This window comes from Bizionia argentinensis JUB59, assembly GCF_000224335.1.
Lineage (GTDB): Bacteria > Bacteroidota > Bacteroidia > Flavobacteriales > Flavobacteriaceae > Algorimicrobium > Algorimicrobium argentinense.
Genome location: NZ_AFXZ01000009.1, coordinates 1 through 212,842, shown reverse-complemented (window position 1 = coordinate 212,842; position 212,842 = coordinate 1). Strand labels below are relative to the sequence as shown.

Sequence of the window (212,842 nt, the reverse complement as noted above, 5' to 3'; positions counted from 1 at the left end):
CTATATGCAGTTAGAAACTTTGGTTTCACAATTTCAGGATAAAAATGAAAAAGCATTTGAAACCCTATACAACATGTATAGTAAAAGTATGCATGGCGTTATTTACAATATTCTTCGTGACAATGATTTGGCAGAAGAAGTCATGCAGGACGTATTTATAAAAGCCTGGAATAATTCAGCAACTTATACGGCAAAAAAAGGCCGTTTCTTTACCTGGATACTTAATATAGCGCGTAATGCGGCTATTGATAAAACACGGTCTAAAGCTTTTAAGAATTCTAAAAAAAACCTTCAAGCTGATTTTTTCGTAGATATTCTAGAAGATAGTGATGACTTAAACGAACAAACTAATGCTATTGGTATTAAGAGGTTTGTAGACAAGTTAGCTGAAAAGTGCATTGAAGTTATCGAGCTGCTTTATTTTAAAGGGTTTACCCAAAAAGAAGCTTCTGAAACACTCGATATGCCTATTGGCACCATTAAAACAAGAAATAGAAACTGTATAAAAGAGCTCCGAACCATGCTCGACATAGATTAATGACAAATAACGAATACATAGAATCTGGAATTTTAGAGCTTTATATAGCTGGAAGTCTTTCTGATGCCGAAAATGAAGCTGTTTATCATAAATTAAAGGATAACCCTGACTTATTAGACGAAGTCTTAAAAATAGAAGGCGCCATTATGCAATTAACGGCAGCAGCTTCTCCTAAAGACTCCAAACATTCTTTTAAAGCCGTAAAAGATAAACTAGATCTGAATTCTAACAGCGAAACGAAGGTTATTCCTCTGCAAGAATCTAAAACCAATTGGTTTGCATATTCTGGTTGGGCGGCTTCCGTGTTACTCGCAGGTGGCCTATTTTGGTTACTAAATCAAAATAGTGCTTTGGAATCGGACATTCAAGTTGTTGAAACCGAACTACAGAAACAAACGATAGATAACACTTTACTAGAGGAGCGCATAACCAAAACAGCAGCTAACTTAACTGAAACACAAAAACTTTTATCTGTTATTCGCGATAAGGATATTGTAGCAATACCGCTTGCGGGACAAGTAGTTTCGCCAGAATCCTATGCTCAAGTATATTGGGATAAAAAAGAAAACACTGTTTATTTAGATGTTCAAGGGTTACCGGAACCACCTGAAGGTAAGGTTTACCAAGTTTGGTCTTTAACTTTAAATCCGTTATCTCCAACTAGTTTGGGTACCATAGATGGCTTTACTGAAAACAGCACTAAAATATTCACCATAGAAAATGCGAATGCTTCAGAAGCATTTGGAATTACATTAGAGCCAGCTGGCGGAAGTACATCACCAACAATGGAGCAATTATATACGCTTGGTGCGGTTACATCTGCTTCTTAAAAGCTATATATATTGAATCAGTTTTTATCTAACATAACTAATGGTTGTGAAGGTTAAAAACTGATTTTTTGTTTAGGATTATAATTAATTGTATAAATTAGACTGCAAATTTTAGATTTAGCAGTAGCATACTGCAATCTTAAGTAAATGATTAGTACAAAAGTAAATTATCATCGTCTTTATAAAAATGACCATAAAATTCTATGAAAAAAACAGCTTATATTATAATAGTACTAGGCTTTATCAATATTTCATTTTCACAACCGCATATAACTGGTACCGTAACTTTAGATATAGAAAAAGGTTTTATACATTGTGATTTCACTTTATCTAACTTGCCTAAATTAAGTAAATATAAAATCTTACTTAATCACGGAATGAACATTAAGTATTTTAAAAATAATGAAGACCAAGTCATTTCTTACAATGGATATTATGACGGAAAGACCAATGGAGAAGGGCTAGAATATTATTTTGTGAATGAGCAAAATGAGCAAATTGAATTGAATAATAAATTTAAAATTGAATACTCTGGTGCTTATCCTGTTTATAAAGACAGCTTAAACGGCTTTGATTTTAAGGGGTATATCGCAATAAATGATAAAACCTTAAGAGCAACGGAACAATCAAAATGGTATCCAATTATCTATGATGTACAGAATGACAGATTGCTAACTAATTACACCTATAAAATTACCGTCAATACCATTAATAAACCACAAAGTGTATTTTTGAATGGCACGCAACCAAAAAAGGGCATAAAAACTTTATTTTCATCGACAAAGTCTGTTCCCCTATTTCTATTTGCAGGTGATTTTGACTTCTCCAGTACTAGTGGAAATTATTTGATTAACGCAGATGTAAGCGAAAATACTGCTGAAAAAATATTTGATAATATTGAATCTATAAAAGAATATTACGAAAATCTATTGGAGATTAATTTTAACGATCAAATTTATATAATAAATCACAATGCGGTTAAAGCGTTAAAAAATAATGACTGGGGATTTAATTCCTATCCTGCCTTTGGGTTTTCAAATCTTGATTTTAACGAATTACTAGCTGAAAATAATAAATTTAAAGAAAATCATTATAAATTCTTTGCTCACGAGCTAGCTCACAATTATTTTGGAAACAACGTTAATTCTGGAGTTTTATCTTGGTTTTGGTTAGAAGCAACTGCGGAGTATCTTTCATTAGTTGTACTTGAGGACTATACAAATAAAGAAAATGTTGCCGAATATTACGAATACTATATTAATACAATTGAGAATAAAAACTTTATCCCACTAGCTAATATTACGGATAATAAACAAATAGATTCTGAATATAGATATATACTTGGTCCGTTAATATTTAAAGCTTTTGAAATATCCTTTGGTAAAGAAAAAACTATTGAAACCCTAAAATCATTATTAGTACTATCTGAAAATCAAAAATTAACTATAAATAGCTGGGAGAAATCTGCCACTCAAAGTGGAATTTCAAAAGAAGCCTTTATCCATTTTAAAGATACCTTTCTATTGCATAAAAGGTTCAAGATAAATATAACTAATTTAATTACAGATAGTTATAAAAATAAAAACTAGTTGTTTTAATATTAAAACGAAAATATTTTATAAAAATGGTTTGAATACTATTAGCTTAATACTATAAATAATTCACTTCTAGCTTACTCATGAAAAGCATCATTTATAATTTAATGGTCCAAAAATTATCTATACCAGTTTTAATGTCTAAATTGGAGGATAAACATGTTTTTATTTAGCGCACAAGCTTAAATTACAGATCTTTAAAACAAACATCATGAAGTATTCTATTCTAATTATTTTAGTCATATTAACTACAACTTTCAGTTTTTCTCAAGAGCAAATCAACTGGAAAGACACCATAAAAGAAGGGATTTCACTTGCCGAAAAACAAAATAAAGACGTTTTAATATACTTTGGAATGGACAAATGTGTGCCGTGTAGAATGCTTAATAAATATGCGTTTACAAAAGAAGAATTTATTGAATACTCCAAAAAATACATCATGGTTAAAGTATATGATGATTTAGATAAAGAGAATGTAGAAAACCAAGAATATGTTAAAAGTACCCGAGCAGAATATCAAATAGAAGCCGTTCCAACAATTGTTATACTTAATAAAGATGGTTCACAACATAGTTTTTTCGCTTATGTAAAAAGTCCGCAGGAACTAATTGATCAGATTGAAGCGCTTTAGTCATCTTAATAATTCAGACTTCTATAGAGTTCTTTAAAATTATCATTAATTAAATTGCTGACTTATACCTATAAAAAAGCGCCCGCATAAAACGGGCGCTTACAAACAAACAAAAATTCAAAACAAACTTCCTCTAAACAATGAGTTGTTTATAAATCGTTTTCATTTTCAACAAACACTTAAAACTTATAACTAACCATACCTTTTATAAAAAATGTCGTTCCTGGTGTAAAATGAATTTCATCTACGGGATTAATTTCACTTTGCAAACGTGTTTCGGTTGCAAATTGTGTTTCGTTCCATTCGGTATCAAAAAGGTTTTCAATAGCCATTCCGAAACTGATATTTTTATTCAATGCATAGTTTATATTTAAATCGGTAACCAAATAACCTTTGGCAACGATAGAATTATCTTCATTTGCTGGTCTGTCATCAATAAAGCGGTAACGAATTCCTGCAGAAAAACCATTTAAATCATTGATAGCCAAACCACCTGTTAGCGTTAAATCTGGTGCTAACGGTATATAATTCGCACCACTTGGTTCCTCTACACTTCTAGCATGTGTAAAAGTAGCATCCGTATTAAAATACAACCAATCTGTAAACTGGTAACGCAATCCAACATCCAATCCGTAGCGTTCCGATTTCCCGCTTGGTTCAACCACACCGCCATCGCCAACATAAACAAACTCCTGCTCTAAAAACAAGTACCATAAAGCAGAATTAACTACCATTTTCGGAAAAGGCTTCCAAATAGCTCCTAAATCTGCACCATAAGCTTTTGGCAGAATGTCTTCGCCACTTTTAGCCACAACAACACGCGTATCGTTTGAATGAAAACCAATACCAGATTTTAAAAACCATTGTAAGTTTTTATTCTGATTGAAATAAAAATTCAATTTCGGACTTACAGTTGTTTTGGTTTCAGACAAGGTTTCATAAGCTGTAACTAAATTATCATTATACATGAATTTGAAATAATCTAAACGTAATGCAGGTGAAATAACAAATTTATTTAACTGAAATTCAGCCTTCATAAAACCAAACATATTCGTTTCATTTACATCTCCAAATGCTAGGTAGCCCAATGTTTCGTTACGGTCTTTTGTATGAGAAAGTTCTACATCGTTAACCATATCATAGCGCAACCCAAACCCAGATGTTATTTTTGTTTCTACATTACCAACTTGGGTATCTTTAATAAATGCGGTGTTAAAACCAAATATATTACGACTTTCAAATTGCCTAATCTGATCGCCATTAATTGGGTCTTCTAGGAAAAAAGTAAAATTAGAATACAGTTCGAAATCATATTTACTGTAAAAAACATTCGATTTAAACTGTAAATCATCTTTCAATTGCGCGTCATAACTCACATTTATATTACTTCTAGAAGTATTTCCGCCTTCCGTATCATCAATAGAACCAAAACGTGAAATCAGACCACTATCAATAGCGCGTTGTGGAATTTGACCCGAAGCATCCCAGCGACTAGTAAAATGAGAAACGGTTAAAGATAATTTATCATTACCTTTTAAATACGTGCTAAATTTTCCAAATAGATTGACACGATTGAAGTTTTGAGGCGAATCATATGGGCCATCAAATTCTATATATTCTAAAGCTACATAAGCGTTAGAACGTTTATTATTTTTTAATAAATCGAACATTCCTAAAGTTCGTAGAGAACCAAATTGTCCGTAACTCAAACTTACTTCACTTCCATTAATATTATCTTTAGTATTAAACCCCACGTAACCAGCTGTGGCAAAATCACCTTTATCCGCATCATATGGTCCTTTTCCAAAATTGATACTATTAATGGTTTCAGGAATTATAAAATGCAAATCGCTATAACCCTGACCATGTGCATGAGATACCATGTTAACGGGCATTCCATCTACAGAAAGGTTAATATCCGTTCCGTGATCTATATCAAAACCACGTAAAAATATTTGTTCAGCTTTTCCACCCCCAGCATGTTGACCAATGATTAATCCTGGAATTTTTCTTAAAATCTCTTGAGAAGAGTTTACTGGGCTCGTTTCCAAATCGACTTTAGAAATACTATTCATAGCATTTACCTGCTCGTTAATGATTAATTCACTTAATAAAATGGCTTTACTTATTAAAACAATTTCTAATCTGTTTTGAAAATAATCTTTGGCAACAATCACGGTTGCTTTTTCGTAACCTAATAAACCGATGGTTATAGAATCGCCTAGGTTATTTTTCTCCAAAACGAAGGAACCATTGGACAATGAATGCGTGTGGCTTGATGCATTTAAATTATACACATAAGCGTTTTCAATGGGTTGACCTTCTTCATCGGTAACAATTCCTTTTATATTTTGAGCCTGTGCAACAGTGCCTAAAATAAATAGAAAAAAGATGTAGTTTAGTGAATTTGTAATGGACATATTATTGGTTTTGGTTAATTTAAATATTGTTTATTTCTTGCGTTAAAACAGGGCCTAATTCATAAATACTAGATTTTAATTCAGGCTTTAAAGCGTTAGCTTTATCGTTTAAGCCATTTGCCTTGTAAACAATTGCTAAATGATACGTAGCAAGTGGTTCAAAAGTATTACCTACAACAAATTCCTCCATTATACTTAGCGCTTTTTTAACATTTCCTTTTTTATAATAACTCCATGCTAACAAATCATAAGATTGGGCTGTTGGGCGGTTTTGTATTTCCCTATTTGCTAAAGCCAAAGCCTTATTCATCTGACTTGTAGAATCTAAAAACAACTCAATATTATAAGCGTTATACATATCACCATAATTTGTATCTGAAACAAGCGCTAAATACGTGTCAATATTATTAATGTTCAATTGCTTGTTTTGCATAAAATCAGCAATTTCGGCTTTTAATAAATACAAATCTGGTACGTGATAACCTTGGGTAAGTGAATTTAAAATTCGCATAGCTTCTTCTGGGTTTCTTTCATAAGAATAGACAATCCACGCAATTCCTTTTTTAGCATACGCGTCATTTGGGTTCAATGCCAAAGCTTTCAAATAATAATTATAAGATTGTTCAATTTTTCCTGCGTGACCATAAAAATCGGCTAAATTAGTATAAGCCCATTCTTTATAGGTATTAATATTGGAACTCTCCGCAATGGCTGTTGCTTTTTCCATATACTTTATGGCTGCATCTAAATTGCCTTGATGATCACTCCATTTAGAAAGTCGGATTAAATAATCGAAACTGCTTAAATCCTTAATATTTTCTAAATACGTTTTAGCTGCCGTGACATCGCCAAGCTCTAATTCCACATCAAAAAGCATTTTATAAGTCGCTTCTATATTCTCCCCATTCTCCTTCGCTTTTAATAATAAATCTTTAGCTTCACGAAAACGGTGTTGAGAAATATAGTTTCTTGCCAAACTGCGTAAGTATCCCGTATTATTATAATGTGTTCTTTCATTTAACGCTTTCAAATTTGTTTCGGCAACTATTAAATTGGAAATATTTCCAGATATTGTGAATAATTGAGAATTCGACGCCGCAATTTTGGCTAAATAAGGATATTGCGATGGTTCTTTTTCTAGCTTATTTTCCCAAAATAAAAGATCCTCTTCAGCTTTTTGCAGCGCTTCATTCTCAACAATCTCTAGATAGGTGTTATATTCCGACTGTTTAGTTATTTTTTCTGTTTGATTTTCACAACTGGAAAGCGTAATCACGCAAACCATGAGTGTTATGTAATAGTTAAGTGTTTTCATTTGTTGGTGCGTTTAAAGTTGATATGTTTGTTTGCAATAAAAAATAATCAGAGCATGCCCTTCCATGCCCTGATTAAGGATTTCTACCAAGCGCTAGCCAAGTATGGAAATCCAGTTAAAAAAGCTTTATCGTTGCCGTCCACATTATCATTAGATAAACCTGGAAACTCTGGATTTGTTAAACCTGCTTCACCTCCAAAAATTAAAATTAATTCTACGGTAATGACATCGTCTGTTAAGTTTCTACCTGTCAATACATTCGTTCCATCAAAAAACGTAGTAGTTCCATCCAAAGACACGTTAAGTACATCGGTTGCTAATAAGCCTGTGAATTCTGCAGATGTTAATCCCAATGCATTTGTATCGCCTGGGTTTGCATATGCAGGACTTAAGCCTTCTAAATTTGCTTGAAACATAGCCTGAAAAGCACTACTTTGTTGAGAAGGTATGGTTTTATTAAACATGTTTTTGCTGGCTCCAGAAACAAAAACCGTATTTACGGCTGGTCTACCCATTTGATCTTGTTGTGTATAAACTCCAGAGAAATCAGGGCCTGTAGCACCAGGTGTCGGTGTAAAATCATCATCGTTTGAACAACTTAAAGTTATAGCTGATAAAACAACCAAGCTCATTATATATTTTATATTTTTCATAATATGTGTGTTTTAAATGTTAGTTATTATTGTTTTCTTTTGGTTGTTATCCAAGTATTAATAGTTCCTGAACTACCCACCATACTTTTTGGCACTTCAACTACAACCGACATAACATTGGTTCCTGCAAACGTGTCTGAACCTGGATTAGCGAATTCGGTTTCATTACCGGCTATAATATCACCATAACGTGCGAAGTCCATAAAAAATGGATCGTCTCGTGGTCCTGCAAAAAACGTCATACCATTTTCTTCTTCAATTTCTGGCGACTGCCCATATTGAGAAATAGTTACAACGCCACTGTTATCTTCAGAAAGAATAGAACTATTTAGTCCCGTTGTAGTTGGTGCTGCAGGTCCGAAGAAATACATTTTACCATCTCTTGGAATGGCTTGAATAACCAAGTCTTCCACGTTATCCTGATTGGTATCGATATTAAATTGTATCAATACATTCTCATCAAACGCAGCATCTGCCGTGCTCCCCGGACTTAACAAGCCTTGAAGATTTGCCACAAATACAAGATTGTCTGTGTTTTCACCTTGAAAGGCGTAAAAATCGGTAATATCACTTGTTCCTCCTGCTACGGCGGGCGCATCGATATGATCGGCTGCTACCAAAAAGAAACCGGCCACTACCGCGACACCAATTCCCAAATAAATTTTCATGTTTTTCATAATTTCTAGTTTTAGTTTATTAATTATTTAATCTCAAACATACCTACGCAATTTCTTTCATGTCGGTTTTATTAAAATTATGGTAACATCGATTTTTGCGTATGATTTAGATTAATATTTTATCTTTACATCTTTAAATGCATAACCATGAACCCATCGGCAAACGGCTGGATTAATAAACTATTAGTAGTAGAAAATTTAAGCACGGATCTTAATAAACTTCCAACGGATGAATTTTATAAAGAACTCCGATATAATGGATTCATTTACGGCAGTAACGTAAGTGTTTTCAAGAATTATGTATCTAATTCAGACTTTACTAGTGATGAGATTTGTAAAATTAATTTAATTACCGCTTTCAATTATATTCATGGTATTACTGAATCAAAAACGAACTTTATTGATAGTGTTATTGATTTTTACACGCACATCAACGCCTATAAAGCATCTTTTTTCTCCGAATTACTAGGCGGTACTAAAAACGTATCAACGCTGGAAAAGATTATTAATAAAAGGGTTCAGATTGATAATAATATTTTTGAAAGAAGCTTTAATTATTTTATTACCAATGCGCTATTATTCACCGACGTTCTAGCTTATAAAACGTTTTTAACTACGAAAAGTATTTCTGAAATATATCTTCAAAATTTTGAAGCATCTGTTGAAACTATCGTGGTGCAGACCTTGAATTCTAAAATCCAAAAGAGTGATTACGACACGAGTTTAATTGATTTATTTGAGCAGTCTAGGCGCTATCACGATACGGAGAAGATGGATTATAAAGAAGCGCTTTCGCATATTTCTATGTCTTTAGAAAAGAATTATATTATGGATATTGCCTGCATGGCAGCTTGGGGAGATACTGTAATTGATAAACGCGAATATGATTTTTTAAACCAATTAAGTGCAGATTTGGAGTTGGAAAAATCCAATACCGATGAAGCTACTAAAGCTATAAATATTTTTTACGAAACACATAAAGGTAAAATAGCGCTATTAAGCTCCAAGAATCTTGTGAAAACTTTTTACAATAATTCTAGCGACATGGTTTATAAGCTTATTTCCAGAAATAGTAAGCGTTTGTTAAAAGAGTTGCAAGAAAGTAAAGACCTAATGATACTTCTATCGCAATCTACCGTTAGAGAGCTTAATGATGAAGAACAAAAACGTGTAAATAAACAATTAATAGACATTTTTAAATCCATACCTAGTTTGGCTATTTTTTTATTACCTGGAGGTGCGCTTCTGCTGCCGTTGGTTATAAAGTTTATTCCAAAATTACTGCCGTCTGCTTTTGATGATAATAGATTGGATGATTAGTTCCTGTTCTTAAATTTTTCTCAACCGCGTATTATTCCAGCCAATTCTTAAAGTCTCTTACACGCTCACGTGCAACTATCACCTCTTGTTCATCAAAGTTTTCTACCTTAATTTGAATTCTTGAATTAGTATAACTAACCATTTCTTTTATGGCGTTGATATTAATAAAGTATTTTCTACTCACACGAAAAAATAGTTTCGGATTGAGTTCTTCTTCCAATTGTTCCAAACTAGTATCTAACAAATAACTTCTGCCTTGCTTGGTTTGTAAGTAGGTGCCTTTATTTTCACTGTAAAAACAGGCAATTTCCTCAATAGTAAACAGTTTTAAATGCTGACCAACTTTAATGGAAAATCGTTTCTTATATTCAGGCTCTGTTGAGCTTATAAGAAGGTTTTTAATGGCATTAAAATCTAAAGTTACTTGTTGCTCCTTAAACTGATGGGCTTTAAATTTTAATACAGCTTTAGCCAACTCGTCACCATCAATAGGTTTTAATAAATAATCGATACTATTTAATTTAAAGGCTTGAAGCGCATATTCATCATAAGCGGTAGTGAAAATTATGGCCGATTTAACTTCAACAGCTTCAAAAATTTCGAACGATAATCCATCACTCAGTTGAATATCAAGAAAAATAAGATCTGGATGTGGGTTGCTTTTAAACCAAGTTATAGACTCCTCAACCGAATGTAACATGGTTTCCGCCAGCAATCCTAACTTATCTAGCATGCGTTGTAAACGACGCGCAGATGGTTTTTCATCCTCTATAATGATTACTTTCATAGTAATTTAGTTGGTTTTTGTTAATGTTATTGCTTTCTGTAGCGATTCATTAATTCTTTTATTTTGCGCTCTTCCCAGTCTTTTCCTAAAATCCAATTTGGTAAAAAAACGGATAATCCATGAATTAATAATCCAAACCCCCAAAAACCCAATGTAAAAAAGTTTTTAAATTGAAAATAACTTTCTCCCGAATCTAATGCTTGAACATTAATAACAACAATCATTAAATTTATAACAACAAACACCAATAAATGTGAGTAAAAGCCTTTTAATTTTTTGACTTCACTTTTCGCTTGTTCAATACGTGATCTTTTTTCAAAATTATAATTACTTTCCATTAGTTCCATTTTTTAATATTGTCATCTTGATTTAAGATTTCCTGTACTTTTCGATCTTCCCATGATTTCCCGTAACCAAATACATTAAAAGCATGGAATATTATACCCATTCCCCAACCAAACATAGGAAACCAAAACCATTGAAAATTCCAAGAGGTTCTGTAATTAATAAAAAATAGAAACGGTATTACAAGACAATAGGAAATGAGGTTTCCGTAAAAACCTTTAATTTCCTCTACTTGTTTTTTTGCACGATAATAAGCTTCTTCTTTGTTGTTACTGTTTTGTGGATCCATAATTGTCATTTGTTTTGTAAGCATTGGAATTGACACAGCAAAAACCGTTGCTTCTTGATTAATAAATACTTTTTTTGCTGTTAATAAGGCATAGCGTTCGGTTATGTTACTTAAACCGACTCCACTACCCTTTTTTAAAACTTGTTTGGTTTGCAAATTATTCTCTACAACTAAATTACCCTTATGTTCATAAATTTTAATATGTAAAGGTTTACTAGAAGTTACCATGTTATGTTTTACTGCATTCTCTAATAAAAGCTGAAGTGATAAGGGCACCACCTTGCTATCCGGATTTAAAGACTGCTCTGGAATATCAAAAATAAGACTGTCCTCAAAACGCATTTTTAATAAAAGCATATAGGTTCTGGCGAATTCCAATTCATCATCAACAGAAACCAAATCTTTATTTTTTTGCTCTAAAACATATCGGTAAATTTTAGAAAGCGATGTAGTAAACTTTTGAGCATTTTCAGGATTCTCTTCAATTAAACTCGATAATACATTTAAGCTATTAAATAAAAAATGCGGATCTAATTGATTTTTTAAAGCGTCGAACTTGGCTGTTTGGGTTTGAGCAACAATTTGAGATTCTTTAACCTTTTTTTCTTGAGCCTGTTTAAAGAAAAACACCGCATGAAAGACTATGACAATTGTTATACTCATCCATAACCCAAAAATGTAATCGCGATAAGACTCATTCTCTACAAAGGTGCTAAAGCTCTCGTTTTCATAAACCATAGATTCAAACATGTGCAGAAAAAATAATCCAATTAAGGTAATCACAACCGAACCAACAATACCGAATAGAATGCGGTTAAAAACTTGATCATTCCACAAATTATATTTTCCTATATAATAGAAAAATTGCATATTAGAGTATCCCAAAACAAACGCATACAACTGATAGAACATGAAATTTGTAAACAGAGCATCGGCAGATTTTGATTCAAAACCACCAGATAAAGCGTTTCCAATTACGAAAACGACAATTCCGATTCCGAAGACAAGGGCTATATTTTTAATAAATCTATTCATGGTTTATTTCTGATCATTATTTTTCAATTATAAAGTTAGAAAAATAGTTTACAGTTTCTATCTAAATCCGGAATCAAATATCTCGAAAATTTATATATACAAAAACACTTTAAGACTCAATTGTGGTTTTCAATAGCTGAATTGTAATATGAATGAAGTATTATTAATAAAGCAGAATATCTTCAATCCACAACTATCTTATCTCATCCGACAAAAAATAGCAGTTGAAAAAATCAATTACAGATAAACGAAAATTAATGTATGCCATAGCATTCCTCAATATTAAACGAAGAACACCATTTTGTATACAAATCACAGAATTGTATATAGATATATAATAAAGTAGTACCTGTTGATTATTTTGTGGGTTGTGAGCGTCTTTGAAATATCGGTTTTGAAATATTCAAATGGCGTTACTCAATTTGAAAGTTTATTGGAATCATATAAGGTACTTTTACAGGTTTCCCACGCTGTTTACCCGGTTCCATTACTGGTAATAATCCAATAATACGTTCAGCTTCTCGCTCTAATAACACATTCGGACCACGTGATTTAACACCGCTAACATGGCCTTGAGTATCAATAATAAACATAACATGAACTTTACCATGAATATTTAAATCCAAAGCAGATTCTGGATATTTAAAATGCTTGCGTATATGTTCATTTATTTTGGCATTGAAACACTTTCGTAATTCATCATTACTTTTACCTAAACATCCAGGAAATACAGGAACATTCTCAACAACTGAAAAGGGCACAGAAACCTCTTCTTCAATTTCTTCCACAGCAACCTCCTCTATGGCTATTTCACGTTCTTCAATACGATCTTGCTGGTTAGACTCTGAACTTTCTATTACGGTTTCTTCAATCTCTTTAGTATCTTCTACGATTGTAATAACTTCTGGAGCTGTAGAAACAGCTAAAGGCGGAGGCGGTGTCATTTCTAGATTAGTTATAGGAATATCTTCTTCAACTTCATCCGAGAAAAACAACAGTTCTCGATTGAATTCTTTTTCATCATAAGTTCGGTACTCCAATCCACGCCAAGTAAAAAACAGCATGATATTGAGGCCAATAGCAAAATAGATGGCACCATTGCGACCAATCACTAAATTAGGTTTTTTTTTAAGCTCCATGATTCCTAGTATTTAACCGATATTAAGTTACTCAAAATTCCTCTAAAAAACAACAATTAAAGCCGCAATAAACACTGAATATCAGATCTTTATACAAACAAAACACTTATAAGCATCACATGTTTTTTTATCATGCTAAAAAGGCACCTATAAAAAATAAGTTGTATTCAACATTTAAAGTACTAGTTGCAAACTCCCTTTTATCTTCAGGCTTATAATGAAAACCGATAACATTAAAGGAACTACCCTACACTGCACAGAGACATAAAGATTGAAACAGCATAAGAATTATTATTAATGCAAAACATCAAATTTTTATTTTTACAATTTATAAAAAGTAGGAAGTTTCAGTAACAACACAAAGCAATATTAGTTTTTTAGAACGGTAGCATTTCTTTTTATCGCCAACAATTTAGTAATCTATGTTTTCAAAAAACCATAATATGGGAATTGATAAATGAATGACATACTAAATTTAAATATGTTATTTTAGTCATCTAATATGAACAAAATATGAAATGATTTACATAAAGTATTTCTCAAAAAACGTTCTGTTTTTCTAATAATAATCACTCGAAAAAGTGATGATTTTTAAATAACTAATTGAATAATATACTTATTCTTAATAAAATAATTTTCATTTATTTCACAGCTCAAACTTATGAAACTAACCAAAACTGAAAAGTCATTTACATTAGTATTTTGCGTTTTATTAATTGCGGAATTTATCGCTTCCACCAATTATCCCTTGCTGCGATATTTCACAAAACCGGCAATTCTAATAGCATTAATAATTTTCTATTTAAAACAAAAAACAACTGTTTCACATAATGTAAAACTATTAATTCTAGGAGCTTTAACCTTCTCATTACTGGGTGATATTCTACTGTTATTTGTCGATAAATCTGCACATTTTTTCACCTTCGGATTAGTCGCATTTTTAACCGCTCATATACTCTATATTTTAGTCTTTTTAAAACAACGAAACAAAGCAAAAAAACCTTATATTTTTAGTCTATTTCTGTTTGCTTTTGGAGGGCTACTTTTTTACTTTTTGAAAGATAATTTAGACGCCATGTTTGTGCCAGTTATTTTATACATGACTGTTATTTTATCGATGGCAATAACAGCTTACTTACGTCAAGGAATAGTTTCGAAAAAAAGTTATATATTCGTATTTATTGGTGCAACATTATTTATGATTTCCGATAGTTTATTGGCAATTGATAAGTTTCATAACCCCTTGATGTATTCAAACATTAGCATTATGTTTACATACGCTTTTGCACAATTATTCATTGTTTTTGGGCTTCTAAAACAGCGATAGTATTTCTTTATAGTCGAAACTTAAAAGACTACAATCCAATTATATAACAAGAAAACATAAACTATTCATTTAACTTGTTAAAAGGACGGATAATTAAGCGTGCGGCTTTATCAAAATTGATATAATTGTAGGCCCAATTAAAGAAAACAACCACGCGATTCCTAAACCCCACCAATGCCATCAGGTGAATAAACATCCAAACAAACCAAGCAAAAAAACCAGAGAATTTGAAGGATCCTAAATCTACAACTGCCTTATTTCTTCCAACAGTTGCCATGGATCCTTTGTCCTTATATTTGAATTTTTTCATCGGTTTATTTGCCAGTAATTTAAAGATATTTTTAGCAAATAATTGCCCCTGCTGAATGGCCGGTTGCGCCACTTGCGGATGCCCTTTTGGATAGGCTTCAGTTTCCATATAAGCAATGTCTCCAAGGGCAAAAATATTAGGGTAATTTTCTAACTGATTATACAGGTTTACACGATACCGATTCGTGCGTTCCATAAACACATTAGAAGGCAATCCTTCTACAGGATTTCCTGTCACGCCAGCAGCCCAAATTAAGGTCTCGGATTCCAGTTCTAAATCTGTATTTGTTTCTACTTTTAACCCGTTATAATTTTTTACAAACGTGTTACAATGGATTATTACACCCAGTGTTTTTAAAAACTCCTCTGCCTTTTTTGAGGCATGTTTACTCATTGGCGGCAGCAATCTTTCACCTCCTTCTAGCAAATGAATTTGCATATCGTTAGCATTCAAATCATGATAATCTTTAGGGACAACATTGTTTTTTAATTCAGCAATCGCACCTGCCAATTCAACACCAGTTGGTCCTCCTCCAACGATAACAAAATTTAAAAAAGCATGACGCTCTTTAACTGTTTTTGCTATGGTTGCTTTCTCTAAATTCTGAAGAATTAAGCTTCTTATATTTAGAGCTTGCGGAACGGTTTTCATGGGCATGCTGAATTTCTCTACATCCCCATTTCCAAAATAATTAGTTTTTGTGCCTGTTGCTAAAACCAAATAATCATAGGTTAAATTACCAATAGACGTTTCAATAGTTTTACTTTCCGCTTCTATAGAAAGCACTTTAGCCAATCGGAAATAAATGTTATTTGATGATTTTATAATCTTTCGTAATGGATAAGCAATAGAATCTGGCTCCAATCCAGAACTAGAAACTTGATATAATAATGGTTGAAACGTGTGATAATTACGCTTATCGATTAAAACAACCTGTACAGGTTTATTTTTGAATGATCTTATCAGGTTTACACCAGCAAAACCACCGCCAACTACTATTATTCTAGGATATTTAGAATGGGGAATATTCATATAAAAAAATATTTTTTAGTTAAACAAATATAAATCATAGTAACCTAAATGGCTATTTTTGAATTATAATTGTTTATCCTGTAACTTTTTCAAAAATATGCTACTTATAAGCTATTAAACCTCCAATTTGAGCAAAACATTAGAACATAATTTTGTTGAACAGCTAGAAGCTAATCAGAATATCGTGCATAAGGTGTGTAGACTCTACACTAACAACCAAGATGCGCATAATGATTTGTTTCAAGAGGTTGTTATTCAACTCTGGAAGGCTTACCCAAAATTCCGAGGAGACTCAAAATTTAGCACCTGGATGTACCGTGTAGCACTGAATACAGCGATTACTCTTTACAGAAAGAAAAAACGACGAATAAATACACAGGAATTTGAAAGTGTTGAGTTTAAAATTAAAGCGGAAGAATATGACGATACAGAAGAGCAACAGCTAAAGTTGCTTTATAGTGCTGTTAAAGAATTGAATGATATTGAAAAAGCTTTGGTGTTTTTATATTTGGAAGATAAAAATTATAAAGAAATAAGTGAAACAATGGGAATTAGCGAAGTTAATGCGCGCGTGAAGATGAGTAGGATTAAAACCAAGCTAAAAACCATTTTAAATCCGTAATGCTATGGATGAATTAGAATTATTAAAAAAAGACTGGCAGAAGGATAGCAATGCCTATCCAAAACTGTCGTATAACGATATTTACAAGATGATTTTAAAGAAATCATCTTCTATTGTTAAATGGATATTTATTATTAGTCTACTGGAGTTTATTTTTTGGATAGTCCTGTCAATAGCTTTTAAAGGCAATAAGGAAATGAACCAATTTGATAATCTTAATAGCAATTATATTGTAATATCATTAACTGTTATAGGTTATATTATTTTGGCTTATTTTTTCTTTATGTTCTTTAAAAACTATCGAACCATATCGGTTACCGATAATGCCAAAAAACTGATGGAGAATATTTTAAAAACACGGCAAACCGTAAGACGCTATGTGGCTTTTAACTTATTGTACCTAATTATAGCATGTGTATTATTACTATTTATTGCATTTGATCAAGATAAACAATTAATAAACCTGGCCAACATTGCCGCTGCAAATGGGGAATCTTTTAAGTTCTATGCGATTTTCATATTAACTGTTTCAGGCCTTTTAGCGATAGTAATCCTAATATTACTTATTTTTTACTGGCTCGTTTATGGCATCTTGTTAAGACGATTAAATAGAAATTATAAAGAACTTAAAAAGTTGGATTTATAGTATCTAGTTACTATCTGGTCGCCATCGACGTTGTTGATTTAAAGTTTCTTGAGCATCTAGAACGTCCTGTGGAATAACTTTTAAAAATGATGGGTGTTGCTCAATGGCATACTCTATCTTCTCTACAATTTCAGCTATGGATTCGTTTTCGTAATCAATATCCAAAGGTTCTTTAATCTCCATAGATTGAAGAATATTTTTCTTCTTAACGCGGAGTCCTTTTTTATCAAACGAACGTCTAAAACCATCGATAACAACTGGCACAACAATTGGTTTATAATGCTTAATTATGTGAGCCGTTCCTTTTCTAATCGGTTTAAACGGTGTTGTTGTTCCCTGCGGAAAAGTTATCACCCAGCCATCATTTAATGCGGTTCGGATAGCAGAAATATCACTCATTTTTACCTGACGATTTACATCTGTACCTTTATCACGCCACGTTCGCTCAATACTAATTGAACCTGCATAAGCCATTATTTTTGGCAATATTCCAGATTTCATCGTTTCTTTAGCAGCTACATAATAAATATTCATTTTAGGCTGCCATAAGTAACCAACATTCTTTATATTATCATCGCGCTGACTTAAACTTGCGTTAAAAACATGAAACATAGCTACCACATCCGCAAAATAGGTTTGGTGATTGGATATGAACAACACATTATTATCTGGTAAATTTCTTATAACTTCAGAACCTTCAATTTTGAGTTCATTAAAACCTCGGAAGCGTCTATGAGTAAGACCTCCAAGAATTCTTATTATCCATTTCTTCAGAAAAAGATAATGCCCAAAAGGATTTTGTTTAAACAATCCCATACATTAATTTTACATTAATTTAATTTACAAATGTAATAAAACTGGTCATCTACAACAGTTCTTTTAACAAGTCTTTTATTTCACTCAACATCATAGCTGTGGCTCCCCAAACGATATGATCGTTTAATTGAAAAGCTGGAACGGCCACTTCCATACTATATGAAGTTGATACTGTTTTGGTTACCACACTAGAATCGCAAATAAAATCCTGTAAAGAAACTTCAATAATAGCATCCACTTCCGAATCTTGTTTAATAAATTTTGGGGTTAAACGCGAAATACCAATAAAAGGGTACACAAAAAAGTTGCTAGGCGGCACATATACTTGCGTCATAGCACGTAAAATTTCTATTTGGCGCTCCGGCACACCCACTTCTTCCCAACATTCCCGAATGGCAGCATGCATAATAGAAGAATCCGTTGTTTCCACCCTGCCACCAGGAAAGCCAACTTGTGCTGAATGTACGCCTTTATAGGTTTTACGTAGAATTAAAACTAACTTTGTTTCTGTAGCATCATCTGGGTAAAACAATGCAACTACGCCAGCTTTTTTCGCGGTTTTAAGTTGATTCTTTTGCTGCTCCTGAAGCTCATCTCTAAAAGGTGGTGACATTTTAAATTGCGAAGATTCGGCTGGCAACGGTATATTTTCTATTTTTGATACCACTTTTAAAAATTCTTCAAACTTCATATATGATTCGTATTCTCCTGTTAAGTGCTCTAATTTTATTTTTTGGCTGTGAAGATAAACAATCAAAACCGAAAGAGTCGCCTTCTAAAATTACAAAAACGAAAGAAAAAAAACCAGAAAAAGTAGATAAATCTGAAATAGAAACACCAGAATTTCCATTTTTAACCGATGAAAATGCCATGGAATTCTTTTTGCAATATGAAAAGGAAAACACCGAAAATAAAGTGCGTATCACCACAAAATTTGGAACCATTGATATTTTATTATATGACCAGATTAAATTCCACCGCGCCAATTTTATTTATTTAACCAAACGGGGCTATTTTGAAGGCACACAGTTTTACCGCGTGGTTGACAATTTTGTTATCCAAGCTGGAAATACCGACGATCCTAAAATAAAACGTAAACGCGCTGATATTGGTCACTACCTTTTACCACCCGACACCAAACGCGGATTAAAACACCATAGAGGTGTCATTAGCGTGCCAAGTAGCGAAATTGCGGATGCCTATAAATTAGCATCGCCTTTTGAGTTTTTTATTGTTCAGAAAAAAGATGGCGCCTATCATTTAGATGGCGATTATACTGTTTTTGGAGAGGTTATAGCAGGAATGGATGTTGTTGATGAGATTGCTTCCCAAGAAACCGATAGCGGTGAATGGCCATTACGCAATGTTTATATTAAAAAAGTTGAAATTATTGATTAATCAATAGAAGTGAATCGCTTATAGGTTACTTATAAAGGCTCGGTAAACTCACTTTAAATCTTACAGCAATTAACCGAACAGCAATTACTACTAGTCCCGCAATAACAAACACCACGTTATCATCAATAGGCAATTTTCTAATTAAAAAATAGGATAAACCACCAACAATACACGCTGTAGCATAAATTTCTTTTCTAAAAATAACAGGTATTTCGTTACATAAAATATCGCGGATAACACCTCCAAAACAGGCTGACATAGTTCCTAACGCAATACATATTATAGGGTCAAGCCCTACAGAAAGTCCTTTTTCCACACCTACAACCGTATATAAACCAATTCCAATGGTATCAAACAGGAAAAGAGATTTTCGTAAATAATCTATTTTCGACTTAAAAATAATCGTCAAAATAGTGGTTGCAAGAATTACATAAATATAATTTAAATTTAGCATCCAACTAACCGGTGTTTCCCCAATAAGAACATCACGTAATGTTCCGCCTCCAACAGCGGTAACCGAAGCGATAATAAGAATCCCAAATAAATCCATACGTTTACTCAACGCGACTAATACACCTGAAATGGCAAATGCAATAGTTCCTAAAATATCAATGGCGTAAAACATGACTTCTTCATTAATTTAAAAATGCGTGCAAAGGTATAGAATGAAAAGGGTCTAATGAAATCGAATATCAAATTATTCTGGAATTATTTTATGTATGACTTATATAGATGAAATTTGTTCTAAACAAAGTTTCAAAAGCATTAAAAAAATACTGCTAAAAAGCGGTATAAGCGATTCACACAATTTCAATCCGTAAAATTGGTTCTAAATAAAATAGTACATAAAATTATAGATACCGCTAAAAAGCGGCATAAGCGATTCACACAATTTCACTCCGTAAAATTGGTTCTAAATAAAATAGTACATAAACTATAGAGATACCGCAAAAAAGCGGCATAAGCGATTCACACAATTTCAATCCGTAAAATTGGTTCTAAATAAAATAGTACATAAACTATAGAGATACCGCTAAAAAGCGGCATAAGCGATTCACACAATTTCACTCCGTAAAATTGGTTCTCTGCTTACATTCTTTGCGTGTAATAATTATAATCTTTTAAAATAGTATCTATAAACTCTTTATCGAACATCTCGGATTCTATTTGTAAAATTGCACAAATCTTATTCCGTATTACGGTCAAGGTTTTGAAATCGTTAGCGCGTCTAGAAATTGTAAAAGCTTCTTTAATAATCCGAACGTCTTTATCGCTCAAGATGGTAACATTACTAAAAACCGGTTGATAATCGTCTGTTATATCCTCTAGAATAGCACTGCTTATTTTATGTTTTTGCTTCGCGCTGATAACTACTGTTCCTGCTGCAGCATCACCAACACGTTGTTTTTTATCCGATAATAAAATACTCATTACGCCTATTGAAGCAAAAAACAACCAGATATCAATTAAACGAAGCATCCATCTTACCAATAAATTATACCATTGTGTTGGTGCGCCATCAAAGCGAACCACTTTAATTTTCATAATCATTTTACCAATGGTTTGTCCACTAAAAAGCACATGGCAAAGCAGAGAGTAAAACAGAGCAGGTAGCGTTATTAATCCCAAAATACCGCGCTGCGTCCAACTATCGGTTTCAAAGATATTAGATACTGTCATCAAGTTTTCCATGATGGACATATATGCGATTAAAATCAACCCATCTATTAAAAAAGCGACCACCCGTTCGCCTATTCCGATAAGTTTATAATCTAAAATTACATTTTGCGCTGTGTTAATTGCTATTTTGCTCATGTAAATGTATATTCGTTTAAATTTTTAATAATCTATGCGCGAAGCATCATTCGTGAAGCAAAATAAGGAAAAATGGTTGGTATTTGAAAAAGCATTAGACAATAATGTTAAAATAAATCCAGACGACCTCGCTTCATACTATATTCAGCTTACTAACGACCTCTCTTATGCACAGACTTACTACCCTGAAAGTAAGACGCTTTTGTATTTAAATTCGTTAGCATCACAGGCGCATCAGAGAATATATATTACCAAAAGAGAATCTAAAAATAAGATTGTTTCTTTTTGGAAATACGAATTCCCACTGTTTTTCAGAACTTATCATAAAACATTATTATACGCATTCTTAATTTTCATGTCTGCGGTATTTATCGGCGTGGTTTCCACTTTAAACGACGATAGTTTTGTGCGCTTAATTTTAGGTGATGCTTATGTGAATATGACGATTGAAAACATAGAAAATGGCGAACCTATGGCTGTCTATAAAAGCGGGAGTCAAGTTGGTACATTTCTAGGGATTACTATAAATAATATCCGCGTCGCTATAATGGCATTTGCTTTTGGTGTTATTTTTAGCGCTGGAACTATTTTTATTTTATTTAGTAATGGTATAATGTTAGGAGCATTTATCACTTTTTTCTATAATTATGGTATTCTAGAAAAAACATCCACGATTTGGCTGCATGGAACCATTGAAATTTCGGTGATTGTAATTGCGGGCTGCGCTGGTCTAGTTATGGGAAACAGCTTTTTATTCCCTAAAACCCACTCCAGGCGTGTTTCTTTTATGAAAGGCGCAAAAGATGGCTTAAAAATAGTAGTGAGTACCATTCCATTTTTTATTGTGGCAGGATTTATTGAAGGATTTATAACTCGTTTTGGTGAAAAAATGCATCCCATTTTAGCTTATGGTATTATTTTTTCTTCGCTAGCCTTAATTATATTTTATTATATTATTTACCCTATTCAATTGAATAAAAGAAACAGCTCAAAATCTATCAAATCGATTGTATGAAAAAAAACTATTTAGAACTTCGTACACGCAATACGTTTGGCGATATTATTAATAATTACTTCCTGTTTTTAAAGCTTAATTTTAAGCATTTCACCAATTTATACTTGCGCTACAATGCCATTAGTATTATTTTAACACTAATTGCTTCGTACTTATTAGTGACTGGTTTTATGGGATTGGCGAGTCGCGATTTCAGATTTGGAGTAGGTTCCAACGTGGACAATGAAATTTATTTAATAGCTGGTGGTTTAGTTCTAGTGGTTATTCTTGTGGTTACCGCTATTCTTAATTACAGTTTTTCTAGCGCATACGTTAATGAATATGTTACAAAAGAAGGCAACGTCCAATCAGCGAACATTTGGTCTGCTATCAAAAATAATTTTGGCACCATTGTGCTTTTTGTCCTTATAGGAATTGCTATGTATATTGGCTACATTGTCCTTTCAGTAGTGTTAGCATTTATTCCTTTATTAGGTATGCTGGCGCAATACGCTATAAGCTTTACGGTTAATGCACTTTTCGGTTTATCTTTTATGGCTATTTTTAGTGGTAATAAATCGGTTGGCGATGCACTTTCCGAAGCTTGGTCCTTTACTTTTTCTAATTTTATACGTGTGGTTTTTTACGGATTGGTTATCGGAATACTGAATTTAATGATCACTTTTTTAATCCTGTCTATTCCGGGTTTCATTATCGCTTTTTATACTTATTTTTCAGTTGAAAGTGAAGTCGATTTTTTAACAAGCACCTTTGCTACACTTGTTTTTACTTTAGGTTTTACCATGTTTATTTTGGCCTTTATCTTTTCGCAAGCACTATCACAAGTATCTTATGGTGTATTATTCTTCAATTTACACGAAGAACGCTATAACACATATTTACAAGAACGCATTGAAGAAATTGGTGTTAATGAATAAATACAAACAGCATATCAGCTATTTTCTCTCAGGCTTATTTTTTATAAAGCATGCGGCATCTCTAGGTCAAAATACCATCCAAAAAGATTCTACCAATATTACCGTTAGATATTTTAAAGACGGCATAAATGAGCGCTATTCGGGACGTGATTTTAACTACGACCTTAATGATAGTGGTGGAATTAATTTAATTCAAGAAGTGCTTCAAAAATTTTTTAGATGGTTAGGAGATATCTTCGGATTTGATGTAGACTTTATCGATTATCAAACCTTGGAATACATTGTTTACGGGCTTTTAGCTACTGGCGCCTTATATTTATTTATTAAGTTTTTATTACAATCACCTATGAATTCAGTTTTCAAGACTGAAGAAAAAACCATTGATACCTTCAGCTATATTGAAGAAGATATTCAGCAAGTCGATTTTGAAAATTTAATAAAATCAGCTTTAAATGAAAAGAATTATCGATTAGCAACACGATATTTATATTTGAAAGCACTTAAAAATTTGACCAATAAAAATATTATTGATTGGCATTATGACAAAACGAATTCTGATTATTTCAATGAAATTTCAGACGAAGGCACTAAACAATTATTCAAACGCATTTCCTATATATACGATTATGTCTGGTATGGCGAATTTACCATAGACGAGCAAGCTTTCAATAAAAACCAAGACGATTTTTCAACTTTAAACAAACGTATAAATGGATAAACGCTCTAAAATGGCGCTGTATGGCATTGCCGCCATTATCGTTTTGTTAATGATTGCGGAAGTTGCAAAACCAAAAGCCATAAATTGGCGAAACTCCTACTCTGCTGCCGATAAAATTCCGCTTGGATGTTATGTGATTTTTAATGAATTGAAAACTTTTTCATCTAATCCCCTAGAAACGTCCGATAAAAGTATTTATGAAGTTTTAAATAATAGTTCAGACTTTTCGAACACGACTTTAATACTTATAAACGATTATATCGGTCTTGAAAAAGAAAGTTCTGAAGCCTTATTAAAATTTGTTGAAAATGGCAATACCGTTTTTATAAGTACGGCTATGGCTTTCGGAAAGTTTGCAGACACTTTAAACATTAAAATGAAAAGCGATAATGACGGTTTTTTAAAGCAACCTTCAAAATCAATTTTTGCTAGTAAAAGTTTAGGATCCAACGGACAGGTTTTTGACGATGTTATTGAAAACAGTTACATCACTTCAATAGATACAACTAACGCCCTCGTTTTAGGTTATTTAGAGAATGAAGAAAAAACGCTAGAAGAAATTAATTTTATAAAAACACCTTTTGGAGAAAATGGAGGTGCGTTTTACATTCATGCTAATCCATTTGCATTTTCCAATTACCATATGTTGAATGATAAAGCAGATTATGCAGCAACCGTATTGTCTTTTTTACCAAAAAATAACAGTTTACTTTGGGATAACTATTACAAAAGTGGTCGAAAAGTTATAAAAAGTCCACTGCGATTTATTTTAGCCAACTCTGCTTTAAAATGGACTTTTTACATCAGTTTATTAGGCTTAATAATATTTGTTATTTTTAAAGGCAAACGGACACAACGCATTATTCCGGTTGTGGAACCGTTGAAAAATGCCACAGTAGAATTCACACAAACCATTGGCGATTTATATTACCAACATGGCGATTATTCAAATATAATAAATAAGAAAATCACATACTTTTTAGAATTCGTTAGATCAACCTATTATTTGGAGACAAATGAATTTAGCGAGCGTTTTATTCAGAAATTAGCTGTTAAATCAGCAAATAACGTTCAAGACACGAAATCGCTTATCGATTTAATTACGTTTTTAAAATCGAAAAACAATCATACAGAAAATGAGCTCATTGCTCTAAACAAACAAATAGAACATTTTACAAAAAACAACCTATAATGGAAGATATAAACCAACACGAAGGCGAAGATTTAAACTTCACTAACAGAATTAACCTTAAGCCACTGCAAGCACATGTAGAAGCTATCAAACAGGAAATTGGTAAAATTATAGTGGGGCAAAATGAAATGATTGAGTTGCTTATTATTTCCATTTTATCAAACGGTCATACATTAATTGAAGGTGTTCCGGGTGTTGCAAAAACGGTTACGGCCAAAATATTAGCGCGAACTTTAGATGTTGATTTTAGTCGTATTCAATTTACGCCCGATTTAATGCCGAGTGATATTTTAGGAACCTCTATTTTCAACGTTAAGACTAACGATTTTGAATATAAAAAAGGACCTATTTTCTCGAATATTGTTCTAATTGATGAAATAAATCGCGCACCTGCAAAAACACAAGCCGCTTTATTTGAAGTCATGGCAGAACGTCAAATAACTATTGATAATAATCAATTTATCATGGAACCACCTTTCTTGGTTTTTGCTACTCAAAACCCAATTGAACAGGAAGGAACTTACCGTTTACCGGAAGCACAATTAGACCGTTTCTTGTTTAAAATTAATGTAGATTATCCGTCTTTAGAAGATGAAGTTCAGATTTTAGTTGATAATCACAAACGTGAAGATCAATTAGATCTTAATGCCATTAACCCTGTTTTAAACGCTACCGATATTATAAAATATCAAGGGTTAATTAAGCAAATTTTAGTGGAAGATCATTTACTACATTACATTGCTTCTATTGTAAACAGCACGCGTAATAATGCCAATTTATATTTGGGCGCTTCACCACGTGCGTCCATTGCTATATTAAATGCTGCAAAAGCCAATGCCGCCATACATGGTCGTGATTTTGTTACGCCAGACGATATTAAGCGGTGCACCAAAGCGGTTTTAAAGCATAGACTAGTATTAACACCAGAACGCGAAATGGAGGCGTTTACAGTTGATAAAGTGGTCGATCAGATTTTGGAAACGATTGAAATACCTAGATAATTGAAACGCATTTTTAAAAATATTTATTTAGAGTCTCGGCTTTTTGTCTGCTTAATTGGTTTTGCCTTTTTATTTTTAATGGCGTATCAATTCCCTGGGCTTTTAGCCATTAGTATCATGCTATTTGGCGTTTTTGCAGCGCTGATTTTAGTAGATAGTATTTTATTGTTTAAGCAGAAAGGCATTGAAGCCAAACGCCAACTTCCAGAAAAATTAAGTAATGGCGATGATAATCCTATAGAAATCACCTTAAAAAACATATACAACTTTAATGTCCACTTAAAACTGATTGATGAAATGCCTTTTCAATATCAGAAGCGGGATTTTGAAATTAACACACAACTCGATAAGTTTACCGATAAAAAAATTATTTATACCATACGACCGTTGGAGCGTGGCGAATATCATTTTGGAAATCTTAATGTCTATGTTACCTCGCCAATTGGATTATTAACACGTCGTTTTCAATTTGGAAAAGATGCGATGGTGCCAAACTACCCATCGTTTCTTCAATTGAAAAAATATATGCTTATAGCTTTTTCGAATAAAATTTTTGAATTTGGATTAAAGAAAATCCGTAGAATAGGGCATACTATGGAATTCGAGCAAATTAAAGAATATGTTCGTGGTGATGATATTCGGAATATTAACTGGAAAGCTACTGCTAAACGGAGTCAGTTGATGGTAAATCAGTTTCAGGATGAACGTTCTCAACCTATTTATAGCGTTATTGATAAAGGTCGTGCCATGAAAATGCCTTTTAATGGTTTAAGTCTTCTGGATTATGCTATTAATGCCACTTTAGTAATTAGTAATGTGGCTTTAAAAAAACAAGATAAAGCGGGAATGTTTGCATTTTCAAGGAAAGTTGCCAATAAAGTGGCAGCCGAGCGTAGACCGTCACAGATGAATCAGATTATGGAAACGCTCTATAATTTAGATACAGACTATTCTGAATCTGATTTTTCAAGATTATATATTGACATAAAACGCAGTTTAAACCAACGAAGTCTATTATTGCTTTATACCAACTTTGAAACGCTGGATGCCTTGCATAGACAATTACCATATCTTCAAGCCATTGCTAAAAACCATGTATTAGTAGTTATCTTTTTTGAAAACACCGAATTAGATAAACTCACGCAAAAGGAATCGCGAAACACCTTTGAGATTTTCGAAAAAACCATTGCTGAAAAATTTGTATATGAAAAGAAACTCATTATTAACGAATTACAAAAACACGGAATTCAAAGTATTTTAACCCCACCAGAGGATTTAACTTTGAATACTATTAATAAGTATTTGGAGATTAAGGCTCGTGGTTTAATTTAAAGTAACTTAAAATTACAAGTCATCATAGAAAACCTACAGTTCGGTTTTATTGGTTTTAAGTATAAGTTTGTTTTATAGATATTTACTCAGTAATAATCTAAAAACCAACACTCATGAAAACTATTGCTATTTTAGTAATCTCCACATTAATCTCATTTTTAACCCACGCACAGGATAGTATACAGACCTATACCGTTTCGGTTAAAGTTGACAATCCATTAAATAATCGCGGTCATATATTAATTGGATTACATTCTGCTGAAACTTTTATGAAGACTGAAGCACTTCAGAATATAAAAACAAAAGTGCAAGACGGCAAAGTATTAGCTACTTTTAAGGATGTAAAACTAGGAACGTATGCCATTATGGTTTTACATGATGAAAATGATAATTCCAGAATGGATTTGGAAATAAATGGAATGCCTTTAGAATATTATGGCGTGTCTAACAACCCGATGCTATTTGGTCCACCAACTTTTAATGCTGCCAAATTTGACCTAAAGTCTAAAATGGAAATTAACATCCGATTTTAAGAATAAAGCATAAAAAAAGCGACCTACACAAATTGTGCAGGTCACTTTTTCTATTTATCAATAAACCAATTATTATACGGTTTCGCTTAACCAAGCTTTCATCATCCAAACCGTTTTTTCTTGCTCTGTAATAAAGTCACTCATCATGGAGTTGGTACCTTCATCACCAGCTTCGTCTGTTTTATTTAAAATTTGACGTTCTAGTTTCAGTAATTCTGAAAGAGAGTCTACAATTAAACGTACTGCTTTTTCATCTTGTGAAATATTTTTTCCTACAGGAACTTTAGCTGCTTTAATGTAATCGTCAAAAGTATGCAGTGGCGTTTCACCGAGCGTTAAAATACGTTCAGCAATTTCATCTACTTTTAAATTAGCATCGGTGTATAATTCTTCAAATTTTACATGTAAATCGAAAAAACGTTTTCCTTTTATATTCCAATGAATACCTCTCAAGTTTTGGTAGTACACTTGAAAGTTAGCTAATAAACCGTTTAAGTCGTTAGCTATGTCTTTTGTTTTCTTCTGATCTAATCCTATTGTATTTAATGTCATAATGCTATCGTTTTTAAGTTCAATACAAATTTAAGACATAATTAGTAGTTTTTAGTATAAGTTTTATTGATAGATTTTATATTTTTATAGTCAAAATTGATACCTATGACAATTACGCAACTTTATTACGTATTAGCTGTTGCCGAGCAACAGAATTTCACCAAAGCAGCCGAAAAGTGTTTTGTTACGCAACCTACATTGAGTATGCAAATACAGAAACTAGAAGGTGAGCTGGATATTCAAATTTTTGATAGAAGTAAGAAACCAATAGAATTAACAGAAGTTGGTAAAAAAATTGTGACGCAAGCCAAGAATATTGTTAATGAGTCGTACCGAATTCAAGATATTGTAGATCAGCAAAAAGGATTTATTGGTGGCGAATTTAAAATAGGTATTATTCCTACTATTATGCCCACACTACTACCGATGTTTTTAAAAGCTTTTATTAAAAAGTACCCAAAAATAAAGTTAAAAATAGAAGAGCTTACCACTGAAGATATAATATCGCGTATTAATGAAGGACATTTAGATGCTGCTATTGCTGCCACACCTTTAGAAAGTCCCAACATAAAAGAGCGTGTTTTGTATTTTGAACCATTTGTAGGTTATATTCCAAAACACCACCGATTATCCAGCAAAGAAAAAATAAACACTGATGATTTAGAAATAGACGATATGCTACTTCTTGAGGATGGCCATTGTTTTCGAGATGGTGTTATTAATTTATGTAAAAACTTTAAAAGCCAAAACGAGGATCAATTTCAATTGGAAAGTGGTAGTATTGAAACTTTAATTAAACTGTCGGATGAAGGCATGGGCATGACACTTCTTCCCTATTTACATACTTTAGATTTAAGTGAGAAAGGCAAAAACAACTTACATTATTTTAACGAACCGTCGCCGGCACGAGAAGTGAGTTTACTATATCATAAAAGCGAACTAAAAATGCAGATTATTGATGCTATGCACGAGGTAATATCTGGTATTATCAGAGGCGCAATTGCATTTCAAAATGTAAACATTATAAGTCCGTTACCTAAATAAAAAAGAAGGCGACCAATTGGTCGCCTTCTTTTTTATTCTTCTAGATAAATTAAACATTGGTTTAAATCGGGATTTTGCTGTACTAAAGATTCAATATAAACCTTAAGCTCTTCAATTTCATAAGGTAATAATCTTTGAAGGGCTTTTTGTACTTCTTTGCAAAACAAGGTAGCATCAAAACTTACTTTTTTAAGCACAGTTTTGGTGTACTCGAACATTGCTCTGGACATTTCTTTAAAATTTTTAGGTTAAAAAAGTAGAATTCTTAATAGGCACTAATATCTTTTGGTTTTCATAAATATAGTGAAAAAAGCCATCACTTTTTAGCTTGAAGCCAAACTTTAACAAGCAAAAAAATCGTTAAAAAACTAAAAAATCAGGTAAGCCTTTAGAACATTAGACTCATGGATATTTTACGATAATTAATGACTAGCCAAATAAACTAAAATCGGTTATCGCCATCTAACAAATCGCCTAATCCTCCCAAAATACTTCCTTCGCCTTTGTCCTTTCCGCCACCTTGTGGTGCTGATGCTAACACTCTTCTTGCCAAACGACTAAATGGCAAAGACTGAATATAAACTGTTCCTGGCCCTTGTAATTTGGCAAAAAATAAACCTTCACCTCCAAAAATGGTGTTTTTAATACCACCTACAAATTCCACATCATAATCAATACCTTGGGTGAAACCAACAATACAGCCTGTATCTACACGGAGGGTTTCGCCTGCTTGTAATATGCGCTTTGCCAGCGTACCGCCAGCGTGAACAAATGCCATACCATCACCTTCTAATTTTTGCATGATAAAACCTTCGCCACCAAAAAGCCCGCGACCTAAACGTTTACTGAATTCAATACCAATAGTAACGCCTTTTGCGGCACATAAAAAAGCATCTTTTTGACAAATAAATTTCCCATCGCATTCGGTTAAGTCTATAGCTAAAATTTTTCCAGGATAGGGCGATGCAAAACTAATGCGCCGTTTTCCTACCAAGTTATTATAGAATACAGTCATAAATAAACTCTCGCCTGTAAGAATACGTTTCCCGGCACCAAATAGAGAGCCCATAAAACCTTTATTTTGAGATGACCCATCGCCAAAAATAGTTTCCATTTTAATACCATCGTCCATCATCATAAAGCTTCCTGCCTCAGCGACAACACCTTCTTGAGGGTCAAGTTCTATTTCAACATATTGCATTTCTTCGCCGTAAATGGCGTAATCTATTTCGTGTGCATTCATAATTATTTTGGTGTTTAGAAAACTGCTTTGTTAATTATAAACGGTTATTGTTTTAATTTTAGTGTCCATTCGAAGTTAAATTCAGATACAATTATATTTTCTGAATTCGTACCAACGGCATGCATCCAAATGGTTTGCCCCTCACCTGTTTCAATAGTACGCTTTATGGCTTCGTCTATTTTACTTCTATCTTTACATACAAATGTGATACGTCCAGTTGCTTTCTTGGTGAAACTTGCATTATTTGCTAACACTAACATAGAAATTTTTTCACCACTTGCATTAATTTTCTGCATAACTAAAGCGCCTGTAGTTAGCTCGGCAGCCATACCTTGAACTGCCCAAAACATAGATTTGAAAGGATTTTGATTTACCCATCGGTGTTTGACTGTTACCACACATTGTTCCGAATCTAATGATTTTACTCGCACACCTGTTAAGTAAGCAGCTGGTAATTTGAACATTAGAAACATATTGAGTTTACTAGGAGAAACAGTCATTTACTTTATATTTTTTATAATCGAAAAATCGAGATGCCCACCTTTTTAATACCAAATGCACACTCATTCGTCAAATATTAGTTAGTTAAGACTGCTTAAAACTACTCGGTTTAAAGAGGTTTTAAACAGTCTTTAAATACAAATTTACTTAAATAACATGATATCCGTATAACTTGCTGTATGATTAATAGTTCCGGCAGTAGTTGTCATTGTAGAACCTTGAAAAGGATTTCCAGTCATGGTTCGTGTTTCTATCCATTCACAAAGCTCAACGATCTGACTCTTATTGCTTGTGAAATAAAAGTATTTCGAGCCGTCCAGCACGCTTAAAACATCTAAATAGTCACGGAGCTTCCAGTAATTATCTTTATTATAACTACTGGTGTCTGTGCTCAAGTATGGCGGGTCTACTAAAAAAACCGTTGTGTCCGACTTATAAGAATCAAACAACGCTTTATAATCATTCTGTACGCGTTCTACACCGCTTAAATAGCCTGTAGCATTATAATCTGATAGTTTTATTCGGTTGTAAAAGCTTTCATTTGCAAACTCCTTATAGTTTGTGGCGTATTTAGCACTAAATAATAACGAGCCCGATAACGTAACATAGTCTACATAACCATACTTTGTTTCATGCGCTTTAACCACTCTTAAAACGCGCTCTCTATCAATAGCTTCCATACGTTGCTTCCGTGGCAAATCAATTAGAAAACTACGTAATTCGGTCAGTAACAGGTTTGTTTCCGATATAGATTCCAGACGATTTTGAAAATTATCATAATCATTCCAGATTACTTTGGCGTTTGGATATTTCTGCTTAACAGTATGCGCAAGCAGTCCAGAACCGCCAAATAGATCCACATAGGTAGCACTATCTGAAAAGACGTTTAAAGCTTCTTTAAATTGTTTTACAAAACGCCGTTTTTGTCCCTGAAACGGCAAAGGTGAAGTGTTGAATTGTTTGTTCATTTTTCGATTGATTGATTGATTGATTGATTGATTGATTGATTGATTGATTGATTTATACATTAAGAGAAAACCTCACGGATTCTCCTTTTAATAATTTTTTAGTGTCCTGAAAATTGTTTTCATACACATGCACATTGCCAAGGAATAATGTGATGCTTTTTAACGGTAAATTTATCTGTCTAGTAATTAGGTACAAGTGATAAATATCCGCTGGCAAACCAAGATTAGCGTCGCTACTTCTTTGGTAAGCTGTTAGTAAAAGTTTGCCGTTTTCTATTTGAAACTGTATCAAACTTAAACACGGTTGTTGGTTAGTATCCGTGTTATTAGATCCCAGAAACAAAACATAATTTTTACTATTGCGTTGTTCCTTGTTTATTTTAGCTATTAAAGGTGGTAATTGCTCTAAATAAGTAGGATAGCTATTAACTAAAATAGGTCCACAGTAATCCCACCAACTGACACCTATTTCCCTATAAGCTTCTGTATTGCGTTCTCCTTTCATAAAAAGGTTTAATTCATTTTTTAGCTTATTTCTTGCAACTGGATGCGCCTCTAATATTTCTAATAAATCAGCTGGTTTTAACTCCAGCTTTTCATTTAACAAATAGGTGTTACTGCCTTTTTTGTTAGTTTGTTGTTTACCTTTTTCAAGAATACGTTTTAATTGTTTGTGATACTTATTCATTTTTTGATTGATTGATGTAATTGATTTATATATTTGTATTTCTCACGGTAAAACACAAAAAAGCCCAACGACTCTGAAAAGACAACAAATGTCCTCCAGTAGCCGTTGGGCTCGTGTTTAAAATACCGTGAGAAGTTTTTAAAGCTGGAGGATTATTTTAATTCTTCCCTCCAAAGAAATTAGTAGTATTTGGCTCTTTAAATTATTTTCAAAGTACCCCCATCGCTCCAAATGTCTCCACTTGATAATCCAGAAGCACTTGTTGGAATATTGGTGCATTTTAGAGATTTTCCTGTTATTTTACCACCGACTAACATATCACCATTATAATCAAGTACGAATGGTTTTAATACCAATTGATTTGCTGTATTGACCCTCCCATTTGGTCTAATATAAATATTACCTCCTCCTACTTTATTTTGACTTAATACTGTTAACCCTGTCTTGGTGTCCAACAGAGTAGTGTCCATCAATGTTATTTCTTCTATTCCACTGTGCCATAATTCTACCCACGCAGAAAATGAATCTCCGTTATCCGTACTAACTCTGTGCTTAATTATGGATGAGTTAGTTTGTCCTTTGAATGCCATTTGTGAAATTATACCAAAACCAGAATTAACTAACAAGTGGGAAGAATATGAGCCTGTCCATGGTGCACCAATGTCATCCGCCTGATTATTAATTGAATATAATCCCGAGTCTTTTAAATTATTCCAATTAGTTGCTCCATTTAGTGAGTACCTCCTAGCGGAATTATTAAAAACTTGCTCAAGATCTCTTTTTACAACCTCGGTATTCTCGCCCTTATCTTCGTACTTTAATAAAGCTGGAAATCTTGATGTAGATTCAAAATATTCCGCCAGTTCTAGACTTCTCGCAGCCAACATAGATGGTATCATAGCTATTGCAGCTGTTGTATCTATCTGGCCAAATCCTCGGTAAACATTATAGTTATTAGCATTAGAAGCTGTTAATCTACAAGCTTGACGAATAATATCCCAAGGCGCAGAAGTAGCATCTTTAATCATTTTTAATTTGGCTGCGACAATAGCAACTGCTGGAGACTGTTGATGCGAGTCAACATCAGGCGTTAAACCTATTGCAGTCAGATCTGCTTGACGCGTTGGCTCATTGAACTCCACGCCAAACCCGTAAGATGTGCCTAATGGGTCTGTACCATCATTATCCGTTTCTGCTCTAGACGTAACAACAATGCATGAATTTACAAATTTGTCGATCGAAACAGTTACGTCACGTCGCACCAATGTATTGTTGCCTAATGGCCCTACATTAATTAAGTGTTCGTTTGATGTTTGATACAAGTCTGTAATTCTGTTTGAAGTAGATCTAGCGGCTGAAAAAACGATGCCTATATTATTTACAAGCACCTCCCGATTAAACACAGCTTTGCTCTCTGACAATTTTTGCATTGGAACTGATGAGGCATCGTAAACAACTCCAGGAAACCCCAAATATAATTGCTTAAACCAGTTACTCATTTTAGTAGAGTGCGCTGTATTAATACTTTCATAATTCAGAGCATTGACACCTGTGTTTATTGAAAGAGGAGTTAATTTATTTAGGCCTATTACGTCTTTTATATAAACTATTTTCACCTTTACCTCTCCAGTTATTAGTATATTTGACAATACCCCACTATTGTCGGTAACGATTAAACTTTTATCAGATTCATCAGATAACTGTCCAATACTATAATTGCTTAATTTTCGCTCTCCTACAAAAATTTCAGAATGAAGTATCTCTATATCTTTAAAAAACTTTGACGGAAAAATAAGCGTGTTTTCACCATTAAATGTTATTAAATCAGAAGTACTATATCTCAAATAACTTGTACTCACAATATCGGGAGCATCCCCTTGAAAGGCATACTTATTCTCTGATTTATTATAGCAGTTTTTAGCCTCTAACCCTTTACCTACGTTATAAAACACATAATCGATGTATGCTTCAGAAAAATAAAATATTTTTTTAGACTCATATTTATCATCTATAACATAACCTAGATGTTTACCATCTTTTATGTAAATATCATCTTTAAACACTATTTTTTCTGGAGATATAGTTCTGTAAAACTTGCTTCTTATCACTGTAATGTAATCTACCGGATAAAACCAATCACCAACTACCTCAATAAACTTCAGCCTAGTTTCTACAGTGACGTCATCATGTGCAAAAAAATTAGTGTCAAGATTTGCGAAATTTGCGTCAATATTGTGCCAAAAATTATAAGTACCTTCTTTTAAAGGAATATTTGCATAAGTATTTACGTTTTTAGCGTTGCTGAAATTATCCACATAAGTCTTTACACTACTTTGAGTTGGCACAGCTGTAGCGCTATTGCTAACTAAATCATTTTCATCAAGAACCTCTATGTCCATTAACTGTATAAAGGAAGTTCCTGACCATCTATAAGACTTACCTGTATCTATAGCTATATAGATTTTTCCAGAATCTCCTGTCACAGGAAAACTTATTAGGTCATCAAACTCCAAAACGTCATCTACATAGCTTGGTAGTTCAGAGGAAGGAACCTTACCTGAAGCATCCAGAGAAGCGTATCCATTGACCTGACCTTTATCCGCATTATCCTGCTTGTTTAAAATGTCCGACTTATTGCTTTGTATTTGTAGAGCCTCTAATGCCGTAAAGTTCTCTTCACTCAACCCAAACCCGGATATCTTATCAACCTTACCGTCCAAATCATCTTCAAGTCCGTCAATAGAAGCCAATGGAATAGCATCATCCTTATGCCGAAAAGAATCCCAAGTCGCCCAAAATTGCGCTTGTGTTGGTTTTAAACCAGTTTTAAACCAGTTTTTAATTGTGCTTAAATTTGCCATATTATCCTATATATATAATGTATGCTAATGTGTAATAAGGTGCTCTATTGTCTTGCTGATTCCCTGTAAAAGTATGACTATGCGGTGTTGAAGTTAAAGTTCTATCAATACCAGACGCGCGTAAACTCTCAAGGTATTCACTATTTTCCTGCTGTCCTGATCCAACGACTATTCTACCAGATTTTACAGCTCCTAATCCTGATCCAAATGTTGACCAACCATCTCTAGGCACTGTTACGTTAATAGAACGACTATCTAAATTTCCACTAGGCGTAACCTTTTTAGTTCCGCCTACTTTACCAATTGCATTATAATCACTATCGTTTGGATCATAGCCAACAATAAAGCTACCTTTTAGATTTTCCGTTCCGTTTGTGCCATCGCAAAGCTGCCAACCTGAAGGAATGTTATTAACGCTTCCGGAGTATAATTGCGGATTTGTACCAGCTGGCAATAAACGCCTTGACAATTCTCTTAATGTGGTTAATTTTGCAAATTCAGCCCAAGAAATAGATCCTGTGCCAGATGCAAAAGTTACGTAGCGCTCAAAATGAACCGCGTTTGTACTACCATCTTCAAATTCCTTTGAAGTGGAAGTTTCAAGTATTTTAACGCGAGATTGCGTTTGACCACCAACAAACTTAAAGACTTCGCCATTTATATAAACAACACCATCGGTGGTGGTGCTTCCTGAAACTACACAGCCTTTTATAATGGCTTTGTTTCCTGCCAATTCGCCCAAGGCATTAAATACGCTATACGCTTCTTGCATGGCATTTAGCGTGTCGGTTTCTAAAGGAAAACCGCCTGTTTGTAAAAAGTTTTGTTTATTCATGGTCTATATTTCAATAATTAAATAGCGTTTTCCGCCTAATTTGTAAAGCTCTATTTGTGCGTGAACTTCGTAAAATTGTGTTGCCATTATTTCGGCTGGCACGTATACTGTAAAGTCGGCTCCTGTATCGGCAAACTCCAAACTGTTATGTATGTATATTTTGCCTAAATATTTTGTTTGGTTTTCAGGTGGTGTATATATGTAAGTCTTGCTAGACTCGCCACCAGTTCCATCTATGTATATACGTCTTAAATCAGGATCAAACTTATCATTCAAAGCACCACGCATGTAGCAAATTTGCCAGTTATGACCTAGTATGTGTAAATGCTCTTGGCGTTTATTATACCAGTCGTAATACATAGCGCTCAACGGATCGGTAACAACCTTTACAAATGCCGATAAAACAGGCTTCCGCAAAAATGTTGGCAGCAAATTATAGGCAAATCGTATAACACTTATTTTATCCCACATACGTAATGTTATCAAAATTAACCACCTTATAATAACCGCTTTCTGGTATGCGTTTCACATCTATACTTACAGGCGAGCCATAGCCTTCTAATATGGGATCTATCCAAGCCGATTCAATATTAACGGCCACCGGTGTAACCACACCTTGAGCGTTATCTTTTATGTAATTCAAAAAGTCGAAAATCACAAAGGCACCATCAAACGGCAGTAGCTTCATATAAGCAGCAATAGCATCGTTTACGGGGTAATTACCATTTAATATGCTCATACCATTAGCATCAAGCACTAACGGATCACGATATATTGCTAAATTCAAATACAATAAGTCTGGCTCATAGTTTATAATGGTAACCTTAACACCGCCTGGTCTAAATTCTTTTACATAAGCATCAAAGGCAGCACGTTCTGGTACTGGTATTGGCGCCAATTCGTCGGCCACTTCGCCTGCTATTTTTAATATCACGCGACTTTCGTCATCGCTTTCGTTTACGGCAGCATACTTAATTATTTTTGAAGCTTCAATCTGATCGGCCGTAGCAGAACCGTTATCGTAATAGTCTTTATCAGCCACTAAATCAAAACCATATTGAAACTGTAAAGCCATGGTTCTATACCAAGGCAGTCTCGCATTCTTTTGATTCAGCAGTTTAGTATCGACTTCTTTTACATGCTCCACGAAAAGCAATTCTAAAAAGAATATAATATTCACCATCAAATCAAATAGAATATTTTCAAAACTGACAATAGAAAATTGCTCTTCAAAGGTCTTGTTTTCGTCCAAACCATAGGCGGCCACAATATGTGAATTTGCCACAAATGGCGCGGTAATTTGTTTTTTTATGTCTGCTTTTGTTCTCATTATCCTACTATAAATGTGTCCTGAATTACCATAGCGCCAATGCCTAGGCTATCAATTTCTTTTCTTTTATCAGCGGCTAAAGCTGTGGCTGGCTCATTAAAGGGGTTAAAATAACCTACAACGCGTCTGTTGGTAATTTCAGTGACTTGCACCGCGTAACCAATAGGCAAATCGTCTGTTATACTCACGCCATTTAAAATGGATTCCTTCAGTACATTTTCAATCGAACCTGTTAACTGCGTAACCTTATCAAAAAAGCTTTGGCCTTGCTTTACTATATTACTCATACTGCGCCTCTATTTTAATGCCGGTTAAATCATATAAATCCAACTGCGTAACCTTTAGTCCATCCATCGCAAAATGCTCACGTATTTTGTGGCGATACTCCAAAAGATCTTCGCCTAACAAATTATCCTCAAAGCCAACGCCTAGTGTTGGGTGGTCTTTAAAATCGTTGGGCTGTGCAATAAGAATAAAAGCTTTGTTCTGCTCCAGCGTATTGCCAACTACCAAACCGCTAACAATTTTGTTATTAGCATCGCGAAGTGTGTCAATTTTTAAATCGAGAACCTCGCCCTGATCTGTGTTGTCTATTACTTGTATGCCTATATCCTTACTCATTATTCTAAATCACCTTCAAACGTTCCTGTAACTGGTCGTGCTTCCGCATCAATTAATCCAGCTGTATAAATAATATCAGCGCCTTTTACATAGGTATCAATAGCGTTGCTTAAACGTGTGGCAAACTCGTCTACCGAGTTCGTTTCACGGGTTAACATATCGGTCATAATGCTAACTATTTCACTTTTTAAAGCGGATTTGTTAAGTGCCATTTAATTCTATTTTAAAAGCTGTTTAAACTTGGTTTCAAATTGTGTTATTGCCGTTATGCTATCCGGTAATGGTGTGCCACTCGGACCAGCTGGTGTAAACACTTTTAATTGCTTTAGCAAATCGGCTAAATCCTGCATAACATCCACTAATGATGCTGCATTGTTTTTTACGGACACTTTATAATCCGTTCCATCTGCTAATATTTCTAATTGTTCAGCCACTTTTACCAATACTTTTGGTGTGGTGCTATCTACTTGAACTAAAATGCCGTCTTGCTGATATTCTAATTTCTCAACGTCATCTACTTTTATAACCGTTAAGTTTTCCAAGCCACCAGACAAGCTTAAAAGCAATACTTGGCTATTAGCCTTTGGCGTTATTAAAACAAAATTAGCATCGCCATTACTAGTTGCCTTCAGCTTAACATCGGTTAGTTCTAACCCGCTATTAAGTTTCACTTTGCACGTATCTCCAGATACACTTATTACAGTGGCCGGAATAGGTAAGTTTGGATTAGCGCCAACTACCTCGCGCAATAACTTTTTTATGTCGCCTAAATCTGCCATATTTTTAACTCAACTTTATTCCTGGTGTAATAGTCCGTACACCTCCCGATTCGCTTAATGTTGTGGTTACGCTTTTCACGTAATAGTAGGCTGTTTTATCTGGATAATCTTCGTCTTTAATTCGTGCCGAATAGGTTGGCGCGCAAAACGGAATTAACCAGGTATCAAAACTACCTTCATAACCTGGAGCAGTCGCCCTCCTTGCTTCATTATCTGCTATTTTTTGCATGCTCGCTTCATCCATTGTCCGAACTTTTAGCGTTATTTTATCGCCTCCCGTAGTACCTGAAACAACTTTTTTAACATTGCCGTTTATATCCGTAGTTTCAATGGTGACTTCAACTTTAGTGTCTAACTTGTTTTTAAACTCTAAACTTGATTCTTCAATGTTTTTTTGCATGGAATAAAAAACTTCACCGCCTTTTTCTATATAAGGTGGATGAATGTGTAAAACCTTGTTTTTGGTGTCGAAATAGATATTCGCTTTCGTTTCCTCTTGGATTTTCTTCAGCACATCATAACCAGTTGCCTGATGAATGGTAAACTTTTCATAACTCACCGTATAATCACAATTAACCGTAAAACTGCTATCAATATTATCAATAACATGTTGCGCTATTTGGCTTAATGATGTTGGCTTCAGTTCTACATCTGGAACGCCAACGCGAAATAGAAACAAAGCATCCTCGCACAGTATTTTCAAAGAACTATCGTTATTCGTGATGTCTTGGATATAGCCCGAAAATTCATCTTCTAAATTTTCATCATACCCTAACCGAATAGTTACTTCGGTGCCACGACCTATTTTGTTTTCAAAATTTAACGGCTCATTCATAACCGCTTCTGGCAATACAATAGTGGCGGTGTCTGCTAAATTGTCTACACTCGAGATAATTTCGCACTCACCCAAAAGAGCCAACTGAAAGCGTTTGCCTTCTTGGTTCTTAAATTCTATGTACCAGTCTATGTTTAGCATGAATAAGTTTAAAAAAGCACCTGCACAATACAGGTGCTTTTTATATATAAATTTTGTTTACTAACTATTTAACGTCCTTAATGCATCGCGAGCATTTCTGCAAAAATGGCATTTTGGTTCATTCATTGCTTCAGGATTTGGATACTTGATATAGCTTAAATTCCTATTATGATAAAAGTGTATTTCAGGAGGTTTAATGGCCAAGCTCAGATCAGAACTTTTTAAATTTTCAATGCCGTTTAAATTGGTTTTAAAACCTGTTGAAATAACCGTAAAGCCATAATGATAAACCAAAGGGTTTTCATTTGTAATAGCAGCTACTTCATTCATTTGAAAATCTACACAAGACGCAACCGTTTGAGTCTCGAAAAACTCGCAGTCCACGCTATTTGAATTTTGGCCTAGGTCGGTTGTGTGTCCGAATCCCACTAAACTAATCATCCCGATTAGTAAAGCAAAGAGCCCTGCTTTCGCTTTCATAAAATCTAAAATTCTGTTATATCTTTAATCATCGATATCTAATAATAATTTATAGTCAAAATCACTGTAACATTTAATCTCGTATGCTTGCACATTTTCGCCTTTGGTAAAAGGGAAACTAAAATCTTCAATTACTATTTGGTTAATTCCTAATAACTGAAGCGGTTCACAATACACCTTTAAACTTTTAGGCGTGGTCATAAAATCCCGAAGCTTCTCAAAGTCTTCACGTGGAAAGCAGTCTTCTACATTACCGGTAAGCAATGAGCCAATTAAAACACCGGTAATGGTAATATCATAATCGCCTTGGTTCCAACGCTCCTTAATTGAGCCGCCAACTTCACGGCCGCCTTTGGTTTTTGCTTTGGCAACGTTTCTTCGGATAAGCGTGTTTTTGCCGTTTATATTTATCATCGGTTCATAAGGCAGTAAGTATTTTACACCATCACTTCCAACAAAGTAAAACGGGAAGAACTGATCATCCGCGCTTAACGGTGGGCTTGACTCCCAAACGGATTGCTCGATTTCATTTTCAATTGGCACAATGCCCGTTTTGCCTTTAAAGCCTATAAATGGAATTGGTGGCAGTACGTGTTTGGATAGTTCATTTTGAACTAGGCCAAAGCGTCTGGTTCTGCCAACGCCCACTAAACTTGAAAATAATATACCTGCTTTATCAAACCTCATTATCCGCCTGCTGTTGTGGCTAAAGCCAATGTTCGTACTAATGCATCCACACTTTGGTCTTGCATTTGTTTCGCGCTGTCTTTAAAGTCGCCGCCTTTTATTGTGAGTGCGCCAATAAGCGACTCCAAACTAATTGTTATATAATTATGCTTTGTTCCGCCTGTGGCAATGGCCTTATTTGTTTTTGAACCTGATCCAGAGCCACCTCCACTTCCGTTGGCATTCGCATTTCCTGAAACTACTCCTGGTGCCGATGGATCACTAATTCCTGAATCGGTAACATCGCCCGTTTCCACATCGGTTTTCCATTTTATAGAGTTTGCAGCTTGGCTAAACTCCATGGCCGCGTCCAAGGCTGTTTGTCTTACTTCTTTAGCTTGGTCTATAACAGCTTGCTTTCTACTTTCAGTATCGGCTTTTATTTGACTAATCATTTTCTGATTTTCAGAACTATCTCCTAAACCAACAGCATCCTTAAACTCGTACCAGCCTTTTTTAATGGAGTTTAGCCCAATCATTAAGCCGTTTACTACGGTTAAAAATTCTAGCTTAACCACATCACCAAATAACTTAAACAATAATTTACCGCCGTTTACGGTATGCTCCCAAGCTTGACCCCAGCCTTCTGTTTTTGTTGACACCCAAGCAATTCCCGCTGCTAATGCAGCAACAGCAATTACTATTAATCCAATTGGATTGGCGTTCATGGCGGCGTTTAATCCCCATTGAATACCCGTCCAAACTGCAGTAGCGCCACTTGTAATGCTTGTCCATAACGCTTGCATTTTAGTGGCATTCGTTACAAAGGCAATGCCCTGACCAAAACCGCTAATAATGGGTATTAGGTTAGAAATATCAAAAGCCATACTACCTAATTCAGCGGCATACGCTAATGTGCCTCCAGTAAGGTTAAACATGCTAATTTTTAAATCGTCAATTCGCGCGCGAAATCTCGCAGCCTTTTCTGCTGGAGCTTCCATTACAATGGCGGCTTGCTCGTAGGCGGTATTGGTTTCTGTAATTTGCCCCTTTAAATCTTCTTGAGCTGATATACCGTTAATTAAGGCTAATGCGGAGTTACTATTTTCTCGTCCAAATAGCTTCGTTACTAATGCCGTATCGTCTATAATACTTTTAAGCGGCTTTAACCTTTCTGTAAAGTCTAAAGATTTATCGCCCAAAACATCAATATCCACGCCTGCAGCTTGCAGCTCCTCCTGTATATCTTTAGGCAAAAATCGACCGGTTGATAATATGGCTAACGTGTTACGTAATGCCACACCACCTTCGCTTCCTTTTTTTCCTGCTTTATCTAATACCTGAATAGCGGCTGCGTGTTCTTCAAAACGAAGTTTAGCACTTTTAGCAGCCATACCAGATTGCTCCAATGCCGCCTTTTGTTGTGGCAGTTCTGCCGAACCTGCTTTAGCAGCTGCCGCCATAATGTTCATCATTTTTGCCATTTCGTCCGTGGCCTTCATGGGGTCGTCTAAAGACACTTGATACTGGTTTAAAGCTGTAGTTAATACTTCAGAGGCTGCGCTTACATCGCCGCCCATAGTTTTACTTAAGGTTTGAATATGTGTACCCATACCCTGTAGAGCTTTAGGTGCTTTGGCTAACTCTGGCGTTAATTGTGATAATATAAGTTTGTAAGCTTCTACACCATCGGCAGCTTCACCGCCAAAGGTTTTGGCAGATGTCCGGGCATAGCCTTCTATTTCTTTCAGTTTATCTCCTGTTACATCGGTAATGGCCGAAAGGTCGGCTAATGATGATGTTAGTTTTAGTCCTGGTGCCGATAAGGAGTCTAATCCTTGCGAAGCGGACTGCACATTTTGCACAAAGGCATTCATGCGCATACCGGATAGCTTGGAGTTAATTTTATCCATAGCAGCCCCAAACTTATTGCCCATGGTTCCAACATGTTTATTAACATCGTTTACACCCTTATCCAAACGCTCAACGGACGCAGCGACTTTGTCGGCGTCCGATTGAAATTTTAGTATGTAGTTTAATGTATTATCCATGTTGGTTTGTTGATCCTAGGACTCTGGGTTTTCTAATTTCCTGATATACTCTAATTCTCTAATTCTGCGTGCCCATATAGGTAATGGGAGGCTGGATGGGTCTTGGAGGCCAAAGTAGTAACGAAGCTGCGCATCACCGATGCGCATCATATCGTTAGGGTCTACTTGGGCAGCCTCTAAAGCTTTTCCACCTCGACCACATCAAATGTCAGTAACGACATGATCTGCTCGCCGATGCCCATAAAGATGTCATCGTTGGTTTCAATCTCTTTGTCGCCGTCCAAATAACAAGTCTTTAATAGCGCCGCATTAAACTTGATGCCGCTGGACTTATTACTGCTCAAGAACTCCATTTCCTTTCGGTTGGGTTTTCTGAAATAAGCTGACTTATCATATTTAGCAGATTTTAAGCGAATAATTTCGCCATGAGCTGCTTTCCAATCTTCAATTTGTTCGGTTGTTGCTTTAAACATTTTATGAGTTGTTTATGAGTTGTTTTTAAGTTTTAAGAAAACAAACGGCAGTTTTATTTCCTGAAATTTATCGCCTTGCTTGATATCTTTGGCGCCTTCAAGGAAACGAATTCCCATAAGTCGGTCAAAGGTTGGCGCATCGCCTGAAGTTGGGTCACCATAAGCCACCAAACCATCTAGGCTTAAGCTTAAAATACTGCCTTTTCCAGCTAACACTAAAGCGTCGTACTGATTTTGAAGCATGGCAATTTCGCCTTTAAAAGCAATGTTACCTGTTTGAATGGAATGCGGATAGCGCCCTTTAGCATACAACGGCTCGCGTTCTGCACTTTCAGAGTACTTAATAGCGCGTACTTCCGTAATATCTTGGCCTCCTAAAACAAGCGTAACATCCGCCCATTCGTATTGTCTTGAGTTAAACATAATTTTTTTCTAGTTGTTAAGTTCTACATCATAGCCTAATAGTATCTCTATCCAGCGCGCATATCCTTTTGGTCTTACTTTTACCACCATTTCAATTCTATTGGTAACGGCTACATTAGCATCTAAATTAAAAGCTGCCTGTACGCCTAAATCGTCTGGGTTGGTTTTGTCTCTGGACAATTCGCCACGACTTGTCATTTGCGTAAAAATTTCACGCTCTAAATTGCCTTCAATATCTTTGGCGTAAATAGGGTCTATCTTACCTTCGTTTGTTAAATCGAAATCGTTTAAAATTTCGTTGCTTACAATATTGTGAGCCAAACGGAATGCTTTATCAATACCTCTACGACGTTCTATATAATGGTAATCGTCATTTTCTGCAGTCGCTAAACGGCTATCTGTAAAGTAGTATCCTGCTTTACGTACATGCGTTCTAAAGGTTATATAGCCTTTATCGTGCAAGGTTTCCACGTCTACAACTTCAACAGCATCATCCACAATAAAAGCTTGTAATGGCTTTAATGCACCGCGTTTTACTTTGCCCGGGTTCTCCATAACTTGCAAACTAGCCAAGCGGCCAGCTAACACACTCGTGGATGCGCCCATAAAAGGAACGGTTCCTGTTTGTTTTTCCGTGGCACCAATTAAAACACCTACACGGTTATTACTTTCTTCAAGTAAATTTGGCAGATCCGTACCCACTCCCGTATAGCCATATCCTTCTAAAATGGTAAAAAATGGCGCGTATTGGTTATTGGTGTAGTTTTCGGCTAATGTTTGCGCTAATGTTTTAGCTGCGGCCACATCGGCATCCATACCGTTTGCAACGGTTAACACATAGGCACCGTCTGGTGAAAAGCACGTAAAGCAGCCACTTAAACGACCATTAGAGGCGTCAAGTAAAGCTTCCGAAGGCGTTTTTCCTGTGGCAACGTCTGGCGTAAACCAGTCGCTTACTTTGTCGGTTTTTGGGAATCCCATTAACCATAACTCCTGACCTTCGCCAGCTTCAGCGTAAAATTCTGAAAGCCATTTGTAAAGTCGGTAATTGTCTACATCTGGCTTAATGCCTAGCTTGGCCACATCGGTCATGCCTTTTACAATGTAGGGTGTCTCAAGGTCGAATGTATCTACAACAGCGACTGCCGACGTTAACAAACCGAAAACACCGTCGGCAGTGGAAACTACAGTTCCAATATTGCCGTTGCTAAATTTTATATCTATTCCTGGTAACATATATTGTTATTTAATGGTTTACTCTTCCTCTTCGGTTTTAGCTGGCTCTGTAGCTGCTTCCGATTCTAATATTTTTGCATCAAGCTCTAAAGCTTCAATTCGCGCCTCACCAGCTGCAATAACAGTTTTGGCAGTTTCATCTTTCAACGCTTCCGTTACGGCTTCAACAGTTTCTAAAACTTCAATAGCTTCAATGCGAAGCTTCGCCTTTTGCATTGGCGTTAAATCGTCTAATTTTGGCGCTGTTTTATTAGCTTTTGTAACCGTTTGTTTTGTTGATACGTTTGCCGCTCCGGGGTTTTCGTTTACAATTTCCGTTACGCGTTTACCCTTAAGAGATTTAGCGTGTACATGAGCGTCTGAATCTTTGAAAAAATTCGTTTCATCGCTTGTTTGGTAGTAGCTTTCTAAATTTGGATGCTGCTTAAATACTTGGTCATTTTGCATAATATCTAATTTTAAAGGTTTGTTAATTTTTGTTCTTTTTACCGCCAAATAGCCGTTTAAAGAATCCCCGTTTTTTTTCAGGCTTTGGGGTACTGTCCTGTGAATTTGTTTGATAGCGGTTAGACTGATCGGTGTTGGTTTCCTGTCGTAACTGATTATCGTTGTTTGGTTCTATAATGATGTTAATGGGTTCGCCCTTTCGGTTTTTAACTTTGTTAATTTCAGTTGTAACAGTGTTATGTATGGCGGTGGTTTCTTTTTTAATAGCTTCGGTAATGATCTCTTTTTGGTTTTCTAGCATTTTTTCGGCTGTTTTAACCGACACATGATAACCAATGGCCACACCGGCAATGACGCCTACGAGTACCAGGATTAAATTTTCAGCTGTGTTTTTCCAATTAATCATGATTTAAAAGCGTTTTAAATATGCATTTCAAAATGCGGAACGTCTATAAAGCCGTCCTTAATGTTGTTTTTGTTCCAGTCGCCTCCCCATCGGTTGGATGGATGTAAGGTTTCCCAGTAATCGCCTAAAATTTTAACCGTAGCCCAGTCGTAGGTTAGCTTGTTATTAGTAAACACATTAAAGTCTACCGCTAGTCTACGTAGGTGGTCTGAGTTCATGGTTTTGCTCTTACCAGCTTTTACATAAATCTCCTGTTGTTCTGCGGTTCTATACGCTTCGCCAAAGGTTAGCTCTAGTCCATGCTGATAAGCATAAACAATTAGCTTGGCAATGTTGCGCGTAAATACACGTTGGTGCATGCTTAAACTCATTTTACTTTACCGTTTAGCTGTTTGAATTTTCGTAACTCTTCAATTAGATCGTCGTTAGATTGCTGGTACTTTTTCATGTTATCAATTAAATCGGCATTGATTTTTAAAAGTTCCCTATAGCGTTCTTCTAACCCCATCAGCTCCTTGACTGCCTGCGTTAATCTAGCGGACATATCATCCAATAGCCCTTGGTAATATTCGGCGCTTTTAATTTCTATTTCTAAATCTTTAGACTTTAAATGACGCTCGGTCATGGCCTTGGAGCCATACCATGCAATTACTGCAGTAAGTATGGGCGCGATTATGTAGGTTAGTATTTGTTCTAGCATAGTTGAAAAAATAAAGGCTACTGCCACTTAAAACAGTAGCCTTTTTTTGAAAAAGAGTTTACTTTAATTAACGGATTGCTCCGATTTTACGGTTTTGGTAAGGCGTTACAATAAAGTAATGTCTGTACGCTAAATCGTTAGTTTGGTTGGCTGGGTTGTTTTCCGCTTTTACGAAATACTGCTTGGTTAAACCAGTCTTTTTAGCAATACCATTAACACAGAATGCTATAGAAGCACTTGTATCTGTTGGGGCTGCAATTGTGCCAAATGGCTGCTTAACGCCAGCCGCCGTATATATTGGCGCCGTTGTGTATTTCTGTAATTCAAATCCGGCAATCATTGGCGCAGGCTTTCCAGCTGCGTAGTCCACTAATTGGTTTCCAAAGTTTTTACGGTCTAATAACAAATCGTTCCAGTGCTCGTTGCACAAAACAAGACGTCGGTCTTCTTCGGTAAATCCTGCAGTATCACATAACCCTTTAAAGGCTACTAAATCCTCATAAACTAAACGAAGTCTACCATCTGGATCTGCTAAAGCAGCTGTGCCACCAGTTGCGGCCATTACTGGCGTAGTTGCAGTATTTGTTTGCGGCGCAATAGAATGCAATGCTTTTTTAAATTTAGAAACTAAAATGCTTCTAATTAAGGACTTTGTAACCACGTCAATCTTATCATAAGATGCACCAATAATCTGGTCGTCCGATAAGGTTACCACTTTGGTTTGGTATTTATCCAACGTGATTTCAATCGTGCCATCTGCGTATGTTTGTACAGCAAGTGGGTAGGTTGTGTTGTTAATTAAAACATCAACTTCAAACTCTGTGCTTGGCACATAGATTTTGTTTTTTTCTGATAATTGTCCTTGGTTAATCTGAACAACATCGGCTGCGATTTCTGCAATACCGTTTAAAAACGGTGCAATATCACTTGTGTCTAGGTTTTGGATAATACGTCCTAACCATATTTCTGGGAAATTTGCTGGCATCTTTCTTTTAGTTTTTTGTGAATAATTTTTTATAGCTATCTGGCTGGTCGGCCTTAAATGCTAATTGTGCGTCGTGGCCTAACTTCATAAAATCCTCAACGGTTTTTACTTCGCCTGCTCCAGCTTCGCCTCCTATAACTTGAGCCGCTAAACTTTTTCTTACAGGAATAGCTGCCATAGTACTATCTAGCAATGCCTCGTTTGCAATGCCTAGATTTACAAAATCCTCTACCTTATCGGCTGGAATTTTACCAGCTTTATGTGCTAATTGCACTTTAGCTTTAATGGCTTCCAAAGCCTGTGCTTCGTTAGCTGTTTGTAATGCCGATAGTTTTAATTCGGCTGCTTGTTTTTCAGCCTGAAGTTTAACAACGGCTGCGTTTATGGCTTCCGCTTCGTGCTCCAATTGTGTGGCCGCAAAACCTAATGCTATAGCGGCAACTGATGTTAATGTAATTTTCATATCTGTATTTTCTGGGTTTGGTATTTCAGGGTTAACCACTTCTGGCTTAACCGGCAATGCACTTAAGCATAAATTTTGTATTTCGCTATCCTCTAAAGGCTCGGTACTATCATCTACATAAAGACGTATAGCATTGGCGTTACTTGGCACGGCTACTATAGAAACTTCATACAACTCGCATTTCTCCAAAACCAAGACATCGTTTACAAACTTCATATCATCTCTTTGGAACCTAACGCCCATAGAGCAACTTTTTATAAAGCCACGATCAACTTTACCGGCAATTAAAGCAGCCGTTTCATCTTCCGTATCAAAAACAGGTAAGCCAGACAGAATGCTCTTATCAGCCTTTGTGTCTTCCCACATTCCTATAACAGCTCTAGTGCTATTCATATGAGAGTCCAGCATGATCGGATTCTTCTTAAACCTTTTTAGGTCAATTCCTTTTGTTGGAATGATGAAGCCGTAACTATTCTTTTCGGTTTCGTCGTTAAACGTAAATCTTGGTTTTGGCATAAATGCTAATTAATTATGACTAATTCTGGTGACAAATATTGCTGTTTTCCTTTTCACTCACAAAAACCTGTAAACCGCATTAACAGGGTTGTTCGTAAGGGTTACAACTGTGTTAACAGGCTTTACAGGTTTTTTATAAGGCCAAGCAAAACCCACACTTTTGTAGTAAAGATTATAGTATGGGAATGAAAAAAACAGAAGCCAAGGAGTATGCTAAAATGCTATTTTTGGATACCACGCAGAAACTAACCAATAAGGAAATTGCAGATCGTGTTGGTGTGCGTGCTGGAACGGTTGGTAAATGGATTAAAGATGAAGAGTGGGAAAAGCTGCGTAAATCATTGCTGGTAACACGCCAGAAAATGATTGGCGACCTATACGATCAATTAGAATGGTTAAACGATCGCATTCGCGAGCGGGAGGTTAAAGTGGCAGACAGTAAAGAGTCCAACACCATAGCCGTAATTACCAGCGCCATAAAGAAACTAGAAACCGAAACATCCATTGCTGAAATATTTGAAGTTGGCACCGCGTTTCTGGACTTTTTAAAGCCCATTGATTTTGATATTTACAAAAAATTGATTCCTGTTTTTGATGCCTTCATTAATTCTAAACTGAAATAATGGGATTAGCTGAAGACAGAAAATACTTAAAACTCTGGCAGCAGTATCGCGAAAATACATCGCGTGCCACGCCTGTTGACTTACAGGAAACGCCTGCAGAAAAAAACAAACGTATTGCAACTTTAGAATCCAATGACGAGGCATGGTTTAAATACTACTTCCCTAACCATTACTTGTCTGAAGTTGCGCCATTTCATAAAGCGGCTACTAAACGCGTTATGAATAACCCTGAATGGTTCGAGGTTCGTTCTTGGTCGCGTGAATGCTCCAAGACCACTCGAACCAGAATGGAGGTTATTAAATTGGTTTTAATGGGCAAAAAAAGAAACGTCCTTTTAGTTTCTAATACCCTAGATAATGCCGAACGCTTACTATTGCCTTACAAAGTGCAATTTGAAAGCAACCACCGTATTATTAACGATTACGGTGAGCAACAAAGTCTAGGCAGCTGGGAAGCTGGCGAGTTTATAACCAAAAAAGGAGCGTCATTTAGAGCGCTTGGTGCTGGACAGTCGCCTCGTGGAACCAACAACGATGCCGTAAGACCAGACGTTATTTTAATTGATGATATTGATACCGACGAAGAGTGCCGAAACCCTGAACGAATAAAGGTTAAGGTTAAATGGCTTTTTGAGGCCTTATATGCAACGCGTTCTATTTCCAACCCATTACTATGGATAGCCAGCGGTAACATTATTGCCAAGTACTGCAGCATTACCGAAATGGCAAAGAAAGCCGATAAGCACGATATTATAAACATTCGGGATAAGGACGGAAAAAGCACATGGCCACAAAAAAACACCGAGGCATTCATAGATCGGGTTTTAATAAAGATGCCATGGAGTTCCCAACAAAAGGAATACTTTAATAATCCGGTGAGTGAAGGCGATGTTTTTAAAAATATTAAATACGATACATGCCCGCGATTATCCAGCTGCGACCAAATAATTGTTTATGCCGATCCATCGACCTCTAACAAAGACAAAGGCAAAAATAAACAGGCTTCGCACAAGTCCGTTGTTATTGTAGGCTCCAAAGGTCGTAGGCGCTATGTTTACAAAGCATTTGTAGAGCAAACGAGTAATAATAAGTTTGTGGACTGGCTTTATGAATCTTATTTATACCTGAAGGATCATAAGGTTGATACCGCACGAATTTACATTGAAAACAACTCGCTACAAGACCCACACTACCAACAGGTTTTATTGCCTTTAATTTATTTACGAGCCGATTATTATGGTTTCACCGTTCCAGTAACTGAAGACAAACGAAAAAAACCAGACAAGTTTTTCAGAATAGAAGGAACGCTAGAGCCACTTAACCGATTAGGGAATTTAATTTTCAATATAAAGGAAAAGGAAGACCCACACATGGTAAAAATGCACGACCAAATGATTGGCGTAAGTCCGCAGTCTTCTGTTATGGATGCACCCGATGCTTTGGAAGGTGCCTGTTGGTTAATTCAAAACAGACAAGCAAAAAAACTAACCTCCTACGCTTTCGGGCAACGGGAATCAAGACGCTATTAATATATGTTTTTAACGGAATCAGATTTAAAGAGTAGCATTTACGGCTACCAAGTAACACAAATAACCGAAGGCGACGACACTATTGTTAGCATTGCATTAGCCGCGGCTGAAGAGGAACTGCGCAGCTATTTATCGGGCAACAACAAACTTGAAAACTATGATGGTCGCCTTCGCTATGATGTGGATGCTATTTTAAGCGCTACCGGCGCAGACCGCAATGCGCTAATTGTAAAGCATGCGGTGGTAATTGCTAAATATTGGGTTATAGACTTATGTAATGCCGATATTATTTACGAGCAGGCCAAAGAACGTTACGACCGAACCATTGAGTGGCTAAAAGACCTACGCGATGGCGTGGTAAACTTAAGCACCTTACCAACTTTAAGCCCTGAAGCTATAGCAGCAGACGAACGCCAACCGTTTAGCATGGGTTCCCGTAAAAAATTTAATCACGAATAAGGATGACAAAACAACGAAATAAAATAGGTTTCCAAACCGAAAGCGTAAAACTAGCAAACGTTAAAACCAACGCTAAAAAACCAACGATTTCAACTACCATTGTACCAAAAGCGGTAGCGCGTATTCGTCAGGATATTAAAAGCTGGAATACAGCCTTGCAACTAACCAAGGTTGAGGACAACCCAAAGTGGTATTTATACCAGCAATTATTGGACGAAATTGGGCTAGACGCCTTATTAACGTCGCAGTACAAAAACCGCTTACTCAAAGCGCTAAAGGAAAGTATTATTTTAAAGAAGCCTAGCGGCGAAGTGGATCAGGAACAAACGGACTTTTTAAATAATTCTGTTTTTGTGAATGATATAAACACGCACATTTTAGACAGTATTTACCGCGCACATTCCCTTATTGAGTTGTCCTTGAATGAAAACAACGTGCTTCAGGTAGAACTTATTCCACGCGCCAATGTAGATCCTAAAAACGGTGCTGTTTATCCAGACTATACCGAGGACAAGAAAATAGAGTATCGCGATAGCTTGGAATACGGAACTACTTTGTTGGAGTTTGGCAAAAAGAAAGACTACGGCTTATTTAATGCCGCGGTTCCGCATATTTTATTCAAACGCTTTGCGCAAAGTTGCTGGTCCGAATTATGCGAGATTTACGGCATACCACCACGCTACATGAAAACCAACACGCAAGACCCCGCCATGGTAAAGCGTGCTGAAAACATGATGACAGACATGGGTGCTGCAGCGTGGTTTATTATTGACGAAAGCGAAAGCTTTGAGTTTGCAAAAGGTATTTCTACCTCTGGAGACGTGTACAAGAACTTGATAAACTTATGTAATAACGAAATCTCGTTATTAATGAGTGGTGCCGTAATTGGCCAAGACACACAAAACGGAAGTCGTAGTAAGGACGAAAGCGGCCAAGACATGCTACAAACTTTAATAGATGCCGACTTGCAGTTATTAGAGCAGTACTGGAACACCACCGTTATTCCTGCGCTTGTTAATTTAGGCGTTTTAAAAGGCGAACTTGTTTATGAGTATGAAAAGACCGAAGATTTAGAAACCCTTTGGAAAATGACCCACGAAGCATCTATCAATTACGACATGGATACCGAGTGGATGAATGAAAAGTTTGGTTTAAAAATAATTGGCAAAAAAGAGTTTACACCAGGAACAAACTTAAAACTGGATGGCGATTTTTTCGCTTAAGCCCTGACACATATTTCAGGGCGCTAAACTCTCGATTAAATTATTTATACGACACACAATGTAGCGACTGTAAGCACGAAAGCGAGCCGCTAAACTTGGCTATAAATCCACAATTTAAAAAGCTTTTAAAGAGTGCTGCAAACGCTTTTAAAAAGTTGCATAAAATGGGAGCTTACAACCCAAAGGATTTAGTAGAAGTTAAGGAATATGAAGAATTTATTTTTGAAACCAATCGTATTTTAAGCCGCTCATTTAAAGACAACGATTTATCTGAAGGGATGCTCGAGAGTTTGCAGAATGATGTTTTCTATTTTTCGCAATTAAAAACACATGCGCAACTATTTGAAGCTTCCAGACTATTGCAAAACGAAGACAAGACCATAAAGTCCTTCAGTAAATTTAGCAAAGATGTAGCGGCTATTAAAAGCACCTACAACGAAACGTATTTGGAAAGTGAATATGAGTTTGCCGTTGGATCGGTTCAAATGGCAGAACGTTACGAGCAGTTTAGCGAAAGCGATAGGTATTTATTACAATATAGAACCGCTGCCGACGATAAAGTTCGTGATAGCCATGCCGCCTTACACGACATTACGCTACCAAAAACCGATGCGTTTTGGGATAAGTATTTCCCGCCAAACGGTTGGCGCTGCAGGTGTACAACAGTCGAAGTTTTAGCCGCTACCAATGATGCTAGTAATAGCAAAGCCGCCAATAAACAAGGCGATGCTGCCACAACGCAAATAGGTAAAAACGGCAAGAACAAACTGGACATATTCCGCTTTAATGCCGGAAGGGAAAAAGTGGTGTTTCCGCCTGGGCATCCTTACCATAAAGTTGCTGGAGCTAAAGCCATTAAAAAGCCTAAAACTAAAAAGTAATATGTTTAAAGACTTTATAAAGAACCTAACCAACGACGTTAAGGTGCAATTATCCCAAGAGTTTGACCGCAACTTTGAGCGCAAAGCATTCTTTGATAAAAAGTGGCCAGAAACAAAACTTAAAAACAGTCGTGGTTCCATGATGGTGCGAACGGGAAAAGGCAGGCGAAGCATAAAAAGCAATAGTAAAAATGGCGAAATAAAGTGGAGTAGTAATTTACCGTACATGGGCATCCAGAATGAAGGTGGCGATATTGTGGTTACGCAGAAAATGAAAGGCTTTTTTTGGGCTATGTATTACAAGGCATCTGGGGGTGTTACAAAGGGCAAAACCCAACGCAATGAAAAGCTACAAGGCGAAGCCGCACAATGGAAAGCTTTAGCCCTGCAAAAAGTTGGTGCCGTTATGACTATTGAGCAACGCCAATTTATAGGCTGGCATCCGCAGGTAGATTTACACATACGTAAAGTAATTGGCATAAACCTCAAAGAATTAAATACAAACATTACCAAACGACTAAAACCATGATAGACCCAATTATTAAAAGCATACAGGATAGAATTGACACGCTACCGGGCGTTAAATATGTAGATGAAGATTGGGGTCAGTTGGACTATTACAGCCCTAACTTCCCAGTACAATGGCCGTGTGTGTTAATTGATATTAGCGGTGGGCAATTTGATAATATAGGAAGAGACAGAGCCGCCAACCCCGTAAATAGGCAAACGGCCGATGCTACGGTTAGCTTAACATTTGCAAACCTGAAGCTAACCAATTCTAGCGGGCGTGCGCCACAAGCACAAAAAGACCTAGCCTTTAGTATTTGGAAACTGCAGGAAGACGTACATGCTTTAGTGCATGGCTGGAAGCCAGCCGAAAACACAGGCGCACTTATTCGCCGTGGCTTTACACGCGTAAAGCGCGACGATGGCGTGCAGGAATATACGGTTAGGTATAATATGAGTATGGCTAATGTGTAATGTGTAATGTGAATCTACTATTTAAAGCTGAATCGATTATTTATAAATAATTTTGAAAACAATTAAAAATGAGTACTTTTATGGTAATGAAGAAAAAGAATCAATTACGATATAATGCTTGGAATGAGCATTTAAATAATACAAGGGAAAGAACAAATTATTCCATAAGAAGAATGGATTTGTTAATAATATCTATAAGCGGTGCAGGTATTTATATAATTTTTGAAACCTTAAGAGAGTTTAAAACTGGCCATATAAAAATAGAATATTCCAGCCTTTTGTTATTTAGTGGACTTTGCTTTTTAACGGCAATACTCGCTAACTTTATTTCTCAAAAAACGGGCTTTTATTCCAATGATAATGAAGAAAAGTATATACGTTTAGAACTAGATAAAATTACTGGAAAAGAGATAAACGGCGGTAAGCAGAAAAAATATGATGAAAACGTAAAAACATTCAATAAGTCAACAGACTATCTAAATGCAGCATCAATATTTTTAATGTTAATAGGGCTTGTGCTATTAGCCCTGTTTAATTTTAATCTTTTTTAGTTCCGCCTGGTCTATTTCCAGAGCCTGATCCTTTAGTACTTTCGGCACCTGATCTATTTATCCTAGAATCAAGACCAGTCCTTACTGACTTTGAATTGTTTTCGCTTTTGTTATTTGAATTTTCGCTATTAGAATTATTTTTCTTTGCCATTTTTTTTATTTTTTATAAAAATAGAAAATAAAGCTGAATAATTATTTTTTTAGGTTAAAAGTCATTAACAATTAGTTAACAATAAAATATTAATGCGAAATTCCCTAAAACATTGAAAGCTGACTTTCCTCAAAGGCTTTAATTTCTTTCAGCTCTTTAACTACTGGCGTGCCTAGTATTTTGTAGAAAGTAGTACGCGATATAAAAAACCGAGGATATATGTATTTAGAATGCAGCACCGTTAACGGAATATCAGGGTTAAAGATTTCATGGTAGTAATCTAAAACACTTTGATACCGTAGTAGTTTATTTTTTTTGGTGCCGAGCTGTTGGGACTGACGCTTTGTCATATGTACAAACATAACTATTTTATTAAAAGCGTGCAATAAAAAAACCCAACTGATTTAGTTGGGTTTTTTCTATTTAGTAAAATTAAATTGACCAGTTATATATTTGCCATACACTGCCTTCATCTGATAGCCGAACATCTACACCGGTGCTTCTGTTTTTTACTTCGCGATACTTAAAGCTTTCATTTATTAAGTCTGCAGTGGCAGTTGGTAAAAATTCATTTTGCCATGCTCGCAGTAAATCATTTAGCGATCCGGTTATGCTTAGAAATACATAACGCGTGTCATATACCATAAAATTTACAGTCATACACTTACTGCAGCCCAATTCTTTCTGCTCTTGAACTTCGCCTTCAGATAGTCCAGACTCAATATAGTAATAGGTTGCCGTCTCCTTACGTTTCTTAACGCTTAAAAACTCATACTGTGTTTCCGTGGTCCTAATTATACTATTAGCAAATTGCCGCGCTGTAAGACTGTCTAATTGCGTAACCTTTGTAAATATGGCTTTATAACTGCTATATGGCAAGTTGTAGCCGTCTTGGGCCATAAGATAGAGGCAACTTAAAAGTGCGAGAGTAGTGAGTAGTTTTTTCAAGGTTTAAATATTAAGCAGCATTCTAATTTCATATTCTAAATCGGTCGAGAAGCCATAAATCATTATAACGCCATTTGAAAAGGCCTGAATTTCGCCTTTCGGCTCACTCTCAATTCGTTCCTTGATATACACTAATTTTTTCTTAATGTCAGACATAAACTCTATTTCGTCCTCATCTGTTAAATCATTGAAATTAATATTTTCAAAAACAAGCGCATTGTTGAGGTTTGAATTATTTTTCATTTTATCTTTTAATTATGCTAAAGTAATTATATTATTTTAAGAATTAATTAAAAAACAAACGCTATTAGTTGGATTACTAATACAATAATAAGGGATGCAATAATAATCTTACCAAATAGCGTTGGTTTTTCAGAGTATTTCATATGCCTAATTTAAGGAAGATTTTCGATTATGCCATCATTCAATGTTTTAATCCACAATTGGAGCAGTATAAGTTTTCTTTGTCTTCGTTTACTGGCGTATCTATTTCGCAATGGAAGCAATGTATATAAAATAATTTGCCGTCTGGATAGTGCGCAAAGCTTAAGCGCTTAACGCCTGTTGTTTTCTTATTAAAAAACCTACGTATAGCATAACCACGCAAAATACTGATTATGGTAAAGTATATTACAATTATAAGGTTGGTTCCAGCATTGGTAGCAATGCCAAGCAACGGGAATATTAAAAAAGTACTAGCATAACTAACGCCAAAACCAACGGCGGTGTTAGATAAAGACTCTGTTAAAGATTGTTTTTTTGTTTGCATTATTAAATCGGGTTTAAATGGTTTTTAATAATCAGGGTTATTACTATTATCTATTTCACTACATTCTTGACACAGTTGGTATCTACCATCTTTTGATGGTTTTCCATCGTTTAAGTCAAACCAACCTCTGCATTCTTTACAAAGTGTTGGCATTTCCATTTCTGAACACATAATTTTATTTTAAAATTGATACAAATGATTTTACTAAACATCTTTTTTTGTTAGATGGTGCGTTAATGTCTTTAATTAACAAGTACCAATCGCCTCTGTCTACTACTTGAAAGGTGCGCCCAATCATGTCAAAACACCAAGTTCCTGGCGGCGGGTTTTTGGTTAATAAAACTGTAAAAGTTTGTTCGTGTGTCATAATTAAATTGGGTTTAAAGGGTTTTTAAATAGTCGCGGTTTACGTGATAAATATGGAAGTTGCTAAAATATACACCGGACAATTGCCAGTCTTTTTTATCGTGGCTAAACCAAGAGGCGGCTATAGGTTTACAAAGTGGATGCTCATTATTAAGCCATACTATGTGCGCAATTATATCGCGCTTTAATAAGCTTAAAACTTCGTTGTCTGGTATAAGCACACGGTCTATTCCTTTAAGGAAATCTTGAACCGCTTCCTGCAGTTTGTTTTTTGTGGCGTTTTGATGGCCGTTGTATGTTAGGTGTTCATGAGGCTCTTATTTTTTGAGTAGCTCTATTTTTATGAGCTTTTCTTCTTTTTTTGTTAATTCTCGGCTGACCGTTATTTTTTTAGAGTTGACGTCTACTAAAAATTCCAATCCTTCAGTTATATTAATTATTAGGCCATGCAGAGCATAAATTGGTAAAACGATAATTCCATAAATCAATATTGTTACAGGCCTTCCCCCAAGCTATATTTGTTACCTTCTTTTTTTAGTTTCCAAAATAAGCCGCGAAAGGCTATTGTGATTTTTTTCATGTTTTTTCTTTATTTGAGTTTAAAGACAATTTATAAGAGTCGATATAAGCCATAAAAAACGGCTCATATCTTGGTATTATAAATCATTCAATATCCTTTTGTACCAGCTCAATGGATTTAAGTTCGTGGATTGAGTAGATTATTTTGTACTTATATTCTATCTCGGCAAAATTTTTCCCTAAATATAATTTTGTTTTACCGCTGGTATTCGTTGTTCTATATATATTCATAATTTATAAATCAAGGCTTATAAAACTTTCTAGTTTCCGTTCGTGTTCTAACAATAGCCTTGTTTTGGTTATCCAAGTGGCGCGCGCTTTGCCTAATTCGTTTATCATAATCATTATCAAAGTTTCCGTTTTTGTTGGTTTCGCTGGCGTTTATGCTTTGGTCTATTACGGCACGTTCCCTGCGTTGGAAATAGTCTTTGATGTGTTTTAGAATTCGTGCTGGTGTCAGGTTAATAATATCTGCTTCTTTAATTTCGTAGCAAATGGCCAGCACGTCTTCAAGCTTTAATTGGCGGTAGTTGTAGTTTGCCAATAATTCTTCAGCTACTACATTGGCTTGCCTATCTGGAAGCACTTTAGCAAAGTACATACTGGTACCAATAAGCATATTGGTTACGCATTTTTTAACCAGTTCCTCACCGCCTTCAGCTTTAGTAAGTAAAGCCATGGATTTAGCACTGGAGTTTATGGCTAGGCGTAAATTCATGCCAGCGTAATGTTTTACTACGGCCGTGTTGCTATAGTTCGACACTGCCGTTAGTTCCTTGAGTGAAGGTGTTACCTTGTTGCTTAATTTCATGGAGAATGATGTTTAATTTTGAATTGATATATTTTAAATCGGTGTTTTGCTGGTGAAACTCTTTAACGGTATGCCATTTACTTAAAATGATTTTCCAGAGGGCTAGCGCTTCGGTTTCGCTGCCTGCCGATAGCTTGGTTAGATATGTAATTATACTTTTAAGGCTATTACCATCGGCTCCTGTAAACTTGGGCGGTAATCCGCTAAACTGCTCAAAGAACGCAGTCCACTCGTCCAGAAATTGGGTGTAGAGGCTTTTTTTTGTTTCAATTTTAGTGTAAGATACTTTGGATTGATAGTGATTTATATAGGATTGCATGCTGGATTCTGATCGGGGAATAATGCGGCCTAATTGTTTTAGCATGGCATCGTCCAGCTTACCGCGCAAGTGCTCGAGCTTCCTAAACTTATCATCGCGATAGGTAACCTTTAGGTGTGTTTGCGTTTCGAGAACTTCAATATTGTAATGGTTAGTCATTCTTGTTTTTATTAGGATTTTGTTGGGCATCGTACCAAAACATATCGGCATCGGTATCGTTAAAAATCATAGCAGATAAGCCGGCAATGAGTAGCAAAAAAATCACCACAATAGCAATTAATAAGTACATAGTGGCTTCCATTAGGCTTCGTGTTTTTTAGCCACCATATTTTCCAACGCTACAATTATGCGGCTGGTTTCGGTTGGTGTCATTTCCATTAATGGCTTTAACACGGGCGATTGCCCTATTTTGCTTTTACCTTTTAGCCACTTATCTAGCGCGCCAAGATCGGCCACTTGCTTTCCAGTAATAGGGTGTATTTTGCTCCAACCAAATTGCATGGCCAAGCTTAATACATAGCGGTGCTGTGGGTTGGTAAAGTCGAAATGCGACCAGAGGAATGATTTTTTTATTTGTGGATGTATCATGATGCTGTTTAAATTTAAAATAACGCTACGTGCTAATTGGTAGTTGGGGCGCATGCTATTAATCAGGCACGCAGCGCTGTTATGTTTATTGACCTTGAATGTGGCTGTTAAATGCCTTGTGCTCTGAATTCGTTAGCTTTACATTGCTAATCCAGTTTCCCTCCTGGTCTTGAATTATTAATTTTTTGTTTACCAGAATTTCGTTGTCTTTATATTGCTCTACTACTATTGCAATGTTTTCTTCTTTTTTTAAACTGTATGTTTTGTTATCTGTTTTTTGATATTTTGCGCCTGCCTTCATTTTATCTGCTTCAATTTTTTTGGCAATTTCCAACGCTTTTAAAGCTTTTTGGCGGCGGTGGCTCTTGCTGCTTTCTTCGGAGAATGTTTTGTTGTTAGATTCCATATTTACAAGCTTGAAAAGTTAAGTGAAATGTCCTGCCATTTGTTTTTTTCGTCGCGGGCATAAATGCGACAGTATAGACTGCTACCTATTACGGTTTGACATTCGTCCAGCTTATCAAAACGGTTAATAAGCTCATCGTCTCCCAGCTCTCTTACTTCGGTTCTGGCCTTGGCTAAAAGCTTCGGGTCAAACTCACCTTTTCCGTTACGCATCATTGTTTTTTCCCAAACGCGGTAAAAACCTTTGTTTCTGTCCTGAAACTTGTTTTTAAAAATATCCTGAATGGCATCAATATGTACTTCAGCTTCATCTGTAAATGCGAAACGTTCTTGCATATCCACTGTTACCTTCATATTGCCTTCTTTATTAATACGGCTAAAGGTTTTAACTTCTTTTGGCTCTTTGCCTTCTATATGATACATGCGTATGTATAACTCGTTGGCTTGCTTGATAGTTATCTTTTTAAATTCGTCCAGATCGCTGCGTAATTGCTTGGCCTTGGATACGGCGTTCATAATGAAGTCCTCATTATCGGATTCATACACCTTTTTTTCTTTTAGTGCCTTTTGATTTTCGGATAATTGGCGGCGCTTTAATTCTGACTGCAGTTGGTCTGCAGTTAATGTTGATAGGTCAACGGTTTGGTTTTGTGTGTTCATTTTAATTATTGTTTTCTTCGTTTAATTCTTTATTATGTTCTTCGGATACTTCTATAGCTGCCTTCATAAACCTTAACATTTCAGGACTACCTATAAGCATTGTTGCCAGCCCTTCGACTATATCAAATGCAGTTCCCTTTACTGTAGCATCGCATTCTCCATTTTTTATTTTAATTTTAATTGTTGCCATTTTTTATAATTATATTATTGGGTTAATTGTTCTACTAATTCATTTCGCTCGTTATACTTGGTTGAGTAGTGTTCGTGGCTTTGGTTATTGTCCAACCAAAAGTTGAGCTCGTCTAGTTTGTTTTCTAATTGTTTAGGCGTCATGTGCTTTTTTTATTAAAGGTTTAGAGAATAGGTTGTGTATAGGGCTAATGGTTTCCTTATAGAAGTCCACGGCCAGCTCTGGAGACAGCTTCCCGATGTACGCTTTGCCTTGGTAGACAAATGTGCGCTCCTGAAACTCCAAGCATTTGTACCACCAGTTGAATAGTGATTTAGAGATTAAAAGCTTTTGGAGTGATGTTTGGTTCTTGCTTTTAGAAGCGCACCATTGTGTATAGATGTCCATAACTAGCATTTGGTAAGCGTCGGCATCCATTTGTAAAATTTGTAGTACTTGATTTTTCATTGTTTCGGTTTGTTAATTATTGATATTATGATTCGCCACGAAGCATATCGTAGCCCTTTTGGTAAACGATGAATCGGCCGCCGTTTTCGCCTATGGTTCTGCCTTGGCATTGTGCCAGGTACCCTTCAATGAAAACTTTCATTTTGGCGTCGTAACGAATAGACTTTTCAAATTCGCTTCGCGGGTTTTTGCCTTCCGCATGCCCAACAATTATGAGCATGATGTTTTTTCTATTACATAGCGCTTTAAGTGCCATGTACTGATCCCAGTCTTTTGTTAAGTACGTTATAGAGTCCACCACGACAACCTTTGGCGGATTGCGCATGTTTAAGTATGCGATTAGCTCATTATAGTTGTAGCTTTGGGTGTGAAAGTTTTTCTCTACTTCGTTCATTTGTAACAATTCAGTTCTATCTATATAATCCGTGTCGTCGGTTTCCTCTTCCAGTAAGTTGTAAAACACTTTAAAGTTTAATAGCGCCAAGGCTTTTGCTAACATCATTATAAATGTACTTTTACCACTTCCGGAGCCGCCCCATACAAACCAAACTCCTCTGTCTTGAGGTTTACCAAAAGCGTCTAGCCATTTGCCGAGCCACTGTAATTTGGTAACTGTTTGGTTTTGAATATTTGCTACCGTTAAAACCTTTTTTAGTTTAGCAGGTCTTTTGGTTTTGGGTTTTGTTAGCAATTAGTAGGCTTTAAAAATTTCGACTTCATTTACATTTAATATCTTTTTTACTAGCGCTAAAGACAGCGGAATATCCAGTCTGTCAGCTTCGCGCATACATGGAACCAGGACATCGTGCAGCTCGCCGTAATTATCGCATTGGGCGCGTAGGAATCGTTTTAGTTCCTTGTCTTCAATTTCATTTAAAAAGAGTTTAAATGTTTTATCAATACTTGGTAAATGGCGTATTCCGAATTTAATACGGCGATATAATTGCGGAATACCTTTAGCATCCTTTTTGCGCAGCTTGTCTATTTGGCCGGTTAACTGATCGGTACCAATTAGCACGATGCTGCAGTACTTATCCAGATAATCGTAAAACTCCTTTATAGAGCATAAGGCAGACACCTTTAGATACTCGCTTTCATCAAAAATTAACTGGGGTTTTTTACCGTAGTTATAAAGCATTTTTAAAGCCATGGATATGTCGCGAATTTTGGCGGACTTGTGTTTACTTGGTGGTACTTTTAAAGCGGCACATACTTTTTCCAACAGGCCGTTAAGTGTATCCTCACTTCCAACTTTAACATGAAACACATCGGCAGGGTGCTTTTTGGCATACAACGTAATGGCGTGAGACTTACCAGAACCAGTTGAACCAACTACTAAACGTGTGTAAGCATGCTCGCGGGCTTCCTCTAAAATGGCAATCATTTGTGTAAGTTGTGGCGTGGCGCGGTTTAACCAGTAGCGTTTTTCGGTAGTATAATCTACAAGTTCGGCAAGCTTCATGAAGTGCTTGTCTGGAATGTTACCGGTGTTACCTTTTCCAGCGTCGTAGGTAAAGACGCCTTTTAAAATAGCGGTAATATATTCCTGTCTAACACCTGCGCGGTGAGATACTATGGATTGACTAATAGCATGAACATTTATATATTCCTGCAGCTTATGGGCAATGTTATTTTTATGGGTATCGGTCATTATGCTATATTTTCTAATTCTTTAATTGCTTCTTTAATACTTTCAGTGGCATCGGCTAACTTACCGGTAACGGCTTCGTGTTGTTTTCCTTTTGAGCTTTGATACCAGTCGTCCGATCTTATTAAGGCTACCTTATCTCGTTTTTCGACTTTCTGAATAATTTTGTCACGTACTTTAATGAGTTTGTTAATTTCTGATTTCATAAAAATTTTTAATCGTTTAGGTAATCGTTGATATCTACTTTATCGGAGTAATACTCCAGCTGTTCGTCCATGAATGATTTCTCGTGGTTCTTGGCCTGTTTTTTATTGGTGCTTTCAATAAGCTTGGCCGCTTTGTTTTGTGCCATTAGCCTTTCTTTAGATTTGTTGTTTTTGTGTTGTCCAAGACTATCCGATATTAAGTGCTTGGCCAGCGTATCGTTTAATTGTGGTTGTGCCATAAGTGGTTCTAGTAGTCTGGAGTTGGTGGCGCGCTCGTCCACTATCATGTTAGTAACAGACTTATTGAAGTTTCTAATCTTGTCTAGCTGTTCCTGGTCTCCTTCTCTACGATCTGCCAACGCCATTGGTTGTATGTATTTTTGCTCAAGCATAAAGCGTTCTTTGCCATCTGCAGACACGGCTAGGACTTGAGACAAGTCGTTAACATCATATTGAATGCTCCAGTCCTTATCAGCATGGTGGCGGAAATTGATATCGAAACTATCATAAGCATACTTCTCACCGTGAATGGTTAAGATTAAGCCTTCGCCTCTTAATTTGTTGGTGTAACCGGTATTGTCTCCGAACGTCAATAAGTAGCTTTCGTTTGTCATTATTGTTTTGTGCACCTCTTTGGTGTTCAACCAGTTTTTAGCATACTCTTTTCCGTTTTTAGAGCGTTCAGCGTATATGATAGACTCGATTTGCTTAATGCATCCCAATTGGTCCGGAAACTGCTTTTTAATTTTGTTCATGTACTCGTCGTTCGGTTGATTTTTAGACCCCGAATCCACGTTATGACCAGACCAGTTATTTAATAGCTTGCAATACTTTTTGTTTATGTGGTTGAAATACGGCTCAATTACTTTAGCCTTGGCATTACCAACAGAAGCTGGCGTAATGTTTCTAGTCACCTCCTTATAGGTTGACTTTAAGGTTTTGAATGCGTAGTTATCCATTTGCATTTCATAAGGCATATAAAGCTGACCAAACAGTTCTTTTGAATGTTGGATGGCATTCTGTAAGGCTTGCTTAATTAAAGCAGGCGTTTCATGGGTTCCAATTGCGAAGCCAATAGGGTAATTATTGAAGGTGTCCAATATTACGACAACCGTTAAGCGGTTATGGTATGATGTAACACTATGCCCTTTGTCGTTTGTTCCGGTGCTTTGGTATAGTAGTTCCGCATCCCAACCATCGAGCGTCCAATACGTCATTGGTGTAGTAGGACGGAAACGTTTAGCTTGCATTAGCACGTTATTTTTAAGCGACTTGCTACCATTACGTCCAGCGTGTGATACCACCTTCTTTTTATTTTTACGGTTGGAAACTGTCATGGCGGTAATGGTTTTCCAATCCATGCGTTCGGCAACTGTATTATATATGGTGCTTATTAGTTCGTTGTCTAGGTTGGTGTGCTTGGATATTAATTCGTCTAGCAATGCCATTTGTTCCTTTTCGGTTACTTTTTTGGCGTTACTGTTTTGAAGCTTACCAGATATTAATGTTTTGTAGCCTGCTGTTTTTGAAAGCTCCATTGCTTTAGCGTAAGCCGTAGCTTTACGACGTAGGCCATCTTTAGATGGTGGCAAGGTGTGAGCGACTTCGCGAAATGCATTCACATCATTACTCAAGGACTGCCAAATGTCTAGCTTTGTATATCCTAATGCTCTGGCGTATTCCTTGCGGTTATTTTTCATTTGAACAACCGTATTAAGTACTGACGCGTTATATATGTACTCTTCTACTTTTGCCATATCGAGCTTGTGCTCGTTATTATCGCCATAACGGTGTGATATGTAGAAATTGGCAGCTTCGCGATCTGATACATAGTGATCAGCGAACCAACTCTTTTTAATTTCCTCTTTTGGATTGCCAAACTCGGTGGTTAGCGCATCCTTGTAATCTCTACTTAATGAACTGTATAAAACCAATGCACCGCCTCCCCATGATCCGTTACGCATTTGCTTTTCGGTATTCTCTGGATTGTCCATGCGTTTTTTAAGCGCGCGATACGAAATAAGCTGCAGGCTATTGGCGTGTGGCTTTCTGTCTGAAGTTAGAAAGCGCACCTTAACGCATAGCTTGGCTTGGTAATGGATAAATGGGGATTCGTCTTGCATTATATATTGGATTGGTAAGTCTCAATCATTTCAAAGCGATTGTTAATTAAGAACTTCATGGCTTCAACAGCTTCAGGGTTGTCTCGTTTAAATCTCATTCGAGCTGTATTCTGCGGTATGCCTAGCATTTTGCCGAGAGTTATATAGTCTCCAAGCTCGATTTTTGGCGTTATTTCATTTTTGATAGCTTGTATTTTAAAAAGTTCCATATATTTACTTGTGCGTTTGTTAATACAAATGTAGCAAATTAATTGACTAACAAGCAAGTCTATGGACAATAAATTTACCTATATAAAGGAAAGAATATTGCATCTCGTTGAAATTAAAGGCTTTGGAAAGGAGGATTTCTTTGATAAGCTCGGCATGTCGTATGGTAGCTTTAAGGGAAGTGCCAAAGAAAGACCGATAAACTCGAATGCAATAGAAAATATATTGACTATAATACCTGACGCTAATTTAAATTGGATTATTACTGGAAAAGGCGAACCGATAATAGTTGATAGCATTAAAAATTACCAGAATAATAAGCAATCGCCATACTCACTTAACGAACCCAACCTACCAAAGCTAATAACTGTAGATAGTCAGGGAAATGAGAATACCGTTCTAGTTCCGGTACACGCCCAAGCTGGTTATATTTCAGGCTTTGGTGACCCTGATTACATAAGCACATTGCCCACATATAGGTTACCTCGTCTTAACAATGGAACCTTTAGAATGTTTGAAGTAAAAGGGCATAGCATGGTTCCAACACTACATAGCGGCTGCATAGTAGTAGGTGAATATTGTGAAAACTGGTACGACTTGAAGGATGGGCAGATATATATTATCATAACAGAGGACGGAATTGTAGTCAAGCGCGTTATTAATAGGCTTGAGAAATACGGCAACTTGTTTTTGAAGAGTGACAACAGATCAGAGTTTCCAAGCTACATTTTAAAACCTGAAGAAATAAAGGAAGTCTGGAAGGTTAGTTTAGCCATGCTTTTCAACTTATTAGACCCTTCCACGCTGTTTGATCGGATCAATGATTTGGAGGCAGATGTAACTATGTTAAAGCAAAAAAAGCCTAAAAAGTAGAAGGGAATAGCATAACTAGCTGATTTTCAATATATTTATTAAAAATTCAATGCATTACGGGGTAACTTTACCCCTTTTTTTATGCTTTTTTGTGTTTTTTTTTGTCGTTTCGGGTACTCCTACAGAACAAAACACGCGTTAAATAGTTCACCCTTTGGTACACCCTTTAGTACACGCTATGCCTATTTTGTCTAAAAAATGAAAGTGCCAAGTTTAGACGTAAACAGTCCGCTTTTTCGGCCCATAACGAGTCAACAAAAACCCTTAAAACTATGATGTGGCGTGATTTCGGCTGCATTCAGGCGCATAAAGTCGCAATGCGGTTTAAAATGTCTTTAAATGAAGTTTAAAATGTCGGTAAAATGTCGGTAAATGACTGCTTGTGGGCTTTTGGTAGAATTGACTAAACTATACTTTAACCAAACAAAACCCTTTATATACAAGGCTTTAGGCTTGTTTTAATAATTTTCCTTTTTTGGGCAAATCATTTTGGGGGGTGTATTTTTATAAATATATTAAAAAATACTGAATCTCCATTTGTTAATTTTATGTTAATTTTTAGTACTTTGCATTGCACAATACCTTTCTAAAGACATATATTTGCATAAGCAACTATTATATACTTTTACAAATGGAAGGAAATCATCATAAAAATATCGCAACATTCATTCACTTATCTACCTTTACTAGGTTTGTTATTCCTTTTGGGAATTTTATTGGCCCAATCGTATTATGGGTTATGAATAAAGATAAATCGGAGTTTGTAGATGCACATGGTAAACAAGCCATAAATTTTCAAATCAGCATTTTATTATACGCTTTAGTGATTGGTATGATTACGATTCCATTTTTTATTTTTAATCTGATTAGCGGTTTCGATTTTCTAAACATCAATACGTTTGATAATATTCAGATTAATATTAACAAACCTTCACCTCTACTTTATATAACTGGTGGATTGGGGTTTTTAGCGGTAATAGGATTTATATTAGAACTTGTTTTTATAGTAAAAGCAGCTTTAGCGGCAAGGGATGGACAACTATATAATTATCCATTAACTATTAAATTTTTAAAATAATCAGTAGAATTTCATCAAAATCAATCAATCAATCAATCAATCAATCAATCAATCAATCAATCAATCAAAAGATGAACAATTTAAAAAACAGATTAGGACAAGCAGGCTTTAAGCGGTTTTCCTTTATTAAAATTCACAGAGACATATGAAAATAGAAAACACAAAGGCACAAATGCGAAAAGGTGTTTTGGAGTATTGCATTCTTTCAGTTTTAAAAGACAACGATGCTTATGTAGCTGAAATATTGGCTACTTTAAAAGACGCTAAATTACTAGTTGTAGAAGGCACGATTTACCCACTACTTACCAGACTTAAAAACGCAGGACTACTCAATTACCGCTGGGAAGAATCCAACTCGGGACCTCCAAGAAAATACTATGGTTTAACCGAAACCGGGAAGTTATTTTTAACCGAATTAACTACAACTTGGAGTGAATTACAGAACGCAGTGAATATAGTAACCAGTCAAAAAACCACGAAATAATGAATAAAACAGTCAACATAAATTTAGCCGGTATCTTTTTCCATATTGATGAAGACGCATACCTAAAGCTACAACGCTATCTTGAGGCTATCAAGCGCTCATTTACTGACTCTCAAGGACGTTCTGAAATTATATCAGACATTGAAGCACGCATTGCCGAATTATTCAGTGAACGTATTAAGCACGATAAACACGTTATAGGGAATAAAGAGGTGGACGAGGTTATAACCATAATGGGCCAACCAGAAGATTACTTGGTGGACGACGACATATTTGAAGACGAACCAAAAAGTCAACACCAACGTAAAGAAGGTGCTAGTAAAAAACTATTTAGAGATACTGAAAATTCATATATCGGAGGTGTTTCTGCTGGTTTTGCACACTATTTTGGTATAGATGCACTTTGGATTCGTCTGTTATGGATTCTCCTCATATTTGGTGCTGGAACGGGTATCTTCCTTTACATACTATTATGGATTTTAATTCCGGAAGCTAAAACTACGGCTGACAAACTTACCATGAAAGGTGAACCTGTTAACATTAGTAACATTGAAAAAAAAATTAAAGACGGTTTTGATAATGTTTCCGGCGTTGCAAAAAATGTAGGCGATTCGTTATCCGGAACGGCAAAATCGGTTTCCGATTCGGTTTCAGGAGCGGCTAAAAATGTCAATTTTCAAAAGCATGGAAATAGTATTAAATCAAGTTCACAAAACTTTTTTGATGCTATTGGCGAAATTTTTATATTCTTCTTTAAAATTATCGCCAAATTTATAGGCGTTATCCTCATAATTACTGGTGCATCGGCAATAATTGGTTTACTAGTAGGTTTTTTAACTGTAGGTTTAACAGATGTTATTAGCATTCCTGGTTTTGAGCTCATAAATGCCGCAAATACATCTAATACGCCAATTTGGTTAGTTTCTATGTTGGCATTTTTTGCTATTGGAATACCATTCTTTTTTATCTTCTATTTAGGATTGAAAATTCTAATTAATAATTTAAAATCTATTGGAAACATTGCAAAATTTACGCTTTTAGGTATTTGGTTACTGTCTATAATTAGTTTAACTATTATAGGAATTAAACAAGCGACGCAGCATGCTTTCGATGCTCGCGTTTCGCAGAAAGAAACTTTGAATATTACGGCCAATGATACTTTAATAGTGAAAATGGTAGAAAGCTTGGATCATAACAGAGATTTTAGACGCAGTAGTAATTCTAGTCGTATAGCTTATAATGATACTAATGAAAAATATATTTATTCGCGAGATATACGGCTGATTGTTAAATCGACAAAAGATTCCGTAGGCTATATTATTATAGAAAAGAAAGCGGATGGTAGTAGTTTTGTATTAGCAAAAAAACGTGCAAATTCTATTGACTATGATTATCAGATTAACGGTAATACCTTATTATTAGATCCGTTTTTAACAACCGATATTAAAAATAAGTTTAGCGATCAGGAAGTAGAAATAACACTGTATTTACCAGAAGGCAGCACGCTTTATGCTAATGATAATACAACTAGTTTTCATAGAAATACGAGCCGTTACAATGATATTTTAGATTATGGTATGGAAGAACATTTTTTGAAAATAATAAATGATGGCGTTATTTGTGCCGATTGCCCAGAAGATGATTTTAAAGTGAATGTTGATATAAACAATAATGACGCCCAAGTAAAATTAGACAGTCAAGGCATTCAAATAAAATCGAACGATTCTAGTTTGGAATTAAATGAGAATGGCATTAAAGCAAACAGTGAAGAGGTAAAAGTTAATATTGACAAAAATGGTATAGAAATTATTACGAATAAAAAGTAAAATAATCATCAATTCTGCCTACCAACAGGCAATCAAAAATCTAACAATCAAAAAATCATGACCACATTATCTAAAATTATTATAACACTTATCATTACAACCTATATTTTTCTATTCTAGTAGAAATATATAATCAACAAAAAAACCGAAGCATGACTTCGGTTTTTTTATATAAAATAAATTTTATTCTTCTAGTTATAAGTAGATGTGCTCACTTCAAATTCAGAATCTTTAGCTGCTAAATAACGTTCAGCATCCAAGGCAGCCATACAGCCAGTTCCAGCTGCTGTAACAGCTTGTCTGTAAACACTATCGGCAGCGTCACCTGATACAAAAACACCTTCTAAATTTGTTTTAGATGTTCCAGCCTCGTTAATAATATAACCAGTTTCATCTAAATCTAAAAAGCCTTTGAAAATATCCGTATTCGGTTTATGTCCAATAGCTACAAAAAATCCTGTTACAGGAATTTCATGTTTCTCATTCGTTTTGTTGTTAACAACGCGAACACCTGTTACTACCTGACCATCTCCTAAAACCTCATCAGTTTCCGTGTTGTAAAGAATTTCTATATTTTCCGTTTTCTGAACACGAGCAGCCATAATTTTAGATGCTCTAAACTCATCACGTCTTACTAACATGGTTACTTTTTTACAAAGTTTTGATAAGTAATGTGCTTCTTCACAAGCGCTATCGCCTGCTCCAACGATTACTACTTCATGATTTCTGTAGAAAAACCCATCACAAACAGCACACGCCGAAACACCGCCACCTAGTTTCAAGTATTTCTGTTCAGATTCTAATCCTAGATAAATAGCTGAAGCACCTGTAGAGATGATTATCGTATCACAGTGAATTTCCTTCATATCATTTACCCAAACCTTATGAGTTCCTCCAGATTTGGAAAAATCTACTTTAGTTACCCAACCATCACGTACATCTGTTTCAAAACGTTCAGCCTGCGCTTGTAACTCCATCATCATAGCTGGACCAGTAATGCCTTGTGGATAGCCTGGGAAATTTTCAACTTCGTTTGTTGTTGTTAATTGTCCGCCAGGTTGAGCTCCTTGATATAAAACAGGTTTCATATTTGCTCTGGCTGCATAAATTGCCGCTGTGTATCCAGCAGGACCAGAACCTATTATTAAGCATTTAATTTTCTCGATAGTTTCAGACATAATATAATTGTAAATTTATTACTGCAAAAGTAGAAGTTTTGTATCAAACCACTCAATATTCTCACCAAAAGTTGCAATGAACCTATTGATTTTACCAATACCATTTAAAAATCAACTATAAAATACGATTTTCATTTTTATTGCGCGTTTACATTCCCGTTTTCATGTTAAAAATTATTTTTTTTCCGTTATCTTTAATCCCAATTTATATGTAAGTTTGTACCTAACAGAAATATTTTTATGGGAACCATTGCTACAGACAACGAGAAAGTTATTCTTTATTATAATTCAGAAAACACAATAGGAAAACAAGCTTATGCTTACGTTAGTACTTCTAACCGTGATGTTTTAGCTATTGATACTTCTAAAACTAAAGTTACCGGTATGCAGTGGTTAGAAATTGCATCTCGTTTAAAGACGTCTTTATCCGGATTAGTAAACCAAGAACATCCAGATTTTCAAAATAATTATAAAACGGAAAATGCGTCATTATCTGAGGAAGATTGGATTAAAGTACTTCAAAATCATCCAAACAGTTTGCGCTGCCCTATTTTAGTAGATGGCAAAAACTTTCATTTTATTGAAACACCTTCAGAAATATCCAAATATTTTGATAAAGAAAATGAGTGTAACGATACACGTTCTAAAAAATAAAGTTTAAATAGCGTCGTTAGATTCATCATTTCCTGATGGAATTTTCTTAAAGAATTCGTCTAAATCCGTATCACTTTCTATACCGTAGTTAGCGGTAACCAAACCTTTTATGCCATCTTTCGTTTCTATAACGTATAAAATTGACATGTCTGAAGGGTTGCTTAAGCCTTCAAAACGCTGGGTTCTTTTAATTATAATTTCATTTGGGCTATATAATTTGTTGCTTTTTAATTCCAAAAGCTTGTTATCTTCACATTTGAAATTACAGATATAACCACGTGCCTGATATTTCTCAATACAATCTAATTCGTTTCTTTGATTTTCCATAATAAAAAATTTAAATTAAAAATAAAGCAGGCTTCTACATTAAAGTAAATACCTGCTTTAATTACTACCCAAAATACGACTTCTGGAAGTTTAATAATCTCTAAGATAGCTATTTAATCTACAGCATCCTCTATATCGTCAGCAACATCTTTTACTGCATCTCCTACATCGTCAGCAACATCCTCGATGCTGTCATTTTTTTGATCTCTACAACTTGGTAATACTAATGACATACTGAATGCCACCAAAAATACATAAAGAAATTTTTTCATAATAAATGGTTTTAATTATTAAATGGTTTTTTATTGTAATTATACTTTTCTTCCACGAATAAGTGAAATAATAAAAAGCACTATAAATATAAAGAATAAAACTTTAGCAATCCCTGCAGCACCTGCCGCAATTCCGCCAAATCCAAAAATTCCTGCAATAATCGCTAATACGATAAATATAATTGTCCAACGTAACATAGTTTAAATGGTTTTAGGTTAATAAATTAGAAATATGACTATCAAATTTCTACACTGTAAAGATATCCATATCATTCAGTTTGAATTTGCTCTATCAGAATATCCTTTAACTCAAATGAGGTTTTTAAGATAGAATTCCCCGTTAAACGTGAATTTTAAACCAATAAAAATTAGATATGCAAAAAGGGAGCTTAATTAAAAGCGTCCCTTTTTAGTAGTGCATTTAAAGATTATTGTAAATCTTCTAATCTCTTAATCGTATTCAACTCTTGAGAAATTGTGTTCTTCTGCTTCATCACTAAATCTCTGGTTGAAGCCGGCAAACTTGTTTCGTTAAGAACTTCGTTATACTCTTCAACTGAAGCTTTTTCTCCGCGAATTGCTTCTTCAAGCATAGACTCGGCGTTATCTGAAGAAAAAACAGCTTTTACATCCATCCAAGCTCTATGCGCAGTACCTGTTACACTACCACCTTTGTCCGGCTCTTGTCCGAAATTTTTAATTTCAGATTTTAACTGATGTCCAAAATCATAGCGCTCTGCAGCCTTACGATTAAAATGATTTTTTAAAGATGTATTTTCAGTATGTTCCGCTGCTTTTTTATAACCTTTTTCCGCATCATAATTTTTTTCTAATAATGCGTTAAGCTTGTTTCCTACTTCTTTTGTATATGGATTCATAATATAATGTATTTTAATTTTTAGCAATTTGTTTTGAGATGCTTGCTACTTTACATCCAATTATATTATAAAGATACCTTAAGAAAAGACTCTTGGTTAACCCTAATAGATTTAAAATTAACGCAAAAAAAACAGATTAATTAATCTGTTATCATCAGTAACCAAAATATTAAAAATATAATTTCATGTAATCCTGATAAGATTCTATTAAAGCTGTTTTTCAGTTTAAGGAAAACTCATAGCAGCTAATTACAAAAAATGAAGACACGTTATCCTACAGTTAATTAGTTTGTTTTAAGCTTTTCGCCACTTTTAATCAAGGTGCAGAATCAGTTAATTAGTTTAAACTTTGCAATTGGTTAACTGGGTTGTATATCATGATTGCTCATGATAATTTGAAATAATTGTAATTTATTAGAGTTTAGCTACACGGGGCACTTATAATTAGTGTTTAGTAAACATTTTGCGAACCAGCATAAAAACACCATATTTACTTGCCTTCTTTATAATAGGTTCTATCCAATTATAAGGCGTTAAGTCGTCTTTAAATTCGGTTTTCAGTAGTTTTATTTCTTCCCAAGCTATTCTACGCTCTAAATTCAACCGTTTTAAATCGGTTTCAAGGTCGTTAAAATTTGTATAAGATGGTTTCATATAGTAGTGTTTAAATCAAAAATATACTCTAAAAAAGTATTTTTAAATTATCGATTATTACTCGTCTTCCGCGAAAAATTTTGAGCCAATTTTTCTAATAATATATTTATTTATGGAGTTTCGAGTCGCATAAATTAATAAACCAATTACAAAGAATATTCCTGCAACCGCTAAATAACCAAGTGCTAAATCTTCTAATAATTCACCTAAACTAATAGCCCCAGCAACAGATCCAAAAATTACTCCTAACACAACAAATGTACCAACAGCCCATAATTTAGCTATCATACTAACCGTAAAGGTTAATTGCTGAAATAATTTAAGTTTAAAATATTGGTGAGAACTTTTAATATACTTCTCACCAATATCTCCAGCTCTATCTGTTTTTTCTCCTATGGATTCAAAAACATTCATAAGCATTTATGATTTTTGCAATTTCTTATTCTTATCTTTTAAATCTTTAAGTTTTGCTTCTAAAGTAGTAATTACATCATCCGCTTTATAACTTACATCAGATACAATAGATTCAACTCTATCTTCCAATGTATGCTTCTCTGCACTTACTGTTGCTACAACACGATCACGTAATTCCGAAGCAGAAGATGCCATTTTTGCTTTTTGCGATTCAGCTTCGTCTGAAATACGTTGTCTTGTTACACTTCCTTTATCTGGTGCAAATAATATTCCTAAAACTGCTCCAATTGTTGCTCCGGCTAAAACGCCTAATGCTGTACTTCCGCTATTATTCATAATATATATTGTTTTTAATTAAACTATTTGTTTCTATACAACAAAGATGATGACAATGAAGCGTCTGTATTGACGCTAATCAATTAAATATTGACTTAAAACAATTTCATCTATTGCGTTAATTCTTTTATGAAATAGATTAAGCTTCATGCTCTTAAAAAACTATCTTCATATCTTAATTAATATGATAACTATGTCCAAAATAATTAAAACCATAAATCCTTACACCGGAGCCTCTTTAGAAAGTTACAAGCAGTTTTCTGATGCTACGTTAGAGGACTATATAAACCGTGCAGAAGAAACATTTCATGAATGGAAAACAACAGAGATTTCTGAACGCACCGACCTTTTTAAACAACTAGCAGATAACCTTATAAAGAATAAGCAACACTATAGTGAGCTAATGTCTAAAGAAATGGGGAAACCTATTTCTCAAAGTATAGCAGAAATTGAAAAATGTGCTTTACTAACTGATTTTTACGTTAAAAATGCTGAAGATTTTCTAGCTGACGAAATTATTACTACAGATGCTTCTGAAAGCTTTATAAGCTATGATCCATTAGGTTGTATTTTAGGTATTATGCCTTGGAATTATCCTTTTTGGCAAGTAATACGCTTTGCAGTTCCTACAATAGCAGCTGGTAATACCGTTTTATTAAAGCATGCTGCAAATGTAACAGGTTGCGCCTTAATAATAGAAGAGTTGTTTAAAGAAAGTGGATTTCCTAAAGGTTGCTTTCAAACCTTGGTTGTAGATCATGCCCAAATAGAAAATTTAATTGCAGACAATCGCATACAAGCCGTTTCCTTAACAGGAAGTGAAAAAGCGGGCAGACATATTGCCGCATTAGCTGGAAAAAACCTTAAGAAAACGGTATTAGAATTAGGTGGAAATAACGCCTGTATCGTTTTAGCAGATGCCGATTTAGATTCCTATATGGACATCATGGTAAATGCTAGAATGCAAAACACTGGACAAAGTTGTATTGCTGCCAAACGTTTTATTGTAGAAGAATCTATTTACGATACATTTTTAGAAAAATTTAAAAACAAAGTTTCAGCCATTAAAATAGGCGACCCTTTAAAACTAGACACCGAATTAACAGTTTTAGCACGTGAAGACCTGGCCGAAACACTAAAAAAACAAGTTGACGACTCCGTGAAAAAAGGAGCAAAAGTCTTAATGGGCAACAAAATGGATAAAACATATTTTGAGCCTACAATAATTACGGGTGTTAAACCAGGAATGCCAGTTTTTGATGATGAAACATTTGGACCTGTAGCCGCAATAATTAAAGTGAAAAATGCTGATGAAGCTTATGAAATGGCTACGAATTCTAAATTTGGTTTAGGTAGCATGATTTTTACTCAAGATACCGAAGCTGCCAAACTACAAATTGGTCGTATTCCAGATGGTGCATTTTTTATAAATGATATAGTAAAATCCGATCCAAGACTACCTTTTGGCGGCACTAAAGCTTCTGGTTTTGGACGAGAACTTTCCGAAGAAGGAATACATGAATTTGTAAATAAGAAAACAGTATATATTAACCTTTAAAACTAAAAATTATGCCAGTAATAAAAGATGAAAATTCCGATAGAGAAGATTATCTATTTCAAGATGATAAAAAAACAACATTTACGACCACATTTGTTATATCTGCACTTGTAATATTAATTGCGGCTGTTGCAATTTCAGGGATTTATTTTGAATGGTTTTAATCTTCCTAAAAACAAAAAGAACTTATTTCTTTTGTAAATTAATTAAAATAAAAAAGCTCAACTAAATGTTGAGCTTTTTACTTCTAATTTATATCTAAAAATTTGCTATTAATGGTTTTGCATATTTATGTTACCTTTTTCTCCTAAATCGGGCGTATTATCCGTAATAGATCCGTCCACAATTTTGAAAAATGAAACTAACTTATTCTGACTCGTGTCCCAATAGTAGGCATTTTCCATATTAATATTTAGTAAGGCTAAATTGGCATCCTCTTTTCCTTCAAACCAAGTGTTTAATGCAGGATTCCACAATTCATCTATTTTTTTCTGATCTACAATATGAGTAGCATGTCCATAAATAGATAAATACTTATTTTTTACTTCATCTGTATAAATAATTTGAACGCGATTATCTTCTTGTATGTCACTAAAATGACCACTTGTTCTCGATGAAAAAAACCATAAGTCTCCTTGAGCATCCATTTGCTGTAATGTCATAGGACAAACTGAAAATGGGGTTTTATTAAGTTGAGTTGCCAACATAACTATTTTTGGCTCATCAATAAGTGCTCTTATTTTTTCTAATCCGTCGGTATCTTTGTTATAGTTTCTAGTGCTCATAATGTAAGAGTTAATCGTTAAAAATAAAGTGAATGTTAAGCCGCAAGTTTGCGGCAAGCTTCTGCACAAACTAAACATGATGCTGCACAAATTTGACAATGCTCATGATTGTGTTGCTGACACTCCTTTGCACACCATTCGCAAACTTCAGCACACAAAAGGCAATATTCTTTTACAAAAGGACTGTCCGAAATCATGAACTTTACAGCAATTAAACAGGCATCTATACATTGCGCGCAACAATTTGGACAACTGTTATGACTTTCCATTGGCGACATCTGCGTTAAACAATGTTGACAGTCAATGAAGCACTGCTGACAAGCTTTAATACAACTTTCATAATTGCGTATCATAATTTAGAAGTTTTTAAATTAAAATGTATTCAAATAACTTAATCTAAAGAATCAGACCACGCGCACGTAAACACTAAAATGACTTAATGCTTCTAACAGATTAAGCTGAAATTGCCATATCTCTTTGTGCAAATTTGTAATCTTTTGGACTACAGTTATACTTTTCCTTAAAGATTTTAGAAAAATAACTTCGACTTGTTAAACCGATGGTATAAACAACTTCCGAAATATTCATATCAGTTCTTTTTAAAAGAACTTCCGCTTTTTTAATTCGAACCTCTCTTATATACTCTGTAACCGTATGACCATGCATTAGTTTAAATCCTTCCTGCAATTTTGAAGGCGATAAACCAAATTGATTATATAATTGTGTTATAGTTATTTGCGACTCAGAATTATCATTAACAAAACGAGAAACTTCTTTTAAGGTTTCCATTTCTGTAACTGTAAGGGAACCCGTATTTTCTTTTCTATTATTTAAATCATCTGAATGTTGCTGAATTTCCAATGCTAGTATAACATGTACTAATCCTTGAACTAATAAACTTCTAACTAAACCTTCTTGAGTAATTGCGTTTAATTGTTCAATTTTCTCTGAAATTTTTAAATTATGAGATCCGATGTATACAAAGTTATCTGCCGTGCTGTTTGCAAAAAATGTTTCCCGTAGTTCAGCTTTTAATCCGTTAGAATCCGACTGACTTGTTCCTGAAGTTTGAACTGAAATTAGTGTTGTATTTAACGGCACATTCTTTTTAAAATATAATATGTTCGCTTCTGCCTTGCGACTAGTTAATATACCAGTTTGGAAACTTTCCAGAATTCGTTTCTCTCCAGTTTGTCCAAAACTATGGCCTAATTGCCCTTTAGAGCAATACGTAAAATAGATAGGGTTTTTATCAGGCGTATTGATAGACAATACTAAATCATGACTAAAAACCATGTTAAACTCTAAATATGAAATACCGTCTTGTAAAGGAACACCTTTAATTACGCCTTTTCCAAAATCGCTATCTACTTTTAATATAAACTCTTTATAGTTAACCGTCAAATCGCCTCCAAATGTTAATTTAAGCTGTTGGAAAGTGGCTTTCATCGTCTTAGCTTCTAAATATGCAGTTTTCATAAGGGTCGTATTTTGAGTTAGTAAATTAATCTTTAGTTTTTCTCATTTCAACAACACAATAATAAATGTGTTGCTAATGATGATGTAAAGATATTTACACTCAGGACCTTTTCTGTTATACAATTTTGGTATTGTGTTATACAACTTTCTTATTTCACTGCATAACAGTTGATTTTCAGTATATTAAAAAAATACAACAAGACCTTAATAAAATTAAGTATTTTAAATAATTGTGGTAAAATAAATTTAAGAGACAATTTTACGCTGGTAGATAAATTATAAACTGTGCTCCTTTACCTAGCTCACCAGTGGCAAAAATAAAGCCATTATGGTTTTCTACTATCTTTTTACAAATAGCCAAACCAATTCCGGTGCCGGAGTACTCTGTTTTTTGATGGAGTCGTTGAAAGACTTCAAATATTTTGTTGGCGTGTTTAGAATCGAAACCAATTCCATTATCTATAAATGTAATTTTATGATATTGCTTACTTGTACTTAATAAGTGATCCGGTAAATCGGTGCCAGCTACCTTTTGAACTTGTATTTGAATTTGTGGACTAGTGGCAGCATTCTTATATTTTAAAGCATTAGCAATTAGATTAGCAAATAACTGCTCCATTTGGAAGAAAACGCCATTAATATTTGGAAGTTTATCTGAAGTTATTTCTGCTCCCGTATCATTAATGGATGCAACCAAATCATCCTTAACCTTATCTAATACGTGATTTAAATCAATAAGTTCTAAATCTGTTTTACTATTATCAATTCTAGAGTACGATAGCAAGTTTTGTATAAGCCCCTGCATACGTTCAGCACCATTTTTAACTTTTTCAAAATAATTTTGGCTTTTAACACTAAAGGTTCCGCCATCTACGTCTTCGATTCTAGAAATAAATAATTGAATTTTACGCAATGGTTCTTGTAAATCATGACTCGCCACGCGATTAAATGATTCCAGCTCGGCATTACTCTGTTTTAAATCTAAATTACTTTTCCTTATCTCTTCTGCCGCATGAATACTTTGTGTTACATCTTGAACAACTCCAATCATAACTTGTTTACCGTTTCTATTTAAAAACTGTCCATTGGTTTTAACATATTTAACAGCACCTGTTTTGGTCATAATACGATAGGTGTATTCTTCGGAAGTTTCCCCCTTAAAGTATGCCTCCGCTTTTAAATCATAAAGTGCTAAATCATCTTGATGAATAAAGTCTCTGAATTTTTTTAGTGAAGATTTAAATTCATTGGGTTCATAACCAAGCAAACGGTAAAAATTTTCAGATATTTCAGTCGTATCTGAATCCATATACCATAAAAAGCTACCAATTTTGGCTATACTTTCAGCATCCGTTAATATGGAGTTTCTAATGACCAATTGGTCATTTAGTTTTCTTAATTCATCCGACTTTTCTTTTTCTCCAGTTGTTTCTCTAATTGTAACAGTTACTCCATCTCCCAGCTTTATAGCTGTTGCATTGAACCAATGTGTCTTGCTGTTTTTTTCGAAAGGCACTTCATACTCTGTATGCTTATTAACTTCTATGGTATTTACCAGATGCTCAAAAACACCGTTTTCAAAAATATCTGGATAAATCTCTGAAACATTTTTATTTTTAATTTCTTCTGGTATTTGTCCTGTAATAGGATTAATACGATCGTTTACAAATAAAATTTGGAAATCGACAATTGCACCTTCAGTATTTCTTATACTTTTAAAATGCATAACAACGTGAGAAATACTTTTAAAAATGTTAGCTAATAAGGCTCGGCTATCTAATAGTTTTAAGTTCTGATTTTCTAATCGCTTTTTTAAATTTAACTGAATATTCTTAGCCTCTTCTTCTACGGATGAGTTTCTTGCCGTAATTAAAACACCTTCTGATAACGGTGTTACAAAAGAATGAAACCACATTACAGAATCATTCATGGTTATTTTACTATCGAATTTTACTTTTTCGCTATTCAAATAACTTGTTTTTAGTTTCTCAAAATCAACGCTTCCCTTTAGGTGCGGAAACAATTTTATAACACTTCTTCCAAGCATCTTATCCGGCTCTAAACCAAAATAATCTCGATTACATTCATTAGCAAAAACCACTTTAAAATCTATTATTTCATTTTTCTCATTAAAAATTGGCTCATAATAATTAACCACGTTATCCGTAGTGGCTAAGACACTTTTTAAGAAATTTTCAGATTCGCGAATGCGTGCTTTATTTCTATAAATCCTTATAAAAGAAAGGACAAATACCATTAAAGCAATAAAAGCTAAAAACAATAAAATTTTGGGTGCTAATGTTTTATTAGATGCATAGGCTTTTTTACGTTGCTCCATGAGGCGTTGCTCCTCAACAATCATCTTTTCTTTAATGCTTCGTAGTTGATATAATGTAATACTAATTACAGTTTTCTGGGCACCTCTATATTGTAAGATTGTATTATCAGCTTCATAATCAACATCATTTAAATCCTGAAGCTGCTCATATAAATCATCTAATAATACTTTAATCCTGTCCAATCGTTCAATTTGCGATGGATTATCACTAATTAAAAGTTGCAAACTATCTATACTTACACGGCCTTCTTCTCTATAAGTTTCGAAAGCCAAATTACTATCGCCTGGCTTTAAAAGCTCATCTCGTAATTCTTCAGAGTCTGCTTGTGTAAAATGCGCTGTTAAAAGACTTATACCATTGTACACATGCAGTGAATGCGAAACCATTTCCGCTGAACTCTGCATACGAAGAACCTGCTTATAGGCTATCGTAATTGTAAAAGCCAAAATAGCAAAAGCAACTATAGTTAATATATAATAAGTTTTAGAAGATGTATATACGCGCTTAAAGTCCATAAAAATTAAATACGGAAAAGAAAGGTTTCTTTATTTAAATTGGAGGTATGATATTGCCAATTAAGCTGTAAAACTTTCTCTACCACTTCCCGCAATTTACCAAAGTTATTGGGCTTATTCACATAAATATTTGCCCCATTTAAAAAAGTATCTTCAATATCTTTCTCTGAAGATGATGTGGAATATATAGCAACACATAGATCCTTTAATCTAGGATTACTACGAATTTCAATTAAACATTGCTGACCATTTTTTATAGGCATGTTTAAATCCAAAAAAATAAGACTTGGCAACACTACATTTGGTAAATTCAAATAATCCATAAGCTCCTGCCCATGATTAAAAAGCGATAATTTGGTACGAATTTGAATTTCGTCGATGGCTTCACTGAATAACATTCTATCATCCTCATCATCATCTGCCAAAACAATATTTAAAAGCATTTCGCTCATCTAATTATAATTTTTATAGAATTATATATTTTTATTTTTCATGATTTTTTGGAAACTGCTTGGCGTTAAACCTGTCGTTTTTTTAAACTGTCCAGATAAATGAGCCACACTACTATAATCCAATTGATAAGCTATTTCCGTTAACGTTAAATCACTATTACATATACGTTCTTTTACGAGATCTACTTTTTTCAGAATCATATAATTTTCTATAGATGTATATGTACTTTCTGAAAAAACTGTCGATAAATGCGCATACGAATATAGCAAGGTATCCGATAAATAACTAGAAACTTTTACGGTTCGTAAATCTTTATTATTTAGTAAATCATTAATCGTATTTTTAATGCGCTCCACTAATGTTTCTTTAGGATTTGATAAAATTTGAATGCCATAACGCCCTAGAGCTGCCACTAATTGTTCCCGAGTTGTTTCATTTATAGTATCATGAATTTTAACTTCACCTTGAGTTGTGTGTGTATGTGAAATATTTAAAGCATCGAGCTGCTCTTTCAAAACCGTTTTACATACCAAATCATAATCGTATTTAACAAAAAGTTTCATTGATAATCAATCAGTTTAGTTATAAGTATAAAAAGCTTAAAGATATCTTTTTTAAAGTAATAAATAACATGATTAAGTTGATATTTTATAACAGGCTTGGGTTGTACAGCTATTTATTTAGCTAATATATTAAAAACAGTTAACATGTTTTTCGAGTCAAAGCACCTCGAATTTCAAGCAAAAAAAAAGAGATAAATAAATTATCTCTCATGCTGTAATTTCAATTTATTTATACGGAACGCGTAGCATTTACAATATACTGTAAATCTTCTCGATTTAAGGACTTACCATAAATAGCCTGATCAGGGTCCATTATATCTGTATCACTCAAACTCCCTATATATAGTGGAGCAAATCCGATATCATGTATTAATTGTCTACCTACCAATTTACTTTCTTCATCCTGCGCTGCAAAAGGTATGGCTAATTTATCGGTTTCTTTAAAAGCTTGATTTCTTAAATCTTCTGCCTTAATAGTGTTAAAGGCTTTTATTGTACTTGCTGAATTAAATTTCATAGCGGTGTATTCCGTTGCATTGTAATTAGCATCGCGAACATCTTTAGCTATTTCGCCATCGCGCTCTGGACACGGATTTGTGGCATCAATAATTATCTTATCAGCATAATGACTAGCATATATATCAGCTAAATCATTAATAGCTTCAAATGGCATTGCTAATAAATATACATCAGCATTTGCTTCAAATGCTTTTATAATACTAACCGCTTTAGCGTCTCCTCCCGCTTCTCTTACTAATGTATTTAAATTTTCAGGGTTCCTGGAACTAAATAGTACCTCATGACCGGCTTTTGCCCAATGTTTCCCTAAACTCCCTCCTATATTTCCGCTTCCTATTATTCCTATCTTCATAATCTATTTCATTTTTAATTCGGTTTTTAGTGTAGCCAATCACCTTTAAATGCAAAATCTTCTTGCGGTTTGCGTTCGCGCTTACCAGTTTCTTGCTTTTTAAGATCGTTAGGCAAATCATCCAAATCACCTCCATAATAACCCAAAGCAATTGCAGTTGACACATGATAACCTTTGGGAACCTTGAAATCTTCATGAGCTTTTTTCCAATTTACTCCTGCCATATGATGCATACCAATTCCCACATATTGAGCTTGAACCGTCATAGCACCTAAACATAATCCCAAATCGTGTAAAGCGTGAAAATTTTCTTTTCCGTCACTAGTATTTTCTTTGTAAGCTGCCAACATTAAAAGTGGCGCATTATCTGCCCATGACTTATTAAAATCGCTTAAACAGTTAAAAATTTTCTGAAAAGCTTCAGTCCCTTTTTCGGCATAAATAAAACGCCAAGGTTGATAGTTATTGGAGCTTGCTGACCAACGAGCGGCTTCAAAAAGCTGTTTTAAATGACGACCTTTAATTTCTTCACTCTTAAAAACTCGAGGGCTGTAGCGTTGCTTTAAAAGGGCAAATATTTCAAAATCAGTTTCTGCTATATTTTCTAATTGTATTTTATTTTGGGTTTCCATAGCACGTAGATTGTGTCTTTTTATATTGTGACCAAGTTAAATTTTAAATAACGCATTACTTAACTTTAAACCCAAAAATATTAATGCAATAAACATTTATTATATATGATTTATGGCGTTAATAAAAACTTTAAGAGCGCTTTAACAATTTTAATTACAAAGTTTTTTAGGTCTTAAAAGCCTATTCATATTTAAAACTTTTTTTTTTGCCATCCTGCTATTTACAAATATTTTTATGTTTCCTCATTAAAAGACGTCCTTTAATAATGAAATAGAAATCGTTACTGACTATAATTTTAAGAATTTATAATGATTTCATGTCTAGATTGTGCGGCAGATAATTGTGGAAAGCTAATTTACTTATTGTTTTAGGTTCATTTTTTACAAAGAAAAACAGGCAATCGTTTATGGCCAAAACTAAATTTTAGGGCAACAATACTTATAATAATAAATGCATTTGTTAGCGCTAAAAATGGTTTGTTTTATAATTAAGAACATGCTAAATGATTTTTGATTAGGGCATAGAATTTAAAATATCCGCTTAAAACGCAAGCATTCAAGGCAGCATTTAAGATAAAAGTTTAACCAAGCTAAAACCACAAATTGACAATCATAAAGTCACTTCGCATATTATTTTTCACTTAAAAGATTTATCGCATCACTCTCTATATATTTTAATTCATTTAATTACGAAGGAACTACAAACCATTTATTTGCACATATAAAAAGCTCTATTAGATTTTAAACACCTTCCTCAAGTTCATCTTTATTACTAGCATACTCGTCTTTATAAATACGAATAATTACTATAGCTAAACTCAACAATAAAGGTCCAAATATTAAACCTATAAATCCAAATAATGGAATACCTATTATAACTCCTATTAAGGTGATTAATGGGTGCACATCATCTAATCTGCGAAGCACAAGTAAACGAATTAAATTATCAGTAGAACCCACTACTATTAAACCATAAAGCAAAATACCCCATGCTGCAAATGTATCGCCAGCTGCCATGGCAATAATAAAAACAGGTATTATTCCTAGCATACTACCTACAAAAGGAACCATAGAACCTATGGTTATAATTACAGCCCAAAAAAATGGTGCTTCAATACCAAAAATTAAAAAACCAACTAATGCAATAATACCTTGAGCAATTGCCACTAACGGGATTCCAATAGCATTAGCGCGAACCATGCTATTCATTTCCTTACCTAAAGTTTTTAAATCGTTTCGATTAATAGGAATATAATCCATTAAAGATTCGCGTAACTGCCTCCTGTTCGTAAACATATAGAATAACATAAAATACATAATGGAAACACCTATAATTGTATTGAAAGTACCACCCGCAAAATTTTGTAAGTTTTCAGAGAGCCATCCAGAAACAGCAGAAGCATCTATTTGCGAAGTAAACTCAAAACCAAATTTGCTTTCTATTTCAGTTAATTGAGATTTAAGAATTTTTGTTATCCGCTCTGGATTTTCTACCGCCTTACTTATTTTATTACCGAGCATTAAAGCTGTTCCAGCTAATGGTACTAAAATAACAAAGAAAGAACCGAGCATTAAAAATACTGCAGCCAAATTTGGATTCCAGCCTCTTTTAACTAGTTTACCCATTGTTTTCCGTAAAAGCACATATATAGTAATGGCTCCCAAAACGCCTGACAAATAGGGAATCATTTCTCGGAAAATTAAAATACAAACTAATAAAATTAGTAATAGTAAGAATATCTGACGTATGACTTTTGGCGGGATTATTTTCATTTATTATAGATTGATTGTTGGTTAAATATAAGTTTTAATTATTACGTAATGCGTGAGTTAATTCAGATTTATTTATTTTGGAACGTTCATCAATTACTTCGTTTTGGTTTTGATTGTATAATTCCTTTTTAGGCCAATTCTCGTAAGATTTTTTTTAACTGTTGCTATCCCCAGAATTTGGTGAATGAGTAATTGCAGCAGATTTTTATTTCCTGCAAACTCTATATCGCAAGGCTATATATTGATTTTCTTACTTAATACTTGGTTTACCCATACTTCTTATTTTATAGTATTCTAAAGTCTGTGAACTAAATTAAGTTCAAATTTGCGGTATTAAATTGAATTGTATTAACACAATCCAATAAAAATTGAGCATCATTGCTAGAGCCCTCAAATATTTATTGGCTCAATATTTTATTCAAATGAGTTCAGAAGCAACCATCTTATACGATACCTTTATGAATAGAAACAAACAGAGTATTAACTTAATTTTTAAAATTATGAACAAGGATCAATTAGAAGGAAAATGGAAACAAGTTAAAGGTGAGTTCAAACAAAAATATGGTAAACTTACAGATGACGATTTAAAGTATTCTGAAGGAAAGTTTGATGAAATGATCGGAAAACTTCAAGAAAAGACGGGAAAGAAACGTGAAGAAATTGAAAAAGAAATTAATGAATGGTAGTCTTAAGCAATTAACGGCTTAAACCATTTATGAGAATATCCCTAAAATTAATATTTTAGGGATATTTTTTAGGTTAAAATTTAGATGTAAACTCTAATTATTCCTTGGAATCTAAAGACGATTCCGTATTATAACTCGATTTTATTCCTAACCCATAACGCTCGGCATAAACCCATGTAAATTGTGCTCCAAAAAATAAAATCAAACAGGAGTACGATACCCAAAGTAAAATAAGGACAATGGTTCCAGCCGCACCATAGGTGGACCCTGGATTAGCTTGTCCAAAATAAAGCCCCAATAGAAACTTACCAAGTACAAATAAAAGTGCTGTAATAAAAGCTCCTATCCAAACTGTTTTCCATCTAATTTTGGCGTCTGGTAAAAATTTAAATATAAGAGCAAAAAGCAATGTCACAATTCCTATAGACACCAGGAAGTCGAATATAAAAGCGATATAAACCACCATATCGGGCAATAAACTTTGAATATAATCCTTTAAAACAGAAATTATAGCAGTCACCAGAAAACTTACAAGCATTAAAAATCCCATGGCTAAAATAAATGCAAAACTACGGGCTCGATCCAAAAGCATTTTTCCAAAGCTCATACCGTTTTCTGGACTTATTTTCCATATTTGATTAAGAGACAATTGCAAGTGATAGAAAACTCCTGTTGCACCAAATATCAAGGTTCCAATACCTAATATGGTTGCCATCGTACTTTTTTCAGAATTTTGTGTTTCAATCATCATACTCTGTATAGAATCGGCAGCATCGCTACCTAAAGCACTAGAGATTTCGTTAGTTAACTGTCCTTGTACAATTTCTACACCCCAAAAATAACCGACTAAATTTATAATAATCACCAAAAGCCCTGGTAATGATAAAACGGCATAATAAGCTACAACAGCACTTAAACGAAACGGATCGTTAGCATCCCATGCTTTATAAGTTTCTACAATTAAAGATGGCAGGTGTTTTAATTTAAAGGATTCGGTTTCAACTGGAGTCATTATATTAATATTAAATGGATGATAATAATGGTTAGTATATAAAAAAGGTTGACCTTGAGCCAACCTTTGTAATTATTTTAAAATCTGTTTACTTTTTAAATGCTTTGTAGCTAAATTTTTGTCCACCTACAGATAAGTCAGCCATTAAACCTGCTTTTGGCATTGTGAATACAACTACTCCATCGCTATAATTAGCATCTTTGGAAACGCCTTTATCTACTGCTACGGCGGAAGCTTCGGCGGCAAACTCGAAATTACCTTCTTTAAAATCCGCTAAAGCGACATCAGTTTCAAAAAAGATGACTTCAGTTATAGCTTGTCCTCCAGCTTTCAGTCCAACACTAATTTCTTTTAAATCGGCCATACCTACAGCTTTGCCATATTCATAAACCACACCATTTCCACTGGCTCCACCAATTATTAAACCGCCCTTACCAACGTTTGGAAAAATAACATAACCTGAAGCCGTTGAAAAGAACTTCTCGAAACCTGCATCTTTTTCCATTAACATGGTTTTAGCTTTCTCGGCATCCTTCATTATTTTAATATCCTTCTCATTTTGTGCTACGGCGCCAACTGAAATAAAAAGAAGGCAAGCTGCCACTATTGTTTTTAAAGTTTTCATATTGCATTTATTTTATTGTTCCTACCAAAACTATAGTATCATTAAGTTACATAGTAACACAATACATAAAAATGATAGCGCAAAACGATCTAAAAATTAAAACAATTCCAAAAAAAAATCCATATTTAAAATATGGATTTTTGATTATACTATTGTGTGATTATTATTTTAAAAATCGTTTCACTATTCTGTAAAGTCCATATTTACCAGCCATACTCAATAATGTATTCACCCAGTTAGCCGGTCTTAAATTTTCTTTAAATTCAGTTTTAAGAAGTTTCATTTCTTCCAAAGCAATTTTACGTTCTAAATTCAAACGTTGTAAATCGGTTTCTATGTCGTTAAAAGATTGGTAGTGTCTCATAATTTATGAATCGAAGAATTTTGAAGAAAAACGTTTAATAATCATATTATCAATTACAGAGCGCGCCAGATAAATAATTAGCGTTAAAATTAAGAATACACCAGCAACCACGAGATAGCCTAGGGCTTGATTACCTAACCACTCGCCAATAGCCAACGCTGCGGCTAGTGCTGCAAAGAGTAATCCAATAGCAAAAAGGCCACCTATTAAAAGTGCTTTAGCAACCATACTTACAGAAATGGTTATTTGCTGAAAGACCTTAAGTTTCACGTACTCTGTAGATTTTTTGACATAGATTTCACCTGCGTCACCCATCTTACCAGACGTATTGTTTAAAGATTCAAAAATATTCATTCATTTACGATTTTTGGAACTTCTTGTTTTTAGATTTCATTTCACTTAACTTCTTTTCAAGACTAGTAATAACATCTTCCGTTTTATGGCTAACGTTACTGACAAGAGATTCCAATTGATCATCAAGATTCTCTTTTTTATTAGAAACAGTACTTGATATTTTATCTTTTAAATTGTGAGCACCTTCACTCATAGTATCTCGAGCATGTGCAGTCTCTTCAGCGATTCTTTGTCGGGTATTTGCACCTTTATCTGGCGCAAATAAAATTCCTAATGTTACACCAATAGCAGTTCCTGCCAATAATCCTAAAATTGCGTTACTTTCTTTTCCCATAATATTTTTGTTTTTTTACTTTAATTTAATTTTAAATCGGCACACGATTATCGCGTGACATGGTTCTGTATAAAAATAAGAAATCTATTTTAATAAATAAGCTTTTAATCAACCATTGATTTACTTTAAAATACAACGTTTTTCTGAATTAAACATAGTAATTACGTAGAATTTAACATTTAAAATGCAAAAAGCTTGAGCGAACTCAAGCTTTTTACCAACTTATATTTTAAAGTATTGCTTATTTTATAGCAACTAATTCTAAATCGAAAGTTAAATCCTGACCAGCAAGTGGATGATTTCCATCTACTATAATATGATCATTATTAACGGCAGAAATACGAAATTGGTGCTCCGATCCATCTGGGTTTTTAGAAGCAAGACCCATACCTACTTCAGGTTTGATGTCTTCTGGTAACTGATCTTTTTTAACCTCGTGAAACAATTCTTGCTGAACGTCTCCGTAAGCTTCTGTTTTTTCAATTACGACTGTTTTTTTATCATTTACCTTCATTTCTAAAACTGCTTTTTCAAAACCAGGAATTAGCATACCTTGACCAAGTGTAAACTCTAAAGGCTCTTTATCTTCAGAACTATCAAAAACTTGACCACTAGTTAATTTTCCTGTGTAATGAACTTGTACAGTATCATTTTCTTTTACATGACTCATAAAAAATGTATTTAATTTAAATTTAAATTCCCACAAAACTAACATTTATTACTCGGAATACCATAGCGGTATCGCGTCTTATTATAATATTAACGTTTAATCAATTAGCTGATAACAGTTTAAAAAGATTAAGAAACTAATGAAAAGGTTTAAAATTTGAAGGAAGAAACCTCCTCTTTTGTTGCTATCACTGATATTTAAAGCTAGTTTTAAAAATTAATTCACATCAAAGTTCTATTTTAAACTGTAAACTCATTTAAAATAGAGTAAATACTAAAGAAATGGTTTATAGGTAAATAATTATTTTAGAACTTGACAATAAAAATAATATTGTTACTTTTTTTCTCATTATAAAAAACTGACACTTATATTTTTAAATCTACCTTATAACTAATAAGGTTTCAGAATTAAAAATGGCATTCTAATCTATTTATTGTTCTGATACAAATCGCTACTCAATCCTCCTTTTAAACCCATAACCTTATTTTTAAATCCTTCATTTAAAAGTTTATTTACAGCTAATTTACTTCGCAATCCAGATTTACAAAACACCAAAAGGCTTTTATTATCTGGTATTTCATGAAGTCTTTGCGACAATTCATCTAATGGAATATGAATACTACTAATATGAAATTCATTTCGTTCTATTTGATTTCTGACATCAAGCACATTAAAATTTGAGGATTGCTCTATATATTCTTGATAACTTATTTCTTGGATAGCATTGGGAATGCCACAAAAAGCTTGATAATTTTCTTCTAAAGCGTTTATAACCATTGATGGATTCTTCTCAAAAGAAAAAACTTGCTGCTTCATGGAAAGCGCATTAAACGTTAATAGTTTACCGGACAAAACCATACCAAGACCCAAAACAATTTTTAACACTTCGTTTGCCTGTAAACTTCCTATTATTCCTGGTAAAATCCCCAATACGCCAATATCTGTACAATTTGGGACCTCATTTGGTTTTGGAGAAACTGGAAATAAGCATCTGTATGTTGGTCCATTTTTAAAGTTTAAAACAGATACTTGTCCCTCAAATTTTAATATAGATCCAAAAACGATGGGTTTATTAGTTATAACCGCCGCATCGTTTATTAAGTATCTAGTAGGGAAATTATCGGTGCCATCTACAATAATATCATAGTTTTCAAATAATTTGATGGCGTTGTCTATAGAAAGTTTTTTAGAATAAGACGTGAAGTTTATAAATGGATTTAAAAGCCTCAATCTTTTAACGGCACATTCAGCTTTACTCAAACCGATATCGGCTATTGTAAATAGTATTTGGCGTTGTAAATTAGATTGCTCAACGACATCATGATCAATAACACCAATTGTACCAATGCCTGCCGCTGTTAAATATTGCAAAACAGGACAACCTAAACCGCCTGCTCCAATAACCAGAACCTTGGATTGCTTTAATTTTAATTGACCTACCTCACCTATTTCATATAGCAATAAATGTCGGCTATATTGTGTTTTTTCTTCTGATGATAAAGACATACTTAAATGGTTTCAGAATAATTTTTTTCCCAATCTTTCCAAACTACTTGATAACCTTGCCTTTCAATCATATTTTTAATTTCGTTGGTAGAGCGCTTATCTGATATTTCAAACTGCTCCAGAGAATCCGCTTCCACAGAATAACCACCAGGATTCGTTTTAGATTCAGCACTCATAGAGGTAATACCCAATTTAATGATGTTATTTCTAAACACTTCACTTTCACGAGTAGACATGGACAATTCTACATCTTGATCTAGCATGCGATAAGCACAAATTAATTGAACCAAATCCGCATCTGTCATTTCAACTTTTGGTTGCACATCGCCTTCGTGAGGCCTTAGCCTTGGAAACGAAATAGAATAGGTTGTTTTCCAATACGTTTTCTGTAAATATTTTAAGTGTAAAGCCGTATAAAAGCTATCCACACGCCAATCCTCTAAACCAAATAACGCCCCAATACCAATTTTATGAATACCAGCTTTTCCTAATCTATCTGGGGTATCTAAACGGTAATCAAAATTAGATTTCCGACCTTTTGGGTGATGTACTTTATAAGTATTCTTGTGATATGTTTCCTGATACACTAAAACAGCGTATAATCCGGCGGCTATTAAGGTTTCATATTCATCTTGATCCATTGGTTGCACCTCGATAGATATATTAGAAAAGTGGTTTCTAATTAAATCTATGGCGTGTTTAATATACGACACGCCTACTTTTTGATTGGCTTCACCAGTAACTAAAAGAATATGATTGTATCCTAGTTTTTTAATATGATTAACCTCATCAATAATTTCTTTATCCGATAATGTTTTTCTTTTTATTTTATTGATCATGCTAAAACCACAATAGGTACAAATGTTTTGACATTCGTTGGATAAATACATGGGTATAAACATTTGCATAGTGTTGCCAAAACGTTTTTTTGTAAGCTGATGACTGCGTTGCGCCATTTCTTCTAAAAAAGGTTTTGCAGCAGGAGAGATTAGCTTTTTAAAATCCTGAAGATCAATTTTATCCTTTAATAGAACGTCTCTAACATCATTTTCTGTAATACTGTAAATTTCGTTCTCTAAAATGTCCCAATCGTATTTTTCAAACGTATTTTTGAATGTTGTCATGGTTTTATTTATTCATTTAATATTATTATAAATTTAAAAAAGAAGTCAACGGGCTACTCGCTTCCGCCTGTTTTTTAGCAGGCGCTAGTTTTGCTTTATAGGCCATTCGGCCCGCTTGAACAGCTTTTTTGAAAGCAATTCCCATTTGAATAGGGTTTTGAGAAACGGCAATAGCCGTATTCACCAAAACAGCATCAGCACCTAACTCCATAGCATAAGCCGCGTGAGATGGTGCGCCAATTCCAGCATCAACAATAACAGGCACATTACTTTGCTCGATAATTATTTCTAAAAAATCCATGGTTTTTAACCCCTTATTACTTCCAATTGGCGCGCCTAATGGCATAACACACTGTGCTCCTACTTGTTCTAATCGTTTGCACAATACAGGATCGGCATGAATATAGGGCATAACAATAAAGCCTAGTTTTACTAATTCTTCCGCAGCCTTTAAGGTTTCTATAGGATCTGGCAACAAGTATTTAGGATCGGGATGAATCTCTAATTTAATCCAATTTGTTTCTAATGCTTCTCTTGCTAATTGTGCTGCAAACACGGCTTCTTTAGCTGTTCTAACGCCCGATGTATTGGGTAATAAATTGATGTGATTTGCTTTTAAGTGTAGCAACATATCATCCGATTCATCAGCTATATCAACCCGTTTTAACGCTACAGTTACCAATTCGCTTTTAGATGCTATAATAGCATCTCTCATTACTTGTGAATTACTAAACTTTCCAGTTCCAGTAAATAATCTAGAACTAAAAGTTTTGTCTGCTATTTTAAGTATATCTGTCATTTTATATTTTTATAATTCGGATTCTAAATCTCTTTTCCCAGCGCTCCTTCAACTTCAAGCAAGTTGTTAAACGTACTTATCGCCTTAAAATTTCTGGTTACTTCTCCCGATACTGCTATGCCATAAACACCTGTTTTTAATAATTTGGGTACCTCATTTAGTGTAATCCCACCTATAGCAATAATTGGTGTTTTTGTATTTAATTCACCTATAATTGTTAGATAACCACTGTATCCAAGTACTGGACTTAAATTGGTTTTGGTATTTGTAAATTGATAAGGCCCTAATCCAATATAATCCACCTTTTCATTGATTAAAATGCTACAATCCTCTATGGTATTGGCAGTACCGCCAATAATTTGCCAACTAAATAAAGTTGCCTTTGCGGTAGCTATTTCTGCGTCTTCTTTGCCTAGATGAACGCCATCCGCTTTTACCTGTTTGGCTATTTTATAATAATCATTAATTATTAAGCGCGTTTGATAATGATTCGTGATTTCCCTCGCTTCCTCTGCTGCTTTTAATACGTCTTTAGGACTTGCATTTTTTATACGTAACTGTATCAAATTAGCACCAGATTCACATGCTGCTTGAGCATTTTCAAGATGTTCTTTAATTGTTGTTCCTTGTGATATATAATGTAATTTTGGAATCATTTTATTTTACCGATTGCTGTATTCTATTATAATTATGATTTCCTAATAAGCTTAAGTTGCTATTTAAAAAATGCTCTGTATAATTTTTTGCGTTTATACACGCTTCTTCTAACTCTAGATTTAAAGCAATATTTGCAGCTAAAGCAGACGATAAAACACAGCCGCTGCCATGCTTTTCTGAAATTTCAATTACGCCAGGTGGTAGGTTTACCATGACTATTTGACTGTGGTATAATTCGTCCCAACCTTTTTTATCTGTTCGGTGTCCACCTTTTAGATAAATGTTTGTTTTACCACTTATATGCGCTATAGTTTCTTCAATATTTAGAGCCGGATATAAACGCTGAATTTCCTCGTAATTAGGTGTCAGAATATATATTTTATCCATCAAACTATCCAATACATTTAAGTCCATTTCACTATGAAAAACAAAACCGCTACTGGCACTTAAAACCGGATCTACAATTATTTTAATAGAGGCATTTAATTCATGTAACTTTTCAACAATAGTTGCTAAAACGGTCCAATTTTCAATAACACCTATTTTTACAACATGAATTTCAAACCGCTCAAATAAGGTTTCTATTTGTTTGATAATAATTGCCGTATCTACCCAATGAGATTCTTTAAAATCAATATCATTTTGAATAGTTATAGCAGTACAAACGGACAGACCGTAAAAACCATGCGCTTCAAATGTTTTAATATCCGCAGTTAATCCAGCACCGCTGGAAGGATCTAAACCCGCTATTGATAATAGGTAGTTATGATTGCTCATTTACATGTTGTTTGCTGCGATACCAAATAAAATTTAAGGTTACGCACTGTTAATTAAAGTGATTACGCATTGTTTTGAAATCTTCGACTGGATTTTCACTATTCCAAATACCTCCTAAAACACCAACGCCTTTAAATCCTAATTTGATAATTGTATCCAAGTTATTAGTTGTTACACCACCCATGCCAATGATTAGTTTATCTACATGATTTACATCAAATCCACGTCCTGCGTATCCTTCTTTTGATATAGATGTAAATACGGGACTTAATAAATGATAGTCGAATTCAAAATAGCAATCTTCTATAGTTTCTACTTCATGGAAAGATGAGCTTATAGTTTTCCCATACATATTAAGTCCTTTAAAATACCGTCCTGGATTATCAATATGATCTATTCTTTTTTGCTCTTGAAAATGAATGCCTTTTAAATTATATTCATTAATAAGTTCATGAAAATTATGGGTTACAACTCTATTGTGATATTTAGTATCTATTTGATTTAAATAATCAGCATGTTGTTGGTAGTTTTTATCTGGTTTTCGAATATGATAATACTGCAATCCTTCATGAAATAACTGATTAAGTATGTCTATTTCGTTTGGAACATCTTTTTCTGGTGCTATTAAAACGATCATATTTAATTATTTTAATTGAATTTTAACATTCGTTAAATTTAGTCCAAAAGTTATTGAGCTTATATTTTTATGAGTTAGGGATTGCAGCGACATCCTTTTGCTTTTTCGGCAAAAGATATAGCGGAAAGCCCGCCCACGCTTTGCTGAAAAAAGCGTGGGAACTCCCTAATAATTTTACAAATATATTTCAGATCCTTTTTCCTTAAATTCTTTAGATTTCTCTTCGAACCCTTTGGAAATAATTTCGTTGTTTACAATGCTATTTTTGGCAGCGAAGTCCCGAACTTCTTGAGAAATTTTCATGGAACAAAATTTTGGTCCGCACATAGAACAGAAATGCGCCACTTTTGCGCCATCTGCCGGCAAGGTTTCGTCATGATACTCTAAAGCGCGCTCGGGATCTAAACCTAAATTAAATTGATCTTCCCAACGGAACTCAAAACGTGCCATACTTAAGGCATTATCTCGATGTTGAGAGCCTGGATGTCCTTTAGCTAAATCGGCTGCATGAGCTGCTATTTTATAAGTCATAACGCCCACACGAACATCCTCTTTATTAGGCAAACCTAAATGCTCTTTTGGCGTTACGTAACACAACATGGCACAACCAAACCAACCAATCATAGCCGCTCCAATTCCGGATGTAATATGATCGTAACCTGGGGCAATATCTGTGGTTAGAGGCCCTAATGTGTAAAATGGGGCTTCGTCGCAAACATCAATTTGCTTTTCCATATTTTCTTTAATCATGTGCATGGGCACGTGACCTGGTCCTTCTATAAAGCATTGAACTTCGTGCTTTCTGGCAATTTTAGTTAATTCCCCCAAGGTTTCTAATTCCGCAAATTGTGCTTCATCATTAGCATCGGCAATGGAACCTGGGCGTAAACCGTCTCCTAGTGAGAAAGCCACATCGTACTGTTTTAATATTTCGCAAATATCTTCGAAATGCGTGTACAAAAAACTTTCTTTATGATGTGCTAAACACCATTTTGCCATTATTGAGCCGCCACGAGACACTATTCCAGTGACTCTATTAGCCGTCATGGGCACGTAACGCAATAATACACCCGCGTGGATTGTAAAATAATCTACACCCTGTTCTGCTTGCTCAATTAATGTATCACGAAAAATTTCCCAAGTTAAATCTTCGGCAACGCCGTTTACTTTTTCTAAAGCTTGGTAAATAGGTACGGTACCAATTGGCACTGGGGCGTTACGAATAATCCACTCGCGTGTTTCATGAATATTTTCACCGGTGGATAAATCCATTATATTATCGGCTCCCCAACGACAAGCCCATACCGCTTTTTCTACTTCTTCTTCAATAGATGATGTTACCGCAGAGTTACCAATATTGGCGTTAATTTTCACCAAAAAATTACGACCTAAAATCATAGGTTCGGCCTCTGGATGGTTTATATTAGATGGTATTACGGCGCGACCTCTAGCAACTTCTGAACGTACAAATTCCGGCGTAATCTTATCTGGAATAGAAGCGCCAAAGTGTTCACCTTTATGTTGTTTTCTAATCTCCGTCATTTCATCAATTCGCTGATTTTCACGAATGGCAATGTATTCCATTTCTGGTGTAATAATTCCTTTTTTTGCGTAGTGTAACTGTGTTACGTTTTCTCCTTTTTTAGCTTTCAATGGTTTTCTTAATAAAGAAAAACGCATATGGTCTAAACTTTTATCGTTTAAACGCTCGTTGCAATAATTAGAAGAAAAACCATCCAATTGTTCTACGTTGTTTCTATCTAAAATCCATTGTTCCCGAATTCTTTCGATGCCGTTATGAATGTTAATTTCTTTACTGGGATCTGTATAAGGTCCAGATGTATCATAAACAGTAACGGGCTCATTAGGCGTTTTCTTTTTCGTCATTGAATCCGTTGTGTCGCTTAAAGAAATTTCGCGCATAGCCACTTTAATTTGTGGATATATTTTACCTGACACGTAAATTTTTTTCGAATTAGGAAAAGGCTTTCTTGTTATCTTTCCTTCTTTTGGCGCGGTATCTTGTTTTTTCATTTTTGGAATAATTTTAATTTAATTTCGATTATTTAATGACGTTATTAACCACCTTGAGTGGCTTGAATTATCAAAATATGATCGTTTTCCGTAAATGTTTTAGACATCCATAATTCTCTAGAAATTATGTTTTCATTAATGGCCACAGCAATGCCATGTGTTGGAAATTTTAAACGTTCAAGTAATTGTAGAATATTTAAATCGTTGTTGATTTCTAAAGTGTTGTCATTAACCCGTATTGTCATCATTGTACAGTATATTTTGAATATTCTGTAAATAATAAGGGTTTCGAGAAGTTATATTTTTGAAAATAGCACCCATTAAAAAAAATGAGTACAATAATGAAAAGGTATGTAAACACATATTGCAATGTGTTTTTCAACTTTTCCCTTCGCTGGTACTAACCAAATCAGGTTCAAAGAGTCTTTCTCAGTTCTAAATATTTAGAACACCCCTAAAGTTTACGTGATAAATGTATTAAACATAAATGATACAATCAAATCAAATAGCAGTTTTCATTTTAAAAAAGAAAAAAATCAGGTATATATAATGCCTTAATCCCCAGGAGCCACCTCTATACGCATCTAATAATTAAAACAATACACTCTTTTAATTAAATAATATAAAAATAATTTGCTAAAAGTTTTCTGTAGCAAAAAATTGACTTTTTTATCACTATTTAAATATAAAAAGCCCCTTCCCGAATATATTCAGAAAGGGACCTAAAATTATCTTTTACTTGTTATTTTAGAAAGCGCCAATAAAGTGACTTCCTCGTACGTTTTTTAATTTAGCACCTTTAGTTACTTCACCTGTTTCAGTTTCAATAACGTAAATATTACCATCTTGTCCTACCGGAGCTTGGGTTACGTATATCTCCGTTCCATCCACAACAAAACCTTGGTATTGGAATAAGTAGAAATCTGGATTATATGGAATATCATCAATTTTTTGAGCTGTTTTTGCATTTAAGTCTACCAATGCGAAAAAGCCTTGTGAACCTGCCACACCTTCAGCAGAACCAGCATGACGGTAAGCTAATACTGCCTTTCCGTTTCCTGCAGGTCTCCATGCTAAAATATAAGCATCTTGAACACCTAAAGCATCACTTAAATTAAATATATAGGAATCGTCATATTCGTTATCTGCACCAATTTTTAAAATATGTGAGCCATTTGGATCACTTTGATTCGCTTGGTAAACACTTCCATTATATTCAAAAGCATTTATACTGCGGTATCCATTTGTATTTCCTTTACCTACTGCAGACGTAATTACAGTTGGATTTGTTAACGACGGATAATCTAATACAATGGTTTTAGAACCTAAAACTTCGTAATCGCTATCACTTTCTGTAGTTGCAGGATTAACCTTACTTAAACGACCACCAATATATAGTTTATTACCTGCGGCATTTAAAACAGGCATATCAATTCGGGAAAAATAATAACCAGCAGCTTCTTCAGCAGGCGTTAAAGGAATATTGTGTTCTTGAAAATTATTTATGGATGAGTTTACCAAATCTAAAGTAACCACACCTATTTTAGCATTTGTACGGACATATGTGCCGTTGGCATCAACTTCATTTTCTGTAGACACGTATACTGCAGCGCCTGTTTGGTCGCCATCAAATAACTTAATCCATCTTGGTGCGGTTCCAACATATTGAGCTATACTAATCTCTGAACCTGTTGGCAAAAAGTTTTGCCCCCCTTTTACAGTATATTTTGAATAGTTACCACCAGTATCTCCAGCGTAGCTAATGTTAAATATTGTATTACCATCTTCAGAAGCTTGCAATCTAGCCGTTCTGTTAGATGGCACGATAAACCCATTATCAAAAGGATTAACAGTTCTGGTTGGGTCTTTGGCTTCTTCGCTATTAATTGCATAAAGTAATGTACCTCCATTACCGTCTCCTGGGTTATCCCCCATTTTGGCAGCGGCTACTGTTATCCATCTAGAACCTTCAATTGGATCTGGGTTTGGAGTTTTAATAACATCATCGCTACTGCAAGACGTCATTAGTCCAATGGATAATACAGCTAATATTAATATTTTGAAATTTAAAAAGTTACGTTTCATTTTTATTTTTATTTAATTGTTAAAATTTATTGATTTTATAATTTAGTTTTAAGTAAAAAGCGCGTCCCGGTTTTTGTACAGATAAATTATCATAAAGTGGTTTATCGAATAAATTTTTAATATCGAAACTAACAACAAACCTGTTTTTGGGTAAGGCGTAGCTAATTCCGACATCTTGAGATATTTGTTGGGGAACTTTAAAAAAATCATCGCCTACAGTATTTGCTCCTTGAATATTTAAGTATGAAAACTTATCTGTAAAGTACATGGAGTAAAATAGATTTAATCGTGTGTTTTTTTGAATAACATCATTAAATGAATATCGCAAACCACCATTCATAGTAAAAAAAGGCGTGTTTGGAACATCTATTTCCACGCCGCCGTTTTCAATTTTTAAATTGAAACGCGAAACATTAAAGTTAAACCCAAAGTTATTATTGTACGTGTAATTTAACTGCGCATCTATTCCTTTAGATGTTCCGCTTCCTTGATTAACATATAATATTAAGTCTTTATCAACGTTTAATGAAGTTTCAATTGGCAAACCAATTCTGTCTTCAATATTTCGTGCAAATAGGTTGGTTGATATAGTAAATTGATGTTTTTTAATATTAAACGATCCAAATGTAAATCCTAAATTGTAATTGTTACTTAATTCCGGGTTTATAGTTGGGTTTGCTACTACATTATCGCCATCGTTACCAAACACTTCAGTTTCATTTGGTAAACGAATGGCTTTTTCGGCAGATGTTAAAACCGCTATGTTTGGAAAAACAGCATAGGAAGCCGCAAAACCATAGCCTTCAAATTTTTTGTAACTTTTTACAATTTCGTCTACTATTATGTTTTGCCCATTAGAGTCTTTCATAATTGCAGGATCACTACTAACTGTTTTTTGTTGATAATGCTTACCAAATAAACTCACTTTTAGCCTCTCCTCTATAGCTGTTAACTCATAGCTTAAAGAATAAATATTTTTATGTAAATCTCTAGAGCCTTTGAAGGTGTTTTCTAAAACGGACTTTAAAGCATCTGAATCTTCTCTATCAATTCCGCTGTAAACGTGATTCACTAAAAGCTTATGATGATCGTTTACTACATAGGATAAACCCGATCTAATAGAAGCCACCTTTCTTTTAATTTTAGCTAAAGTAGGACCACCTTCTTGTTGTGAGCCCCAGGTGTATTCATATTCATCGCCTCTAAAATCTATTGCTCTATCGCCACTCCAGCTATAAGCAGCAGCAACCGTATCATTTACTGCACGATTTCTCTTTCCGTATAAACCGTGAATATTTAAATTTAAGCCTTCAGTAAAAAGGTCTTTCTTTTTATAGGTTAGGTTTGCCAGCAAAGCAACCGACTCTAAAAACCGTCCTTTATACGGCATAATAGTCATAAAAGCACCGTGTTGCACCTCTTTATAAGCATCAGAACCTGTTACACCAACAAAAAACTGATCGGCCCATTTTACATTGGTATAACCAATTTGTAACATGCCACCAGTAGATCTATACGCATCATTAAACCTTCTAGCCGTAATGGGCGTTTGCACACCTCCTAAACCAGCCACTAAAATGCTTCTGCCTGAAACTTTATAATCATTATCCGAATAATTATGAAAAAGAGAAGCTTTTACCGTAAACCCAGATTGTTTAAAACGATACATAGTATTTGCGCTAGCCTGAAACGTATTAAAAGACCCGTAGGAAACTGATGCGTTAAGGCTGTTCTTTATATCATCATTTAAAACAATATTAATAGCCCCGCCTAAAGCATCGTCTGCCAAATGACCAGGAACGACACCTTTATACACTTCAATATTTTTAATCATAGAAGCTGGAATACTGTTTAGACTAAATGAAGAGCCGTATGTAGAAATAGGAATTCCATCAATAAAAATTCGTACCGCGTTGCCAGATAATCCATTTAAACTGTAACTTACATCAGATCCTAATCCGCCATTTTGGCGAATTTTTACACCAGCAGTGGTATTTAATAATTCGTTTGTTTGAATATTACGCAGACTTGCTTCCTTTGTTTTTATAACATTTACTGCAAAACCTTTTTCTTCTGTTTTTCGTTTTTCAGTTTTAGCTTGAACTATAACCTGTTGTAAATTTTCAACTTGTTCTACTAAAGTGAAGTTTAACGTTAGGTTTTTATTGATTTGGTCATCAGAAAAACTTATTTCTTTAGATTGCGGCACAAACCCCATATAAGACGTTTCAATTATATGATTTCCTTGTGGAATTCTATCAAGAGTAAACGCACCGTTTTCATCGGTAATTGTTGCACGTAAATTAGTTTTTACAATTACAGTTGCTCCAAATAACGGTTGACCAGAAGTATCGAAAATTTTCCCAGAAATGGTATTTTGCTTATCTTGTGAATATGTAGTTAACGCGATAGCAAAAAGCAAAAAAAACAGTTTTATATTCACTTATTTATAATTAGTCTTGTTAAAAATAACTTTACATTTGCAAAGCTCTACTATTAAGATTGATTCTTAATAACGCAAAGAGAAGTTATTATAACGTAAAAGGGATAAATGGAAATTCGATTTAAAAGTTCTGAATGCAATGGAAGAGAATTAGTGAAAAGCTTTAATAAAGACTTTGAAACGTCTTTTTTATCAGAGAAGGAATATTCAGATTTTAAACATTCAGGCTCGGGAATAGTTAAAGAAATACACTTAAACAACGCATTTGTACTTTTCCAAGATCAGAATATTCAAAATTCAGAAAATCACACCATACAAGTTGTTCAAAATCATCCGGTTTTTCTGCTTCAAATAGTGATTGATGGCGATGTCACTTTTTCTTTTAACGAGAATATATGTTCGGAATTTAATTTAAACAAAAACATGTATAACTTATTTTATATTCCACCTTCAAAAAACGTATACAAATACCTTAATCACAAAAAGCGTATTTTAAATATTTATTTTACCGCGCCTTTTTTAGAGTGTAAAATGGGTACCTGTTTCTTAAAAAATTCAAAAAAATATCAACAAGCAAAGAAAGAGAATGAGCTTTGCTGTTTTTTTAATAAAGGCTTGGTATTAAACAGACAATTGAGGAATATTGTAAATGATTTTCTTACGTGTTCGTATGGCGGAGTAATAAAGCAATCATATTTAGAATCTAAATTAACAGAGTTGTTATTAATAGCTTTGGCATCAAACGATTCAGATTCCATAATTAATAAATTAAGAAAAGAGGATAGAGAGAGTTTAGTACGAATAGAAAGTTATATTAGAAGTCATTTAGAAACAGAATTAAGCATAAAAAACCTATCTGAATTAGCTGGTTTTAATACATCAAAATTTAAGACTGTTTTTAAACAGGTTTATGGAATACCGGTATTTCAATACATAACTTCTTTAAGGATTGAAAAAGCAATGCAGTTGATTTCAAAACACGATTATACAATTGCTCAAGCTTCATACGAAGTAGGCTATAAAAACCCCCAACATTTCACGGTTGCTTTTAAAAAGAAATTGGGGTATTTGCCTAGCCAGTTAATCAATAATGGGCAGTAGCGAGCGTAAATAATCAAAACATACACCTCAATCAGGTGTTTTAAAATTTGGTGTGAGCAAAACAAGCGTTTTTTACGTTTATGTTTGCCTGTCCGACGACGGCTATCTTTAAACATTCAAAATAGTAACAGGATTAGCTTCTCTTTTCCTGTGTGGGGATTGTTGCTCAATCAAGCCTAACTTGCTTTCGCAGTTGATAGCTTTCTTTATGGCAACACTTTCGCTCGTCTGATGACGGCAAATAGCAAAGTTTAAAAACATTAATTAAGTTAGCTTACCCTTACAAGATTAGCTTCGCTGATCTTATATGGGGTTGTTGCTCAATCAAGCCTAAACTGCTTTCGCAGTTCACGGCTTTTTTTATGGCAACGCTTTCGCTCGTCTGATGAAGGCAAATAGCAAAGTTTAAAAACATTAAATAAGTTAGCTTACCCATACAGGATTAGCTGCGCTGATCCTGTATGAGGGTTGTTGCTCAATCAAGTCTAAACTGCTTTCGCAGTTCACGGCTTTTTTATGGCAACACTTTCGCTCGTCTGATGACGGCGACGTGTTGCCATAAAAAAAGCCTAAAATCTTAAAGATTTTAGGCTTAATTGGTCGGGGTGGCAGGATTCGAACCTGCGACCTCCGCGTCCCAAACGCGGCGCGATAACCGGGCTACGCTACACCCCGAAGTGGTTATCTTTTTCGATTAACAGATATACATCCAAAACCGAGTGCAAATATATAGCTTTTCTTTAACTCCATACCATAAATATTCTTTAAATTTATAGATCTTATACAAGAACCATGAAATCAAGATCTTACCTTCTATTTTTTATTACACTTAATGCAATTTTGGCTTGTGCTCAAGATAAAAACCCTTTAAATACAAATCATTCACACGAAGTTATTGTCCCCGATCTAAATATTCCTTGGGGCTTTGTGTTTCTGCCTGATAATTCTATGCTAATTACCGAAAAAGCGGGTGAGCTCATTCATTTTAAAAATGGAAAGAAAATAAGCATTTCAGGTCTCCCAAAAATTCTTGTTTACGGACAAGGTGGCTTAATGGATATTGCGCTTCACCCCGATTATAAAAATAATGGTTGGATTTATTTTTCTTACGCTTCGGCTGAAGGCATAGGAAATGGAGGTCACACCGCAATTGCTAGAGGAAAACTAAATAAAAACCAATTAACAGATTTGCAAGTTCTATATAAAGCATCGCCAAATACAGAAGCCGGACAGCATTTTGGCTCCCGTATTGTTTTGGGCGCGAATAACTACTTATACTTCTCCATTGGTGATCGTGGTCAACGGGATATTAATCCACAAGATTTAAGCCGAGACGGTGGAAAAATTTATCGTTTGCACCACGACGGCTCTATTCCTAAAGATAATCCGTTTGTAGACATATCAAATGCTAAAAAAGCCACTTACTCCTACGGACATCGCAACACACAAGGCATGACTATTCACCCTAAAACTTTCGCTATTTGGAGTCATGAGCACGGCCCTAAAGGTGGTGATGAAATTAATATCATTAAAGCAGGCGAAAATTACGGCTGGCCAGAGGTTACCTACGGCAAAAACTACTCCGGAACAGAAATTACGAATCAAACCTTACTACCAGGAATAACCGAACCGATTCATTATTGGGATCCTTCAATTGCTCCCAGTGGTATGGCTTTTATTACGAGTAATGTGTATCCTGAATGGACAGGTAATTTACTCATAGGTTCTCTAAAATTTCAGTATCTTGATAATTGCTATTTAAAGGATAATAAAGTGATTAAAGAAGAGCGCTTATTAGATGGTTTAGGTCGCATTCGGTCCGTAGTTCAAGGCCCAGACGGCTATATTTATGTCGGCATTGAAAACTTGGGAATTGTGAAAATCATACAGAAAGATAAATAAATTAATGCAGATGGGATAACTTTAAATAATTCAACCGAAAATTCCATCGTAAATAACTAAATTTGTACCCGTAACTAAAAAAAAATTCATGCTTATTATTGGAATTGCTGGTGGTACTGGCTGTGGTAAAACAACCGTTGTAAATCAGATTCTTGAGCAACTCCCAGAAGGAGAAGTTGGTGTTATCTCGCAAGATTCGTATTATATGGATACAACGCATTTGTCCTTACACGAACGTGTGAAAATAAATTTTGACCACCCGCGATCAATTGATTTTAAATTATTAGAATCGCATTTAAAGGAATTGAAAGCGGGAAATGACATTCATCAGCCGGTCTATTCCTTTATAAAACACAACCGAACAGGTGATACTATTTTAACGCATCCCAGAAAAGTTATGATTGTTGAAGGTATTTTAATCTTAACCAATCCGGAGTTACGAGAAATGTTTGATATTAAAATATTTGTTCACGCAGATAGTGACGAGCGTTTAATTCGCCGTTTAAAACGTGATATTTCGGAACGCGGACGTGATTTAGATGAAGTTTTAAGTCGCTACCAAAACACCTTAAAACCAATGCATCAACAATTTATTGAACCGATGAAAGAATACGCAGATATAATCATCCCAAATAACAAATACAATACGGTAGCTGTGGATATTGTTAAGTCTATTATCAATCAACGTTTAGTATAATGCCAAAAATTAATCACAAATACTTAAAACCATTCAAAAATATTTTTATTTTAATATTTGTGGTATTTGCTGTTTGGATGTTGTTTTTTGATGCAAACTCCTATTTAATTCATCGTGAACTAAATACCGAGGTTGACGACCTTGAAATGGAAAAAGAGTACTATCGAAACGAGATTGAAAAAGACCAAAAAGCAATCAAAGAATTGAGTAGCGATTTAGGCGTTGAAAAATTAGCGCGTGAAAAATACTATATGAAAAAAGAGAATGAAGAAATCTTTATAATAGAATATGAAGATAGTATTCCAAAAGAAAATAAAAATGACTAAACCTTTATTTAGTATGTTTCCAGAAGTTTCTGCTAAAGAATGGAAGCAAAAAATACAAGCCGATTTAAAAGGTGCCGATTATAATGAAACACTTATTTGGAAATCCAATGAGGGTATCAACGTAAAACCTTTTTATCATCAAGATACTTTAGAAAACGTTACAACAAAAGCGATTCCAAATACCGATTGGAATATTTGCGAAACTATTTTTGCGCAACATACAGATGTGGCAAATGGTATTGCTGTAAATGCACTAAAAAATGGTGCTGAAAGTATCAAGTTCATTATTCCTAATGAAACGGTTTCTGTTGAAAAGCTATTAAAAAATATCGATTTAAATAAAACAACTGTTTTTTTAGAACTGCAATTTCTATCCGAAGCTTTTATTAAAAACATCCAGGACATAGTTGCTGATAAAAATCTAATCATTCAAAATGATATAATTGGCAATTTAGCGCGTTCAGGAAATTGGTTTTCTAACTTAAAAGCTGATCACGATACTTTTACTGCTATTGCAAAACACACCAACACATTAACTGTCGACACTGTTTTGTATCAAAATGCTGGCGCTAATATGGTGCAGCAGCTAGCGTATGGATTAGCACATATTAATGAGTATTTCAATCATTTAAACGACCTACTTTCACCTTCAGAAAAACAAAGTTTTAAACCAGTTTTCGAAATAGCTGTTGGTTCTAATTACTTTTTTGAAATTGCAAAAATTCGCGCACTGCGCGTTTTGTATCAAGCACTAGCAACCGATTATGGCTTTCATGCAGAATGTCACATTTATGCCATTCCAACTAAGCGAAACAAAACTATTTACGATTACAATACTAACCTTCTCCGCACTACAACGGAATGTATGAGTGCTATTTTAGGTGGCGCCAATACAATTTACAACATGCCTTATGATGCTATTTATCATAAAAACAATGAGTTTGGCGATCGTATTGCTCGAAATCAATTACTTATTCTAAAAAACGAAAGTTATTTTAATCGGGTTAAAAACCCTTCAGAAGGCTCCTATTATATTGAAACCTTAACAGATCAATTAGCCCAAAAGGGATTGGATCTATTTAAAGATATTGAAGCAAATGGTGGTTTTTTAAAACAGCTAAAAGAAGGTATTATTCAGCGTAAAATAAAAGAAAGCGCTGCAAAAGAACAAGAGCAATTTGATGCTGGAAAGATAATTTTATTAGGGACTAACATGCATCCTAATACTACCGATAGAATGGCTAATGATTTGGAACTATTTCCTTTTGTAAAAACCAATGCCAGAAAAACGCTTCTGGAACCGATTATTGAAAGACGATTAGCCGAAAAAATAGAACAAGATCGCCTAAAAACAGAATAAAATCACGATTTTATAAAATCAGTAGTTAAAGACTAACATATAATTCTACCAAGTTTATATCTGAGATCTTCAACTAACAAAATTATTTATTATGAGTCGGAAAGACATTCAACATATTCAATTAACTTCAGCAGAGCCACAAACTGATAACAACCCAGTTGACACATTTCATTCTGCTGAAGATATTTCTATTAAATCCGTTTATACCAAAGCAGATATAGCTAATTTAGAACACCTAAATTTTGTGGCTGGTATTACACCAAACTTGCGTGGTCCATATAGTACAATGTATGTTAGAAGACCTTGGACTATCAGACAATATGCTGGTTTTTCAACAGCTGAAGATAGTAATGCCTTTTACAAACGAAATCTAGCTGCTGGACAAAAAGGTTTATCGGTTGCTTTCGATTTAGCAACGCATCGTGGTTATGATTCCGACCATGAACGTGTAGTTGGTGATGTTGGAAAAGCTGGTGTAGCAATTGACTCTGTAGAGGATATGAAAATTCTTTTCGATGAAATTCCTCTCGATAAAATGAGTGTTTCCATGACTATGAATGGTGCCGTTTTACCAATTATGGCGTTTTACATTGTTGCTGCAGAAGAACAAGGTGTAAAACCTGAATTACTAGCAGGAACCATTCAGAATGATATTTTAAAGGAATTTATGGTTCGGAATACCTATATATATCCGCCAACACCTTCCATGAAAATAATTTCGGATATTTTTGAATATAGTAGTAAAAACATGCCGAAATTCAACAGCATTAGTATTTCGGGATATCATATGCAAGAAGCTGGTGCAACTTGCGATATTGAACTAGCTTACACGTTAGCTGATGGATTAGAATACGTGAAAAAAGGATTAGAAGCAGGAATGGATATTGATACGTTTGCACCGCGCTTATCATTTTTCTGGGCTATTGGTCTGAATCATTTTATGGAAATCGCCAAGATGCGAGCGGCGCGAATGCTTTGGGCTAAAATGATAAAACCTTTTAATCCTAAAAATGAAAAATCATTAGCATTACGAACACATTGTCAAACATCCGGCTGGAGTTTAACCGAACAGGATCCGTTTAATAATGTGGCACGAACTTGTATTGAAGCCTCTGCGGCTGCATTTGGAGGCACACAAAGCTTGCATACCAATGCACTGGATGAAGCAATTGCCCTACCAACCGATTTTTCAGCGCGAATTGCTAGAAACACCCAAATTTATTTACAAGAAGAAACACAAATAACTAAAACAGTCGATCCTTGGGCTGGCAGTTATTATGTTGAAAAATTAACGCACGATATTGCTGAAAAAGCTTGGGAACTCATTCAAGAAGTTGACGAATTAGGCGGGATGACTAAAGCTATTGAAGCAGGAATTCCTAAACTACGTATTGAAGAAGCATCCGCTAGAAAACAAGCGCGTATTGATTCTGGTCAGGATATTATTGTCGGTGTTAATAAATATAGACTAGCAGAAGAAGCGCCTATTACCACTCTAGAAGTTGATAATCAAACCGTAAGAACATCGCAAATAGCGCGTTTAGATCGGATTAAAGCTGAAAGAAATTCAGAAAAGGTAGCTAAAGCATTAGCGAATTTAACAGCTGCTGCGGAATCAAATAAAGAAAATTTATTAACTTTAGCTGTCGAAGCTGCTCGCGAACGTGCTACACTGGGTGAAATTAGCGATGCACTAGAAGTTACCTTCGGCCGTTATAAAGCACAAATTAAATCCTTTTCAGGCGTGTATAGTAAAGAAATAAAAGACGATAAGTCGTTTAGTAAGGCACAGGCTTTAGCCGATAAATTTGCCGAACAAGACGGCAGAAGACCTCGTATTATGATTGCTAAAATGGGCCAAGATGGTCATGATCGTGGTGCTAAAGTAGTTGCTACAGGTTACGCCGATGTTGGTTTTGATGTGGATATAGGACCACTTTTCCAAACACCGCAAGAAGCCGCCAAACAAGCCGTTGAGAACGATGTCCATATTTTAGGTGTTTCTTCTTTAGCTGCAGGACATAAAACATTAGTTCCTCAAGTTATTGAAGCGTTAAAAGCATATGGCCGTGAGGATATTATGGTTATTGTGGGAGGCGTTATTCCTAAACAAGATTATCAATACCTATTTGATGCTGGCGCTGTAGCTGTTTTTGGACCTGGAACCAAAATTAGTGAGGCTGCTATTAGCATTTTAGAAATATTAATAGATTAAAATGACTATTAAACAAAGACTTACCTCCTATTTAAAATAAAATTATCGTTAATAGTTTTTAATGCGGATAAATTTGTCTGAATTAAAAATATACTTTATATTTGTACCATAAAACAAAACTATGTTTTCTAAAGCTTGTGAATACGGCATAAAAGCCTCTATATTTATCGCCCTAAATTCCTATCATGGAAAACGGGTGAGCTTAAAAGCGATAGCAAAAGAAGTGGCATCACCAGAAGCATTTACGGCAAAAATTTTGCAAGATTTAGTGCGGCATGATATTATTAACTCTGTTAAAGGCGCACATGGTGGTTTTGAAATAGAAAAAAATGATATTTCAAGTATTAAATTAGAACATATTGTTCGTGCCATCGATGGCGACAAAATTTACAGCGGCTGTGGATTAGGGCTACAAACCTGTGATGAAAACCACCCCTGCCCCGTCCATGATAAATTTGTTGACATACGAAATGGATTAAAGCAAATGCTTGAAACAACCAATCTTGAAGAGTTAGCTTTAGACATTAAATCTGGCATATCTTTCCTGAAAACTTAAAAAAGAAATTATTAAAACGATAAAAAAAATTTAATTATAAATAGGATAAAACTATCCGAAATACAAAACCTTATGGAGACATTACATAAAAACATGAGTAAACCAATTGGCGAATTTGTGGCCGATGATTTTAGAACCGCAGCCGTATTTAGTAATTATGGTATTGACTTTTGCTGTAAAGGCGATCGTACGGTTGAAGAAGTCTGTAATAAAAATGGTGTAAACCCAAACGAACTTTTAGATAAATTAGATGCTGTTGTTGCTTCTAAAGGAAATAGTACTATAGATTATAAATCGTGGCCGTTGGATTTATTAGCTGAATACGTTGAAAAAACCCATCACCGTTATGTCGAAGAAAAAATCCCTGTATTACGTCAGTTTTTAGATAAACTTTGTAAAGTGCACGGCGTTAACCACCCAGAATTATTTAAAATTAACGAACTCTTTACGGGTTGTGCAGGTGAACTTTCTGCGCACATGAAAAAAGAAGAATTAATATTGTTCCCATTTATTAAAAAGATGGTAAAAGCATCTTTAAGTGGTCAAAAACTGGAGGCCCCGCACTTTGGTACTGTAGAAAATCCGATTGCTATGATGATGGCTGAACATGAAAATGAAGGTGAGCGCTTTAGAAAAATAGCGCTATTAACTAATAACTACACACCTCCAGCAGATGGTTGCAATACGTATAAAGTTACATTTGCCATGTTAGAAGAGTTTGAAAAAGACTTACACCTACACATACATTTAGAAAATAATATTTTATTTCCTGAAGCAGCTAAATTAGAAAAGCGATTTGCAACAGCGTAAATATATCTTATAGAGTCTTATAATAACTGGAAGCTATAATTCATAACTTCCAGTTTAATTTAAAATCTAATTAGGCTTTAATAGTTGTTCTTGATACACTTCTCTTGTCTGTTTTATTAATAAGTGTTTTATTAGAGAAAATATTTATGGTAAGTTATGGTTTCAACAAGGGAAGTGTTTTTAAAAAAATATAACGTATCAGCTTATGCCTAAAAAACTCGTACTAACCTGCTTATTAAATTTTTTAATAGCGGCAATCATGGGTCTAACGTTACGATATAGCTTTGTTAACCCTATTGCAATAAACTACAAATATCTCATTCATGCGCATTCGCATGTGGCTATGCTTGGTTGGGTATACCTAATGCTATTTACCTTTTTTGCCCAATATTTTGTTCCCCAAAAAAAACCTATTTATATTAAACTGTTTTGGATTACTCAGCTTGCTGTTATTGGTATGATGGTTAGCTTTCCTTTTCAAGGTTATGCTGCTATTTCTATTAGCTTTTCAACATTACATATTTTTTGTAGTTATTTCTTCACGTATCGCATTTGGAAAGATCTTCATATAGAAAACACACTCGTTAGGAAATTAGTTAAAGCATCATTGCTATTTATGGTCATTTCCACTATTGGTGTTTGGTGTTTAGGCCCGGCTGCTAGCATATTAGGTTCCGCATCTGCTTTTTATCAAATTGCCATTCAATTTTTTCTAAACTTTCAGTTTAATGGTTGGTTTCTATTAGCCGTTTTAGCTATTGCTTGTCATCAATTGCAAGTAAAAACCTCCAAAAATTCCAAAGCATTTTTTAAGTACCTTATAATATCAACTATATTATCTTTTGCATTACCAATTCAATGGTTTGCCAATCATCCGCTATTATATTGGATAAATGGTTTCGCTATTTTAATGCAATTAGTTGCTTTGTTTTATTTTTTAAGGATTATTAAAAAACCATTTCAAACATTTCAAAAGGAAACGAACGGCATCATAAAATATATGTATCAATTTGCCTTATTCTGTTTTATACTGAAAATAGTGTTGCAAACATTGTCCATAGTTCCCCAGTTTTCTTCGGAACTATATGCACACCATAATTTTATTATTGGATTTATTCATATGGCCATGTTAGGCGTAATTAGCGGCTTTTTATTCGCGTTTCTTTTACAATCAAAAACTATAACATCAAATATTTTCGTTTCAACTGGCTTATTCTTATTTTTACTGGGCTTTATTTTAACCGAAGCTATTTTATTTATTCAAGGCGCATTTTACTATTTAGGCCTTGGAGTTTTACCCAATTATTACTATATATTATTTGCAGCTAGCATCTTGCTACCTGTAAGTATTGCCATTATTTTAATTAGTTATATAAAACAGAAACATTATGGAACCCAAACCACTAAAACGTCATAAAGCATTACAACCATTAAGTCGTGAGCATCATCATGGTCTATTATTATCTTGGAAAATTCGTGCAGGTTTTAACAAACAAGTTTCTGCCGAGCGCATGAAAACCTATGCAGACTGGTTTTTTGAAAATCATTTAATTCCTCATTTCGAATTAGAAGAAGCTGAAATATTTTCTATTTTAGAACCGGACAATGAATTGGTAAAAAAAGCACTTGCCGATCATAGACGCTTAAAACGTTTATTTACTGAAGAAACCGATCTGGAGAAGTCCTTAAGTAAAATTGAAGAAGAATTAGATCAACATATTCGTTTTGAAGAACGTGTTTTGTTTCCTGAAATACAAAAAGCAGCCACTGAAGAACAACTACAATATATAGAAAAAATTCACCAACCAGAATCTTTTGAAGATAATCTGACTGATGAATTTTGGAAATAAATGAATAGGCCGTATTTAATACTAGTTTCCGAACAAAATACGGCTATTCATTCTCTTTTTTAAAGCTTGTTTTAAATAAGCTTGGCTTGATTGTAATCATTGCCCAAGCCCAGTTATTAACCGTATGAGAATCTCCTCCTTTTAAAACTTCCATAGTTTCTGTTGCAAACATTTGTGAGTATCCTACTTGAAAATTCACATCTTTAGTCCATTTGTAGGTTACAGACATATCTAATTCTGTTCCTAAGTAGTTATCCATTTCTTCATTTGAAGCATTTACAACCGTTGCTGCAGAAGAAAACACATGAGGAATTACTGAAACTGAAAAACGATCTTTCGTATAAGTGATATTCGCATAAAAATTTACCAAACCAACGGAGTTAATGTGGTTTCCTACGTAAAAATAATCCATCCAACCATTAAATTTATGATTGGTACCAAATAAAGGATTAAAAGAATTGTTATCAGTACTGCTCGTGTTCATGTCGGTTCCAGAAAGATACTCTACACCCAACCCTGGCTTTAATCCATTGGTGAAGCTGTAAGATGCATTTAAAGATAAATTATAGGCATTAAGTTGCTGGTCGGCAATTTTACCCGTTTGAAAATACACGGAAGCTTCCGTATTAATTCTGTTTTCAGAAAATTTAGCATGCGTTCCAAAAGTTTGGCTATAATCTACTTCCTGCTCACTATCCTTAATATAAGTCAATCCGTTGTTTAAAGCCAAAAAGCTTAAACCGACTGATGATATTTTGGTGTGATACCATAAGTATTGAAGCGATTTGTAATTATTTAAAGTATAATCAACATCGAAAAGTGTTTCGGACGTCGCGTTAAGCGCTAAACCTAACTCAAAATGATGGTTGGTATTTGGTTTATAAATGGCTAGTAAAGCATCATGACTTCGGGCTTGTTGCGCCCAACCTACTGCTCCAAATATGCGCTGATCGTCATAAGAAATTTCCTGACGCCCAACTTTTAGCGAAAACTCTGGCGTTAAGAAGAGTTCTGCCCAAGCTTCATGAATAGCTGTACCATTATTATCGGTTGCGTTTAATGTGGGCACATCGCCCCAAACGCGGACATCTTGTAAACTGAAGTAAGCATTAATTTTCTCGCTTTTAAAACCCAAATTTAATCGGGTGCGTTGTGATACAAATGACGCAGCATCATTAGAATCATCCATCAAGGTTTTAAAACCATTTCGGTATTCAAACCGTGGTCGTAATTCTGCCGAAACCTCAAAGGTCTGGGCATAAATCATCTGGCTCATGACTCCGAAGAGTATGATAATTAGAAATTTTTTCATTTGAATATTATTTTATATTGACGTAAAAAAGCACTGAAACAATATGTTCTAAATACTTTATTAAGGCGTTACTTCTAAAATGGACGCAATCGTTTCCTTATTATTTACACCTAAACCTTCTTGCTGGTGCATTAATTCACCTTGCGCATTAAAAACAGAAATAATATTAGAGTGTGAAAAATCGATAGGCGAAATTTCTTTATATTTTACAGAGAGTACGTTGGCAAATTCACGAACACTACCTTCCGTACCTTGAAGAAATAGCCATTGCTCTTCATCCATCATATTTTCTATTGCAAAAGCTTTTAACCGTTCTGGCGTATCGGTTTCTGGATCAATACTAACCATTACAAATTGGATATCTTTAATTTTTTCATCTGGAAGTTGTGCTTCTATATTCCGCATATCGGCCACTAAACGAGGACAAGCAGCTTTACAAGACGTATAAATCATTACCATAACCAAGGTTTTTCCTTTTAAATCTTTTAATTGAATAACCTCATTTTCTTCGGTATGCCATTTAGATGTTAAATTGAAAATTGATTCTTCAGAAATACTTTCATCTGCAAGTGTTTTGGATGTTAACTCTACTAGCGTTAAATCCATTTTACAAACTGGGCAACTTCCTGGTTCTGTATAGGTTTTATCACCTTCACATTCCATTGGACATTGATAAACTTCAGCGATATTCATATCGGCTTTCTTATCAGAATTACAACTTTGAATTGCTACCACTGTAAACAGCATAACAAGTATATATTTTAGTGTTTTCATCTTTATTCTATCTTATTTACATCTTTAACACAGCGAAAACCTAGGTTTTTCATAGAGTATTTCGCTTTTAAACTTCCACGAATAGCATAACGCATAAAAGCTGCATAGTTCATTAAATCGGTTGCATTTACGGCAGCACTACCACAAAATAGGTTATTATCTTTATCCACATCTTTACGCGATTCGCCGGTTATTAAAACCGAATTAAAATCGATTGTCCACTCCCACACTAAACCGTGTAAATCATGAACGCCCCAGACGTTTTTGTTATTTAATCCTACAGTATTTTCATTAGATCTTGGCGCTTCATACCATGATAAGATTTGTTCATTATAAGAAGGTTTTACACGGGCATCTTTGGTAGTTTCGTCTGCCATAGCTGCATATTCCCATTCATCAACAGTTGGCAAACGTTTACCTTGACACTCGCAATAATCTTTGGCTGCAAACCAAGAAACATACGTTACAGGACTATTAGGTAATTCAGAGTTTTTAAATTCTAAATCGTTTTTCCAATTGTTTAAATAACTTTTATCGGTAAATAATTTTATAGCATTGGACTTTTGCCATTTTGGATATTTGGCAACAAAATCTGCATATTCAGAATTTGTTACCGGATAAACATCTATTTCAAAATCTTTTACTTCAACCACAGTAGAGTCTCGACCGTATAAAGGAATATAGCGACTGCCTTCAATGAATACCATGCCTTCAGACTGTGCGTAAACAATAGGTTGAAACACTAATAAAATAAGCAGCAATCTAAAGACTTGGATTTTCATATTAATTATTTTTTGTTTTTAACTTTTTCTACCATCTCTCTGGTAACAACTTGTCCTGAATTACCCCAGCTGTTGTAAACATAGGTCATTACATTTGCAACTTCGTCTGTAGATAAGGTTTGTCTCGTCATGACACTGTTATAAACTTCACCATTTACGGTAATTTCACCCGTTAAACCGAAAAGTACGGCACCAATAGCACGATCTACATCAGCATTTAAATAATCCGAATTTGCTAATGGAGGAAAAGCAGTTGGTACGCCTTGACCTTCTCCTTGGTGGCAAGCAAAACAGGTTTGCATATACGCTTGTTTTCCAAATTCCATTTGCTCTTCAAATGATTTTGCAGGAATATCTGCTTCTACAATTTCATCGGTAGTTGGCATAGTTTGAATACCAGGACCTTCAGGTAAATAAATATCATCACGAATTTCACCAGAATAAATTTTCTTATTCTCTTCACCAGTTACATTAAGCATTCCTAAAGCTCCTTTATTAAAGGCTCTAAAAATAGAGTGGTCAACCATAATTAAGCTACCAGGAACATCTACACGGAACTCTACAATGGCTGCGCCACCTGCAGGTATTAATGTCGTTTGTACATTTTCATTAACCAAGCTACCACCTTCTACGTGAACACGGTCAAAAATCTCACCAATTACATGGAAAGATGACACCAAGTTCGGTCCACCATTACCAACAAACAGTCTTACAGTTTCACCAACATTAGCGGTAATAGCATTATCGCCTGTAAGTGAACCCACTTTACCGTTAAACACGACATAATCGGCTCTTTCATCAATCGCTTTTTTCATATCGAATGGTTGTAATCCACGTTCGCCATTTGCACCTTTCGTATAAAAATCACCTTGCATAATATAGTATTCTTTATCTACAGGTGCTAAACCACCTTCTGGTTCAACTAAAATTAAACCATACATACCGTTTGCAATATGCATTCCCACAGGAGCCGTAGCACAATGGTATACATATAGTCCAGGATTTAAAGTTTTAAATGAAAAAACTTTAGAGTGACCTGGTGCCACAAATGAAGACTCTGCTCCACCTCCAGGACCAGTTACCGCATGTAAATCAATGTTGTGTGGTAGCTTGTTGTCTGGGTGATTTTGTAAATGGAATTCCACTTCATCCCCAACGCGTGTTCTAATAAAACTCCCAGGAACGGTTCCGCCAAATGTCCAATACATATACTTTACACCGTCGGTCATTTCGCCTTCTTCCTCAAGAATTTCCATTTTAACAATAAGTTTCTTCGCTTTTCTATCACCAATTGGCGTCGGTACGTGTGGTGGCGATGTTAACTCGGCAATCATTTCTCGATTAACTGGAATATCTGCCGAACTCTCATAAGTTTTTTCTTCATCATCAAAACAACCCGTAAAAAAGACTGCTAATAATAACAATAGAATAGGTGAGTAAACATGTTTGATGGTCTTTTGTTTTTTCATAATAATGTGTAATAATAGATTAGTGTTTTAGCTTCTGTAATTCGGATAGTTTCATCTTCTTTACCTAGCAAATATACTTAACAAGTATAGTTTGTAATATGACATTTGTCAGGTTCTATAGGATTCCGAAAATTCAAAGTAGCAATAATTGTTGCTTTTACAATACTTACCGTTAATAATTGAGGGGAAGACAGACTTTTTATAATCGTTATAAATAGATGTCTTTTCAAATTTATTATTAAATAATTATGAAAAAAACATTCTCAGTTAGCTAAACTAGAATTAATATGGTTTAGAAAGACGTTGATAAAGTATTAGAGTATTCAGAACCTATTAACCCACTCATTTACAGGATATATCAATGTGTTTATGGTTTATTAACAACTTCCATTTTCTAAACTCACAAATAATTGTATTTTTACACGTAAATAAACCAATCTTATTAATGGGTAAAATTATAGCAATTGCTAACCAAAAAGGAGGTGTTGGAAAAACGACCACATCTATAAATTTAGCGGCGTCTTTGGGCGTGCTTGAAAAAAAAGTACTGCTTATTGATGCTGACCCACAAGCGAATGCGACTTCGGGTCTGGGAATTGATGTAGATACAATAGAACTTGGAACCTACCAATTGCTTGAGCATACAACTACAGCCAGAGAAGCGGTTATGAAAACTGATACGCCAAATCTGGATATTATTCCAGCACATATTGATCTTGTTGCTATAGAAATTGAGCTTGTAGACAAAGATCAACGAGAATATATGCTTAAAAAAGCATTGGTTGATATAGTGGACGATTACGATTATATTCTTATAGATTGCGCACCATCATTAGGTTTGCTAACACTAAATGCCTTAACAGCTGCACATTCGGTAGTAATTCCTATTCAATGTGAATATTTTGCTCTAGAAGGTTTAGGTAAGCTATTAAACACGGTTAAAAGTGTTCAAAAAATTCATAATCCGGACTTGGACATTGAAGGTCTCCTTCTAACCATGTACGATTCGCGCTTACGATTATCAAATCAAGTGGTTGAAGAAGTTCAGAAGCATTTTAACGACATGGTTTTTCAGACTATTATTCAGCGAAATGTGCGTTTAAGTGAAGCGCCTAGTTACGGTGAAAGTATTATTAATTATGACGCAAGTAGTAAAGGTGCCACGAATTATTTAAGTCTAGCAAAAGAAATTATTAATAAAAATTCCTAGATCATGGCGAAAGCAAATAAGAAACAGGCTTTAGGTAGAGGCTTATCCGCTTTATTAAAAGATCCTGCTAACGATATAAAAACGAGTCAGGATAAAAACGCCGATCAAGTTATTGGTAATATTGTGGAGTTGGACCTTGATTCTATTGATATAAATCCATTTCAACCACGTACCAATTTTAATGAAGAAACCTTGCGTGAGCTTGCTTCTTCTATTAATGAATTAGGCGTAATTCAACCTATTACAGTTCGTAAACTCGATTTTAATAAATTTCAATTAGTATCTGGGGAGCGCCGTTTTAGAGCGTCCAAATTACTAGGTTTAGAAACCATTCCAGCTTATATTCGTATTGCTAACGACCAAGAATCGCTTGAAATGGCTTTGGTTGAGAATATTCAGCGTCAAGATTTAGATCCTATTGAAATTGCCTTATCATACCAACGATTAATTGATGAAATTAATCTAACTCAAGAACAAATGAGTGATCGTGTGGGTAAAAAACGCTCCACGATTGCCAATTATTTACGCTTACTAAAATTGGATCCAATTATTCAAACTGGTATGCGCGATGGTTTTATTTCTATGGGCCATGGTCGCGCAATAATTACCATTGAAGACCAAGTACTTCAATTAGATATTTATGAGAAAATAATTTCTAATAAACTGTCGGTTCGTGATACGGAAACATTAGTTCGTGATTTACAATCAGACAAAGCAGTTAAAGTTCCAAAAGCAAAGGAAGAAGTTCCTAAATTTGTTAAAAAAGGAATTGATGATTTTTCTGAATACTTTGGTCATAAAATCAACGTTAAAGTAGCAAAGAATGGGAAAGGTAATATTTCTATTCCTTTTCATTCGGAAGAAGACTTTAATCGTATATTAAAACTAGTAAAAGGTGCGGAATAAATATGCTATAGCGCTTGTTGTTATATTAACTTTTTGTGGCAATATTTGGGCGCAAGAGGATGAAAATTCAGAAGATAAAAAAAATGCCCAGACAGAAAAGCCTGAAAAATTAAAAGTACAAGCCAATAATATCGTTACTGATCCTATAGATCCATTAGCGCCAGCTCGAGCTGCTTTTTACTCGGCAATTCTTCCGGGACTCGGTCAAGCTTACAATAAAAAATATTGGAAAATCCCTATTGTTTACGCTGGAATTGGTGCTGGTCTCTATTTTTATTTAGATAATAATAAAGAATACAAACGGTACCGATCGGCTTATAAAAGTCGGCTAGCAGGTTTTACCAATGATGAATTTTATGGGACTATTAGTGATGATGGTTTACGCGAGGCTCAAAAAACCTTGAGTCGAAATCGCGAACTATCACTACTAGTAACTATTGGTATTTATGCGCTTAATATTATTGACGCCAACGTCGATGCACATCTACTACAATATAATGTAGATGACAATTTATCATTAGTACCGCATTACAAAATTAATGATTTTGATAAAACAGGCGATTTAGGTTTAACCATTAATTATAAATTTTAAGTATGAAAGTAGCACTTTTAGGATATGGTAAAATGGGTAAAACCATTGAGAAAATTGCTATAGAACGCGGTCACGAAATAATTATAAAAACGAATGATGAAGCTGGTTACGATATTTCGAAAGCGGATGTTGCTATCGACTTCAGTGTACCCGAAGCTGCTTTTTTTAATATTATAAAATGCTTTAAACATGGCGTTCCTGTTGTTTCAGGAACTACAGGTTGGTTGGAGAACCGAGAAAAGGCAGAAGCACTCTGCAAAGAAGAGAATGGTGCCTTTATTTATGCTTCTAACTTTAGCTTGGGTGTTAATATCTTTTTTGAACTCAATAAACAATTGGCTAAAATGATGTCGAAATTAGACGCCTATAAAGTGGCTATGGAAGAGGTTCATCACGCTCAAAAACTCGATTCCCCAAGTGGAACTGCCATTACTCTCGCTGAAACTATTATTGCAGAACACGACAATTACACCGACTGGAATCTCGTCTCCGAAAAAGAAAATACTATTCCTATTACAGCCAAACGCATAGATGATGTTTCCGGTACGCATACCGTTGCTTACACCAGCAAAACGGACACCATTACATTGGAACATGAAGCGCACAGCCGTGAAGGTTTCGCATTGGGCGCTATAATTGCTGCCGAATGGTTGAAAGATAAAAAAGGTGTGTTTACGATGAAAGATGTGTTAAACATTGGTTAAAAACAAAATGTTACGTAACAATATAGACGTGACAACTACAAATTAAAGACAAAACAAAAAATATATGGCACTTTTACATTGGCTAATAATAATTCTAATTATTCAAGTTATTCACGGTTTAGGAACTTGGAAATTATATATAAAAGCAGGTAGACAAGCTTGGGAAGCCTTCGTTCCTGTTTATAATGCGGTTATTTTAATGAAAATTATAAATAGGCCGTGGTATTGGACAATATTACTCTTTTTACCTATTGTTAACCTTATTATGTTTCCTGTAGTTTGGGTAGAAACCGCTAGAAGTTTCGGTAAAAACTCAACTACAGATACTGTTTTGGCTTTATTCACATTAGGGTTTTATAACTACTATCTAAATTATATTGCAGATGTAAAATACATTGAAGACAGAAGTTTACAACCAAAAACGACACTTGGAGACTGGGTAAGCTCTATACTTTTTGCTATTGTTGCTGCCACGGTTGTGCATACCTATGCTATCCAACCCTACACAATTCCAACATCCTCTTTAGAAAAATCTTTGTTAGTCGGCGATTTCCTATTCGTAAGTAAATTTCATTACGGAGCACGTGTTCCTATGACTACTGTAGCGGCACCAATGGTTCATGATACTATTCCGATTTTGAATAAAAAATCATATTTATATGATGATAATGTTGAAAAAAGAAACACCTCATTCATAAATAAGTTGTCCCTACCCTATTTGCGTTTACCTGGTTTTCAGAATATTGCTCAAAATGATATTGTCGTTTTCAATTGGCCCGTAGATACTTTATACAACATGTATAAAGCAGCCGATAGAAATTATTACAAACCGGTTGATAAGAAAACAAACTACGTTAAACGTGCCGTTGCTTTACCTGGCGATTCACTCGAAATTCGTAATGGTTTTGTATTTATTAACGGTAAACAAAATGTCCTGCCAGATCGTGCAAAATTGCAATTTTCTTATAGAGTAGAAACTAAAAACGGCCTTTTTAATAACTACAATTTATCCAAGCGTTATAATATAACCGATTTCCCGCAGTACAATCAGGACTACTCGATGAGTTATTTTCCAGGTATTTCAGATGAAAATTTAGCTCGTTTCAAAAACCATCCAAACGTTAAGAGTGTTGAACGTTTAAATCGTGAAGAGGGCGAACGTGAGGCGAGTGTTTTTCCTCATGACTCTAATTATAACTGGAACAATGATTGGTTTGGTCCTTTATATATTCCGCAAGCTGGTGCAACTGTCGATTTAAATTTAGATGTTTTACCACTTTACAGACGTGCTATTACTGAATATGAAAACAACAAATTGCAGATTAAAGGGAATCAGATACTCATTAATGGTAAAGTAGCTACAAATTACACGTTTCAAAAAGATTATTATTGGCTAATGGGTGATAACCGCCACAACTCATTAGACGCACGTTCTTGGGGTTTTGTACCGTTTGATCACGTGGTTGGAAAACCTGTATTTATTTGGATGAGTTGGAATGCCAATGGTCAAGGAATTAAAGAAAAAATACGTTGGGAACGTTTATTTACAACTGTACATGGTAGTGGTGAACCAGTTTCATATTTTATTCCATTTTTAGTATTATTGGCCGCTTGGTTTGGTTTTAATAAATGGCGGATGCATAAAAAGGAAAATGCTTAAAAGCTGATATCATGAAGTTAAAATATCATAAACGAGCCTTACGTATAAACCTTTATTTAGGTACTATGTGGCTCGTTTTTGGATTTATTATGCTTTCATCAAGCAGTAGTTCTTGGATATCCTATCCAACTGTTTTATTTGGAATTTTATACTTTGCTCACTATTTCTATATGCTTAAAACGCAGTATATAACTATAGAAAATGGCTTTGTTTTCAAAAACACCCTTCATAAAAACAAATTACTAATAAGCGATATTATTGATATTCATAAATATGCGGGTGATTATACCTTAACCACAGCCAATTCTAAATTAGTTATAAATACGCGTCATTTGGATGTAGAGTCCTTGAAATTGTTAGATTTGGAATTGAATACGTTAGCTATTAATTAATATGAAATTACTTATTCACCCAACATACTTACCAAACATTGCCCATTTTGTAGCTATTAGTCAGGCAAAAACTGTCACTTTTGAAACGGCTGATAATTTCCAGAAGCAAACCTACCGGAATCGCACTTATATTTATGCTGCCAATGGTAAGTTAAGTTTAAATACTCCCGTAATTCACACCCAAAAAGAACGTCAACATTATATTAACGTTCAAGCTTGTAATGAAGAAAACTGGCAACGAAACCATTGGAAATCTTTAGAAACGGCTTATCGTACATCCCCATTTTTCGAATATTACGAAGATGAATTAATACATTTATTTGAAGAACCTGTTTCTTCCCTATTCGATTTTAATATGAAATGTTTTGATACTATTTGCGATTGTCTTCAATTGGAGTTAGATATAAAGAAAACAACCCTTTTTGAAAAAGAACCTAACACTTATACGGATTTACGATATTTAGCAAAAGCTCGAGGTCAAAAATCACCAGAGTTCGAACCATACACGCAGGTTTTCGGTGACAAACATGGCTATATTAATAACTTGAGTATTTTAGATTTACTTTTTAGTGAAGGCCCTAACGCCGTAAATTATTTACAGTCACAAAAAGCGTTCTGGTAATGTTACAAAACCTCGTTCATTACAATCTACATTTTTTACTACCACTATTTATAGCGTTGGCATTTTACCGCACAATTTGGTTAAAGGCTTACTTCATTATGGTTGCCACAATGCTTATCGATTTAGACCATCTTTTAGCAACACCTATCTTCGATCCGAATAGATGTAGTATTAATTTTCATCCCTTGCATACTTATTGGGCAATGGGCGTTTATGTGCTTTTATTAATTCCGAAGAAAACTAGGTTAATTGGTATAGGACTAGTTGTTCATATTATTGCGGATTTAGCCGATTGCGCCTTAATGTAGTTTTAAAGTCGCCATAATAGGATAATGGTCGGAATGCTTATCGTCAATGGTTTTAAAATTGGTAATTTCAAAAGAAGGATCACTTAAAATAAAATCAATTCGAATAGGGAAAAACTTAAAGTCATAAGTTCTTCCAAAGCCATTCCCTGCTTGTATAAACGCATCGTTTAAATCGCCCTTTAATTCCTTATAAACATAAGAGAATGCCGTATTATTAAAATCGCCTGTAATAATCATTTTATAAGGACTGGCTTTTTTATGTTTCAAAAACAACTCGGTTTGAAATTGCTGTTTCACAAAAGTCTTTTTGGTTTGCTTTAATAAACGCTCGGAATCTTCTTGATTTAAGTTATCAATATTTGTGTCTATTTTTAACGATTGTAAGTGAATATTATAAATCCGAATGGTATCATTGGCCTTTACAATGTCCGCAAAAATGGCGTTATTATCCGTATCAGGAAACTCAATAGATCCTGAATTAATTATAGGGTATTGAGATAAGATAACTTGTCCGTATTGGACTTTATTACCGGATAGTTTTTCAAACTTATATTTAAAAAAAGATAAATCGACTTTAGGATGTGGGTGGTATTCTTGAATAGATAAAACATCGGGTGCCTTCCTTTTAATTAGACTAAGCATTTTATCCTGGATTTCATTATCCGAAATCCAATCGTACACATTAAATAACCTTACGTTATAGTTCATTACTTTTAACTCATTATCATGTTCAATTTCTTCAATTGAAGAAAATTTATACAGGGAACCAAAACTGAAGTAGCCTACAATTAAAACGACTAAAGATAAAATGAGTTGTTTTTTGAGTTTAAGCACCCAATATAGACAGAAGATAACATTTAATAACATTAAAAAAGGCACACCTAAACTCAACACAGAAAGTAGTGCAAATGTTTTAGGTGGCGCAAAAGGCAACAAGTAAGATAACAGCAGAAGAAACGCTAATAGACCATTTAACAGGTATATAAATTTATCTATTAAGTTCAATTTCTTCATACAGATTGACTAAAATTGTCTTGCGGTAATTTCAAGTAGTAATTATACCATGCTTAAAAAAAGACGATTATTTTCCAGCTTTAAATAAAAACTCTTTTTCGGCTTTCGTTAAACCGTCATAACCACTTTTACTTATTTTATCAAGTATCAGATCTATTTTCTTCTGATTATTAAATTCGCCGAACTCTTCTTTTGAATACCCCGCTACTTTACTTGACTTGTTCTTATTTTTATAAACGGTTTTTAATGGTGATTTTTTAGATTTTTTAAACCAACCCGCTACTTGATCCATAAGTTTCTCAAAACCTTTGCCAATATCTTTTCCTTGAAGTAGTTGCTTGGCATATAAATAACCTAAAATGGCACCTCCTAAATGCGCTAAATTACCACCAGCATTCCCGTTGATAGGATCGTTTATTCCAGTTATAACTCCCAATACATCAAATGCAACAATAGCCGCACCAATGTACCAAAGTTTGAAATTAAATGTAAAAAACTTTACATCCATACTAGGCATATAAGCACATAGAAATATAAGTAATGCTCGTATTGCTGCCGAAGCACCCACTAATCTTGTTGGCGATTGAAATAAGCTTGGAAACAGATTATAACCTAATAGAAATAAAACACCTCCTGAAATAGCACCTAAAAAATAGATATTCAAGCCCATTTTAGTAGAAAACATGTTAGTAAACATACCACCAATAAAATAGAGCCAAATCATGTTGAAGAAAAAATGCCAAAAATCGTAGTGCACAAAAGCATAGGAAATAACACTCCATGGTTGCATTATAAAGGCATCGAATGTGCTTGGCAGCTCAAGCCAATTTAAATTAAAGGTAAAAAGTAGCGATAGTATTAAACTAATTAGAAAAACACCTAAATTGACAGCTATCAGTTTCTCAAATACATTGAGGTTCTGTAACTTATTGCGTATATCGTTATTTAAGTCTGTCATATTAATCCCATCGGTTTTTATTAAACTGTGTTTTTTTCCAGTACCACATAATTAAGAAACCAGTTAAGGCTCCACCAATGTGTGCGATATATGCTGTATTACTTGGACTGAAAAATGATTGCCCTGTAATAGCAGAAATTAAATCTAATGCTATAATCCCTGGTATAAAATACTTGGCTTTAATAGGAATAGGCAGGAAAATTAACATCAATTTGGATTCTGGATATAACATTCCGTACGCCACTAAAACGCCCATAATGGCACCTGATGCTCCAACCATAGTACTATTAAAAACACCTATAAATTGCTGCATATCGGCAACACCCATTATTTCTTGCCAACCCGTATTATACATACCAGAATTTAAGGTTTGTAGAATTTGTGCCTTATTAGCACCAGCCTCCGTTAATGTGTCGAGTCCTGAATAAAATGTAAAATAGTAATATCCAATCATACAAATGGCAGCACCTAAACCAGATGATATATAAAAAAATAGAAATTTTTTGGCTCCAAAACGTTGCTCTACAGCTGTTCCAAACATAAACAAGGCAAACATATTAAAGAAAATATGCATAAACCCGCCGTGCATAAACATGTGTGTGATAATTTGCCAAGCTTGAAATGTTGCATTTTGTGGAAAATGCAAAGCAAACCAATCGTAAAAAGCACCGTTGGCAATGGTTATTGTACCAATAAACATAATCACGTTTACAATAATTAAATGCTTGACAGTATCGGTAATATTATTCATCATAAGGCTTTACTTATATAAATTTTCTATCTAATTCATCAACGCTTATCGTAATGAATGTCGCTTGATTTACAGGCGAACTATTAGGCTCTTTACAAGCAAATAAGCTATTTACTAAATGCTCTTGCTCCATCAAAGATAAGGATTGTCCTCTTTTTATGGCTAAACTCTTGGCCATAGATTTTGCTAATAAATCTGTAGCACTAAAATGGGAGTCGGGCACTTCATTTTCAATATCACTTATTAATTGTTCCAAAATAACAATTACTTCACTTTCCGGAACACTAATGGGTACACCTGAAATTTCAATATGATCATTATGAAAATTGGCAAAGACAAACCCCGTATGTTCTAGATCTTCTTGAACCTGCTTAATACAATCCATTTCTTGTTGCGATAAAAACACTAAAACAGGAAATAGCAATTGCTGGCTCACACTTTCTTTAATGGTAATATGCTTTAAGAAATTCTCGTACAAAATTCGCTGATGCGCGCGATGTTGATCTATAACCAACATACCCGATTTTATAGTACTAACAATATATTTACTATGAAGCTGATAGGTGGATTGCTTGGTTTCAAAACTAGTATCATCCTTAAACATGTCGCCAGTTTGTTCGTCACTTTCAAAACGCATTTCATTAAAATCCGTATCCGATTTAGTGCCTTTGGACTCCATTCCAACATACAAACCTTCCCAACTTGCAGCCGGTTCTTTTCTGTAGGACGTATTAAAAGAAGCTTTAGATCTGGTTTCTTCCTGAAAAGGATTAAAACCTCTATCTACTTCTATTTTTGGTGTTTGAGCTTGTTTATTTTCAAAATTATAAGGCGTATCGAAATTGGAATCTCTTTCAAAATCTAATACAGGCGCAATACTAAATTGCCCTAAACTATGTTTTACTGCAGCGCGCAAAATAGCGTATAGCGTATGTTCATCATCAAACTTAATTTCGGTTTTTGTAGGATGAATATTAATATCGATGGTTTGTGGATTCACAGTTAAATCTAAAAAATAGCTAGCATGTGTACCATCTTTTAACAATCCATCAAAAGCGGAATTAATAGCGTGATTTAAATAAGCACTCTTTATAAAGCGATTATTTACAAAAAAGAATTGTTCACCACGAGTTTTCTTAGCGTATTCGGGTTTTCCTACAAATCCTGAAACGGTTAAAACTTCAGTCGTTTCATTTACAGGAACTAATTTTTCATTGGTTTTGGCTCCAAATATATTTACAATACGTTGTCTGAAATTACTAGCTGGCAATTGAAATGATTCACTCCCATTATGATACATGGAAAACTGAATGGTTGGGTGTGCCAATGCAACCCGATGAAATTCATCAATTATGTGGCGCAATTCAACCGTATTAGATTTCAAAAAATTTCGACGGGCAGGAATATTAAAAAATAAATTTTTTACAGCAATCGATGTCCCTGTCGGCGTTACAACTACCTCTTGCTCCTTGACCTCACTACCTTCAATGATAATTTGAGTGCCAACATCCTCATGTTCCTGTTTAGTTTTTAGTTCTACATGCGCAATAGCCGCAATACTAGCTAGCGCCTCCCCACGAAAACCTTTGGTATTGAGTTTAAATAAATCGTCAGCAGTTTTAATTTTAGATGTTGCATGGCGCTCAAAACTAAAACGTGCATCCGTAATACTCATTCCAGAACCGTTATCAATAACTTGAACGAGGGTTTTCCCGGCGTCCTTGACAAGTAGTTTAATTACTGACGCTTTGGCGTCAATGGCATTTTCAATAAGTTCTTTTACTACGGAAGCCGGTCGTTGAACAACTTCACCTGCAGCAATTTGATTGGCTACATGATCGGGTAATAACTGAATAATATCTGCCATTAGTTTTTAGAAAAGAAAATGGTTAAATCGAAACCAATAATAAGTAAAAACAAAAATACCAAAACTGCAATAATTATGAGTACACGCCTATTGGCATGATCGTCAGCATTATTTTTATAGTCGTCCCATGCGGTATTTATTTTAGATTTTAGGCCATTGCTAGTTCCAACGGTTGAGCGGAAATCATCAAACTTATGTTTTATTTCATAAGGATTCCCTTCACCTTTATAATAACGTGGTGTATAACTGTATTTTTTATTTTTTCGCTTACCAAAAACTCCCATAACCTTGTATTATTCGTAACGACCTAGTACGTAAATTACTATTATGATAGCAATCAAAAACAAGACCAAAAATAAAGGTGACGTAAGAAAGCTACTTTTCCGCTTTCTAGTACCCTTTAATCCTTCCCATTTTGTCTGAAGGCCATCTTGTTGTTTAACAACAGGATCATCTTGGAATCTTGGTTTGTAACTAAAACTTTTATTCTTTTTAGCCAATGTACTTTACAATTTGTTGCTTTAACTCCAAAAGTACTGAATTTACAAGGAAAAAAGATATCCTTATAGCCAAAAATTGTTAACAATATAAGGCTTGTTGCATTGTGAAGTGATTTCAAAGATTCTATATAAGTATCTTTAAAAAATTGCTGAGTGCTATTTATTTAGATCAGCCATTTTTATAGCAGCAATAGCCGCTTCCGTTCCTTTATTTCCGTGTATACCACCAGAACGATCAATAGATTGCTGCATATTATTATCTGTTAAGACACAAAAAATAACTGGCACATCATGTAGAATATTTAAGTCTTTAATGCCTTGAGCAACGCCTTCACAAACAAAATCGAAATGCTTGGTTTCACCTTGAATAACGCTACCAATAGCAATAACGGCATCTACATTTTGCTGCTGCATTTTTTTACAGCCAAAAATTAATTCATAGCTCCCAGGAACATTCCAACGGGTTATGTTTTCTTTAGCAACATCGTTATCCAATAAGGCGTTTAAAGCGCCATTATACAATCCTTCGGTTATGGTATCATTCCATTCTGAAACAACAATCCCAAACCGAAAATTTTTCGCGTTTGGGAGTGTATTTTTATCGTATTCTGATAAATTTTTATTTTCTGTAGCCATAAATTACTTACTTGCCAAAGCTTCTGCTTTTCCAATAAAGATATCAATATTAGTACCTTCAGAAGACGTTGGATAGTTTTCTTTAATATTTTTAAAATGCTTAAGCGCCACATCTGTTTTACCTAATTCTAAAGCTGTAATACCTGCTTTATATAAAAACATAGGAGATGTAAATTCATTATTACGCATTTTAGCAGCATCTTCATAATAACCTAAAGCATCCTCTTGTTGGTTTAACTGCACGAATGCATCTCCAATACAACCTTTTGCCATAGGTGCTAAAATTTCGTCATTACCTGAAAACTTACCTAAATACGAGATCGCATTTTTGTAATCTTTCATATTTAAGTATGCCATACCTGCATAGTAGTTTGCCATATTAGCAGCAGGAGTTCCACTGTGTTCAGACGAAATATCTAACATACCATATTTTCCTTCACCACCATTTAAGGCTAAACTAAATAAAGAATCTTTTTGAGCTGTCGTATTTACAGCTTGGTCATAATATTTTTGTGCTTGGTACATATCGTTCATAGCTTCCGTTTGCTTTGGTTTCGCTATAAATTCATTGTATCCTAAATAACCTAAAACTACGGCAGCCACAACACCAATGATTATAAAAATGTATTTTTGATTGCCTATAACCCAATCTTCAGTTTTGGACGCTCTTTCATCAAGTGTATTAAAAACTTCAGCCGTTGTTGAATTATCTTCAACATCGTTTTGCTTTTCTTCTTTCGTTTTTGGTTTGTAACCGCGCTTCTTGTAAGTAGCCATATTTTTTATATTAATGCGTCGCAAAAATATCAAATTTCTTTAGATTTGAAAGCCTATTATTTGTTATTTTTCAATAATTTGCACTTCCTTTAAACTAAACCCCTTTTTAAGTTTCTTTTTATATGATTTTGAAATCTTTATCGGTCCTAAATTATAAGAATTTTGACGAACGTAACTTTGTTTTTAATGACAAAATAAACTGCTTTGTCGGCAACAATGGCGTGGGTAAAACCAATGTTCTGGACGCCATTTATCATTTGTCATTTGGGAAAAGTTACTTTAACCCTATTGCCTCTCAAAATATAAAACATGACGAAGCTTTTTTTGTGGTGAGTGGTGAATATTTGAAGGAAGATTCACCAGAAAAAATTGTTGTAAGCATAAAAAGAGGCCAAAAAAAGGTAATTAAGCGCAACGGAAAGATTTATGACAAGTATTCGGATCATATTGGATTTCTGCCATTAGTAATTATTTCGCCAGCCGATCGCGATTTAATTATTGAGGGGAGTGCTACCAGACGAAAATTTATGGATGGTGTTATTTCGCAAAGCGATAAAAAGTATTTAGATGCTTTATTAAAATATAATAAAATTTTAGCGCAACGAAATTCGTTATTAAAGTACTTTGCAGTAAACAATACCTTTAATAAAGACACACTAGAAGTTTACAACACGCAATTAGACCAGTATGGCCATGAAATTCATGATAAACGCCAAGCCTTTCTAGAAGATTTTATCCCCATTTTTAAAGCGCGATACCAAGCTATTAGTAATGGTAACGAGTCTGTAGAGTTAGTTTATGAAAGTGATTTAGCAAATGAGCAATTGGAAACACTTTTAAGGAACGTTATTAATAAGGACAAAGCCATACAATATACAAGTGTTGGGATTCATAAAGATGATTTGATATTTAATATTTCAGAACATCCTATTAAAAAATTTGGAAGTCAAGGTCAACAAAAATCATTTTTAATAGCTTTGAAGCTAGCGCAATTCGATTTTATAAAATCTAAAAGCCACGTAAACCCAATATTGTTATTAGATGATATTTTCGATAAATTAGACGAACAACGCGTTTCACAAATCATTAAATTAGTTGACGATGAAAATTTTGGCCAACTCTTTATTAGTGATACCCATGCCGATCGTACGGAAGCCGTTATAAAACAAGTGCACCAATCCTATGAAATGTTTAAACTTTAAAACAATTACTACCATGATAAAAATGCTTAAAAAATCCGTTTTATTAATTTTAACTAGTATTCTTATAGTAAGTTGTTCTAATAATCCAGAAAAGTATATAGAACATATTGAGGGCTATTGGGAAATTGAACGAGTAACTTTAAAGGATGGCTCCACAAAAGAATATAAATTTAATGATACTATTGATTTTATTAGCATAGAAGACTCACTTCAAGGCGTTAGGAAGAAATTAAAACCAAATTTCATGGGAACTTTTGAAACATCGAATAATGCTGAAACGTTTACCATTAGAATAGAAAACGACAGTTTAAATATTTATTATGAGACAGCTTTTGATTCGTGGAAAGAAACCATTTTGTTAGCAACTAAAGACCAATTAAAAGTGGTTAGTAAAAATGATGCTGTATTTTTGTATAAACGCTACGAACCTTTAAATTTAGACTAATGGCAAAACGTAATAATGAAAATTTAACTATAGCTGATGCGCTTAAAGAGTTTGTTGAAACCAACAGACTAGAACAGGGCTTAAATGTCGTAAACGTTCAAGATGCTTGGAAAGACATGATGGGAAACGGCGTTAATAATTATACGACGGCTATCCAATTAAAAGGTGAAACACTTTATGTTCAATTAAGTTCTAGCGTGCTTCGTGAAGAGTTAAGCTATGGTAAAGAAAAAATAGTTAGCATGTTAAATGAGAATTTGGGCAAACAAATTATAAAAGAGTTAGTGCTGCGCTAATTAAAATGCCCTGACACTAATAAAAACACTTTTTAGTGATAAACAAGTCATTGTGTTATCCAAAAAATATGATATACATTTAGTAAACCAATTCCATATAATGGTTTGATATTGAATAAGAAAAGCCTAAAATATAAAACATTTTAGGCTTTTTAACATAGAAAATATTTTTATTTAAAACATTTCACGACCAGAGAAATGAAAAGCGCCTTCAATAGCAGCATTTTCATCGCTATCACTTCCATGAACTGCATTTTCTCCCATAGAAGTTGCATACAATTTACGGATAGTTCCTTCCGCAGCATCAGCAGGATTAGTAGCACCGATTAAAGTTCTAAAATCCTCAACAGCATTATCTTTTTCTAAAATAGCCGCTACAACTGGACCACGTGTCATGAACTCAACCAACTCACCAAAAAATGGACGCTCGTTATGAACTGCATAAAAAGCTTCAGCATCAGCTTGTGTCATTTGTGTTTTTTTCAATGCCACTATTCTAAAACCTGAAGCATTAATTTTTTCTAAAATTGCGCCAATGTGTCCGTTTTCAACTGAATCTGGCTTAAGCATGGTAAATGTTCTATTTGTTGCCATTCTTTTTTTAAGTTATTTTTATTATAATAAATAACAGAAAACCCTTTAACCTTTAAATTGTTATTCTGCAAATTTTGTGCAAAAGTAATGCATTTCTTAATAAAAACCATATAATCCATTATTAAAAAATCGTATATTCGTTGCCTATGAAAAAAGAAGCGATCCAAGAATTAAAGCAACTGTTACGGTCCCCTAAAAAAATGGTCATTGTTCCGCACAAGAATCCGGATGGAGATGCCATTGGGTCTACTTTAGGCTTATTTCATTATTTAAAAAAGCATCATCAAGACGCTATAGTTATTGCACCTAATGACTATCCTGACTTTTTAAAGTGGATGCCTGGTGAAAATACTATTCTAAAATATGATGCCCAGATGGAAGAAAGTGACCAATTAATTAAAGATGCGGATATCATTTTTACGTTAGATTTTAATGCTTTAAACCGTGCTGGCGACATGGAATCTGCTTTAAAAACCAGTTCCGCTATGAAGATTATGATTGATCATCACCAACAACCTGATGATTACGCAACCTATATGTACTCCGATGTAAGTATGAGTTCTACTTGCGAAATGGTTTATAATTTTATCGATATGCTAGGCGACAAAGCACTCATTGATAAGGATATTGCTACCTGCTTATATACCGGTATTATGACGGATACTGGATCTTTTCGTTTTAAATCTACAACCAGTGAAACACATTTAGTTACTGCCTATTTAATAGATCAAGGCGCGGAACATGATCAAATTCATAATGACGTTATGGATGCTAATAGTTTTGAACGCATGCAACTTTTAGGCTGCGCGCTTACCAATTTAAAGGTTATTCCAGAGTCACGAACAGCTTATATTACCTTATCTCAAGACGAATTAAATAAATATAATTATAAAAAAGGTGATACAGAAGGTTTTGTAAATTATGCATTGTCTTTGCAAAATATTATTTTTGCTGCTATCTTTATCGAAGATAGACAAAGTAATATTATAAAGATATCGTTGCGTTCTAAAGGCGACTTTTCAGTTAATGAATTTGCACGTGCGCATTTTCAAGGCGGAGGTCATACCAATGCTGCCGGAGGTAAAAGTGATTTGAATTTAACTGAAACCGTTGAAAATTTTATTAGTATATTACCCTCGTATAACAAAGCACTAAAGAATGAATAGATTTTTAGTTATATTCCTTTTGCTCATTACTGTTGTTGCTTGTAAGCAACCAGAAGCGCGACGTCCAATATCTGCTAAATCAGGTTCGTTTATCGACCAATCCGTGGAACGCAACATAAAACTAAATAATAGTGAGCGCTCCGCTTTTGAAGCTCTAATAGTTAAAGACTCTACAATAAATTATATAGCTTCCAATAGTGGCTTTTGGTATTATTATAGTACTAAAGTAGCAGACTCTTTAATAACTCCAAGCTTTGGCGATACCGTAATATTTGAGTATAATATTAAAGACATTGCTAACAATACCATATATAATAAGAGCGATTTAAAGCAACAAAACTACGTTATGGATAAGCAAGAGCTGTTTACCGGATTACGAGAGGGCTTAAAATTAATGCGAACAGGAGAAACGGTTACATTTCTATTTCCATCTCAGAAAGCATATGGCTATTATGGAGATGAAAACAAAATAGGCGCTAATGTACCGCTTATTTGTGAAGTTACCATTTTCGATATTCAATCTACAGAACCAAATTAAATACAAATAAACAACCTTTTAAATTTTAAAAATGAACATATTAAAACATACCATGAAATTACTAGCTTTAGCATTATTCGTGAGTTTCACGTCTTGCAGTCAACAATATCCTGATTTAGAGGATGGACTTTACGCCGAATTTGTAACAAATAAAGGCACAATGGTTACCAAATTGTTCTTTAACGAAGTGCCAGTTACTGTTGCCAACTTTGTTTCTTTAGCAGAAGGTACACATCCCGATGTATCTGAAGATTTCAAAGGAAAACGGTATTACGACAGTTTAGCTTTTCACCGCATTATAGATAAATTTATGATCCAAGGTGGCGATCCAACTGGAACCGGTTCAGGGGATCCTGGATACAAATTTACAGATGAATTTCATCCAGATTTAAAACATGATAAGCCAGGGATTTTATCTATGGCAAACTCGGGACCGAATACTAATGGTAGTCAGTTTTTTATTACAGAAGTACCAACACCACATTTAGATAACAAGCACTCTGTTTTTGGAGAAGTGGTTGTAGGATTAGATGTCTTGGAAACTATTTCTAATGTAGAAGTCGATCCAGGAAACAATAAACCTTTAGTACCTGTTGTAATTGAAAAATTAAACATTATTAGAAAAGGAAAAGCTGCTGAAGATTTTAATGCTGCAGAAGTTTATAAAGAAGAATTACCTAAAGTTTTAGAAAAGCAAGAAGCTTTAAAAGAAGCGGCTAAACAAAAACTTAAAGAATCTGCTAGTGAATCTGCTGAAGCTTTTATCACTAAAAACGCAGATTTAGGTACGGTTAAAAAATTAGACACTGGTGTTGTAATGATTATGACAGAAGAAGGGGAAAACACGAAGCCAAGAAGCACTGATAAAGTTTTAATTAGCTATTCAGGTTCATTTGAAGATGGTCGTTTATTCGATACCAACTGGGCAGATGTAGCTAAAGCTAACAATGTTTATAACGAGCAACGTGATACCCAAGGTGGTTATAAGCCATTTGCAATGATTTATAATGAAACAGCTGGATTAGTTCCTGGTTTTAGAGAAGCCATGTTAAATATGAATGTTGGTAACAAAGCAACAGTTTTCATCCCATCGTATTTAGGTTATGGTGAAAATGGCTCTGGTCCTATTCCTCCAAACTCTAACTTAATTTTCGAAGTTAAGATTGAAGGTATTCAAGGTGAATAATTAGCCAACAACACACAAAAAGCCGCGTTTCTAATTTAGAAACGCGGCTTTTTTATTAGTGTCAATTGCTTGTTTTATTCGATTGACGTATTTATTGCTGTTTTGGAATATTCTTTAGAATCTCTAAAACAAACTCCCAGTATTTTTGTGCTGAGGAAATTTGAGCTCGTTCATCTGGAGAATGCGCTCCTTTAATTGTTGGTCCAAAACTAATCATATCCATATTAGGATAATTCTGACCTAAAATACCACATTCTAATCCAGCATGACAAGCAGCAACATGTGCTTTTTCATCATACATATCTGTATAAAGTTTATCTAAAACTTTTAATATTTTCGAATCCATATTCGGTGTCCATCCTGGATATTCACCTTCAAACTCAACTTCGCATCCTGTTAATTCAAAAGACGCACGTAAGCTATTTGCTAAATCCCATTTAGCACTCTCAACAGATGAACGTGTTAAACACGCTATTTCAATTTGGCCATCTTTCATCACCACACGAGCTATATTATTTGACGTCTCAACTAACCCTGGAATATCAGCACTCATTCTATAAACACCATTTACAGCCGCGTATAAAGCACGTGTAACACCTTCCTGAACACCTAAATCCATAATTTTTTCAGGAGTATCTACTTTCCTTACGTCAACTAGTAAGTCTGGCTCCATGGTTTTAAACTCGGTTTGAATTACCTGCGCTAATTCCGCTATTTCCATCACAAAAGCATCTTCATGAATGGAATCTATTGCAATAATGGCATTACTTTCACGTGGAATAGCATTGCGTAAACTTCCACCGTTAATTTCAGAAATTCGCAAACCAAAGTTTTCAAAACCATCAAAAAGTATACGGTTCATAATTTTATTAGCATTGCCTAATCCTTCGTGAATTTGCATACCTGAATGACCACCTTGCAACCCTTTTACTGTAATAGCATAACCGGTTTTAAATTCTGGTGTTTCTTCTTCTTTATAACTTCTTTTAGCAGTAACATCAACACCACCTGCACAACCTACGCCAATTTCGTCATCTTCTTCTGTATCTAAATTTAGAAGAATTTCACCTTTTAGTAAGCCGCCTTCAAGTCCCATTGCACCTGTCATTCCCGTTTCTTCATCGATAGTAAATAAAGCTTCTATTGCTGGATGCTCTATATCTGTACTTTCTAAAATAGCCATAATAGTAGCAACGCCCAAACCGTTATCGGCTCCAAGTGTAGTTCCTCTGGCACGTACCCAATCACCATCCACGTACATATCAATTCCTTGCGTATCAAAATCGAAATCGGTATCATTATTTTTTTGATGCACCATATCTAAATGCGACTGCATCACTATTGGCATTCTATCTTCCATTCCAGAAGTGGCTGGTTTTTTAATTATAACATTCCCAACTTTATCTTCAAGGGTTTCAAGTCCTAATTTATTACCGAAATCTTTCATAAAAGCTATCACACGTTCTTCTTTTTTAGAAGGGCGCGGCACAGCGTTTAAATCGGCAAATTTATTCCATAAGACTTTTGGTTCGAGTTCTCGTATTGCTTCGTTCATAAGTGTGTTTTTAATGTTTCACAAAGGTAATTATAATGTGTAGAGTAATAAAACAATTCCTTATTTTTGAAATATGCATAAAAACACCAAGCTTTATATTGCGCTCGCACTTATTCCACAGATTATTTTATTAAACATCCTAGCACATTTTCCTCACTTTGTAGAAACGGTTTACAGTAACGGTATATATCAATGGTTGTCTAGATTATTTCGCTATGTGTTTGGCTGGTTGCCTTTTTCTTTTGGCGATATTTTTTATGCTGCTGCCATTATATTCATTATTCGTTGGTTTTTAATCAACAGAAAACGGATGATTAAAGACTTCAAAAACTGGCTGATTGATATATTTGCCACGATTTCCATAATCTATTTCGCCTTTCATTTGCTTTGGGCCTTTAATTATTACCGCTTACCGCTTCATGAAAATCTAAATTTAAAAGCAGATTATTCTACGGAAGAATTACTTCAAATTACAGAACAGTTAATTAATGAATCCAATACGCTTCACTTAAAAATCGCTCAAAACGATTCGCTAAAAGTGATACTTCCCTACTCTAAAAAAGAGATTTTAAACATGGCATCATTAGGATACGAACAATTAGAAAAGCAATATCCACATTTGGAATACCATCCACAAAGTATTAAAATGTCACTTTTTAGCTTACCACTTACCTATATGGGATTTAGCGGTTATTTAAATCCATTAACTAATGAAGCACATGTGGATGAATTGATTCCTGCTTATAAATTCCCAACAACGGTTTCTCATGAAATTGCGCATCAACTAGGTTATGCTGCCGAAAATGAAGCAAATTTTATTGGCAGTCTCGCAGCCATGAGTCATGACGATATTTATTTTAAATACTCTGGCTACACCTTCGCTTTGAGACATTGTTTATTGGAAATCCAAAGACGTAATCCAGAACAATATGATGCTTTGCTCACAACTATTAATATAGGGATTTTGAAAAACTACCAGGAGGTTCAAGAATTTTGGAGAAGCTATCAAAATATTTCAGAACCTATTTTTAAAGAAACCTATAACTCTTTTTTAAAAGCCAATAATCAAAAAGGCGGTATGAAAAGTTATAGTTATGTGGTTGCATTATATGTAAACTACTTTTTGGAAAACTAAACGAAATGTTAAAAACGAGTAGTTTCAGCTAGCTCTCCTTACTTATTACATATATTTAAGTTTTTAAATTTTAACTAATATCAACCTATGAAACAACTAATGACACTGTTTTTAGTAATGTGCGGTATATCGCTCATGGCTCAAGACTATTTCCCAAAAAATGATGGTGTAAAAGCTGAAAGTCACAATTATCAAGCTTTCACCAATGCCACTCTCCACATTTCTCCTACTGAGACAATTAAAAACGCAACTTTACTCATTAGAGATGGTAAAGTTATTAACTCTGGAAAAAAGGTTTCTATACCGGAAAATACCACAGTTACCGATTTAGATGGCAAGCACATTTATCCATCTTTCGTGGATATTTATTCAAATTTTGGTGTCAAAAAACCAAAGCGTGCAGAGAGTTCTAATAGTCCTCAATACGATGCATCTCGCGAAGGTTATTACTGGAACGACCATATTAGACCAGAACAGAACGCCATTGAAGGTTATGCTTTCGATGCTAAAACTGCGAGCGATATTCGCGAAGCCGGTTTTGGTGTTGTAAACACACATATTGCGGATGGTATTATTCGTGGTACTGGAAGTTTAATTGCACTTTCTCCAAGCGGAACAGATGCCTCTCGCATTTTATCCGACCGCTCTGCGCAATACTTATCAACGAGTAAAAGTATTACGTCTAGACAATCCTATCCAGGTTCTTTAATGGGCGCGATGGCATTAATAAGACAAGTTAGTTATGACGCTGAATGGTATGCTAAAGGTTTATCGAAAACTAAAGATCGTTCGTTAGAAGCTTATAATAATAACAAAAGCTTAGTTCAAATTATTGAGGCTGGTAGTAAACTAAATGATTTGCGTTTGGATAAAGTTGGAAACGATATTAACACACAATACGTAATTGTTGGAGGTGGCGATGAATATGAAGCAATACAAGACATAAAGGCTACTAATGCTACATTTATTATTCCAATTAATTTTCCAGACGCTTTTGATATGGAAGATCCAATTATGGCGAACACCGTAACTTTGGGCGATTTGCGCCAGTGGAATCAAAAACCAAGTAATCCAGCTGTTTTAAGTAAAAATGATGTGCCGTTTGCGTTTACACTACATGACTTAAAAAAGCCATCTGAATTTATGCCAAATCTTTTAAAAGCTATTGAATATGGTTTAGATGAAACGGCTGCTTTAGCCGCTTTAACAACTGTTCCTGCCAGAATATTAGGGAAAAGCGAAGAGATTGGATCCTTGAAAAATGGATCTTATGCAAATTTCCTTATCACTTCTGGAGCAATTTTCGATAAAGAAACAACGGTATATGAAAACTGGGTTTTAGGAAACAAACATGAAATTGTATCTATGAACACCAAAGATATTCGTGGTGATTACGAATTGAAGATTGCTGGTGCGACTTATGATTTAAATATTTCTGGTGAATTATCAAAATTAAAATCAACCGTAAAAACAGATGCCCAAACACTAGGTTCTAAAATTGCTATGACCGATGATTGGATGTCCCTTACTTTTTCAAGTGTGGATACTACAAAGCAGGATTTTGTAAGACTGTCTTCTAAAATAACAAATATCGAGAACCTTAATGGTTCAGTTATTTTACCAAATGGTAAGGAAACCACTTTCAATGCTAAAAAATCAGCTTCGAAAGATGACAAAAAATCAGAAGATAAGAAGGATGTTAAATCAGATTCTGATGTTAAAATATTTCCAGTTACCTATCCAAACAAAGCGTATGGTTTTACTGAAAAACCAAAGCAACAAACTATTTTATTTAAAAATGCAACGGTTTGGACCAATGAAGATGACGGGATTTTAAAAAACACAGACGTTTTAGTAAAAGATGGAAAAATAGCACAAATAGGTAAAAACTTAAGTGCTAGAAATGCAACAGAAATTGATGCTACTGGCAAACACATTACAGCTGGTGTTATTGATGAGCATTCGCATATTGCAGCTTCGGCGGTAAATGAATCGGGGCAAAACTCGTCAGCAGAAGTTACGCTGGAAGATGTAGTAAATTCAGATGACATTAATATATACAGAAATTTAGCTGGTGGTGTTACAACCATTCAAATTTTACATGGCTCGGCGAACCCAATTGGCGGTCGATCGGCTATTATTAAACCAAGATGGGGTGAATCGGCTCAAAATTTAATTTTTGCTGAAGCACCAAAAACTATCAAATTTGCTTTGGGTGAAAACGTTAAGCAATCCAATTGGGGCTCGTATGCATTAACTCGTTTTCCACAAACCCGAATGGGTGTTGAACAGGTTTACACTGATTATTTCACGAGAGCAAAAGCTTACGATGCTTTAAAGAAAAGTGGCCAACCATACCGAAGAGATATGGAGTTAGAAACACTTGTTGAAATCATGAATAATGAACGCTTTATTACCTGTCACTCATATGTACAAAGTGAAATTAATATGTTAATGGCGGTTGCTGATGCTTTTGATTTCAAAATCAACACCTTCACACATATTTTAGAAGGTTATAAAGTGGCTGATAAAATGAAAGCTCATGGTGTTGGCGCCTCTACTTTTAGCGATTGGTGGGCTTATAAATATGAAGTAAATGATGCTATCCCTTATAATGCAGCTATTCTGCATAATCAAGGTATTGTAACCGCTATTAATAGTGATGATGCGGAAATGTCGCGCCGTTTAAACCAGGAAGCTGCTAAAACCATGAAATATGGTGGTGTTAGTGAAGAAGAAGCATGGAAAATGGTGACTTTAAATCCAGCAAAATTATTACACATCGATGACCGCGTTGGTAGTATAAAAGTAGGAAAAGATGCGGATATGGTTTTATGGAACGATCACCCAATGTCTATTTATGCTAAAGCTGAAAAAACATTGATTGAAGGAACTGTTTATTTTGATCTGGATCGCGATTTACAAGCACGTGAAGCTATAAAGCAAGAGAAAAATGAATTAACAACCATGATGCTTCAAGCTAAAAATAAAGGTTTGAAAACGCAGCCAATTGTTAAGAAAGAAGACAAGCTTTTCCATTGTGATACTATATAATAAGAAAAAATAAAAACCAATGAAACATATAAATATATATATCCTTTTTATTGCGCTACTCATAAGTACGAGTTCATTTGCGCAACAAACTCCAGGATCTAAACAAACAAAAGCTATTGCCATTGTTGGAGCTACGGCCCATATTGGTAATGGACAGATAATTGAAAACAGTGTCGTTGTTTTTGAAAACGGAAAAATAACTTCCGTAAATTCAGGAAACACCAATACTTCTGGCATGACGGTTATTGAAGCCAAAGGCAAACATGTATATCCAGGATTTATTGCTGCTAATACGGCTTTAGGATTGGTAGAAGTAGATGCGGTAAGAGCCACCGACGATCAGAATGAAGTTGGCGATATGATTCCTCATGTTCGCAGTCTAATTGCTTATAACACGGAATCTAAAGTTGTTGAGTCTATGCGCCCAAATGGCATATTAATGGCTCAAGTATCGCCAAAAGGCGGTCGTATTTCGGGAACCTCATCCATTGTACAATTAGATGCTTGGAACTGGGAAGATGCGTCTATTAAAACCGATGATGGAATTCATTTAAACTGGCCGAGTAGTTTTTCTAGAGGTCGCTGGTGGCTTGGAGAACCTGCAGGTTTAAAGCCAAATAAAGAATATGCTAACCAAATAAATGAGGTTACTAATTTTATTACTGGTAGTAAAACGTATTTAAAAGGTGATAAAAAGCCTAAACATTTACCTTTTGAAGCCATGCAAGGTCTTTACAATGGTTCGCAGAAATTATTTATTCATGTAAATGATGAAAAAGGGATTACGGATGCTGTTCATTTTGCCAAAGAAAACAATATTGACCAGATGGTTATTGTTGGTGGTGCTGAAGCTTATAAAGTAACAACTTTACTAAAACAACATAATATACCCGTTTTAATAAACGCGCCACATAGCTTACCAGCAAATGAAGATCAGGATTATGATATGCCTTTTAAATTGGCCAAGCAATTGCACGATGCCGGTATATTAATTGGAATTCAATTAGGAAATAGAGAGAATTTCCAAACGCGTAATTTACCTTTCTACGCAGGAACTTGTGCAGCTTATGGCATGGAGAAAGAAGATGCTTTAAAACTAATAACCTCTAATACGGCTAAAATTTTAGGAATAGATTCTTTCGTTGGAACTTTAGAAGCTGGAAAAGATGCCACACTTTTTATAAGTGAAGGTGATGCTCTAGATATGCGAACTAATATTTTAACTGAAGCTTTTATTCAAGGGAGACAAATTAGTTTGGAAAGTCATCAAACGGAACTTTGGAAACGTTATTCCGAGAAGTATAAGAATCCGTAGAATTAAATAAACCTACAGTCCCAAAACAAAAAGGCGAGCTAATTAATATTAGCTCGCCTTTTATTTAAATTTCCGAATTCTAGTTTACAAATTCTCCATTTTCTGGTTTTATAAATTTGCTCGATTCTATTTCCTTATCGTTAACTCGTACATTTATAAACTCTGTGCTTTGTTTCGCTTCCGTTGGTTTATCATCTTTAAACCCATAACCTACAATTGTTTTAGGTAGTAGTAAGCCATTTACATTTTGCCAATTGTCATATCTTCTAAAGTGTAATTCTTTTTTATCTATGCCAGAAACAAAACTAACCGTATATCCTAACCACTCCATTTGGAAGGTTTCTGCGTTGTAATATAAAACATAACGATCTTCTGGAGTCTCACCAACACCAGCATTATAAGTCACCTGGATTCCTGGATAGGTAACACCTTCAAAAACCAATGGTTCTGCTTCGGCATAATTAATCCCATCATCCGATAAAATAAAAGGCATGGCATAAAAATAGAACATCAAGTTATAATAATATAACGGTTCATATCCTTTATACTCGCCTTCGGTTTTGTTTAAAAACCACGCTTTGTTACCATCATACCCAATATCTACATTTGGACTTTCAATCAACGCTTCTCTTGTATTAAGATTTGTTATAGTAATTTCTTTTCCTTCTGATTTCTCCATAGTAAATACTATAGATTTCATAGCTTTCCAAGAGTCAATTCCGCCATGAGCATCAAATACTTTAGAAAGATTTTCTGGATAATTGGCTTTTTCTACTTCAACAACTTCTTCTGTTTCTACTAGAGTTTCTATCGCTTCTGGATTTGTATTGTTCTGTTTACAGCTCGAAAAAACAAATAGAACAACGATTGAAAGAATATAGTATTTCATGAAAATTTTATATTGGTTGTGACGTTTTGTCGAAATTATAAAGTGAACATTACAAAAAAAAGCTTCAGCTTACCTAGCTGAAAACTATTTGAAAAATAATGTTATAATAAAGATAATCTTCAATTGAATTTGATAATAACAGATATTGTATTCAACAAAACCCAAACAGTTCAAAACTTCGAAATCTTTTTCCTTAAAATCAAATAGCGCCAAATGGTCTTGGGTACCATCTAAATTACATATAGTTAAAGGTGCTGAATCATTAATATTTACAATAAAATTAGTAGCCAAATTTTGAGATGACGTTTCTGGTTTCATTCCTGCAGGTACACATTCAAAGGTCAAAAGTATAGGTATCCCCTAAAACGGCATGGGTTATAGTACTTGAAATTGGATTTATTGAAGCACCATCGGCAGGAACTGGATTAAATACAAATAAACCGCCTATATCCCTAGTCGTGGATGCAGCAGCACCATCATCAGTTGGTATCATAAAAAATTAAGCATATTAGAGAGCTGCAATTAATAACTGATATTTTCATATTTCGCAAATCTACAAATGGGTATTAAAAAGAGCAATTAGAAAAAAACGAGTATTCTTTATTATAATAACGTAAATTTGTTCCTCTAAACATACTGAAAGTAATGGCTTTTAAAGTAATATCGAGTACCCAAAACACCTATATAAAGGAACTAACACTGCTAAAAGAAAAATCTAGAGCACGTAAAAAATCTGGACAATTTTTAATTGAAGGTGCTCGGGAAATTTCATTGGCACTAAAAGGGCGCTATAAAATAGAAGCAATTTTATTTTATCCAGAATTACTTTCTGAAGAAACATTAAAGGAATTAATTGGCGATTTTAATAATTGCATTGAAGTATCCAAAGATGTTTATCAAAAACTAGCACATCGAGATACCACCGAAGGCGTTTTGGCTGTGGCTAAAAATAAAGTTCATGCTTTAAAATCTGTAAGTATCGAATCCGATACCCCATTAATTTTAGTTGCTGAAGCACCCGAAAAACCAGGGAATATAGGCGCTCTTTTACGAACAGCCGACGCTGCCAATGTGGACTTGATAATTATTGCCAATCCTAAAACTGATTTATACAACCCGAATATTATTCGCTCGAGCGTTGGATGCATTTTTACGCGACAAATAGCCATGGGCTCTACTACGGAAATAATATCATTTTTGAAAGCCAAAAATATTAATATTTATTGTGCGGCTTTGCAAGCTTCCGTCAATTATCACACACAAGATTTTACCAAACCAACCGCTTTGGTCGTTGGAACAGAAGCCACAGGTTTAAGTCAGGAATGGCGAGATGCTGCCACAGAAAACATTATTATTCCCATGCAAGGTGAAATTGACTCTATGAATGTATCTGTTGCAGCTGGAATTCTTATTTTTGAAGCAAAACGACAGAGAAATTTTAAATAATAAATCGTTCATAAAAAACACTTCGACTGCGTTCAGTGTGACATATAACAATTCATTCGAGTTTTATAAGTAATAAATATCCAAAAAAACGATATCCCTCTGTTTGTCAGTTAAATATAATTTATTATATTCATTAAATATATAAGCCAACTGTCAGTCTGAACGATGTCGAAGACCTTCAAACTCTAAAGAGGATGTTTTCATATTATGTTTATATTCTTAAATGTTCCGACGAAAGCTATTATACTGGAATAACAAATGATTTAAATAGACAACTTAAAGAACATATTTATGGGAAACATCGTACATGTTATACATTAAAAAGAAGGCCTTTAGAAATACAATTTCACGAGACGTTTATGCATGTGTTACAAGCTATATATTTTGAAAATAAAATTAAAAAATGGTCACGCTCTAAAAAGGAGGCTTTAATTATTGGCGATTTCGAGAGATTTCAAATTCTTGCGGAATGCAGAAATGCAACACACTCTAAGTATTCCGACATATAGCTTATTCTAAATTATATTCGTTAAGACTTCATATTATAAATACAGACATTATAACAAATAGTTCCTATTTTTGCACCTAAAACAAATTACAAACACTGGAATTTATTCATTATTACGCTATGACCTCTACAACCCTATTCTACATAATAATAGCCATCATCATTATCGACTTTATTGTTGATAAAGTTCTCGATGCTTTAAACGCCAAACATTATAACGATCCTATTCCTGAAGAATTACACGACGTCTATAATACAGAGGAATATGAAAAATCGCAAGCCTATAAAAAGTATAATTATAAGTTCGGAATTTTAACCTCTACATTTTCTATTATTCTAACGTTAGCCATCCTGTTTTTTGATGGTTTTGAATTTATTGATACAGTTGCTAGAAATTATAGCGAAAACCCAATCATTGTCGCTTTAATTTTCTTCGGAATTATTATGATTGGTAGTGATATTATAAATACCCCTTTTTCATACTATCAAACTTTTGTTATTGAAGAAAAGTTCGGTTTTAATAAAACAACGAAAGCTACTTTTTTATTGGATAAACTAAAAGGCTGGCTTATGATGGCTATTTTAGGCGGTGGGGTTTTGGCGCTTATTATCTGGTTCTATCAAGTAGCTGGTCAATATTTCTGGTTATATGCTTGGGGACTTGTTACCGTATTTACTATATTTTTAAATATGTTTTACGCTCGATTAATTGTGCCTTTATTCAATAAACAAACACCTCTTGAAAATGGTAGTTTACGCGATAAAATATCAGCTTATGCAGAAACGGTAGGTTTTACGCTCGATAAAATTTTCGTGATTGACGGTTCTAAACGAAGTACTAAAGCCAACGCTTATTTCTCGGGTTTTGGAAGCGAGAAACGCGTAACACTTTATGATACTTTAATCACCGATCTAGATGACAAAGAGATTGTTGCTGTTTTAGCTCATGAAGTTGGTCATTACAAAAAGAAACATATTATTTTCAATTTGGCAACCTCAATTTTACTAACAGGTTTAACCTTATATATTCTATCCATATTTATATATAATCCATTACTATCTCATGCTTTGGGTGTAGAAATCCCTAGTTTTCATGTGGGATTAATTGCATTTGGATTATTGTATAGTCCTATATCAGAAATCACTGGACTTATAATGAATTGGTTTTCTAGAAAATTTGAATACCAGGCGGATGATTATGCTAAAAGCACGTATGCTGCTGCACCGTTAATTACATCTCTTAAGAAGCTATCTAAAAATAGTTTAAGTAATTTAACACCGCATAAAGCTTTTGTGTTTATGCATTATTCCCACCCCACTTTATTAGAACGCATGAATAATTTAAAGTTATAATCACATTATTAATTACGATATTTAATAAAAATAAAGCATGAGAAACTTAAAATTGATATGGGATTTCAGAGGACCCGATGCCTTAAAAACTGCAGAGCACCACGAAATACACCTAAAAGAATATATTCAAAGTGAAAAATTAGATCTAGATATTACCGGTTTTCAGGCTGAAAACGATGTGCATGCTATTGCATATCTAGTGGTTCCTGAAAATCAAATGCCACCTATCCGCGATGCTTTAAAACCACATCGTGGTCAACTTTATACAGAAACCTTATGATTTTAACTGCTGTATTATTCCTTGTTTTTGCCATTTTAATAAAGAACTTCAAATTGTATGATTTAATTGCAGGTTACAATACGATGCCTGATGCAGAAAAAGCAATCTACAATATGCCGAAAATTGGAAATTTATTAGCTAATGTTTTAATTATGATGGCAACCATAATCTTAATAGCCTATGGTTTTTCTAAATGGTTGGACAATGAACAAATTGGAGCCATTGGAATCAGTGCAGCCATTTTAATAGGTTTACCATATCTGCTGATTAAAGCCAATTCCAAAGCCTATAAAATCAATTCTGAAAAAGATTAAAAAAACAGATTAAAAACAAAAATCCCCGAAGCAGAACTTCGGGGATTTTTTTATAGTTTTTATCTTGAGTAGTTTGGCGATTCTTGAGTAATGGTAACGTCATGCGGATGACTTTCATTAATTCCAGAAGCGGTAATTTTCACAAAGCGTCCCGTTTCTTTTAATGTTTCCACATCTTTAGCACCACAATACCCCATTCCGGCCCTTAAACCACCAATAAATTGATGAATACTTTCATGCACTTCACCTTTATAAGGCACACGGCCTACAATACCTTCAGGAACTAATTTCTTAATGTCATCTTCAATATCCTGAAAATAACGATCTTTACTTCCTTGCTTCATAGCTTCTACAGAACCCATGCCGCGATACGCTTTAAACTTACGACCTTCATAGATTATAGTTTCACCTGGCGATTCTTTTGTACCGGCTAAAAGCGATCCTAACATAACACAATCCGCACCTGCAGCTAACGCTTTAGGGATATCTCCTGTATAACGAATACCACCATCGGCAATAACAGGAACACCAGAACCTTTAATGGCAGCAGCAACTTCTAAAACCGCTGAAAATTGCGGGAATCCAACGCCAGCTACAACTCGCGTTGTGCAAATAGAACCTGGACCTATACCCACTTTAACGGCATCTGCACCAGCTTCTACTAAATACCTAGCGGCTTCTGGAGTTGCTATATTTCCTACAACCACATCTAGGGTTGGAAATTTCCTTTTTACTTCTTTTAAAATTGTAACAACACCTTTTGTATGACCATGTGCGGTATCTATAATAATAGCATCCACACCTGCTGCAACTAAAGCTTCAGCACGCTCAAGCGCATCACCTGTAACACCAATGGCGGCAGCAACACGTAAACGTCCAAAAGAGTCTTTATTGGCATTTGGTTTTAAAGTAAGTTTCGTAATATCTCGAAATGTAATTAAGCCAATGAGTTTATAATCCTCATCAACAACTGGAAGTTTTTCAATTTTATTTTCTTGAAGAATGCCTTCTGCATCTTGTAAAGAAGTTCCTTTTCCAGCCGTAACCAGATTTTTGGTTGTCATCACTTCAATGATTGGGCGATCATCCTCTTTTTCAAATCGTAGGTCACGATTAGTAACGATACCTTTAAGAACACCTTCATCATCTACAATTGGAATACCGCCAATACTATGTTCGGCCATATTTTGCTTGGCATCCCTAACAACTGCTGTTAAAGGCAAGGTAATTGGGTCGATAATCATACCACTTTCAGCACGTTTAACCCGCCTCACTTTTATAGCTTGCGCCTCAATGGACATGTTTTTATGTAAAACACCAATGCCACCCTCTTGCGCCATGGCAATAGCCATTTTGCTTTCGGTAACTGTATCCATAGCTGCGGATACAATTGGAACATTTAATGTAATATTTCTTGAAAATTTGGATTGAATACTTACTTCGCGAGGTAAAACTTCGGAGAAAGCTGGAACCAATAATACGTCGTCGTATGTTAGTCCTTCTCCTAAAATTTTGTTGGTGTGTGCTATCATGTTGCAATTACAGTTATAATTGCGTGCAAATATACACTATAAATAAGGAAATATGTTTTAAGTTGCCGTTAAATTAATAACACCATTTTTATAGCAAGTATGAAACTGGGTTAAAGCGTACTGTTAACGAGCGTTTTCATCCGTAATATTTCATTAAAATCAGATGATTTTAGATATCATAAAACTAAAAAACCATTTCATTTTGCTATATTATTAAAGGTTTTTCTTCCAAGTTTTTATAAATACCTTGAAATCAATGATACTGCTTTTTAAATAAAATCGTCTAATTCCAATCCAATGCATCTTTGGAATTACAAATAATTTAAAATTTACAGAACCAATTAAATTTTTATTTGCAAAGTAGTATACCAATTCCTTGGTGCCGATGGAATAATGCCAGGTCCCGGATATCCAGTTGCGCGTCGTGTAAAATACGCATTATCTAAAGCATTATTTACACCAGCTTCCAACTTAAAGCGTTTGTAACTGTATGATATAGAAAAATCGAGGATATCATAACTTGGAATCTGACCTATAACACCACTAATACCTGCATCTACAGAGTTTGATGCATCTGTAAACTGATCGGATAAATAGGTATATTGAACACTTCCCAAAAGATTTTTATAACCAAATCTTAAACCCGTTTTAATATTTACTTCTGGCACAAACTCAACTTTATTTCCTTTTATCCCTGGTATATCTGACTCGTTATATTGCGAAGTAATGAATGAGGAGTTAACAAAATAATTAAAATTGTAATCAGAATTTAATCCGATAATTTTTTTAATATTAAGATCAAATAAGGATTCTACGCCATACATAGCGGCATCGCCAACATTTGTACGTTTGCTAATAATGCGACCACCTGGTAGAACGTCTTGCACTAAACCTATACGTTGGTTATAAAATAATCCAAATACATTTGCATCATAGGAGACAATGCCTTTAAAGTTACCTCGAATACCTAAATCACTCGTAAAGCCTTCCTCATCTGTAATGTTTTTATCGATTGCGAAAGCGGGATTAAATATACTAATATCTGAAAATGTAACAGAACGGTAATTTTGAGAGATATTTCCGTAGAATTCAAAGCCTTTATCGCCCTTGTAACTCAAGCCTAAACCCAGTAGCACGAAGGATCGATCAAAATTTTGATCTTCATAAACCGTTTCATTATAAATTGGGTTACCAGCACCATCTAAGCGCACTTCCTTATAAAACCCATTACTTTGAGTTTTTATATACTCAAAACGCGCACCAGGTGTTACTGAAAACTTATTGGTTATATAAAATATATTTTCACCAAATACAGCTATATTTAAATTAGGTAAATCAAAATCTGATTGGTTAGAATAATTCGGAAAAGCATCGGTGTAAAAATTAAAATCAGAGTTTTTATTGGTACTGCCTGGTCCTTGTTGCTGATCGTTTTTAGCATTATAATATTTCGCTCCTATTAAAAACGTAGCATCTTTATCTAAAATAGTATATGTATTCAAATACCGGGTTTCAAAACCAAAATTATTAAAATCACCTTTTATTAAATCACGCTCGCTACCAGGATCTAATTGGTCAACCCGGTTTGTTCTAAAGCCTAACGCATAACGTGAGGCTTGCAACCCGAAGAAGCTAAAGCTAAAATCGCTAGTTTCAGAAAACTGATGTTCAAATTTCAAATTGTACAACAACCAATCCACCTGAAACCAATTGCGCTCCCGATTACTCTGATATGGATCTTGATTAAACATAGTATCTGTTAATCCACCAGCTTGTTGCGCCAAATAGCGCATGTATGTTACTTCTCCAGAAATGGCTGTATTTTTAGATATTTTATACCCTAAATGAGCAAATATATTTTTAGATTCAAATTCGGAATTAGGTCTGAAACCATCACCTTTTTTATAATTGAAATACCCATAATAGCTCCAATTATTTTTCGTTCCACTCACACTTGTAAAGTTGGTATACAAACCAAAACTACCTAAAGTATTCCTAGTTATTAGTTCCAAGGCTTTATCTGGATTTGGTTTTTTCGTTTTAAAATTAACCAAACCACCAAACTGGGTTCCAAATTGTAAAGATGCAGCACCTCTAACTATTTGAACTTCGCCTAAACCTTCAGATGCTGGTGTATAATAACTTTCAGGATACCCCAAAACATCAGCGCTAATATCATACCCATTTTGACGCGTATTAAAATTAGAAGTTCGGTTAGGATCCAAACCACGACCGCCAATATTGAGCTGTAAACCGGCATCGTCATTTTGGTAAATATTAAGTCCCACTACTTGACTAAAAATTTGTCTGGCATTATTAGATGCTAAATTCGCCATGGACTGATCCACCAAAACAACCTCCGTTTTTTTACCTGCAAAAATGGCTGTTCCCTCAACATCTTTCAATCTTGATAATTCAAATACCTGTGATTTTCGAGCGAATAATTCCACTTCAGAAAGTGACACACCTAAAGGCTTTAACTGCACATTAATTTCTTTACTTGTATTCAAATCGACGGTTACTGTATACACATCAAATTCATAGGAAAAAAAGATTATTGTTAGTTCGGATTTTAAAGTTTCGAACTGATAATAACCCGATGCATCAGTTTTGGCTTGCATTCCGGAATCCTTATCAAAAATCTCAACATTTTCTATAGGAAGATTTGTTTCTGAATGGGTAACAATTCCCGAAACGGATTGCTGTGCCCAAGCAGATATGCTTGTTAGAAGTAACAAAATACTTACTAGTTTAAAGTCCTTTAATAACATCATTGAATGGTAAAATCCAGGTTTTATGTTTAAATGAATCGTTTTCTTTATATAAATCGACATTTGAATTAATATATGGCTGACTCAAACGGCCGTTAATTGCTACATAACTTTCAGCAAACACTTGTATATTTTCATGTCCTTGCTCGGCAAAGTGATCACCAAGATAATGAGCATATTCTAAAATAAAATCAGGCTGAAAGCTCATTTGCTTTTCCTGAAATTCGGTTAAAAAATCGGAATTATCTACAACAAACATGGCGCCAGTTTCTGCATTTTTAATAGTAAACGTAGTATAACCCATTTTTTCCATGAGCATAACTCGCCATGAAAACCGAAAACCTTCTTCTGTCCAAAAAAGTTCGCCAGGATAAGCGAAATAACGAAATGGAAAAACCATTTGAATCGCAAAAAACACCATTAAAACAGGCATTAGAATTCGTTTATTTCGAATTGGATACTGATCCTCTACTTTTATTTGAATCGCGTTTGATATCGCTATTTTTTGACGCAAAAATTTCAAATTTCCAATTACAAAATTAATGATTTTCTGATGAAAATTCGCTTCAAAAAAGATTAACGTGGAAACAATCATTATAAACGGAAACATGCCAATAGGAAATAAAACCCGCGTAAATACATGAAAGAAAATTACAATAATAAATGCAAATAACCGCGTTCTTTTATAGAGTAATAAAAAGGGAATCAATAAATCATAAAACATACCGCTCCAACTCATGGCATAATGAAACCATTCTTGTTGCATGAGGGTTTCGCCAATAATCGGTAAATCATATTTGGAAGGCAGCCATATTTTTAAAGGCATGGCTTTAAACAGCCAATCGCTATTAATTTTAGCTAATCCCGCATAAAAATAAACGAGACCTAAAAGAAGTTTTATACTATCAATAGTCCAGTTAGGCACTTTGGCATAGCTTACTTTTTTCAAATAACTCTCTACAGAAAAACTCACGTTCGCCGGTAAAAAAATCATTAAAAAACTTAATACACTAATAAAATAGTAATGATTTAAATATGTGGTTTTATCCATGAGTTCTATGTAAGCAAAACTCAAGAAAAAGGTGATTATAGCAATGCGATACTTATATCCGATAGCGACAAATAATGCTGCTAAACCGCAAACAACAAATACTAAATAGGTGTAAGTCCCTAAAGGTTTCACCCAATGAAATCCATAGAATGAAAAATGAAAATCAGGTTGAATATATAGTTTATCAATCCAACCATGTGCCCAAAAACGCACAATGCTGTAAAACATCATGATACCAAAAAGCATCCGAAACACCACCAATGGTGCTGCGCTAGTTTGCTTGGCTAAATATGTTTTTATTTTGAAATTCATGATGAAAAAAGATTCTTTAGTAGTCGTTATTACTAAAGAATCTTCATGTTTTACGTTATTTATTTAATTTTAATCGCCATCAGCATCTACGTAATCAACACTGATATTCATAGATTGTACCATGTCTACTTTTATTAAAACTACCACCTTTTGCAATTCGTTGTAGGCATTGGTCATTTCAGCATTATTTGTAGTAATTTGCTCCGTAAAGTTAGGATTTAAATCTACAACTTTCGAACGTGCTAAATTAATTTGATTATTAATTAAGACATCTAAATCTTCACCATTTCTAACGCTATTTAAATACTGTAAATATTGTTTAAAACTAGCGTCTGTTTCGTTACTATTATAAGCCTTGCCGTTAAAAAAATCTTGAACAGCATCTAATGCTACTAAAGTTAATTCTTTGGAAACATCACTTTTGTAATATGCTTCAACTTTTTTTGGTAATGGATTTGTTGAAAACACACCAGCTGGAATTCCAATTTTATTGGCACGCAAGCCTTTTTCATAATAGAAAATAAAATCGTTTGTTAGCTTATTAGTTGAACTAGTGGCCGTATTTGCTGTACTACTTACAAACTGACCTCTATAAATGGTTGTCCAATTATTTAAAACAGAATTAGTTAAAGTTTTCATTTCATTCACCAAATCAGATAGATAGTTTTTATAATTTTCAGCATTAACGTTTGTTGTATAAATACTTAAAATATCCATATCGTTATTGGCTACACCATATAACAAATAATCTAAAGCAGGAAACCCAACCGCATCTTGATTATTAGGGTGCGACAAATTATAAGTTCCAGAAGCTATATTGCTCTCAATTTCCGGTACAGATGTTGGATAAATATTCATTTTTGAATAATAATTAATAGCTTCTGCTTCACCGATATTGAACATTTCAGCATATTGCCAGACTTTGTAAGCTTTTAACCATGAGGCGCGAAAGGCTTCTAAATTGGTTTGATTTGGCGCTGCAATAAAGCTATTTTTAGAAGTTACCAAATCTGCTAATTGTGTATTTAAATCTTGAAATACAGGAATTATAATATTATCTGCCCAATTGGTAAGCATGGATTGTCTATTAAAGCCATCAACAGAATTTCCAGAACCAGACCCTGCATCATCGGATGAGCTACAGGATACTATAGACGCTATAATTATGAAAATCGAAATTATTTTTTTAATCATCTTTTTAAATTTAACTCATTAAAAACATTCAAAAAACTGAAGTTTAATATATGTAAACTTCAGTTTAGTATCTTCTACAGAGATATTTATAACTTTTAATTAGCAGCCTGTGCTACGCTAAAATTGAAACGATCAGCAATTTCTTCTGAAATTGTATCTAAAGTTTCATTAGAAACATCCCAAAAACCATTTCCTGTCATTAATTCTGCAACATAAGCTTGAACATCGTTATGTGAAAAGTATGGTGCATTCGTATTTGGTTTTCTTGTAAATTGCAAACTGTAAATAAAACCAAATCCTTCTGATAGTTGATGGAATGCGGCAGCCATATCCCCTTCTGCTATTTTAGTTTTCCCGCTTTGTAAATAATGCACAGCACGAACAGCGATGACTTTCGAAATGTTTTCTCTAATAATTTGTGCCTGTGCATCACGAACAACATAGTTTTTTGCTACAATGGCAGCACGACCTAATTTAAAAGCTTCAAAAACAGCATTAGCTGTACCGGAAAAATCGCTATCAGCATCTACCTGTTTTAAATACGTGTTTAAAAAACTATCTGCACCTAAAACTGGAAAACTTGGATCTAATTCCGTACCATATAAATACCCATAAGCTTCATCCCACTTGTGCTCCATAGACGTGTACGTTTTACCATCTTCTACAATATCATTTGTGTTATTAGCTTTGTTTGAGCCTTCATCTAAAACAGTGATGCTTAAATAATTATTTAACATCTGATCCGCCATTAAACCACCTATTAGCCCTTTGGCTACAGCTTGATTTAACTCTAAACCTTTCGCATTAATATAGCGTGTAGAACCCCCGTTAAATTGTTGTAATTGACCCGCTACACCAGAAGTGGCAGTTGTAGTCCAATTTGGAAACACAATATTAGCTTGCTCTGCAATCCATGCATCAAAATCAGCTTTTATTTCATTTGATACGGTAATATTAGCAGAGAAGTAATCTTTAGACGCGGCTACTTTACTACGAATGTTTTTTCCTGAAGCGTTTAAATCCGTGTCAGTAAAATCCGATTCACCTTCTACATGTGTAAACATGGCATTTAAATCAGTTTCCGACTTCGTATTATCTTTTAAAGCAGATACAAATTCCTCAGCCATTAAAATTCGCGTTGTTTGACCTCCAAAACTCACAGATGATTCGCCACCTCTTTTAAAGATATAAGTTTCTGGAGCTGTTACACCTGTATTATCTGGCGTTGATGTATTAACATCATCACTAGAGCATGATGTTAAAAATAGTGCAGTTAGGGTTGCAGCCACAAAAATATTTTTCATTTTTATTTAGACTTAATATAAATAGTTGTTTGATTTCACAACAAAAATAAAAATGTAAATTGGTTATCGCAAATATTATTTAGACTAAATTAAAATAATAATCTAAAATCAAACTATATATCTAGAAGTCAATTAGATATATTAACACAATTAATGATAGACAGAGAAAATTTTGGTCGCTTCATTATAAGCACTCTCAAAACTTAAAGCATTTAAATCTGAATGCTTTTTAGTGGTGAAATACGACAGTAATTTTTCTGTAGGCATATTTCCTGTTAAATCGTCTTTTGCCATAGGACAGCCACCAAATCCTTGAATAGCGCCATCAAATCGCATACAGCCCGCTTTATAGGCCGCATCAACTTTTTCAAACCAAGTTGTTGGCGTGGTATGTAAATGCGCACCGAATTCAATTTGCGGATAATTCGGAATTAAATTGGAAAATAAATAGTTAATATTTTCAGGATTAGAAGTTCCAACGGTATCACTTAAGGATAGAATTTTAACACCCATATTACTCAAACGTTCAGTCCACTCACCTACTATATCAACATTCCATGGATCTCCATACGGATTTCCGAAGCCCATAGAAATATAAACAACCACCTCTTTATCGGTTTTATCAGCTATTTCTAGAATCTCGCCTAACGTTACAACCGATTCTGCAATCGTTTTATGTGTATTTCGCATTTGGAAATTCTCTGAAATAGAGAAAGGATAACCTAAATATTTAATCTCTTTATGTTTTGAAGCATCTTCAGCACCACGTGTATTGGCAATAATAGCCAGCAGTTTACTAGTGGTTTTACTCAAATCTAATTGCGCCAAGACTTCGGCTGTATCCACCATTTGCGGAATAGCTTTTGGCGAAACAAAACTTCCAAAATCAATAGTATCAAACCCAACACGCAAAAGCGATTGGATGTATTGCACCTTTTGTTCGGTAGGAATAAACGCCTTGATACCTTGCATGGCATCACGTGGGCATTCTATAATTTTAACTGGTTTATTCATGGACTTCAAAGATACTAAACTATTGTTTCTACTAAAACCTTTTATGGAAAACTACATCAAAATTAAAATGGCAATTCCAATAAAAACGACAATTTGAAGCCATTTTAAAATTGAACCTATTTTACGATGTGATTTTATATAGATTGAAATTGAACCCGCCAAAATAGCAATGACAGAAAATATAATTAAGGAAACGCCCATAAAGATAAAACCTAATACATAAAATTGCCAAACAGTACTCATAGTATCGCTAAACAAGAAGCCTGGAAAAAATGCTAGAAAGAAAATACTTACTTTAGGATTTAACACATTCATGATAAACCCTTGTTTGTACAATTGACCTGGTGATTTTTTAGGAACCGATCTTTCTGAAATCGTTAAATCACTTGGACTTCTAAAAACTTGGTACGCTAGATATAATAAATAAAGTGCGCCTAATAATTTAATGGTAAAAAATAAAGACGCACTATTTTTAATAATTGCAGAAACACCAAAAGCTAATAAGGTCGTATGAACAATGCAACCAGAAATCAGCCCAAAAACAGTGGCTAAACCATATTTTTTGCCGTGCGCAACACTTTGCATCAACACATAAATATTATCGGGACCCGGCGAAAAAGCCAAAGCCGTCGTTGCTAATATAAATGATATGAGGATATCGTAGTTCAAAAAACTAATGCTTTAAAAGTGCTTTATTTATAGCTTTTATTAATTTCGGACCTTCGTAAATAAAACCGGTATAAACTTGCACCAAATCGGCACCAGCATCAATTTTGTCTAAAGCATCTTTAGCTGAATGAATTCCGCCAACACCAATAATAGGAAATGCTTTTTTACTCTTGCTTGCTAAATATTTTATAACTTCTGTGGATTTATCTTTAATCGGCTGACCACTTAAACCGCCATTTCCAATTTCTGCCAAACGCTCATTTGAGGCTTTTAAACCCGATCGATCTACCGATGTATTGCTTGCAATAACACCATCTAAATTAGTTTCGGCAATGAGTTCGATAACTTCATCTAACTGGATATCGTTTAAATCTGGTGCTATTTTTAGTAGAATAGGTTTCTGCTTATCAAACGTATTATTCGCTTTTTGAACCGTATAAATTAATTCTAACAAATAATTTTTATCATTCAATTTTGCATGACTGCCAACATTTGGACAACTCACATTAAGTACAAAATAATCCACATACGGATGCAGCGCATTAAAACAGATGAGATAATCTTTGGTATAATCTTCTGGCTGGGTTTGCGTGTTTTTACCAATGTTTCCACCTATAATAACAGTTCCTTTGTTCTTTTTTAATTGTGAAATAGCAGATTCAAGACCTTCATTATTAAATCCCATTCGATTAATAATACCTTGATCTTCCTTCAAGCGAAACAAACGTTTCTTCGGGTTTCCCTCTTGTCCTAGCGGTGTAACAGTTCCTATTTCAATAAAACCAAAACCAAAATCAGCCAATTCGTTATACAGAAGGGCGTTTTTATCAAAACCAGCAGCTAATCCCACAGGGTTTTTAAAGCTTAAGCCAAAAAGCTGACGTTCTAATTTTGCATCTTCAACAACATATAGACTTCTGAAAATAGCGGAAATACCGGGAATTTTAGAGGTCATTTTTATCAATGAAAACGTGAAATGATGAATTTTTTCGGGATCGAAAAGAAAGAATATAGGTCGGAGTAGTAGCTTATACATTGGTCAATGTTTGCGCAAAAGTAATCCTAAATAAAAATGTGGGCAATTCAAATGGTAAAAATTTCAATATTCACTAAATTTGCATACATAATTGTTAAACCTTCAAATTAATTAAAATGATTTCAAAAGAACACATCATAAAACGCTTTGTGAGTTATGTAACCGTTGATACCGAATCGGATCCTAACTCTGACACGACACCAAGTACGGCTAAACAATGGGATTTGGCAAACGCTTTAGTTGAAGAGCTAAAGGTGATAGGTATGGAAGACGTTACGATTGACGAGAATGCTTATATTATGGCAACCCTTCCAAGTAATGTAGATCACGATGTTCCTGTTATAGGTTTCGTTTCGCATTTTGATACCTCACCAGATTTCACGGGTGCCAATGTAAAGCCTCAAATTCATGAGAATTATGATGGTAAAGATATTGTTCTAAACGCTGAAAAAGATATTATCCTATCGCCAGACTATTTTGAAGATTTATTATTGTACAAAGGTCAAACTCTAATAACAACAGACGGGACAACTCTTTTAGGAGCGGATGATAAAGCTGGTATCACAGAAATTGTTTCGGCAATGGAATATTTGATTCAAAATCCAGAAATTAAGCATGGAAAAATTCGTGTTGGTTTTACACCTGATGAAGAAATTGGTCGTGGTGCTCATAAATTTGATGTCGAAAAATTCGGAGCTGAATGGGCTTATACCATGGACGGAAGTCAAGTTGGTGAGTTAGAATATGAAAACTTTAATGCGGCTGGCGCTGTGGTAACCATACACGGGAAAATTGTTCATCCTGGTTATGCTAAAGGGAAGATGATTAACTCTATATATATTGCAACGGAATATATTAATTCCTTACCGCGATTAGAAACACCAGAACATACAGAAGGTTATGAGGGTTTTTTCCACTTACATACAGTAACAGGTGACGTAGATGAAACAAAATTAGAATATATTATTCGTGATCATGATAAAGAGCATTTCGAAGCACGAAAAGAAGTCATGCAGAAGTTGGCAACTGAAATTAATTCGCAATACGGCCGTGAAGTCGTTTCTATTGAAATCAAAGATCAGTACTTCAATATGAAAGAAAAAGTGGAACCGGTTATGCATATTGTTGACCTTGCTGAAGAAGCGATGATTCAATTAGATATTAAACCACTTATTAAAGCTATTCGCGGTGGAACTGATGGTTCGCAATTAAGTTATATGGGTTTACCATGTCCTAACATTTTTGCTGGTGGTCATAACTTTCATGGTCGTTATGAATATGTGCCTGTGGAAAGTATTATAAAAGCGACAGAAGTTATTTGTAAGATTGCTGAACTAACGGCAAGCAAGCATAAGTAAAGAAAAAAAGAGCATACAAAAGCCGATGATTAATTACCAATCATCGGCTTTTTTTTTATGTCTAAACTTGACGTTTTATTAGATAGAAAAAACAATATCACTCGAAATTATTTCTCATTAATAATGTGAATTATTAAAATTGAAATATGACATACAACTAGTTTTAAATAAAACTCTAATTGGAATAGAAAGCGAAATAATTCTAATAGACCTCACAGGTTTTAATCCCGAAACGTCGGGACTGTGCGGTATTAGTATAAAAGAGATCTAAAATTCTAGGTTAGACTATATAGACTGAAGATAAAATATAAAAAAAGCCACTCCTTCCGGAATGGCTTTAGTTCTAGCAAAAATGCTATTTATTATTTCACTTTTTCTGGTTCATTGAGTTTTTTACTCATTTCCATAGAAATAGATGAGCGATCAAATTTAATTTTACCAGCAAGCGTTTCAATAACACAGCTAGCATCCTTATCATTAAAATCAACTACTTTACCGTGCATACCACTTTTGGTAATTACGCGGTCGCCACGTTTTAATTCGGCTGCAAATTTCTTTTCTTGTTTTGCACGTTTCATTTGTGGTGCTATCATGAAAAAATACACGACAACAAACATTAAAATAAAAGGTAAAAAAGAGGTTAAACTTTCCATATGGCTAATTAATCGTGGTTGTGGCCTTCATGACCTGGTTGTGTACTGTATTTTCTTGGTGCACTATTTTGTTGTACCGCTCCTGCTGGCACCTGTCCTTGATTTGTTACTGCTGGTGCAGCAGCTCTTGCTGGTGCGTTTGGATCAGGCTTAACAAATGCAGAAACTTTTACTGTTTCTCTACCATTTTCCGTATTAGCAGTTACCGTTACCGTTTTAGTTACTTTATTGGCACCTGTACCATCAAAAATAACGGTGAATTCGGCACCTTCGCCTGGTGCTAAGGGTGTTTTACTCCAATCTTTAGGTATGGTACAACCACATGAACTTGTAATATCCGTAATAACTAATGGGGAATTACCTGTATTTGTGTACTTAAATACTGTTTCAACTTTAGATCTTGCTTCAATTTCACCAAAATCATGTTCGGTTCTATCAAATGATAACACTGGAAAGTTAGAAGCTTGCGCATCTCTATCCGCTGCATCAGCAACGTTTTTTTCATCAATTTTTTGCGTGGCATCTTCTTTACATGATGTAAACGCGATTAAGCAAAAAGCACTTAATCCTAAAATTACTTTTTTCATAATAAAATTATTTTTTGTTCGGGCTGTAAATGTAAGAATTATTTCTTATTACATCAACCCCCGCCCGACTTTATTTAATGTTTCAGCTTCTTCATATTCCTTTACCAACTTATCTAAAATACCATTAATAAAGACACTACTTTTTGGTGTGGAGTACTCTTTGGCTATCTCTAGATATTCATTGATAGTAACCTTTACTGGAATGGATGGAAAATTGTTAAGTTCACAAATTGCCATCTGGAGCAAAACTGTATCAATTCTAGCAATACGTTCAACATCCCAATTTTTGGTTTTTAACGCAATCGTTTCGTTTAAACTATTCTGCTTTAAAATGGTTTTTTTGAATATTTCCAGGGCATAGCTCCTATCATCTTCATCCTTAAAAAGTTTTGGAAGAAAAAAGGCTTCAGCCGAACTCGGTTTTACTTTGCGTAATAATTTTAAAAGTGTTGTGTTTACAACAGGTAAATCGTCTGTCCATGTTAAACTCTGATCTTCTAAATAATCATACAGCTTATCATTAGGGGCAATAATATCTTTAAATAAATCGACAATGAAATTTTTATCTTCAGCAAAAGTCGATGTTCGCGTTTCCATATAATTTGTATACAAATCTGATGTTAGCATGCTTTTAAAAATAACATCTACATATTCACTATCAAGTTCCCAATTGGTCACGCGATAATTGTCGAAAGCGTCTTGTAAACGTATGTTATTTTTTAATCCAACCAAAACTTCGTTATTACTAAATTTTTTGTTTGGATCTTTATCAGCGGTAGTTGCCAATAATTTGTTTTGTGTTTTAAACACATAATCTTCCGATCGTTCCTGCAATTTAATTAACAAGGACAACTGCAACAAATATAGGTTGTACATATTATCTATACTGCGCAGTAAAAATTTTTGATCGTCTATAAAATCGCCTCCTTCACCACCTTTATAGGCGTAAATGGTTTGCATCACCTTAATACGAATATGTCTTCTATTTAGCATACTTACAAAGAACTTTTAAATTTAAAAGGGCGAAAGTAAACCTTTCGCCCTGCAAAAATAATATTTATTTATAGAATTATTTCGAATTCTCTTCTTTTCTTGCATCAATTCTTGCTTGCGCAATATTCATAGCAGCAGTATTTGTTGTAACCTTGTTAGTTTTAGCGTTCTTTAATATTTCCAAAGTAGTATTGTAAATATTCTCTGTTTTACGCGTAATTTCCTTACGGTCATAACCTTCTAATTCACCATATACGTTAATAATGCCTCCAGCATTAATTAAAAAATCTGGGGCCCAAACAATATCGCGATCAAATAAAATCTTTCCGTGTACTTGCTCAACAGCTAACTGGTTATTTGCCGCTCCTGCAATAATTTTTGCTTTTATTTTATTAACAGTATCGTCATTAATAGTTGCTCCTAAAGCACATGGAGCGTAAATATCCATTTCTTCTGAATAAATATCATTACCAGAATAAATGGTAACGCCGTATTTAGCACGCACTTCTTCTAACCGTTCTTGACTAATATCTGAAATAGTAACGTTAGCACCTTCTTTAACTAAATGTCCAACAAGCGCTTCACCTACGTTTCCAATACCTTGTACAAAAATAGTTTTACCTTCTAAAACATCGCTTCCAAATTTATATTTAGCTGCTGCTTTCATTCCCATAAACACACCATAAGCGGTTATAGGCGACGGATTTCCAAGACCTCCTTTAGATTCAGAAATACCCGTTACATAAGGGGTTACTTCTCTTACTGTATCCATATCAGCAGTGGTCATTCCAACGTCTTCAGCAGTGATATATTTACCGCCTAATCCATTCACGAATTCACCGAATTTACGCATCAACTCTGGTGTTTTTTGAGTTTTAGCATCGCCAATAATGACAGCTTTTCCACCACCAAGATTTAACCCTGTAATGGCTGACTTATAAGTCATACCTCGTGAAAGTCGCAATACATCATTTAAAGCTTCCCATTCGTTGGCATAATCCCACATTCTAGTACCGCCTAAAGCAGGTCCTAAAACGCTATTATGAATTCCAATTATTGCTTTTAATCCTGTATCTTTGTCGTTGCAAAAAACAACTTGCTCGTGATTATCGAATGATTGTTGTCCAAAAACTGGATCAACTTTATGTAATTCATTCGCCTTAATAACGTCTGTTACCATATTAATTATAGTTTAAGTTATTTGTGTTTATACTGTATGTAAATCAACTGGCAAAATTAAGGGAATATTAGTGCCTAAACAACATAATTAATACTTAAAAAAGAATTCGTTAAAATTTTATGCAAACCAAAACCTGTTAATGAAAGAATTAAAGCACATAAATAAATATTTCTTAAAGTATAAAAGAAAAGTTATTATTGGAATTTTAATCACCATTGTTTCAAAAATATTTTTACTCTTCACCCCTGAACTTATCGGATCATCCATTGATGTGATTGATAGTTTTAGGAAAGGTATTATTACGGATGTGGAAGTTGTTAAACAAGAACTTCTTATCAATATTATTTATATTATTGGTGCCGCTCTTATTACTGGTGTTCTAACCTTTTTTATGCGTCAAACTATAATTAATGTGTCGCGTTATATTGAGTTCGATTTAAAAAACGAAATCTACCAGCAATACCAAAGATTATCTTTAAACTTTTATAAGAAAAACCGAACGGGCGATTTAATGAATCGGATTAGTGAGGATGTTAATAGCGTACGAATGTACGCTGGACCAGCCATAATGTATAGTATTAATACCGTAACATTATTTATTATTGCTATCTTTTTTATGTACAGACAAGCTCCAGAACTAACATTATATACTATTATCCCGCTGCCAATTTTATCGGTTATTATTTACAAACTCAGTAAAATCATCCATAAACGGAGTACAATAGTGCAGCAATACTTATCTAAATTATCTTCTTTTACACAAGAAACATTTAGTGGTATTGCCATTATTAAATCTTACGGAATGGAGCGCCAATCGGCTTTAAGTTTTGATAAACTAGCAAGCGAAAGCCGCGAAAAGCAATTAGATTTAGTACGTATTAACGCGTTTTTTTATCCCATGATGATTTTACTAATAGGCTTAAGTAATTTAATTGTTATTTATGTTGGTGGACTGCAATACATGGCTGGTGAAATTAGCCTGGGTGTTATTACCAAATTCATTATTTATGTCAATATGCTTACATGGCCGGTGGCAACTGTAGGTTGGGTTACTTCTATCGTTCAGCAAGCAGAAGCATCACAACAACGAATTAACGAGTTTTTAAAAATTTCTCCTGAAATTAAAAATAACGTATCACATCACTCACATATTAAAGGTGATATTGTTTTCAAAAATGTATCCTTCACCTATGACGACACTAATATTCAAGCCTTAAAAGATGTTTCATTTTCAGTGAAAGGCGGTGAAACACTAGCTGTCATTGGAAAAACAGGCTCTGGAAAATCGACTATTTTAGATTTAATTGGTCGTTTATATGATATTGAAGCTGGCGCATTACTAATAGATGGCATACCTATAGACCAAGTAAACCTTGTGGATTTGCGGGATGTTATAGGCTATGTGCCTCAAGAAGCCTTTTTGTTTTCTGATAGCATAAATAACAACATAAAATTTGGTAAAGAAGATGCCACGAATGAACAGGTAATACAAGCCGCCAAAAATGCCCAAGTTCATAAAAACATTATGGGCTTCACTAAAGGTTATGAAACAGTTTTAGGCGAACGCGGCATAACATTATCTGGTGGACAAAAGCAACGAGTTTCTATTGCGCGAGCTATAATTAAGGAACCGCAAATATTATTGTTTGATGACTGTTTATCGGCTGTAGATACCGAAACTGAAGAGAAAATTTTAAACAATCTTAAAAAATTAACGGTTGGCAAAACAACTATTATTGTGAGTCACCGTATTTCCGCAGCCAAAAATGCAGATAAAATAATTATTCTGGACGACGGTCGCATTAAACAAGCAGGAACTCATGAAACACTCTTAAATACAGAGGGTTATTATAAAAACCTGTATCTAAAACAGTTAAGTGAATCGGAAAACTCATAAAAAAATGATGCCTCAAACACGACAACTAACTGTTTTTAAACTAGTTAAGCGAAAGAAACTACGGAAGTCAAAAGAAAATTCATAATTTGTTGCGTGGTATCTGTTTTTTTTAGATTTTTGAAGAACTTATAATTTATGTTTCTATAATATATATATATGGCTATGGATAATAATGGAATGATGGAGAAAGAAGAGATTTTCTCGAAAGTATTAAGAGCTGGCAGACGCACCTATTTTTTTGATGTAAGATCTACAAAAGCGGGTGACTACTACTTAACAATTACGGAGAGCAAAAAATTCACGAATGATGATGGTTCTTTCCACTACAAAAAGCATAAAATTTATTTATACAAAGAAGATTTTTCGGAGTTCAATACCATTTTGGAAGAAATGACTAACTATATCATTAACGAAAAAGGCGATGAAGTAATTAGTGAACGTCACCAAAAAGATTTCAAAAAAGAATATTCAGAAGAAGCAACTGCGTCGGTTGATGAAGCACCAAAATCTGCTGAAAGTTTCACAGATATTAGTTTTGACGATATCTAAAATAGCTCGTTACAAATACAAAAGCCACTTTTATAGTGGTTTTTTTTTAGTTATAGTTTAACGGCTAACAGTGACACACACAATGCAGAAACAAGGTAAATCAGCGCCCATTGCAATCCTAAAGTAAACAATAAAATAACCGTTATAATTAAGAGCCATATAGGGACTAGAGTCATTACTATAGCAAAACGAAAAGTAGCAATAAATTCCGCATCCTTAATTTTCGGTTCCGCAAGACCTTTCCAAATGGCATAAGGAGCTATTAGGAAAGTAATCATTAAAAATTTAAAGGCTGCTTTTATACTTTTAAGCTTTCGTGCTTTAGTAAACGAACAGTTTTCAAAATCCGATTTGACACAGTTATTAACTGCTTGTGGATCTAAAAAATCTGCGCCTAATAATTCTAATTTCTGAATAGTTTCCTCATAATTATCCGCTGGAATATGGGTTGTTAATTGAGTGATTGCCTTTCGGACATCAGCTTTTAATCTATTTGTTCCAGCATTCCGATCGTTTTCCATATAGTTTTGGCCATAAATAGGTTTACCAAAATAAATAGATACACTATCAGCAAAAGCATCGGCTTTTTCATAATTCAAACCAATAGGAATTATTTTTAAATCGGTTGTCGGATATGAATCTAATGTTTCAAAAACAATACGCGTAAAACCTTTACTTAAATTTCTAACGGTTCGATTCAAATGATGATTGCCTTCGGGAAAAAGGGCAACAGCGCCATTATTAAACAAACCAAGACTACATGTTTCAAAAATAGCTTTGTTATTAGAAATACTACTCCAGCCATCCCGAACACGATAAACGGGCAGCATATTAAAACTTCTTAAAAGCGCATTTACAAAAGGTTTCTTAAAAACACTAGCACGTGTTAAAAAGTACATATACCTTCCTGACTGCGATGCTACCAGCAAAGCATCCATAAGTGCACTATTATGATTAGAAACCAAAATTACTGGTTCATTTTTTGGTACGTTCTTTCGCTGTTTAAGATTAATACGTCTGTAATAAAAAAACAACGCTAATTGTATATACGAACGAACACTATAAATCCAGATTTTCTTCAAACTCTTTGGGTTTTTAATATATGTTTTAATGACCAATAATGTGCTAACAATAATCCAGATACAATATGCCAGATGCCCCAAAAAGCAGCCATAATTGCCATACCTCCTAACCCGTTAAAAAAAGTAAAAATAAGTAACAGGCCAATACCTGAGTTTTGAATACCCGTTTCTATAATTAATGTTTTCTTATTCTCAAAAGATAATTTAAAAATACGCGCCACCAAGAATCCTAATCCAAAAGCGAGTAAATTATGACCAATTCCTAATAGAAATACGTGATGAATATATTCGTAAAATATGTCGAGATTATTGGTAAGCGCAATAATTACAATACCTATAAAAACTATAATGGAAAAAGGTTTTAACCAATTTGATAAACGGCCAGCAAAATTAGGATATTTATACCGAACTAACATCCCACACACTAAAGGAATACCTAAAATAAGCAGTACAATTTTAAACATATCAAATGGATTCAAAGATATATCTTGCAGTAAAACCGCTGTTGGCTGATAGAGGTTACCATAAAACTCAAAATTAAAGGGAGTCATAATAATTGCAATGAAAGTAGAAAAGGCCGTTAAACTTACAGATAGTGCTGTGTTTCCTCCCGCTACATGGGTAATAAAATTGGAAATATTCCCACCAGGACAAGCAGCAACCATTATCATTCCCAAGGCAATACTAGGCTGCGGATTAACAATTAAAATAAAGCCATAAGTTATTAAGGGCAAAAGGATAAACTGCGATAATAAGCCAACAAATAAAACTTTAGGTGCTTTAAAGAGACTTTTAAAGTCGCTAATAGAAACGCCCAAAGCCACGCCAAACATAACTATAGCCAAGGCTATGTTTAAAATCCATAGATTACTTGTATCAAAATGAATCCGAACGCTATCAAGTTCTTGTATCAAAAAAGCTATTTTAGTTGGTTGGTAAAAGGCGTGTAATATGACAGTATAATTTTAAAATAGCAAATCAAAAGCCATTAAATTACACCTTAAACCAAGTAAATTATAATTATAGATTAAATAAATATGTTATTAGTAAATTGGGGGTATTCTAAATTATGCCTAAATTTAGCAAACAAAAACAGGATCTATTACCATGGCAGAAACACCTTCAAACATGCTTCCATTAGGGACAAAAGCAGCAAATTTCAGCTTAAAAGATACAATTTCAGATGAAAAAACAACCTTGCAGAACGCTAAAGGACTACAAGCTACAGTTGTTATGTTTATTTGCAATCATTGTCCTTATGTGAAACATATAAATGCTGAAATTGTTAAAATAGCTAAAACTTATAAAAGTAAAGGCGTTAATTTAATAGCTATTTCAAGTAATGATGTTGCGAATTACCCACAAGATGCACCGGAAAAAATGAAGCAGAATGCTATTAACGAAGGTTATATTTTCCCTTACCTATATGATCAAACACAAGAAATAGCAAAAGCTTATCAAGCGGCTTGCACACCCGATTTTTATGTGTTTAACAACGATTTATTATTAGTGTATCGCGGTCAGTTGGACGATTCGAGACCAAGTAACGACATTCCAGTAACAGGAACCGATGTTCGTCATGCTTTGGATTGCCTTATTCAAAATACAGAAAATACCAAAGAACAAAAACCGAGTATGGGTTGTAATATTAAATGGATTAAAGAATAGTCGGCAGTCGGTGGTCGGTAGTCGGTAGTCGGTAGTCGGTAGTCGGTAGTCGGTAGTCGGTAGTCGGTAGTCGGTAGTCGGTAGTCGGTAAAATAAAACTACCTTATTAAAGTAGCACGTTTATTTCATAGAAAAAAGTTGATTGTCCGTAAAATATCATAACGCTATAAATAATCATTATTATAATGACATATTTATTACATCAAAAATATCAAATGTTTTATTTTGTTCTGCGTAAATCCTCGAAATCTGCGGGACAACTCTTTCCAGCACTAATGTTTATTTCCCGCTGATTACGGAGGTTTTTACAGACTTCTACTAATATAGCAAGTGTGGATGTAATAAATAATAAAAATCATGTTCACATCTCAACATATAATTATACCGATAATTTAAAAATAAAGAATTATCTGAAACATTTATAAATAAAAAAGCTACCAATCCGGTAGCTTTTTTAAGTTTATATATAAGTTCGTTTATTTGGTCGCAACCAATTCCACGTCGAATATTAACGTTGCATCACCTGGAATAACACCTCCAGCACCAGCAGAACCATATCCTAAATGACTTGGTATAACCAATCGCGCTTTATCACCAACTTGAAGCAGACAAATTCCTTCGTCCCATCCAGCAATAACTTGCCCAACACCAACTTGAAATTCTAATGGATCTTTACGCTTGTATGAAGAATCGAAAACGGTACCATCCGCTAATTGACCTTTATAATGTACAGAAACCGTTTGTCCTTTTTGAGCTTTTGCACCTGTTCCTTTTTGAAGAATCTGGTAGCGTAAACCACTGTCAGTTTTTTCAAAACCAGCTGCCAATTTATCCAATTCTGCCTCACCTGCTGCTTTTTCTTCAGCTAAAAGTTTCTCACGAGAACCTTCAAATGTGCGAAATGCTTCAACAGCATTAAAGTTTTCTGCTTCTGTACCTACACGAATAATTTCTAATGTATCTAATGTATCACTTTGCGCAATAGCATCCACAACATCTTGACCTTCTTGAACTTTTCCAAAAACCGTATGATTTCCGTCTAACCAAGGTGTTTCAACATGTGTAATAAAAAACTGACTCCCATTTGTTCCAGGACCAGCATTTGCCATAGATAAAATCCCTGGCGCATCATGTTTTAAATCAGGATGAAACTCATCGGCAAATTTATAACCTGGACTCCCAGTTCCGCTACCTTGTGGACATCCACCTTGCACCATAAAATCTGGAATAACTCTATGAAACTTTAATCCATCATAATATGGTGTACCTTGTTTTTTTGCTGAATTCTCTAATTTACCTTCTGCTAAAGCAACAAAGTTACCAACAGTTCCAGGTGTTTTTTGAAATTCTAAAGCCACTAAAATGTCGCCTTTATTTGTATGAAATTTTGCGTATAGTCCGTCTTGCATCGTTTATTTTATTAATGAGCTGCAAAGATATGAAATTGAAGTTAAAATGGAAATTGAAGTTGAAGAAGAAATCGAAGTGGAAACTAACACTTTAAACTTAATAAGGAGCAAAACTACTTTGAATATAAATTGAAGATGAATAAGTTGGTAATTTAATGAGACTCGCAAACACGCGAAGACACAAAGCTGGGAGTTGTGGAGTTGATAGAAAACAAACTACTCTATCTTTACTTCCGTTATCACTTTTGTAAATTAATTCCCCTTTTTAACTGAAGCGAGTAGCTAAATGGTTAAGTTTTATAAATACCTGGAATGATATTAATTACCGGTAATTTTCATTTAAATTAAATTTAAGAGCAAACCAAAAATCAAATAAATGTATTAACATTAATAATTTAAGCACCTCCATTCAACTGAAGGGAGTCGTCGATGTCGAAGATAGAAGATAGAAGATCTAGGCGAAGGGTTAAGACCTACCAACTAATTTATATTTTTTAGATAAACTTTGAATCCTGTGTTTTTAATTCGCTACCTCACTAATAAACTTAATACGATACAAACGTAATTCTTCATCATCATAATCGCCATCAAATTCGTCAATCGCCACATCAATTTTATCAGTATCCGATTCCATAAAATAATCATGAATTTCTTCCTGCTGATCGTCATCCAGGATATCTTGAATCCAATAGTTGATATTCAATTTCGTTCCTGAAAACACAATAGCTTCCATTTCTTTAATAAAATCGGTCATGGTCATACCTTTTGCCGATGCAATATCATCTAGTGGGAGTTTTCTATCAATGTTTTGTATGATATATAATTTTAGGGCCGAATTCATTCCCGTAGACTTGACGACCATATCATCCGGACGAACAATTTCATTTTCGTCGACATATTTAGCTATTAAATCCACAAAATCCTTCCCGTATTTTTTAGCTTTACCATCACCGACACCGTGTACGTAAGTTAATTCTTCCAGAGTCATAGGGTATTTCAAAGCCATATCCTCTAATGAAGGGTCTTGGAAAATCACGAAAGGCGGAACATCCAAACGCTTCGCATTGCGTTTACGTAAATCCTTAAGCATCTTCATAAGCATTACGTCCGCCACAGCACCTGCACCTTTTGTGGCCGCAATAATAGCATCGTCACCTTCGCCATTAAATAAATGATCTTCCGTCATCATAAAAGATTTCGGATTTTCAATAAACTCTTTCCCTGCAGGTTTTATTTTTATAACGCCATACGTTTCAATATCTTTTTTAAGATAACCAGCCACTAAAACTTGCCGTGTTAAAGCCATCCAGTATTTATTATCTTCTGCACTCCCTAATCCAAAAAATGGTTGTTCATTAGTCTTATGTGATTTAATTAGGGCATTTTCACTCCCTGTCAGTACATTTACTAAATCTTTAGTCTTGTATTTTTCATTAGTTTTAGAAACTGTTTTCAGCAATAAAACCACATTATCTTTAGCTTCATTTTGTTTTTTAGGGTAACGCATATTATCATCAAGATCACCACCTTCCCCGGTTTCCGAATCAAATTCCTCACCAAAATAATGCAAAATAAACTTTCGTCTGGATATAGATGTTTCTGCAAAAGCAACAACTTCCTGTAATAAAGCATGACCTATTTCCTGTTCTGCAACAGGTTTTCCTGACATAAATTTTTCTAACTTTTCAATATCTTTATAGGCATAAAACGCCAGGCAATAGCCTTCACCTCCATCACGACCAGCGCGTCCAGTTTCTTGATAATAGCTCTCAATACTTTTAGGAATATCATGATGAATAACAAAGCGCACATCTGGCTTGTCTATTCCCATCCCAAAGGCTATGGTTGCTACAACAACATCCACATCCTCCATTAAAAACATGTCTTGATGTCTAGCACGTGATTTGGCGTCCAATCCTGCATGATATGGCACCGCTTTAATACCATTTACTTGCAGTGTTTGCGCCAACTCCTCAACCCGCTTACGACTCAAACAATATACAATACCAGATTTACCTTCGTATTTTTTAACAAAACGGATAATATCAGCATCTACATGTTTTGTTTTCGGCCGCACTTCATAATATAAGTTTGGTCTATTAAAAGATGCTTTAAAGGTCTTGGCATCATTAATATTTAAATTTTTAAGAATATCCTCTTGCACCTTTGGCGTTGCCGTTGCAGTAAGACCTATAATAGGAATATTATCCCCAATACGTTCTATAATACTTTTAAGGTTACGGTATTCTGGTCGGAAATCATGTCCCCATTCACTTATACAATGTGCTTCATCTACCGCCATAAACGAGATTTTTACAGAGCGTAAAAACTCCACGTTTTCCTCTTTGGTAAGCGATTCTGGCGCTACATATAGCAGCTTGGTAATACCAGAGGTAATATCCTCCTTAACCTGTCTTATTTCAGTTTTATTCAACGACGAATTTAAAACGTGAGCTACACCATCATGATCCGAAATGCCGCGAATGGCATCCACTTGATTTTTCATGAGTGCAATTAACGGCGAAACCACAATAGCGGTGCCTTCTTGCATCAAGGCTGGTAATTGGTAACATAATGATTTACCGCCACCAGTTGGCATGATTACAAATGTATCTTTCCCCGATAAAATACTTTTCACTACAGGTTCTTGCAAGCCTTTAAAGGCACTAAATCCAAAATAGGTTTTTAGTGCACTGTGCAAGTCTTTTTCATTTACAGACATGTATCGTTTTTAATAAATTATTTCCCCTCATTTAAAACGCATCGCATATAAATTTGCTATTAATTAATTACACGTGCATTTTCAGAACTCTGATAATTATTTTTGTTAGCTTTGCATCATCCAAAAACCAACAAATTAATTATTTAGTTTGAATAACTTTAAAGATAACAAATTCTTTAAAAGCATCAACCCAAAAAAATAATAAATTTTGAAAACTCATAACACAATCTTACAGACTGCCAAACAGACTATTGAGATGGAAAGTCGGGCTATTCTAAACCTAACTTCCTTATTAGATAGTAATTTTGCCGACGCAGTATCATGCATTTACAATTCTAAAGGCCGAGTTATCATAACTGGTATTGGAAAAAGTGCCATTATTGCTACGAAAATTGTGGCAACTTTAAACTCCACCGGAACACCTGCTGTTTTTATGCATGCTGCCGATGCCATTCATGGCGATTTAGGCTTAATCTTGGATGACGATGTTGTTATTTGCATTTCTAAAAGTGGTAATACTCCAGAAATCAAAGTACTAGTACCGCTTATAAAACGTGCGAAAAACAAAATGATTGCTATAACGGGTAATCGCGATTCCTTTTTAGGAATAAACGCTGATTTTGTTTTAAATACATTTGTGGAAAAAGAAGCCTGCCCGAATAATTTAGCACCAACAACCAGTACAACTGCTCAATTAGTTATGGGCGACGCTGTGGCTATTTGTTTATTAGAATTACGTGGTTTTACGAGCAACGATTTCGCCAAATATCATCCTGGAGGTGCCCTGGGCAAAAAATTATATTTGCGTGTTAGCGATATGAGTGATATAAATGAAAAACCTCAGGTAAACCCTGACACCAATATTAAAGAGGTGATTATTGAAATTTCTGAAAAAATGTTAGGCGTAACAGCGGTTGTTGAAAACAATAAAATAATGGGTATTATTACGGATGGCGATTTACGTAGAATGTTAACCAAGTCCAATGATTTTATCCACTTAACTGCTAAAGATATTATGGGAGCTAATCCCAAACGGATTGATGCTAATGCCATGGCTGTAGAAGCTAAAGAATTAATGGAAACGCATGGTATTTCACAATTATTAGTAGAGAAACAAGGTGAATATGCAGGAATTGTCCATATTCATGATTTAATAAAAGAAGGTATCATATAATGGCCAGAAAGAGTATCAACGACATGTCTTTTCTAGATCATCTAGAAGACTTAAGATGGCATTTAATCCGCGCCACTTTCGCTATTTTAATTGCTGGATCTGTCGCTTTTTTAATGTCCGATTTTATTTTTGAAACCATAATTTTCGGACCAAAACGCATGACCTTTCCAACTTATCAGTGGTTATGTAAAGCATCACAATTTATAGGTGTCGACACTACTTTTTGTTTGGATGAATTTCCGTTCCGCATTCAAAATAGAACTATGGCTGGTCAGTTTTCTGCCCATATTTGGACGTCCATATATGCGGGACTAATTATTGCTTTCCCCTACGTCGTTTATCAATTCTGGAAATTTATAAGTCCAGGCTTACAAATTAATGAACGCAAGCATTCACGTGGCTTTATTGTAATATCATCTTTGTTATTTTTTATTGGCGTTTTATTCGGATACTATATTGTAACGCCATTATCTATTAACTTTTTAGGTACTTACACCGTTAGTACTGAAATTTCAAATGAAATAGATTTAAGTTCCTATATAGCATTGGTGCGCTCCTCATCATTAGCCTCTGGATTAGTTTTTGAATTGCCAATTGTGATTTACTTCTTAACAAAAATTGGGCTAGTAACACCGCAGATTCTCAAAAAATACCGCAAATTCGCCTTGGTTATTGTACTGATTATTTCGGCTATAATTACGCCTCCAGATATTGCCAGTCAAGTTATTGTGGCTATTCCAATTTTATTGTTATATCAGATAAGTATTTATATTTCGAAAGTAGTCGTTAGAAATCAGGAACGACAAGCTAAAAAGGATACAAAGAAAAAACAGGTATAAATACAAACAAATTCATCAAAAACCGCTTTTTAAAACAGATTAAAAATCTTTCAGATTCGTGTCGTTTACATAAGATGATTTGTGCCTATATTTTTTCGGAAATAAGTACAATGGTGTAAACCCGTGTAATTCGTGTCAAAATTTCCAGAAATCACAACGAGAAGCACTATAGTAAATACTTCTAACTATATTTGAAGAAATTAAGATATGTTGAAATTACAAGTGTCGATTTTGAAATATAAGCCGTTAAACATTGTTTAAATTCAATCGAAAAAATTCAATTGTCGTCTTGATTTTACTATTTTAGCCTAGAGTTTAAGCCTATGAAATTAAAAGCAGAACATTTAATGAAATCCTATAGCGGCCGAAAAGTCGTTAAAGATGTATCTTTGGAAGTAAATCAAGGTGAAATTGTTGGTCTTTTAGGACCTAATGGCGCCGGTAAAACCACTTCTTTTTATATGATTGTGGGATTAATTAAACCCAACGGTGGCAATATCTTTTTAGATAATACCAACATCACGAAATATCCTATGTATAAACGTGCTCAAAACGGTATTGGTTATTTGGCACAAGAAGCTTCTGTATTTAGAAAATTAAGCATTGAAGATAATATTTTAAGCGTTTTACAACTCACCAAATTAAGCAAGAAAGAGCAATTGCATAAAATGGAATCGCTGATTGAAGAGTTTAGCTTGGGACATATTAGAAAAAGTCGCGGCGATTTATTATCTGGTGGTGAACGCCGTCGTACTGAAATAGCACGTGCTCTGGCAACCGATCCAAATTTTATTCTATTAGATGAACCTTTTGCAGGTGTGGACCCTGTTGCTGTGGAAGATATTCAGCGTATTGTGGCACAACTGACCAAGAAAAACATCGGTATTCTTATTACCGATCACAACGTGCAAGAAACCTTGGCCATTACCGACAGAACTTATTTAATGTTTGAAGGAAGTATTTTAAAGGCTGGTGAACCAGAAGAATTAGCCAATGATGAAATGGTTAGAAAAGTGTATTTAGGTCAGAATTTCGAACTTCGGAAAAAGAATATAAGGGAAGAGTAATACAGTGTTTTATATATCATGGCTTTCTGAATACTCACATCTATATTCTCAACAAGTTATTTCGCGAAGTAACCTAGAGAGCCGTGGAGCTTCACAGAAAAACAATTCATTTCATCTTAACTATTATTCACATTCAGCTCTCTATTTAGTTAAGAGGGCTGGACAAACGCAGTTTGGACGGGAAGATTGAATCCTGGCCATGCAATCCGCCATGTACAAAGGGTGGTTTGCTTTAATTTCTAATACTTTTTTTCTATATTTTATGCTCTATTTTCTTTTCTCTGCGCATAACTGCTTCTTTCTGACTCACAACAAACAACTAAACACCTCATCACCCTCTAACCATCCCAACAACCCAAAGCACAAATTTAAATACCAAAACGGCCAAAATACCGATTATTAATCCGATAGTAAATTCTTTTAGAATGGAAGGCCAGGCTTCGAACACATGATGAAAGAAATCAATATTATGTGCAAAAATACCGCCGGAAACCAGTATCAAGGCAATAGTTCCGATAACGGATAAGCTTTTAATAACATAAGGCAAAGCGTTAACCAAAACGGTTCCTATGCCACCTAAAACTCCTTTTCCACCGCTCCTTTCTACTAATTTCAACCCAAAATCATCCATACGGACAATCAATGCTACAATACCATAAACCCCAACGGTGGCAATTATAGCCACAATAGATACCACAATAATTTGGAGCAATAAGGTCTGTTCTAAAACGACACCTAAAGCGATGATGACAATTTCAACCGATAAAATAAAATCGGTTAATATTGCTGACTTTATTTTACTTTTTTCCTGTTCCAAAATTTCTTTTTCAGAAAGCTCTTCGGCTGTATTAACCGCTGCTGTTTTAGAACCATGTGGAATAAAATAGTCAACTATTTTTTCAGCGCCTTCAAAAGCCAAATAAATACCACCTAATATTAAAATAATGGTAACGGCTGCGGGTAAAAAAGCACTCAATAAAAAAGCAATAGGTAATATAATGAGTTTATTTAAAAATGAACCTTTAGTAATTGCCCACAAAACAGGGATTTCTCTAGACGACATGAAACCTGATGCTTTTTCGGCATTCACAGCTAAATCATCGCCCAAAATACCAGCAGTTTTCTTGGTGGTAACTTTACTTAATACAGCCACATCGTCCATGAGTACACCAATATCGTCAAGAAGAGCAAAAAATCCAGAAGCCATAAAAATAAAGTGTATTCGTTAAAATTAAAAGGTTAGGCTTTAATACTTTTTGCTGTTAACAACGACAATAATACATAAAGCAAAATAATTAAAGGAATTGCCGCAAATTGTAAAACAACTAGCAATACCACCGTTAAAAGAATAAAGACATAGCGCGTAATGTTAGACTTAAAATCCCAAGTCTTAAATTTTAAAGCAAATAACTTCACTGGTGCATTCAACATATAACTACTAATTAACGTCAATATTACTAAAAACCAAGGATTCATAATAGTAGAGTTAATAAGATCATTATTTTGAAACTCCAAAATCATTGGTAGTGAAACAATTAAAATCGCATTGGCAGGCGTTGGTAAACCTTTAAAGTAACTCTGCTGATCTTCATCTATATTAAATTTAGCCAAACGATAGGCAGAAGCTAGTGTGATAAAAAAGCCGATATAAGCTAATGGTGTATAATGTAAACCTTCAAATATACTGCTGCTACTCCAAACGGCATCTGCATCTTCAATAACCGGATTCCCCAATGATAAATGCAATAGTTTAAACATGACTACCCCAGGCACCAAACCACTGGTTACCATATCGGCAAGCGAGTCCAGCTGAACACCTAATGGTCCTTGAACGTTAAATTTACGTGCAAAAAAGCCATCAAAAAAATCGAAAAATATGCCTAAAAACATAAAGATAGCAGCCGTAACAAAATGATTGTTTATAGCAAGTACCACGGCAATACAGCCACTAAATAAGTTTAAAAGCGTAATAAAATTAGGGATATGTTTTTTCATAGGTCTATTAGATAATCCTGTAAAAATAGCAAACTATTTATAGGTATAAAGAAAAAACAGACAATATCTACATCAATTACAAGTTTAATATGTTGAAAAATTGTAGCATATTTGCAAAAAGAATTCTATTTGAAAGCATTACTAACTACAGCATTGGTTTTATTAGTCTCTGTAAACATATTTGGTCAAGCCGTCCGAAAATATTCAAATGAATTCATGAATATTGGGGTTGATGCCGCGGCATTGGGAATGAGTAATGCCGTTACCGCAAATTCTGCCGATGTAAATTCGGGGTATTGGAATCCCGCCGGACTCGTTCATATAGAAGATAAGCAAATAGCGCTAATGCACTCCAGTTACTTCGCCAATATTGCCAATTACGATTACATTGGATTCGCCATGCCTATTGATAACCGCTCGGCTATAGGTATTTCTGTTATTCGTTTTGCTGTAGATGATATTTTAAACACAACACAATTAATTGACGAGCAAGGAAATATAAACTACGATAGAATTAGCTTGTTTTCCACTGCCGATTATGGCGTAACGTTTTCCTATGCCAGAAGCCTACCTTTGGATGGTTTAAATTATGGTATTAATGCGAAGGTTATTCGTCGTATTATTGGTAAGTTTGCGTCTTCATGGGGTTTTGGGCTGGATGCCGCTATTCAGTTTGAGACTAAAAACAACTGGAAGTTTGGCGTTATGGCTCGCGATATAACAACCACTTTTAATGCTTGGGCCATTGATGAAGATGAATTTGCAACCGTTCAAGATGCCATAGAAGGTCAGAATCAGGAATTGCCTGAAACTACCGAAATCACCATTCCTAAACTGCAAATAGGTATAGCCAAAAAATTTATTATTCGCTATGATTATTCATTGTTAGCGGAAGTCGATTTAAATGTACGTTTTGAACAAAATAACGATATTATTTCTACCTCATTTGCTAGTATTACACCGGCAGTTGGTTTCGAATTCGGCTATTTAGACATGGTATTTTTACGCACGGGCGTAGGAAATTTTCAAAATGAATTACAGATAGATACTAATGAACGCATATCATTTCAACCTAGTATTGGAGTCGGATTTAAATACAAAGGCATCCAAGTAGATTATGCGTTTACAGACATTGGCGATCAAAGTGTTGCACTCTACTCCAATGTGTTTTCCTTAAAATTAGATTTTAGCATTTTTAGATAATAAATTACATTATGAATTACCGTTACCTCTTTCTTTTTCTAGCACTTTCTTTTCAGAATGTATGGACACAGAACTTATCATCGCAAGCCCAAATAAGCGTTGTTACTATTGGCCCTGGAGCTTCTTTAAATGATGCTTTTGGACATAATGTGTTCCGTATTTTGGATCGCGCTAACGATTTAGATGTTGGTTATGATTACGGGCGCTTCCCTTTTGATGAACCTGGCTTTTATCTGAATTTTGCTCAAGGAAAACTTAATTACTCTATTGGAAAAAGTAAATACAACGATATTAAAGACTTTTATATCTGGCAAAATCGCACTATAAAAGAGCAGGTTTTAAATCTTTCTTCGGAAGAAAAACAGGCTATTTTCGATTATCTAAAAAATAATTACAAGCCCGAAAACCGCGAATATCTTTACGATTTCTTTTATAATAATTGTGCCACCAAAATTCGCGATGTATTGCAAGTTGTTACAAATAAAGAGATAATTTTTCCTGAACCCGATAATTTTCAACCGCAAACATTTAGAAGTCTCATTCGTGAAAAAGTCCCAACAAATTTATGGGGTAGCGTTGGTATCGATCTTGCTTTAGGTTCAGTTATCGATCAACAAGCAACAGCTCAAGAACATATGTTTCTACCCGATTATATTCATGTGTTTTTTAGTGAAGCGACTCTAGGTAGTAAAAAACTGGTAAGTAGTGAGAAGATAATCTATCAGGAAAAGCCAACGGAAGCTAGCCTTGATATTCTATGGAGTCCATTCGTTGTTTTTACTATCATCGGTTTGCTTATAATAGGCATTACTTACTCCGACTTTAAAAAGCAAAAACGCAGTAAAATATTAGATACGATACTTTTAATAAGCACGATGTTAATTGGAATTATGGTATTACTGCTATGGTTTGCAACAGACCATCAAACCACGGCTCAAAATTACAATCTGCTATGGGCTTTTCCTTTAAATGGTATATTGGCTTGGCAAATAGCTAAACGACAACCAAAAGCATGGGTAATTCCTTTCCTAAAGTTTTTGGTAATAATACTCGCATTAATGAGTTTTCACTGGACAATAGGCGTTCAAGTATTCGCTCCAGCATTAATTCCATTGCTTTTAGCATTATTAATGAGGTACCTGTTTTTAATAAACTATTTCAATAGAAAGCTAAATGTGTAAATAGTTTTCATTGTTCTATTAATCAAAGTTTTACATAGACTCGGTGTTCCCGCCTCTGCAAAACGCTCCGGATGGGCAGGCGGTGTTCGGTGTTCGGTGTTCGGTGTTCGGTGTTCGGTGTTCGGTGTTCGGTGTTCGGTGTTCGGTGTTCGGTGTTTATCAATAAAGCGAAATATATCTAACGTTTTCCATTTATGACCCAATGTTCACTTTAAACTTTAATAACTTATTATTATCATTAAACAGCTTCAACTCACAAAAAAATCACAACTCATATTCAAGCCATAACTCATCACTGCCCCCTAAAATAAATCATGGTTCCAACAGTTTTAATTAGCACATTTAAATCCAAGAAAAAACTTCGGTGTTTAATGTAATATAAATCATATTGAAGCTTCAGTAAGCTATCCTTGACTGTTCCTCCGTAACGCACATTTACTTGTGCCCATCCCGTTAAACCCGGTTTAATAATATGCCGTGTTTCATAAAATGGAATAACATCTGATAATTCTCTGACAAAACTTGGACGTTCAGGTCGCGGACCAATTAAACTCATATCTCCTTTTAAAATATTTAAAAACTGGGGAATTTCATCCAAACGTGAGCGTCTTAAAAACATACCAAAAGGCGTAATGCGACTATCATTTTTAACAGCCCAAACAGCTCCATTCAATTCGGCATTAGTCACCATGGTTCTAAACTTAACGATACGGAATAATTTCCCATTTTTCCCTACGCGTTCTTGACGGTATAAAAGTGGTCCTTTATTCGCTATTAAATTGCCTATAAAAATAAATGGAACTAAAATGGAACCAATTAGTGCACCAATAAGAGCTAAAAGTATATCAAACAAACGATGGAAAAACAAATAAAGCTTATTTTGATTGCTGCGACTAAATGGAAAATATTTGTAAAAATCCTTGCCTACAAACTGAACAGGCACGCGATATGTAATATCTTCAAAAACTTGAGCGTACTCTTTTATAGGAAATCCACGTTCTAATAACCTAATCAAATCGCGATAAATTGGGGGTGTTATGTTTTCGGCATTATAACTAGCAACAACAATTTCTGAAATAGATTCTTCCTTTATTATATCATGGATAGATTCCGGTGAATATTCTTTAATTCCTTTAAACCTTACCCGTTCTGAAACTATCTTTTCGCAATTAATATAACCTACAATTTTATAATTCGGGTCGGCATCCTTGAAAGCACTTATAATGCCCTCAATATTAGATGTTTCCCCTACAATAAGCACTTTTTTATAAAACCGTGGCGAAGTTATAAAGTAAATATAAACCAAGCGCCATAGCGATAAAGCAATCATTATTGCCAGATAAAAATAGGCGATTTGTAAACGATTTGATGGTAATATGGGCGTGAAAAACGGTGTTAATAAATAAAACAAAACTGTGATAGAGGATGTTAAAACAATATTAGCGAAGACTTTATCCTTCCGACTAGCCTTTTGCAAGTCGTAAAGTTCAAAAACAGTTCCAAAAACAATTAAATAAACGATTAAAACAACAACCCAAGTCCAATTTTGTTTCGTGATCGTAAAATAATCAAAATGAAACCAATTACTAACAAAATACAGAGCTAAAAGTACACTTAAAATATCGACAACCCGTAATAATATTTTGCGCTCCGATATATTAAAGTGAATAGCCTGTTTTCCCATAGTACTAGATTAGCTTGGTAAAGATAATAAGATACAGAAATTAACCAAGTTTATTTACTGGTAGTTGGTTCCTTGTTAACGGCCAGCATTCTAAAGCATTTCCAGGATATTGGTTGTTCTGAAGCTGTTTCACAGAGCTTACTGGACGTGCTTGTAGAAATTATACCTAATACCCATCTATAACTACAACTGCAAACTACTTTATAAATAGAAGTACTAGTGCTTCAGCCGAATCTTTTAAAGCGTTTAGAGCGTATAGAATGCAGGATTATTTCTTTTTAGATTGACTGCTATTTTTGCTTAAACACAACATTTACGATTGATCCGTCAACATCTAACTCCAACAACAAAAATCCTCTTAGGGATTAAGGGATTACCTCAAACCATCGCTCCTTAACAATATTCCAATCAAATGCTTCTACTTGTGCCCTAGCCTGCCGCGCCATTTGCTTTGTACCTTCCACATCCGAAACCAATTGAATAACGGCACGCTCGAAAGCCACAGCATCATTAGCTGGAACCAATTTTCCTGATTCAGTATCAGAAATTAAATACGGCATACCACCAACATCAGTAGAAATAACCGGCAATCCCAGCGCCATAGCTTCAATGATAGACACTGGCATATTGTCAAAGTTAGTGGTATTAATAAAAATATTATAATTCGCAGCCAAGGCCAACCATTCAGGTTTCGAGAGTTTGCCTGTAAAGGTTATAGCAACATTCAATTCTTCTGCCAGTTTTTGGGTCGCTTGAAAACTACCATCTCCAGAATCGGGTCCTACCATGCAGAGTTCGCAACTATATCCGGCATCTTGCAAGCGTTTTAAAACTCGAATTGCCAATTGAGGATTATAAATATCTGAAAAGGACCGCACCCAAAGTAAGCGAATCGTTTTAAAATTTTTTCTTGAAACGTGTACTGCTCAATAGATATACTATTCGGAATATAAACTACATCTTTAAAACCCATTTCTTCGAATATGCTTCGTAAATATAAGGAAGGCGACACCAATTTTTGGGCATTTTTGAACAGCTTTGCACTCATTTTAGGCGATTTTTTTATGCGACTTGGCAAATTGCCCCCATGAAGTATCGGTATATAAGGTAAACCTAAAACGCGGCAAAGTTGACTCACCAAAAAGGCATAATAGAAGTTTTTGGTACTATAAGTGTCTATCAAAACCACATCCACACGCTTCGCATAACTACAAACACGATAAAGCATATCACATAATCGTAACACCTTATTGGATTTTGAAGACGCATAAAACAGCGTATAACCTTCAGCTTCCAACAAAGGCCCTAATATACCTATAGCCGAAATATTAGTCTGTTTTTTGCTTAAGTTGTTTCCTATGTAAAGGACGTTTGTCATGTGTTACGTTTAATAAAGCTAATGCATATATAAAGGCTGGTGCTGCAATTCGCATGGCTGAATGATTAATAGTGGCAAACCAAAAGGCTAAAAAGGCATAAAAAAACACATTATTGCGATGCCCACTTCTAAAGTATAATGGTGTAAAAATAAGAATTATTAAAATTAAAATACCAAAAACACCATGTTCGGAAAGCAAACGGCTAATCTCATTATGAGATGCAATAATAGTTCCTTCTTCCTCTAAACGGGATTGTTTCATACCGCTAGCACCAACCCCTAAAAAAGGATTTTTTTTAAAACCATCAAATTCATCAAGAAAAAGATCCACACGTCCTGTAGTAATATCCTTTTTTTCTCTACCGCCGGCATCCTCATTCGCATAGCGATTACCCACCAAGCCACTGGACTGATTTAAACTTATGGTCCAAGTTACAAGGGCCACAAAAAACAAAAGAACTATAGACACGATAATTTGTTGTCTTTTTCGAAATTTAGCACTGCCGTAAAAAATCGCCAAAAAGGCTAAAATCATAATAATAGCGCCAAAAACACCACCACGACTTAAAGTTACTATGGCTCTAAAGGATACTGCAGCTAATAATACAAGATTAAACACTTTTAAAAAAAGTGTGGGAGATTTCATAAAAAAACGAACGGTTAATGCAAACATACCCAAGCCCAATAAGGTAGAAACTTGATTGGGTCCAAAACCACCTGACGTCTCAAAGCTAGACCCTGTTGATGTTAACACCTCCTTGACACTCGGGTTAAACAAGAACAAATGTGTAGTCATGGCAATGATGGGATAGCTCATACTGGCCACAATTTGAAGTAAAACCTCTCTACTTACTTTCTTATTGTAACAATATAAAGCTGAAACCCCCAAGCAAATGGGACCACTCAATACAAAAGCGACACTCGTGCGGAAGTTTAAATCGTAGCCTAAAGTAGTTGATGCCACCAGCACAGCTGGTACTAATAAAATTAAATAAATAAAATAGGGATAGGCTTTTCCTGAAATGCCATCATAAAAAATCCCTATTCCCATTAATAATATGACAAAATATTTTGAGAATTCATAAAACAAACCACCACCGGTCATTCTAAATAAAGATTCAGCTGCCACAATATAAGAGGCGCCAAAAAGCACCCACATAACCTTCTTACTTGGTGCGCTTGTAATGGTTTTAAATATAAAAAACACACAAACAACTGTGAAATATAGTTTAGAAAACTGCGGAATCTTATTGATAAAGATACCCATAACAATATGCAACACAATCAAGGCCACATAGGCATCATTGGTAAAGCGGTAGCGATAGCTTCGTTTGGCTGTCATAAAATTAAAATATATAGGACTTGCAAAATACAGTATTTATTAGAGTTGAGAATACATCTGAAGTAATTTATCCCTTACTGCCACTGCGGAAAATTGCGTCAAAACATGTTGATAAATTAGCTTTCCAATCGTTTTTCTATGTTCTAAATCTTTCATTAAAACTAGTAATTGCTCCGCTAAAAGCTGCGACTGGTTTGGCAGGACTAAAAATTCATGACATGCTTTAGGGAACACGCTACTACAATGGCCAACATGAGTGGCTACAATAGGTAACTGACCCAATCCGTATTCCAAAAGCGCCAAGGGCAACCCTTCGGATAACGAGGACAGCACGCCTATATCAGCCTGCTGAATTATATGCTGTGTATCTGGACAGCTTCCATAAAAGAAAACCCGGTCTTGTAAATCCAACTGATTTACCAGCTGGTATACCGATTCCGAATAGACATCTTTAAAATCCTGTCCTACACAATGCAAGCTCCACTCTGGATATTGAGAAGAAACTATTTGAAAAGCGTTTATAAGATTATGATGGTCTTTTTGAGGTCTTAAATTAGCCAAACATAACATGCGTTTTCCTGGTATACCTTTTAATTGCGTAAGTTTTACCGTCTCCTTTTCTTGAATAGCAAAATTTGGCAAATACACCACCTGCTTGCATTTCAAATGGTTTTTTGCCCAAGTTTCTAAAACGGGGTTGACACTTAAAATTAGTGAAAAATACCGCGAGCAAAACGCAAGAACCCGATAAGGGCGCTCTGCCAAAAAGCTACTATTCCCATAATGATCATGCCAAACAATTTTTAAATGGGGGTTTAGCCATTTCATAATGGTAGCCATAAAAAAAGAAGTCGAATGTGCGTGGATAATGGTAATCTGCTCCTGTTTAATATAACGCTTTAATTTAAGAATAGCCTGTACATCAATCTTATGCTGCTTATTCAAAAACAAATACGAAACATTCTGCTTGATAGACGCTTTTAATAAACCTTCCTGTCTTGTCGCGCATACATACGAACCCTCCAAAGAATCAGAAAGCACATTAGCCATATTAACCGCCATACGCTCTGCCCCACCAGCCTCTAAACTATCTATTAATTGCAGTACGCGCATGTTTTTATTTTATTTTCTGTTATCTGTCATCGGTTTTCGGTGGTCGGTTCTCTGTTCTCTGTTTTCGGTTCTCTGTTATCAAATCTCCAAACTAATTCCAAAACTCACAACCCACAACTCACAACTCAAAACTCAAAACCCACAACTCACCTCTCCATCACATCCATAATAGCTTCCTCGAACCGATCAAGCGTATAATTCTGCGACCATTCTAAAGCGGCCTTCGCCATAGTATCTAAATCGGCCTTGTTTAAAGTCGAAATAATTTTTGCAACTGCTGCATCTAATTCGGGTTCAATTAGGATACCTCGGGCGCCATTACCAAGCATCCATTTAACGCAAGATACATTGGTGCTAATTGGAATACAACCAAAAAACATACCTTCAGCCACAGCCTTTGGCCAACCTTCACTCTTGGAAGGCAAAATACAAAAATGAGCAGCTATTAAAGCGGCTTTAATCATCGGTTTATCCTGATTACCATGTAAAAAAACGATGGATTCTAAATGATTTGACTTCACATAGTCTTGTAATTCGAGCATTAAAGGACCATCTCCAAAGATATCTAGCACTACAGGGATACCATTTTCATGCAAGGCCTCAATAATTTGAACGGCCAACATAGGACGTTTGCCTTCCACCAACATTCCCGCAAATACAAAGTTTAATTTTTTTGAATAATCTTTAACATGATAAGTTATTTTCTCGCTGTCATAATAAGTAGCCGTTATAAAAGGTTTAATATTTTTGGTTTGGTTGGGCCATTCGCCATATACGAGTACCTGCATATTTCGTGTTAAAAAGGTATTACGCAAAATGGCTTTTTGCAAACGGTAACTCCAAGGCTGCTGACTGTTAGGATCCCAGTTGCCAGCGTATTTAGCCGACTTTTTTTTGTTTGGGAAAAGTATTTGTGCAAAACAAGCTACCAAACTAACGTTGGCAGGACACCTTAAATGAATATGATCTGCTTGTCGCATAACCTGAATGCATTTAAAAAAAATATAAGGGGTTTTAAACAGCGTTTTAAAAACATCTATAATGCCTAAAACATTAAAATTAGGTACTGGAATAAATTCTAAATGCGAATGCTTATAAGCACTATCAATTTCATCAACTTCATTGGTGACTTTTTTAACACCAATAATTATCAATTCATCAGCATAGTTTCCCCAAAGAGTCATTTCGTTGACATACGGCGCATAAGCATAATACTGGCTATCCTTAAAACTATGTTGGACTAAAGTGAAAATAGCGAGTTTCATAAAAGTAGTTTTGGTTTATTAAAAACTAAACTTATCAATCCCACGAAACGTCCCATAACTTCCGAAAAAACCGCTCGTTTTTTATTATTCCTTAATATACCAAAAAAAGTAAGCGTCATCAATAAAGCAGCCGTTAAGTTCCATTTAATCCGAGCTTTAAAGCTGGGATTGGGATATTTTACCCGCCAGATATACCAGCCATTTCTAATAACCATTTTTCCATATTTAAAAGTATTAGGTCGCCCTTCTGGATCATGATGGTGTTCCAATTGGGCAGATGTATTAACATATAAGCTACCTTTTTTAGCCAATCGTAAACAAAAATCGGCATCTTCATATAAGCCATAGCCTTCAAAGTAGGTTGAAAAATGCATATCTTCAAAAACAGACCTTCTGTAAGAAGATACACCTCCCATAAATTGTTCAACGGGGTAAATTTTGTCCGATGGTGGTAAAAAACTCACAGACCGTCCATGTGAAAAGCTGGGCAAATAACAAGGTGGTGTATCTGGCGCCAATCCAAACCAGCGTCTCACCCGAAATCGCAATGGTTCATTCCGCATCCAACCATCAAAATAAAAACGTTTGGAATTTTTAGACCCATCCGTTTCTTGCCATTTTACTTCATTTGCAATATAGCCGCCTACACCTAAAGCATTCGGATATTGCGTGTAGGTATCTAATAAATATTGAAAGTACGTCGCATCTAAAATAGTATCATCATCTAAAAAACAAACCACATCAGATGTTTGATCAAACTTTGAAATACCAAAATTCCGTTGTTTAGTTAAACCTCTGTTTTGTGCATCGACTTTAAAATATTTTAAATTATGGAATTGCTGTTTTTCTAAAGCCTGTTTCGTCTTATCATCTAAAGAGCCATCAATAATCAGAATTTCATCTGGGTACAGGGTTTGGCTCTTGACTGAATTTAATAAATTCAGTAAGGCTTGTGGCCGCATATAGGTACAGATTATGAGGGAGAATTTCATTTAATTCGTTTTCTGTATTAAGTATTCCGCCCAAACGACACTGCGTTCCCAACGTTTATTCATAGCTCTAAAATAAACCAAAGGATTTTTTATAGCTTGTTTTTTATAAAACTTAAGAAATAGAAGTGTTTTATAACCATTTATCTGTTGTATAGATTGATGTTTCAAATTATATAACATAACGGTTGGTGAAGGTTTGGGCTGTATCATTTCTTTTAGCCAAGGATGTTCAAATTTGGCTCTAAAACCACCGACAGGAGCTTTTAAATGAAGTAATCTACAGTTTGGTAAGTAACCAATATCTACTCCCAAATTACGTATTTGCATGCCAAAATCGCCATCTTCTCCAAAACCGTTTTCAAAGGCCATATCAAAAGCAACATTATGTAATACATTGGAATAAGCCATACTACAACCAGACCCAAATGTATGCCATTGCATGATTTTATTAATAGAATCTTCTTCGCTTTTTTGCAAACAACTAAAGGTTGCCACACGAAGTCCATAAGTATTCATCTCTTTTAAAGAGCTATCAAGTAAATCAGTTTTAAACCTGACATCATCATCAGCCATAAAAACGTAATCAGAAGTCACCTTTTTTAAAGCCATGTTGCGTGCATTACATGCACCTGTTTGATGAATAAATACATGTTCAATAACAAAAGGCCATGATTGTGTGCTTAAATAATCTAAATCCGTAACACTAGAAACATCGGAATTTTGCTCTATAATAATGACTTGCTTTGGTAAAAGCGTTTGTTTGGATAAATCTAATAAGACATTGCATAAATAGTTTCTTCTACCCATTGTTGGGATTACAACAGTAATGCTATTATTAGAGTCATCAATTTGAGTCGAATTGACTTGAATATCTCCAAAACAAAGGGTAATTATTTTCTTTCTAACAAACCAAGATGCGATTAACGCTCCAACTTGCAGCTTCCTTTCATAAATAAAACTATTAAAAAACGTTATAAAAATCCAACGCGTTTTATAATGTTGTTTAATAAATTGATATAGTATTTTGTTTGCTGATTTATAAGGTGCTAATATGATATTATTTGGCTTTAACAATTCTGGTGAGGAATAACAAAATAAACCAAATTTCATTCCTTTTTTTGCAATAGAGTTTAACATATAAGCAAAATGACTCCCTTTATAAGTTTTAGGATTGAACTTTAATAACACTTGGGCATGAATAGCACCAACACAAGTACTCATCAACCAAGTCGGATATGTTACGTTTTTCTTTATGTTAACGAATGGAGACGATTCTACATAACCTATTCGATCTGAAATATAATGCGTGTTACGTATTTCAAAAGAAGCCATAATACGCTTATGATGAAACACTTGTTTAAACCCTTCAAAATTGATATAATCTTGTAAGGCCTCATCACACCAAACAATAAACCTATTTGGATACGCTGTTGCCAATTCAAATAATGCTTTAGCTGGCTTATTCACAGATATTGAAATACTATCATTAGTGTGATAATCAAATACGCGTACTACATTATTATGTTTATGTATTAGAACAATCATATTATATTTTTCTTCTTTTATTCGTCTTTAACACAAGGACCAGCAAATGTTATAACCTCGTAGCCACTAAATTTTTTTGTTTTCACAGGATATCCTATCGATTTAAAAAATGCTTCCAATTTTATATAAGTAGGCTCACCATCAACCATATGGTAAGATGCAATGGCAAAATTAGGTTTAAATTGTTTGATAATGTCCCGACACCCTTCAACAGCTTCTAATTCGGCGCCTTCAATATCCATTTTTATCAAATCTATATGTTTAATATTATTTTTTACACACCAGCTATCTAATGTAATAGTTCTCTTTTTCACAACTGCATGTTCGTCAGAAAACCAAATCGCAGACGACGCCACAGTACCAGACTCTTGAAAATCAATTATGTTCTCACAACTCCACATCAATTCTCCATGAATACTGTAATTTCTAGCATGATTATTAAGTGAAAAATTGGAGTTTAATTTGCCAATATTGTATTTGTCAGGTTCAAAACAATAAACATGTCCTGTTTGTCCTACTTGTTTCGAAAAAAGGAGTGATAAAACACCAACATTAGCACCTCCATCAATAACCACATCACCTTCCTTTACTTTGTAAAAATGTTGATAGTTATCGAAGTCTGGTGTAATTGCATACAGGGGCTCGTTTGTAAAAAAAGTGAGATCTTCATATTTAGTTTCATACATAAAGTTTGCGCCCTCTTTGCTTACAATTTTATATTTCACTTTCTTACTCGCTAAAACATTATACCAAAACACTTTAAGCTTTTCTTTATAAATGCCTTTTGGTAATAAACTGCTAATATTTTTTTTGATTGATTTTTTAAAGTCCATTACCCAATATATTTTTTATAAAAAGCGATATTACGTTTTGTAATAACTTCAGCTGAAAAATGTTCAATAACATGTTGACGTCCTTCCTTGCCAAATTGCGCACATAGGTCTTCATCCCGCAGTAATTCAATAATTTTTTCCGCATATAAATCGTGATCTTTAGGATTCACGGTATAACCCGTAACACCATCCACCATCAACTCTTTGGCCCAACCAATATTGGAGCTTACTAACGCTTTTTCCATAGACAAGGTCTCTAACCACGTCATGGGGAATGCCTCTGCAAAACTTGGCAAGACTACTATTTGCGCTTTGGCAATATAGGTTTTGATCGCTTCGTAAGGGACTTCACTTTTATATATTACTTGCTGTTTAGCTTGGTCCGTTAATAGTTGATAAAATAGCTCTAGCGTTGATCTTTTTTCAAATACATCAATAGCATCTTTTCCAATAAGTAAGAGTGTACATTCTGGAACTTTCGCAACAACTTTATTAAAAATGAGCGCCAATTCTAGAATGCCTTTTTTTCTAATCACCGTTCCAAAATATAATAATTGGCTATTATGAATCTCTAAATGCAGCGGCTTAAAATCGTCCGTATTAATACCATTTGGAATAGTAGGTATGGCCGTCTTTAATCCAAATATAGATGTTGTGAGATTTGCTGTAAACGTACTTACGGAAACAATAGCATCCGCATTTTTAAGTGCATTCCGCTCTAAAAAACGATGTTTCCATTTTTGTTTTCTACCATCTAAATAACAAAAATACCCATCGCTCCCATTAAGCCTTATAATTAACGGAATACTAAAGTTCATAAAAGCAGAAATACCCGTCCAATCTGGTGCTTCAATAAGTTCTATCCCCTCTTTTTTTATTCGTTGTTGAATTATTTTTTGGTAACGCTTCCGCTCCAAATACCAATTTAAAGCCCAATGTTTTTGCTTGGCTATAGCTATTAATTGAATGCCTTCCTCTTTAATATCAGCATCGTGCTGTTGCCCTATAATAAAAACCGTTACTTGAATATCTTGATCCACCAGCCCTTTGGCCAAGTTTTTAATACTCGTGCCCAAGCCTCCTGACTTACTGAAGGTAGGGTGTGGATATTCGGGTGTAAGAAAAGCTATATGCATGGTTTGGCTTATGCTTGGTTGTTTTTAATAATGGTTTCGATGCTATCCCAAATACGCATAGAGGCTGAATCCGCGGGATGCTTATTTATTTTTTCATACCAAGCCCTAGCGGCACAAACTGTAACATTTGGGCTTTCTAAAACCATTTCAATAGATTTAGCAATGGTATTTGGATGATTCAGCCACACCACAGCATCACTATTGGGCATAGACCTAAAATGAACATAATTATAAACATAAACGCCTTCTTTAGGAATATTGTCTGAATTGAAATAATTGTAATTCATATATAAACAAGGTTTATTATGTATAGCATAATCAAAAACCATAGAAGACCCCAAATTAATTACCGCTTCTGTATAAAAAGCTAAATTGCTTAATAAACTCAAATCCTCTGGCATGGGTAAAATAGTATCCCAAGCACCTCCTACTTTATTCCAGATAGGTTCTATTGGAACAATAACATCTTTATAATTAGCTATTACGGTATCATAACGCGAAGAAAAGTCAACAGGGCATCGTCTAAAAATCAATCCTAAATTATGACCTTTGCTATTTAAATTTCTTATCGCTTGTGCTACATCTTTTAGATATAATGGATCTTTGGGAGAGGTGGTTACGTCATCACCACTATAACAAATGTAACGCTTATTGATATCCAAGTTATGTTCACTAAAAAATTCTGCTCTAGTTTTTAGTTTTTCAGTATCGTAATGGGGTTCGAATTGTGGAGTTCCCGTAACAGTAATTTGATGTTTTTTTACAAAAGGATAATAATGCAATAGTTCTTTCTTCATATGGTTGCTCCATACATGATAATAATCTGCAGGGACATCCAAGGTCGCTTTTGGTAAGTTGTCCCATGAAAATATAAAGCATACGCTTGGTATTTCTAGTTTAGCGCCAGCAAGTAATGGGGCTATCGCTAACACATTGCGTTGACTGGTACAATAAATAAGATCAGGCTGATGTTTTTCTAGTGCATTTATACAATGTTCATAATAACTGGTGCGTGCTTCCAATAGGTTTATGGCTTTCCTTAAAAACCGTAAATCCTTTTCAGAATTGAAACACACTGCAAGAAATTGAGTCAGTATACTTCTTATTGTGTTTTTAAAGTTTTTATAAGATAAAGGGAACAGATACCGGTGATAAATAGGATCGTTTTCACGTTTTGTGAAGCAAGAAATTTCCACACGTTTTCTCACATTTTTTAAAACAGTTGTAAACCAATGTAGTTTCGGTTCCTCTAAAATTAAGTGCTTGTAGCCAAAAGAATCAAAATCAAACGGGGTATGATGCCAAAATACTAGCTCAAAATCTCTTTCCTTGGCTTCCGTATAAAAACGTGTATAAGCAAAGTTCTTTAAACTCACGCCATCTGGCACTAAAACAAAAACCTTTCTCTTATCCTTCAACAATGCTGATTTATTAAATTATTATTCTATGACATTTGATTTTATCAAAAATTCAGCTCTTTCCCAATCCTGAAAAGTATCAATATTTACATAGGTTTCAGAAGCAGACTCTAAAAAACTCAAGCGTTTTCCATAAATAGAATTTTGCTCTAACAGCGTTTTAGTTGTGGTTAAATATATAGAACCATCTCTATGATAGGCATCTGGCAACTCCTGTCTTCTACTAATAATTTTTGCTTCGCCGGTGGCTATTTTTAAATACCCGTCGCTATTTTTCTCAAAAGTCCAATGTGGATTAAATTCTTGTGGTACTTTTTGAACGGATATTAGGGTGTCACACTTACTATCTTTAAATTTTGAAATGGCTTCATTTAAAAAAGAAAGTGTTCTAAAAGGATATGTTACTTGCAGTAAGCAAACGGCATCAAAATAGATTTCTTGATTTGCATACCAGTCTAAAGCATGTAAAATAACGTCTATGGTTGGTGTATCATCTTGCGCCAAAGCTGAAGGACGTTTAAAAGGAACGGTAACACCTAACGTTTCTGCAACTTTGATAATTTCGTCATCGTCTGAACTTACTATAACGTCTGAAAGTAAGGTGGACTTTAAAGCAATTTCAGAGGTATATGCCAGTAAGGGCTTACCATTTAATAATTTAATGTTTTTCTTTGGAATGCCCTTAGATCCGCCTCTTGCGGGAATGATGCCGAGTATTTTCATTAATAGGTAATGGTTTTATGAAATTGCAAAGGTACTTTTTGCAATAAATCAGCAATTTGTTCTCCCGCATTTCCGCCGCCATACACATTTGAAATAGGGAACTTTCCTTCATTCACTTGTGAACTTACAGCTTGTTTAATGGCATCTTGATTATAATCTACATCCACCACATTATGACCACGATCTCTTTTGTTTTGTCTGCTACCAATATTCACCACAGGAACACCTAGATAAGCACATTCTCGAATGCCTACGCTCGAGTTTCCAATCAGGACTTTGGCGTTATTAAGAAGGGTAAGAAAATCTATTCCTTCCATATTTTTAAAAAAATGGATCTGCTCTATTTTATGGTGTTCCCTAAAGGCTCTAATTCCCGTGGAGGTGCCGTCCGCGCCAGCATCAACATTAGGCCAAAACCACAGTGTGGGCACATCTAATTCGGCTATGGCTTTTAGTGTTTGTTCAATGTGTCTTCGGGAGTCCTGATATTCGGTTGTAACCGGATGTTGCATAACAACTAAATAGCCTTGAGATAAATCGGGTTGTGCGCCAACACCGCCATATTTCTGATAGGGATCAAAATCTAGTTTTGTATCTTTTACTAACAAAGCCAAATCTATAGATGGACAGCCTGTATTGAAAACCAATTCTGGATTTTCCCCTAATTTTATAACACGGGTTTTCGCACTTTCCGAAGCTACAAAGTGATAATCCGCAAGTTTGGTTATGGCATGACGCACTTTTTCGTCTATATTCCCGGTAACTTCTCCGCCTTGTAAGTGCGCCAAGGGGATATTCATATAAGAAGCCGCAATGGCGGTTGCCATGGTTTCAAAGCGGTCTGCCACCGTAACCACAATGTCTGGTTTTAAATTATCAAAAACTGTGGAAAGTTCTAATATGCCAATTCCTGTGGTTTTTGCTGCTGCTGTTAAATTTTCGCCTTCTAATACATTGAAAACTTTAGCGCTGATATGAAAACCATCATTTTCAATATAATTAACAGCCGAACCATACCGATCCAGCAAGGCAGAAGCAGCTACAATAAGTTGCAGTTCTAATGCCGGATGTTTCTGGATAGCCTGTAACAAAGTTTTCACTCTACTGTAGGAAGGTCTGGCGGTGACCACAACGGCTATTTTTCGTTTGCTATTCATTATCAATATCTTTATGATTCAAAAAATCCCATTTTTTAAGTGGGGTATTTAGTTGCTTACCTATAACATTTTCAAACTCAAAAGCATGAATCCCATAACCCTTTGGTTTTTTGGCTTCTAAATCGGCAAATGTTAATACATGCCCTTTCGGTAATGTTTTATTAACCGCTAAAGATTTTTCAAATATTTGTTTGAGATCCGAAAACTGATTCGAATCGATTTTATTTATTGGATGTTGTAAAGCCTTATAAATATAACGAACATCTTGATTAAGTTGTGTTGCTTGCTCTATGGTAAGTGAGGCAAGGGCATCTGGTCCAGACTCGTTAGAATCTAAGATTACGTGAAATTCTAAAAGTTCTGCACCTAGTGAAACGGCAGCAACACCTGTACTTATCAGGGCTGAATGGTCCGAAAAACCTACTAGCACCTGATAGCGATCCTTTAGTTCCTGAATCACATTCAAGCCTAATTGTTCGGCATTTGTTGGATAGGCTGTGGTACACTGCATGATACTATAGTCTACGTTTCTTTTCTTTAAAAAAGATACGGCAGCATCTAGTTCATCATAGGAACTCATACCTGACGATAAAATAACCGGTTTTTTAGTTTGGGAAATCCGTTCCAACAATAAAAAATTAGACACTTCACCTGAACCAACTTTATAGCGATTAACACCTACGATTTCTAATAAGTCCACAGCCGCGTTGCTAAAAGGTGAACTCATAAACTCCAAACCTACGGCTTCACAGTGCTGTTTTAGGGCTTTCCATTCGTCAAGCGTGAACTCCATGGCTCTCCAATAGTCAAAGCGCGTAGCATAGGCATCGGAAAACTTGACTCTAAAAGGCTCATGAATACTGCTTTCCGCATCGGCAATATGGGTTTGAAATTTAATGGCATCCACGCCAGTTGTAGCAACAGCATCAATATAATCATGAGCCTTTTGCAAACATCCGCCATGGGCTTGGGCTATTTCAGCAATAAGAAAGAGAGCATTCATTAAGCGTATTTTCTTTTCTCAAATATATAAAAGTTATGCGATGCCATATAGCTTAAAAGCGAATTTGTATTACTAAACAGCCTTAAAAGGACAGACTTTTAACAAACCGTCTTGCAAAAACTTAATATGATCTTCTTCTGGTAAATTAGGAAACGTTTCAAAATGTTGAATAACATGTTGTAGATCTGACCAGTTATGCACATTTTCAGGAACATAACAAACCAAGTTCACAGATTCAAAATAATCTTGAAATTTAATGCCGTCACCAAATAGCTTATCTGAAAACGCGACCCAAACAGCAGGAATTTGATAGGCATGTGCCACAATAATTCCGTGTAAAGAGGACGATATTATACGTTCACATTTTAAAAATAAATCGGTAGTGGCTTCTATATCGGTGGTCATTAAATCAATAATAAGCACGTCTAAATTGTCGTCATATATGGATTTTACAAATTCGTAGTCTGCATAATGAGGTACAATACCTAGTTTATATATTTTAACACGATCAGGATTGTAGTATTTGGGCAGTAGCAAGGCCGGATCGCCATAAACTTCGGTTACATTATAACCTTGCGCTAATAAATTTTCTCGAGTTTGAGGTCCTCTAACGGCTAAAAATTTCGCTTTTTTAACCTGCTGATTTTTTTGAATAATACCACTCCCCCATACCACACATTTAGAGTTGACATGCGCCATTATACTGCCAGCTGTTACGTAAATAGGCTGAAAGTAATCTTTAAAAGACCAGCGTTTGGGATGTGTCCAAACGACACTTTTTTTATTAATTTTTTCTACGAGATATTTCCCTATTAAATCACCATAATTCTCATTCGTTTTCCCCATCAAATGTGGTTCACTCCACCAAAACAATCGTACAGTTTTAAAGCTCTTCATTTTTAGTAGTTTTAAGGTCTATTGTAAAACAAATCTGTTTTAAATCTTCTGAAATGTCATAGGCGTAATTATGATCTCGATAATGAAAGACAATCGCTTTCAATATCAGGTCATTTACTGCTTTCATTGTCATATAAGGCTGGGTTTGTTTGCCCATAATTTTTTTTACCTGATATTTTAGGGTTTTATAATAAGCTGCTTCTGTAATAATTACTTGAACAACTGACCCCCTATAATTGGATATAGCGTCGCCAAAAAAATGTTCTATATGAGCAGAAATATTCTCTAATTGAATTATTGATTGTGGATTTTCAAGAATTTGAGCTTCCGCTTTGGAATAAACATGCCCCCAATTTTTGGAATTAGGATGCACTATTTTTTGAGCCGTATGCCATAAAAACTGCCGTTGGTTAATACGCATTATATTTTTTAAACGTGGTACAGGTGTTAGCTGATTATCTCTTTTCTGCGGATAGCGTTCATGCCACTGATGGTAAAGCAACAATTCACCACAGCTATTGGCAATAGCACCAGACAATTGTATTCGATAATTTAAATCTTCATCTTCCGAACCATAAAAGTGAAAAAACTCATCCAAGCCACCCACCGATTCCAATGTGGATTTTGAAAATAAACCAATGCCAAAGGTATCACCAATATGCGTGGTTTCAATGGTGTTTAAATTAAGTTGTTTTTGTTGTTGTAAGGTTACTTGCTTTGAGAGATAACCTATTTTAAATAAGGAATAAGAATTTAATTCAACTAATTTTGAAGCCGTCTCAATAAAGTTATTTGAAAACAAGACATCCACATCTGCCGTAATTATAAACGCGCTTTGCGCTTTTTTAATACCATAGTTTAGGGCTTTACTCTTATTCCATAATAATCCAGCATGACCAATGTATAGATAGGTGGCAAAATCAAATTTATTTACAACTTCTTCTGCTGCATGAGCATAACTGTCTTCGCTACCATAATCTATAAAAATGACTTTAAAATTTTTATTTGTTTGTGCTTGTAATGATTTTAATGAAAATTCTACACATGACACTTCGCGATTTCTATAGGGATAAATTATAACAAACATCAATTATAGATTTTCTTTCCGTAAACCCAGCTATCTAATACTTGATTACCGGAATTTTCATAAAAAACTTGAAAATTATTTGCTCTTAAAAACCCACTAACTTTATTCTCTATTTTGTTCCCATCTTTAAAAAGAAAATCATGACAAGAAATCGCTACATTCTCTATTATATGTATAGAATCTTTCATCCCATCTATCATATCATATTCGGCACCTTCTATATTAACTTTTAATAAATTAATTTTTGTGATTTTATTTATAGTCACAAATTGATCTATTGTGATAGCTTTAATTCTAACACCTACAGCATTTTTATTGACAGAATTCACAACGTAATTATCATTTTCCTCTATCCATATAGGTTCTTCATTATTTGAAATGGCCAGATTGAAATTATAACAATTTTTAAAATTATTTTTAAGCACAGTTTGCTCCAAACCATTAAAACTGGTGGGACTCGCTTCTATATTATACAGCTTGCCCTCTTTTTTTATAGCCTCTACAAAAAAACAAACTTCAGTTCCTATGCCTGCTCCAATATCTAATATAACATCTTTTGCTTGAGGGGAATAATATTTACAAAATATTTTTTGACATCTCTGCCTCATATCCTCTTCTGAAAAATCAAAATATGGTCGCTCAGCTAACTGTAAAAATTTAGATCTGTTTTTTAACCAATAACAATTATTTTCTTTATCGAAACTAATACTATTTTTAGAATGCTTAAACAGCTTTGTTGCTATATTTAAACTATACAAATACAATGATTCATTTTTTGTAATACCATAAAGTTTATTAATAATTCGATTAACAAATTTCCTATGAGACTTTTTCATTTTATTTACTGTTTCTTAATTCGCTTTGCCTTAAAAAGTTTTCCAGATATTGGGTTTTAAAATTTTATTTTCATGTTTTTTAATTTTCCTCTGTCAAAAACTCTTCTCATACGTTTCTGATTAAATTGTGAGCAATAATTCGAAATAGATTTTTTTAAATACTTGATTTTTATTGCTTTTCATTAATGCGTGTAATAGTGGTAGTTTAATATTAATGGAAAAAAAATCCTTTAGATTCCTTTCTTTCATATGGAACCGAAACAAATTTAGTTCTTGGTAAATAATGCAAATTAAATTTTATTTTAAATATTTAAGTTATTTTTATGACTACCATTTTTAACTGAACAGTAAGCTCTTAACACTTTATATTGAATAGTTTCATATTTTAAAGCATTCCTCAACTTTCTATTATATAGGTATGCTTCATTCACTAACATACGATTAGATATTGCCACTATTACTTTCTCTTCAATTTCCTTAACAGATTCTGGTTTGTTAATCAAAAGTCCATTAACATTATCTTTAATTATTTCTGCGCTAGCACCTCCAGGATTTGATTGGATAGGAAACGCTCCCATTATAATAGCTTCAAGAAGTGTATTGGGCATCCCATCAGAAATACTATTACCAACATAAATTAAGCTCTGCCCCATTAACGTAATAACTTCAACATGGGGCATCTGACCTTTTACTTCTATAAAATCAACATCTTTAATTTTGGCATAGGCCTTATGAAATTGATCATCAGCTCCAAATACGATTACTCTAAAATCCTTAAGTTTATCCTCAATATTCTTTAAAGCAAGTATAACTTGTATTGCTTTACCAAAGCGCTGTTCATATCCTTTTATAAGAATAATATTGCGTTCTGGCAGTGGAATTACTGAAGGATCATAATGAACAAACTTATAACCTCCTCCAGTAGGAAATACACCCAACGTTTCTCCTCTAAAACCTAGTTCTTTAGCGATTTTTATATCTCGATGACAATCAGCAAACATAAAATCCAGTTGAGGAAGTACCTCTAGAATATCTTCCCTATATCCTTTTACATTCTTATAGAAAAACAGATCATTTCCCCATGCAGAATAAATCCATTTAATATGACTGTTTTGCTTCATCACATTATAAATTGGTACAGTACAGTTATACATTACCAAACTATGAACAACATCCGGCTGAATTTCATTTATAAGTGCATTAAATTTTTTTTCAACACTATTTTTAAATAAAATATGTATGTACGGAAAATATTTTTTTATAAGATAGCGTCCTTTAAAGTTTCCTAATTTATAACGCCAATTGGTATGCTGAGTAACCCAGTCCCATTCTTTAATGTAGCCACCATTTAAAATATCAAACCAATGCACATCATGTCCACTATCCTTTAACTGACCAACCCATCTAATGGTGTGTATGGAGCGCATGGCAACTATTAAAATTCTCATATGTAATGTCTGATAGTGATTAACATTTGATATCGTTTTCCAGAGTTTTCGCCAAGTGAGGACTAGATAGATATTGAATTAAATCAGTTCTGTTTAATAATAGCTTATCTGGATTAATTTTCCATTGTTCATACAATGTAGTAAAGGCTAAAGCTATGGATTGGACTTCATCAAAATCAAAATTATAAGGATAATCTTTACCTAACAATCTTCGACATTCACTATAATATGGCCCAATATACATTATTGGTTTATTAGCCGCCACGCAATGCGGGAATTTGCCAGGTAAAAATGGACTAATTTCACTTTTGGCTTCTAAAATAATGTTTACGGAGGCCCTTTGTTGCATTACATAGGCATTTTTAAAATCTACATATCCATCGCTTATATATAGTTGTGAAATTTCATTTTGTTTTTCATCGAAATACTTCTGAAAAATTGATTTTTTACCTAGAAAAAAGAGTCGTGCATGTTTTTTTGCTTCAGGGCAATTTAGTAAGAACTGTTGGAAAGCCTCCACTATAGGCTTCGGATCACGTAATTCTAATAAATTACCCGCGTGTACCAGATTAAAGTTTTCAGAATTAAAATAATCTAGTAAATCCTGATCAGAACCTTCAACAGAAGCCAATTGGTGTGGAATAATCAAACTCTTTCCTTCAATATTAATATAATAGCTTTGCATCCATTCCTTTAAAAGCGAACTTGGAAATACAATGCGATGACAACGTAATGTAATTTCTTTAAAAAAGAGTCGTTTATGTCTAAAACCATATGGTACAAAAGTATATGGGCGCGGATAAAGTTGTTCAGGATAAGGGTCGTGCACATAAGCATACCATATAGGGTGCCATTTTTGATGCTTTAAAACCGTTGCATGAGGTCTATAACTATTTCCTTTACTGAGAGTCCAAACCATGTCAAAATTGTTTGGATCATGTTTACTTAATGCTTTTGAAAAACTCTTTACATCATTAAAAAAACCAAAGGAAAACCCAAAAAACGTATCTACATATTTTGAAATATCCCATTGAAACCAACGATATAAAACGCGTTGCATGCGGCTTAATAAATAGTTAATATTAGTCTTGATTTCTTTTACTAAAATGCAATTAATTCCTTCTAACTGAATTTCTTTTTGAGAATAATGTAAAACCGTTATCGAATAACCTATTTTTCTAAAATTTTCCAACAATGCTATACGACCTTTTATCCCACTGCTACCGTTAGCGTCAAGAGAATCGATTAAAACTAGTATGTTTTTAAATTGAGCCAAAAATAAAATTATTATGTTAAAGTTATTTGAATAAAATGAAAGGGATTATATTAACTGGTTTAATATTTGAAAGCATACAATAATCACAAACAAATAACTCCAAATATTAATCAATAATTTGAAGGTGTTTTTCTTTTGATGTAAATTTTTAACAGCTTCTTTTGAAGCTTATAAAATAAAATATTCTTTCTCGAAAATTTCATTTCATCTATACAATAGCTTGAATCATTCGTATTCAAATTTAATTCATTATAAATTTCCTCCATCCAACCTTCTACTTCATTTCCCATATGATGTGCAAAATAATTGTAAGTAGATAATCTTAATCCTTTACTTAAATCAATTGGCAAATCTACGTAATTCATTTCGGAGTGATTTCCCACTTTGATAAAAGAGGGTTTTAGTGGTGAAAAATTAAATAAAATTTGTCTTCTTAAAGTTATAACTTGATGTTCACTACCCAAGCATGCCTTGAAACCATTCTTTTTAACAACTGGCCAAAGTATATTCTTATCAGAGACCTTTCCCCAATTAATACTGTTCAAAAATCGATTATAATCCTGTAAATTTTCTGGTATTGATTCAAATTCCAATTTATTTTTTTTTAAAAATATACTTTTTAATGTTGAAAAAGTAAAATATGTGGAAGAATGCCGACTAGGATAAGGAGCAACAGAGCTAACATTTGAAAATCTTTCAAAAACTTTAAAAGTTTCTTCTACCCAGTTTTTTCGAAAAAGGATATCACCATCAGAGAGTGTTATCAAGTCTTCCCTAGATGCTCTAGCAGCTCCTATTTGAGCGTCGATCTTACCTATATTTGTCTCCAGCAATTGCAAAGAGTTTATCTTTTTCTGTTTCAAAATATCTATTAAAAACTGTTTGACCTCGTTACAGGAGCCATTATCTACAATAGTAATTGCAGAACTTTTGGGTATTGTTTTAATTAACGAAAATATAGAGAGCTTAAAAACCTCGAACATTTTTTTATAATAACCCGACAGCTCCGGAATATAAATGACTTGAACAATGCGATGATTAAATGTCGAACTAACTTTATAATCAGATTTTTGTGGATTACTTCCAGTTCTCATATATTTTTATATTAAAAGACTAATTTTAGTTTCTTTTTTATTCGCAACCATCGCTTAATTAATGGACTTCCAAAATAATAGAATTTCATTTTAATTCTATCGAAAGGTTTTAAACTTTTTTGCATTAATAAATGTTCAAATATTAAAGAAGTATTTAAACATACACTTTGCCAAGTGAAAAACTTCATAAGTCTAAAACTTAACATTCCTTTTGTTTCCAAATTTGAAATAATTAAATTAGCTGCATCAATTTTACTCTTCTTTTTATTTTCATCCCCACTCCAAAATTTAACTGTGTTTGAATTTTTATGTTTTTTATTATAGTAAAGAGTTTCTTCTATTTTAATACCTTTAAGTCCGTTTGAAAGAAGTCTGCTATAAAACTCCCACTCCTCTGCATAAACCAAACCCTCTTCAAAACGCAATTTACCAATTACGTTATTCTTCCACATTACAGTGCAAGAAGCTAAAGCTATTTTTTGGGTAATAACGTCTATAATATGATCTGGACATATATTTGTTTGCTCTATTTTTGGAATGAATATCACATTTTCACTTGGAGCTGTGGAGGTAAAAGATTGTTTTTTATAATGTATAAAATCCGTATCTTCATTTTTGAGAAAGTGAATACAAATCTCCAAATTCTGTGAATGAACTATGTCATCGTCGTCAAAAAAAATAATATAATTTCCATTGGCAATATCTAAACCATAGTTTCTGCAGCCTGGCAAACCTTTCACATATTGTACTGGACGCTTTAAATATTGAAATCTTTTATCGTTTAAAAATGGCTTGATTACTTCTTCAGTGTTGTCAGTTCCGCCATCATCTATAATTAGACATTCCCAGTTTTTAAAATTTTGGTTTTCAATAGACTGTAAGGATTCTAAAATTAAATGTGCACGGTTGTAAGTGCTCATAATAATGGTTACAACAGGATTGTTCATCTAAACTTTCTTTTAAAAAATCTGAAAGGAGACAATATAAATTTTCCAATTTTAAAATCAATCCTTTTAACTTGTTTCAATTTCTCCTTTTCTATATGACGTAATTTTTCAAGAAAGAATTTAATCATTAAAGGATAATTTGCTTTATAAAGCTTTTCATGTTTCGTATAAATATATTGCCATAACTCGTACTTGATACTATTTGCGCTTATCCGTAAAGAATTCTTTTTCTGTCTATAATTAAATAATGGTTCTTGAATAATGAATGCTTCTCCAGATGTTAGCAACATGCGAATATAAAACTCCCAGTCTTCATATCCTTTCTTCATATATTCATCATAGCCACCCACATGTTCCCAATCGGCTTTAGAAAAAAGAGAATTTCCAATTGCAGAATTTGAAAACAAAAAATTCTTGATATCACCACCTCTTGGTGTGTAAATATCTATAAGGCCATTCGCATCAAATCGTCTCGCTTTACAAGAAATAATTTTATAATGAGGATTTTGGAGTTTAATACCAACTGCACTCTCACAAAATTCGGGTTCAAAAAAATCGTCCGAATCTAAAACGATTATTAAAGAACCTTTAGCAGCTCTTATGCCTGTATTTCTAGCAGAACTTAAACCTTTGTTTTCTTGCGTTATAATTTTATCAATTTTAAAGCTTAATTTACCTAAAGCCACTTTTGTAGCACCATTGGATCCATCATCAACCACAATTATTTCTTTGTTTGAGTAAGTTTGCGTATTCGCTGAAAGAACTGCTTCAAAGATGTGCTTATTGTCGTTATAACAAGGGATAATTATAGAAACTAACGGATTGTTCATAATATTAAAAATCTTCTAAATTTATTAAAAGATGACGATTTTTAGTTTTCTTATTAGAATATAAATATTTATTATGACAAAAAAATCTCAATCTATTTTGCTTTTAATATGTCAAATCTATTTTCAAAGGAAGTGAAATTAAAATTTGATTTAAGATAATTTCTTATTTAAAAATATGCAATTCTAAATATAAAAAAGTAAGATAAATCCTTGATAATGATAAATCATGTTTATAGCTACAAATTAACTAAATATTTATATTTATAGCCTTTTCCAGTTATTAGCACTAATTTTATATATAACTTTAACTTTAAATATCCAGACATGGTATAAAAATATTTAATTGTATTGTAACATATAAGCCAACTTTCCTTGTTTTTTCCTTTAAAAACATAATATTTCAGTTTATCTCTAAAAAAACGTGAAAAATAAACTAATATTTCATTTTTATCTTTCAATTCCTTTCCCTTCAAAAACAAAAATAATTTTTCTCTTGCCAAATAATAATGCCATATCCGTAATTCATTATTTTTATTGTGGGAGATACTTGTAAAGTGTCTTCTTATTTTAACGAGGGGCTCATCAGTCGTATGGTATTCTTGATTATAAAATAATACTTTCGCAAAATACTCCCAGTCTTGAGCTGCTTTTAAATCCTCATCAAAACTTAAATTGTTTTTTATTAAAAATACTCTTTTGAATAATACAGATGGAGTTAAGAAAACAATATTTCCTTTAATAAAGTCTAGCAAAGGTTGTTTTGAAACTATATGTTCATGGCGTAAACCAAGAATATTTGTTATCTCTCGTTCAAACACAAGAGTTTGACATACAGAAAAATTATAATCACTAGTAATTAAAGCATCAAGTTGTGACTGCAATTTATTCTCACACATTATGTCATCACTATCAAACCAATTCACATACGCTCCTTTACTCAATTCAAACCCATAATTACGAGCCGCATTTCCACCTGACAACCGATCTATTGGTCTATGATGATATTGAAAGCGAGCATCTTTATCGCAGTAGGTCTTCATAAGGGCATCAGTCTCATCCGTACTCCCATCATCCACTACAATACATTCCCAATTGGTATAGGTTTGTGCCAACACAGAATCCAACGTCTCGCCAATTAAATGGGCGCGGTTATAGGTGGGTATTATTATGGAAACAAGAGGTTGCATTGAAATGAATATAATTTAAATCATTAATAAAAAATAGAAAATAGCTTACAAATAATGAGATCCTTTCTTTTTATTAATTTTCCGACTCTTTTGTAGCAAGGGTTCCAATTCTAATAATAGTGCTAATTCTTTTCTAAAACCTGTATAATGCTTAAATTTCATTTGTAATAGGAGTTTAAAAATTGTTTTTTTTAGTTTTTGTACCTTTGAATCGAGTTCGTTTTCAAAATTAATATTCGCATAATTAACTCTATACGTTTTCTCCACATCTTTATAATACTCTGGACTAAATATACTAGATTTATGAATATTACGCTTTTCGCGATCATGAATAACATAACACTCTGGTAAAACGCCTATTTTAATATTATGATAATTAGCGCGCTGACAATAGTTATCGTCTTCGCCATAATGAAAAAATAAGGGATCAAATCCACCAACAGTTTCCAAACATGTTTTAGAAATTAACCAAGCTGCAGCATTTACAAAAGGAACTTCATAAACTGCAGCCAAGATATTTTTTAAAACAAAATCAGAGTAAAACTTTCCAGATTTTTCGTGAAGCAGGTAATTAGAGAAGTTCTTATCCAGCTTTTTCTGATCACCTGTAATATGAATTGGACTTAGTATACCATATTCAGGATACTGTTTTTGAAAAGTACATAATTGTTCCAAAGCGTCGTCTACCAAATACGCGTCCTGATTTAATAAAAACACATGTTCAGCACCTTGATCTAAAGCATAGCGGATTCCTATATTATTAGCTTGTCCAAACCCTAGATTTTCGAACTGTTTTATTATTGTAACATCTGGGTAGTGGGTTTCAATAAAATTGATGGTTCCGTCAGTGGATGCGTTATCAACTATAATCACTGGAAAATGCGCACAACTATCTAAACATTTTTTTAGCCATGGCATGCCGTTATAGGTGATAATGATTATTGCTAGTGGTAAATTTCGCATTCTATTATTTGAGTTTAGCGCTTCAAGTAACGTTTCATAATTCTAAAAGGAGTCAAAATAAAGCTCCCTAATTTATAAGAATTTGAGCTATATACATTTTTTAGTTTTTTTTCTAAAACTTGCTCTTCTAGCATATACCCGCCCTCAAAGATAGAATTATTAATATTTACCAAATCACTATCTGAACATAAAGCAATCAAAAAATTGGCATTTGATAGCGTATTCTTTACTTTGGAATAGTCTCCAGTAAAGAATTCAAATTCATATCGCTTTCTGTCTTCAAGAATCAATGAACTGCCATTTATATAACTCTGACTAAATAATTTGTGATTCTTAAAACGTATTGATAATAAATCGATAAACTCATCTTTATAAAGTTCTTTTATATGAAAAGGATTAGTATATTTTCTTAAATCAGAATAGAAATGTTTATCTGGTGAAGAAATAAGTAAGGTACCTTCTGGTCTTAAAACACGTTTTATTTCAGTTAACATTTCCTCGTGTTCATTATGGTGCTCAATGGTTTCAAAACTAATTACGACATCAACACTGTTATTCTCTAAAGGAATTTTGCTAGTTGAACCATGAAGAAATTTAAGATTACCCCTATTATATTTGATTTTGGCTCTTTCTATAGTTTCTGCATCTATATCAACACCATATACAAAGCTGGCATCTAAACTCATTAGGTGACTACCATAACCTTCTCCAGAAGCAATATCCAAAACTGTTTTCTCTTTTATTAATGCCATGGAAATCGCATACCTATGTAAATGATTTATGGTATTTCCATTGCAAATAGAAGTTTCAAGTCTTTCTCCTGTAAATTTAGAACTCATAGGCTACTCTTTTATATAAGATGGTATATGTTTGAACTATTTTATTTTTTTTAGAAACCCATTTACATTAAAGGTTGCATTTGTCCCAAACATGTCACACCATTTTCTGTCTACTATATATTCTGGGTGTTCAGGCATGAATTCTCGAATGGCTCTTAAAGGGCCCCCATTATACTTCTTTTCTAATCCTAATTTATTTATAATGCCATCTTCAACAATTAAATAAGAGTCTTTAGAAACTATAGAATGAAACTTATTTAAAACGCCAATGCTGTCTTCGTACATATGTGAGGCATCTTCAATGATTAATATTTTATCATAAGGCTTTGTTAAGTCTAAATCATAGCCTAACCAGCCTTCTGTAAAAAACTTTATACGCTCATGTTTTTTCACAATAGGCTCTACCTCATCTACAATATCAATGGTATGAATTATACCATTTCCTATACTATCTAATAAATCAGCCATGTAATAAGCGCCACCACCTTTTCGTGTTCCTATTTCGATAATTAAATCAGGTTGCACTTCTTGAATAATCATTTGATACATAACATAATCAAAAGGACAGCGTATCGCTTTAACTCCACGATAGGTTACTTGATGATGCCCTTTATCTATGGATTCCACAGTAACTTTAACTGCTTCATCCTTATTGGTTTTATTAAATCTAATCATTATTGGTTATTTTATGAGATTCCCATTTTAAATTTGGTCGTATTATCCCTGGAAGACTTCCAACGTAATCACCACGGGTAGGACTATTTTCCAAATCCTCAACGATATTAAATGCTATAACGTCTCTTTCGTGAAAGTGTACCTGAAATGGATCATGAGTCACTAAAGCAACACCAACCACTAACACACCTTCAGAAAAAATATTTTCGTAAACCCAAACGGTTGCTTCGTAAATTCCTGGATGCTTTTTCTCATGATATAGAACAGTATTACTCTCGTGAGAATCAAAAATATTAACACCGCTAGAATTAAAGAAATTAAGTGCGGAATGGATTTTATGTCCAGATTCCATTACTTTATATTTAATAGTAATCCCAACTTTTTCAGTAATTTTAAAATTATCTGTCTTTTCGAAATTTTGATTATGGGCTTTTATAGATAGAATTTTAACAATATCATTACCGTTATTCTTTTCCCAAGTTTTATTAGAGGTTGCACCAAACTCGGTACTTAAATAGGTATCTATTACATGAGAAACTTGTCCGCTTTCAATGATAGTTCCATTTTTCAGTAATATCGCTCTCGTACATAAACGCATGATGGAATCCATATTGTGACTCACAAACAACACCGTACGCCCTTCGCCTTTGCTAATATCTTGCATTTTGCCGATGGCTTTTTTCTGGAACTCGGCATCACCTACGGCAAGCACCTCATCAATCACCAAAATATCAGGCTCTAAAAACGCTGCTACGGCAAAAGCCAGACGAACACGCATACCCGAACTATAGCGTTTTACGGGGGTATCAATATAACGCTCGCAGCCAGAAAATGCTATAATTTCTTCTTCCTTTAACTTAATTTCCTTTTTGGTCATTCCCAAAATAGCCCCATTTAAATATACATTTTCGCGTCCGGTCATTTCGGGATGAAACCCCGTGCCTACTTCCAGAAGTGAAGCGATGCGCCCTTTGGTTTTAATTTCACCTGTGGTAGGACTCGTGACGCGAGAAAGAATTTTTAAAAGTGTGGACTTACCAGCACCGTTTTTTCCAATAATACCCAACACTTCACCGCGTTTAACCTCAAAGCTGATGTCTTGTAAAGCCCAAACATAGTCTGAAGTGCCTTTTGTACTGCGGTCATTGGACTCCCCTACTTTTAAAAAAGGGTCTTCCTTACCACGTACTTTATGCCACCAACGGTTCAAATCATGACTGATGGTGCCTGTACCCACAGTACCTAGTCGGTATTGTTTGCTGATGTTTTCGGCTTTTAAAATGACACTCATGTTTTTTGTTGGTTATCGGTTGTCGGTTATCGGTTGTCGGTTGTCGGTTGTGGGTTATGGGTTATGGGTTATGGGTTGTCAGAAGAATCAAAACGCATAGCAGAAAACTCACAACTGCCATTATTTCCATTCTTTTTCTACGTAAATAATAAACTTGAACAATTTAGCTCCTAAAACATCATATTTAGCCGATAAATGATCTACTTCCAATTCTGGATATATTTTTTGAATCATTTCTAACTGCGATAGACATTCTAATAAAGAAGCATGCGCGTAGACTAAAAATTTTATAAAATCCATTTTAAATCGGCGTCTGCCATATCCTTCAACTATATTATCTTTAACACTTTTGGATGACCTTCTTACTTGACTTCCTTGCTCGTATAATTCAAACTTCGGTAATTTTAAAGAGATATGATGAACTTCTAACGCATAATCGCATGCTAAATTATAAACGTCTAAATCTCTAAATGATTTCATAATTTTCGGTTTTCGGTTTTCGATTGTCTGTTAACGGATAACTCATAACGGACAACTGCCTATACCGTATCAATAAACGATTTCTCCGTTTTGTTAAATATAACCAAACCAATTAAAAACAGCACCATACTAATCGCTAATGTATACAGAAAACCAAACCAGCTAAACGTTCCTGTGTTTAAAAGCATATATCTAAATCCTTCAATAATTTGTGTCAGCGGATTATATTCCACAATAAGTGCTACAGCTTCTGGAAATTTGGCCTTTGCCTCACTTACGGGATACGGAACGGCCGATACATACATTAATAATTGTACGCCAAAACCAACTAATATGGTTAAGTCGCGATATTTAGTGGTCATAGAGGAGATAATCATACCCAATCCCAAGCCCAATAAAGCCATCATGATAATATATATAGGTAATAAAAACACATGGCTATTAAAGCCTAACGTCCTGCCTTGAAACGCATAATATACATAAAAACCTATGAAGATTCCCAGTTGAATTCCAAACTTTAATAAGTTGGAAATAGTAATGGACATGGGTACAATAACTCTTGGAAAATAGACTTTACCAAAAATACTCTGGTTGGCAGTAAACGTACTGGATGTTCCTGTAAGGCATTCCTTAAAATAATTCCATGCTGTGATACCAGCCAAGTTAAATAAAAATGGCGGCACCCCATTGGTGGAAATTTGTCCGAGATTATTAAAAATCAAGGTAAAAATAACGGAGGTAAATAATGGCTGGATAATGTACCAAAGCGGCCCTAAAATGGTTTGTTTATAAACCGTAACCACATCGCGCTTCACAAACAAAAAAAGTAAATCGCGATAACGCCAAATTTCAGCAAAATTAAAGTCGATTAATTTTCGTTTGGAAGAAATGGTATATAACCACGTGTCATCTTCTTTTGTATGCAATATAGTAGGATTTTTCAATAGGGCTAATATAAACAATGAGGTGTTAATAATGAAGAATTACTAATGAAGAATATAAGTGCATCCCGAATATTTAAAACTTCTCTGACTCCCCGCTTCAGTTGAAGAGGGGTATGAATTTACTGGAGTGACAACGGAAATAAAGAAGGGGGAGTTTGTAAGTAATAATACTTTGGTTTAAAACAATCCCTCCGTTTTGCCTTGATTCCAACGCGCCAGCTCGCCTTTGCGCTAAAATAGTCCACTGGACTATTTTTTAACGCTTGATCGCCCTTCAGCTGAAGGGCGGAGCTGTTTTTGCTTGTTTTCATAAATAGCTACTAACCTAACTACTTATCAAGTTCAAATAAATTAAAAATAAAGCGTAATTTACTACTCTGCCTCCCTTCTTTAGTTGAAGAGGGGTATGAATTTACTGAAGTGATAACGGAAATAAAGAAGGGGGGAGTTTGTAAGTAATAATGTTTTGGTTTAAAACAATCCCTCCGTCTAGCCTTCCTAGCGTCAGTCTAGCCACCTCCCTTCAGCTGAAGGGAGGAGCTAAATTGTTATTGTTTTTAAATCTAGAAATTAACTGGAACTCTTCCCAAGTTCAAACTTTTATAGCTTAAGCGAAGAAAATTAAAGCGCTTTACTCCACGAACATTTCAAAATCACCAAATTGGAAGAATTATAATGGGTGTGTATGGAGGTGCTTTAGTGACAAGCGAATATCTTTTCAAGGTTCCTTTAATAAAATACATTATTGGTGTTTAATATTCAATATCCTTTTTTACTTTATCAGGATTTTGCCTCGTGTCAAATACGGTAATTATCTCAATTTCTTGTAATTCAATTGAAATTCGATAATATAAGGTTATTTGCTTTGCTACAACACATGCATACAAACCCGGAAATTCAGTTGATTGCGGACAACTTTCTGGTTGAATAGAAATTTGTCTGATTTTTTCTGAAAGCTTCTCTATAAACCTATCTCGTGTTTTTATATTCCAATTTTCTAAAAGATATTCGGATAATTTGAGAAGTTTAGTTTCTGCTAGCTCGGATAAAAAAACAATCATTAGGAAATTTTCCTTAAAAAGGAATCATAAGAGATTCTTTTTCCTTGATTTAGGTCATCAATTCCTTTTTTTATTTCTTTTTGTTCGGAAGCACTTAATTCATTCCAGAAATCAATTTTTTCCTTGCTTATAAAATCTGCTACTTTTTGAATAAATTCAATATTCTCAATCGCTAAAATCGTTTTGACCAATTCTATTTTTGTTGTCTGAATATCCATAGTATATAAATCTTAATATCAAAGATACAAAAAACTAGTTTGACTTGTTACCAGTGATTTAATATAACGTTATTTCGCAATATAAATTAGAGTATAATTGAAGTACAAAGTATTTAAAGGTAGGATATACCTGCGGCGCCGAGAATTTTAGAACCCAACCCCACAGCTCTGTCTGCCACTAAACAGAAAACCAACTTCGTAACAGTAAGAAGTCCCCTTTGGGGATTTAGGGGATAAAAAAAACCCGCCTTCTAGCCTTGATTCCAACGCGCCAGCTCGCCTCTGCGCTAAAATAATCCACTGGACTATTTTTTAATGCTTAATCGCCCTTCAAATGAAGGGCGGAGCTATTTTTGCTTGTTTTCAAATCTAGAAACTAACTGGAAATCTTCCCAAATTGAAATTATTAAAAAAGATTATGTTCTAATACTATTCCAAAAACATATAGAAAAGGCCTATCTGGCTCCCCGCTTCAGTTGAAGAGGGGTATGAATTTACTGGAGTGACAACGGAAATAAAGAAGGGGGAGTTTGTAAACAATAATGTCTTGGTTTTAAAACAAACCTCTATTTAAAAAATTCTAACATCAAAATAATTTGTATTTTTAATACTTGTCCAAACAAAACATACATAGTAAAATAGAATTGCACAGTTACAGAAAAAAACTGCGAAAAAACTTGACACCTGCGGAAGCCTTTTTATGGACACAATTAAAAGCCAGGCAATTGGATAATAAGCGCTTTACAAAACAACATAGTATCGGAAATTATATAGTAGACTTTTACTGTGCTTCTGAAAAGTTAATAATTGAACTGGATGGGGAAGTTCATAATAATCCCGAAGCTCAAGCATATGATAATAAGCGCACTATTTATTTAGAAAGTAAGGGCTATAAAGTTATCCGGTTTGAAAATAAAATGGTTTTTGATTTACTTCCATCTGTTATAAAAGAAATACAGGAACATTTTAATTTAGAATAAGAAAACAAACCCTCCGTCTAGCCTTCCTAACGTCAGTCTAGCCACCTCCCTTCAACTGAAGGGAGGAGCTGTTTTTGCTTGTTTTCATAAATAGCAACTAACCTGATTCTTTATCAAGTTCAAGTAAATTAAAAATGAAACTTAATTTATAATATTCCAAAACATATAGAAAAAGCCTATCTGGCTCCCTTCTTTAGTTGAAGAGGGGTATGAATTTACTGGAGTGAA

The 212,842-nt window shown here is 34.4% G+C and carries 230 protein-coding genes, 1 tRNA gene and 1 riboswitch; of the genes, 75 read left to right on the top strand and 156 right to left on the bottom strand.

Going from position 1 to position 212,842, the window contains the following annotated elements; all coding sequences use genetic code 11:
* Positions 1–4 precede the first annotated feature (4 nt).
* The 4 genes from BZARG_RS04225 (at position 5) to BZARG_RS04210 (ending at position 3,594) form a co-directional block, all read left to right on the top strand.
* Positions 5–538, top strand: coding sequence for an RNA polymerase sigma factor (locus BZARG_RS04225; RefSeq protein ID WP_008635327.1), 534 nt, complete (start codon positions 5–7; stop codon positions 536–538).
* The gene (locus BZARG_RS04220) at positions 538–1,368 is read left to right on the top strand and encodes an anti-sigma factor (protein WP_008635653.1); all 831 of its coding nucleotides are present in this window, start codon (positions 538–540) and stop codon (positions 1,366–1,368) included. The genes BZARG_RS04225 and BZARG_RS04220 overlap by 1 nt, the downstream gene beginning before the upstream one ends.
* A gap of 203 nt (positions 1,369–1,571) precedes the next feature.
* On the top strand, positions 1,572–2,957 hold the full coding sequence (locus BZARG_RS04215; protein WP_008635507.1) for a M1 aminopeptidase family protein: 1,386 nt from the start codon (positions 1,572–1,574) through the stop codon (positions 2,955–2,957).
* Between the two features lie 217 nt (positions 2,958–3,174).
* Positions 3,175–3,594, top strand: coding sequence for a thioredoxin family protein (locus tag BZARG_RS04210; RefSeq protein ID WP_040287988.1), 420 nt, complete (start codon positions 3,175–3,177; stop codon positions 3,592–3,594).
* A gap of 179 nt (positions 3,595–3,773) precedes the next feature.
* Here the strand turns inward: BZARG_RS04210 and BZARG_RS04205 are convergent, their stop codons facing one another.
* The 4 genes from BZARG_RS04205 to BZARG_RS16125 form a co-directional block, all read right to left on the bottom strand.
* Complete coding sequence (locus BZARG_RS04205) at positions 3,774–6,014, bottom strand: TonB-dependent receptor (protein ID WP_008635606.1); 2,241 nt, start codon at positions 6,012–6,014, stop codon at positions 3,774–3,776.
* Between the two features lie 19 nt (positions 6,015–6,033).
* Positions 6,034–7,329, bottom strand: a complete 1,296-nt coding sequence (locus BZARG_RS04200) for a tetratricopeptide repeat protein (RefSeq protein ID WP_040287987.1) — start codon at positions 7,327–7,329, stop codon at positions 6,034–6,036.
* Between the two features lie 83 nt (positions 7,330–7,412).
* Positions 7,413–7,982, bottom strand: a complete 570-nt coding sequence (locus BZARG_RS04195; protein ID WP_008635742.1) for a DUF4331 family protein — start codon at positions 7,980–7,982, stop codon at positions 7,413–7,415.
* Positions 7,983–8,008: 26 nt separating this feature from the next.
* A complete protein-coding gene (locus BZARG_RS16125) occupies positions 8,009–8,659 on the bottom strand; it encodes a DUF4331 family protein (RefSeq protein ID WP_008635677.1) in 651 nt (216 codons plus the stop codon).
* A gap of 147 nt (positions 8,660–8,806) precedes the next feature.
* On the opposite strand from BZARG_RS16125, the gene BZARG_RS04185 reads away from it, so the two are divergent.
* Entirely contained in the window at positions 8,807–9,979 is a 1,173-nt protein-coding gene (locus BZARG_RS04185) for an LETM1-related biofilm-associated protein (protein ID WP_008635648.1), read from the top strand.
* 31 nt (positions 9,980–10,010) lie between these two features.
* Here the strand turns inward: BZARG_RS04185 and BZARG_RS04180 are convergent, their stop codons facing one another.
* From BZARG_RS04180 to BZARG_RS04165, 4 genes are all read right to left on the bottom strand, one after another.
* Positions 10,011–10,766 carry a LytR/AlgR family response regulator transcription factor gene (locus tag BZARG_RS04180; RefSeq protein WP_008635684.1) on the bottom strand — a complete coding sequence of 252 codons (756 nt, stop codon included), beginning with the start codon at positions 10,764–10,766 and terminating at the stop codon, positions 10,011–10,013.
* A gap of 26 nt (positions 10,767–10,792) precedes the next feature.
* Entirely contained in the window at positions 10,793–11,104 is a 312-nt protein-coding gene (locus BZARG_RS04175) for a 2TM domain-containing protein (RefSeq protein WP_008635725.1), read from the bottom strand.
* A complete protein-coding gene (locus BZARG_RS04170) occupies positions 11,104–12,435 on the bottom strand; it encodes a 2TM domain-containing protein (RefSeq protein WP_008635330.1) in 1,332 nt (443 codons plus the stop codon). Before BZARG_RS04170 ends, BZARG_RS04175 begins: the two co-directional genes overlap by 1 nt.
* Positions 12,436–12,848: 413 nt before the next feature.
* The gene (locus BZARG_RS04165; RefSeq protein WP_008635480.1) at positions 12,849–13,574 is read right to left on the bottom strand and encodes an energy transducer TonB; all 726 of its coding nucleotides are present in this window, start codon (positions 13,572–13,574) and stop codon (positions 12,849–12,851) included.
* 661 nt (positions 13,575–14,235) lie between these two features.
* On the opposite strand from BZARG_RS04165, the gene BZARG_RS04160 reads away from it, so the two are divergent.
* Positions 14,236–14,901: a lysoplasmalogenase gene (locus BZARG_RS04160; protein ID WP_008635389.1), complete on the top strand. Its 666-nt coding sequence runs from the start codon at positions 14,236–14,238 to the stop codon at positions 14,899–14,901.
* Between the two features lie 61 nt (positions 14,902–14,962).
* On the opposite strand, the gene BZARG_RS04155 is transcribed toward BZARG_RS04160, so the two are convergent.
* A complete protein-coding gene (locus BZARG_RS04155; protein ID WP_008635460.1) occupies positions 14,963–16,243 on the bottom strand; it encodes an NAD(P)/FAD-dependent oxidoreductase in 1,281 nt (426 codons plus the stop codon).
* A gap of 127 nt (positions 16,244–16,370) precedes the next feature.
* Here BZARG_RS04155 and BZARG_RS04150 point away from each other — a divergent pair, with 127 nt between their 5' ends.
* Both BZARG_RS04150 and BZARG_RS04145 read left to right on the top strand, forming a co-directional pair.
* The gene (locus BZARG_RS04150) at positions 16,371–16,865 is read left to right on the top strand and encodes an RNA polymerase sigma factor (protein WP_008635540.1); all 495 of its coding nucleotides are present in this window, start codon (positions 16,371–16,373) and stop codon (positions 16,863–16,865) included.
* A gap of 4 nt (positions 16,866–16,869) precedes the next feature.
* Positions 16,870–17,511, top strand: a complete 642-nt coding sequence (locus BZARG_RS04145; RefSeq protein ID WP_008635695.1) for a hypothetical protein — start codon at positions 16,870–16,872, stop codon at positions 17,509–17,511.
* Positions 17,512–17,514: 3 nt separating this feature from the next.
* Here BZARG_RS04145 and BZARG_RS04140 read toward each other — a convergent pair whose 3' ends face one another.
* Both BZARG_RS04140 and BZARG_RS04135 read right to left on the bottom strand, forming a co-directional pair.
* Entirely contained in the window at positions 17,515–18,327 is an 813-nt protein-coding gene (locus tag BZARG_RS04140) for a lysophospholipid acyltransferase family protein (protein ID WP_008635663.1), read from the bottom strand.
* Between the two features lie 49 nt (positions 18,328–18,376).
* Entirely contained in the window at positions 18,377–19,018 is a 642-nt protein-coding gene (locus BZARG_RS04135; RefSeq protein WP_008635523.1) for an NUDIX hydrolase, read from the bottom strand.
* A gap of 2 nt (positions 19,019–19,020) precedes the next feature.
* On the opposite strand from BZARG_RS04135, the gene BZARG_RS04130 reads away from it, so the two are divergent.
* Positions 19,021–19,725, top strand: a complete 705-nt coding sequence (locus tag BZARG_RS04130; RefSeq protein ID WP_008635620.1) for a peptidylprolyl isomerase — start codon at positions 19,021–19,023, stop codon at positions 19,723–19,725.
* Between the two features lie 25 nt (positions 19,726–19,750).
* Here the strand turns inward: BZARG_RS04130 and BZARG_RS04125 are convergent, their stop codons facing one another.
* Together BZARG_RS04125 and BZARG_RS04120 are read right to left on the bottom strand one after the other, a co-directional pair.
* The gene (locus BZARG_RS04125; RefSeq protein WP_008635412.1) at positions 19,751–20,350 is read right to left on the bottom strand and encodes a trimeric intracellular cation channel family protein; all 600 of its coding nucleotides are present in this window, start codon (positions 20,348–20,350) and stop codon (positions 19,751–19,753) included.
* Positions 20,351–20,814: 464 nt separating this feature from the next.
* Entirely contained in the window at positions 20,815–21,540 is a 726-nt protein-coding gene (locus BZARG_RS04120; protein ID WP_008635598.1) for an RDD family protein, read from the bottom strand.
* Positions 21,541–21,574: 34 nt separating this feature from the next.
* Here BZARG_RS04120 and BZARG_RS04115 point away from each other — a divergent pair, with 34 nt between their 5' ends.
* The 7 genes from BZARG_RS04115 to BZARG_RS04085 all read left to right on the top strand — a co-directional run bounded on the left by BZARG_RS04115 (position 21,575) and on the right by BZARG_RS04085 (position 28,248).
* Positions 21,575–22,555, top strand: coding sequence for a stage II sporulation protein M (locus BZARG_RS04115; RefSeq protein WP_008635366.1), 981 nt, complete (start codon positions 21,575–21,577; stop codon positions 22,553–22,555).
* A complete protein-coding gene (locus tag BZARG_RS04110; RefSeq protein ID WP_008635675.1) occupies positions 22,552–23,472 on the top strand; it encodes a hypothetical protein in 921 nt (306 codons plus the stop codon). The genes BZARG_RS04115 and BZARG_RS04110 overlap by 4 nt, the downstream gene beginning before the upstream one ends.
* Positions 23,465–24,190 carry a hypothetical protein gene (locus BZARG_RS04105; protein WP_008635355.1) on the top strand — a complete coding sequence of 242 codons (726 nt, stop codon included), beginning with the start codon at positions 23,465–23,467 and terminating at the stop codon, positions 24,188–24,190. The genes BZARG_RS04110 and BZARG_RS04105 overlap by 8 nt, the downstream gene beginning before the upstream one ends.
* Positions 24,183–25,382, top strand: coding sequence for a DUF4350 domain-containing protein (locus BZARG_RS04100; RefSeq protein WP_008635360.1), 1,200 nt, complete (start codon positions 24,183–24,185; stop codon positions 25,380–25,382). The genes BZARG_RS04105 and BZARG_RS04100 overlap by 8 nt, the downstream gene beginning before the upstream one ends.
* Positions 25,382–26,383 carry an AAA family ATPase gene (locus BZARG_RS04095; RefSeq protein ID WP_008635449.1) on the top strand — a complete coding sequence of 334 codons (1,002 nt, stop codon included), beginning with the start codon at positions 25,382–25,384 and terminating at the stop codon, positions 26,381–26,383. Before BZARG_RS04100 ends, BZARG_RS04095 begins: the two co-directional genes overlap by 1 nt.
* Positions 26,384–27,715: a DUF58 domain-containing protein gene (locus BZARG_RS04090; RefSeq protein ID WP_008635697.1), complete on the top strand. Its 1,332-nt coding sequence runs from the start codon at positions 26,384–26,386 to the stop codon at positions 27,713–27,715.
* A gap of 113 nt (positions 27,716–27,828) precedes the next feature.
* The gene (locus BZARG_RS04085) at positions 27,829–28,248 is read left to right on the top strand and encodes a DUF2141 domain-containing protein (protein ID WP_008635528.1); all 420 of its coding nucleotides are present in this window, start codon (positions 27,829–27,831) and stop codon (positions 28,246–28,248) included.
* Between the two features lie 72 nt (positions 28,249–28,320).
* Here the strand turns inward: BZARG_RS04085 and BZARG_RS04080 are convergent, their stop codons facing one another.
* Complete coding sequence (locus tag BZARG_RS04080; RefSeq protein WP_008635691.1) at positions 28,321–28,800, bottom strand: Dps family protein; 480 nt, start codon at positions 28,798–28,800, stop codon at positions 28,321–28,323.
* 105 nt (positions 28,801–28,905) lie between these two features.
* Between BZARG_RS04080 and BZARG_RS04075 the strand changes: the two genes are divergently transcribed.
* On the top strand, positions 28,906–29,844 hold the full coding sequence (locus BZARG_RS04075) for a hydrogen peroxide-inducible genes activator (RefSeq protein ID WP_008635380.1): 939 nt from the start codon (positions 28,906–28,908) through the stop codon (positions 29,842–29,844).
* Between the two features lie 32 nt (positions 29,845–29,876).
* Here BZARG_RS04075 and BZARG_RS04070 read toward each other — a convergent pair whose 3' ends face one another.
* The 26 genes from BZARG_RS04070 to BZARG_RS03940 form a co-directional block, all read right to left on the bottom strand.
* The gene (locus BZARG_RS04070) at positions 29,877–30,074 is read right to left on the bottom strand and encodes a hypothetical protein (protein WP_040287986.1); all 198 of its coding nucleotides are present in this window, start codon (positions 30,072–30,074) and stop codon (positions 29,877–29,879) included.
* A gap of 212 nt (positions 30,075–30,286) precedes the next feature.
* Positions 30,287–31,087 carry a TIGR00266 family protein gene (locus BZARG_RS04065; RefSeq protein ID WP_008635658.1) on the bottom strand — a complete coding sequence of 267 codons (801 nt, stop codon included), beginning with the start codon at positions 31,085–31,087 and terminating at the stop codon, positions 30,287–30,289.
* A 44-nt stretch (positions 31,088–31,131) separates the two neighbouring features.
* The gene (locus tag BZARG_RS04060) at positions 31,132–31,587 is read right to left on the bottom strand and encodes a DUF4442 domain-containing protein (protein WP_008635492.1); all 456 of its coding nucleotides are present in this window, start codon (positions 31,585–31,587) and stop codon (positions 31,132–31,134) included.
* A gap of 144 nt (positions 31,588–31,731) precedes the next feature.
* Entirely contained in the window at positions 31,732–32,556 is an 825-nt protein-coding gene (locus BZARG_RS04055; protein ID WP_008635376.1) for a DNA adenine methylase, read from the bottom strand.
* A gap of 52 nt (positions 32,557–32,608) precedes the next feature.
* Positions 32,609–33,244 (bottom strand): thymidylate synthase, encoded by a 636-nt coding sequence (locus BZARG_RS04050; RefSeq protein ID WP_008635723.1) that lies wholly within the window; start codon positions 33,242–33,244, stop codon positions 32,609–32,611.
* Positions 33,245–33,441: 197 nt separating this feature from the next.
* Positions 33,442–36,105, bottom strand: a complete 2,664-nt coding sequence (locus BZARG_RS04045; RefSeq protein ID WP_008635494.1) for a pyocin knob domain-containing protein — start codon at positions 36,103–36,105, stop codon at positions 33,442–33,444.
* A gap of 1 nt (position 36,106) precedes the next feature.
* Entirely contained in the window at positions 36,107–36,940 is an 834-nt protein-coding gene (locus BZARG_RS15185; RefSeq protein WP_008635676.1) for a hypothetical protein, read from the bottom strand.
* Positions 36,941–36,943: 3 nt separating this feature from the next.
* A complete protein-coding gene (locus BZARG_RS04035) occupies positions 36,944–37,411 on the bottom strand; it encodes a hypothetical protein (RefSeq protein ID WP_008635395.1) in 468 nt (155 codons plus the stop codon).
* Positions 37,401–38,270 (bottom strand): hypothetical protein, encoded by an 870-nt coding sequence (locus BZARG_RS04030; RefSeq protein ID WP_008635482.1) that lies wholly within the window; start codon positions 38,268–38,270, stop codon positions 37,401–37,403. The genes BZARG_RS04035 and BZARG_RS04030 overlap by 11 nt, the downstream gene beginning before the upstream one ends.
* Positions 38,270–38,557: a hypothetical protein gene (locus BZARG_RS04025; protein WP_008635678.1), complete on the bottom strand. Its 288-nt coding sequence runs from the start codon at positions 38,555–38,557 to the stop codon at positions 38,270–38,272. Before BZARG_RS04025 ends, BZARG_RS04030 begins: the two co-directional genes overlap by 1 nt.
* The gene (locus tag BZARG_RS04020) at positions 38,550–38,891 is read right to left on the bottom strand and encodes a hypothetical protein (RefSeq protein WP_008635508.1); all 342 of its coding nucleotides are present in this window, start codon (positions 38,889–38,891) and stop codon (positions 38,550–38,552) included. Before BZARG_RS04020 ends, BZARG_RS04025 begins: the two co-directional genes overlap by 8 nt.
* The gene (locus tag BZARG_RS04015; RefSeq protein WP_008635439.1) at positions 38,891–39,103 is read right to left on the bottom strand and encodes a hypothetical protein; all 213 of its coding nucleotides are present in this window, start codon (positions 39,101–39,103) and stop codon (positions 38,891–38,893) included. Before BZARG_RS04015 ends, BZARG_RS04020 begins: the two co-directional genes overlap by 1 nt.
* 6 nt (positions 39,104–39,109) lie before the next feature.
* Positions 39,110–39,670 (bottom strand): hypothetical protein, encoded by a 561-nt coding sequence (locus BZARG_RS04010; protein WP_008635337.1) that lies wholly within the window; start codon positions 39,668–39,670, stop codon positions 39,110–39,112.
* A 4-nt stretch (positions 39,671–39,674) separates the two neighbouring features.
* On the bottom strand, positions 39,675–40,646 hold the full coding sequence (locus tag BZARG_RS04005) for a hypothetical protein (protein WP_008635571.1): 972 nt from the start codon (positions 40,644–40,646) through the stop codon (positions 39,675–39,677).
* Between the two features lie 60 nt (positions 40,647–40,706).
* A complete protein-coding gene (locus BZARG_RS04000) occupies positions 40,707–41,126 on the bottom strand; it encodes a hypothetical protein (RefSeq protein WP_008635363.1) in 420 nt (139 codons plus the stop codon).
* A 24-nt stretch (positions 41,127–41,150) separates the two neighbouring features.
* Positions 41,151–41,813, bottom strand: coding sequence for a DUF6046 domain-containing protein (locus BZARG_RS03995; RefSeq protein ID WP_008635499.1), 663 nt, complete (start codon positions 41,811–41,813; stop codon positions 41,151–41,153).
* The gene (locus BZARG_RS15180; RefSeq protein ID WP_008635585.1) at positions 41,813–43,843 is read right to left on the bottom strand and encodes a phage tail tape measure protein; all 2,031 of its coding nucleotides are present in this window, start codon (positions 43,841–43,843) and stop codon (positions 41,813–41,815) included. The genes BZARG_RS03995 and BZARG_RS15180 overlap by 1 nt, the downstream gene beginning before the upstream one ends.
* Positions 43,844–44,019: 176 nt before the next feature.
* Positions 44,020–44,316, bottom strand: a complete 297-nt coding sequence (locus tag BZARG_RS03980) for a hypothetical protein (protein ID WP_008635513.1) — start codon at positions 44,314–44,316, stop codon at positions 44,020–44,022.
* A 12-nt stretch (positions 44,317–44,328) separates the two neighbouring features.
* Positions 44,329–44,739, bottom strand: coding sequence for a hypothetical protein (locus BZARG_RS03975; RefSeq protein WP_008635378.1), 411 nt, complete (start codon positions 44,737–44,739; stop codon positions 44,329–44,331).
* 9 nt (positions 44,740–44,748) lie between these two features.
* On the bottom strand, positions 44,749–45,975 hold the full coding sequence (locus BZARG_RS03970) for a DUF2586 domain-containing protein (RefSeq protein ID WP_008635500.1): 1,227 nt from the start codon (positions 45,973–45,975) through the stop codon (positions 44,749–44,751).
* Between the two features lie 18 nt (positions 45,976–45,993).
* A complete protein-coding gene (locus BZARG_RS03965; RefSeq protein WP_008635498.1) occupies positions 45,994–46,422 on the bottom strand; it encodes a hypothetical protein in 429 nt (142 codons plus the stop codon).
* Positions 46,423–46,444: 22 nt separating this feature from the next.
* Positions 46,445–46,828 (bottom strand): hypothetical protein, encoded by a 384-nt coding sequence (locus BZARG_RS03960; RefSeq protein WP_008635358.1) that lies wholly within the window; start codon positions 46,826–46,828, stop codon positions 46,445–46,447.
* Positions 46,829–46,842: 14 nt separating this feature from the next.
* A complete protein-coding gene (locus tag BZARG_RS03955; RefSeq protein ID WP_040287984.1) occupies positions 46,843–47,199 on the bottom strand; it encodes a M15 family metallopeptidase domain-containing protein in 357 nt (118 codons plus the stop codon).
* Complete coding sequence (locus tag BZARG_RS03950) at positions 47,196–47,528, bottom strand: hypothetical protein (RefSeq protein ID WP_040287983.1); 333 nt, start codon at positions 47,526–47,528, stop codon at positions 47,196–47,198. The genes BZARG_RS03955 and BZARG_RS03950 overlap by 4 nt, the downstream gene beginning before the upstream one ends.
* Before the next feature lie 67 nt (positions 47,529–47,595).
* On the bottom strand, positions 47,596–48,513 hold the full coding sequence (locus tag BZARG_RS03945; protein WP_008635541.1) for a phage major capsid protein: 918 nt from the start codon (positions 48,511–48,513) through the stop codon (positions 47,596–47,598).
* 7 nt (positions 48,514–48,520) lie between these two features.
* Positions 48,521–49,492 (bottom strand): HK97 family phage prohead protease, encoded by a 972-nt coding sequence (locus tag BZARG_RS03940; protein ID WP_008635488.1) that lies wholly within the window; start codon positions 49,490–49,492, stop codon positions 48,521–48,523.
* Between the two features lie 185 nt (positions 49,493–49,677).
* On the opposite strand from BZARG_RS03940, the gene BZARG_RS03935 reads away from it, so the two are divergent.
* The 8 genes from BZARG_RS03935 (at position 49,678) to BZARG_RS03900 (ending at position 55,739) form a co-directional block, all read left to right on the top strand.
* A complete protein-coding gene (locus BZARG_RS03935; protein ID WP_157998024.1) occupies positions 49,678–50,115 on the top strand; it encodes a DDE transposase family protein in 438 nt (145 codons plus the stop codon).
* Positions 50,115–51,644 carry a hypothetical protein gene (locus BZARG_RS03930; protein WP_008635632.1) on the top strand — a complete coding sequence of 510 codons (1,530 nt, stop codon included), beginning with the start codon at positions 50,115–50,117 and terminating at the stop codon, positions 51,642–51,644. Before BZARG_RS03935 ends, BZARG_RS03930 begins: the two co-directional genes overlap by 1 nt.
* A gap of 3 nt (positions 51,645–51,647) precedes the next feature.
* Positions 51,648–52,103 carry a phage protein Gp36 family protein gene (locus tag BZARG_RS03925; RefSeq protein WP_008635510.1) on the top strand — a complete coding sequence of 152 codons (456 nt, stop codon included), beginning with the start codon at positions 51,648–51,650 and terminating at the stop codon, positions 52,101–52,103.
* Positions 52,104–52,105: 2 nt separating this feature from the next.
* Complete coding sequence (locus BZARG_RS03920) at positions 52,106–53,326, top strand: phage portal protein family protein (protein WP_008635568.1); 1,221 nt, start codon at positions 52,106–52,108, stop codon at positions 53,324–53,326.
* A gap of 95 nt (positions 53,327–53,421) precedes the next feature.
* On the top strand, positions 53,422–54,207 hold the full coding sequence (locus BZARG_RS03915; protein ID WP_008635563.1) for a phage head morphogenesis protein: 786 nt from the start codon (positions 53,422–53,424) through the stop codon (positions 54,205–54,207).
* 1 nt (position 54,208) lies between these two features.
* On the top strand, positions 54,209–54,736 hold the full coding sequence (locus BZARG_RS03910; RefSeq protein WP_008635435.1) for a hypothetical protein: 528 nt from the start codon (positions 54,209–54,211) through the stop codon (positions 54,734–54,736).
* On the top strand, positions 54,733–55,188 hold the full coding sequence (locus BZARG_RS03905) for a hypothetical protein (RefSeq protein WP_008635469.1): 456 nt from the start codon (positions 54,733–54,735) through the stop codon (positions 55,186–55,188). Before BZARG_RS03910 ends, BZARG_RS03905 begins: the two co-directional genes overlap by 4 nt.
* Before the next feature lie 68 nt (positions 55,189–55,256).
* The gene (locus tag BZARG_RS03900) at positions 55,257–55,739 is read left to right on the top strand and encodes a hypothetical protein (RefSeq protein WP_008635543.1); all 483 of its coding nucleotides are present in this window, start codon (positions 55,257–55,259) and stop codon (positions 55,737–55,739) included.
* On the opposite strand, the gene BZARG_RS15750 is transcribed toward BZARG_RS03900, so the two are convergent.
* The 19 genes from BZARG_RS15750 to BZARG_RS03820 form a co-directional block, all read right to left on the bottom strand.
* Positions 55,726–55,890: a hypothetical protein gene (locus BZARG_RS15750; protein ID WP_008635526.1), complete on the bottom strand. Its 165-nt coding sequence runs from the start codon at positions 55,888–55,890 to the stop codon at positions 55,726–55,728. The genes BZARG_RS03900 and BZARG_RS15750 overlap by 14 nt on opposite strands.
* Before the next feature lie 432 nt (positions 55,891–56,322).
* Entirely contained in the window at positions 56,323–56,838 is a 516-nt protein-coding gene (locus BZARG_RS03890; protein ID WP_123766866.1) for a hypothetical protein, read from the bottom strand.
* A gap of 3 nt (positions 56,839–56,841) precedes the next feature.
* Positions 56,842–57,081, bottom strand: a complete 240-nt coding sequence (locus BZARG_RS03885; RefSeq protein WP_008635576.1) for a hypothetical protein — start codon at positions 57,079–57,081, stop codon at positions 56,842–56,844.
* Between the two features lie 181 nt (positions 57,082–57,262).
* Positions 57,263–57,607 carry a DUF7220 family protein gene (locus BZARG_RS15175; RefSeq protein WP_008635611.1) on the bottom strand — a complete coding sequence of 115 codons (345 nt, stop codon included), beginning with the start codon at positions 57,605–57,607 and terminating at the stop codon, positions 57,263–57,265.
* Positions 57,608–57,631: 24 nt separating this feature from the next.
* A complete protein-coding gene (locus tag BZARG_RS15850; protein WP_008635476.1) occupies positions 57,632–57,778 on the bottom strand; it encodes a hypothetical protein in 147 nt (48 codons plus the stop codon).
* Positions 57,779–57,782: 4 nt separating this feature from the next.
* On the bottom strand, positions 57,783–57,974 hold the full coding sequence (locus BZARG_RS03875) for a hypothetical protein (protein WP_008635727.1): 192 nt from the start codon (positions 57,972–57,974) through the stop codon (positions 57,783–57,785).
* Positions 57,975–58,793: 819 nt separating this feature from the next.
* On the bottom strand, positions 58,794–59,363 hold the full coding sequence (locus BZARG_RS03870; protein WP_123766865.1) for a hypothetical protein: 570 nt from the start codon (positions 59,361–59,363) through the stop codon (positions 58,794–58,796).
* Positions 59,302–59,841, bottom strand: coding sequence for a hypothetical protein (locus tag BZARG_RS03865; protein ID WP_008635410.1), 540 nt, complete (start codon positions 59,839–59,841; stop codon positions 59,302–59,304). Before BZARG_RS03865 ends, BZARG_RS03870 begins: the two co-directional genes overlap by 62 nt.
* Entirely contained in the window at positions 59,834–59,983 is a 150-nt protein-coding gene (locus tag BZARG_RS15745) for a hypothetical protein (protein WP_008635645.1), read from the bottom strand. The genes BZARG_RS03865 and BZARG_RS15745 overlap by 8 nt, the downstream gene beginning before the upstream one ends.
* On the bottom strand, positions 59,983–60,270 hold the full coding sequence (locus tag BZARG_RS03860) for a hypothetical protein (RefSeq protein ID WP_040287980.1): 288 nt from the start codon (positions 60,268–60,270) through the stop codon (positions 59,983–59,985). The genes BZARG_RS15745 and BZARG_RS03860 overlap by 1 nt, the downstream gene beginning before the upstream one ends.
* Before the next feature lie 85 nt (positions 60,271–60,355).
* On the bottom strand, positions 60,356–60,676 hold the full coding sequence (locus tag BZARG_RS03855; protein ID WP_008635583.1) for a hypothetical protein: 321 nt from the start codon (positions 60,674–60,676) through the stop codon (positions 60,356–60,358).
* Positions 60,677–60,678: 2 nt separating this feature from the next.
* Complete coding sequence (locus tag BZARG_RS03850) at positions 60,679–61,335, bottom strand: DUF3164 family protein (RefSeq protein WP_008635470.1); 657 nt, start codon at positions 61,333–61,335, stop codon at positions 60,679–60,681.
* A 1-nt stretch (position 61,336) separates the two neighbouring features.
* Positions 61,337–61,525: a hypothetical protein gene (locus BZARG_RS03845; protein ID WP_008635636.1), complete on the bottom strand. Its 189-nt coding sequence runs from the start codon at positions 61,523–61,525 to the stop codon at positions 61,337–61,339.
* 14 nt (positions 61,526–61,539) lie between these two features.
* A complete protein-coding gene (locus tag BZARG_RS16120) occupies positions 61,540–61,668 on the bottom strand; it encodes a hypothetical protein (RefSeq protein WP_008635564.1) in 129 nt (42 codons plus the stop codon).
* Positions 61,658–61,972, bottom strand: coding sequence for a hypothetical protein (locus BZARG_RS03840; protein ID WP_008635719.1), 315 nt, complete (start codon positions 61,970–61,972; stop codon positions 61,658–61,660). The genes BZARG_RS16120 and BZARG_RS03840 overlap by 11 nt, the downstream gene beginning before the upstream one ends.
* A gap of 25 nt (positions 61,973–61,997) precedes the next feature.
* Positions 61,998–62,663 carry an ATP-binding protein gene (locus tag BZARG_RS03835; RefSeq protein WP_008635647.1) on the bottom strand — a complete coding sequence of 222 codons (666 nt, stop codon included), beginning with the start codon at positions 62,661–62,663 and terminating at the stop codon, positions 61,998–62,000.
* Positions 62,664–63,623 carry an AAA family ATPase gene (locus tag BZARG_RS03830; RefSeq protein ID WP_008635332.1) on the bottom strand — a complete coding sequence of 320 codons (960 nt, stop codon included), beginning with the start codon at positions 63,621–63,623 and terminating at the stop codon, positions 62,664–62,666.
* Positions 63,623–63,826 carry a hypothetical protein gene (locus tag BZARG_RS03825; RefSeq protein ID WP_008635596.1) on the bottom strand — a complete coding sequence of 68 codons (204 nt, stop codon included), beginning with the start codon at positions 63,824–63,826 and terminating at the stop codon, positions 63,623–63,625. The genes BZARG_RS03830 and BZARG_RS03825 overlap by 1 nt, the downstream gene beginning before the upstream one ends.
* 8 nt (positions 63,827–63,834) lie before the next feature.
* Entirely contained in the window at positions 63,835–65,949 is a 2,115-nt protein-coding gene (locus BZARG_RS03820; RefSeq protein ID WP_050807282.1) for a hypothetical protein, read from the bottom strand.
* Between the two features lie 270 nt (positions 65,950–66,219).
* On the opposite strand from BZARG_RS03820, the gene BZARG_RS03810 reads away from it, so the two are divergent.
* From BZARG_RS03810 to BZARG_RS03795, 4 genes are all read left to right on the top strand, one after another.
* Entirely contained in the window at positions 66,220–67,029 is an 810-nt protein-coding gene (locus BZARG_RS03810) for a S24 family peptidase (protein WP_008635328.1), read from the top strand.
* A 631-nt stretch (positions 67,030–67,660) separates the two neighbouring features.
* A complete protein-coding gene (locus BZARG_RS03805; RefSeq protein WP_008635566.1) occupies positions 67,661–68,107 on the top strand; it encodes a DUF4870 domain-containing protein in 447 nt (148 codons plus the stop codon).
* 145 nt (positions 68,108–68,252) lie between these two features.
* Complete coding sequence (locus tag BZARG_RS03800) at positions 68,253–68,591, top strand: PadR family transcriptional regulator (protein WP_008635367.1); 339 nt, start codon at positions 68,253–68,255, stop codon at positions 68,589–68,591.
* A complete protein-coding gene (locus BZARG_RS03795) occupies positions 68,591–70,417 on the top strand; it encodes a PspC domain-containing protein (RefSeq protein ID WP_008635604.1) in 1,827 nt (608 codons plus the stop codon). Before BZARG_RS03800 ends, BZARG_RS03795 begins: the two co-directional genes overlap by 1 nt.
* Positions 70,418–70,608: 191 nt before the next feature.
* Here BZARG_RS03795 and trxB read toward each other — a convergent pair whose 3' ends face one another.
* Positions 70,609–71,595, bottom strand: coding sequence for a thioredoxin-disulfide reductase (trxB, locus tag BZARG_RS03790; protein WP_008635382.1), 987 nt, complete (start codon positions 71,593–71,595; stop codon positions 70,609–70,611).
* Between the two features lie 240 nt (positions 71,596–71,835).
* On the opposite strand from trxB, the gene BZARG_RS03785 reads away from it, so the two are divergent.
* A complete protein-coding gene (locus BZARG_RS03785; RefSeq protein WP_008635530.1) occupies positions 71,836–72,249 on the top strand; it encodes an arsenate reductase family protein in 414 nt (137 codons plus the stop codon).
* Between the two features lie 3 nt (positions 72,250–72,252).
* Here the strand turns inward: BZARG_RS03785 and BZARG_RS03780 are convergent, their stop codons facing one another.
* The 6 genes from BZARG_RS03780 to BZARG_RS03755 all read right to left on the bottom strand — a co-directional run bounded on the left by BZARG_RS03780 (position 72,253) and on the right by BZARG_RS03755 (position 75,130).
* On the bottom strand, positions 72,253–72,576 hold the full coding sequence (locus tag BZARG_RS03780; RefSeq protein ID WP_008635373.1) for a hypothetical protein: 324 nt from the start codon (positions 72,574–72,576) through the stop codon (positions 72,253–72,255).
* A gap of 311 nt (positions 72,577–72,887) precedes the next feature.
* Entirely contained in the window at positions 72,888–73,046 is a 159-nt protein-coding gene (locus tag BZARG_RS15430) for a DUF1328 family protein (protein ID WP_008635694.1), read from the bottom strand.
* 230 nt (positions 73,047–73,276) lie between these two features.
* Positions 73,277–73,726, bottom strand: a complete 450-nt coding sequence (locus tag BZARG_RS03770) for a ferritin-like domain-containing protein (RefSeq protein WP_008635464.1) — start codon at positions 73,724–73,726, stop codon at positions 73,277–73,279.
* 444 nt (positions 73,727–74,170) lie between these two features.
* The gene (locus tag BZARG_RS03765) at positions 74,171–74,380 is read right to left on the bottom strand and encodes a hypothetical protein (RefSeq protein WP_008635574.1); all 210 of its coding nucleotides are present in this window, start codon (positions 74,378–74,380) and stop codon (positions 74,171–74,173) included.
* Positions 74,381–74,437: 57 nt separating this feature from the next.
* Complete coding sequence (locus tag BZARG_RS03760; RefSeq protein WP_040287996.1) at positions 74,438–74,794, bottom strand: hypothetical protein; 357 nt, start codon at positions 74,792–74,794, stop codon at positions 74,438–74,440.
* A 6-nt stretch (positions 74,795–74,800) separates the two neighbouring features.
* On the bottom strand, positions 74,801–75,130 hold the full coding sequence (locus tag BZARG_RS03755) for a YtxH domain-containing protein (RefSeq protein WP_008635369.1): 330 nt from the start codon (positions 75,128–75,130) through the stop codon (positions 74,801–74,803).
* A gap of 193 nt (positions 75,131–75,323) precedes the next feature.
* Between BZARG_RS03755 and BZARG_RS03750 the strand changes: the two genes are divergently transcribed.
* Both BZARG_RS03750 and BZARG_RS15845 read left to right on the top strand, forming a co-directional pair.
* Positions 75,324–76,688, top strand: a complete 1,365-nt coding sequence (locus BZARG_RS03750; protein ID WP_008635370.1) for an NAD-dependent succinate-semialdehyde dehydrogenase — start codon at positions 75,324–75,326, stop codon at positions 76,686–76,688.
* An 11-nt stretch (positions 76,689–76,699) separates the two neighbouring features.
* Complete coding sequence (locus BZARG_RS15845; protein ID WP_008635685.1) at positions 76,700–76,852, top strand: hypothetical protein; 153 nt, start codon at positions 76,700–76,702, stop codon at positions 76,850–76,852.
* A 108-nt stretch (positions 76,853–76,960) separates the two neighbouring features.
* Here the strand turns inward: BZARG_RS15845 and BZARG_RS03745 are convergent, their stop codons facing one another.
* From BZARG_RS03745 to BZARG_RS03710, 8 genes are all read right to left on the bottom strand, one after another.
* Positions 76,961–77,473, bottom strand: a complete 513-nt coding sequence (locus BZARG_RS03745; protein ID WP_008635679.1) for a pyridoxamine 5'-phosphate oxidase family protein — start codon at positions 77,471–77,473, stop codon at positions 76,961–76,963.
* 453 nt (positions 77,474–77,926) lie between these two features.
* Complete coding sequence (locus tag BZARG_RS03740) at positions 77,927–78,952, bottom strand: helix-turn-helix transcriptional regulator (RefSeq protein ID WP_040287979.1); 1,026 nt, start codon at positions 78,950–78,952, stop codon at positions 77,927–77,929.
* Positions 78,953–79,211: 259 nt separating this feature from the next.
* On the bottom strand, positions 79,212–81,806 hold the full coding sequence (locus BZARG_RS03735) for an ATP-binding protein (RefSeq protein ID WP_008635740.1): 2,595 nt from the start codon (positions 81,804–81,806) through the stop codon (positions 79,212–79,214).
* A gap of 5 nt (positions 81,807–81,811) precedes the next feature.
* On the bottom strand, positions 81,812–82,258 hold the full coding sequence (locus tag BZARG_RS03730; protein WP_008635474.1) for a response regulator: 447 nt from the start codon (positions 82,256–82,258) through the stop codon (positions 81,812–81,814).
* 21 nt (positions 82,259–82,279) lie between these two features.
* Positions 82,280–82,822 carry a helix-turn-helix domain-containing protein gene (locus tag BZARG_RS03725; RefSeq protein ID WP_008635407.1) on the bottom strand — a complete coding sequence of 181 codons (543 nt, stop codon included), beginning with the start codon at positions 82,820–82,822 and terminating at the stop codon, positions 82,280–82,282.
* Between the two features lie 229 nt (positions 82,823–83,051).
* Positions 83,052–83,693 (bottom strand): NADPH-dependent F420 reductase, encoded by a 642-nt coding sequence (locus BZARG_RS03720; RefSeq protein WP_008635642.1) that lies wholly within the window; start codon positions 83,691–83,693, stop codon positions 83,052–83,054.
* 26 nt (positions 83,694–83,719) lie between these two features.
* Complete coding sequence (locus BZARG_RS03715; RefSeq protein ID WP_008635424.1) at positions 83,720–84,325, bottom strand: nitroreductase family protein; 606 nt, start codon at positions 84,323–84,325, stop codon at positions 83,720–83,722.
* A gap of 741 nt (positions 84,326–85,066) precedes the next feature.
* Complete coding sequence (locus BZARG_RS03710) at positions 85,067–86,098, bottom strand: AI-2E family transporter (protein ID WP_008635501.1); 1,032 nt, start codon at positions 86,096–86,098, stop codon at positions 85,067–85,069.
* A 500-nt stretch (positions 86,099–86,598) separates the two neighbouring features.
* Between BZARG_RS03710 and BZARG_RS03705 the strand changes: the two genes are divergently transcribed.
* A complete protein-coding gene (locus tag BZARG_RS03705) occupies positions 86,599–86,784 on the top strand; it encodes a CsbD family protein (RefSeq protein ID WP_008635682.1) in 186 nt (61 codons plus the stop codon).
* Positions 86,785–86,881: 97 nt separating this feature from the next.
* Here the strand turns inward: BZARG_RS03705 and BZARG_RS03700 are convergent, their stop codons facing one another.
* From BZARG_RS03700 to BZARG_RS03625, 16 genes are all read right to left on the bottom strand, one after another.
* Positions 86,882–87,796 carry a YihY/virulence factor BrkB family protein gene (locus BZARG_RS03700; RefSeq protein WP_008635634.1) on the bottom strand — a complete coding sequence of 305 codons (915 nt, stop codon included), beginning with the start codon at positions 87,794–87,796 and terminating at the stop codon, positions 86,882–86,884.
* An 88-nt stretch (positions 87,797–87,884) separates the two neighbouring features.
* On the bottom strand, positions 87,885–88,421 hold the full coding sequence (locus tag BZARG_RS03695; protein WP_008635463.1) for a lipid-binding SYLF domain-containing protein: 537 nt from the start codon (positions 88,419–88,421) through the stop codon (positions 87,885–87,887).
* Positions 88,422–88,584: 163 nt separating this feature from the next.
* A complete protein-coding gene (locus BZARG_RS03690) occupies positions 88,585–88,785 on the bottom strand; it encodes a DUF6327 family protein (protein WP_008635340.1) in 201 nt (66 codons plus the stop codon).
* Positions 88,786–88,788: 3 nt separating this feature from the next.
* A complete protein-coding gene (locus tag BZARG_RS03685; RefSeq protein WP_008635593.1) occupies positions 88,789–89,139 on the bottom strand; it encodes a hypothetical protein in 351 nt (116 codons plus the stop codon).
* A gap of 4 nt (positions 89,140–89,143) precedes the next feature.
* Complete coding sequence (locus BZARG_RS03680; RefSeq protein ID WP_008635406.1) at positions 89,144–89,473, bottom strand: YtxH domain-containing protein; 330 nt, start codon at positions 89,471–89,473, stop codon at positions 89,144–89,146.
* A gap of 241 nt (positions 89,474–89,714) precedes the next feature.
* Complete coding sequence (locus BZARG_RS03675; protein ID WP_008635579.1) at positions 89,715–90,143, bottom strand: FKBP-type peptidyl-prolyl cis-trans isomerase; 429 nt, start codon at positions 90,141–90,143, stop codon at positions 89,715–89,717.
* Positions 90,144–90,569: 426 nt separating this feature from the next.
* The gene (locus BZARG_RS03670) at positions 90,570–91,649 is read right to left on the bottom strand and encodes a HesA/MoeB/ThiF family protein (RefSeq protein ID WP_008635548.1); all 1,080 of its coding nucleotides are present in this window, start codon (positions 91,647–91,649) and stop codon (positions 90,570–90,572) included.
* 2 nt (positions 91,650–91,651) lie between these two features.
* The gene (thiH, locus tag BZARG_RS03665) at positions 91,652–92,773 is read right to left on the bottom strand and encodes a 2-iminoacetate synthase ThiH (protein WP_008635457.1); all 1,122 of its coding nucleotides are present in this window, start codon (positions 92,771–92,773) and stop codon (positions 91,652–91,654) included.
* A gap of 25 nt (positions 92,774–92,798) precedes the next feature.
* Entirely contained in the window at positions 92,799–93,572 is a 774-nt protein-coding gene (locus BZARG_RS03660) for a thiazole synthase (protein WP_008635336.1), read from the bottom strand.
* Between the two features lie 23 nt (positions 93,573–93,595).
* Entirely contained in the window at positions 93,596–94,228 is a 633-nt protein-coding gene (gene thiE, locus BZARG_RS03655; RefSeq protein WP_008635371.1) for a thiamine phosphate synthase, read from the bottom strand.
* Position 94,229: 1 nt separating this feature from the next.
* Positions 94,230–95,006, bottom strand: coding sequence for a hydroxymethylpyrimidine/phosphomethylpyrimidine kinase (locus BZARG_RS03650; RefSeq protein ID WP_008635546.1), 777 nt, complete (start codon positions 95,004–95,006; stop codon positions 94,230–94,232).
* Between the two features lie 49 nt (positions 95,007–95,055).
* Positions 95,056–95,643: a thiamine phosphate synthase gene (locus tag BZARG_RS03645; protein ID WP_008635359.1), complete on the bottom strand. Its 588-nt coding sequence runs from the start codon at positions 95,641–95,643 to the stop codon at positions 95,056–95,058.
* Positions 95,644–95,817: 174 nt separating this feature from the next.
* A complete protein-coding gene (thiC, locus tag BZARG_RS03640) occupies positions 95,818–97,677 on the bottom strand; it encodes a phosphomethylpyrimidine synthase ThiC (RefSeq protein WP_008635724.1) in 1,860 nt (619 codons plus the stop codon).
* 44 nt (positions 97,678–97,721) lie between these two features.
* A complete protein-coding gene (gene thiS, locus BZARG_RS03635) occupies positions 97,722–97,925 on the bottom strand; it encodes a sulfur carrier protein ThiS (protein WP_008635425.1) in 204 nt (67 codons plus the stop codon).
* A gap of 121 nt (positions 97,926–98,046) precedes the next feature.
* A riboswitch (TPP riboswitch) is annotated at positions 98,047–98,143 on the bottom strand.
* A gap of 281 nt (positions 98,144–98,424) precedes the next feature.
* Positions 98,425–99,762, bottom strand: a complete 1,338-nt coding sequence (locus tag BZARG_RS03630; protein ID WP_008635453.1) for a hypothetical protein — start codon at positions 99,760–99,762, stop codon at positions 98,425–98,427.
* Between the two features lie 19 nt (positions 99,763–99,781).
* Positions 99,782–102,184: a TonB-dependent receptor gene (locus BZARG_RS03625; RefSeq protein ID WP_008635688.1), complete on the bottom strand. Its 2,403-nt coding sequence runs from the start codon at positions 102,182–102,184 to the stop codon at positions 99,782–99,784.
* A gap of 129 nt (positions 102,185–102,313) precedes the next feature.
* Here BZARG_RS03625 and BZARG_RS03620 point away from each other — a divergent pair, with 129 nt between their 5' ends.
* Positions 102,314–103,306: a helix-turn-helix domain-containing protein gene (locus BZARG_RS03620; protein WP_008635325.1), complete on the top strand. Its 993-nt coding sequence runs from the start codon at positions 102,314–102,316 to the stop codon at positions 103,304–103,306.
* Between the two features lie 597 nt (positions 103,307–103,903).
* Here BZARG_RS03620 and BZARG_RS03615 read toward each other — a convergent pair.
* Positions 103,904–103,981, bottom strand: a tRNA-Pro gene (locus BZARG_RS03615).
* Positions 103,982–104,098: 117 nt separating this feature from the next.
* Here BZARG_RS03615 and BZARG_RS03610 point away from each other — a divergent pair.
* From BZARG_RS03610 to BZARG_RS03570, 9 genes are all read left to right on the top strand, one after another.
* Positions 104,099–105,208 (top strand): PQQ-dependent sugar dehydrogenase, encoded by a 1,110-nt coding sequence (locus BZARG_RS03610; RefSeq protein WP_008635716.1) that lies wholly within the window; start codon positions 104,099–104,101, stop codon positions 105,206–105,208.
* An 88-nt stretch (positions 105,209–105,296) separates the two neighbouring features.
* Positions 105,297–105,905, top strand: a complete 609-nt coding sequence (gene udk, locus BZARG_RS03605) for a uridine kinase (protein ID WP_008635423.1) — start codon at positions 105,297–105,299, stop codon at positions 105,903–105,905.
* Positions 105,905–106,231 carry an FtsB family cell division protein gene (locus BZARG_RS03600; RefSeq protein ID WP_008635368.1) on the top strand — a complete coding sequence of 109 codons (327 nt, stop codon included), beginning with the start codon at positions 105,905–105,907 and terminating at the stop codon, positions 106,229–106,231. The genes udk and BZARG_RS03600 overlap by 1 nt, the downstream gene beginning before the upstream one ends.
* Entirely contained in the window at positions 106,224–107,591 is a 1,368-nt protein-coding gene (locus tag BZARG_RS03595) for a methylmalonyl-CoA mutase subunit beta (RefSeq protein WP_040287995.1), read from the top strand. Before BZARG_RS03600 ends, BZARG_RS03595 begins: the two co-directional genes overlap by 8 nt.
* Before the next feature lie 91 nt (positions 107,592–107,682).
* Positions 107,683–109,806, top strand: a complete 2,124-nt coding sequence (gene scpA / locus BZARG_RS03590) for a methylmalonyl-CoA mutase (protein WP_008635735.1) — start codon at positions 107,683–107,685, stop codon at positions 109,804–109,806.
* A gap of 121 nt (positions 109,807–109,927) precedes the next feature.
* The gene (locus BZARG_RS03585) at positions 109,928–110,362 is read left to right on the top strand and encodes an RrF2 family transcriptional regulator (protein WP_008635428.1); all 435 of its coding nucleotides are present in this window, start codon (positions 109,928–109,930) and stop codon (positions 110,360–110,362) included.
* Positions 110,363–110,434: 72 nt separating this feature from the next.
* Positions 110,435–111,172, top strand: a complete 738-nt coding sequence (ric, locus tag BZARG_RS03580) for an iron-sulfur cluster repair di-iron protein (protein ID WP_008635384.1) — start codon at positions 110,435–110,437, stop codon at positions 111,170–111,172.
* 259 nt (positions 111,173–111,431) lie between these two features.
* Complete coding sequence (locus BZARG_RS03575; protein ID WP_237702574.1) at positions 111,432–112,589, top strand: hypothetical protein; 1,158 nt, start codon at positions 111,432–111,434, stop codon at positions 112,587–112,589.
* Complete coding sequence (locus BZARG_RS03570) at positions 112,561–113,022, top strand: hypothetical protein (protein WP_008635619.1); 462 nt, start codon at positions 112,561–112,563, stop codon at positions 113,020–113,022. Before BZARG_RS03575 ends, BZARG_RS03570 begins: the two co-directional genes overlap by 29 nt.
* A gap of 43 nt (positions 113,023–113,065) precedes the next feature.
* Here the strand turns inward: BZARG_RS03570 and BZARG_RS03565 are convergent, their stop codons facing one another.
* Genes BZARG_RS03565 through nirK form a run of 4 tightly spaced genes read right to left on the bottom strand, consistent with a single transcriptional unit; the run spans position 113,066 to position 117,359 of the window.
* Positions 113,066–114,334: an alginate export family protein gene (locus BZARG_RS03565; protein WP_008635610.1), complete on the bottom strand. Its 1,269-nt coding sequence runs from the start codon at positions 114,332–114,334 to the stop codon at positions 113,066–113,068.
* Positions 114,335–114,394: 60 nt separating this feature from the next.
* Entirely contained in the window at positions 114,395–115,108 is a 714-nt protein-coding gene (locus BZARG_RS03560) for an SCO family protein (protein ID WP_008635437.1), read from the bottom strand.
* A 2-nt stretch (positions 115,109–115,110) separates the two neighbouring features.
* Positions 115,111–115,890 carry a formylglycine-generating enzyme family protein gene (locus BZARG_RS03555; protein WP_008635567.1) on the bottom strand — a complete coding sequence of 260 codons (780 nt, stop codon included), beginning with the start codon at positions 115,888–115,890 and terminating at the stop codon, positions 115,111–115,113.
* Positions 115,891–115,895: 5 nt separating this feature from the next.
* Positions 115,896–117,359: a copper-containing nitrite reductase gene (gene nirK / locus BZARG_RS03550; protein ID WP_008635545.1), complete on the bottom strand. Its 1,464-nt coding sequence runs from the start codon at positions 117,357–117,359 to the stop codon at positions 115,896–115,898.
* Positions 117,360–117,804: 445 nt separating this feature from the next.
* Here nirK and BZARG_RS03545 point away from each other — a divergent pair, with 445 nt between their 5' ends.
* The 8 genes from BZARG_RS03545 (at position 117,805) to BZARG_RS03510 (ending at position 123,753) form a co-directional block, all read left to right on the top strand.
* Complete coding sequence (locus BZARG_RS03545; protein ID WP_008635473.1) at positions 117,805–118,569, top strand: ParA family protein; 765 nt, start codon at positions 117,805–117,807, stop codon at positions 118,567–118,569.
* 3 nt (positions 118,570–118,572) lie between these two features.
* A complete protein-coding gene (locus BZARG_RS03540) occupies positions 118,573–119,475 on the top strand; it encodes a ParB/RepB/Spo0J family partition protein (RefSeq protein WP_008635484.1) in 903 nt (300 codons plus the stop codon).
* On the top strand, positions 119,465–120,067 hold the full coding sequence (locus BZARG_RS03535; protein ID WP_008635375.1) for a DUF5683 domain-containing protein: 603 nt from the start codon (positions 119,465–119,467) through the stop codon (positions 120,065–120,067). Before BZARG_RS03540 ends, BZARG_RS03535 begins: the two co-directional genes overlap by 11 nt.
* A 2-nt stretch (positions 120,068–120,069) precedes the next feature.
* Positions 120,070–120,771 (top strand): 4-hydroxy-tetrahydrodipicolinate reductase, encoded by a 702-nt coding sequence (gene dapB, locus BZARG_RS03530; RefSeq protein WP_008635602.1) that lies wholly within the window; start codon positions 120,070–120,072, stop codon positions 120,769–120,771.
* A 64-nt stretch (positions 120,772–120,835) separates the two neighbouring features.
* Positions 120,836–122,431: a signal peptidase I gene (lepB, locus tag BZARG_RS03525; RefSeq protein WP_008635430.1), complete on the top strand. Its 1,596-nt coding sequence runs from the start codon at positions 120,836–120,838 to the stop codon at positions 122,429–122,431.
* An 11-nt stretch (positions 122,432–122,442) separates the two neighbouring features.
* Complete coding sequence (locus tag BZARG_RS03520; protein WP_008635687.1) at positions 122,443–122,823, top strand: hypothetical protein; 381 nt, start codon at positions 122,443–122,445, stop codon at positions 122,821–122,823.
* 1 nt (position 122,824) lies between these two features.
* Positions 122,825–123,445: a WbqC family protein gene (locus BZARG_RS03515; protein ID WP_008635451.1), complete on the top strand. Its 621-nt coding sequence runs from the start codon at positions 122,825–122,827 to the stop codon at positions 123,443–123,445.
* Positions 123,445–123,753, top strand: a complete 309-nt coding sequence (locus BZARG_RS03510; protein ID WP_008635547.1) for a DUF6122 family protein — start codon at positions 123,445–123,447, stop codon at positions 123,751–123,753. The genes BZARG_RS03515 and BZARG_RS03510 overlap by 1 nt, the downstream gene beginning before the upstream one ends.
* Here BZARG_RS03510 and BZARG_RS03505 read toward each other — a convergent pair.
* The 7 genes from BZARG_RS03505 to BZARG_RS03470 form a co-directional block, all read right to left on the bottom strand.
* The gene (locus tag BZARG_RS03505) at positions 123,745–124,767 is read right to left on the bottom strand and encodes an endonuclease/exonuclease/phosphatase family protein (RefSeq protein ID WP_040287977.1); all 1,023 of its coding nucleotides are present in this window, start codon (positions 124,765–124,767) and stop codon (positions 123,745–123,747) included. The two genes, BZARG_RS03510 and BZARG_RS03505, sit on opposite strands and share 9 nt — an antisense overlap.
* 67 nt (positions 124,768–124,834) lie before the next feature.
* The gene (locus BZARG_RS03500) at positions 124,835–125,725 is read right to left on the bottom strand and encodes a rhomboid family protein (protein WP_008635466.1); all 891 of its coding nucleotides are present in this window, start codon (positions 125,723–125,725) and stop codon (positions 124,835–124,837) included.
* 1 nt (position 125,726) lies between these two features.
* Entirely contained in the window at positions 125,727–126,476 is a 750-nt protein-coding gene (locus BZARG_RS03495) for a rhomboid family intramembrane serine protease (RefSeq protein WP_040287976.1), read from the bottom strand.
* 13 nt (positions 126,477–126,489) lie between these two features.
* The gene (mutL, locus tag BZARG_RS03490; RefSeq protein ID WP_008635542.1) at positions 126,490–128,343 is read right to left on the bottom strand and encodes a DNA mismatch repair endonuclease MutL; all 1,854 of its coding nucleotides are present in this window, start codon (positions 128,341–128,343) and stop codon (positions 126,490–126,492) included.
* Entirely contained in the window at positions 128,343–128,627 is a 285-nt protein-coding gene (locus BZARG_RS03485; protein ID WP_008635668.1) for a hypothetical protein, read from the bottom strand. The genes mutL and BZARG_RS03485 overlap by 1 nt, the downstream gene beginning before the upstream one ends.
* A 372-nt stretch (positions 128,628–128,999) precedes the next feature.
* Positions 129,000–129,479, bottom strand: coding sequence for a 6,7-dimethyl-8-ribityllumazine synthase (ribH, locus tag BZARG_RS03475; protein ID WP_008635638.1), 480 nt, complete (start codon positions 129,477–129,479; stop codon positions 129,000–129,002).
* 3 nt (positions 129,480–129,482) lie between these two features.
* A complete protein-coding gene (locus tag BZARG_RS03470) occupies positions 129,483–130,256 on the bottom strand; it encodes a tetratricopeptide repeat protein (RefSeq protein WP_008635744.1) in 774 nt (257 codons plus the stop codon).
* 122 nt (positions 130,257–130,378) lie between these two features.
* On the opposite strand from BZARG_RS03470, the gene recF reads away from it, so the two are divergent.
* The 3 genes from recF to BZARG_RS03455 are packed head-to-tail and all read left to right on the top strand — an operon-like array spanning position 130,379 to position 132,199.
* Positions 130,379–131,458: a DNA replication/repair protein RecF gene (gene recF / locus BZARG_RS03465; RefSeq protein WP_008635411.1), complete on the top strand. Its 1,080-nt coding sequence runs from the start codon at positions 130,379–130,381 to the stop codon at positions 131,456–131,458.
* Between the two features lie 13 nt (positions 131,459–131,471).
* Positions 131,472–131,903, top strand: coding sequence for a hypothetical protein (locus tag BZARG_RS03460; RefSeq protein WP_008635372.1), 432 nt, complete (start codon positions 131,472–131,474; stop codon positions 131,901–131,903).
* Entirely contained in the window at positions 131,903–132,199 is a 297-nt protein-coding gene (locus BZARG_RS03455; RefSeq protein WP_008635572.1) for a DUF721 domain-containing protein, read from the top strand. The genes BZARG_RS03460 and BZARG_RS03455 overlap by 1 nt, the downstream gene beginning before the upstream one ends.
* A gap of 174 nt (positions 132,200–132,373) precedes the next feature.
* Here BZARG_RS03455 and BZARG_RS03450 read toward each other — a convergent pair whose 3' ends face one another.
* Positions 132,374–132,793 carry a nucleoside-diphosphate kinase gene (locus BZARG_RS03450; protein ID WP_008635703.1) on the bottom strand — a complete coding sequence of 140 codons (420 nt, stop codon included), beginning with the start codon at positions 132,791–132,793 and terminating at the stop codon, positions 132,374–132,376.
* A 146-nt stretch (positions 132,794–132,939) separates the two neighbouring features.
* Between BZARG_RS03450 and BZARG_RS03445 the strand changes: the two genes are divergently transcribed.
* From BZARG_RS03445 to BZARG_RS03435, 3 genes are read left to right on the top strand one after another with little or no spacing between them, the layout of a single operon-like run.
* The gene (locus tag BZARG_RS03445) at positions 132,940–133,959 is read left to right on the top strand and encodes a DHH family phosphoesterase (RefSeq protein ID WP_008635686.1); all 1,020 of its coding nucleotides are present in this window, start codon (positions 132,940–132,942) and stop codon (positions 133,957–133,959) included.
* Complete coding sequence (gene gldI, locus BZARG_RS03440) at positions 133,952–134,497, top strand: gliding motility-associated peptidyl-prolyl isomerase GldI (protein WP_008635478.1); 546 nt, start codon at positions 133,952–133,954, stop codon at positions 134,495–134,497. The genes BZARG_RS03445 and gldI overlap by 8 nt, the downstream gene beginning before the upstream one ends.
* A gap of 31 nt (positions 134,498–134,528) precedes the next feature.
* Positions 134,529–135,683 (top strand): peptidylprolyl isomerase, encoded by a 1,155-nt coding sequence (locus BZARG_RS03435; protein WP_237702573.1) that lies wholly within the window; start codon positions 134,529–134,531, stop codon positions 135,681–135,683.
* Positions 135,684–135,774: 91 nt separating this feature from the next.
* Here BZARG_RS03435 and BZARG_RS03430 read toward each other — a convergent pair whose 3' ends face one another.
* Positions 135,775–137,238: an aminoacyl-histidine dipeptidase gene (locus tag BZARG_RS03430; RefSeq protein WP_008635350.1), complete on the bottom strand. Its 1,464-nt coding sequence runs from the start codon at positions 137,236–137,238 to the stop codon at positions 135,775–135,777.
* Positions 137,239–137,311: 73 nt separating this feature from the next.
* On the opposite strand from BZARG_RS03430, the gene BZARG_RS03425 reads away from it, so the two are divergent.
* The 3 genes from BZARG_RS03425 (at position 137,312) to BZARG_RS03415 (ending at position 142,742) form a co-directional block, all read left to right on the top strand.
* Positions 137,312–138,373: a DUF3810 domain-containing protein gene (locus BZARG_RS03425; RefSeq protein WP_008635591.1), complete on the top strand. Its 1,062-nt coding sequence runs from the start codon at positions 137,312–137,314 to the stop codon at positions 138,371–138,373.
* A gap of 87 nt (positions 138,374–138,460) precedes the next feature.
* On the top strand, positions 138,461–141,427 hold the full coding sequence (locus tag BZARG_RS03420) for an amidohydrolase family protein (protein WP_040287974.1): 2,967 nt from the start codon (positions 138,461–138,463) through the stop codon (positions 141,425–141,427).
* A 19-nt stretch (positions 141,428–141,446) separates the two neighbouring features.
* Positions 141,447–142,742 carry an amidohydrolase family protein gene (locus BZARG_RS03415; RefSeq protein ID WP_008635549.1) on the top strand — a complete coding sequence of 432 codons (1,296 nt, stop codon included), beginning with the start codon at positions 141,447–141,449 and terminating at the stop codon, positions 142,740–142,742.
* Between the two features lie 79 nt (positions 142,743–142,821).
* On the opposite strand, the gene BZARG_RS03410 is transcribed toward BZARG_RS03415, so the two are convergent.
* From BZARG_RS03410 to BZARG_RS15740, 3 genes are all read right to left on the bottom strand, one after another.
* Positions 142,822–143,631: a DUF6503 family protein gene (locus tag BZARG_RS03410; RefSeq protein WP_008635345.1), complete on the bottom strand. Its 810-nt coding sequence runs from the start codon at positions 143,629–143,631 to the stop codon at positions 142,822–142,824.
* Positions 143,632–143,715: 84 nt separating this feature from the next.
* Positions 143,716–143,949 (bottom strand): hypothetical protein, encoded by a 234-nt coding sequence (locus BZARG_RS03405; protein WP_008635520.1) that lies wholly within the window; start codon positions 143,947–143,949, stop codon positions 143,716–143,718.
* Between the two features lie 16 nt (positions 143,950–143,965).
* Positions 143,966–144,124 (bottom strand): hypothetical protein, encoded by a 159-nt coding sequence (locus BZARG_RS15740; RefSeq protein WP_008635664.1) that lies wholly within the window; start codon positions 144,122–144,124, stop codon positions 143,966–143,968.
* A gap of 152 nt (positions 144,125–144,276) precedes the next feature.
* On the opposite strand from BZARG_RS15740, the gene BZARG_RS03400 reads away from it, so the two are divergent.
* The 5 genes from BZARG_RS03400 (at position 144,277) to BZARG_RS03380 (ending at position 147,532) form a co-directional block, all read left to right on the top strand.
* The gene (locus BZARG_RS03400; RefSeq protein WP_008635404.1) at positions 144,277–145,077 is read left to right on the top strand and encodes a TrmH family RNA methyltransferase; all 801 of its coding nucleotides are present in this window, start codon (positions 144,277–144,279) and stop codon (positions 145,075–145,077) included.
* Between the two features lie 194 nt (positions 145,078–145,271).
* Entirely contained in the window at positions 145,272–145,586 is a 315-nt protein-coding gene (locus BZARG_RS03395) for a GIY-YIG nuclease family protein (protein WP_040287973.1), read from the top strand.
* A gap of 119 nt (positions 145,587–145,705) precedes the next feature.
* Entirely contained in the window at positions 145,706–146,938 is a 1,233-nt protein-coding gene (locus BZARG_RS03390) for a M48 family metallopeptidase (protein WP_008635662.1), read from the top strand.
* Positions 146,939–146,975: 37 nt separating this feature from the next.
* Positions 146,976–147,218 (top strand): hypothetical protein, encoded by a 243-nt coding sequence (locus BZARG_RS03385; protein ID WP_008635390.1) that lies wholly within the window; start codon positions 146,976–146,978, stop codon positions 147,216–147,218.
* Positions 147,215–147,532 carry a DUF3784 domain-containing protein gene (locus BZARG_RS03380; protein ID WP_008635650.1) on the top strand — a complete coding sequence of 106 codons (318 nt, stop codon included), beginning with the start codon at positions 147,215–147,217 and terminating at the stop codon, positions 147,530–147,532. Before BZARG_RS03385 ends, BZARG_RS03380 begins: the two co-directional genes overlap by 4 nt.
* Positions 147,533–147,591: 59 nt before the next feature.
* Here the strand turns inward: BZARG_RS03380 and guaB are convergent, their stop codons facing one another.
* The 8 genes from guaB to BZARG_RS03340 form a co-directional block, all read right to left on the bottom strand.
* Positions 147,592–149,064 (bottom strand): IMP dehydrogenase, encoded by a 1,473-nt coding sequence (gene guaB / locus BZARG_RS03375; protein WP_008635416.1) that lies wholly within the window; start codon positions 149,062–149,064, stop codon positions 147,592–147,594.
* 341 nt (positions 149,065–149,405) lie between these two features.
* A complete protein-coding gene (locus tag BZARG_RS03370; protein ID WP_050807283.1) occupies positions 149,406–151,835 on the bottom strand; it encodes a TonB-dependent receptor domain-containing protein in 2,430 nt (809 codons plus the stop codon).
* Positions 151,816–153,198 (bottom strand): HTTM domain-containing protein, encoded by a 1,383-nt coding sequence (locus BZARG_RS03365; protein ID WP_008635343.1) that lies wholly within the window; start codon positions 153,196–153,198, stop codon positions 151,816–151,818. The genes BZARG_RS03370 and BZARG_RS03365 overlap by 20 nt, the downstream gene beginning before the upstream one ends.
* Positions 153,199–153,267: 69 nt before the next feature.
* Positions 153,268–154,392 (bottom strand): imelysin family protein, encoded by a 1,125-nt coding sequence (locus tag BZARG_RS03360; protein ID WP_008635486.1) that lies wholly within the window; start codon positions 154,390–154,392, stop codon positions 153,268–153,270.
* 95 nt (positions 154,393–154,487) lie between these two features.
* Positions 154,488–155,696 (bottom strand): DUF4856 domain-containing protein, encoded by a 1,209-nt coding sequence (locus BZARG_RS03355; RefSeq protein ID WP_008635341.1) that lies wholly within the window; start codon positions 155,694–155,696, stop codon positions 154,488–154,490.
* Positions 155,697–155,846: 150 nt separating this feature from the next.
* A complete protein-coding gene (locus BZARG_RS03350; protein WP_008635721.1) occupies positions 155,847–156,710 on the bottom strand; it encodes a hydroxymethylglutaryl-CoA lyase in 864 nt (287 codons plus the stop codon).
* A gap of 51 nt (positions 156,711–156,761) precedes the next feature.
* The gene (locus BZARG_RS03345; protein ID WP_040287972.1) at positions 156,762–157,379 is read right to left on the bottom strand and encodes a LysE family translocator; all 618 of its coding nucleotides are present in this window, start codon (positions 157,377–157,379) and stop codon (positions 156,762–156,764) included.
* 4 nt (positions 157,380–157,383) lie between these two features.
* Positions 157,384–158,415: a quinone-dependent dihydroorotate dehydrogenase gene (locus BZARG_RS03340; RefSeq protein WP_008635693.1), complete on the bottom strand. Its 1,032-nt coding sequence runs from the start codon at positions 158,413–158,415 to the stop codon at positions 157,384–157,386.
* 116 nt (positions 158,416–158,531) lie between these two features.
* On the opposite strand from BZARG_RS03340, the gene pepT reads away from it, so the two are divergent.
* Positions 158,532–159,773 carry a peptidase T gene (gene pepT / locus BZARG_RS03335; protein ID WP_008635698.1) on the top strand — a complete coding sequence of 414 codons (1,242 nt, stop codon included), beginning with the start codon at positions 158,532–158,534 and terminating at the stop codon, positions 159,771–159,773.
* A gap of 362 nt (positions 159,774–160,135) precedes the next feature.
* On the opposite strand, the gene yajC is transcribed toward pepT, so the two are convergent.
* The 4 genes from yajC to BZARG_RS03315 form a co-directional block, all read right to left on the bottom strand.
* Positions 160,136–160,426, bottom strand: a complete 291-nt coding sequence (gene yajC / locus BZARG_RS03330; protein WP_008635490.1) for a preprotein translocase subunit YajC — start codon at positions 160,424–160,426, stop codon at positions 160,136–160,138.
* A gap of 8 nt (positions 160,427–160,434) precedes the next feature.
* Positions 160,435–161,013 (bottom strand): DUF1573 domain-containing protein, encoded by a 579-nt coding sequence (locus BZARG_RS03325; RefSeq protein WP_008635338.1) that lies wholly within the window; start codon positions 161,011–161,013, stop codon positions 160,435–160,437.
* A 48-nt stretch (positions 161,014–161,061) separates the two neighbouring features.
* Positions 161,062–162,006: a transcription antitermination factor NusB gene (gene nusB, locus BZARG_RS03320; RefSeq protein WP_040287971.1), complete on the bottom strand. Its 945-nt coding sequence runs from the start codon at positions 162,004–162,006 to the stop codon at positions 161,062–161,064.
* 76 nt (positions 162,007–162,082) lie between these two features.
* Positions 162,083–163,186, bottom strand: a complete 1,104-nt coding sequence (locus BZARG_RS03315) for a Glu/Leu/Phe/Val family dehydrogenase (protein WP_008635475.1) — start codon at positions 163,184–163,186, stop codon at positions 162,083–162,085.
* Between the two features lie 139 nt (positions 163,187–163,325).
* On the opposite strand from BZARG_RS03315, the gene BZARG_RS03310 reads away from it, so the two are divergent.
* Positions 163,326–165,083 carry an ABC transporter ATP-binding protein gene (locus BZARG_RS03310; protein WP_008635506.1) on the top strand — a complete coding sequence of 586 codons (1,758 nt, stop codon included), beginning with the start codon at positions 163,326–163,328 and terminating at the stop codon, positions 165,081–165,083.
* Positions 165,084–165,245: 162 nt separating this feature from the next.
* Positions 165,246–165,632: a PUR family DNA/RNA-binding protein gene (locus BZARG_RS03305; protein ID WP_008635696.1), complete on the top strand. Its 387-nt coding sequence runs from the start codon at positions 165,246–165,248 to the stop codon at positions 165,630–165,632.
* Positions 165,633–165,682: 50 nt separating this feature from the next.
* Here the strand turns inward: BZARG_RS03305 and BZARG_RS03300 are convergent, their stop codons facing one another.
* Both BZARG_RS03300 and BZARG_RS03295 read right to left on the bottom strand, forming a co-directional pair.
* Positions 165,683–166,714: a lysophospholipid acyltransferase family protein gene (locus tag BZARG_RS03300; RefSeq protein ID WP_237702572.1), complete on the bottom strand. Its 1,032-nt coding sequence runs from the start codon at positions 166,712–166,714 to the stop codon at positions 165,683–165,685.
* Positions 166,711–167,628, bottom strand: coding sequence for a bile acid:sodium symporter family protein (locus tag BZARG_RS03295; protein ID WP_316927846.1), 918 nt, complete (start codon positions 167,626–167,628; stop codon positions 166,711–166,713). The genes BZARG_RS03300 and BZARG_RS03295 overlap by 4 nt, the downstream gene beginning before the upstream one ends.
* Before the next feature lie 193 nt (positions 167,629–167,821).
* On the opposite strand from BZARG_RS03295, the gene BZARG_RS03290 reads away from it, so the two are divergent.
* Positions 167,822–168,382, top strand: a complete 561-nt coding sequence (locus BZARG_RS03290) for a thioredoxin family protein (protein ID WP_008635497.1) — start codon at positions 167,822–167,824, stop codon at positions 168,380–168,382.
* Positions 168,383–168,858: 476 nt separating this feature from the next.
* Here BZARG_RS03290 and BZARG_RS03285 read toward each other — a convergent pair whose 3' ends face one another.
* Positions 168,859–169,791, bottom strand: coding sequence for a peptidylprolyl isomerase (locus tag BZARG_RS03285; protein WP_008635665.1), 933 nt, complete (start codon positions 169,789–169,791; stop codon positions 168,859–168,861).
* Between the two features lie 520 nt (positions 169,792–170,311).
* Positions 170,312–172,513: a RecQ family ATP-dependent DNA helicase gene (locus BZARG_RS03280; RefSeq protein WP_008635409.1), complete on the bottom strand. Its 2,202-nt coding sequence runs from the start codon at positions 172,511–172,513 to the stop codon at positions 170,312–170,314.
* Between the two features lie 256 nt (positions 172,514–172,769).
* Here BZARG_RS03280 and BZARG_RS03275 point away from each other — a divergent pair, with 256 nt between their 5' ends.
* The 3 genes from BZARG_RS03275 (at position 172,770) to lptB (ending at position 175,593) form a co-directional block, all read left to right on the top strand.
* Positions 172,770–173,687 (top strand): KpsF/GutQ family sugar-phosphate isomerase, encoded by a 918-nt coding sequence (locus tag BZARG_RS03275; RefSeq protein WP_008635402.1) that lies wholly within the window; start codon positions 172,770–172,772, stop codon positions 173,685–173,687.
* Complete coding sequence (gene tatC, locus BZARG_RS03270) at positions 173,687–174,526, top strand: twin-arginine translocase subunit TatC (protein WP_008635587.1); 840 nt, start codon at positions 173,687–173,689, stop codon at positions 174,524–174,526. Before BZARG_RS03275 ends, tatC begins: the two co-directional genes overlap by 1 nt.
* Before the next feature lie 323 nt (positions 174,527–174,849).
* Complete coding sequence (gene lptB, locus BZARG_RS03265) at positions 174,850–175,593, top strand: LPS export ABC transporter ATP-binding protein (protein ID WP_008635714.1); 744 nt, start codon at positions 174,850–174,852, stop codon at positions 175,591–175,593.
* Between the two features lie 331 nt (positions 175,594–175,924).
* Here lptB and BZARG_RS03260 read toward each other — a convergent pair whose 3' ends face one another.
* Together BZARG_RS03260 and BZARG_RS03255 are read right to left on the bottom strand one after the other, a co-directional pair.
* Positions 175,925–176,800 (bottom strand): DUF808 domain-containing protein, encoded by an 876-nt coding sequence (locus tag BZARG_RS03260; protein ID WP_008635458.1) that lies wholly within the window; start codon positions 176,798–176,800, stop codon positions 175,925–175,927.
* Between the two features lie 32 nt (positions 176,801–176,832).
* Complete coding sequence (locus tag BZARG_RS03255; RefSeq protein ID WP_008635432.1) at positions 176,833–177,588, bottom strand: CDP-alcohol phosphatidyltransferase family protein; 756 nt, start codon at positions 177,586–177,588, stop codon at positions 176,833–176,835.
* A 129-nt stretch (positions 177,589–177,717) separates the two neighbouring features.
* Between BZARG_RS03255 and BZARG_RS03250 the strand changes: the two genes are divergently transcribed.
* Together BZARG_RS03250 and BZARG_RS03245 are read left to right on the top strand one after the other, a co-directional pair.
* Positions 177,718–178,791 carry a putative type IX sorting system protein PorV2 gene (locus BZARG_RS03250; RefSeq protein WP_008635745.1) on the top strand — a complete coding sequence of 358 codons (1,074 nt, stop codon included), beginning with the start codon at positions 177,718–177,720 and terminating at the stop codon, positions 178,789–178,791.
* 11 nt (positions 178,792–178,802) lie between these two features.
* Positions 178,803–179,972 (top strand): lipoprotein N-acyltransferase Lnb domain-containing protein, encoded by a 1,170-nt coding sequence (locus tag BZARG_RS03245; RefSeq protein WP_008635335.1) that lies wholly within the window; start codon positions 178,803–178,805, stop codon positions 179,970–179,972.
* A gap of 292 nt (positions 179,973–180,264) precedes the next feature.
* On the opposite strand, the gene BZARG_RS03240 is transcribed toward BZARG_RS03245, so the two are convergent.
* From BZARG_RS03240 to BZARG_RS03090, 31 genes are all read right to left on the bottom strand, one after another.
* Entirely contained in the window at positions 180,265–181,656 is a 1,392-nt protein-coding gene (locus BZARG_RS03240) for a sugar transferase (protein WP_008635654.1), read from the bottom strand.
* Between the two features lie 365 nt (positions 181,657–182,021).
* Positions 182,022–182,501, bottom strand: coding sequence for a glycosyltransferase family 4 protein (locus BZARG_RS15970; RefSeq protein WP_394330501.1), 480 nt, complete (start codon positions 182,499–182,501; stop codon positions 182,022–182,024).
* Positions 182,483–183,034 carry a glycosyltransferase family protein gene (locus BZARG_RS15965; protein ID WP_008635408.1) on the bottom strand — a complete coding sequence of 184 codons (552 nt, stop codon included), beginning with the start codon at positions 183,032–183,034 and terminating at the stop codon, positions 182,483–182,485. Before BZARG_RS15965 ends, BZARG_RS15970 begins: the two co-directional genes overlap by 19 nt.
* Positions 182,985–184,376: an O-antigen ligase family protein gene (locus BZARG_RS03230; protein ID WP_008635615.1), complete on the bottom strand. Its 1,392-nt coding sequence runs from the start codon at positions 184,374–184,376 to the stop codon at positions 182,985–182,987. The genes BZARG_RS15965 and BZARG_RS03230 overlap by 50 nt, the downstream gene beginning before the upstream one ends.
* Positions 184,377–184,415: 39 nt before the next feature.
* The gene (locus BZARG_RS03225) at positions 184,416–185,489 is read right to left on the bottom strand and encodes a glycosyltransferase (protein WP_008635417.1); all 1,074 of its coding nucleotides are present in this window, start codon (positions 185,487–185,489) and stop codon (positions 184,416–184,418) included.
* Between the two features lie 146 nt (positions 185,490–185,635).
* Complete coding sequence (locus BZARG_RS03220; protein ID WP_008635387.1) at positions 185,636–186,754, bottom strand: glycosyltransferase family 4 protein; 1,119 nt, start codon at positions 186,752–186,754, stop codon at positions 185,636–185,638.
* On the bottom strand, positions 186,751–187,746 hold the full coding sequence (locus tag BZARG_RS03215; protein ID WP_040287969.1) for a glycosyltransferase family 2 protein: 996 nt from the start codon (positions 187,744–187,746) through the stop codon (positions 186,751–186,753). The genes BZARG_RS03220 and BZARG_RS03215 overlap by 4 nt, the downstream gene beginning before the upstream one ends.
* Positions 187,747–189,291: a glycosyltransferase family 2 protein gene (locus tag BZARG_RS03210; protein WP_008635531.1), complete on the bottom strand. Its 1,545-nt coding sequence runs from the start codon at positions 189,289–189,291 to the stop codon at positions 187,747–187,749.
* Positions 189,292–189,308: 17 nt separating this feature from the next.
* Positions 189,309–190,124: an FkbM family methyltransferase gene (locus BZARG_RS03205; RefSeq protein WP_008635477.1), complete on the bottom strand. Its 816-nt coding sequence runs from the start codon at positions 190,122–190,124 to the stop codon at positions 189,309–189,311.
* The gene (locus tag BZARG_RS03200) at positions 190,124–191,260 is read right to left on the bottom strand and encodes a glycosyltransferase family 4 protein (RefSeq protein WP_008635535.1); all 1,137 of its coding nucleotides are present in this window, start codon (positions 191,258–191,260) and stop codon (positions 190,124–190,126) included. Before BZARG_RS03200 ends, BZARG_RS03205 begins: the two co-directional genes overlap by 1 nt.
* 8 nt (positions 191,261–191,268) lie before the next feature.
* Positions 191,269–192,678, bottom strand: a complete 1,410-nt coding sequence (locus tag BZARG_RS03195; RefSeq protein ID WP_008635651.1) for a UDP-glycosyltransferase — start codon at positions 192,676–192,678, stop codon at positions 191,269–191,271.
* A 21-nt stretch (positions 192,679–192,699) separates the two neighbouring features.
* Complete coding sequence (locus BZARG_RS03190; RefSeq protein ID WP_008635515.1) at positions 192,700–193,401, bottom strand: acylneuraminate cytidylyltransferase family protein; 702 nt, start codon at positions 193,399–193,401, stop codon at positions 192,700–192,702.
* On the bottom strand, positions 193,401–194,558 hold the full coding sequence (gene neuC, locus BZARG_RS03185; protein WP_008635334.1) for a UDP-N-acetylglucosamine 2-epimerase: 1,158 nt from the start codon (positions 194,556–194,558) through the stop codon (positions 193,401–193,403). Before neuC ends, BZARG_RS03190 begins: the two co-directional genes overlap by 1 nt.
* Positions 194,551–195,561: an N-acetylneuraminate synthase family protein gene (locus tag BZARG_RS03180; protein WP_008635622.1), complete on the bottom strand. Its 1,011-nt coding sequence runs from the start codon at positions 195,559–195,561 to the stop codon at positions 194,551–194,553. Before BZARG_RS03180 ends, neuC begins: the two co-directional genes overlap by 8 nt.
* Positions 195,562–195,633: 72 nt before the next feature.
* Positions 195,634–196,458 (bottom strand): polysaccharide pyruvyl transferase family protein, encoded by an 825-nt coding sequence (locus tag BZARG_RS03175; RefSeq protein ID WP_040287968.1) that lies wholly within the window; start codon positions 196,456–196,458, stop codon positions 195,634–195,636.
* Positions 196,445–197,545, bottom strand: a complete 1,101-nt coding sequence (locus BZARG_RS03170; RefSeq protein WP_008635705.1) for a glycosyltransferase family 2 protein — start codon at positions 197,543–197,545, stop codon at positions 196,445–196,447. The genes BZARG_RS03175 and BZARG_RS03170 overlap by 14 nt, the downstream gene beginning before the upstream one ends.
* Entirely contained in the window at positions 197,545–198,381 is an 837-nt protein-coding gene (locus tag BZARG_RS03165) for an FkbM family methyltransferase (protein WP_008635348.1), read from the bottom strand. The genes BZARG_RS03170 and BZARG_RS03165 overlap by 1 nt, the downstream gene beginning before the upstream one ends.
* A 302-nt stretch (positions 198,382–198,683) precedes the next feature.
* Positions 198,684–199,808: a glycosyltransferase gene (locus BZARG_RS03160; protein WP_237702570.1), complete on the bottom strand. Its 1,125-nt coding sequence runs from the start codon at positions 199,806–199,808 to the stop codon at positions 198,684–198,686.
* 40 nt (positions 199,809–199,848) lie between these two features.
* Complete coding sequence (locus tag BZARG_RS03155; protein WP_008635683.1) at positions 199,849–201,105, bottom strand: glycosyltransferase family protein; 1,257 nt, start codon at positions 201,103–201,105, stop codon at positions 199,849–199,851.
* A gap of 110 nt (positions 201,106–201,215) precedes the next feature.
* The gene (locus tag BZARG_RS03150; protein ID WP_008635581.1) at positions 201,216–202,199 is read right to left on the bottom strand and encodes a glycosyltransferase family A protein; all 984 of its coding nucleotides are present in this window, start codon (positions 202,197–202,199) and stop codon (positions 201,216–201,218) included.
* A gap of 11 nt (positions 202,200–202,210) precedes the next feature.
* On the bottom strand, positions 202,211–203,146 hold the full coding sequence (locus BZARG_RS03145) for a glycosyltransferase family 2 protein (RefSeq protein WP_008635608.1): 936 nt from the start codon (positions 203,144–203,146) through the stop codon (positions 202,211–202,213).
* Positions 203,143–203,976: a glycosyltransferase family 2 protein gene (locus BZARG_RS03140; protein ID WP_008635496.1), complete on the bottom strand. Its 834-nt coding sequence runs from the start codon at positions 203,974–203,976 to the stop codon at positions 203,143–203,145. Before BZARG_RS03140 ends, BZARG_RS03145 begins: the two co-directional genes overlap by 4 nt.
* Positions 203,977–204,212: 236 nt before the next feature.
* The gene (locus BZARG_RS15170; RefSeq protein ID WP_008635472.1) at positions 204,213–205,163 is read right to left on the bottom strand and encodes a glycosyltransferase family 2 protein; all 951 of its coding nucleotides are present in this window, start codon (positions 205,161–205,163) and stop codon (positions 204,213–204,215) included.
* A 45-nt stretch (positions 205,164–205,208) separates the two neighbouring features.
* Entirely contained in the window at positions 205,209–206,126 is a 918-nt protein-coding gene (locus tag BZARG_RS03130; RefSeq protein ID WP_008635701.1) for a glycosyltransferase family 2 protein, read from the bottom strand.
* A gap of 14 nt (positions 206,127–206,140) precedes the next feature.
* Positions 206,141–206,965 (bottom strand): class I SAM-dependent methyltransferase, encoded by an 825-nt coding sequence (locus BZARG_RS03125; RefSeq protein WP_008635589.1) that lies wholly within the window; start codon positions 206,963–206,965, stop codon positions 206,141–206,143.
* Positions 206,966–207,001: 36 nt separating this feature from the next.
* Complete coding sequence (locus BZARG_RS03120; protein ID WP_008635537.1) at positions 207,002–207,640, bottom strand: CmcI family methyltransferase; 639 nt, start codon at positions 207,638–207,640, stop codon at positions 207,002–207,004.
* The gene (locus BZARG_RS03115; protein ID WP_008635660.1) at positions 207,633–208,931 is read right to left on the bottom strand and encodes an ABC transporter ATP-binding protein; all 1,299 of its coding nucleotides are present in this window, start codon (positions 208,929–208,931) and stop codon (positions 207,633–207,635) included. The genes BZARG_RS03120 and BZARG_RS03115 overlap by 8 nt, the downstream gene beginning before the upstream one ends.
* 120 nt (positions 208,932–209,051) lie before the next feature.
* A complete protein-coding gene (locus tag BZARG_RS03110; protein WP_008635674.1) occupies positions 209,052–209,411 on the bottom strand; it encodes a four helix bundle protein in 360 nt (119 codons plus the stop codon).
* Between the two features lie 59 nt (positions 209,412–209,470).
* Positions 209,471–210,337: an ABC transporter permease gene (locus BZARG_RS03105; protein ID WP_123766863.1), complete on the bottom strand. Its 867-nt coding sequence runs from the start codon at positions 210,335–210,337 to the stop codon at positions 209,471–209,473.
* Positions 210,338–211,107: 770 nt separating this feature from the next.
* Positions 211,108–211,416 carry a type II toxin-antitoxin system RelE/ParE family toxin gene (locus tag BZARG_RS03095; RefSeq protein ID WP_008635509.1) on the bottom strand — a complete coding sequence of 103 codons (309 nt, stop codon included), beginning with the start codon at positions 211,414–211,416 and terminating at the stop codon, positions 211,108–211,110.
* Positions 211,416–211,634, bottom strand: a complete 219-nt coding sequence (locus tag BZARG_RS03090; protein ID WP_008635468.1) for a hypothetical protein — start codon at positions 211,632–211,634, stop codon at positions 211,416–211,418. The genes BZARG_RS03095 and BZARG_RS03090 overlap by 1 nt, the downstream gene beginning before the upstream one ends.
* A 611-nt stretch (positions 211,635–212,245) precedes the next feature.
* Here BZARG_RS03090 and BZARG_RS03085 point away from each other — a divergent pair.
* Positions 212,246–212,614: an endonuclease domain-containing protein gene (locus tag BZARG_RS03085; protein WP_008635415.1), complete on the top strand. Its 369-nt coding sequence runs from the start codon at positions 212,246–212,248 to the stop codon at positions 212,612–212,614.
* The last annotated feature ends 228 nt before the right edge of the window (positions 212,615–212,842 follow it).

Bases quoted from the DNA above. Each gene is read 5' to 3' on its own strand.
- BZARG_RS03870 (WP_123766865.1), bottom strand. From the start codon at position 59,363: ATGAAATTAAGCAACAAGGTAACACCTTCACTCAAGGAACTAACGGCA.
- gldI (WP_008635478.1), top strand. From the start codon at position 133,952: ATGAATAGATTTTTAGTTATATTCCTTTTGCTCATTACTGTTGTTGCT.
- BZARG_RS04155 (WP_008635460.1), bottom strand. From the start codon at position 16,243: ATGAATATTCCCCATTCTAAATATCCTAGAATAATAGTAGTTGGCGGT.
- BZARG_RS03855 (WP_008635583.1), bottom strand. From the start codon at position 60,676: ATGGAATCTAACAACAAAACATTCTCCGAAGAAAGCAGCAAGAGCCAC.
- dapB (WP_008635602.1), top strand. From the start codon at position 120,070: ATGAAAGTAGCACTTTTAGGATATGGTAAAATGGGTAAAACCATTGAG.
- BZARG_RS03545 (WP_008635473.1), top strand. From the start codon at position 117,805: ATGGGTAAAATTATAGCAATTGCTAACCAAAAAGGAGGTGTTGGAAAA.
- BZARG_RS15745 (WP_008635645.1), bottom strand. From the start codon at position 59,983: ATGGAAGCCACTATGTACTTATTAATTGCTATTGTGGTGATTTTTTTG.
- nirK (WP_008635545.1), bottom strand. From the start codon at position 117,359: ATGAAAAAACAAAAGACCATCAAACATGTTTACTCACCTATTCTATTG.
- BZARG_RS04080 (WP_008635691.1), bottom strand. From the start codon at position 28,800: ATGACATTAAATACAATAGGATTAGATCAGAAGAAAACAAAAGACATA.
- BZARG_RS03315 (WP_008635475.1), bottom strand. From the start codon at position 163,186: ATGGTAACAGACGTTATTAAGGCGAATGAATTACATAAAGTTGATCCA.
- BZARG_RS03715 (WP_008635424.1), bottom strand. From the start codon at position 84,325: ATGGAAACCCAAAATAAAATACAATTAGAAAATATAGCAGAAACTGAT.
- BZARG_RS03560 (WP_008635437.1), bottom strand. From the start codon at position 115,108: ATGAAAACACTAAAATATATACTTGTTATGCTGTTTACAGTGGTAGCA.
- BZARG_RS04025 (WP_008635678.1), bottom strand. From the start codon at position 38,557: ATGAGTAATATAGTAAAGCAAGGCCAAAGCTTTTTTGATAAGGTTACG.
- BZARG_RS03875 (WP_008635727.1), bottom strand. From the start codon at position 57,974: ATGACACACGAACAAACTTTTACAGTTTTATTAACCAAAAACCCGCCG.
- BZARG_RS03145 (WP_008635608.1), bottom strand. From the start codon at position 203,146: ATGAACAATCCTGTTGTAACCATTATTATGAGCACTTACAACCGTGCA.
- BZARG_RS03430 (WP_008635350.1), bottom strand. From the start codon at position 137,238: ATGAACGAAGCAATACGAGAACTCGAACCAAAAGTCTTATGGAATAAA.
- BZARG_RS04135 (WP_008635523.1), bottom strand. From the start codon at position 19,018: ATGAAGTTTGAAGAATTTTTAAAAGTGGTATCAAAAATAGAAAATATA.
- BZARG_RS03450 (WP_008635703.1), bottom strand. From the start codon at position 132,793: ATGGCAACAAATAGAACATTTACCATGCTTAAGCCAGATTCAGTTGAA.
- BZARG_RS03215 (WP_040287969.1), bottom strand. From the start codon at position 187,746: ATGAAATTCTCCCTCATAATCTGTACCTATATGCGGCCACAAGCCTTA.
- BZARG_RS03340 (WP_008635693.1), bottom strand. From the start codon at position 158,415: ATGTATAAGCTACTACTCCGACCTATATTCTTTCTTTTCGATCCCGAA.
- BZARG_RS03425 (WP_008635591.1), top strand. From the start codon at position 137,312: ATGCATAAAAACACCAAGCTTTATATTGCGCTCGCACTTATTCCACAG.
- BZARG_RS03725 (WP_008635407.1), bottom strand. From the start codon at position 82,822: ATGAAACTTTTTGTTAAATACGATTATGATTTGGTATGTAAAACGGTT.
- BZARG_RS04160 (WP_008635389.1), top strand. From the start codon at position 14,236: ATGAAACTAACCAAAACTGAAAAGTCATTTACATTAGTATTTTGCGTT.
- BZARG_RS03935 (WP_157998024.1), top strand. From the start codon at position 49,678: ATGAAAAAAACAGAAGCCAAGGAGTATGCTAAAATGCTATTTTTGGAT.
- BZARG_RS03685 (WP_008635593.1), bottom strand. From the start codon at position 89,139: ATGAATATTTTTGAATCTTTAAACAATACGTCTGGTAAGATGGGTGAC.
- guaB (WP_008635416.1), bottom strand. From the start codon at position 149,064: ATGATAGCACACACCAACAAAATTTTAGGAGAAGGACTAACATACGAC.
- BZARG_RS03415 (WP_008635549.1), top strand. From the start codon at position 141,447: ATGAAACATATAAATATATATATCCTTTTTATTGCGCTACTCATAAGT.
- BZARG_RS03355 (WP_008635341.1), bottom strand. From the start codon at position 155,696: ATGAAAAATATTTTTGTGGCTGCAACCCTAACTGCACTATTTTTAACA.
- BZARG_RS03830 (WP_008635332.1), bottom strand. From the start codon at position 63,623: ATGACCGATACCCATAAAAATAACATTGCCCATAAGCTGCAGGAATAT.
- BZARG_RS03515 (WP_008635451.1), top strand. From the start codon at position 122,825: ATGAAATTACTTATTCACCCAACATACTTACCAAACATTGCCCATTTT.
- BZARG_RS03175 (WP_040287968.1), bottom strand. From the start codon at position 196,458: ATGAAGAGCTTTAAAACTGTACGATTGTTTTGGTGGAGTGAACCACAT.
- BZARG_RS04050 (WP_008635723.1), bottom strand. From the start codon at position 33,244: ATGAATAAGTATCACAAACAATTAAAACGTATTCTTGAAAAAGGTAAA.
- BZARG_RS03115 (WP_008635660.1), bottom strand. From the start codon at position 208,931: ATGAGTGTCATTTTAAAAGCCGAAAACATCAGCAAACAATACCGACTA.
- BZARG_RS03735 (WP_008635740.1), bottom strand. From the start codon at position 81,806: ATGGACTTTAAGCGCGTATATACATCTTCTAAAACTTATTATATATTA.
- BZARG_RS03240 (WP_008635654.1), bottom strand. From the start codon at position 181,656: ATGGGAAAACAGGCTATTCACTTTAATATATCGGAGCGCAAAATATTA.
- pepT (WP_008635698.1), top strand. From the start codon at position 158,532: ATGATTTCAAAAGAACACATCATAAAACGCTTTGTGAGTTATGTAACC.
- BZARG_RS15175 (WP_008635611.1), bottom strand. From the start codon at position 57,607: ATGCAAACAAAAAAACAATCTTTAACAGAGTCTTTATCTAACACCGCC.
- thiS (WP_008635425.1), bottom strand. From the start codon at position 97,925: ATGATGACAATACGGGTTAATGACAACACTTTAGAAATCAACAACGAT.
- BZARG_RS03650 (WP_008635546.1), bottom strand. From the start codon at position 95,006: ATGAGCAATCATAACTACCTATTATCAATAGCGGGTTTAGATCCTTCC.
- BZARG_RS03825 (WP_008635596.1), bottom strand. From the start codon at position 63,826: ATGAAATCAGAAATTAACAAACTCATTAAAGTACGTGACAAAATTATT.
- BZARG_RS04030 (WP_008635482.1), bottom strand. From the start codon at position 38,270: ATGAGAACAAAAGCAGACATAAAAAAACAAATTACCGCGCCATTTGTG.
- BZARG_RS03695 (WP_008635463.1), bottom strand. From the start codon at position 88,421: ATGAAAACTTTAAAAACAATAGTGGCAGCTTGCCTTCTTTTTATTTCA.
- BZARG_RS03500 (WP_008635466.1), bottom strand. From the start codon at position 125,725: ATGACAGACTTAAATAACGATATACGCAATAAGTTACAGAACCTCAAT.
- BZARG_RS03970 (WP_008635500.1), bottom strand. From the start codon at position 45,975: ATGTTACCAGGAATAGATATAAAATTTAGCAACGGCAATATTGGAACT.
- BZARG_RS04015 (WP_008635439.1), bottom strand. From the start codon at position 39,103: ATGGCACTTAACAAATCCGCTTTAAAAAGTGAAATAGTTAGCATTATG.
- BZARG_RS04195 (WP_008635742.1), bottom strand. From the start codon at position 7,982: ATGAAAAATATAAAATATATAATGAGCTTGGTTGTTTTATCAGCTATA.
- BZARG_RS03945 (WP_008635541.1), bottom strand. From the start codon at position 48,513: ATGCCAGCAAATTTCCCAGAAATATGGTTAGGACGTATTATCCAAAAC.
- BZARG_RS03690 (WP_008635340.1), bottom strand. From the start codon at position 88,785: ATGAGACACTACCAATCTTTTAACGACATAGAAACCGATTTACAACGT.
- BZARG_RS04130 (WP_008635620.1), top strand. From the start codon at position 19,021: ATGATTCGTATTCTCCTGTTAAGTGCTCTAATTTTATTTTTTGGCTGT.
- BZARG_RS03885 (WP_008635576.1), bottom strand. From the start codon at position 57,081: ATGAAAAATAATTCAAACCTCAACAATGCGCTTGTTTTTGAAAATATT.
- BZARG_RS03445 (WP_008635686.1), top strand. From the start codon at position 132,940: ATGAAAAAAGAAGCGATCCAAGAATTAAAGCAACTGTTACGGTCCCCT.
- BZARG_RS03765 (WP_008635574.1), bottom strand. From the start codon at position 74,380: ATGAAACCATCTTATACAAATTTTAACGACCTTGAAACCGATTTAAAA.
- BZARG_RS03705 (WP_008635682.1), top strand. From the start codon at position 86,599: ATGAACAAGGATCAATTAGAAGGAAAATGGAAACAAGTTAAAGGTGAG.
- BZARG_RS03400 (WP_008635404.1), top strand. From the start codon at position 144,277: ATGGCTTTTAAAGTAATATCGAGTACCCAAAACACCTATATAAAGGAA.
- BZARG_RS04085 (WP_008635528.1), top strand. From the start codon at position 27,829: ATGAAAACTATTGCTATTTTAGTAATCTCCACATTAATCTCATTTTTA.
- BZARG_RS03130 (WP_008635701.1), bottom strand. From the start codon at position 206,126: ATGCGAAATTTACCACTAGCAATAATCATTATCACCTATAACGGCATG.
- BZARG_RS03510 (WP_008635547.1), top strand. From the start codon at position 123,445: ATGTTACAAAACCTCGTTCATTACAATCTACATTTTTTACTACCACTA.
- BZARG_RS03540 (WP_008635484.1), top strand. From the start codon at position 118,573: ATGGCGAAAGCAAATAAGAAACAGGCTTTAGGTAGAGGCTTATCCGCT.
- yajC (WP_008635490.1), bottom strand. From the start codon at position 160,426: ATGGAAAGTTTAACCTCTTTTTTACCTTTTATTTTAATGTTTGTTGTC.
- BZARG_RS03200 (WP_008635535.1), bottom strand. From the start codon at position 191,260: ATGCATATAGCTTTTCTTACACCCGAATATCCACACCCTACCTTCAGT.
- BZARG_RS03470 (WP_008635744.1), bottom strand. From the start codon at position 130,256: ATGGCTACTTACAAGAAGCGCGGTTACAAACCAAAAACGAAAGAAGAA.
- BZARG_RS03805 (WP_008635566.1), top strand. From the start codon at position 67,661: ATGGAAGGAAATCATCATAAAAATATCGCAACATTCATTCACTTATCT.
- BZARG_RS03390 (WP_008635662.1), top strand. From the start codon at position 145,706: ATGACCTCTACAACCCTATTCTACATAATAATAGCCATCATCATTATC.
- BZARG_RS04075 (WP_008635380.1), top strand. From the start codon at position 28,906: ATGACAATTACGCAACTTTATTACGTATTAGCTGTTGCCGAGCAACAG.
- BZARG_RS15750 (WP_008635526.1), bottom strand. From the start codon at position 55,890: ATGGCAAAGAAAAATAATTCTAATAGCGAAAATTCAAATAACAAAAGC.
- BZARG_RS03965 (WP_008635498.1), bottom strand. From the start codon at position 46,422: ATGCAAAATGACCAAGTATTTAAGCAGCATCCAAATTTAGAAAGCTAC.
- BZARG_RS03275 (WP_008635402.1), top strand. From the start codon at position 172,770: ATGGAAAGTCGGGCTATTCTAAACCTAACTTCCTTATTAGATAGTAAT.
- BZARG_RS03350 (WP_008635721.1), bottom strand. From the start codon at position 156,710: ATGAATAAACCAGTTAAAATTATAGAATGCCCACGTGATGCCATGCAA.
- BZARG_RS04100 (WP_008635360.1), top strand. From the start codon at position 24,183: ATGGATAAACGCTCTAAAATGGCGCTGTATGGCATTGCCGCCATTATC.
- BZARG_RS15845 (WP_008635685.1), top strand. From the start codon at position 76,700: ATGCCAGTAATAAAAGATGAAAATTCCGATAGAGAAGATTATCTATTT.
- BZARG_RS03170 (WP_008635705.1), bottom strand. From the start codon at position 197,545: ATGTTTGTTATAATTTATCCCTATAGAAATCGCGAAGTGTCATGTGTA.
- BZARG_RS04110 (WP_008635675.1), top strand. From the start codon at position 22,552: ATGAAAAAAAACTATTTAGAACTTCGTACACGCAATACGTTTGGCGAT.
- BZARG_RS03505 (WP_040287977.1), bottom strand. From the start codon at position 124,767: ATGAAGAAATTGAACTTAATAGATAAATTTATATACCTGTTAAATGGT.
- BZARG_RS03120 (WP_008635537.1), bottom strand. From the start codon at position 207,640: ATGATTAGATTTAATAAAACCAATAAGGATGAAGCAGTTAAAGTTACT.
- BZARG_RS03750 (WP_008635370.1), top strand. From the start codon at position 75,324: ATGTCCAAAATAATTAAAACCATAAATCCTTACACCGGAGCCTCTTTA.
- ric (WP_008635384.1), top strand. From the start codon at position 110,435: ATGGAGACATTACATAAAAACATGAGTAAACCAATTGGCGAATTTGTG.
- BZARG_RS03325 (WP_008635338.1), bottom strand. From the start codon at position 161,013: ATGAAAAAAGTAATTTTAGGATTAAGTGCTTTTTGCTTAATCGCGTTT.
- BZARG_RS04170 (WP_008635330.1), bottom strand. From the start codon at position 12,435: ATGAATAGATTTATTAAAAATATAGCCCTTGTCTTCGGAATCGGAATT.
- BZARG_RS03600 (WP_008635368.1), top strand. From the start codon at position 105,905: ATGCCAAAAATTAATCACAAATACTTAAAACCATTCAAAAATATTTTT.
- BZARG_RS03700 (WP_008635634.1), bottom strand. From the start codon at position 87,796: ATGACTCCAGTTGAAACCGAATCCTTTAAATTAAAACACCTGCCATCT.
- BZARG_RS03360 (WP_008635486.1), bottom strand. From the start codon at position 154,392: ATGATTAAAAAAATAATTTCGATTTTCATAATTATAGCGTCTATAGTA.
- BZARG_RS04000 (WP_008635363.1), bottom strand. From the start codon at position 41,126: ATGAAAGCGAAAGCAGGGCTCTTTGCTTTACTAATCGGGATGATTAGT.
- BZARG_RS03090 (WP_008635468.1), bottom strand. From the start codon at position 211,634: ATGGATATTCAGACAACAAAAATAGAATTGGTCAAAACGATTTTAGCG.
- BZARG_RS04165 (WP_008635480.1), bottom strand. From the start codon at position 13,574: ATGGAGCTTAAAAAAAAACCTAATTTAGTGATTGGTCGCAATGGTGCC.
- BZARG_RS03730 (WP_008635474.1), bottom strand. From the start codon at position 82,258: ATGAGCGAAATGCTTTTAAATATTGTTTTGGCAGATGATGATGAGGAT.
- BZARG_RS03435 (WP_237702573.1), top strand. From the start codon at position 134,529: ATGAACATATTAAAACATACCATGAAATTACTAGCTTTAGCATTATTC.
- BZARG_RS03565 (WP_008635610.1), bottom strand. From the start codon at position 114,334: ATGAAAAAATTTCTAATTATCATACTCTTCGGAGTCATGAGCCAGATG.
- BZARG_RS03165 (WP_008635348.1), bottom strand. From the start codon at position 198,381: ATGAAAAAGTCTCATAGGAAATTTGTTAATCGAATTATTAATAAACTT.
- BZARG_RS03660 (WP_008635336.1), bottom strand. From the start codon at position 93,572: ATGACAGATATACTTAAAATAGCAGACAAAACTTTTAGTTCTAGATTA.
- BZARG_RS04060 (WP_008635492.1), bottom strand. From the start codon at position 31,587: ATGACTGTTTCTCCTAGTAAACTCAATATGTTTCTAATGTTCAAATTA.
- BZARG_RS04035 (WP_008635395.1), bottom strand. From the start codon at position 37,411: ATGTGGGATAAAATAAGTGTTATACGATTTGCCTATAATTTGCTGCCA.
- BZARG_RS03910 (WP_008635435.1), top strand. From the start codon at position 54,209: ATGTTTAAAGACTTTATAAAGAACCTAACCAACGACGTTAAGGTGCAA.
- BZARG_RS03770 (WP_008635464.1), bottom strand. From the start codon at position 73,726: ATGAATCCATATACAAAAGAAGTAGGAAACAAGCTTAACGCATTATTA.
- BZARG_RS03745 (WP_008635679.1), bottom strand. From the start codon at position 77,473: ATGAGCACTAGAAACTATAACAAAGATACCGACGGATTAGAAAAAATA.
- BZARG_RS03310 (WP_008635506.1), top strand. From the start codon at position 163,326: ATGAAAGAATTAAAGCACATAAATAAATATTTCTTAAAGTATAAAAGA.
- BZARG_RS03180 (WP_008635622.1), bottom strand. From the start codon at position 195,561: ATGAATGCTCTCTTTCTTATTGCTGAAATAGCCCAAGCCCATGGCGGA.
- BZARG_RS15740 (WP_008635664.1), bottom strand. From the start codon at position 144,124: ATGATACCAACTGATGATGGTGCTGCTGCATCCACGACTAGGGATATA.
- BZARG_RS03420 (WP_040287974.1), top strand. From the start codon at position 138,461: ATGAAACAACTAATGACACTGTTTTTAGTAATGTGCGGTATATCGCTC.
- udk (WP_008635423.1), top strand. From the start codon at position 105,297: ATGCTTATTATTGGAATTGCTGGTGGTACTGGCTGTGGTAAAACAACC.
- BZARG_RS03595 (WP_040287995.1), top strand. From the start codon at position 106,224: ATGACTAAACCTTTATTTAGTATGTTTCCAGAAGTTTCTGCTAAAGAA.
- BZARG_RS16120 (WP_008635564.1), bottom strand. From the start codon at position 61,668: ATGACGCCTAAACAATTAGAAAACAAACTAGACGAGCTCAACTTTTGG.
- BZARG_RS03795 (WP_008635604.1), top strand. From the start codon at position 68,591: ATGAATAAAACAGTCAACATAAATTTAGCCGGTATCTTTTTCCATATT.
- thiH (WP_008635457.1), bottom strand. From the start codon at position 92,773: ATGACAACATTCAAAAATACGTTTGAAAAATACGATTGGGACATTTTA.
- BZARG_RS04045 (WP_008635494.1), bottom strand. From the start codon at position 36,105: ATGGCAAATTTAAGCACAATTAAAAACTGGTTTAAAACTGGTTTAAAA.
- BZARG_RS04005 (WP_008635571.1), bottom strand. From the start codon at position 40,646: ATGCTAAACATAGACTGGTACATAGAATTTAAGAACCAAGAAGGCAAA.
- BZARG_RS03630 (WP_008635453.1), bottom strand. From the start codon at position 99,762: ATGAAACGTAACTTTTTAAATTTCAAAATATTAATATTAGCTGTATTA.
- BZARG_RS03785 (WP_008635530.1), top strand. From the start codon at position 71,836: ATGGGAACCATTGCTACAGACAACGAGAAAGTTATTCTTTATTATAAT.
- BZARG_RS03405 (WP_008635520.1), bottom strand. From the start codon at position 143,949: ATGAAACCAGAAACGTCATCTCAAAATTTGGCTACTAATTTTATTGTA.
- BZARG_RS03210 (WP_008635531.1), bottom strand. From the start codon at position 189,291: ATGATTGTTCTAATACATAAACATAATAATGTAGTACGCGTATTTGAT.
- BZARG_RS03395 (WP_040287973.1), top strand. From the start codon at position 145,272: ATGTTTTCATATTATGTTTATATTCTTAAATGTTCCGACGAAAGCTAT.
- BZARG_RS03840 (WP_008635719.1), bottom strand. From the start codon at position 61,972: ATGAAAAATCAAGTACTACAAATTTTACAAATGGATGCCGACGCTTAC.
- BZARG_RS15850 (WP_008635476.1), bottom strand. From the start codon at position 57,778: ATGTGTTCAGAAATGGAAATGCCAACACTTTGTAAAGAATGCAGAGGT.
- scpA (WP_008635735.1), top strand. From the start codon at position 107,683: ATGAGTCGGAAAGACATTCAACATATTCAATTAACTTCAGCAGAGCCA.
- lepB (WP_008635430.1), top strand. From the start codon at position 120,836: ATGGCACTTTTACATTGGCTAATAATAATTCTAATTATTCAAGTTATT.
- BZARG_RS03280 (WP_008635409.1), bottom strand. From the start codon at position 172,513: ATGTCTGTAAATGAAAAAGACTTGCACAGTGCACTAAAAACCTATTTT.
- BZARG_RS04010 (WP_008635337.1), bottom strand. From the start codon at position 39,670: ATGGCAGATTTAGGCGACATAAAAAAGTTATTGCGCGAGGTAGTTGGC.
- BZARG_RS03920 (WP_008635568.1), top strand. From the start codon at position 52,106: ATGACAAAACAACGAAATAAAATAGGTTTCCAAACCGAAAGCGTAAAA.
- BZARG_RS15430 (WP_008635694.1), bottom strand. From the start codon at position 73,046: ATGTTACGTTGGACAATTATATTTATCGTATTAGCGATTATTGCAGGA.
- BZARG_RS15965 (WP_008635408.1), bottom strand. From the start codon at position 183,034: ATGACAAACGTCCTTTACATAGGAAACAACTTAAGCAAAAAACAGACT.
- BZARG_RS03285 (WP_008635665.1), bottom strand. From the start codon at position 169,791: ATGCAAGACGGACTATACGCAAAATTTCATACAAATAAAGGCGACATT.
- BZARG_RS03230 (WP_008635615.1), bottom strand. From the start codon at position 184,376: ATGACAGCCAAACGAAGCTATCGCTACCGCTTTACCAATGATGCCTAT.
- BZARG_RS03850 (WP_008635470.1), bottom strand. From the start codon at position 61,335: ATGAACACACAAAACCAAACCGTTGACCTATCAACATTAACTGCAGAC.
- BZARG_RS04020 (WP_008635508.1), bottom strand. From the start codon at position 38,891: ATGAGTAAGGATATAGGCATACAAGTAATAGACAACACAGATCAGGGC.
- BZARG_RS04120 (WP_008635598.1), bottom strand. From the start codon at position 21,540: ATGAGCAAAATAGCAATTAACACAGCGCAAAATGTAATTTTAGATTAT.
- BZARG_RS15180 (WP_008635585.1), bottom strand. From the start codon at position 43,843: ATGGATAATACATTAAACTACATACTAAAATTTCAATCGGACGCCGAC.
- BZARG_RS03225 (WP_008635417.1), bottom strand. From the start codon at position 185,489: ATGCGCGTACTGCAATTAATAGATAGTTTAGAGGCTGGTGGGGCAGAG.
- BZARG_RS03305 (WP_008635696.1), top strand. From the start codon at position 165,246: ATGGATAATAATGGAATGATGGAGAAAGAAGAGATTTTCTCGAAAGTA.
- thiE (WP_008635371.1), bottom strand. From the start codon at position 94,228: ATGATTCCAAAATTACATTATATATCACAAGGAACAACAATTAAAGAA.
- BZARG_RS04105 (WP_008635355.1), top strand. From the start codon at position 23,465: ATGAATAAATACAAACAGCATATCAGCTATTTTCTCTCAGGCTTATTT.
- BZARG_RS03865 (WP_008635410.1), bottom strand. From the start codon at position 59,841: ATGACTAACCATTACAATATTGAAGTTCTCGAAACGCAAACACACCTA.
- BZARG_RS03670 (WP_008635548.1), bottom strand. From the start codon at position 91,649: ATGTCTTTATCATCAGAAGAAAAAACACAATATAGCCGACATTTATTG.
- BZARG_RS03720 (WP_008635642.1), bottom strand. From the start codon at position 83,693: ATGAAGATAGGAATAATAGGAAGCGGAAATATAGGAGGGAGTTTAGGG.
- BZARG_RS04070 (WP_040287986.1), bottom strand. From the start codon at position 30,074: ATGTCCAGAGCAATGTTCGAGTACACCAAAACTGTGCTTAAAAAAGTA.
- tatC (WP_008635587.1), top strand. From the start codon at position 173,687: ATGGCCAGAAAGAGTATCAACGACATGTCTTTTCTAGATCATCTAGAA.
- BZARG_RS03810 (WP_008635328.1), top strand. From the start codon at position 66,220: ATGGACAATAAATTTACCTATATAAAGGAAAGAATATTGCATCTCGTT.
- BZARG_RS03585 (WP_008635428.1), top strand. From the start codon at position 109,928: ATGTTTTCTAAAGCTTGTGAATACGGCATAAAAGCCTCTATATTTATC.
- BZARG_RS03995 (WP_008635499.1), bottom strand. From the start codon at position 41,813: ATGAGGTTTGATAAAGCAGGTATATTATTTTCAAGTTTAGTGGGCGTT.
- BZARG_RS03455 (WP_008635572.1), top strand. From the start codon at position 131,903: ATGGCAAAACGTAATAATGAAAATTTAACTATAGCTGATGCGCTTAAA.
- BZARG_RS03460 (WP_008635372.1), top strand. From the start codon at position 131,472: ATGATAAAAATGCTTAAAAAATCCGTTTTATTAATTTTAACTAGTATT.
- BZARG_RS03950 (WP_040287983.1), bottom strand. From the start codon at position 47,528: ATGCTAGAACAAATACTAACCTACATAATCGCGCCCATACTTACTGCA.
- BZARG_RS15185 (WP_008635676.1), bottom strand. From the start codon at position 36,940: ATGAATAAACAAAACTTTTTACAAACAGGCGGTTTTCCTTTAGAAACC.
- BZARG_RS04175 (WP_008635725.1), bottom strand. From the start codon at position 11,104: ATGGAAAGTAATTATAATTTTGAAAAAAGATCACGTATTGAACAAGCG.
- neuC (WP_008635334.1), bottom strand. From the start codon at position 194,558: ATGAATAGCAAACGAAAAATAGCCGTTGTGGTCACCGCCAGACCTTCC.
- BZARG_RS03365 (WP_008635343.1), bottom strand. From the start codon at position 153,198: ATGAATTTCAAAATAAAAACATATTTAGCCAAGCAAACTAGCGCAGCA.
- mutL (WP_008635542.1), bottom strand. From the start codon at position 128,343: ATGGCAGATATTATTCAGTTATTACCCGATCATGTAGCCAATCAAATT.
- BZARG_RS04140 (WP_008635663.1), bottom strand. From the start codon at position 18,327: ATGGGATTGTTTAAACAAAATCCTTTTGGGCATTATCTTTTTCTGAAG.
- BZARG_RS03485 (WP_008635668.1), bottom strand. From the start codon at position 128,627: ATGGGAGTTTTTGGTAAGCGAAAAAATAAAAAATACAGTTATACACCA.
- BZARG_RS03845 (WP_008635636.1), bottom strand. From the start codon at position 61,525: ATGGCAACAATTAAAATTAAAATAAAAAATGGAGAATGCGATGCTACA.
- BZARG_RS03190 (WP_008635515.1), bottom strand. From the start codon at position 193,401: ATGAAAATACTCGGCATCATTCCCGCAAGAGGCGGATCTAAGGGCATT.
- BZARG_RS04145 (WP_008635695.1), top strand. From the start codon at position 16,870: ATGGATGAATTAGAATTATTAAAAAAAGACTGGCAGAAGGATAGCAAT.
- trxB (WP_008635382.1), bottom strand. From the start codon at position 71,595: ATGTCTGAAACTATCGAGAAAATTAAATGCTTAATAATAGGTTCTGGT.
- thiC (WP_008635724.1), bottom strand. From the start codon at position 97,677: ATGAAAAAACAAGATACCGCGCCAAAAGAAGGAAAGATAACAAGAAAG.
- BZARG_RS04115 (WP_008635366.1), top strand. From the start codon at position 21,575: ATGCGCGAAGCATCATTCGTGAAGCAAAATAAGGAAAAATGGTTGGTA.
- BZARG_RS03380 (WP_008635650.1), top strand. From the start codon at position 147,215: ATGATTTTAACTGCTGTATTATTCCTTGTTTTTGCCATTTTAATAAAG.
- BZARG_RS03205 (WP_008635477.1), bottom strand. From the start codon at position 190,124: ATGGACTTTAAAAAATCAATCAAAAAAAATATTAGCAGTTTATTACCA.
- BZARG_RS03800 (WP_008635367.1), top strand. From the start codon at position 68,253: ATGAAAATAGAAAACACAAAGGCACAAATGCGAAAAGGTGTTTTGGAG.
- BZARG_RS04220 (WP_008635653.1), top strand. From the start codon at position 538: ATGACAAATAACGAATACATAGAATCTGGAATTTTAGAGCTTTATATA.
- BZARG_RS03900 (WP_008635543.1), top strand. From the start codon at position 55,257: ATGAGTACTTTTATGGTAATGAAGAAAAAGAATCAATTACGATATAAT.
- BZARG_RS03570 (WP_008635619.1), top strand. From the start codon at position 112,561: ATGGAACCCAAACCACTAAAACGTCATAAAGCATTACAACCATTAAGT.
- BZARG_RS03370 (WP_050807283.1), bottom strand. From the start codon at position 151,835: ATGTTATTAAAGGACTTTAAACTAGTAAGTATTTTGTTACTTCTAACA.
- BZARG_RS04185 (WP_008635648.1), top strand. From the start codon at position 8,807: ATGAACCCATCGGCAAACGGCTGGATTAATAAACTATTAGTAGTAGAA.
- BZARG_RS15170 (WP_008635472.1), bottom strand. From the start codon at position 205,163: ATGCAACCTCTTGTTTCCATAATAATACCCACCTATAACCGCGCCCAT.
- BZARG_RS03925 (WP_008635510.1), top strand. From the start codon at position 51,648: ATGTTTTTAACGGAATCAGATTTAAAGAGTAGCATTTACGGCTACCAA.
- BZARG_RS03710 (WP_008635501.1), bottom strand. From the start codon at position 86,098: ATGAAAATAATCCCGCCAAAAGTCATACGTCAGATATTCTTACTATTA.
- BZARG_RS03680 (WP_008635406.1), bottom strand. From the start codon at position 89,473: ATGGGAAAAGAAAGTAACGCAATTTTAGGATTATTGGCAGGAACTGCT.
- BZARG_RS03095 (WP_008635509.1), bottom strand. From the start codon at position 211,416: ATGATTGTTTTTTTATCCGAGCTAGCAGAAACTAAACTTCTCAAATTA.
- BZARG_RS04210 (WP_040287988.1), top strand. From the start codon at position 3,175: ATGAAGTATTCTATTCTAATTATTTTAGTCATATTAACTACAACTTTC.
- BZARG_RS03740 (WP_040287979.1), bottom strand. From the start codon at position 78,952: ATGAAAACTGCATATTTAGAAGCTAAGACGATGAAAGCCACTTTCCAA.
- BZARG_RS03645 (WP_008635359.1), bottom strand. From the start codon at position 95,643: ATGATCGTTTTAATAGCACCAGAAAAAGATGTTCCAAACGAAATAGAC.
- BZARG_RS03930 (WP_008635632.1), top strand. From the start codon at position 50,115: ATGGGATTAGCTGAAGACAGAAAATACTTAAAACTCTGGCAGCAGTAT.
- BZARG_RS03955 (WP_040287984.1), bottom strand. From the start codon at position 47,199: ATGAGTTTAAGCATGCACCAACGTGTATTTACGCGCAACATTGCCAAG.
- BZARG_RS03755 (WP_008635369.1), bottom strand. From the start codon at position 75,130: ATGAATAATAGCGGAAGTACAGCATTAGGCGTTTTAGCCGGAGCAACA.
- BZARG_RS04095 (WP_008635449.1), top strand. From the start codon at position 25,382: ATGGAAGATATAAACCAACACGAAGGCGAAGATTTAAACTTCACTAAC.
- recF (WP_008635411.1), top strand. From the start codon at position 130,379: ATGATTTTGAAATCTTTATCGGTCCTAAATTATAAGAATTTTGACGAA.
- BZARG_RS03960 (WP_008635358.1), bottom strand. From the start codon at position 46,828: ATGATTAATTGGAAAAACACAGCTGAAAATTTAATCCTGGTACTCGTA.
- BZARG_RS03125 (WP_008635589.1), bottom strand. From the start codon at position 206,965: ATGAGTTCTAAATTTACAGGAGAAAGACTTGAAACTTCTATTTGCAAT.
- BZARG_RS03410 (WP_008635345.1), bottom strand. From the start codon at position 143,631: ATGAAATACTATATTCTTTCAATCGTTGTTCTATTTGTTTTTTCGAGC.
- BZARG_RS04065 (WP_008635658.1), bottom strand. From the start codon at position 31,087: ATGAATGCACACGAAATAGATTACGCCATTTACGGCGAAGAAATGCAA.
- BZARG_RS03245 (WP_008635335.1), top strand. From the start codon at position 178,803: ATGAATTACCGTTACCTCTTTCTTTTTCTAGCACTTTCTTTTCAGAAT.
- BZARG_RS04180 (WP_008635684.1), bottom strand. From the start codon at position 10,766: ATGAAAGTAATCATTATAGAGGATGAAAAACCATCTGCGCGTCGTTTA.
- BZARG_RS16125 (WP_008635677.1), bottom strand. From the start codon at position 8,659: ATGAAAAACATGAAAATTTATTTGGGAATTGGTGTCGCGGTAGTGGCC.
- BZARG_RS03555 (WP_008635567.1), bottom strand. From the start codon at position 115,890: ATGAAAATCCAAGTCTTTAGATTGCTGCTTATTTTATTAGTGTTTCAA.
- BZARG_RS04125 (WP_008635412.1), bottom strand. From the start codon at position 20,350: ATGTTTTACGCCATTGATATTTTAGGAACTATTGCATTTGCCATTTCA.
- BZARG_RS03290 (WP_008635497.1), top strand. From the start codon at position 167,822: ATGGCAGAAACACCTTCAAACATGCTTCCATTAGGGACAAAAGCAGCA.
- BZARG_RS03575 (WP_237702574.1), top strand. From the start codon at position 111,432: ATGGGTCTAACGTTACGATATAGCTTTGTTAACCCTATTGCAATAAAC.
- BZARG_RS03760 (WP_040287996.1), bottom strand. From the start codon at position 74,794: ATGAATGTTTTTGAATCCATAGGAGAAAAAACAGATAGAGCTGGAGAT.
- BZARG_RS03620 (WP_008635325.1), top strand. From the start codon at position 102,314: ATGGAAATTCGATTTAAAAGTTCTGAATGCAATGGAAGAGAATTAGTG.
- BZARG_RS03780 (WP_008635373.1), bottom strand. From the start codon at position 72,576: ATGGAAAATCAAAGAAACGAATTAGATTGTATTGAGAAATATCAGGCA.
- BZARG_RS04055 (WP_008635376.1), bottom strand. From the start codon at position 32,556: ATGAACAAACAATTCAACACTTCACCTTTGCCGTTTCAGGGACAAAAA.
- BZARG_RS03220 (WP_008635387.1), bottom strand. From the start codon at position 186,754: ATGAAACTCGCTATTTTCACTTTAGTCCAACATAGTTTTAAGGATAGC.
- nusB (WP_040287971.1), bottom strand. From the start codon at position 162,006: ATGCTAAATAGAAGACATATTCGTATTAAGGTGATGCAAACCATTTAC.
- BZARG_RS03110 (WP_008635674.1), bottom strand. From the start codon at position 209,411: ATGAAATCATTTAGAGATTTAGACGTTTATAATTTAGCATGCGATTAT.
- BZARG_RS03260 (WP_008635458.1), bottom strand. From the start codon at position 176,800: ATGGCTTCTGGATTTTTTGCTCTTCTTGACGATATTGGTGTACTCATG.
- lptB (WP_008635714.1), top strand. From the start codon at position 174,850: ATGAAATTAAAAGCAGAACATTTAATGAAATCCTATAGCGGCCGAAAA.
- BZARG_RS03860 (WP_040287980.1), bottom strand. From the start codon at position 60,270: ATGATACATCCACAAATAAAAAAATCATTCCTCTGGTCGCATTTCGAC.
- BZARG_RS03140 (WP_008635496.1), bottom strand. From the start codon at position 203,976: ATGAACAATCCGTTAGTTTCTATAATTATCCCTTGTTATAACGACAAT.
- BZARG_RS03150 (WP_008635581.1), bottom strand. From the start codon at position 202,199: ATGAGAACTGGAAGTAATCCACAAAAATCTGATTATAAAGTTAGTTCG.
- BZARG_RS04205 (WP_008635606.1), bottom strand. From the start codon at position 6,014: ATGTCCATTACAAATTCACTAAACTACATCTTTTTTCTATTTATTTTA.
- BZARG_RS04215 (WP_008635507.1), top strand. From the start codon at position 1,572: ATGAAAAAAACAGCTTATATTATAATAGTACTAGGCTTTATCAATATT.
- BZARG_RS03385 (WP_008635390.1), top strand. From the start codon at position 146,976: ATGAGAAACTTAAAATTGATATGGGATTTCAGAGGACCCGATGCCTTA.
- BZARG_RS04225 (WP_008635327.1), top strand. From the start codon at position 5: ATGCAGTTAGAAACTTTGGTTTCACAATTTCAGGATAAAAATGAAAAA.
- BZARG_RS03495 (WP_040287976.1), bottom strand. From the start codon at position 126,476: ATGAATAATATTACCGATACTGTCAAGCATTTAATTATTGTAAACGTG.
- BZARG_RS03940 (WP_008635488.1), bottom strand. From the start codon at position 49,492: ATGCCAAAACCAAGATTTACGTTTAACGACGAAACCGAAAAGAATAGT.
- BZARG_RS03160 (WP_237702570.1), bottom strand. From the start codon at position 199,808: ATGCGCTCCATACACACCATTAGATGGGTTGGTCAGTTAAAGGATAGT.
- BZARG_RS03610 (WP_008635716.1), top strand. From the start codon at position 104,099: ATGAAATCAAGATCTTACCTTCTATTTTTTATTACACTTAATGCAATT.
- BZARG_RS03255 (WP_008635432.1), bottom strand. From the start codon at position 177,588: ATGAAAAAACATATCCCTAATTTTATTACGCTTTTAAACTTATTTAGT.
- ribH (WP_008635638.1), bottom strand. From the start codon at position 129,479: ATGGCTACAGAAAATAAAAATTTATCAGAATACGATAAAAATACACTC.
- BZARG_RS03675 (WP_008635579.1), bottom strand. From the start codon at position 90,143: ATGAGTCATGTAAAAGAAAATGATACTGTACAAGTTCATTACACAGGA.
- BZARG_RS03520 (WP_008635687.1), top strand. From the start codon at position 122,443: ATGAAGTTAAAATATCATAAACGAGCCTTACGTATAAACCTTTATTTA.
- BZARG_RS04200 (WP_040287987.1), bottom strand. From the start codon at position 7,329: ATGAAAACACTTAACTATTACATAACACTCATGGTTTGCGTGATTACG.
- BZARG_RS03820 (WP_050807282.1), bottom strand. From the start codon at position 65,949: ATGCAAGACGAATCCCCATTTATCCATTACCAAGCCAAGCTATGCGTT.
- BZARG_RS03905 (WP_008635469.1), top strand. From the start codon at position 54,733: ATGATAGACCCAATTATTAAAAGCATACAGGATAGAATTGACACGCTA.
- BZARG_RS03980 (WP_008635513.1), bottom strand. From the start codon at position 44,316: ATGTTTAAAGCAACAACCGAACAAATTGAAGATTGGAAAGCAGCTCAT.
- BZARG_RS03975 (WP_008635378.1), bottom strand. From the start codon at position 44,739: ATGTTTAACTCAAGACAATACGAATGGGCGGATGTTACGCTTGTTTTA.